The sequence below is a fragment of the Gammaproteobacteria bacterium genome, from assembly GCA_029882975.1.
Classification (GTDB): domain Bacteria; phylum Pseudomonadota; class Gammaproteobacteria; order SZUA-152; family SZUA-152; genus JAJDNG01.
This window is the reverse complement of record JAOUJW010000002.1, coordinates 1-230,686: the sequence shown is the minus strand read 5'-3', so window position 1 is coordinate 230,686 and position 230,686 is coordinate 1. Positions and strand designations below refer to the sequence as shown.

Annotated in this window: 205 protein-coding genes, 4 tRNA genes, 1 other RNA gene and 5 pseudogenes (1 of these 215 cut by a window edge); 136 read left to right on the top strand and 79 right to left on the bottom strand. The window is 48.2% G+C overall.

Translation table 11 applies throughout. The annotated features are described in order from the left end of the window. The 13 genes from OEY58_02780 to OEY58_02720 form a co-directional block, all read left to right on the top strand. Positions 1-799: the 3' portion of a MotA/TolQ/ExbB proton channel family protein gene (locus OEY58_02780; GenBank protein ID MDH5324365.1), read on the top strand. 50 nt of this gene lie to the left of the window's left edge; the window shows 799 of its 849 coding nt (coding positions 51-849); its start codon lies beyond the left edge, outside the window; its stop codon occupies positions 797-799. Continuing rightward, positions 796-1,395: a hypothetical protein gene (locus tag OEY58_02775; protein ID MDH5324364.1), complete on the top strand. Its 600-nt coding sequence runs from the start codon at positions 796-798 to the stop codon at positions 1,393-1,395. The genes OEY58_02780 and OEY58_02775 overlap by 4 nt, the downstream gene beginning before the upstream one ends. Positions 1,396-1,544: 149 nt before the next feature. Then, complete coding sequence (locus OEY58_02770; GenBank protein MDH5324363.1) at positions 1,545-3,185, top strand: hypothetical protein; 1,641 nt, start codon at positions 1,545-1,547, stop codon at positions 3,183-3,185. Between the two features lie 50 nt (positions 3,186-3,235). Further along, positions 3,236-3,820 carry a hypothetical protein gene (locus OEY58_02765; GenBank protein MDH5324362.1) on the top strand — a complete coding sequence of 195 codons (585 nt, stop codon included), beginning with the start codon at positions 3,236-3,238 and terminating at the stop codon, positions 3,818-3,820. Between the two features lies 1 nt (position 3,821). After that, positions 3,822-5,006, top strand: a complete 1,185-nt coding sequence (locus OEY58_02760; protein ID MDH5324361.1) for a pyridoxal phosphate-dependent aminotransferase family protein — start codon at positions 3,822-3,824, stop codon at positions 5,004-5,006. A 315-nt stretch (positions 5,007-5,321) separates the two neighbouring features. Further along, positions 5,322-7,001: a thiamine pyrophosphate-binding protein gene (locus OEY58_02755; GenBank protein MDH5324360.1), complete on the top strand. Its 1,680-nt coding sequence runs from the start codon at positions 5,322-5,324 to the stop codon at positions 6,999-7,001. A gap of 15 nt (positions 7,002-7,016) precedes the next feature. Further along, on the top strand, positions 7,017-8,879 hold the full coding sequence (locus tag OEY58_02750) for a hypothetical protein (protein ID MDH5324359.1): 1,863 nt from the start codon (positions 7,017-7,019) through the stop codon (positions 8,877-8,879). A gap of 56 nt (positions 8,880-8,935) precedes the next feature. Further along, positions 8,936-9,433: a guanine nucleotide-binding protein subunit gamma gene (locus tag OEY58_02745; protein MDH5324358.1), complete on the top strand. Its 498-nt coding sequence runs from the start codon at positions 8,936-8,938 to the stop codon at positions 9,431-9,433. Between the two features lie 31 nt (positions 9,434-9,464). Continuing rightward, positions 9,465-10,355, top strand: coding sequence for an inositol monophosphatase family protein (locus OEY58_02740; protein ID MDH5324357.1), 891 nt, complete (start codon positions 9,465-9,467; stop codon positions 10,353-10,355). Between the two features lie 250 nt (positions 10,356-10,605). Then, positions 10,606-11,469, top strand: a complete 864-nt coding sequence (locus OEY58_02735; protein MDH5324356.1) for a D-alanyl-D-alanine carboxypeptidase family protein — start codon at positions 10,606-10,608, stop codon at positions 11,467-11,469. A 14-nt stretch (positions 11,470-11,483) separates the two neighbouring features. Next, positions 11,484-12,236 carry a hypothetical protein gene (locus OEY58_02730; GenBank protein MDH5324355.1) on the top strand — a complete coding sequence of 251 codons (753 nt, stop codon included), beginning with the start codon at positions 11,484-11,486 and terminating at the stop codon, positions 12,234-12,236. Positions 12,237-12,515: 279 nt separating this feature from the next. Then, a complete protein-coding gene (locus OEY58_02725; GenBank protein ID MDH5324354.1) occupies positions 12,516-13,577 on the top strand; it encodes a class I SAM-dependent methyltransferase in 1,062 nt (353 codons plus the stop codon). 175 nt (positions 13,578-13,752) lie between these two features. Further along, positions 13,753-14,613 (top strand): hypothetical protein, encoded by an 861-nt coding sequence (locus tag OEY58_02720; protein ID MDH5324353.1) that lies wholly within the window; start codon positions 13,753-13,755, stop codon positions 14,611-14,613. On the opposite strand, the gene OEY58_02715 is transcribed toward OEY58_02720, so the two are convergent. Continuing rightward, a complete protein-coding gene (locus OEY58_02715) occupies positions 14,608-15,465 on the bottom strand; it encodes a LysR family transcriptional regulator (GenBank protein MDH5324352.1) in 858 nt (285 codons plus the stop codon). The genes OEY58_02720 and OEY58_02715 overlap by 6 nt on opposite strands. Positions 15,466-15,771: 306 nt before the next feature. Between OEY58_02715 and OEY58_02710 the strand changes: the two genes are divergently transcribed. The 4 genes from OEY58_02710 to OEY58_02695 all read left to right on the top strand — a co-directional run bounded on the left by OEY58_02710 (position 15,772) and on the right by OEY58_02695 (position 18,866). Beyond that, positions 15,772-16,779 carry a multicopper oxidase domain-containing protein gene (locus OEY58_02710; protein ID MDH5324351.1) on the top strand — a complete coding sequence of 336 codons (1,008 nt, stop codon included), beginning with the start codon at positions 15,772-15,774 and terminating at the stop codon, positions 16,777-16,779. Between the two features lie 4 nt (positions 16,780-16,783). Beyond that, the gene (locus OEY58_02705; GenBank protein ID MDH5324350.1) at positions 16,784-17,458 is read left to right on the top strand and encodes a c-type cytochrome; all 675 of its coding nucleotides are present in this window, start codon (positions 16,784-16,786) and stop codon (positions 17,456-17,458) included. Beyond that, positions 17,458-17,814 (top strand): cytochrome c, encoded by a 357-nt coding sequence (locus OEY58_02700; protein ID MDH5324349.1) that lies wholly within the window; start codon positions 17,458-17,460, stop codon positions 17,812-17,814. Before OEY58_02705 ends, OEY58_02700 begins: the two co-directional genes overlap by 1 nt. Before the next feature lie 173 nt (positions 17,815-17,987). Further along, positions 17,988-18,866: a multicopper oxidase domain-containing protein gene (locus OEY58_02695; protein MDH5324348.1), complete on the top strand. Its 879-nt coding sequence runs from the start codon at positions 17,988-17,990 to the stop codon at positions 18,864-18,866. Positions 18,867-18,922: 56 nt separating this feature from the next. On the opposite strand, the gene OEY58_02690 is transcribed toward OEY58_02695, so the two are convergent. Continuing rightward, positions 18,923-19,270 carry a 5-carboxymethyl-2-hydroxymuconate isomerase gene (locus tag OEY58_02690; GenBank protein ID MDH5324347.1) on the bottom strand — a complete coding sequence of 116 codons (348 nt, stop codon included), beginning with the start codon at positions 19,268-19,270 and terminating at the stop codon, positions 18,923-18,925. Positions 19,271-19,355: 85 nt separating this feature from the next. Here OEY58_02690 and OEY58_02685 point away from each other — a divergent pair, with 85 nt between their 5' ends. Beyond that, complete coding sequence (locus tag OEY58_02685; GenBank protein MDH5324346.1) at positions 19,356-20,153, top strand: inositol monophosphatase family protein; 798 nt, start codon at positions 19,356-19,358, stop codon at positions 20,151-20,153. A 57-nt stretch (positions 20,154-20,210) separates the two neighbouring features. On the opposite strand, the gene OEY58_02680 is transcribed toward OEY58_02685, so the two are convergent. The 3 genes from OEY58_02680 to OEY58_02670 are packed head-to-tail and all read right to left on the bottom strand — an operon-like array spanning position 20,211 to position 22,560. Further along, the gene (locus OEY58_02680; GenBank protein MDH5324345.1) at positions 20,211-21,416 is read right to left on the bottom strand and encodes a VWA domain-containing protein; all 1,206 of its coding nucleotides are present in this window, start codon (positions 21,414-21,416) and stop codon (positions 20,211-20,213) included. A gap of 20 nt (positions 21,417-21,436) precedes the next feature. Then, complete coding sequence (locus OEY58_02675; GenBank protein ID MDH5324344.1) at positions 21,437-22,027, bottom strand: hypothetical protein; 591 nt, start codon at positions 22,025-22,027, stop codon at positions 21,437-21,439. After that, positions 22,024-22,560, bottom strand: coding sequence for a PspA/IM30 family protein (locus OEY58_02670; protein MDH5324343.1), 537 nt, complete (start codon positions 22,558-22,560; stop codon positions 22,024-22,026). Before OEY58_02670 ends, OEY58_02675 begins: the two co-directional genes overlap by 4 nt. A gap of 152 nt (positions 22,561-22,712) precedes the next feature. On the opposite strand from OEY58_02670, the gene OEY58_02665 reads away from it, so the two are divergent. From OEY58_02665 to OEY58_02645, 5 genes are all read left to right on the top strand, one after another. Further along, positions 22,713-23,411, top strand: a complete 699-nt coding sequence (locus tag OEY58_02665) for a response regulator transcription factor (protein ID MDH5324342.1) — start codon at positions 22,713-22,715, stop codon at positions 23,409-23,411. 2 nt (positions 23,412-23,413) lie between these two features. Beyond that, a complete protein-coding gene (locus OEY58_02660; protein ID MDH5324341.1) occupies positions 23,414-25,429 on the top strand; it encodes an ATP-binding protein in 2,016 nt (671 codons plus the stop codon). A 250-nt stretch (positions 25,430-25,679) separates the two neighbouring features. Continuing rightward, positions 25,680-26,531: a substrate-binding domain-containing protein gene (locus tag OEY58_02655; GenBank protein ID MDH5324340.1), complete on the top strand. Its 852-nt coding sequence runs from the start codon at positions 25,680-25,682 to the stop codon at positions 26,529-26,531. A gap of 37 nt (positions 26,532-26,568) precedes the next feature. After that, entirely contained in the window at positions 26,569-28,392 is a 1,824-nt protein-coding gene (locus tag OEY58_02650) for an ATP-binding protein (protein ID MDH5324339.1), read from the top strand. A gap of 92 nt (positions 28,393-28,484) precedes the next feature. Next, positions 28,485-28,658, top strand: a complete 174-nt coding sequence (locus OEY58_02645) for a hypothetical protein (GenBank protein MDH5324338.1) — start codon at positions 28,485-28,487, stop codon at positions 28,656-28,658. An 8-nt stretch (positions 28,659-28,666) separates the two neighbouring features. On the opposite strand, the gene OEY58_02640 is transcribed toward OEY58_02645, so the two are convergent. The 4 genes from OEY58_02640 to soxA form a co-directional block, all read right to left on the bottom strand. After that, positions 28,667-29,401 carry a YkgJ family cysteine cluster protein gene (locus tag OEY58_02640; protein ID MDH5324337.1) on the bottom strand — a complete coding sequence of 245 codons (735 nt, stop codon included), beginning with the start codon at positions 29,399-29,401 and terminating at the stop codon, positions 28,667-28,669. Positions 29,402-29,522: 121 nt separating this feature from the next. Continuing rightward, on the bottom strand, positions 29,523-30,392 hold the full coding sequence (locus OEY58_02635) for an arsenite methyltransferase (protein MDH5324336.1): 870 nt from the start codon (positions 30,390-30,392) through the stop codon (positions 29,523-29,525). 22 nt (positions 30,393-30,414) lie between these two features. Then, positions 30,415-30,702 carry a helix-turn-helix domain-containing protein gene (locus OEY58_02630; GenBank protein ID MDH5324335.1) on the bottom strand — a complete coding sequence of 96 codons (288 nt, stop codon included), beginning with the start codon at positions 30,700-30,702 and terminating at the stop codon, positions 30,415-30,417. A gap of 101 nt (positions 30,703-30,803) precedes the next feature. After that, positions 30,804-31,637 (bottom strand): sulfur oxidation c-type cytochrome SoxA, encoded by an 834-nt coding sequence (gene soxA, locus OEY58_02625; protein ID MDH5324334.1) that lies wholly within the window; start codon positions 31,635-31,637, stop codon positions 30,804-30,806. A 286-nt stretch (positions 31,638-31,923) separates the two neighbouring features. Between soxA and OEY58_02620 the strand changes: the two genes are divergently transcribed. The 7 genes from OEY58_02620 to htpG all read left to right on the top strand — a co-directional run bounded on the left by OEY58_02620 (position 31,924) and on the right by htpG (position 42,287). Beyond that, positions 31,924-33,945 (top strand): EAL domain-containing protein, encoded by a 2,022-nt coding sequence (locus OEY58_02620; protein MDH5324333.1) that lies wholly within the window; start codon positions 31,924-31,926, stop codon positions 33,943-33,945. 284 nt (positions 33,946-34,229) lie between these two features. Beyond that, positions 34,230-35,411 (top strand): ankyrin repeat domain-containing protein, encoded by a 1,182-nt coding sequence (locus OEY58_02615; protein MDH5324332.1) that lies wholly within the window; start codon positions 34,230-34,232, stop codon positions 35,409-35,411. Between the two features lie 68 nt (positions 35,412-35,479). Then, on the top strand, positions 35,480-36,688 hold the full coding sequence (locus tag OEY58_02610; protein MDH5324331.1) for an NnrS family protein: 1,209 nt from the start codon (positions 35,480-35,482) through the stop codon (positions 36,686-36,688). A gap of 181 nt (positions 36,689-36,869) precedes the next feature. Beyond that, the gene (locus OEY58_02605) at positions 36,870-37,454 is read left to right on the top strand and encodes a porin family protein (protein ID MDH5324330.1); all 585 of its coding nucleotides are present in this window, start codon (positions 36,870-36,872) and stop codon (positions 37,452-37,454) included. 448 nt (positions 37,455-37,902) lie between these two features. After that, positions 37,903-38,640, top strand: coding sequence for a helix-turn-helix transcriptional regulator (locus OEY58_02600; GenBank protein MDH5324329.1), 738 nt, complete (start codon positions 37,903-37,905; stop codon positions 38,638-38,640). Positions 38,641-38,847: 207 nt separating this feature from the next. Further along, a complete protein-coding gene (locus tag OEY58_02595; protein ID MDH5324328.1) occupies positions 38,848-40,221 on the top strand; it encodes a hypothetical protein in 1,374 nt (457 codons plus the stop codon). 152 nt (positions 40,222-40,373) lie between these two features. Continuing rightward, positions 40,374-42,287: a molecular chaperone HtpG gene (htpG, locus tag OEY58_02590; GenBank protein ID MDH5324327.1), complete on the top strand. Its 1,914-nt coding sequence runs from the start codon at positions 40,374-40,376 to the stop codon at positions 42,285-42,287. A 50-nt stretch (positions 42,288-42,337) separates the two neighbouring features. On the opposite strand, the gene OEY58_02585 is transcribed toward htpG, so the two are convergent. After that, positions 42,338-43,159: a phosphate/phosphite/phosphonate ABC transporter substrate-binding protein gene (locus OEY58_02585; protein MDH5324326.1), complete on the bottom strand. Its 822-nt coding sequence runs from the start codon at positions 43,157-43,159 to the stop codon at positions 42,338-42,340. Between the two features lie 132 nt (positions 43,160-43,291). Between OEY58_02585 and OEY58_02580 the strand changes: the two genes are divergently transcribed. From OEY58_02580 to sfsA, 14 genes are all read left to right on the top strand, one after another. After that, on the top strand, positions 43,292-44,728 hold the full coding sequence (locus tag OEY58_02580; GenBank protein ID MDH5324325.1) for a TldD/PmbA family protein: 1,437 nt from the start codon (positions 43,292-43,294) through the stop codon (positions 44,726-44,728). Between the two features lie 8 nt (positions 44,729-44,736). After that, positions 44,737-46,056, top strand: a complete 1,320-nt coding sequence (locus tag OEY58_02575) for a metallopeptidase TldD-related protein (GenBank protein MDH5324324.1) — start codon at positions 44,737-44,739, stop codon at positions 46,054-46,056. A gap of 703 nt (positions 46,057-46,759) precedes the next feature. Further along, entirely contained in the window at positions 46,760-47,422 is a 663-nt protein-coding gene (locus OEY58_02570) for a cytochrome c3 family protein (GenBank protein ID MDH5324323.1), read from the top strand. An 87-nt stretch (positions 47,423-47,509) separates the two neighbouring features. Continuing rightward, the gene (locus tag OEY58_02565) at positions 47,510-48,598 is read left to right on the top strand and encodes a 6-bladed beta-propeller (GenBank protein MDH5324322.1); all 1,089 of its coding nucleotides are present in this window, start codon (positions 47,510-47,512) and stop codon (positions 48,596-48,598) included. 138 nt (positions 48,599-48,736) lie between these two features. Further along, positions 48,737-50,848 (top strand): hypothetical protein, encoded by a 2,112-nt coding sequence (locus OEY58_02560; GenBank protein MDH5324321.1) that lies wholly within the window; start codon positions 48,737-48,739, stop codon positions 50,846-50,848. A 1-nt stretch (position 50,849) separates the two neighbouring features. Then, positions 50,850-51,878 (top strand): 6-bladed beta-propeller, encoded by a 1,029-nt coding sequence (locus OEY58_02555; protein MDH5324320.1) that lies wholly within the window; start codon positions 50,850-50,852, stop codon positions 51,876-51,878. Next, positions 51,875-53,551 (top strand): hypothetical protein, encoded by a 1,677-nt coding sequence (locus OEY58_02550; protein ID MDH5324319.1) that lies wholly within the window; start codon positions 51,875-51,877, stop codon positions 53,549-53,551. The genes OEY58_02555 and OEY58_02550 overlap by 4 nt, the downstream gene beginning before the upstream one ends. A 6-nt stretch (positions 53,552-53,557) precedes the next feature. Next, entirely contained in the window at positions 53,558-54,541 is a 984-nt protein-coding gene (locus OEY58_02545; GenBank protein ID MDH5324318.1) for a hypothetical protein, read from the top strand. Next, a complete protein-coding gene (locus OEY58_02540; protein ID MDH5324317.1) occupies positions 54,531-55,649 on the top strand; it encodes a hypothetical protein in 1,119 nt (372 codons plus the stop codon). Before OEY58_02545 ends, OEY58_02540 begins: the two co-directional genes overlap by 11 nt. Further along, a complete protein-coding gene (locus tag OEY58_02535) occupies positions 55,636-56,406 on the top strand; it encodes a hypothetical protein (protein MDH5324316.1) in 771 nt (256 codons plus the stop codon). The genes OEY58_02540 and OEY58_02535 overlap by 14 nt, the downstream gene beginning before the upstream one ends. Positions 56,407-56,425: 19 nt before the next feature. After that, entirely contained in the window at positions 56,426-57,313 is an 888-nt protein-coding gene (locus OEY58_02530; GenBank protein MDH5324315.1) for a hypothetical protein, read from the top strand. Further along, positions 57,310-58,203 (top strand): NHL repeat-containing protein, encoded by an 894-nt coding sequence (locus tag OEY58_02525; protein MDH5324314.1) that lies wholly within the window; start codon positions 57,310-57,312, stop codon positions 58,201-58,203. Before OEY58_02530 ends, OEY58_02525 begins: the two co-directional genes overlap by 4 nt. Then, positions 58,203-60,560, top strand: coding sequence for a cytochrome c3 family protein (locus OEY58_02520; protein MDH5324313.1), 2,358 nt, complete (start codon positions 58,203-58,205; stop codon positions 60,558-60,560). Before OEY58_02525 ends, OEY58_02520 begins: the two co-directional genes overlap by 1 nt. Beyond that, complete coding sequence (gene sfsA, locus OEY58_02515; GenBank protein MDH5324312.1) at positions 60,561-61,268, top strand: DNA/RNA nuclease SfsA; 708 nt, start codon at positions 60,561-60,563, stop codon at positions 61,266-61,268. A gap of 34 nt (positions 61,269-61,302) precedes the next feature. On the opposite strand, the gene OEY58_02510 is transcribed toward sfsA, so the two are convergent. Beyond that, entirely contained in the window at positions 61,303-61,674 is a 372-nt protein-coding gene (locus tag OEY58_02510; GenBank protein MDH5324311.1) for a YraN family protein, read from the bottom strand. A gap of 20 nt (positions 61,675-61,694) precedes the next feature. Beyond that, complete coding sequence (locus OEY58_02505) at positions 61,695-63,683, bottom strand: penicillin-binding protein activator (protein MDH5324310.1); 1,989 nt, start codon at positions 63,681-63,683, stop codon at positions 61,695-61,697. Positions 63,684-63,736: 53 nt separating this feature from the next. On the opposite strand from OEY58_02505, the gene rsmI reads away from it, so the two are divergent. The 19 genes from rsmI (at position 63,737) to lpxC (ending at position 84,323) form a co-directional block, all read left to right on the top strand. Beyond that, complete coding sequence (gene rsmI, locus OEY58_02500; GenBank protein MDH5324309.1) at positions 63,737-64,588, top strand: 16S rRNA (cytidine(1402)-2'-O)-methyltransferase; 852 nt, start codon at positions 63,737-63,739, stop codon at positions 64,586-64,588. Between the two features lie 34 nt (positions 64,589-64,622). Next, an RNA gene (gene rnpB / locus OEY58_02495) (RNase P RNA component class A) lies at positions 64,623-65,012 on the top strand. Positions 65,013-65,316: 304 nt separating this feature from the next. Beyond that, a complete protein-coding gene (gene mraZ, locus OEY58_02490; protein ID MDH5324308.1) occupies positions 65,317-65,763 on the top strand; it encodes a division/cell wall cluster transcriptional repressor MraZ in 447 nt (148 codons plus the stop codon). An 8-nt stretch (positions 65,764-65,771) separates the two neighbouring features. Continuing rightward, entirely contained in the window at positions 65,772-66,704 is a 933-nt protein-coding gene (gene rsmH / locus OEY58_02485) for a 16S rRNA (cytosine(1402)-N(4))-methyltransferase RsmH (protein ID MDH5324307.1), read from the top strand. Between the two features lie 35 nt (positions 66,705-66,739). Next, positions 66,740-67,006 carry a cell division protein FtsL gene (gene ftsL / locus OEY58_02480; protein ID MDH5324306.1) on the top strand — a complete coding sequence of 89 codons (267 nt, stop codon included), beginning with the start codon at positions 66,740-66,742 and terminating at the stop codon, positions 67,004-67,006. 44 nt (positions 67,007-67,050) lie between these two features. Beyond that, positions 67,051-68,724, top strand: coding sequence for a penicillin-binding transpeptidase domain-containing protein (locus tag OEY58_02475; GenBank protein MDH5324305.1), 1,674 nt, complete (start codon positions 67,051-67,053; stop codon positions 68,722-68,724). Positions 68,725-68,843: 119 nt separating this feature from the next. Continuing rightward, positions 68,844-70,463 carry a UDP-N-acetylmuramoyl-L-alanyl-D-glutamate--2,6-diaminopimelate ligase gene (locus tag OEY58_02470; protein ID MDH5324304.1) on the top strand — a complete coding sequence of 540 codons (1,620 nt, stop codon included), beginning with the start codon at positions 68,844-68,846 and terminating at the stop codon, positions 70,461-70,463. Next, the gene (locus OEY58_02465) at positions 70,460-71,824 is read left to right on the top strand and encodes a UDP-N-acetylmuramoyl-tripeptide--D-alanyl-D-alanine ligase (GenBank protein MDH5324303.1); all 1,365 of its coding nucleotides are present in this window, start codon (positions 70,460-70,462) and stop codon (positions 71,822-71,824) included. Before OEY58_02470 ends, OEY58_02465 begins: the two co-directional genes overlap by 4 nt. A gap of 2 nt (positions 71,825-71,826) precedes the next feature. Then, entirely contained in the window at positions 71,827-72,909 is a 1,083-nt protein-coding gene (gene mraY, locus OEY58_02460; protein ID MDH5324302.1) for a phospho-N-acetylmuramoyl-pentapeptide-transferase, read from the top strand. A 13-nt stretch (positions 72,910-72,922) separates the two neighbouring features. After that, a complete protein-coding gene (gene murD / locus OEY58_02455) occupies positions 72,923-74,299 on the top strand; it encodes a UDP-N-acetylmuramoyl-L-alanine--D-glutamate ligase (GenBank protein ID MDH5324301.1) in 1,377 nt (458 codons plus the stop codon). An 86-nt stretch (positions 74,300-74,385) separates the two neighbouring features. Further along, on the top strand, positions 74,386-75,585 hold the full coding sequence (ftsW, locus tag OEY58_02450; protein ID MDH5324300.1) for a putative lipid II flippase FtsW: 1,200 nt from the start codon (positions 74,386-74,388) through the stop codon (positions 75,583-75,585). Further along, positions 75,585-76,667 carry an undecaprenyldiphospho-muramoylpentapeptide beta-N-acetylglucosaminyltransferase gene (murG, locus tag OEY58_02445; GenBank protein MDH5324299.1) on the top strand — a complete coding sequence of 361 codons (1,083 nt, stop codon included), beginning with the start codon at positions 75,585-75,587 and terminating at the stop codon, positions 76,665-76,667. The genes ftsW and murG overlap by 1 nt, the downstream gene beginning before the upstream one ends. A 13-nt stretch (positions 76,668-76,680) precedes the next feature. Beyond that, on the top strand, positions 76,681-78,111 hold the full coding sequence (gene murC / locus OEY58_02440; GenBank protein ID MDH5324298.1) for a UDP-N-acetylmuramate--L-alanine ligase: 1,431 nt from the start codon (positions 76,681-76,683) through the stop codon (positions 78,109-78,111). After that, positions 78,111-79,010: a UDP-N-acetylmuramate dehydrogenase gene (gene murB / locus OEY58_02435; GenBank protein MDH5324297.1), complete on the top strand. Its 900-nt coding sequence runs from the start codon at positions 78,111-78,113 to the stop codon at positions 79,008-79,010. Before murC ends, murB begins: the two co-directional genes overlap by 1 nt. Beyond that, on the top strand, positions 79,007-79,930 hold the full coding sequence (locus tag OEY58_02430; protein MDH5324296.1) for a D-alanine--D-alanine ligase: 924 nt from the start codon (positions 79,007-79,009) through the stop codon (positions 79,928-79,930). The genes murB and OEY58_02430 overlap by 4 nt, the downstream gene beginning before the upstream one ends. A gap of 27 nt (positions 79,931-79,957) precedes the next feature. Beyond that, entirely contained in the window at positions 79,958-80,701 is a 744-nt protein-coding gene (locus OEY58_02425; GenBank protein MDH5324295.1) for an FtsQ-type POTRA domain-containing protein, read from the top strand. Between the two features lie 21 nt (positions 80,702-80,722). Then, positions 80,723-81,961 carry a cell division protein FtsA gene (ftsA, locus tag OEY58_02420; protein MDH5324294.1) on the top strand — a complete coding sequence of 413 codons (1,239 nt, stop codon included), beginning with the start codon at positions 80,723-80,725 and terminating at the stop codon, positions 81,959-81,961. Between the two features lie 34 nt (positions 81,962-81,995). After that, positions 81,996-83,138: a cell division protein FtsZ gene (gene ftsZ / locus OEY58_02415; protein ID MDH5324293.1), complete on the top strand. Its 1,143-nt coding sequence runs from the start codon at positions 81,996-81,998 to the stop codon at positions 83,136-83,138. 270 nt (positions 83,139-83,408) lie between these two features. Further along, positions 83,409-84,323: a UDP-3-O-acyl-N-acetylglucosamine deacetylase gene (gene lpxC, locus OEY58_02410; protein MDH5324292.1), complete on the top strand. Its 915-nt coding sequence runs from the start codon at positions 83,409-83,411 to the stop codon at positions 84,321-84,323. Between the two features lie 198 nt (positions 84,324-84,521). Here lpxC and OEY58_02405 read toward each other — a convergent pair whose 3' ends face one another. Beyond that, positions 84,522-84,977 carry a DciA family protein gene (locus tag OEY58_02405; protein ID MDH5324291.1) on the bottom strand — a complete coding sequence of 152 codons (456 nt, stop codon included), beginning with the start codon at positions 84,975-84,977 and terminating at the stop codon, positions 84,522-84,524. 145 nt (positions 84,978-85,122) lie between these two features. On the opposite strand from OEY58_02405, the gene OEY58_02400 reads away from it, so the two are divergent. From OEY58_02400 to OEY58_02385, 4 genes are all read left to right on the top strand, one after another. Then, positions 85,123-86,052, top strand: a complete 930-nt coding sequence (locus OEY58_02400; protein ID MDH5324290.1) for a M23 family metallopeptidase — start codon at positions 85,123-85,125, stop codon at positions 86,050-86,052. 142 nt (positions 86,053-86,194) lie between these two features. Continuing rightward, positions 86,195-88,894 carry a preprotein translocase subunit SecA gene (gene secA, locus OEY58_02395; protein MDH5324289.1) on the top strand — a complete coding sequence of 900 codons (2,700 nt, stop codon included), beginning with the start codon at positions 86,195-86,197 and terminating at the stop codon, positions 88,892-88,894. Beyond that, positions 88,878-90,077, top strand: a complete 1,200-nt coding sequence (argJ, locus tag OEY58_02390) for a bifunctional glutamate N-acetyltransferase/amino-acid acetyltransferase ArgJ (protein MDH5324288.1) — start codon at positions 88,878-88,880, stop codon at positions 90,075-90,077. Before secA ends, argJ begins: the two co-directional genes overlap by 17 nt. Positions 90,078-90,092: 15 nt before the next feature. Beyond that, positions 90,093-91,064 (top strand): Nudix family hydrolase, encoded by a 972-nt coding sequence (locus OEY58_02385; GenBank protein ID MDH5324287.1) that lies wholly within the window; start codon positions 90,093-90,095, stop codon positions 91,062-91,064. On the opposite strand, the gene yacG is transcribed toward OEY58_02385, so the two are convergent. From yacG to OEY58_02300, 17 genes and pseudogenes are all read right to left on the bottom strand, one after another. Further along, positions 91,039-91,227 carry a DNA gyrase inhibitor YacG gene (yacG, locus tag OEY58_02380; protein MDH5324286.1) on the bottom strand — a complete coding sequence of 63 codons (189 nt, stop codon included), beginning with the start codon at positions 91,225-91,227 and terminating at the stop codon, positions 91,039-91,041. The two genes, OEY58_02385 and yacG, sit on opposite strands and share 26 nt — an antisense overlap. 47 nt (positions 91,228-91,274) lie before the next feature. After that, entirely contained in the window at positions 91,275-92,045 is a 771-nt protein-coding gene (zapD, locus tag OEY58_02375; protein MDH5324285.1) for a cell division protein ZapD, read from the bottom strand. A 115-nt stretch (positions 92,046-92,160) separates the two neighbouring features. Then, positions 92,161-92,751: a dephospho-CoA kinase gene (gene coaE / locus OEY58_02370; GenBank protein ID MDH5324284.1), complete on the bottom strand. Its 591-nt coding sequence runs from the start codon at positions 92,749-92,751 to the stop codon at positions 92,161-92,163. A gap of 4 nt (positions 92,752-92,755) precedes the next feature. Beyond that, positions 92,756-93,664 carry an A24 family peptidase gene (locus OEY58_02365; GenBank protein ID MDH5324283.1) on the bottom strand — a complete coding sequence of 303 codons (909 nt, stop codon included), beginning with the start codon at positions 93,662-93,664 and terminating at the stop codon, positions 92,756-92,758. 45 nt (positions 93,665-93,709) lie between these two features. Next, positions 93,710-94,942, bottom strand: a complete 1,233-nt coding sequence (locus OEY58_02360) for a type II secretion system F family protein (protein ID MDH5324282.1) — start codon at positions 94,940-94,942, stop codon at positions 93,710-93,712. 3 nt (positions 94,943-94,945) lie between these two features. Beyond that, the gene (gene pilB / locus OEY58_02355) at positions 94,946-96,655 is read right to left on the bottom strand and encodes a type IV-A pilus assembly ATPase PilB (GenBank protein MDH5324281.1); all 1,710 of its coding nucleotides are present in this window, start codon (positions 96,653-96,655) and stop codon (positions 94,946-94,948) included. 302 nt (positions 96,656-96,957) lie between these two features. Then, positions 96,958-97,308: pseudogene (locus OEY58_02350) on the bottom strand (pilin). Then, positions 97,285-97,425 (bottom strand): annotated as a pseudogene (locus OEY58_02345) (prepilin-type N-terminal cleavage/methylation domain-containing protein). Before OEY58_02345 ends, OEY58_02350 begins: the two co-directional pseudogenes overlap by 24 nt. A 212-nt stretch (positions 97,426-97,637) precedes the next feature. Then, a complete protein-coding gene (locus OEY58_02340; protein MDH5324280.1) occupies positions 97,638-98,633 on the bottom strand; it encodes a flippase-like domain-containing protein in 996 nt (331 codons plus the stop codon). 66 nt (positions 98,634-98,699) lie between these two features. Next, positions 98,700-100,568 (bottom strand): hypothetical protein, encoded by a 1,869-nt coding sequence (locus OEY58_02335; GenBank protein MDH5324279.1) that lies wholly within the window; start codon positions 100,566-100,568, stop codon positions 98,700-98,702. A 4-nt stretch (positions 100,569-100,572) separates the two neighbouring features. Further along, the gene (locus OEY58_02330) at positions 100,573-101,358 is read right to left on the bottom strand and encodes a glycosyltransferase family 2 protein (GenBank protein MDH5324278.1); all 786 of its coding nucleotides are present in this window, start codon (positions 101,356-101,358) and stop codon (positions 100,573-100,575) included. 173 nt (positions 101,359-101,531) lie between these two features. Further along, entirely contained in the window at positions 101,532-102,917 is a 1,386-nt protein-coding gene (locus OEY58_02325) for a sigma-54 dependent transcriptional regulator (GenBank protein ID MDH5324277.1), read from the bottom strand. A gap of 9 nt (positions 102,918-102,926) precedes the next feature. Then, complete coding sequence (locus OEY58_02320; GenBank protein MDH5324276.1) at positions 102,927-104,573, bottom strand: ATP-binding protein; 1,647 nt, start codon at positions 104,571-104,573, stop codon at positions 102,927-102,929. 202 nt (positions 104,574-104,775) lie between these two features. Further along, positions 104,776-105,795, bottom strand: coding sequence for a quinolinate synthase NadA (nadA, locus tag OEY58_02315; protein ID MDH5324275.1), 1,020 nt, complete (start codon positions 105,793-105,795; stop codon positions 104,776-104,778). An 80-nt stretch (positions 105,796-105,875) separates the two neighbouring features. Then, the gene (locus OEY58_02310; GenBank protein ID MDH5324274.1) at positions 105,876-106,544 is read right to left on the bottom strand and encodes an NUDIX hydrolase; all 669 of its coding nucleotides are present in this window, start codon (positions 106,542-106,544) and stop codon (positions 105,876-105,878) included. A 204-nt stretch (positions 106,545-106,748) separates the two neighbouring features. Then, positions 106,749-108,374: an MFS transporter gene (locus OEY58_02305; GenBank protein MDH5324273.1), complete on the bottom strand. Its 1,626-nt coding sequence runs from the start codon at positions 108,372-108,374 to the stop codon at positions 106,749-106,751. Positions 108,375-108,511: 137 nt separating this feature from the next. Next, on the bottom strand, positions 108,512-109,273 hold the full coding sequence (locus OEY58_02300; GenBank protein MDH5324272.1) for an NAD(+)/NADH kinase: 762 nt from the start codon (positions 109,271-109,273) through the stop codon (positions 108,512-108,514). Between the two features lie 1,240 nt (positions 109,274-110,513). On the opposite strand from OEY58_02300, the gene OEY58_02295 reads away from it, so the two are divergent. The 3 genes from OEY58_02295 (at position 110,514) to rhlB (ending at position 114,429) form a co-directional block, all read left to right on the top strand. Continuing rightward, the gene (locus OEY58_02295) at positions 110,514-111,434 is read left to right on the top strand and encodes an EAL domain-containing protein (protein ID MDH5324271.1); all 921 of its coding nucleotides are present in this window, start codon (positions 110,514-110,516) and stop codon (positions 111,432-111,434) included. A 306-nt stretch (positions 111,435-111,740) separates the two neighbouring features. After that, the gene (locus OEY58_02290) at positions 111,741-112,955 is read left to right on the top strand and encodes a hypothetical protein (GenBank protein ID MDH5324270.1); all 1,215 of its coding nucleotides are present in this window, start codon (positions 111,741-111,743) and stop codon (positions 112,953-112,955) included. 172 nt (positions 112,956-113,127) lie between these two features. Next, positions 113,128-114,429: an ATP-dependent RNA helicase RhlB gene (gene rhlB, locus OEY58_02285; GenBank protein ID MDH5324269.1), complete on the top strand. Its 1,302-nt coding sequence runs from the start codon at positions 113,128-113,130 to the stop codon at positions 114,427-114,429. Between the two features lie 62 nt (positions 114,430-114,491). On the opposite strand, the gene OEY58_02280 is transcribed toward rhlB, so the two are convergent. Beyond that, entirely contained in the window at positions 114,492-115,274 is a 783-nt protein-coding gene (locus OEY58_02280) for a hypothetical protein (GenBank protein ID MDH5324268.1), read from the bottom strand. A 447-nt stretch (positions 115,275-115,721) separates the two neighbouring features. On the opposite strand from OEY58_02280, the gene OEY58_02275 reads away from it, so the two are divergent. The 11 genes from OEY58_02275 to OEY58_02225 all read left to right on the top strand — a co-directional run bounded on the left by OEY58_02275 (position 115,722) and on the right by OEY58_02225 (position 127,516). Continuing rightward, positions 115,722-117,143 carry a TolC family protein gene (locus OEY58_02275; protein MDH5324267.1) on the top strand — a complete coding sequence of 474 codons (1,422 nt, stop codon included), beginning with the start codon at positions 115,722-115,724 and terminating at the stop codon, positions 117,141-117,143. A 12-nt stretch (positions 117,144-117,155) separates the two neighbouring features. Next, positions 117,156-120,272 carry an efflux RND transporter permease subunit gene (locus OEY58_02270; protein ID MDH5324266.1) on the top strand — a complete coding sequence of 1,039 codons (3,117 nt, stop codon included), beginning with the start codon at positions 117,156-117,158 and terminating at the stop codon, positions 120,270-120,272. A 133-nt stretch (positions 120,273-120,405) separates the two neighbouring features. Continuing rightward, the gene (locus OEY58_02265) at positions 120,406-120,996 is read left to right on the top strand and encodes an SMI1/KNR4 family protein (GenBank protein MDH5324265.1); all 591 of its coding nucleotides are present in this window, start codon (positions 120,406-120,408) and stop codon (positions 120,994-120,996) included. 69 nt (positions 120,997-121,065) lie between these two features. Beyond that, complete coding sequence (locus tag OEY58_02260) at positions 121,066-121,815, top strand: hypothetical protein (GenBank protein ID MDH5324264.1); 750 nt, start codon at positions 121,066-121,068, stop codon at positions 121,813-121,815. Positions 121,816-121,900: 85 nt separating this feature from the next. Continuing rightward, positions 121,901-122,911 carry an SPFH domain-containing protein gene (locus OEY58_02255; protein MDH5324263.1) on the top strand — a complete coding sequence of 337 codons (1,011 nt, stop codon included), beginning with the start codon at positions 121,901-121,903 and terminating at the stop codon, positions 122,909-122,911. A gap of 86 nt (positions 122,912-122,997) precedes the next feature. Then, the gene (locus OEY58_02250; protein ID MDH5324262.1) at positions 122,998-123,621 is read left to right on the top strand and encodes a DUF4178 domain-containing protein; all 624 of its coding nucleotides are present in this window, start codon (positions 122,998-123,000) and stop codon (positions 123,619-123,621) included. After that, on the top strand, positions 123,618-124,892 hold the full coding sequence (locus OEY58_02245; GenBank protein MDH5324261.1) for a DUF4178 domain-containing protein: 1,275 nt from the start codon (positions 123,618-123,620) through the stop codon (positions 124,890-124,892). Before OEY58_02250 ends, OEY58_02245 begins: the two co-directional genes overlap by 4 nt. Then, entirely contained in the window at positions 124,882-125,046 is a 165-nt protein-coding gene (locus OEY58_02240; GenBank protein MDH5324260.1) for a hypothetical protein, read from the top strand. Before OEY58_02245 ends, OEY58_02240 begins: the two co-directional genes overlap by 11 nt. A 72-nt stretch (positions 125,047-125,118) precedes the next feature. Beyond that, positions 125,119-125,343: a DUF350 domain-containing protein gene (locus OEY58_02235; protein ID MDH5324259.1), complete on the top strand. Its 225-nt coding sequence runs from the start codon at positions 125,119-125,121 to the stop codon at positions 125,341-125,343. Between the two features lie 100 nt (positions 125,344-125,443). Next, entirely contained in the window at positions 125,444-126,997 is a 1,554-nt protein-coding gene (locus tag OEY58_02230) for a polyamine aminopropyltransferase (protein ID MDH5324258.1), read from the top strand. 60 nt (positions 126,998-127,057) lie between these two features. Then, on the top strand, positions 127,058-127,516 hold the full coding sequence (locus OEY58_02225; GenBank protein ID MDH5324257.1) for a hypothetical protein: 459 nt from the start codon (positions 127,058-127,060) through the stop codon (positions 127,514-127,516). Positions 127,517-127,547: 31 nt separating this feature from the next. Here the strand turns inward: OEY58_02225 and OEY58_02220 are convergent, their stop codons facing one another. Beyond that, positions 127,548-128,246: a GMP synthase gene (locus OEY58_02220; protein ID MDH5324256.1), complete on the bottom strand. Its 699-nt coding sequence runs from the start codon at positions 128,244-128,246 to the stop codon at positions 127,548-127,550. Positions 128,247-128,457: 211 nt separating this feature from the next. Between OEY58_02220 and OEY58_02215 the strand changes: the two genes are divergently transcribed. The 9 genes from OEY58_02215 to OEY58_02175 all read left to right on the top strand — a co-directional run bounded on the left by OEY58_02215 (position 128,458) and on the right by OEY58_02175 (position 139,015). Next, positions 128,458-129,825 carry a glutamine synthetase gene (locus tag OEY58_02215; protein ID MDH5324255.1) on the top strand — a complete coding sequence of 456 codons (1,368 nt, stop codon included), beginning with the start codon at positions 128,458-128,460 and terminating at the stop codon, positions 129,823-129,825. A 60-nt stretch (positions 129,826-129,885) separates the two neighbouring features. Then, positions 129,886-131,286, top strand: coding sequence for an aldehyde dehydrogenase family protein (locus OEY58_02210; GenBank protein ID MDH5324254.1), 1,401 nt, complete (start codon positions 129,886-129,888; stop codon positions 131,284-131,286). A 95-nt stretch (positions 131,287-131,381) separates the two neighbouring features. Then, positions 131,382-132,566 carry an iron-containing alcohol dehydrogenase gene (locus OEY58_02205; protein MDH5324253.1) on the top strand — a complete coding sequence of 395 codons (1,185 nt, stop codon included), beginning with the start codon at positions 131,382-131,384 and terminating at the stop codon, positions 132,564-132,566. After that, on the top strand, positions 132,566-133,078 hold the full coding sequence (locus OEY58_02200) for a hypothetical protein (protein ID MDH5324252.1): 513 nt from the start codon (positions 132,566-132,568) through the stop codon (positions 133,076-133,078). Before OEY58_02205 ends, OEY58_02200 begins: the two co-directional genes overlap by 1 nt. Before the next feature lie 241 nt (positions 133,079-133,319). Further along, a complete protein-coding gene (locus OEY58_02195) occupies positions 133,320-133,823 on the top strand; it encodes a tyrosine-protein phosphatase (GenBank protein ID MDH5324251.1) in 504 nt (167 codons plus the stop codon). Positions 133,824-133,998: 175 nt separating this feature from the next. Beyond that, a complete protein-coding gene (locus OEY58_02190) occupies positions 133,999-134,724 on the top strand; it encodes a hypothetical protein (protein MDH5324250.1) in 726 nt (241 codons plus the stop codon). Between the two features lie 244 nt (positions 134,725-134,968). Beyond that, a complete protein-coding gene (locus OEY58_02185; GenBank protein ID MDH5324249.1) occupies positions 134,969-136,603 on the top strand; it encodes a hypothetical protein in 1,635 nt (544 codons plus the stop codon). A gap of 342 nt (positions 136,604-136,945) precedes the next feature. After that, on the top strand, positions 136,946-137,308 hold the full coding sequence (locus OEY58_02180) for a hypothetical protein (GenBank protein MDH5324248.1): 363 nt from the start codon (positions 136,946-136,948) through the stop codon (positions 137,306-137,308). A gap of 180 nt (positions 137,309-137,488) precedes the next feature. Further along, positions 137,489-139,015, top strand: a complete 1,527-nt coding sequence (locus OEY58_02175; GenBank protein MDH5324247.1) for a DUF1566 domain-containing protein — start codon at positions 137,489-137,491, stop codon at positions 139,013-139,015. Positions 139,016-139,049: 34 nt separating this feature from the next. Here OEY58_02175 and OEY58_02170 read toward each other — a convergent pair whose 3' ends face one another. Beyond that, positions 139,050-140,018, bottom strand: a complete 969-nt coding sequence (locus OEY58_02170) for a phospholipase A (protein ID MDH5324246.1) — start codon at positions 140,016-140,018, stop codon at positions 139,050-139,052. Positions 140,019-140,330: 312 nt separating this feature from the next. On the opposite strand from OEY58_02170, the gene OEY58_02165 reads away from it, so the two are divergent. The 3 genes from OEY58_02165 (at position 140,331) to OEY58_02155 (ending at position 142,576) form a co-directional block, all read left to right on the top strand. Then, entirely contained in the window at positions 140,331-141,374 is a 1,044-nt protein-coding gene (locus OEY58_02165) for a DUF2183 domain-containing protein (GenBank protein ID MDH5324245.1), read from the top strand. A 118-nt stretch (positions 141,375-141,492) separates the two neighbouring features. Then, positions 141,493-142,218: a class I SAM-dependent methyltransferase gene (locus tag OEY58_02160; protein MDH5324244.1), complete on the top strand. Its 726-nt coding sequence runs from the start codon at positions 141,493-141,495 to the stop codon at positions 142,216-142,218. 52 nt (positions 142,219-142,270) lie between these two features. Then, positions 142,271-142,576 carry a GIY-YIG nuclease family protein gene (locus OEY58_02155; protein MDH5324243.1) on the top strand — a complete coding sequence of 102 codons (306 nt, stop codon included), beginning with the start codon at positions 142,271-142,273 and terminating at the stop codon, positions 142,574-142,576. Here OEY58_02155 and OEY58_02150 read toward each other — a convergent pair whose 3' ends face one another. Further along, positions 142,577-142,894: a DUF2288 domain-containing protein gene (locus OEY58_02150; GenBank protein MDH5324242.1), complete on the bottom strand. Its 318-nt coding sequence runs from the start codon at positions 142,892-142,894 to the stop codon at positions 142,577-142,579. Positions 142,895-143,018: 124 nt separating this feature from the next. Beyond that, the gene (locus OEY58_02145) at positions 143,019-143,333 is read right to left on the bottom strand and encodes a rhodanese-like domain-containing protein (GenBank protein MDH5324241.1); all 315 of its coding nucleotides are present in this window, start codon (positions 143,331-143,333) and stop codon (positions 143,019-143,021) included. A gap of 368 nt (positions 143,334-143,701) precedes the next feature. Between OEY58_02145 and OEY58_02140 the strand changes: the two genes are divergently transcribed. Continuing rightward, on the top strand, positions 143,702-144,256 hold the full coding sequence (locus OEY58_02140; protein ID MDH5324240.1) for a hypothetical protein: 555 nt from the start codon (positions 143,702-143,704) through the stop codon (positions 144,254-144,256). 91 nt (positions 144,257-144,347) lie between these two features. Here OEY58_02140 and OEY58_02135 read toward each other — a convergent pair whose 3' ends face one another. Beyond that, positions 144,348-144,710, bottom strand: coding sequence for a hypothetical protein (locus tag OEY58_02135; protein MDH5324239.1), 363 nt, complete (start codon positions 144,708-144,710; stop codon positions 144,348-144,350). 240 nt (positions 144,711-144,950) lie between these two features. Between OEY58_02135 and OEY58_02130 the strand changes: the two genes are divergently transcribed. Then, entirely contained in the window at positions 144,951-145,283 is a 333-nt protein-coding gene (locus OEY58_02130) for a rhodanese-like domain-containing protein (GenBank protein MDH5324238.1), read from the top strand. Positions 145,284-145,312: 29 nt separating this feature from the next. On the opposite strand, the gene recQ is transcribed toward OEY58_02130, so the two are convergent. Further along, a complete protein-coding gene (gene recQ, locus OEY58_02125) occupies positions 145,313-147,514 on the bottom strand; it encodes a DNA helicase RecQ (GenBank protein MDH5324237.1) in 2,202 nt (733 codons plus the stop codon). A 208-nt stretch (positions 147,515-147,722) separates the two neighbouring features. On the opposite strand from recQ, the gene OEY58_02120 reads away from it, so the two are divergent. Next, positions 147,723-149,411: a glutamine--tRNA ligase/YqeY domain fusion protein gene (locus OEY58_02120; GenBank protein MDH5324236.1), complete on the top strand. Its 1,689-nt coding sequence runs from the start codon at positions 147,723-147,725 to the stop codon at positions 149,409-149,411. Positions 149,412-149,429: 18 nt separating this feature from the next. On the opposite strand, the gene OEY58_02115 is transcribed toward OEY58_02120, so the two are convergent. Together OEY58_02115 and OEY58_02110 are read right to left on the bottom strand one after the other, a co-directional pair. Beyond that, positions 149,430-152,534: an efflux RND transporter permease subunit gene (locus OEY58_02115; GenBank protein ID MDH5324235.1), complete on the bottom strand. Its 3,105-nt coding sequence runs from the start codon at positions 152,532-152,534 to the stop codon at positions 149,430-149,432. Positions 152,535-152,560: 26 nt separating this feature from the next. Next, the gene (locus OEY58_02110; protein ID MDH5324234.1) at positions 152,561-153,634 is read right to left on the bottom strand and encodes an efflux RND transporter periplasmic adaptor subunit; all 1,074 of its coding nucleotides are present in this window, start codon (positions 153,632-153,634) and stop codon (positions 152,561-152,563) included. A 442-nt stretch (positions 153,635-154,076) separates the two neighbouring features. Here OEY58_02110 and OEY58_02105 point away from each other — a divergent pair, with 442 nt between their 5' ends. The 10 genes from OEY58_02105 to OEY58_02060 all read left to right on the top strand — a co-directional run bounded on the left by OEY58_02105 (position 154,077) and on the right by OEY58_02060 (position 161,691). Next, positions 154,077-154,712 (top strand): LuxR C-terminal-related transcriptional regulator, encoded by a 636-nt coding sequence (locus tag OEY58_02105; protein MDH5324233.1) that lies wholly within the window; start codon positions 154,077-154,079, stop codon positions 154,710-154,712. 10 nt (positions 154,713-154,722) lie between these two features. Next, the gene (locus OEY58_02100) at positions 154,723-154,995 is read left to right on the top strand and encodes a DsrE family protein (GenBank protein MDH5324232.1); all 273 of its coding nucleotides are present in this window, start codon (positions 154,723-154,725) and stop codon (positions 154,993-154,995) included. 230 nt (positions 154,996-155,225) lie between these two features. Continuing rightward, positions 155,226-155,528: a DsrE family protein gene (locus tag OEY58_02095; GenBank protein ID MDH5324231.1), complete on the top strand. Its 303-nt coding sequence runs from the start codon at positions 155,226-155,228 to the stop codon at positions 155,526-155,528. Between the two features lie 22 nt (positions 155,529-155,550). Beyond that, positions 155,551-155,739, top strand: a complete 189-nt coding sequence (locus OEY58_02090; protein MDH5324230.1) for a hypothetical protein — start codon at positions 155,551-155,553, stop codon at positions 155,737-155,739. 109 nt (positions 155,740-155,848) lie between these two features. After that, entirely contained in the window at positions 155,849-157,660 is a 1,812-nt protein-coding gene (locus OEY58_02085) for a glycosyltransferase family 39 protein (protein ID MDH5324229.1), read from the top strand. Positions 157,661-157,709: 49 nt separating this feature from the next. Beyond that, positions 157,710-159,140 (top strand): YeeE/YedE family protein, encoded by a 1,431-nt coding sequence (locus OEY58_02080; GenBank protein MDH5324228.1) that lies wholly within the window; start codon positions 157,710-157,712, stop codon positions 159,138-159,140. 21 nt (positions 159,141-159,161) lie between these two features. Beyond that, positions 159,162-159,407 (top strand): sulfurtransferase TusA family protein, encoded by a 246-nt coding sequence (locus OEY58_02075; GenBank protein MDH5324227.1) that lies wholly within the window; start codon positions 159,162-159,164, stop codon positions 159,405-159,407. A 37-nt stretch (positions 159,408-159,444) separates the two neighbouring features. Continuing rightward, positions 159,445-159,627 (top strand): hypothetical protein, encoded by a 183-nt coding sequence (locus tag OEY58_02070; GenBank protein MDH5324226.1) that lies wholly within the window; start codon positions 159,445-159,447, stop codon positions 159,625-159,627. Between the two features lie 30 nt (positions 159,628-159,657). Beyond that, positions 159,658-159,873, top strand: a complete 216-nt coding sequence (locus OEY58_02065; GenBank protein MDH5324225.1) for a hypothetical protein — start codon at positions 159,658-159,660, stop codon at positions 159,871-159,873. A 300-nt stretch (positions 159,874-160,173) separates the two neighbouring features. Further along, positions 160,174-161,691 carry a B12-binding domain-containing radical SAM protein gene (locus OEY58_02060; GenBank protein MDH5324224.1) on the top strand — a complete coding sequence of 506 codons (1,518 nt, stop codon included), beginning with the start codon at positions 160,174-160,176 and terminating at the stop codon, positions 161,689-161,691. Here the strand turns inward: OEY58_02060 and OEY58_02055 are convergent. Further along, positions 161,597-162,748, bottom strand: coding sequence for a radical SAM protein (locus OEY58_02055; protein MDH5324223.1), 1,152 nt, complete (start codon positions 162,746-162,748; stop codon positions 161,597-161,599). The genes OEY58_02060 and OEY58_02055 overlap by 95 nt on opposite strands. Then, positions 162,741-163,889, bottom strand: coding sequence for a glycosyltransferase (locus OEY58_02050; protein ID MDH5324222.1), 1,149 nt, complete (start codon positions 163,887-163,889; stop codon positions 162,741-162,743). The genes OEY58_02055 and OEY58_02050 overlap by 8 nt, the downstream gene beginning before the upstream one ends. A 171-nt stretch (positions 163,890-164,060) precedes the next feature. On the opposite strand from OEY58_02050, the gene OEY58_02045 reads away from it, so the two are divergent. The 7 genes from OEY58_02045 (at position 164,061) to OEY58_02015 (ending at position 176,202) form a co-directional block, all read left to right on the top strand. Then, positions 164,061-165,077 carry a rhodanese-like domain-containing protein gene (locus OEY58_02045; protein MDH5324221.1) on the top strand — a complete coding sequence of 339 codons (1,017 nt, stop codon included), beginning with the start codon at positions 164,061-164,063 and terminating at the stop codon, positions 165,075-165,077. A 219-nt stretch (positions 165,078-165,296) separates the two neighbouring features. Next, positions 165,297-166,106, top strand: a complete 810-nt coding sequence (locus OEY58_02040) for an RnfABCDGE type electron transport complex subunit D (GenBank protein MDH5324220.1) — start codon at positions 165,297-165,299, stop codon at positions 166,104-166,106. Continuing rightward, the gene (locus OEY58_02035) at positions 166,103-167,452 is read left to right on the top strand and encodes a DUF2330 domain-containing protein (protein ID MDH5324219.1); all 1,350 of its coding nucleotides are present in this window, start codon (positions 166,103-166,105) and stop codon (positions 167,450-167,452) included. The genes OEY58_02040 and OEY58_02035 overlap by 4 nt, the downstream gene beginning before the upstream one ends. Positions 167,453-168,023: 571 nt before the next feature. Beyond that, on the top strand, positions 168,024-169,376 hold the full coding sequence (locus OEY58_02030; protein ID MDH5324218.1) for an autotransporter domain-containing protein: 1,353 nt from the start codon (positions 168,024-168,026) through the stop codon (positions 169,374-169,376). 10 nt (positions 169,377-169,386) lie between these two features. Continuing rightward, the gene (locus OEY58_02025) at positions 169,387-171,900 is read left to right on the top strand and encodes a leucine-rich repeat domain-containing protein (GenBank protein ID MDH5324217.1); all 2,514 of its coding nucleotides are present in this window, start codon (positions 169,387-169,389) and stop codon (positions 171,898-171,900) included. Between the two features lie 335 nt (positions 171,901-172,235). Continuing rightward, positions 172,236-173,561, top strand: a complete 1,326-nt coding sequence (locus OEY58_02020) for an autotransporter outer membrane beta-barrel domain-containing protein (protein MDH5324216.1) — start codon at positions 172,236-172,238, stop codon at positions 173,559-173,561. 10 nt (positions 173,562-173,571) lie between these two features. Beyond that, positions 173,572-176,202, top strand: a complete 2,631-nt coding sequence (locus tag OEY58_02015) for a leucine-rich repeat domain-containing protein (protein MDH5324215.1) — start codon at positions 173,572-173,574, stop codon at positions 176,200-176,202. 54 nt (positions 176,203-176,256) lie between these two features. On the opposite strand, the gene OEY58_02010 is transcribed toward OEY58_02015, so the two are convergent. The 4 genes from OEY58_02010 to ispB form a co-directional block, all read right to left on the bottom strand. Beyond that, complete coding sequence (locus tag OEY58_02010; GenBank protein ID MDH5324214.1) at positions 176,257-176,946, bottom strand: VOC family protein; 690 nt, start codon at positions 176,944-176,946, stop codon at positions 176,257-176,259. A 334-nt stretch (positions 176,947-177,280) separates the two neighbouring features. After that, positions 177,281-177,592, bottom strand: coding sequence for a hypothetical protein (locus OEY58_02005; GenBank protein MDH5324213.1), 312 nt, complete (start codon positions 177,590-177,592; stop codon positions 177,281-177,283). A 266-nt stretch (positions 177,593-177,858) separates the two neighbouring features. After that, positions 177,859-177,935: transfer RNA gene (locus tag OEY58_02000), tRNA-Pro, on the bottom strand. A gap of 20 nt (positions 177,936-177,955) precedes the next feature. Then, the gene (gene ispB / locus OEY58_01995) at positions 177,956-178,963 is read right to left on the bottom strand and encodes an octaprenyl diphosphate synthase (GenBank protein MDH5324212.1); all 1,008 of its coding nucleotides are present in this window, start codon (positions 178,961-178,963) and stop codon (positions 177,956-177,958) included. A 262-nt stretch (positions 178,964-179,225) separates the two neighbouring features. On the opposite strand from ispB, the gene rplU reads away from it, so the two are divergent. From rplU to proB, 4 genes are all read left to right on the top strand, one after another. Next, complete coding sequence (rplU, locus tag OEY58_01990) at positions 179,226-179,537, top strand: 50S ribosomal protein L21 (protein ID MDH5324211.1); 312 nt, start codon at positions 179,226-179,228, stop codon at positions 179,535-179,537. Between the two features lie 61 nt (positions 179,538-179,598). Continuing rightward, positions 179,599-179,856: a 50S ribosomal protein L27 gene (rpmA, locus tag OEY58_01985; protein MDH5324210.1), complete on the top strand. Its 258-nt coding sequence runs from the start codon at positions 179,599-179,601 to the stop codon at positions 179,854-179,856. Positions 179,857-179,968: 112 nt separating this feature from the next. Then, complete coding sequence (gene obgE / locus OEY58_01980) at positions 179,969-181,006, top strand: GTPase ObgE (GenBank protein ID MDH5324209.1); 1,038 nt, start codon at positions 179,969-179,971, stop codon at positions 181,004-181,006. Then, the gene (gene proB, locus OEY58_01975; GenBank protein MDH5324208.1) at positions 181,003-182,127 is read left to right on the top strand and encodes a glutamate 5-kinase; all 1,125 of its coding nucleotides are present in this window, start codon (positions 181,003-181,005) and stop codon (positions 182,125-182,127) included. Before obgE ends, proB begins: the two co-directional genes overlap by 4 nt. 225 nt (positions 182,128-182,352) lie before the next feature. Here the strand turns inward: proB and rpsT are convergent, their stop codons facing one another. Then, complete coding sequence (gene rpsT / locus OEY58_01970) at positions 182,353-182,613, bottom strand: 30S ribosomal protein S20 (GenBank protein MDH5324207.1); 261 nt, start codon at positions 182,611-182,613, stop codon at positions 182,353-182,355. 217 nt (positions 182,614-182,830) lie between these two features. On the opposite strand from rpsT, the gene murJ reads away from it, so the two are divergent. From murJ to ispH, 6 genes are all read left to right on the top strand, one after another. Further along, entirely contained in the window at positions 182,831-184,390 is a 1,560-nt protein-coding gene (murJ, locus tag OEY58_01965; GenBank protein MDH5324206.1) for a murein biosynthesis integral membrane protein MurJ, read from the top strand. Position 184,391: 1 nt separating this feature from the next. Beyond that, entirely contained in the window at positions 184,392-185,327 is a 936-nt protein-coding gene (gene ribF / locus OEY58_01960) for a bifunctional riboflavin kinase/FAD synthetase (GenBank protein ID MDH5324205.1), read from the top strand. An 87-nt stretch (positions 185,328-185,414) separates the two neighbouring features. Beyond that, positions 185,415-188,264, top strand: a complete 2,850-nt coding sequence (gene ileS / locus OEY58_01955; protein MDH5324204.1) for an isoleucine--tRNA ligase — start codon at positions 185,415-185,417, stop codon at positions 188,262-188,264. 40 nt (positions 188,265-188,304) lie between these two features. Then, complete coding sequence (gene lspA / locus OEY58_01950) at positions 188,305-188,844, top strand: signal peptidase II (protein MDH5324203.1); 540 nt, start codon at positions 188,305-188,307, stop codon at positions 188,842-188,844. Between the two features lie 16 nt (positions 188,845-188,860). After that, a complete protein-coding gene (locus tag OEY58_01945; GenBank protein MDH5324202.1) occupies positions 188,861-189,322 on the top strand; it encodes a peptidylprolyl isomerase in 462 nt (153 codons plus the stop codon). A gap of 110 nt (positions 189,323-189,432) precedes the next feature. Further along, positions 189,433-190,362 (top strand): 4-hydroxy-3-methylbut-2-enyl diphosphate reductase, encoded by a 930-nt coding sequence (ispH, locus tag OEY58_01940; GenBank protein MDH5324201.1) that lies wholly within the window; start codon positions 189,433-189,435, stop codon positions 190,360-190,362. A gap of 105 nt (positions 190,363-190,467) precedes the next feature. On the opposite strand, the gene OEY58_01935 is transcribed toward ispH, so the two are convergent. The 26 genes and pseudogenes from OEY58_01935 to metG all read right to left on the bottom strand — a co-directional run bounded on the left by OEY58_01935 (position 190,468) and on the right by metG (position 216,380). Beyond that, positions 190,468-193,542, bottom strand: a complete 3,075-nt coding sequence (locus OEY58_01935; GenBank protein ID MDH5324200.1) for a PilC/PilY family type IV pilus protein — start codon at positions 193,540-193,542, stop codon at positions 190,468-190,470. A gap of 37 nt (positions 193,543-193,579) precedes the next feature. Then, positions 193,580-194,071, bottom strand: a complete 492-nt coding sequence (locus OEY58_01930) for a PilX N-terminal domain-containing pilus assembly protein (GenBank protein ID MDH5324199.1) — start codon at positions 194,069-194,071, stop codon at positions 193,580-193,582. A 27-nt stretch (positions 194,072-194,098) separates the two neighbouring features. Beyond that, positions 194,099-194,842, bottom strand: a complete 744-nt coding sequence (locus tag OEY58_01925; GenBank protein MDH5324198.1) for a PilW family protein — start codon at positions 194,840-194,842, stop codon at positions 194,099-194,101. A gap of 404 nt (positions 194,843-195,246) precedes the next feature. Continuing rightward, positions 195,247-195,453: pseudogene (pilV, locus tag OEY58_01920) on the bottom strand (type IV pilus modification protein PilV). Between the two features lie 65 nt (positions 195,454-195,518). Then, a complete protein-coding gene (locus OEY58_01915; protein ID MDH5324197.1) occupies positions 195,519-196,115 on the bottom strand; it encodes a GspH/FimT family pseudopilin in 597 nt (198 codons plus the stop codon). Between the two features lie 205 nt (positions 196,116-196,320). Continuing rightward, positions 196,321-196,707: a general secretion pathway protein GspH gene (locus OEY58_01910; protein ID MDH5324196.1), complete on the bottom strand. Its 387-nt coding sequence runs from the start codon at positions 196,705-196,707 to the stop codon at positions 196,321-196,323. After that, positions 196,681-196,812 (bottom strand): annotated as a pseudogene (locus OEY58_01905) (prepilin-type N-terminal cleavage/methylation domain-containing protein). Before OEY58_01905 ends, OEY58_01910 begins: the two are co-directional and overlap by 27 nt. Before the next feature lie 46 nt (positions 196,813-196,858). Then, positions 196,859-197,269: a hypothetical protein gene (locus tag OEY58_01900; GenBank protein ID MDH5324195.1), complete on the bottom strand. Its 411-nt coding sequence runs from the start codon at positions 197,267-197,269 to the stop codon at positions 196,859-196,861. A gap of 108 nt (positions 197,270-197,377) precedes the next feature. Next, positions 197,378-201,178 carry a PilC/PilY family type IV pilus protein gene (locus tag OEY58_01895; GenBank protein ID MDH5324194.1) on the bottom strand — a complete coding sequence of 1,267 codons (3,801 nt, stop codon included), beginning with the start codon at positions 201,176-201,178 and terminating at the stop codon, positions 197,378-197,380. A gap of 58 nt (positions 201,179-201,236) precedes the next feature. Next, entirely contained in the window at positions 201,237-201,776 is a 540-nt protein-coding gene (locus OEY58_01890; GenBank protein ID MDH5324193.1) for a PilX N-terminal domain-containing pilus assembly protein, read from the bottom strand. A 20-nt stretch (positions 201,777-201,796) separates the two neighbouring features. After that, the gene (locus OEY58_01885; GenBank protein MDH5324192.1) at positions 201,797-202,813 is read right to left on the bottom strand and encodes a PilW family protein; all 1,017 of its coding nucleotides are present in this window, start codon (positions 202,811-202,813) and stop codon (positions 201,797-201,799) included. Then, on the bottom strand, positions 202,810-203,295 hold the full coding sequence (pilV, locus tag OEY58_01880) for a type IV pilus modification protein PilV (protein MDH5324191.1): 486 nt from the start codon (positions 203,293-203,295) through the stop codon (positions 202,810-202,812). Before pilV (OEY58_01880) ends, OEY58_01885 begins: the two co-directional genes overlap by 4 nt. A gap of 11 nt (positions 203,296-203,306) precedes the next feature. Next, positions 203,307-203,870 carry a GspH/FimT family pseudopilin gene (locus tag OEY58_01875; protein MDH5324190.1) on the bottom strand — a complete coding sequence of 188 codons (564 nt, stop codon included), beginning with the start codon at positions 203,868-203,870 and terminating at the stop codon, positions 203,307-203,309. A 300-nt stretch (positions 203,871-204,170) separates the two neighbouring features. Further along, positions 204,171-205,826: a hypothetical protein gene (locus tag OEY58_01870; protein MDH5324189.1), complete on the bottom strand. Its 1,656-nt coding sequence runs from the start codon at positions 205,824-205,826 to the stop codon at positions 204,171-204,173. A 68-nt stretch (positions 205,827-205,894) separates the two neighbouring features. Then, positions 205,895-206,725 carry a hypothetical protein gene (locus OEY58_01865; GenBank protein ID MDH5324188.1) on the bottom strand — a complete coding sequence of 277 codons (831 nt, stop codon included), beginning with the start codon at positions 206,723-206,725 and terminating at the stop codon, positions 205,895-205,897. A 13-nt stretch (positions 206,726-206,738) separates the two neighbouring features. After that, a complete protein-coding gene (locus OEY58_01860; protein ID MDH5324187.1) occupies positions 206,739-207,341 on the bottom strand; it encodes a prepilin-type N-terminal cleavage/methylation domain-containing protein in 603 nt (200 codons plus the stop codon). A gap of 12 nt (positions 207,342-207,353) precedes the next feature. Beyond that, the gene (locus OEY58_01855) at positions 207,354-207,854 is read right to left on the bottom strand and encodes a prepilin-type N-terminal cleavage/methylation domain-containing protein (GenBank protein ID MDH5324186.1); all 501 of its coding nucleotides are present in this window, start codon (positions 207,852-207,854) and stop codon (positions 207,354-207,356) included. A gap of 24 nt (positions 207,855-207,878) precedes the next feature. Next, positions 207,879-208,268, bottom strand: coding sequence for a hypothetical protein (locus tag OEY58_01850; protein ID MDH5324185.1), 390 nt, complete (start codon positions 208,266-208,268; stop codon positions 207,879-207,881). A 95-nt stretch (positions 208,269-208,363) separates the two neighbouring features. Next, positions 208,364-208,828 carry a prepilin-type N-terminal cleavage/methylation domain-containing protein gene (locus OEY58_01845; protein ID MDH5324184.1) on the bottom strand — a complete coding sequence of 155 codons (465 nt, stop codon included), beginning with the start codon at positions 208,826-208,828 and terminating at the stop codon, positions 208,364-208,366. Between the two features lie 201 nt (positions 208,829-209,029). After that, positions 209,030-209,746, bottom strand: a complete 717-nt coding sequence (locus tag OEY58_01840; protein MDH5324183.1) for an electron transport complex subunit E — start codon at positions 209,744-209,746, stop codon at positions 209,030-209,032. A gap of 2 nt (positions 209,747-209,748) precedes the next feature. Then, positions 209,749-210,450: an electron transport complex subunit RsxG gene (rsxG, locus tag OEY58_01835; protein MDH5324182.1), complete on the bottom strand. Its 702-nt coding sequence runs from the start codon at positions 210,448-210,450 to the stop codon at positions 209,749-209,751. Continuing rightward, entirely contained in the window at positions 210,450-211,490 is a 1,041-nt protein-coding gene (gene rsxD / locus OEY58_01830; protein MDH5324181.1) for an electron transport complex subunit RsxD, read from the bottom strand. The genes rsxG and rsxD overlap by 1 nt, the downstream gene beginning before the upstream one ends. After that, the gene (gene rsxC / locus OEY58_01825) at positions 211,487-213,142 is read right to left on the bottom strand and encodes an electron transport complex subunit RsxC (protein ID MDH5324180.1); all 1,656 of its coding nucleotides are present in this window, start codon (positions 213,140-213,142) and stop codon (positions 211,487-211,489) included. Before rsxC ends, rsxD begins: the two co-directional genes overlap by 4 nt. Continuing rightward, positions 213,139-213,708, bottom strand: a complete 570-nt coding sequence (gene rsxB / locus OEY58_01820; protein MDH5324179.1) for an electron transport complex subunit RsxB — start codon at positions 213,706-213,708, stop codon at positions 213,139-213,141. Before rsxB ends, rsxC begins: the two co-directional genes overlap by 4 nt. Next, positions 213,708-214,283, bottom strand: a complete 576-nt coding sequence (gene rsxA, locus OEY58_01815; protein ID MDH5324178.1) for an electron transport complex subunit RsxA — start codon at positions 214,281-214,283, stop codon at positions 213,708-213,710. The genes rsxB and rsxA overlap by 1 nt, the downstream gene beginning before the upstream one ends. A gap of 63 nt (positions 214,284-214,346) precedes the next feature. Beyond that, positions 214,347-216,380, bottom strand: coding sequence for a methionine--tRNA ligase (metG, locus tag OEY58_01810; GenBank protein MDH5324177.1), 2,034 nt, complete (start codon positions 216,378-216,380; stop codon positions 214,347-214,349). Between the two features lie 200 nt (positions 216,381-216,580). Between metG and apbC the strand changes: the two genes are divergently transcribed. Together apbC and dcd are read left to right on the top strand one after the other, a co-directional pair. Beyond that, positions 216,581-217,672 carry an iron-sulfur cluster carrier protein ApbC gene (apbC, locus tag OEY58_01805; GenBank protein MDH5324176.1) on the top strand — a complete coding sequence of 364 codons (1,092 nt, stop codon included), beginning with the start codon at positions 216,581-216,583 and terminating at the stop codon, positions 217,670-217,672. 33 nt (positions 217,673-217,705) lie between these two features. Beyond that, the gene (gene dcd, locus OEY58_01800; protein MDH5324175.1) at positions 217,706-218,353 is read left to right on the top strand and encodes a dCTP deaminase; all 648 of its coding nucleotides are present in this window, start codon (positions 217,706-217,708) and stop codon (positions 218,351-218,353) included. Between the two features lie 31 nt (positions 218,354-218,384). Here dcd and OEY58_01795 read toward each other — a convergent pair. From OEY58_01795 to purM, 4 genes and pseudogenes are all read right to left on the bottom strand, one after another. Next, positions 218,385-218,570 (bottom strand): annotated as a pseudogene (locus OEY58_01795) (helix-turn-helix transcriptional regulator). Positions 218,571-218,739: 169 nt separating this feature from the next. Next, a complete protein-coding gene (locus tag OEY58_01790; GenBank protein ID MDH5324174.1) occupies positions 218,740-219,690 on the bottom strand; it encodes a DUF3108 domain-containing protein in 951 nt (316 codons plus the stop codon). Positions 219,691-219,773: 83 nt separating this feature from the next. Further along, on the bottom strand, positions 219,774-220,424 hold the full coding sequence (gene purN / locus OEY58_01785; protein ID MDH5324173.1) for a phosphoribosylglycinamide formyltransferase: 651 nt from the start codon (positions 220,422-220,424) through the stop codon (positions 219,774-219,776). Positions 220,425-220,427: 3 nt separating this feature from the next. After that, on the bottom strand, positions 220,428-221,507 hold the full coding sequence (purM, locus tag OEY58_01780; GenBank protein ID MDH5324172.1) for a phosphoribosylformylglycinamidine cyclo-ligase: 1,080 nt from the start codon (positions 221,505-221,507) through the stop codon (positions 220,428-220,430). A 181-nt stretch (positions 221,508-221,688) separates the two neighbouring features. Here purM and OEY58_01775 point away from each other — a divergent pair, with 181 nt between their 5' ends. From OEY58_01775 to hda, 4 genes are read left to right on the top strand one after another with little or no spacing between them, the layout of a single operon-like run. After that, positions 221,689-222,825: a DUF2066 domain-containing protein gene (locus tag OEY58_01775; GenBank protein ID MDH5324171.1), complete on the top strand. Its 1,137-nt coding sequence runs from the start codon at positions 221,689-221,691 to the stop codon at positions 222,823-222,825. Next, positions 222,822-223,376, top strand: coding sequence for a CDP-alcohol phosphatidyltransferase family protein (locus tag OEY58_01770; GenBank protein ID MDH5324170.1), 555 nt, complete (start codon positions 222,822-222,824; stop codon positions 223,374-223,376). Before OEY58_01775 ends, OEY58_01770 begins: the two co-directional genes overlap by 4 nt. Continuing rightward, positions 223,366-224,604, top strand: a complete 1,239-nt coding sequence (locus OEY58_01765; protein ID MDH5324169.1) for an AI-2E family transporter — start codon at positions 223,366-223,368, stop codon at positions 224,602-224,604. Before OEY58_01770 ends, OEY58_01765 begins: the two co-directional genes overlap by 11 nt. 8 nt (positions 224,605-224,612) lie before the next feature. Further along, positions 224,613-225,347: a DnaA regulatory inactivator Hda gene (gene hda / locus OEY58_01760; protein MDH5324168.1), complete on the top strand. Its 735-nt coding sequence runs from the start codon at positions 224,613-224,615 to the stop codon at positions 225,345-225,347. Here the strand turns inward: hda and wrbA are convergent. Both wrbA and arsC read right to left on the bottom strand, forming a co-directional pair. Beyond that, complete coding sequence (gene wrbA, locus OEY58_01755; GenBank protein MDH5324167.1) at positions 225,303-225,896, bottom strand: NAD(P)H:quinone oxidoreductase; 594 nt, start codon at positions 225,894-225,896, stop codon at positions 225,303-225,305. The genes hda and wrbA overlap by 45 nt on opposite strands. Then, a complete protein-coding gene (gene arsC / locus OEY58_01750) occupies positions 225,893-226,240 on the bottom strand; it encodes an arsenate reductase (glutaredoxin) (GenBank protein ID MDH5324166.1) in 348 nt (115 codons plus the stop codon). Before arsC ends, wrbA begins: the two co-directional genes overlap by 4 nt. Before the next feature lie 202 nt (positions 226,241-226,442). Here arsC and OEY58_01745 point away from each other — a divergent pair, with 202 nt between their 5' ends. Genes OEY58_01745 through OEY58_01735 form a run of 3 tightly spaced genes read left to right on the top strand, consistent with a single transcriptional unit; the run spans position 226,443 to position 228,154 of the window. Next, the gene (locus OEY58_01745) at positions 226,443-226,724 is read left to right on the top strand and encodes a DUF4398 domain-containing protein (protein ID MDH5324165.1); all 282 of its coding nucleotides are present in this window, start codon (positions 226,443-226,445) and stop codon (positions 226,722-226,724) included. Continuing rightward, positions 226,699-227,565: a YihY family inner membrane protein gene (locus OEY58_01740; GenBank protein MDH5324164.1), complete on the top strand. Its 867-nt coding sequence runs from the start codon at positions 226,699-226,701 to the stop codon at positions 227,563-227,565. Before OEY58_01745 ends, OEY58_01740 begins: the two co-directional genes overlap by 26 nt. Positions 227,566-227,608: 43 nt before the next feature. Next, positions 227,609-228,154: a YqhA family protein gene (locus OEY58_01735; protein ID MDH5324163.1), complete on the top strand. Its 546-nt coding sequence runs from the start codon at positions 227,609-227,611 to the stop codon at positions 228,152-228,154. Positions 228,155-228,211: 57 nt separating this feature from the next. Here the strand turns inward: OEY58_01735 and OEY58_01730 are convergent, their stop codons facing one another. Continuing rightward, positions 228,212-229,738, bottom strand: coding sequence for a fumarate hydratase (locus OEY58_01730; GenBank protein ID MDH5324162.1), 1,527 nt, complete (start codon positions 229,736-229,738; stop codon positions 228,212-228,214). Between the two features lie 111 nt (positions 229,739-229,849). On the opposite strand from OEY58_01730, the gene OEY58_01725 reads away from it, so the two are divergent. The 4 genes from OEY58_01725 to OEY58_01710 form a co-directional block, all read left to right on the top strand. Next, positions 229,850-229,934: transfer RNA gene (locus OEY58_01725), tRNA-Tyr, on the top strand. A 205-nt stretch (positions 229,935-230,139) separates the two neighbouring features. Beyond that, positions 230,140-230,213 (top strand) — tRNA-Gly (locus OEY58_01720). A 130-nt stretch (positions 230,214-230,343) separates the two neighbouring features. Continuing rightward, positions 230,344-230,419 (top strand) — tRNA-Thr (locus OEY58_01715). Positions 230,420-230,559: 140 nt separating this feature from the next. Then, positions 230,560-230,686 (top strand): GTP-binding protein (locus tag OEY58_01710; GenBank protein ID MDH5324161.1); only part of this gene is annotated, 127 nt, incomplete at its 3' end.

Below are 230,686 nucleotides of genomic sequence, written 5' to 3'. Positions count from 1 at the left end.
AAAGCCGAGTAAAGGGTATTTTCCATTTTTTAATAAAGGTACTCAAGCGGTCAGGCAATCCAGCGCCGGGGCCGGTTTGGTGGGGCTGGTAGGGTTTGCGTTTATGTTGCTCGTGGCTTCGGTGTTTTTTATAACCGAAAACTACTTTATATCCATGTTTACCATATCCGTGGGCCTGTTGATCTATGTGACCGGTTTGGATCTGATCATACTGACATTTTCCACTTTCATTATATTTTTTTCATCCAAGCATCTGAATACGCGTGCCACCTCGATGCAGGAAACGATTGTCGCTTTGAAAAATCTTCTGAACATCAAACGAGGTAGGGATGGCAGTATCGCCGTGGGGCCTATTAACAGCAATGTCCCCATACAGTTACCGGACAACTCGTTAAGCCGGGATATTCAGGAGATCGTCTCCGCCGGAAAAAGTTTTGAATATGCTGAATTTGTGGCTCATTCCTATTATGTGGAATGTCACGAACTGTACGAATCTTCCAGTTCGAATTTCGATTTTGTCTCAGCGACGATGCCCTTGTTCGGTTTGATCGGCACTATTATCGGTCTCATTGCCATGTTCGATAGCCTGGGGTCTGATGTGACGGTGGAATCTCTTTCACCCCAGTTGGCACTGGCTCTGAAAACCACGCTCTACGGTGCCATATTTTCATCCATATACAAAATTATTGGTACTCGCTTTGAGCGCAGAATGGTTGATCTGGATTACGACTACGATTCTTTGTGTCGTGCCTTGCAAGTCATCATAGAGAATAAAAACTCAATAGAGGTAGTGCGATGAGACGTTATGCGGATCCCCCCAAGGGAAGAAGAACGCGGGGAGAGCCCTGGATGATCATCTATACGGACCTCATGACCATTATCATGGTGTTTTTCGTCATACTATGGTCGCTTAATCAGGGTAAGGACATTGGTATCAGTGAAACCGTCGGCGATGTGACAGCCCGAATGCTCAGTCTGCCGGGTGATGTTTTGTTTCCGCCAGGTAAGCATGATCTTTCTGATGAAGGTCGGGAGGTGTTCAAAAACATTTTCTTTGACGAAACCGGTCAAGTGCTCAATTTCCAGACCGGTGGTTTGACCAAGCGTCTACTGGTGATTAACGGTCATACCGACGGAGATGGGGAGAAAGAGAAAAACCTGGAGTTAGGTTTTCAAAGAGCCTATTCCGCTTACCGGGAGGTGAGTAAATACAGCGGGGAGTTGCCGGATCATGTGGTGATTTGTACTCACGCGGATAATTCGCCGCAAGTGGCGGTGCCCAGGTTCGAAGGTGCTATGTCCAAGGCGCAAAGGGATATGTTGAGAGCCTCCAAATCTCAAAACCGTCGCATCACTATCGAAGACAAAATTATCAGCGATTTCGATACACAATGAGAAGTCGCGCCGCTAACCCTGCTCAGTCAGAGCGGAAATCTTTTTGCTTCAAGCTGGGCACCAACAGCTTGGTCCTTACGCTTGCTGTGTTGGTTTGTTCCGCGCTCGCGGTGCAGGCGAACGTGCTAAATTGGAGTTACTTGAGAGGATTGAGTGATAGTTTGTCGTTCTTTCTCGGCTTGTTTTCCATAATCTTCGGAGTTGGTTTTTTTAATTTCTGGCGCTTGGGTGAGAAAAGCGTGTACGTGTTTCATTTAGAGCCAAAAAACCAACTGGCCTTTGGGGTTAACGTGCTCTATGAATACAAGCGCCTGGCTTTTGGTATAAGCCGACGTTTGGAGATCACGGCCACAGAATTGCCGATTGTTTTGCGCCGCTTGTTTTGTGTTCTTGTCGTGTTCAATATTTCTCTATTAACGCTGGATAATGTGGGTTTCGAAAAGCTAAAAAAGCTACCTTCAAAAATAAGTCTGTCGGAGGTTGAGTATTGCTCCAGCACAGTGCAAAAACTGGAAGCTGTTCAGCCAAAGGAAGGTTGTGAGTTAATCCTTAGGGCCTATAAACTGGGTTATGCGAAAAGCCTGGGGCAGTGTGAACCCAAAAAACCGGATCCGGCCAAAATGCGCGCGTGTGAAAAGAGACGTGAAGACGAGCCCTATTTGCACTACATGACACGATTGTTAAGCACTTCGGTGCAGAGCAAAATTGAGAACTTTACTGAGGACAAGGTTCGGGAAGTTGAGACAAAATTCAAATTACAATTGGATAAACTGGAGGAGTTGAAAGACTATCAATCCTACGCCATAAAAGCATCTCCAAGGGCATCACATCATATCTGGACCAATCTGCCCTATCCGGGAAATGCGTTTGTGCAAAAGTTTCGTGAACTTCTCAGGCCCAACTACTGTGTTAAGCGCTTTCAAAATCAAACCAACACCATTGCCCTGGCACCAGACGATGAGAGAAATAGCAGCCGTTTGTTTGAGCATGTGTACGGCCAGTTATTGTTCAATCCCAAAAGCGATATTACCGTGGGTTTTTGCAAAGAATACCAAATCCATTGGAATTCCGCTCCGGACACTTGTCAGAAACTGGTGGCTAATCCCGTGGCAACACTGGAACAGGAAAACGTAATGGAGCAGCTGGGGCTGGTTTTGAAAAGGCATGACGTCACTAACGCTATACTCAACCTGGAGGAGCAACTGCAAAAACTAAGCCGCTCTTCGGAGCAAGAGCAACCGGGTAATGATCGTTCCCAAAATAGTGCTGATGCGCAATCCGGGCAAAGAACCAAGGGTAAAATCATAAAAAATAAAATTGCCAGGGGTAAACAGCAAATTCGTTCCAAAAATGAGATCGTCAGTTTTCAGTGCTTTATGCAGAACAGCGAATTCCCGGCGACTACCGCTACAGAGAGATTTAAAATGCACGGTTCAGAATTTGAGGTGCGTACCCGAAGTTTTTCATTGCCAAAGACAAAAGGCGATTCGCAAATTGCCATGTACAATGAGCTGACAAAAGTTTTGGAAAACCGGTTCCACTATTCTCAACTGATCAGCCGCTCGGATATCGATATTGCGGGGAGCGGTGTGCGCGATGCCGATCAGCTGAACCAACCCTTGTACTTGTTGGCCCGACTGGAAATATTAAAAAATGCCGACATTTTTTTAGGCAACAGTTGGGTTCTTGATCGTGAAGATTTGTTGGATGTCTATCCTTATCATGTTCACTTGCAAAACTATGTAAAGAGTTTTCGTGAACAATACCAACAGGGGCACGGGCGGTTGTGAGAAGAATTGTGAGCAGGATTTTGAACAAGCCGTTAATTCAGTGCTTTACTATGTCGTTGCTACTGTGCTTATGGCACAGCACAGCCTACGCTGATAAACCCTATTTGGAACAAAACCGTCTGGCATACATAGAAAGCGTGCTACGGGCTTTTGATAAGGCCAAATTGCAAAGCCTCAGAAACGCCCAGGCCTATATCCATGCGGTGGAAAGAAATAACTGCCGCTCCGATGTTACCGAGCTGAAAGTTGAGTGTTTGCTGAGGTTTGCCAAAAACAACTGCCGTGAATTGGGGGTTGATGAGTCACGAGTGGATTGTGAGCTGTATTCCGACATTATTATTGTGAATAAACTCAGTGAAAAAACCTTTATCAGTCGTTCAGAGCGGTATCGCTTATTGAAAAACGCCAATGAAGATTACCGCATTGTGATGGACAACCGGCTGCAACAAAAATATGCCGGACTGGTGACTCAATTCTCACTAAGTCCTGCGGCCAAGTGCAAAGTATCGGATTATGCTTGCATGGCCGCAGCGTTGGACCACTTCTGCCTGGACTATACCAATTCACAAAGCTTGTCCTGGCAATACTGTATGAGCGCTACTTTGTGGTTTATTGGTACAAGCAAACTGGAATAATATGTCTACAAAAATAAATAAAGCCTTAATCAAGGAAATGCAAAACCTGGACGCGGCCGGTTTGCTCAGAACCGAAGCCATGGTTACACAAACCGAAAACATGGAAGTGTGTTTGAGCGAGGCGGATTGTTTCCTGGATTTTGTCGGTACTGATTTGCTGGGTTGGAAAGCCAATAAAAAACTTAAAAAGGTCGCGCAGGATGCCTTGAAGCAATATGGTACAGGCAGTACGGCTCTTCGAAGTTCTGTTGGTACAATGGGTATACACCGGCAACTGGAACAGGCTCTGGCTCGGTTTCTGGGTGTTGATGACGCCATGGTGCTGGGCTCCGCCTATTTGGCTAAGCTGGGTTTGTTTGAAACCTTGACCAATGAGCGCGATACTTTGTTTCTCGATGAGATGTGTAACCCGGGTTTGTACGATGGGGCGCGCATGTCCTCTGCCAATGTGGTGCTGTACCGCCACAAAGACTATGAGCATCTGGAGTACCACCTCAAATGTTCTCAAGGTGCCCGCTACCGACTGGTAGTGACTGATGGTGTTTTCGCAAGTAGTGGCGAATGCGCAGATTTAAGTAGTATTTTAAAGCTCACCAAGGACTATGATGCCATTGCTGTTGTGGATGACAGTCTTGGTTTGGGTTTATTGGGCAGCAACGGCAGCGGGTCATTCGGTCATTTGCTATTGGAAGACCGGCCAGGGTTGATGGCCGGTTCCTTTGCGTATGCGCTGGGTAATGTGGCCGGTGGGTTTATTGCCGGCGAACAGGAACTGATCAACTGGCTGAGGCTCACTTCAAGGCCTTATTTAATCTCTGAGCCGCTGTCACCCGTCAATGCTGCCACCGTTTTGTATGCGTTGGAGTCGCTGCAGCAGGATCAATCCATCCTCGAAAAACTCAATGCCATTTGCAAATATGCCAGAAGTCAAATCACCAAAAAACGCTGGAAGCTGCTGCGTACCAAACATCCCATTGTAAAAATCAATGTCGGCAGTACCCTTAATGCACAAAAAATGGTTGAACACATGTATCAGAACAAAATCCTGGTGAGCGGCTTGTGTTATCCCAATACCCCGGAAGGGGCATCCTTGCTGAAGTTTAATATATCCGCGCGCCACAGTGAGGCTCAAATAGACCAACTGGTAGATGCTTTGGAGCAGGCCTTTGCCAGCCTGGAAAAATAGAAAAGCCAGGGTTAATAAAACCAAGGTTAATAAAACCAAGGTTAAAAAAACCAGGGCTAAAAAACCGGGCTAACAGAAGGGTTTAGAACATAGCATTTTCTATTATTAGCATTGATTGCGCTCGGCTCCCTGCTTGCCCGGTTTTCATTTCCAGGGAATTCTTGGGAAAAATAGCGCTAACTTGCTATTTTTATTATATATTATCCAGATTCTCTCGGATTCGGGTTCTCATTTAAACAAAACTCCGTAAATAGGATATACTCACTCGGCAAGCCAAATAAAACGGCTTGTTTTACTAATATAAATTCTGCAGCCATGAACATCAGCGTTAGTAAACTCATTGTCAATTACATGGAGCGTCTAGGCATAGACACCATCTTTGGTATGCCTGGCGCACATATCCTGCCGGTTTATGATGGTCTTTATGACTCGCAAATTAAAAGTGTTCTTGCCAAGCATGAACAGGGCGCGGCCTTTATGGCCAGTGGCTATGCGCGGGATTCCGGAAAAATCGGTGCTTGTATTGCCACCGCAGGGCCCGGTGCAACGAACCTGATAACCGGCATTGCCAATGCCTATGTCGACAAGCAGCCGGTTTTGGCGATTACCGGCGAAACCTCCACCCACATATTCGGCCGCGGTGGTTTGCAGGAAAGCTCCGGAGAGGGCGGAAGCATTGACCAGAATATTCTGTTTAAAGGGATTACCCGCTATAGCCGCATGATAGAGCGTACCGACTATTTGGGTAACGTTTTAAATCGCGCATCCAATATTCTACTGTCTTCCAATCCCGGGCCGGTATTGCTCAGTCTGCCTTTTAACGTGCAAAAAGAGCAAGTGGACGCGAGTATTCTGGATGACATCAAGACTGAGCGTAATCCCCATGCCGGGCAGCCTGAGAGCAGTCAGTTTTCGCAGGCCATCGAATCGTTGACGGATCTCATTGTTAAGGCTGAACATCCCATTATTATCGCCGGCTACGGCTGTGTCAGAGCTGGATGTCAGCAAGAGCTTACCGAACTCAGTGAGTTGATGAGCATCCCCGTGACTACCAGCCTTAAGGGTAAGGGGGCGGTCAATGAAACATCCGCTTATGCCCTGGGCAGTATGGGGGTAACCTCATACGGCAATGCCCGCCAATACATTTGTGACGAAGCGGATTTGTTGCTGGTTCTGGGGGCCGGGTTCAATGAACGTACCAGCTATCTGTGGCAAAAGGAATTATTAAAAGACAAGAAAATCGCCCAGGTCGATATTGATGAATCCCAGCTGGAAAAAGTTTTTAAGGCGGATGTTGCCATTCAGGGTGATATCAAACAGGTGATTTCCGGCGTTCTCAATAACATCAAACGCAACAAGCTTTCTGCAAAGGATAAAGATAATATTTTGCAGGCGGTGGACAATCTGAAGACGGACATTGGCCAGGATGCGGAGACGTTTAATCAGCGTTTTGATTTGGTGAAACGATTCTTTAATGACCTTGAGAGAGCCTTCCCGCGCGGTATTCGTTTGTTTGATGATAATATCATTTTTGCGCAAAATTTTTTTAATGTCTCTACGGAAAATAGCTATTATCCCAATACGGGTATTTCCTCATTGGGTTATTCTATACCGGCCGCCATTGGCGCTCAATTTGCGGAGCAAAAGCCGACTTTTTCCGTTATAGGCGACGGCGGTTTTCAAATGTGCTGCATGGAAATAATGACGGCGGTGAATTATCGTATTCCGCTCAATATCATCATGTTCAACAACTCCACTATGGGTTTGATTCGCAAAAATCAGCACCAACAATACAATGAGCGTTATTTGAATTGTGATTTTGAAAATCCTGATTATGCGTTTCTGGCCCGCTCTTTCGGCATCAAGCACAAGCGTATAGAAAACGCTGATGACCTTGATGGTTTGTTCGACGAGCTGGACTTTAGTAAAGATATTAATCTTGTTGAAATCATGATTGATAAAGATGCTTTTCCAAATTATTTTTCCAAACGTTAAAACCACGTCAACAAAATGAAAAGTGATCCGTTTCAGGCGCTCAATAATTTCCTGCAATCGCGCTTGTATCATATTCATTGCCGCAGCATCGCTGCTGATCTCGATGACCTGGTTCAGGAATCAGAGCCGGACACGGATAAGTCGCTTGCCTTGTACGAGCAAGTAATTCCCATGGTTGAAAAGGAATTGTGGTGTGGCGAATGTGACAAACAGTTACAAGAGCAGTATTCGTCGATCTGTCGGGAAATGGAAAACCATATCGCAGGGCTTGCAAGCGATACTCGTCACAACTTTATTATTGTGATTCCGGTTGCGGATCGTCCCCGGCACCTGGAAATTTGCCTGAATAGCCTCCTGGAATTATGTGGCAGCTTTAACTATGGCGGTAGAAGCCAGCAAGCCTATAACAAAGTATCGGTGGTTATCGCCGATGATAGCCAATCGGGTGAAAATATTCGCGCGCATCATAAGCTGGCTGAGGCGTTTACGAAAAAAGGTTTGACTACAAAATATCTTGGCGCGGATGAGCAATACGATCTGGCTAGTCAGGTACTCAAAAGCGGCGGTCTAGGAGAGGTGCTTGGCAAGTTCCAACAAAACCGTTTTTATCACAAAGGGGCTTCCATCACGCGGAACATTGCTTATCTGTATCTAAGGCGGGTTGTGGGCAGGTCCGATAACACGCTGATATACTTTATTGATAGCGATCAGGAATTCAGGCTCAACTGTACGGTCCAAAAACAGGGTGCTCAAGAGCAAGATGTTATGGGTTTGAATACCTTCTATCATTTGGATAGACTGTTTAGCAAAAATGATATCAAGGTTTTGACCGGTAAAGTGGTGGGCGATCCGCCGGTGTCGCCTTCTGTTATGGCGGGGAAGTTGCTGAATGATATCCTGGATTTTCTTGAACAAATAGCATCGGTTGATCCTGAAACTGCTTGTTTATTTCATCATCGGGACGTAATAGGCAATGACGATGCTGCCTATCACGATATGGCGGCATTGTTTGGTTATGCGTCTGAGCGAACGAGCTATCGTTATGCCTGTACGCAAACGGGGGAGCACAATAATGGTTCCTGCTTTGCCCGTTTCGCAAATCAGTTACAACGGTTTTTTGATGGTGAACATCCTACCCGGCATATGTTTTTCCATTACGAAAATATTGATGCCAGCCTGAAGCCTGCGCGGACGGTTTATACCGGTAATTATGTAATACAACCGGAAATGTTAGATTGGTTCATACCGTTTGCCAATTTGAAGTTACGCATGGCAGGGCCTGTGTTGGGCAGGTTGCTGCGCAGTGACGTGGGGGATCAGTTCGTTACGGCCAATTTGCCCATGCTGCATAAACGCACGGTTGAAGAAAAAGGCCGGTCTGAGTATCGTCCGGGTATTGCTCGGACGGACGAGAACATTGATCTTTCCGGGGAATTTGAACGCCAGTTCTTCGGTGACGTTATGTTGTTTAGCATCGATGACTTAACCCGCAAGGGTTATCCGTCGGTGTTGCCCAAGCAACAGGAAATCGAGACAACGATTTTGAGCGTCGAAGACAGGTTGCTGCAACAGTATGCGGACCAACATGAACATATCACAAAATCGCTGGAGCAATTATTTCTAGAACTTAACAAACCGGAGCATTGGTGGAATGTCCCGGTTTTGCAGGAAACTTTGCCAGAGCTTGACGCGGCAAGAAGGTCGTTCAACAGCTTTGTTGACAATATGCAATTAAATTTTGGTGAAAGTGCCATTACGTATCGACGCATTCAGGACAGCGCTATTAGAGAGGAATATCGAACATTGATACTAGATGCGATTCTGAGCTATCCCAGGGTGAAAACAGTGTGGCGCGAACTGGTTTCGAGTAACGACTAACAACAAACTTTATACATATGAACGTTTTTATTCTCAGTACCGGCCGCTGTGGGTCTATGACATTTAGTAAGGCTTGTGAGCACATTGCTAACTACAGCAGCGGCCATGAAACCCGCTTGCCGCTGATTGGAGAGGATCGGCTGTGCTATCCGCAAAACCACATCGAATCGGATAACCGGCTGTGCTGGATTCTTGGTCGACTGGATGAGGTCTATGGCGACAATGCCGTTTATGTGCATTTGAGCCGTGACAAGCAAAAAGTGGCCGAGAGTTACGCGCGCCGAACGGGTTTCGGTATCATGAAGGCCTATCGAGAAGGTATTTTATTGGGCGGTGTGCCATCGCAATCCACTATGGAAGTCGCACTGGACTATATCGAGACGGTGGAAGCCAATATAAAGCTGTTCTTGTATAACAAAAGCCGCACACTAAAGTTCAGTTTGGAGAGTGCCAAACAGGATTTTAAAACCTTTTGGGATTTTATTGGAGCCGAAGGTGATTATGAGGCTGCGGTAAAGGAATGGGATATACCGCACAATCGCTCAGAATTATAGGAATTGATTCAATCGTTGGTAGATGAAAACTATGCAGCTTACCCCTGATGATCTTGACTATCTTTCTGACAAAGCGATAGCTGCGGCCAAGGAAGCCGGAGCAATCATTGCAAGCTTTGCCGATAAGGCTGTTTCGGTACAGCATAAGGAAAGTGGCGACACCTTGGCCTCGCAGGTGGTGACCGAGGTGGATTTGCGCAGTGAAAAGGCCATTGTTGAAATGCTCCAACCTACGTGTGAGCAATATGACTTAGCCTTATTAACCGAAGAAACTGAGGACGATAAGGCGCGTTTAGAGAAAGAGTATTTCTGGTGTGCAGATCCCTTGGACGGTACGTTGTCTTTTATTGAGTCCATCCCCGGCTATTCCGTGTCTATTGCGTTGGTTTCCAGGTCCGGTGCGCCACTGATTGGTGTGGTTTATGATCCGGTGACGCGTACCTTGTATTCGGCAGTGCAAGGGCAGGGTGTTTTTCGCAATGGTGAGCCTTTCGCCACGCCAGAGCCACAATCGTTGACAGCAAAGCCCTTGGCACTGGTGTGTAATCGTGGCTTTGTTAAACGGCCTGACTATCCGCGCATATACGAGGCCTTGGTGTCTGTTGCGAACCGATACGGCTGTGCTGGAATCCGGGTTATGGAAGAGCATGGTGCCGTGTTGAATGCCTGTCGTGTATTGGAGAATCCCCCGGCTGTTTATTTTATGTTTCCGAAGCCCGGTGTAGAAGCCGGTGGCAGCCTATGGGATTTTGCAGCCGTAGCAGCGTTGTTTTCTGAAGCAGGGCATGTAGCCAGTGATTTTTTTGGGCAGCCGTTGGCGTTGAATCGTGCGGACTCGACTTTTCTGAGCCACCGTGGGGTATTGTTTGCCACGGATGTTTCACTGGCCGCTGAAGTTGGTGAGTTGTATACGCAATCATAGCCAAATTGCACGCTCTAAAAACGTTTAATAATTAATGTGTTATGCGATTTTGCTGGGGCGTGAATATTCACATTTTTGCTCGGTTGGCCTTGTGGTATATTTTTGTGTGGATGCTTTAAGGACTTCGTGAATTGTCTGGGAATTTAAGTGACCTTGCGCCAGTGGTGCGCGGGTCGGGTATTCTTGCAATTGCGGTTTGCTTATTGTTTCAAATTACAGGTTAGATCGCGATCACCAAGAGTGAATAATAATGAGCACAAGTGCAACTAAACTCAATGTCCATAGTAGAGCTGGTTTTGTCAGAAAATCTGTCGAAGAGAATGATATTACAAAGACAGTAATTGATAGCATAATGCCTTACTTTCCAAAAGAAAGTCTGGTTATCGGTGGATGGGTTGACGATAGCAAGCAATACTGGAAAGCTAATTTCCATTGGGAATATCTTTTACGCCATTTGGATAAAGCGAAAGAATTGGATATTGATGCGAAATACAAAAAGAACATTGATTCCATTCGATCCTCGCTTTTAGGTAACAAGCCCAATCCAGCTGAGGGGTATATCAGTAGTCGGGTCATGGGGCAGCCGAAAGATCAATCGGACAAATCCGCTATCATTAAGCGCTGGAAAATTGTAAAACAGGCTAAAAAGGACTTTAAAAAAATAATTGATAAAGCCGGTATTTTGAAGGGCATGGATAAAAAGAAACAAAAAATTTGGTTGCTGGCCGTGGCTCCCGTAGCCAAGCCGGGTACCAGCAAGCACTCTACCGGTTATGCGGTGGATATCGCGGGTGATAACAATAAGATCGTCAGTATCAGTAAAGCACTCGGTGCCACAGTGGTGTTTCCGGAAGGATCCCATGTTCATGTAGAATTTGCCAAAGGCGTCGCAGGTAAAACCTTTACTGCACAGCAGAATATTAAACTACCTTCTGTTTTTGACCTCGATTCGCACTATACTGATGATGCCTGCGTATTGTCACCGGTAGAACTGGCCGAATTGAAGCTTGATATATGCAATGCTTCCACAACAGGTTTGTTTTCCGAAGAAGTACCGCATGCGTGTATTATTCAAGACTTGTTCAACGACAAGTTAGAATCCTGGAATCCCTGAACAAGGAATATACAATGCGCTCATCGCGTCGGTCGGCTCGGTTGACAGACGGTCCCTTTAGTCGGGTAAGTCAACTGATTTTGGGTTTTACTCTGTTGTTATTTGGTTGTGTCGCCCAATCGGGGCCGACTCTTTTAGCCGATGCATCCAAAGCAAGTGACGTAAAAGCAGACGATGCTAAGGCCGCAAATGCGTTGCTGGACAAAGCCATGGCCTTGTATGCGAAGAGCAAGGATGTTGAGGTGGATGATTGCGCGCTGGAAGGGAATTGGAATTTTCGATTGCTGCATTTGATTTCACAGGCGGTTGAGTTGGATCCAAAGGCTACTTTGGCCAGGCTGGATAACTCCAAAGAATTTGGGTTTAAACAAAGTGATTACTACGGTAAATGGAGGCTGGCTGTAACTCAAGCTTGGACCAAAGAAGCGGTAACGGCGGTGATGCGTGATCGCCAATGGTGGCCAACCGTTAATAGTTTCCCCCCTACTAGCGTAGAGTTCCAGGAGAATGGTCATATAGTTCTTAATAGTCTGGACGGCGACAACAAAGTGGGCGAATGGCAGGCCGAAGAGGGGGCCATCCAGGTCAAATATGAAGGCAAAAATGCGACCTTGAAGATCCAAGCCAATAAATATTATTTTCAAATGGGCCAGGCCTGGTTTTATTTTCTTGATCTCAAGGCTAAATCCATAACCATGACTTTTCCTTGGGAAATGCCGGTTGTAGCGGGTCCGCGCGTGGGCGATTGCGGCGATTATAACTTTTGATAGTGTTTTTTAACGCTATTCCCGGTTGCATCCCTTACAAGCCTGGGCCTGGCGCCGGTTGCTGATGTTTGCAGTCCCCACCATCCGCCGTAGTTATATTGTTACGATGTGCTACTATTTTTAGACTTCCTCCGCACTATTGGTTTCTATATCTGCTTGATAGTTATACGAATATTCCGGCTGTTTCCTAAGATCGCCAGTGTTTTTGGGGTATGGTAATTGCAAGAGTGCAAGATTGGGAAAACACTGAAAATCTATCCACTGTGGAGACTGAAAACATTGCAACCAGACCGTGCCGCAACACATTCCAATTCTGATAATGTTTCCGTTGTTAAATCTTCGCCGGCAAGTACGGATAATGGCCAATGGTGTTGTGACAGCTGTCAGGGTAAACAATTTACCAAGCTGTTTGACGCTCCGGGATTTGACGATATCAAGGAAAAGTTCACACTGGTGCGCTGTGATCAATGTGCTTTGGTTTCCGTTCATCCCTTGCTGAGTGAGCAAGAGCTGGGTCCTTATTACAGTGTTCAATACTACGGTAGCGCGGATCAAAAATTTACCGGCCCGGTGGAGCGGTGGACTCGGTTTACCCATGAACGTTTGGCCAAACGAATCCTGAGTTTTTTAAGGCGAAATCCTCGGGGTGGTGACGCAAGCAGACCGCCGAAAGTGTTGGATATCGGTTGTGGTCGGGCCAGTTTACTTAGCGCCTTGGCTCAATTGGGTTGTGACTGCACTGGATTGGAGCGTGAGGACTTTCCCGAACATAAAGACAAAGACAACGTTAAAATTCTTTATGGAGATATAAGTCATAAGGAGCTGGTTGCAGATTCTTTTGATGCCATTGTGATTTGGCATGTGTTGGAGCACCTAGGTTCGCCTCATGAAACGGTGCGAATGGCTCGAAGACTACTCAAACCTAATGGTTTGTTATTGATCGGGGTGCCCAATTTTGGAGGATTTCAGGCCCGCCTGTTTAAACAGCATTGGTGGCATTTGGATTTGCCACGCCATCTTTACCATTTTACTGCCCAGTCATTGGGAACGTTGTTGTCTAAAGAAGGTTTTCAAATAAGAAAGAAGGATACCTTCACCATTGATCAGAGTTTTTTTGGTTTCCTGCAAAGTGCTTTGAACCGGATGTTTCCTGCACAAGCTAATTCTTTGTATGGCAATCTTAAACCGGACGGTAGTGGTGGCGGCCTTTTGTTACCGCAGTTGTTGTTGGCAGGTGGTTTGTTACCTGTCGCGGCAGTGGAATACGTATTGTCCGGGGTTGTAGGTCAGGGGAGCTGTCTTATCTATTATGCCACCGCTGTGGAGAGGGATAACAAATAGTCCTCGAGTTATAGTCTGTTCAAAGAGATTCTGAGTTTTGTGAGAAGCCGCGACAGTAAAGTGCACGCGGCTTTTTTGTGGTATAAATCCAATATGGGTTTTACAATAATGACGCCGATAAACTTGATGCACAGTGTCTATAATATGGTTGACAATACCGGGAAGAAGTTAGGCTATGTTTAGAAAAAATCGAATTCTAATGTATTTTGCGGTTCTATTTTTTTCCGCTTGTTTTGGTCCCAAAACTCCCCAAGAGGTTACCCGGGCGTTTTGGGAGTCCGTGCTACAGAATGACGCTGAGGATGTTGTCGAGTATTCAACGCTGATAGAAACCAAGCAGTACGACCGCTTTTCTAAAGATTGGGTCGGGTTCGAGCCCAGCTGGGGGCGGGTAGTTATGGAAGGTGATAATGCCAGCGTAGAAACCACATTGCGTAAACCGGGCGCACAATCCGAGGAACGGCACTTTACTACGCATTTGGTGCGACGCAACAAGCAATGGATCGTCGATTACAGTCGCACTGCCGACGAAGTGCAGGGCGGTGCGATTGCCGGGTTGTTCGGTAAACTGGGTGAAGTAGGTAAGGAGTTATCCAAGCAACTGGAATCAGCGGCAAAAGAATTCGGTGCAGAGATCGAACGAATGGCAGAGGAGTTGGAGCAACGTGCTGAGCAGTGGGATCCGCAGGCTGATAATGATTTAGAAAGATTCGCTGAAGAGTTGCGCAATAATCTACAGGAATTACTCAGGTCCATTCAGAAAGCATTGGAACAAGATGGGATGTCGGAGCAAGATCGCCGGGTTCTGCAACAAGTGGTCAGTCAGTTGAAACAGGATCTTGAGAATATTCAGCCCAATATAAGATCCATATCCCAAGTTAATCGTAATGTTGCTACTGCTATGCAGCGATTGTTGGATTTGGAAACTCGGGTATCCGATAGGGTACGCGAGCAATGGCAGGATATGGCGCAAAGTCTGGAAGCGGATATGAAAAGTTTGCTGGGGCAGTTGTCTTCCGGTGCTCAGGAACTATGACGTTTTGCCGGTATAGTGTTGTAATTGATGTCTCAAGCCAGTAAGGCATTGCTCCAAAACAGGGGACTCGCTTTCACGGGAATAGACCAAATAGGCGGGTTGTAAATATTCCGGCGTACTGGGGGGCGCGTACAGTTTTCCAGATTGGATATAAGGTTCGGCCAAACGGGAAGGCAGGTAACAGCTGCCTCCGTTGTTCAGTACTAACTGAATGGCAAGCCAGCCAATATTTACAATTTGCCCCGGTTGTTCCAGGTCCGGGAAGGTTTGTGCATGTTGGGTATGAAATTCATGTCCCCATTGGACGTATACATAGTCATCTCCCGGTTTTTCTTCACCTTCATGTGTGGTGACAAACACAAGCTTTTCATCAAATACGTGTTCAACGATAACTCCGGGGCTGTGTCGCGGTGTGTACATAAGACCGATATCCAATGTGCCTTCGATCAAGTGTTGCATGAGGTCTTCTTCAAATCCGATTACGCTGTGTATGACGATTTTATCGGTTTTTTGCCGTAACCAACCCACCCACATAGGAAGAATGCCTTCCCAGAGGGCGATACGAGCACCAATGCGAACTATTGCATGGTAGCGGTCGTGCAGTCCTATCATGTCTCGAGCCTGATCTGCGGTCAATGCCAGGCGTTTCGCGTAAGGCACGAACTGATTCCCGGCAGGAGTAAGAATGGCGCCACTTCGGTTACGAAAAAACAAATACACTCCCAATTCCTCTTCCAGGCGTTTGATACGTGCACTGATGGTGGATTGAGTTAAGCACAGTTGTTTGGCTGCCTCGGCGAAGCTACCGGTGGCTGTGATAGCCAGAAAGGTCTTTGCTTGATTTATATCCATGTTCTGTTTATCGGTTTTCGGTCAATTGTAAAAGTTTTGTAGCTTTTTACGGCAAGTCCCTATTTATCAAGAATTTGATCTAGGCTTCTTTTACTTATGTTTTCTGAATGCTTTCAATTTCAATAGCCATCGAAATTATCGATAGGTAACTGCACAAAATATTGTTTGAACAAATTTGTAGGAGATACTAGCATTTATAACATGTAAATAAAATACACCTTATGGAATTTTCAGGAGAATGGCATGACCGCTAATGTTGGTTTGCAAATCACTACAGGGAAAATGATCGGCTGGATAATTTTGGTGATGGTGTTATGGGCGGCGAATGGGGTCTATGCCGCGAGTCATGTGTTTGACATGACTATTGATGAGGTCACCATTAAAGTGGCCCCCAATTTGGACTACAAGGTATTTGGATTCAATGGTCAAGTTCCGGGACCGCTGATCCATGTGCGTCAAGGCGATCAAGTCACCGTAAATGTGACCAATAATTCATCACTACCCCATACGATTCATTGGCACGGAATTCATCAGAAAAACAGTTGGCGCAGCGATGGTGTGCCGGATGTTACCCAGAAACAAATAGAAGCTGGAGAAAGTTATACCTACAAGTTTAAGGCGGATCGTGTGGGTAGCCTGTGGTATCACTGTCATGTAAATGTTAATGAGCATGTGGGGATACGCGGTATGTGGGGGCCACTCATTGTTGACCCGAAGAAACCCGGTAGTCTGGAAAAGAAAGTAACTGTTGATGCCATCATGATGTTGAGTACCTGGGAATCTGCATCGGCGGATAAGTACGGAATTGGTGGAACCCCCAAAGACTTAGCGGATTTTTTCTCCGTCAACGGTAAATCTTTTCCGTTGAGCCAGCCATTACGGGTAAAAAAAGGAGATGTGGTCAGAGTCCGCTTTTATGGTGCCGGTGGAGCGATACATGCCATGCATAGTCATGGTCACGATATGCTGGTCACTCACAAGGATGGCTTGCCGTTGGACAATCCCTATTATGCCGACACAATTTTGGTGGGGCCGGGAGAACGCTATGACGTGATTATAAAAGCGAACAACCCCGGTCGTTTTATATTTCACGATCACGTGGACACCCACGTCACCGCAGGTGGGAAGTTCCCCGGAGGACCCATTACCGTTATGGAGTATGAAGGCATAGAAATGGAAGATTGGTATGTCTGGAAGGACAAAGTCTATGATCCCAACTTTTTCTACAGCCAGTCCCTAAAAAAGGGTTATGGGATGTTTGATCATGATGAGTTTAAAGGTAAAACCGAAAGTCTGCGACGTAGGAGGAATTAGGTATATGAATAAACTGCTATTTGTATGTGGTTTGATCCTTTCACTTCCGGTTGTCGCCGATGGGGACGCGATTCTTAAAGAAAAATGTATTGAGTGTCATGCAACGCATAGTGACGGGCCGAGAAGCTTGCAGGAACTCTGGAAGTTAAAAGGGCCCAACTTATCCTCGGCAGGACTTAAATACAAGAGTGCCTGGATGAGGCAGTGGTTGACAAATCCTACGCGTATTCGTCCATCTGGAATGTTCTATGGCAACAACATTGCCCCTGGTGCTGAGAAAGACGAAGTCGATGCGAGTAGATTACTAAAGCATATGGCACTATCCGCTGGGGAGGCCAAAGCGGTTACGGAGTCATTGATGAAATACAAAAGGCAACAAAAACTGTTCAAATCCGGCGCCTACAAACAGGGTTCGATCTCTGCGAGTATGGGTGATTTGCTGTTTGTGAAAATCAGAGGTTGTTCCGCTTGTCACCAGATAGAACCTGGTTACGGTGGGGTCAGTGGGCCGGAAATGTATACCGCAGCACAGCGTTTGCAGGAAGATTACATAGTGAGTTTCTTGCTAAATCCACAAGCATGGTCACCGTTGAATTTTATGCCGGCTCTTAAATTAAAAGACCGGGATATCCAAAAGTTTGTGCACTACTTTAGCGCCTTGTCAAAGGAGCAAAAATAATGAAAAGGATAATGTGTATTGTTTTCTGGATGCTGATTTTGTTTTTGGGGCCATTGCATGCGAGGGAAAATACCGAGTCGCCACAAGCGCTTTACAAAACCTACTGCTGGCAATGTCACGGTATGCAGGGTAACGGGATGGGGGTCAATATAGCGGATATGTCCGTACAACCCAGGGACCACACAGACGCCAAGCAAATGTCAGCCAGGTCAGATGAAGAATTGTTTAAGGTTATAAAGGAAGGTGGTCAATCTGTTGGGAAATCCGTTTTGATGCCTCCATGGGAAGGTGTTTTGACTGACGAGGAGATACAGGAGTTGGTGGTGTATCTAAGAATGCTTTGCAAGTGCAAGTAGCGCCTGTGGTGCAGGTTTTTTTGAATAAAAGTGGGTAGGTCTTTGGGTCCCTGGAAAAGGGAATGGTATGGTAATTAACTGGAGTGATAGCTATGAATATCCTATTGAGGAAAATAAAATCGGGAGGAATAATTTTTACCCTGTTGGTATGTATTTTAGGGGCTCCTGCTTTAATGGCAAAAACTGTAAAAGTGAAAATGATCGCAAAAGAGACCACTGTGGAGATCGACAACAAGGGAACCAAGTATCCGGCGTGGACTTTTGATGGCGCAATTCCTGGAAAGCTCGTTCGTGTGCGCCAGGGTGATATCGTGGAATTTGAATTGGTCAATCCCAAGACCAATAAGGAGTCCCATTCCATGGATTTTCACGCGGCAGAAGTGGATGTGCTGGATGAGTTTGCGCCGGTAAAGCCCGGTGAGACTAAAGTGTTCAAATTCAAGGCTAATCGTGCCGGGGTCTGGATGTACCATTGCGGAGCAAGTGTAATGGCACAACATATTGCGCGCGGTATGTACGGTTTGATTATTGTCGACCCTAAAAAAGGCTACACAAAGAAATTCCCTAAGCCGGATAGAGAGTATGTGTTGGTTCAAGGGCAATATTTTCCGGATGCCGAAAATTATAAAGCAATGATAAATAATGAAGGTTCGGCGGGATCATTGATAAATGGAAAGATGTTTCACTACGATCCCGTACATGACCCGGATGCCTCCAAAGTACTGCAGGCTAAGCCCGGTGAGCGCGTACGAATATATTTCGTAAATGCCAACATCAATGAACCAGTTGCCTTGCACCCTATCGCCGGAATATGGGATCGTGTGTATATTAACGGGAATCCCGATAACGTGTTAAAAGATATGGCGACTTATAATGTTGCAGTGTCCGAAGCCGGTATCTTTGATATTGTATCCCCTAAAGATAAAGCCACGAATAACGCCATCGTAGATCACGCCATGAAAGCCGCATTGCGCGGAGCCATAACGGTGTTGATGAATAAGCCTGATGCTGACCCTAAAGCAGGGAAAGGCGACAATCTAATTATTCGGTAGTGAGAACCGCCGGTGGGGTTCACGCTCCACCGGTACAATTTTCTTTGCCAGCTGCGTTATGCTGGATTGAGGAATTTGCCGTAGGATTCCCGGTCCATGTCGACGATTTCAACCGTGATGACTGCTACGGGCAAGCCCATGGGTTGTAGGGCGGCTATAATAGCATTGCTAAGGCGCTTTTTGTTTTCCGAATTACGTCCCGATTTTATCCGTGCCTGAACGTGAATATAGGGTTTTGTGCCTCCGGCGTGGGTGAATGCTCTGAAACAATAAGCTCGTGTTTTTATGTGGCTGGTTTCGAACAAACCGCTTTGGGCCACGCAGGTATGGATAGTTTTCAAGACGGATTTTTCTTGTGATGGATCTAGCGCATTTTCCGCATATTCCACAATGATGTGTGGCATATTCATTTTTCCTTTTCAGTGATGACTAAATCCTGTAATTTAAGCTGATTTATGCCAGCAAGCAATTATTGTGGGGAAATTTACCATGACAAATTTACCGGATATTCTCGAACTCATTGCACTGGTTCGTACTGTTGCACAACGGGAATTAGTGCCACGGTTCGAACGAATGACGCAGCACACGAAGGCGGATGGCAGTATTGTCACCGAAGCGGATTTGGCTATGCAGTCTGCTTTGCAACAGCACTTGCAACAACGCTGGCCGGGATTTTCTTTTCTGGGTGAAGAGATGGAGCCAAAGCAACAGCAGGCTTTACTCAATGAAGCCGCTTCCGGATTATGGGTGGTGGATCCATTGGATGGAACCAGTAATTTTAGTCTGGGAATTCCGTTTTATAGTGTCTCAGTCGCGTTAATACAGGAGCGGACTATTCGTTTAGGCTTGGTTTATGATCCTGCTCGCGATGAATGTTTTTCTGCCGTTTCGGGACAAGGCGCCTGGCTCAATCAGCAAAGACTGGATCTCAATGATGCCCAACAAGTGCAGAAACTCACGGTAGCACTTGTGGATTTCAAACGATTACCGGAAGCCTTAGCAATGAAACTCGTGGCGAATCCTCCTTATAAGTCTCAACGCAGTTTTGGGTCTGTTGCCTTGGATTGGTGCTGGCTGGCTGCAGGCAGAGGCGATGTATATTTGCATGGGAAACAAAAACTTTGGGATTATGCCGCAGGCCATTTGATCCTCGAAGAAGCAGGAGGGGTAAGTTCCACTCTCGGCGGTGAGCCGGTGTTTGATGCGACTTTGCAGCCGCGATCTGCTGTGATAGGGATCAATCCCTTCATTTACAACCAGTGGTTTTCTTTTTTGTCTGACATATAGTGCAGAACTGAAAATCAAAGGGGCCGACGGCCCCTTTGATGGGGTTTATACCTTTTGCTAGTTGGATTCAAAAACGTAACCTTTGGCTTTTCCTTGTTTTAATACGGCAGAGGTCAAGGCCTGATCCATGGTTTTAGTATCTTTTTTCTCGGCTTTGCGTTGTTGCTCTTTTACGTAGACTTCCCGTTGTAAACTTAATCGACCAATTTCCTCTTGGATTTGTTTGCGTTCCTTGGATTTTTTGGCAATATAGGCTTTTTGCTCTGCCTTGCTCATTTTTTCCATTGTTTTGGGCAGCTGTTTGTTACTCAGTTTGTCCAAGTCAACAGCGCCCTGTTCTGCGGCATCGACTAAATCCCAAGATTCGTTTCGGTACAGTTTCGAAGCCTTGGATATCACTCGTTTTGACATCAAGCCTTGAGATACCTTCCGATTTTTTTCGTCCATGAGAGTTTGGCGTTTTGCTTTTTCCGCACCGACAGTGCCGTAGGGTATATAGGTTTGATTCAGCTTTTGGTTGAGCGTGAGCAATTGTTGATCTTGCGGTGCGTCGATGTGAGCAACGACGTGGTTGTGGTTTATGTTCATAAACTCGCCGCCGGCCAACAGCGCGCCGTTACGCCAACCGCTATTATTGCCTACGCTGAGTTCACCCGCGTGAATTGTGTTTACGGTTATACCCTTTTGTTTTGCCTCTTGTATGGCTGCTTCAAAGGCGACCGGACCCTGATTAAAGGGTTCGTTTCCGGCAATGAATATAAGTTTTATCGCGTCTTCGGAGGTGCTCCATTCCAAATCACGACCTGCTTCACGGATGACATAGCCGCAGTATTCTTCGCCGCCGTTGGTGGTGAGCGAAAATAGGGCCGCGGAAACTGCATCCAGTTCGGTGGTCAAGCCGGTAACCTGACGAATGTAACCGGTTTTTGGATCCAAGGCATTATTACCGTACTCATAGACGGCGACTTGCAGTACGGGGGTTATCCCATCTTTTTTGGATTTGGCGAACTGGTTGACTACTTGCCAGATTTGCTCGCGCGTCTGATTAATCAGCCCATCCATGCTGCTGCTGGTATCCAAAAGAATCGCCAATTGGATCAGAGATTGTTTGTCGGTTTTCGGTTTGGCAGTCAGAACGGGTTGTGGTGCAGCAACGTTTGTCACCGATTTCGCTTGAGCAGGCTTGTGTAACATTGGGTAGGCGATTATCACCCCGACCGTGGCCGCAAATAGCCCGATTCCAATAAAAAGTTTTTTCATCATAGTGTCCTCGTTTCAAGTTGTTAGTGATTTGCCAATTTGCGCAGAGCGGTCTCCGCACAGCGATAGGCGTGTTCAAAAGGATCAGGCACTGTTGTGTGCTCTGAGCTTGGTGAGGCTGCATGTGCCCGGTTCTTGTAAGCTCTGTTGGGGATTCTGCTGGGTATGAATACGAACAAGGCCTGGGTTAATAGAAAGCTCCAGCTGGCTAAAAATACACTTTCAGTGTTGAACCAGGCCCATAAGCCGACCACCAGACTCATGCCGGTGAGCCCCATGTCTGCTAACGCGGCCAGCACACTACTGTAGTAATACAGCGAGCGAATTAGCCAGATAAGGGTTAACACGATCATGGCGTACACAGGCACTGAGGGCGTCCATAGCCAGCTGAGGCAACAAAGACCGATAAAGATGGCGGCAACGGTGACACGCCCGGTTTTTTCCCCGCTGCGTACTAGTAGATAGGCTATGTAAGCGAAGGCTGCAGTGCTGAGCAGTAGTATAAACAGGGTTGGGCTTGTCCCTAATTGTACGAAAACCAACATTGCCGCACTGCTCCCTATGGCGCCCAGAAAGGCTACGGTCACACCTTCAAAAAAACTCGGTTTATTCATGAGTGAGACCTCTTTTGCTTTTCCTGCAGTAAGGCGATTTCCACTTCGTCCTCACTTATGCTTGCACTGTTGAAGTGTTTGGGTTGATCTTGATAGGGGTGAATTTCTTGATCGGAAAAGACTTCCAGTTTTTGCCGCATCGATTCCAAACGTGCCTGATTTTCGCGGGTTCGATGTGACAAGTGATCGATCTCTTCTTGCAAGGATTGTTGTTGACGCTTCAGAGATTGCTCCAGGCGTTGCGTGGCGAGTTTTCGCTTAACGGTACTGCGGGCCAGTGCTTCATTGCCGGACTCAAAACAGGTGTTAAGGTCGGTTTCAATGCCTTGTAAAATGGTTTTGGTGTCTTCTTGCCTGGAGTGATTATGCTGTAGCGCTTGCTGCTGTTGTTTTAAGCTAAACTGATTACGGTGCAGGTCATCTTCCATTTCTCGTATGGATTGTTTGAGCAAGGAGAGGGGTTCCTCAACGTTGTCCAGGACCGCATGAAAGTCCGCTTTAAACAGACGCGTGAGACGTTGTATAAGAGCCATGATAGTTTCCTGTGTGATTAGCGAAAGTCATGTTTTGAGTGTAGAGTCCGAAGGTGGGGCGGGGTAGGCGCTGTTTTGTAAAAAGATACCTCTGAGGTTTACATAAACTTTACATGGCGCTGTGAGTAAAAACTGCTAGGATTCCAAATATTATGAGTAGAAAACCTTCTATTTTAGTTGTGGAGGATGAGGCCGCCATACGCACGGGTTTGGTGGACTTGCTGGTTTATCACGGCTTTGATGTGGATACCGCGGAGGATGGCAATACGGGCTTATCCAAATCCATTTCAGGTCTATATGACCTCATATTGTTGGATATTATGTTGCCGGGCATGGACGGTTATGAAATTTGTAACCGGGTACGGGAGCGCGATCGGGAGCAGCCTATCATTATGCTGACAGCGAAAGCGGATGATGAGGATATCATTCGGGGTTTGCAACTGGGTGCAGATGACTATGTTGCCAAGCCGTTTAGTGTTTCGCAACTGGTGCTAAGAATCCAAGCCGTACTGCGCAGGGCTCGTGTTGGTTTGGAGTCGGAGACTGGCTTTACATTAGGGGATCTTAAAATTGATACGCGAAACCTGAGTGGCCACAGAGGGCGGGACACGATTGCATTCACTCGTAGAGAAATGGATATTCTGGAATACTTGTCCCGCCACGATGAGCGGCCCGTTCCCAGAGAAGAGTTATTGGCTAAGGTATGGGGGTATGCGAAAGATTTGAACCTGGAGACTCGTACTGTTGATATCCACATTGCTAAGTTGCGTCGAAAAATAGAGTCTGTACCAGCTGAACCGCGTTATCTGGTCACCGTGCGTATGGCCGGATATCGTTTATTAAAGGATTGAAAGTGAAGCGACACCCACTTACCGGCTGGAACCGTAAGCGGTTACGCATGGCGCTGGCATTTTTTTTCCTTACTTTGGCGGTACCGACAGCGGTGCTTATTGCTTATGCTTACAGCCAGTTAAAATGGGAAGCGGTACATCGTGAACGGGGTCTGGCTGAAGGCTTAGTCAAACGAATTGATGCACGTTTTAAAGAAATCATTGCTGCGGAAAATGCGAGACCATTTACGGACTATAGTTTTTTGAATGTTACCGGAACCGCCGAATCCAATGTGTTACGGCGTTCGCCATTGTCGGTTTATCCGCTCGACGGTTCAGTTGCCTTAGGTTATTTTCAGATAGATCAGAACGGTAGTTTCAGCACGCCGTTGCTGCCTCCGGACAGGAGGGCGTTGGGGCAAGTGTCGGAGATTAGCGCTCGCAACGACTTGCGCGACAAATTGCTCCAAGTTTTAACTCAGAATCAGCTGATTGCAACACGGCAAGTGGTGTCGACCAGGAAGAATACAATAAGCATGGATGAGGTCACGCTTAACACTACATCAGACACAGAGCAAACCTCATCCGTGGATCAGAAGGTGGTGATGTTGCAGGAAAAATCACAGCAGGCTTTTGAGCAACTCAACGAAGCCAGTTCCAGTACCGGACAACAGCGCTTAACAAAAAGTCTGGGGCGTCTGGAAGAACTAAAACTCAGTAAAGAGTATGAGCCAAAAGATAAGGCAAAAAAGGCGCACAGGAAAAACACCAAGCTGGAAACGGTGTCGAAACGTCTTCGCAAGGAAAAAAACATTTTACCGCAAACTCAACAGGGATTGTTGGACAATGGCTCAGGTTCAGGATCGGTGGCGATCAATATGTTTGAAAGCGAAATAGACGCAATGGACTTTAGCGTATTAAGCAGTGGTCACTTTGTACTGTTTAGAAAGGTCTGGAAGAACGGTCAGAGATTGATCCAGGGAGTGTTGTTTGAGCCGGATGCCTTGATTGATGCGGTGATAAAACCGGCTTTTTATGAAGCCGGCGTAAGTCGAGGTAATGATCTCACAGTGGCATTTGCAGGAAATATCTTGTCGGTCTTGGGTGCTCAAGTCGCGGACGATTCCTGGAACGCTCCTGCGGAACTTGAGGGTTTTTTATTATTGGAAGGAAGGCTGTCAGAGCCATTTTCCGGTATCCATCTGGTATTCAGCGCTAAACATATTCCGGCAGGGGCCGGTGCGACTGTTGTGAATTGGCTGGCTTTGATTTTATTTTTAGTATTGAGTGTTGGGTTTACCGCTATGTATCGTTTGGGTTTGCGCCAGATTAACCTGGCCCGGCAGCAGCAGGATTTCATTTCTGCGGTCAGTCACGAGTTAAAAACCCCGCTTACCTCCATACGCATGTACGGAGAGATGTTGATTAACGGTTGGGCGGATGCAGAGAAAAGCAAGCAGTATTACGCGTATATCTTTGATGAAAGCGAGCGCTTAACCCGGTTGATTAACAATGTGTTGCAGATGGCTCGACTGACTCGAAATGAATTTCACCTGGACATGCAACGCTATACGGTGGAGCAGTTAATGGACACGGTTCGTTCTAAAGTTACCAGTCAGGTGGAACGAGCCGGGTTTGAACTCATAACAGAGCTTCCATCCAAAGACAAGATTGAGACAGGGCCGCCAGTAGCGTTGGAGGTGGATGCGGATTATTTTATTCAGATAATTATCAATCTGGTGGATAACGCTTTGAAGTTTTCTCGTAAATCGACAACCAAGAAAATCCATATCTCCTGTCGCGTATCGAATCAACGTTTGCTTTGGTGTGTACGGGATTACGGCCCCGGTATTGCGAAAAATCATCTGCGGAAAATATTTCAACTATTCTACCGATCGGAAAACGAGTTAACACGTGAAACCCTTGGAACCGGCATTGGCTTGGCTTTGGTAGCCGAATTGGCCCAGGCAATTGGGGCAAGAATAGATGCTGTTAATCAGACTCCCGGTGTGGAGTTTCAATTGAATTTTCCTTTGTAGGCGCGGCCGGCGAAGTTGTGACGGTGTAGTGGTAGTATTTATGCGAGAGACGGCGGGATAGCAACTGTCAAAATTCAGTGACGCGCGCTTTTCAAAGCGAAATGTTAAATAGCTGAAGATCGTCTAAAGCTCTTATTGGATTGTGTCGATTATGTAACATGCTCTGGGTGGCGAGCAAAGATGGCTTGTAACTTGTTGAAATAATGAAAATAAGTTGGCCTTATGGGCGACGATAGAATCGGAGACGGTCATGAAGCTATTCGGTAAAAAAACCCTCTTAGTTATTGTGTTTATCTTGATTTGTTTTCCCGCACAAGGATCGTCAGCAAAGAACGCTATCACAGGTGCCGGAGCACACTTTTCTTGGATTGTGTTTGATGAATTAGAAAGTGAGTTGGAGCAACTGACCGGGAGGAAACTCAATCTATACGGTCAAGGTTCGATGATGGGGGTAGGCTGTAATGCGGGAATTAAAACGGCTCTAAAAAGTACTCCTGAGCAAGAAGCGTTCGGTTTTACCTGTTGTCCTCTTAGCGATGTAGAAATGAAAAAGAAAAGTATACAGGTGTACCCCATCGCGCTTGAGCCTATTCTTGCCATCGTAAACAAAGATAACCCGGTTCAAAATCTGTCTGAAGAACAGTTGCGGAATATATTCAACGGAAAAATATCCAATTGGAAGCAGGTGGGTGGGGAAGACAAGCCTATCATTGTGGTTACTCGCTTGCATTGTAAAAACCGCCCGGGGCACTGGCGGCTCATCCTTCCAGGCGAAGACGATTTTGTTCAAAAACGCCTGAACGTTAAAAGTGCAGCAGCCATGGTGGAAAAAGTGGATCGATTCTCCGGTGCCATAGGCCATATTGGTTCGGCGTGGCGTTTTAAACCTTCGGATAGCGTTAAACCTTTGAGCATTAACGGTTACGAGCCCAGCGCGGCCAATGTGAAGAGTCGTCAATACCCGTTTTTCCGACAACTGTCGGCGGTAACCAATTCGGCTCCATCAGACGATGTGCTGCGGATGATTAGATATACGCAGACCAGCCCCACCTTACAGGACATCGCTAAGCGTTACAGTCTGGTACCCTTGGCTGAACAATAGCGGAACCAGGAACTATTTAGGCATTTAGTGGGATTGTATGTTTAGAACCTACCGTTCACGTCTGTTAATCTTGCTTAGTGCGCTGCCTGTGCTACTTGCGGCCACATTGTTTTATTCTTATAAAAGTGCTGAGCAGGTAATTTTAGCGGAATCGTCAAAGCACCTGGAGCGCAGTCTGCAGCTATTCAATCAAGTGTTGGTTTCTGAGTGGAACGAACTACAGCGCTCTTCTACCATTGTTAGCGAAGAACAACGTATCCAGGAATATATTTTTGTCATCATGAATTTTGACTCCGGTCGAGAGCATATTGGTGATTTGTACGATAGCCTGTTTGGTTGGCTGCCTGTGGATCGGGCAATGATTGTGGGCAGAGATGGTCAGATTATTTTAGGAGAGCAGCATAGAGACTTGGTTAAGGCTGTGCACTCGGGGCGGAAAGGGCCCTATTTTACGGCTTTTGAAGGAAGTGCAGGACTAGAATTGGCGGCAGTAAGTCCTATCCTTTACCAAGATGAAGTGCAGGGCGCTATTGTATTGACTCGCATATTTAAAAAACAATGGCAGTTACGGAAAAAGTTTGGTGTGTCGGGCGAGGTGATTGTTGAAAGCAACGGAGAAATAGTTTTCAGCTCTCTGAATGGCCTGGAAGATAAACGGTTTCAAAAAGAAACAGGAGAGGTGGAAATCGGAGGGCATTCCTATAAGTTTTTTAAAATAGATCTGCCTCAGGAGAGCCTGTCCAGTGCCGGAATTTGGTATGGAATGGATGTTTCGGAGGTAATGAATAAATTTAAAACTCATGTTGATAATTTGTGGTTAATCATCTGTGTAGGCGCTCTCCTGATATTGGTGATTGGATGGTTTATTTCCCACAACTTCGACAGGCCCTTGGCCGAGCTGACCAGTCTGACCAAAGAAATTGCCCAAGGTATGCGTCCGGAAATACGCAAAAAGGCGGCACGCACCGAAGTGGAAATATTGAAAAACCAGTTTTCCGACATGATCGCGGCGTTAAGAGACAAAGAGCATATGTTGCAAATGCACAGCAATCATTTGGAGGACCTGGTGCAGGAGCGGACGATGGCCTTGGAATTAGCCAGAGATAACGCATTGGAAGCTAATCAGGCTAAAAGTCGGTTTATTGCCAACATGAGTCATGAGTTGCGTACACCGTTGAATATTATCATCGGGTATAGCGAGATACTCAAAGAAGATATGAGTGCTGACGGGGTGACGAATTATGTCAATGACGTCGAGAAAATATATAAAGCCGGAAAGCATTTATTGGAAATCATCAGCGACATATTGGATTTGTCCGTGATTGAGGCGGGTAGGTTGCAGCTGAGTTTGGAATCTTTTTCTTTGAGCGAGTTGATAGGGGATGTAGTCGCGTCCGTAGAAATACTGGCCAGAGAAAATGGAAATACCATTGTTAAATCCATTGATAACAATCTGGGGTATTTATATTCAGACAAACGCAAGGTTAGGCAGGCTTTATTCAATTTACTCAGTAACGCCAACAAATTTACAAAAAAAGGCGAGATTATGATTACGGCGTCACGATTTAACGCGAACGATAAAGAGTGGGTCCAAATCGATGTGACAGACACCGGTATTGGTATTCCGGAAAAGTATATTCATGCGCTATTTGAACCGTTTATGCAGGTAGATATGACCCGTACCAAAGAGTACGAAGGGACCGGCTTGGGGTTAACCATAACTCAGCGTTTTTGCAAGGCCTTGGGTGGAGAGATGCAGGTGCAAAGCAAGGTGGATGAAGGGTCTTGTTTTGGCTTACGGTTGCCGGTTAACTTCGAACCGATAGGCTATGTGGAGTCAGGGAAAACAGCAAATGGGTAATTCCTCATTAATTGTCTGTGAATGAAGACTTGATTACTGCGGTTTGTAGCCTAAAATTTAAACAAGTTTAGTATGGTCAGTCAGGTATTGTCGTGAAAAATATATTATTTCTATCTTTAATCGTTCTTGCGCTGGTCGCTTGTTCCGAAAACGATGCGGTAGCTTTAGGACAGCAAATGTTGAGCGAACAGGAAGCTAAAGAGGGTAAAAACTCCGAGCACTTTCAGGTGCAGGAAGAGGCCGCCCGAGTACACAAAGATAAATAGAGAACAACTCAGTCTTTGTTTGATAGTGCATGAAGTACGTCTCCAAACCAGTCCTTGCTGTGTTTGATGGCTGGTTTAACCGGATGACATTCCAGCCAATATAGTAGCAGTGACAATGGCACGGCATTGTGTTTATTGTCTTGGTACCATAAGCGGTCCAATTCGGTGAGCAGTCGTGATGTTTTTACTGGAAACGACAGCATGTCGATAGTTTCCCGGGTAGGATTGGCACACCTCTCAGGTGGGTTAACCACCAAATATTCCCGGCACGCAAGAGGACGCTCTGCATATATACTGCAACACTCTTGTTCCAGAAAGGGGCACGGAATCTGTAATCGAAAATAGTCTAATGCCACGGTGACCAAATCGGTGTCGCCGCTCAATTGCATTACGTGTTCCAATAAACCACTGCTGTGAATTTTCTCTTTGGTGTCTTTAAAGCGTTGTCTGATGATTTTTTGCCGGGGTTTACTTAAACGGCCAATCAGTTTTTGAATGTACATAGCTTCGGTAGGTGGGATGGCAATAAGTTGCCGACAACAGGCGGCGCACCCTTTGCTACAGGTAATTTCTTTACCGTCACGGCTGGCAGATTCGATTGCAGTGATTTCCGCCTTTTGAACAATATGGCGGAGCAGGGGCAGCGTGACCGTGGATTTGCTGGGTTTATTGGGTACGTCCAGTGAAATGTCTTCTTGCTTCCCCCCCAGTCGTATTTGCATGCGGGTACGGATGGTTTTCATACTTCGCGAACTGTCAATAATTAAGTCGGTAACATAATACCATCCCGCTTATTGGGAGACTAGCTGCTGATCTCCTCCCAGATCGCATGGGAGGAGATCACCGGTTTGCACGAGGCTGCCTCTAAGAGCAACAACCCGGGGCGCAGCAAGATGTGGGGTCGGACTTTACGGCTTCAATGGTTGCAGAAACAACATAATCGGTAATATTGTGTTCAGGAGCCCAGTCTTGAATAAATGCCTTGGATTCATCTTTGGGTTGGATTTGAATGGCGTCAAAACCGGCACTCTTGATCATTTGGTGTAAGTCGTCAATTAAACAGGCATTCCCCATACAGCCGGCGATCAAGGCGGGGTCGTTGCGCATTTTTTCAGGCAGTTCTACCGTAGCTACCACATCCGATATGGCAAGACGGCCTCCAGGTTTTAATATGCGAAAGGCCTCGCTGAATACACGTTTCTTGTCAGGGGACAAATTAATTACGCAGTTAGAAATAATAACATCCACGCTATCGTTGGCGACCGGTAAGTTTTCGATTTCTCCAAGACGAAATTCCACATTGGAGAATTTGCCTTTTGCTGCATTGCTGCGGGCTTTGCTGATCATATCCGGGGTCATATCCACGCCAATAACGCGGCCGGATTGGCCAACCTCGTGTGCCGCTAAAAAACAGTCAAAGCCACCTCCCGAGCCAAGGTCTACCACCACTTCGCCGGGTTTGAGCGAGGCGATGGCGCGTGGATTCCCGCAGCCCAGGCCCATGTCAGCGCCGCTGGGAACATTTTCCAGATCTTGTTCGCTATAACCCAGGCGGGTGGAAATGATGGTGTTAATGGCAGAGTCGTCGGACACGCCACAGCAACTGGATTCTATCCCGCAGCTTTGCCCTGCATCACTGGCTTTCGCTACTTGTGCATAAGCATCTCGTACGGTTTGTCGGTGTGAATCAGCACTCTCGGCTGGGCTTTCTTGAGAGCAACAAGGTTCGCTCATTTGCTTTTCTCCTGAGGTATAGTCAATTTTCCAAATCCGGTTCCGGAACGAAAAATGCGGATAGTTGCTGCAATCGATCCGGGTCTATCCAGCAGTCTATATGCTTCCCACGTCGTTCCATATTGATCAAGCCGGCCTGATGTAGTTCCTTAACGTGGTGTGACAGGGTGGACGCCGCAATGTCCAAGCCGGAGCCTAGATCACTGACACAAAAGCGTTCCTGGGGACTGCATTTGGTGCCGGGTGTGCAGCAGTTCATCAAGCGGTTGAATAAGGTTAGCCTATTCGGGTTACTTAAAGCTTTGAACATACAGGCCAGCTGTTTTTGGGTTATATTTCGATAATTCGACATATATCGAAATATAGTGACTGTTGAGGGCAGTGTCAAGTTTTAAGGGTTCGGTGATTTTCTTAGAATCGAGAGCCGGGGCCGTTCCAGGTCAAGCCGTTACTCATGTAAGTCATAAAATACTCAAGATTGCGGTATTCCTCACTTTGCGCGGCAAAGGGCTCAGCGCGCATCTGAAGCATGCAACCGATGATGCGTCGATGCAAGGTGCCCACATTGCCCCATTTGGAACGATATACGGGGAAGTGGGTTATTTGGCCTAATCCTGGACCTAACAGATTTGCCCGCAATTTTTTACCGGCTTGGTCAATGTGGCAATGGGCACAGGACATATTAAACTGCCCGCGGCGGGCATAATAGAACTGTTTGCCTTTCTTGTACGCTTGCAACGCGCCGGGGTTCTTGGCGGGGTTTTCCAATTCAATTGGCAGGCCTCGGCTCACCGAGGCGAAGTAGGCCAAGATGGAAGCCATACGGCCCTGTTTGTATTCCAGTTCGGGCTCGTCATTTCGGGTCAGGCAGTCGTTAATATCCAGTGCAAGAGTGACAACCTGGTTGCGACTGACATCAAAATAGGGGTAATTGGCGGCTACACCCACCCCGCTGTTTTTAAAGCAGGAGGCTATGTTTTTACCGTTTTTGAAGGGCTGGGTCACCAGGGCTTCGCCTTCATCCACTGCAATTTCATAGGGGGGTAATTCTTCAATGGATTCCCATTGCTCTCTAAGTTCTTGATTTATTGCGTATATTCCATTAATGAATTCATCCATGCTCACACTGGGGAAGGTGTCAATGAAGTATTGTTGGAATGCCTTGCGGTCCTCTTCTGGTCCAGCCAATAAGGAAGTTGAAAAGAAAAGCCCCACAGCAATTGTGAACTTACCCCAATAATTCATTGTTGTTCTCCAAAACCAGATGATTTAGGCCCGTAGCAATCGTCCTTAGAATTCTAGAGCCGTGGTTCCTTCGGCTCGACAATTTGAGCAAACAAGTATATAAGAAATATTAATAGTTGTCATAGACTCGCTATTAAATGATTGAATTTTATTTGATAACTGGACTTTTTGAATGAGCCCATTGAGTGTTGCGCGATTACGAGGCTGGTTTCCGAGCAGTGGCTTAACTTATTGATTGTTAGAGAATTCGCTAAAGCCTCTGGAGTTTGAGTCCGATATATCCTCAATGGTGGTTAACATATTAAAAAATAACAAATTCAAACTTCAACGCTACTACGCTATTGCCAGTTTACTGGGTATTTGCGTCATGGTGGTTGGGTTGTCGATATTTTTTCGGCAACTTGCTTTGGATACGTTGGTGTCTCACCAAAGCAACGCCAATGTGGATTTGACTCGCAGCTTTGCCAATTCCGCTTGGTATCGTTTTTCCGGTTTTATTGAAACGCCCAGCAGTTCCGATTCCTTAACTCAGTTGCATCAGATGTTGGTAAAGCTCATGAAAGGAACTCGGGTTGTAAAAATAAAGATCTACAATTTAGACGGGATGACGGTCTACTCCACCGATCCGGCGCAAATTGGCTCGGATGATTCCAGAAGCGCCGGATTCCGGCAGGCGCGAGTGGGGGAAGTCGCCAGTGAAATCACTTTCCGAAACGAATTTTCCGACTTTGAGCAAGTGGTCGAAGACCGTAACTTGATCACCAGTTATATTCCCTTGAAACAGGGTGACAAGATCAAAGCTGTCTTTGAGGTTTATTCTGATGTAACCAATTTAGTTGAGGAGCTGGAGCTGACACAGCGGAAAATAATCGCCGGGCTTTTTATCGCCTTTGCCGGATTGTACTTGTTTTTGAACATGATTATAAAAAGGGCGGATGTTTTGTTGCAGCGTCAGGAAGATGAGCGCTTGCAACAGGAACACACCATCTGGTACCAGACTTACCACGACGCTCTGACCGGCTTACCGAATCGAGAAAGTTTTATGCAGCGAGTTTCAGAAACCATGCTCCGAACTCAGCGCAATGGGGGTATGAGTGCGTTGTTGCTGGTTGATCTGAATCGTTTTAAGCTCATTAATGACAGTCTGGGACATAGTGCCGGCGATAAGCTGCTACAAATCACCGCCAGTCGGATACAAGGTAAATTGCGTGAAACGGATATTGCCTTTAGGATGGCGGGTGATGAGTTTTTGGTGATGTTAGAAAATCTGGACAGGCCGGAGGAGGCTGCTTCTGCGGCTCAACGTATTATAGATAGTATTACTTTGCCCATTCTATTGAGTAACTATGAAATCGTGGTAAAGGCCAGCATTGGTATCAGCGTGTTCCATGATGCGTCTACTGATGTGGAAACACTTGTCAAAGAAGCGGATGTGGCAATGCACAATGCCAAGGAAATGGGTAACAACCACTACATGTACTATTCCAATGAAATGAACACCAAGGCCTTTGAGCGTCTGTCGTTGGAGACAGATTTGCATTTGGCAGTTCAAAATCAGGACTTTTTGTTGTATTACCAGCCTAAGGTGGATGCGGTCAGCAATGAGTTAATTGGAGTGGAAGCCCTATTACGCTGGATGCACCCGGTGCGCGGTGTGGTGCTACCCAGCTTATTTGTACCCTATCTGGAAGACATGGGCTTGATCAATGAAGTTGGTCGCTGGGTGTTACAAACTGCTTGTCGCCAGGCTAAGGTTTGGCGTGATAATGGTGCTGAGAATGTTAGAATGTCTGTCAACATATCGGCAAAGCAATTTCGCAGCGGCAATCTCGTGTCTACGGTACAACAAGTCTTGAATGATGCCGGGTTGGATGGGAAATACCTCGAGCTTGAGTTGACCGAAAGTATGTTGGTCGATAACACCGAGCAAGCGATTCGAATTATGCACGAGCTAAAAGGCCTCGGCGTAGCCTTATCTATCGATGATTTTGGTTCCGGGTATTCCTCATTAAGTTATCTAAAACAATTCCCTGTAGATTACCTGAAGATCGATAGGTCTTTCATTAAAGACGTGGTCATGGATGTCAAGGACGGTGCCATCATAAAAGCCATTTTTGCGTTGGCTCACAGTCTAAATCTGGGCATTATCGCCGAGGGTGTGGAAGATCAATCCCAATTGGATTTCATACGGTCCATCGGATGTCATGAGGTCCAAGGTTTCTTCTTTAGTAAGCCCATTAGCGCCCCGGAATTTGAGTCCTTATTTTTGAATAAAAATGTGAGAGCCTTCCCAGGCGTGGTGAGTTGATCAGATTCGCACCATTTTTATCATTATCTCTAACTTTCAATCACTTAACACGGACTCACTGTTTTTCTAAGCTGTGTCTATTCTTTGTTTTTCAAATTTCCAATTTCAATTGTTGATTTTAGCGGGTAAATTGTAGAAGAATGAAAAAGGATGTCTAAAAGGATGAAGCGGGATCTGGACTGCCCCGGTTTAAATATGTAATTGTGATATTAAGGGGACCGTCCATCGGTTTCGGTTATAAAAGGCCCTAAGGCTTCCCGTGGGCAGATGAGCTTGGGAGCAGTATGAAAGCGTACTATTTTGGCAGTGTTGCCATGTCTTTGTTGGGCATTGCATTGTTCGTAATTATGTTTCTACCGACACTAGGTAGTTCCAGCGGTGCCAATGTGTATTCTCTGGCGGGCTATTTTTCAGTTGCCCTGATTCTCTTGGTGTTATTGTTGCTGAATAGTGCCGTGGCCTCAGTCACTTTCTGGCGCTACGGATTTCGGCGTTATGGCATTGAGGCCTTTGCCGGCACGGCTACCTTGGCTCACTTAATATTGGTGGTTGGGTCGGTGTTCCTGGTTGCTGACGCTATCATGAGTCGACCATCTCCAGCCGCGTATGAGCAACTGAGCAAAGCGGCATCAGAACAAAACAAGAAATCCGTCGCCATGTTGCTGGACCAGGGGCATGTTTCGAAGGAATTACGTAAAAAAATCGTGGTGTCCGATGTTAAGGATCTGTCAATGCTGGATTTATTTCTGGAAGATGATAAGAGCCTGTTACACCCGTTATTTTGCTACTCCGTATATTCAGGAGAGTCCAGCTTTGTCGAGCATTACGTAAAACGAGGTGCAGATATTGAGCAAGTTTGTGACGAATTTGGAGTGAAGCCCATTTTCTTAGTGCAAAACGGTCGTGTTTTACAGATTCTGCTTAAAGCAGGTGTGGATTTAATGGCGCGTAATGCCGGTGGGGATACTGCCTTTGCTCAACTGATCTATGTCGCGAATTTGGAAGAGGAGCTTTCAGAGAGTGATTTGGTAGCGGCGGCCAATTCCAATCCTAAGTTAGCTTTAGTTGTGGAGGCGGGGACTCATCCTTTGATGTTATCTGTACGAAACGAGTTTTTGGAATTGGCACAAACGCTGATTAAGCTGGGCGCCGATGTAAACTATATTTCCAGCTCTGGCGAGACTGCGTTATTTCTTGCTCGTAGTGCCCAATCTGTACGGTTTTTAAAGAAACATGGGGCCAACTTGGACCACCGGAACGCAGGGGGCAAAACGCCTTTGCTGTATTTTGTGTCAAAAGGCGAGGTGGAGCCCGCTTTAGAAATTGTTAATGTAGGGGCAAATCCAAACATTCGCGATAACGACGGATTTACTGTGGTGGACTATATTAAAAAGATGGGTGACACCAATTCTGAGGCCGCATTAAGGCTTCGTGGTTTGTTGGGTAAAAACAGCACTGATTCTTAAGGATATATAGCTTTGAGTTAATCTCCTGCGCAGTTGTCAGCCCTGCAATTCCCTAAAAAGGGCATTACATGTTGCGTATCACTGATCCAAATCATTTAACGCCAGGCGCCCCCTTTTTGTCGGTTGGATTTCGTCCATTTTTTTTAGGTGCCGGTTTATTTTCCATCGTCTCCGTTTTTTCGTGGACATTAGCCTACGGTTTTAATGTGACCATGCCCTATCAGGCTTTGCCTTTAGCCGGCTGGCATGGGCATGAAATGATTTTCGGGTATGCGTTAGCAGTCATTGCCGGGTTTTTGCTCACATCTGTGAGAAATTGGACCGGCAAGCCCACCCTGTCCAATATTCCTCTGCTTGGGGTGTTCAGTTGTTGGCTCGCGGCCAGAGTTTTGTTTTCCATAAACGCAGTGGTGTCCCTGCTTCCCAGTATATGCGCAGATACGGTTTTTGTTTTTGCGGTATTTATCAGTTTGGCGGCTCCGCTCGTAAGGGCCAGGCAATGGCACAATTTTGGGCTTGTGTTGCTATTACCGGTGGCAGGGCTGGGAAATATTCTTTTCGGGTTTGCGTGGTGGACCGGTCAAGAATATCTATTGTACCAGGGTATGAAGCTCGGCTTGTTTGCCGTGGTGTTGCTTATACTGATCATGGGGCGGCGAGTGATCCCTTTCTTTATCGAAAAAAGTGTTTTTGAAAAAAGTCCGGCGAAAACGCAAGGTCGGATACAGAGGTTTCAACCGGTCTGGTTCGACCTGGCGTGTTTGTGGGGGTTTGTCCTGTTCGGTGCGTTGGAAATTTTTGCTGTAAACGATATCGCTATTATCATATGTTGCATCGGTTTGCTGTTGTTACATGGGTGGCGTTTGTTGCTTTGGTATCATCGTGGGATTTGGAAGCATTCCTTGTTGTGGGTCCTATACGTAGGTTACGCCTGGATTGTTGTGGCATTGCTATTGAGAGTGATATTGCCTAACCTAAATCTTGGTTTTTTGTGGCTACATGCGTTGACCTATGGTGGTATTGGAATGGTGACAATAGGGATGATGGCTAGAGTTGTTTTAGGGCATACGGGAAGAAACGTATTGCAACCACCGAAGGAAATGCACTTTCTGTTTGCTTTGTTGTGCATCGGTGCCATCGTCAGAGTTTTTATTCCTGTCCTGCATTTTTCCGCATATAGTGTTTGGGTTGGTGTGTCTCAGTGGTTCTGGTTGTGTGCTTTTATTGGTTTTGTTTGGGTCTATTTACCCTTTCTAGTAAAGGCTGATGTTACATAGCGTTTTCGTTACCCCGTTAGGAAATAGTTCTAACAGGCTAGTGCATATGTCTGATGTCATTGTTTCTATGGATTGGCTATTCTTAGTATAGGCAGTTTACAAAGGAGCCATTTGGAAGCAGTTTGTTAAACGCTGTAGATGGTGTTGATAGATGCGAGCTTTATGGATAGGGGATAAGACGATGAGTAATTGCTGGCTACGATATGGGATGGTTGTACTTTTGCTTGGGATTCCTGTGGCGGCGCACAGCCAAAATGTTGTTGCTCCACTCATGGGAGTATCAAGCTGGAACGAGGATACGTTTGATATTAATGGCGTAACCATTGTTTTGGATACGGATAACGCAGTTGCGCGCGGCGTCGAGTTTGCTCACATTTTCGCCACGGGGTTGAGGTTGGGCGGACAAGCTCAATATCAGCAAGTGGATGTGCTCTCCAGTACGGCTACCAGTAGGCCTGGATATGCCGATATTTTTCATGTCAATTTGTTGGTTAGTTACTATATTCCAGTGCATGAGGTAGTTAAACCCTATTTTGGAGTTGGGATGGGCTCAACGCAGATTTCCTTTCATGGTGGTCCCATGGATACTTTAGACGGGGATTCCTATTTCGGAAAAGCCGGGTTGGAATTAAAGATTGCTGACCGGGTGGCATGGACATTGGGTGCGAAAGCAAGATATTTTAAAGTCAGGGACGATAATGCGACCATGAAAACCAATACGGTGGATTACTTCATGGGATTGAATTTTTACACCCGAGGTATCTAGAGCGCCGCTGTTGGGCGGCACCGCAGATTAACATTACCACTGAGTGACAATGCCGCTTAGAAACGAATCTGTATATATGCAGTGTGGAACCTTAAAAAATATCTAAATTCCTGATGCTGCTCGCAATCCAGGGTGGTGGAAACCGCAGGGGTTGCGGTCTCAATTTGTTTTTCCAAACAATTATTAATGAAAATCAAAAAAAATGCCTGCGTTACGCAGGCATTCAACGTGGAGAGTTCAAGTAGGAGAGGTTTCTCTGTATATTATTATAGATGTACCCTTCAAACTGTACAGTGACTTATTCACGCTTTTTCTGTGTTTTGTTCACATAACCATCGCGTACTCATGTCTGCTCATTCAAGGATTATTCACCGGTTTCTGGATTCCGCGCCGGATTCAATGTTGATGTTCGTTAGTACATTATAAGTGTACTAAAAAGGGAAAATTAATGACGGACTCTGATTTCAAACAAACTCCCGGATTTGACTATTTCGAATTGGTGAAGTTAGCGGACTGTACTGAGCAACTGCGACACACAAGGTCTGAACAACAACTGGTAGCATGTCTACAAGAAAATCTGCTGAGTGTAATACCTGTTGAATGTGGTTCGGTGTTCGTGGTCGACGAAACAACCGGTGATATAAGTTACACGGTAAAAATAGCACCAAAAGCTATTTTTGGTGAAAACAACAGCGATCTTCCCCGGTATGAATTGCAACGGTGTTTGTATGGAAGTTGGTATTCAAAACGAGCATTTTATTGCGAACGAATCGATGTGTTCCATGCGCGGCTCAACCTCAGTAGTGTGAAATATACCAATGGATTGTATGTAGTGGATGCCGTATCCGGTAAAGATGGCAAAATTTGTTTATATGCCCTGGTATGTGCAGATAAGATTGTTGCAGATTTGTGTCGGGAACTGATGCGGATTATCTTACCTGCCGTGTGTGAGAGTATACGCCGAGTAGTGCGTGTGGAATCCAGTGGGGTGGAGAGTCTTACGGATCGAGAGCTGGATATTCTCACACGTATATGTCAGGGCTATGACAACAAAAGCATTGCCTTGCAGCTGAGTGTGAGCATTAATACCGTAAAAAGTCATATTTACAACGCTTATCGGAAGTTGCAGGTCAATAACCGTGTTGAGGCACTGATTGCGCTGGAAAAATCAGGTGTATTGCTATAGGCATTCTGCAGTTCCTGTCTTATTAATCAATAAGTTGGGATGAACTACTTGAAGTGCTTGCTACCTTGTTGAATGATAAGATAATATTATAAAGTTGGTTTTGGCTTTGTCATCACTACTTAATAGCTCCCTGCATCACCTATTATTGCAGGTTTAACAGCAAATAAGGCCAAGCCAATACAACACGTTAGCAATTTCTGGTGGGCCATGGTTATACAATCTATTGAAAAAACATCTGTTTTGTTATTATTCGCCGTTGGTGCTATTGCGACTGCAGTAGTAGCGGAGGAGCTGGATGTGGATTCATCTGTTTCCCAGCGATTGATGCAAAAAGCCGCAGCTATGGAAAAACAAAGAAATTCTTCCGATAGTACCTCGGTGGATTACCAAACCGGTTTTGACGATGGCTACAATCAAGCCATTATGGACTTAGTGAAATCCAAGTTGCTCAATGACCCGACAGTAAAGCCAACTATGCGTCGTTCCTTATCCGGTACGACCCAGAAACCTCAATACATAATGCCTTTACGGAAGGACAATCGCCAGGTACAGACCTTGGTTCCAGACCCTCGAGCTATTCGATCCACACCCTCCATGTCCCGGGTAAAGCCCTTGCCGCCGGAAAACATGGGAGCTACAGTGTCTAAATCGGAGGAGTCCAGGCCGGTTATGGCACCCCAAAGCCAAGCCGTTGTTGGCGGGGCAGGCACACAGGCTGCCTCCGCTGCGAAATCGGTTATTTCCAAACCACAAGCACAAGCCCAACAAATTACTCAGCCTCTAGAGAGGTCGCCTTTACAACCTGTGTTGCAACCAATACAGCAGCTCAGTGCACAGAAGCCGATGGAAACTCCACAGGCAACCAGTGCGGATCCTGCCTTACCTTGGTTAGAGAAAAGCCGGGGATTTTTGCATAAACAGCAATGGCCCAATGCTATCGATGCGGCCAGCCGTGCTATCGTGGCTAATGCAAAGAATCCGGATGGGTTTATTTATCGTTCTTGGGCTCGGGCTGAAAACGGTGATTATCATGAGGCAATAGAAGACGCCAGTAAAGCTATCCAGCTCGAGGATAAAAATCCTCTTGCGTACAATAACCGCGCTTATGCGTATGAGCTGGCCAAATCACCGGAATTGGCTGTTATGGATTACGAATTTTCCTGCAAACTGGGATATGAAGCAGCTTGCACTACCGCCAGGAAACTCAAGCGTGTTAGTGAAGAAAACAAGCGAAAGATTCAGGATTTTGCCGCTAAAGCTCTTGCTGCATTTCAAAAGGGTGATTGGTCTGATGTCGAGCAGTTTGCCAGTCGAGTATTAACCATAGATAGTAACAATACGGACGCTTATATAAACCGGGCGGTAGCACGTACTGAATTGGGTAAATACGGTAAAGCTTTGAAAGACTGTAACACGGCCTTGATTATCAATCCCAAGCTGGGGGTGGCTTATAATAATAAAGGTTACATTTTCGAGCTTTTGGGCGAGTCCGGCAAAGCCGTGCATGAATACGAAACCGCTTGTCAATTGGGGATCAAACAGAGCTGTGGGGATTTGCAACGCCTCAGAAAAAATCTGTAACTTTTTGTTATTTAAATAAAATAACGTATCTCCCCGATTCTCGGCGGGCGATCCTGATTGCGCTTGAATTTCCGCCAGGCGTACCCATATCTAAGCCACTTATCATAAAAATATATTCTGAATAAAACCAGGGCGATTTCGAGGAGTTGAGCATGGCCGAAACTGAGCAAGAATCTCAAAAAGAAACCTTAGGATTTCAAACAGAAGTTAAGCATTTGCTTAAACTGATGATCCACTCCCTATACAGTAACAAAGAGATTTTTCTTCGTGAATTGATTTCCAACGCATCCGATGCGGCGGATAAACTACGATTTGAAGCTTTAACCGACAGCGCGATGTATGAGGATGATCCAGAGCTGAAAATTCATGTCAGCTATGACAAAGATGCCCACACAGTAACCGTCAGTGACAATGGAGTCGGTATGACGCGTCAGGAAGTGATGGATCATATCGGAACCATCGCTAAATCCGGAACCAAGCAGTTTTTTGAGTCCTTGACAGGTGATCAGGCGAAGGATGCACACTTGATCGGGCAATTTGGTGTGGGTTTTTATTCGGCATTTATTGTGGCTGAAAAAGTGACTTTGAGCACCCGCAAGGCGGGTATGGAAGCTGCGCATGGTGTACGCTGGGAGTCGGCAGGAGAAGGCGATTACACTATTGAGACGGTTGAGCGCGCGCAACGCGGTACGGAAGTGGTGTTACATTTGCGTAAAGACGAAGAAGAGTTTTTGAGCGGTTTTCGCTTGCGTAATATTATTAATAAGTATTCAGATCATATTACTCTTCCCATCAGAATGCTAAAAGAGTCTTATGGAGAAGAAGAAGGCAAGGAACAGACGCAGGAGTATGAAACGGTTAATCAGGCCTCTGCGTTGTGGACCCGTTCTAAGAGTGACATTACAGACGAGGAGTATGACGAATTTTACAAACATGTGGCTCATGATTTTGAAGCGCCACTGGCTCACAGCCACAATCGAGTTGAAGGAACCAATGAGTACATTTCCTTGTTGTACATCCCGTCAAGAGCGCCTTTTGATTTGTGGGATCGTCAAAGTCGACACGGCGTGAAACTTTATGTGAAACGTGTTTTTATTATGGATGATGCCGAGCAGTTGATGCCCACTTATCTGCGTTTTGTTAGAGGAATTATTGATTCCAGCGATTTGCCGCTGAATGTTTCCCGGGAAATTCTGCAGCAAAACAAAACCATCGATACCATTCGAGCCGGATCCATAAAGAAAATTCTGGGCACCTTGGAAGAGATGGCCAAGAAAGACGCGGAGAAGTACAGCAAGTTTTGGCAGGAGTTTGGCAAGGTGCTTAAGGAAGGACCCGGCGAAGATTTTGCCAATAAAGAAAGAATTGCCGGATTATTTCGGTTTAGCACAACCCATACAGACAGTGAAGATCAGACTGTATCGTTGGATGATTATATCGGCCGGATGCAAGAAGGCCAGGATTCTATCTATTACATTACAGCTGATGCCTTCGCTGCGGCGAAAAATAGTCCGCACTTAGAGATTTTTCGCAAAAAAGGCATCGAGGTCATACTGTTTTACGAGCGCGTGGACGAATGGCTGGTCAGCTCACTGATGGAGTATAAAGGTAAGAAGCTATTGAGTGTTACCAAGGGCGAGCTGGATTTGGGTGAGTTGGACGATGAGGCGGAGAAGGAAGAACAGAAAAAAGCCGGAGAGGAGCTCAAAGGTGTCCTTGAACAAATTAAGACTACATTGGGTGATAAAGTGAAGGACGTGCGGCTGACACACCGACTAACCAGTTCACCGGCTTGTTTGGTTAACGACGAGCATGACATGAACGCTAATTTGGAGCGGATTTTGAAACAAGCGGGGCAAAACGTTCCAAGTTCCAGGCCCATATTTGAGCTCAATCCAGATCATCCCTTGGTGGCGAAACTGAAGGCGGAAACCGATGATGAACGCTTTAACGATTTGACTCTGGTGTTATTTGATCAGGCTTTGTTAAGTGAAGGCGGCCAGTTGGATGATCCCGCCAGTTTTGTGAAGCGGTTTAACGAATTATTGTTAGCGATGAGTAAATAAAAAAAAGGGGTCGTAACTGACCCCTTTTTTATTGTTGGACTTGGAGCAACTTACCAGCCGAAAACAACGCCCTCCAGCAATTTTTCCAGGTCGTTATATTCACTGGTACTTGGGCGTATGAAATATTTGGCTTTCTTACTAAACCGTTCCAGCAGGGGGTCGGTACTCTTATTGTTTTTAGCCTGCAACAAAGATGTTAGTTTTCCACGTTTTGTTACATCAACTCGAGGGCTTACTGTAACGGTTTGATTGGGAAGAGATTCGGTGGCATGGATAATTCTGGAATCTTGTCGGGCCGCTTGGGGCAGATTTTTCCAGAAGGATGTGCGCAACAGCGCCGCATCACACTGTCCGTTTTTGTAAGCCTCAAAAACTTTCTTAAACCCACCCTTGATTTCGACTATCTTTGGAACAGTAATAGCGTCTTGATATTTTGCCAAAATGCTGACGGTAGCCAGATTGGGTGAAGCCAAACCACATATACTGCCTTTAAGGATTCCGTTTTTTCCGGTCATGGCCTTGTTGTTGGATTTTGCAACAACGACAAAATCCAGACCACCGGGTAAGCGAGCCACCGGTGTGTGTTTTAGATGTTTTATACGCCAGGCTGCAAAATGGGGGCCGTCGAAAACGATATCGTATTTTCCTGAACGCATGTGTGATGAGTATTCAAGCCAGCCATCGGGATGGCGGTATACCACTTCCTCGCCCAAAGCTTCCGACATCATTTTGGCAATAGGCTCGTAAACTTGTTTGCCTTTTTCTGCGGTTTCGCGTGGTGGGGCGGTGAGTACCAGTGTCGAAAAGGCGTTGGTGGAAAAAACACTGATTAGGAATATAAAAATGAATTGGTATTGAGCGTTGGCTTTCATGATCTTAGATCCTGTTGGCTAATAGTAAATAACCCAAATTTTGAATACACAACTATATCGGTTTGTCTACAATATTCTTAAGGGAATGCAACATAAAACCCACTAAAAAAGTCAGAAAATATGGAGTGGCAGATGAATCACGATCAAGTGATTTCAGCATTTAGGAATGAAGTTCCCGTCGTGGACCATTGGAGCTTGCGCTTAGTCTCTGAGCGACATGAGGTATTGACGGTAAGGCAAGGCGTTTTACTACCTCCGCGCCATAGTGTCAGCCAGGGGGCTCACATCACCCTAATAAAAGGCCAGGGGTTTGCCTATGCGGCAACCAGCCGATTGACGCGAGAGGGCTTCCGAGAATGCTTGGTACAGGCAAACAAATGCTTGCAAAGCAGTGCCCGTTGGGGTTTGGTGCCTGTGCAGCAACTGTTTCGACCCAAGAAATCGGGAGCATACAAAACAGATGTAGTAGAGCCTTGGGAAAGTGTACCGTTAGCGGAAAAAATTGCCTGGTTGCAGCGCATAAATGAAAGCTTAAACCTGGGAAATTCAATAGTCGACTATACAGCTAAACTCTGTCGCTCGGAAGTAAACAGCCTGATACTCAGTAGTGAAAATGTGCAAATCGAACAGAGTTTCCAGTATTTGTATCCAGGCTATCAGGCGGTGGCAAACGAAGGTGCCGTGACCCAGATTCGCAGTGGTGGGGGTTGGGGCACGGCGCGCCAAGGCGGTTTAGAGTTGCTGCAACAATTTGATTTCCCGGCTTCTGCTCAACACGTGGCTGAAGAGGCGCAGGCATTATTGCGAGCGCCGGAGTGTCCCAGTGGGGTTATGTCTGCTTTACTCATGCCCAGTCAAATGATGCTACAGATCCATGAAAGCATCGGCCATCCCTTGGAACTGGATCGAATTTTAGGCGATGAACGCAATTATGCGGGTACCAGTTTCGTAACACCGGATATGTTTGGTAGTTACCAATATGGATCGGAACTGTTGCATGTAACTTTTGATCCCACCGTGGAATCTGAATTGGCCACTTACGCTTATGACGATGATGGTGATTTGGCGACACGTCAATACCTCATTAAAGCCGGTGTGTTACAAAGACCGTTAGGAAGTGCCGTATCACAAATGCGAGCGGGTATGCAGGGTGTGGCCAATGCGCGGGCCGGCGGTTGGAATCGACCGGCGATTGATCGTATGGCCAACTTGAACCTGGAGCCTGGTTTAAATAGTTTTGAACAACTGTGCGCCCATGTGGAGCATGGGGTTTTAATGGACAGCAACTGCTCTTGGTCTATAGATGACAGCCGCAACAAATTTCAATTTGGTTGTGAGTTAGGACGCGTAATACAAGATGGCGAATTGAAAGGGATGGTTCGTAATCCAAATTATCGGGGCGTTTCCGCCAAGTTCTGGCGCAATCTGGCGGCAGTTGGTAGCCAGGATTTGATGGAAATATGGGGGACTCCCAACTGTGGTAAGGGTGAGCCCAATCAACTTATTCAAGTAGGGCATGCTTCTCCACCTTGTGTGTTTCATAATGTCGACGTTTTTGGCGGGGGATAAAGGCTTAAATGGGACAACAATATTTTCAAAACCTTTGGCAAAGCCTTTGTTCTCAGCTGAGTAGCACGGAAATTTTGCTGCTCAATTACCAAGGAGAAAACACTCACTTTGCTCGGTTCAATAACAATCGCATTCGTCAATCCGGTTATGTGCAACAGCAGGAGTTGGCGCTCAATCTCATTCGTGATCAAAGGCAATGTACAGTCGATATTCAATTAACAGGCGATATGGATGCAGATATGGAGTTGCTGACTACAGAGCTCAACGGGTTAAGGCAGCAGCTACAATACCTACCGGAGGACCCCTACCTGTACTTCAATACCGAGGTGCAGAATTCCGAGTGGAAAGGGGACACATCTGTGGTTGATGCCATAGACGCGGTAGATCAAATTATTCAAATATGTAATGGCCTGGATCTGGTGGGAATATGGGCCAGTGGTGGAATGCAGCGCGGATTCGCGAATTCCTTGGGGCAGTTTAATTGGCATAGTCAGGCGAACTTCAATTTTGATTGGAGTGTATATTTGAAAACCGATAAGGCAGTTAAACAAAGTTATGCCGGAACCCACTGGCAGGTGAATAGTTTTGAAGAAAAGATAACGCAGGCGCGGAACACTCTGGAGGTTTTGCGTGTGCCACCCAAAACCATTAAGCCGGGAAAATACCGGGTTTTCTTGACTCCTGATGCGATAAACGAAATATTGTGCCTTTTGAGTTGGGGTGGGTTTGGGTTGAAAAGTCATCGTACCGCACAAACTCCGTTACTAAAAATGATTGAAGATCGTGTCTGCCTGAATAAAAAATTTACCTTGGTCGAGCAGCACGCGAAGGGGCTAACGCCTAGGTTTACCGATACCGGTTTTTTGAAACCCGATAACGTTGTACTTATTGAAAATGGTGCGTATAAGGATTGTTTGAGTGGGACAAGAAGCGCGAAGGAGTATGGCGCTACGGTAAACTGTTCTCAGGAAGTGCCTCAGTCCTTAGGTGTTACTCCCGGTAATTTAGCCATGGCAGATGTTCTAAAGGCGCTGGATACGGGGATATGGATTAGTAATCTTTGGTATTGCAATTATTCGGACCGTAATAATGGAAGAATGACCGGGATGACACGGTTCGCTTGTCTCTGGGTGGAGCGGGGTAAGGTGGTGGCTCCCTTGAGTGTTATGCGTTTTGACGAAAGCATTTTTAATCTGTTGGGGGAAAATCTTCTGGATCTGACCAAGGAACAAGAGTGGATATTGGACAACAGCACGTATGAGCGAAGATCCACAGTGAATGCTTGTTTACCGGGTGTCTTGGTGGATGATTTTAATTTGACTTTATAGTTTATTGCTGTTTTCTTTCTGGTCTCTTAATAGCTATATTAGCAGTTTGCTGAGTTGTGCAGACTATTTCCTTTTTTATTTGATGTCGACTCACCTATGCTACTTAGAGTTGTCTCTACATAGAACTGTAGGATTAATCTGAATGTTATGTAAGTGCGTTAGGTAAAGTTCCTTAAGCGATCGTTAATCGCCTTGTTTTTACATGCATTTTTTCCTACTGAAGCAAATCGATCTACGTATGTCGTTGTATGTATTCCAAATCAGTTTCGATTATACTCAAGCCAGCCTCGGAATAAGAATAAAAAAATTAATCCTAACAAGGTTGATCCATAAGTAGGGACTGCGCAGGGGTTTGCTGGTTGCGAAACACTCCTGGAGTTTCTGACAAAATAATTTCTAAGCGCGGTAACGGTTTTGCATTTGGTACCGTGCAAACACTAGGGGGCTAGTATGGCTGTAGATGTGGGTGTAGCAAAAATTCTGACGTATTCCTGTCGGTCTGTTCTGACTCGATTCCTTACCGCTTACAACCAGAGCCTTCAGCGGGCAAAGAGCCTTCAGCGGGCAAAGAGCCTTCAGCGGGCAAAGAGCCTGCAGCGGCTAATTGGCCTCAATGTATATACCTATCTTCTGAGTACATGCCGGAACTCGTGTGTTTGAAGTGTGTCGCGGTTGTAGCTGTGGTCCGGGTTTGGAGGTTTAAATGAAAAGAAACAGATCAGATATCAGTGCCGGCCTTATTGTGCTGATAAGTATACTCAACTATGCAACGCCAGTGCATGCAGGCCGCGTCGCTGGGTCTGCCCACGACTTCACCACTTCCGGATGGAGTGGGGGAGAAATATGCGTCGCTTGCCACACCCCACATAGTGGTGATTCTACTCAAGTGGCGCAGTTGTGGAACCACTCTGTGACAAGCACCAGTTTTACTATGTATAGCAGTCCGGCGCTTGATGCTATCAGCACTGGGCAACCCGGTGGAATATCCCGGCTGTGTTTGTCTTGCCATGACGGAACTGTCGGTGTGGACAGTTTTGGCGGTGCTTCTGGAGCCACCTTCATGAGTGGAACAAAAGTGGTTGGAGTTGGCGGAAATCTCTCAGACGATCATCCTATTTCCATTCGCTTTGACTCGGCGTTAGCCTTGGCTGATGGTTCCTTGCATGATCCGACGACCACAACCGTTACGGTAGGTGTTGCCGGTTCTAAAACAAAAACCGGTACCATTGAACAATTGATGTTGGTGGACGGTACAGTACAGTGCACCAGCTGTCACGACGTCCACAACAATTTCACTGCGGGAGACCCTTTGCTGAGAATTTCTACAAAGGGCAGCCAGCTGTGTCTGAGTTGTCATGATAAATAAAATGAAACCGAGAATAGGAAAATAACTGTTGTTTATAAGGTGTCAAAAACAATAGCGGTAAAGCTGTATTAGTTGGGGGTGTGGTCAATGTTTGGGATTAAAAAAAGTGCACTGACGGTTTACGTCTTTGCTTGTTTTTTAGTGTTGTCTGGCTGTAGCGTAATCTCGGAAACGGGGCAGCGCGGCGTCAAAACTGTTTTCTATCCGCCTTTGCCTAACGAGCCTCGCATACAGTTACTCACAACTATTAATGCCGCCCTGGTTCAAGGGAAAACCAAGAATGCTTTTAGCGACTTTGTCCTAGGTAAAGAGGACGGTGTCGAAAGCCGCCTCACTAAGCCTTATGGCGTTGCATACTTTTCCAATCAAGTTATTGTCGTGGATACCCGGGGGCCGGGGTATATGATTTTGGATGCCAATGATAAGGTTTTGAAAACCGTAAGGGGTATGGGACCGGGACGGATGCAAAAGCCTATTAACGTAACCGTGGATCGTGAGGGTAGGCGCTATATATCCGATACGGGACGCGGTCAAGTGATGGTTTTCGATCAACAAGACGAGTTTTTGCAAGCCTATGGAAAATTGGAGCAGTTTAAACCCAGTGATGCCCTGGTGGTCGATGGAGAAATATACATCTCTGATTTGGAGCACCACATCGTCCATGTATTGGATCTTAACAGCGGGGTAACGCGCAGAACCATTGGTGCGCGGGGCTCCGGTGCCGGTGAATTGTTTTTTCCGACCAATATGGCATTGATGCCCAACAATAACATTTTGGTTAGCGATACAGGGAACTATCGTTTACAGGAGTTTACCCTGGATGGACGCTTTGTTCGTTCCTATGGTCAGGCCGGTAACGGTTTAGGTCAATTCGCCAGGCCAAAAGGAATTGCGGTGGACCACGAAGGCCTGATATACGCCATAGATTCTGCTTTTGAAAATATACAATTGTTCGATCGTCACGGTCAATTGCTCATGTTCTTCGGAAAGCCTGGAAATGAACTCGACAATATAAATTTACCGGCGGATATTAGTATTTCCTATGATGGTGTCCAGTCCTTTGAACAATATGCAGATCCAAACTTTCGGTTACAGTATTTGGTTTTTGTAACGAGCCAATATGGTCCGAATAAAATCACAGTATATGGTTTTGGAGAATACCGTCGTAATTTGTGAGGATGGCGGGAATCTTACCGCTAGGGGTCGTGTTAAAAGATGATGGAGGTATCGGTTAAAGGAATGATTTAGGGCGTAGGCAAAGGGGGTTTATCCACCTTTCCAAAAGTTGTATCGATTATAAATAAAGAGAAAAAAATGCAGTATTTACGCGCAAGCGTTAAGTGGTTGAGGTATGTGATGGTGGGGGTAAGTACAATTCCGACAGTCACCTCGGCGGAGGATATTAGGCAATTCCAGCTTACCGACCTGGCTGGAGTTGTGGCTGTGCGCGATTTTAGCGACGAACAGCATTACTCCGACGCCAATTCCAAACGAAATTTGAGTAGTGATATTCGAGAAATCGAAATAGAAGTGGATGCGAAGGCTTACGTCTATCATCCAAACTTTCTCAAATTGGATGTTAGTGGTGGGCCGGTATTCATTACCAATAAACAAGGCTCATCGTATGTTAGTAGTTTGGATTCGCAGTCTTCCGGTCAAGATGTTGATGAGTTAACGTACAATCTAACAACCCGATTTCATTTTCTTGAGAAAAAACCCTACCCCTTTTCTGTTTTCTTCGAGCGCCGCAATCCTCTGATTGTATCTGGCGTGGACGAACACTTTTTGCAAAGAAATACCAAATTTGGTGTTAATGCGGTTGTGAAAGAATGGAAGTATCCGTTATTCGTTAACTTTGAAGCCTACAATTTAACTTCAAAAGCTTCAGGACAACGATTGTTGGTGGATGATGATATCAGCAATATGAACTTACGTGTATATCAAACCAACAAGCGTAATGGAAGCAGGCAGGTGTTTGTACAATTGAGTCAGCAAAATTCTCATAGCGGCAGCGTGGCCCCCGGTGCCAACACCATTGTTGGAACCGCTATTGACGCACAAACAATCAGCTATGATGAGTACTCTACGTATGGGGCGAAAGGGGAGTATTCTCTGAAAAACATGTTTAACTATATGGGACGTCGGTATAAACGTGGAATATCTGATGTAACGCTAAAGCAGTTTCATTTTTCACCGGTGTTACATTGGGCGAAATCCGACGTGGCACGAATGTTCTATCAATTGGATTTGTTCAAAAGCAGCCAAGGATCTACGGATACGGATAATAAGAATTTCCGTGTCGGATATAAACAAGTTGATGAGAACGACGGCGGAAAGTCAGCAGAATTTCAAATCTATGACAACTTTACCAGCGGCCACACCATGGATTCTTACGGAATTACCGCTTCTTCTCATACTAGTAGAAAATTAGGCCTTTCCAATACTGTTCCCGGCATAAACGAAAAGCAAAATAATCGTAAGAAAAAATCCAAACACGACGGAGTGGCTATATTCAAAGCTTCCTGGGGCTATCAGGTAGAGGAGCGGGCTGCGCAAGGATCCAGTCAATTGATTCCCGTACAAAATGAACAGCACACTTTGGTGGGCGCAAATGAGTCCCGACTGTCCCGCATCAACGTGGATGCGAATACCGTACATGTGTGGAACATCACTCGTACGGCAGAATATATCCTGGGTAGTGACTTTTCCACTATACGGCGAGGCAACGAAACCTACCTGGTTCGCATTGTGGGTGGGAATATTGCTGATGGGGAAAACGTGCTTGTAGACTACGCCTACAAAACCGGTGGGACTTTTTCCCATAGCAGTATGGATCAACAAATCCAGGCCAGTATGGACTGGCAAAACTGGTTAAGTGTGTATGCCGGTTTGTCGGCGACCCGAGTGGATGTCACCGAGGGAACGCCAGGTATCGATATTCGATCTTCCGATCTCAGGAACCTGGGGTTTAATATCAATTATCCCGTATCCAATGAATTTGGGGTTGGTGGTGACTTCCGGTTTGATTTGCAAAGAAAAGGTATAGCACCCCATGAGCGTGTCGCTTGGGGAGGGTTCGCGCAGTATAAGCTTTATGACACAACTTTTTTCCGCTATTCCCATAACTTTGTCAAAGTAGACTACGACACCGCCGGAGCGGATGTCAATTTGGTTCGTCAAAACTTTGCCGTAAACACCCGAGCTTTCCTACAGTCGAGTATTTACTTGTCCTACGTGCGCGAAACGGACAACGGAGGTGAGTTTCCCAGAGATTTGTCAGATTTTGTTGTGAAATGGCAGTGGCGTTTCCGCAGTCTTTATTTCTCCTTAAACGGCCGTCGCAGTAGCGAGGCCCAGGTTAACGCTCTCGGTGATGTGCAAAAGGATAGAAATTTGTTGCGGGCTACACTGGAAAGAAGGTTTTAACATGGCGATCATAGCACTTCGAGTAACTGGCGTAGTTAGTTTAGTATCCATTCTGGTGTCCTGTGCCAGTGCCGGTGGTGCTACCAACTTTGGAACCGTGAACCTGGTATGGCCTGAATCGCCTTCCCCGGCGCGTATCGTTTATCGCGGGTACATACACCGCAAAGAGGACTTGGGTATTACACGTTCCCTGTTGGAACGCGTAAAAGGTTTGTTGTTTGGTGAGTCTACCTTAACTGTAGTGAAGCCCATGGATGTGCTGGTGACAGGGCAGTCGGTGTATGTGGCGGATCCGGGCGTGGGTGGGGTTCATCATTTTGATGAAGCGGGTGCCGGTCATGAGGTGGTTCGCATGGAAAATGATCAAGCACTCCCCAGTCCGGTGGCTTTAGCGTTGGGAGATGATCGTATCTATGTGTCAGACCCTACATTAGGCGTACTCCACTTTTCCGAAAAGTCGCAGGTTGCACGTCTGTACCCATTGAGTGAGAAACCCAAACAAGCCACCGGTTTGGCGTACAACCGGAGGACTAAAGTTTTGTTTGTGTCTGATACCGCTGAGCATCACATAAAAGTTTATGATGAATCAGGCAAACTGATGCGCGTCTTGGGGCGGCGAGGAGACGCCGATGGCCAATTTAATTTTCCTACTTATTTATGGTTGGATCAGCAGGAAAATCTTTATGTCAGCGATTCCCTTAATTTTAGAGTGCAAGTATTTTCCAGTAACGGGGAGTTTAAGTACAAATTCGGTCAAGCAGGCAATGCCACTGGTTATCAGGCACGTCCAAAGGGCATAGCGGTGGATCGCCTGGGGCATATTTATGTCGTTGACTCGTTGTTCCATGTGGTTCAGGTGTTTGATGCGGGGGGGCGGTTTTTACTCAATTTTGGCACTCAAGGTTCGGATTTTGGTGAGTTTTGGTTGCCGACGGGGATCTTCATAGACACCATAAGTAATGCAATTTACATAGCAGACTCCTATAACAAGCGTGTGCAGGTTTTTCGTTATGTTGGTGGTGAGTCATGATGTCAGTCCAGAGTAAGCGGAGTGGAGGTTTGGGGCAATACTCAAAGGTAATTGTATTCGTCTTACTGATTTGTAGTGGGATTGAGGTTCAAGCGGGTGTTGCCAATACCAAGCACAACTTGTCTATTTCCGGGCCTGGAACTCTGAAAGCGGCCAGCGAAGACAGAATATGCGTGTTTTGCCACACGGCACACCATGCTTCACCTATTGCCCCCTTGTGGAATAGAGCCAGTTCCGGTGCGATTTATACTCCTTACAGCAGCAGCACCATTGTCAGTAACCCCGGACAGCCCACCGGGGCCAGTCTTTTGTGTCTGAGTTGTCACGATGGAACGGTTGCGTTAGGCAGTACCACGTCCGGTAATATCCAAATGGCAGGGGGTACGACTGTGATGCCGGTAACCGGAGGCTTGTTAGGAACCGATTTGTCTGACGATCATCCGGTCTCGTTTTTGTACAGTTCTTCTGTGTCATCTTTACGCAATGAGTTGGTGGATCCGGCGACGTTGACCGGTCCTGTGAAGCTGGATGCGGCGGGCATGTTGCAATGTACTTCCTGCCATAATCCTCATGACAATACGTTTGGGAAATTTCTGGTAATGGATGATCGAGGTTCCATGCTGTGTGAAACCTGCCATAAAAAGCCGGATTGGAATTTGTCGCCCCATCGCAATTCAACGGCGGGATGGAATGGCGTAGGGGTGAATCCGTGGCCAAACAGTACGTTTACGACTGTGGCGGATAACGGCTGTAGAAATTGCCATGACACTCACTCTGCCCTGCACTCGCAAAGATTGCTGACCTATAGCAATGAAGAAGACGCTTGTACTATTTGTCATAACGGTTCCGTGTCCCCGGATGTTCTGACAGACTTCTCCAAACTCTCAGTCCATCCGGTGATGTCCAGCAACGGCGTGCATGATCCCAATGAGCCGGTGGTGATTACGGGGGGTAGGCATGTGGAGTGTGTGGATTGCCACAATCCTCATGCTTCCGGAGTCACAGTAGGCGTGGCAGGTTTGAGTGGAGTCACGTTTCAAAACACAGTGGTCAGTCCCATCACTAATGTTTATCAATTGTGTTTTCGTTGCCATGGCGACAGTCCCAACCTCCCGGCACCGCGTACCGTACGACAATTCCCGCAAAACAACATTAAAAGTCTGTTTGACACCACTAACAGTACCTATCATCCCGTCGCCGGAACCGGGAAAAATCTTAATGTTCCCAGTTTAATTCCGCCGCTCACAGTAAACAGCACCATCACTTGTATAGACTGTCATGGTAGTGATTCCGGTTTAACAAACGCGCCCCACGGCTCGGTGTATTCCCCCATCCTGAAACTACAGTATACCGCGACTGGTAATGCTGCCGAAAGCGCTGCTGCCTATGCCTTGTGTTACAAGTGTCACGACCGGACTGCCATTTTGGGTAATACCAGTTTTCCGGAGCATCAAATGCACATTGTGGGTGAAAATGCACCGTGCAGCGTGTGCCATGATGCTCACGGCGTCAGCGCGGCGGCGGGCGGGGTGGGAAGTATAGCTTTGATTAACTTTGACACTAATGTAGTGTCGCCCAGCGGTGGTGTGATTAACTTTACCTCCACCGGGGTTTTTAGTGGTAGCTGTCAGCTGGTTTGTCATGGAACGGATCACCCGCCGGAGATCTATTGAATCACTATGACAGTCAATAGCAAATATTGGATTTTGATTTCTGTGATGTCGATTTTGGTGTCGGCGGTGAATGCGGCAGACTTACGCAATGAAATTGTAACTAATCCAGCGTTAATAAGGCCTCTGTTAAAACAAGGCAAACTGTATGCGGTGGATGTGCCCAATCCCCATTGGAAGCAAGATATGTGTTTGTCGTGCCATGAGGCAGGAGGGCAGATGGGGCGAACCAACCTGCGAACCACGAACATCGAAATCATGTGTGGCTATTGCCACAATGAATTTTCTAAAGAAATATTTATGCACCCCACGGGCGTAAGCCTGAATGACAATATGTGGAACAATATACCATCGGGGTTTCGTCAGTCACTGGCTTCCTTAGGCGGGAGGGCCAGTCGATTGATGAACTGCCTTTCTTGTCATGATTTGAAGCTTCAATGTCTGAACAGAGGTTCTACGGTACGAATGTCCAATCCTCTGTTTCTCCGGGGTGGTCCTTACAATAGCCGTGTCGAACAATGCTTTTTTTGTCACGAAAGCAGTATGTTTCAACGTTTTAACCCGCACAAACAAATCAGCAACGGAAAAATCATTAAAGCCAGTTGTAAGTCTTGCCACCTCGATGTAGAAAACTTAACGCCGGAGACTAAGTTTGCTGATGTGAAATTGGCGGCCAAAAGAGATTTGTCCCAATTGTGTGTGAATTGCCATCCCTACAAACCTCATCCGGGAGGTGAAACGGGTATAACCAAAAAGAAGGAGGCGGACCATCTGGTAGTGCCCAAGGCGGAGACCCGCAGGTTTATGGACCAAATGCGCACAACAATCGATGTGGAGTTTCCGGTAACGCCGGGAACCGGCAAAATGCATTGCGCTACTTGTCACAATCCTCACGAAAAAGGCGTTGTTGCCTACAAGGCAGCCGATACGGGTGCAGATATAAAACATCGGTTACGGATGAAGAAAACCTGTAATTTTTGTCATGAATATTAAAGACACTATAACGAGGCTCTGCTGCATTCCGCTTGGCGGTTTGGTCTTGATCTGTGCTTTTTTTGCCGATGTCGTGGTGGCCGAAGATCTTAATTGTATGCTGTGTCACAAATACTTTGGTCTAAGCGCAGTAGAAAAAAATGGCAGTATTCATGTTTATTACATTAATGAAGACTTAATTAGTCGCAGTCCCCACGCAAGCGTGGAGTGTACTGATTGTCATGAAGGCATAGATGAAGTTCCACATAAGGATGTAAAACAAGTGGATTGCACTGTGGAGTGCCATATTGAAGAACCGGCGGCAAAGCGGCGGTTTTCTCACAAGGGAGTACAAAAACTCTTGCGCGCCAGTGCGCATTCCAGTGTGGATGAAACCGGTAAAGAAAAAAAGTATAAAGAGGATTATCCCGGATGTCGCCAGTGTCATGAGCAGCCACTGTATCGCTCATTGCTGGGTGTGACTAAGGATCCCGAAGCCTTTGCAGAAAAAAGTTTATCACGGTGCAAAAATTGTCATGAGAAAATAGAGTTTGTAGAAAAATATTTTCGCCATGTTGCATCAAGAATGCAGCGCCAAACCGGGCCGATGGGTAGGATTGACATGTGTTCCCAGTGTCATTCCGACGTAGGGATAATGGAACGCCATAAGTTGGATAATGTGGTTGCTTCGTTTAAGGAAACATTTCATTACAAAATGCTGCGATTGGGGTCGGAGAAAACTCCCGATTGCATTGGTTGCCATGTGGTCAGCGGTGCTAATGGTCACTTGGTTAAGTCGCAAAAAGACCAGGAATCTTCAACTCATCCCGCACGAGTTGGTGACACCTGTAAGCAGGCAGGTTGCCACGAGAAAGCGTCGGTACGTTTGGCGGGATTTAAAACCCACGTGACGTATGAGGCGGACAAATATCCATTGCAGTTTATATTGTTGATATTTTTCAGAATAGTCATGACAGTGGTGCTGTACGGATTTCTCATTGTTGTGGCGTTAGAGCTTTTCAGGCGGCTGTTTCCCCTGTACCAATTGCCTGATTCGGTTATCGAGATGGTAAATGACGCAATAAGGAGGGTGTATGTATCGGCGACCAAGCGTAATGCGAATAAATAGGGTGTTGTATTTTCAAAAATATACTACGACACAAAGAGTCCAATCCATCATTCAATTGAGTTCGGTTGTGGTTTTGGCTATGACCGGCCTGCCCCTTCGCTATGCTGATCAGGCCTGGGCCAAGCCCTTATACATTCTTTTTGGAGGGCCGGATATTGCTCCCAACATTCATCGAGCTGCGGGTGTGGTATTGTTGTCTGTTTTTATATATCACACGTTGTACTGGCTAAACTTGTTTTACCGCCATCACTTGTGTCGATTGGCAATGTACAACAGCATCAGCGGAAAAAATGTGTTATCGGCATTTCTGTCTCAAGCAATGATTATGAACAAGAAAGATTTTAAGGATATTTTGGATCACTTTAAATATATAACTTATTTGTCCAGAAAGCCGGCAAAGTATGATCGCATAATGTGGAAAGAAAAATTTGAATACTACGCACAGTACTGGGGAATAACGGTCATTGGTTTGGCAGGGTTGGCTTTATGGTGGCGGGACGAAGTGAGTTTGTTGCTGCCGGGGATAGTGTTGAATGTGGCTTACATATTTCACTCTTACGAGGCACTAATGGCGGTTTTGTTTTTGTTGTTTATTCACTGGTATCACGAATACTATTGTCCGGAGAAGCTGCCTTACCCCACCGGTTTTTTTTCCGGGTACCTGTCCGAGAAACAAATGATACATGAGCACTATGATCGCTACGTACAGCTCATGAAGTCTGTGGGGTTGGAAAATGAGATTAAGCCTCATCATTAAGTAGTGTAAGGATCCTGGTGTGAAAAAGCTGGCTTATAAGTTTTACGTGCTGTTGTTGCTGTGCCTTGTGTTCTGGGCCGGCCAATTGTTCTATTCTTTGATTTATTGGGACTTTGAAGTAAAGCAAACAAATACTGCCGAAGTGCTCAAAGGGGTGCCGTCGGAAATGGCGTTGTTGAAAAAGCTCCGAGGTAGATTGAGCACAGAGCCGACGAAGGAATATCATTTGGGGGATATTTCGATTAAGGAGCACTATGAAACGGGGCATTTTCATCATGTAGGCGGTATGTTGAAGGGGGCTGCATTGAATGGATGCGATTATTGCCACACAAATATGGCGCACAAAAAAGGGGAGGAAGTCAGGGCTTTTAGAAATATGCACAGCTACTTTGTGGCCTGTGAAACTTGTCATTTTATAAACCAGTTTAAACCGGAGGATGTGGAACACGGTTGGATGGACGTGTACTCCCGGGAGGCGACTATTAGACCGGTGAAACTGGATTTGTCAAAACCCAAGATAGAGTTCGACAATGGAATGGGGCGCTTGCAAAGTGTAAAAATTATACCGTGGTTAAAGCGCAAGCAAGATCGGGGGTCTATTATCGATGACTCTAAAATCGAAGAAGCGAAAAAGCTTTTGAACAGTTACCAGGAAATGGGAGATGTTGAACTCAGGGCGCAACTATCTCACATGCACAGAGGGCTGACCAGGAAGCCGTTTAAGTGCGATGATTGTCATTCAAAGAAGAAGTCCGCTATTTCCTACGCTCGATTGGGTTATTCCGCGCAAGACTCCAAGAGGTTGATGGATATTGCCATTGCTGCCCTGGTTAGTGAATATAATAAATTTCATTTTCCGGATTTGTTTATCAGAAAAGATGAGCGTAAGCGGAGTAAAAATCCGTGAGGGTGTTCATTGTAGTGGTTTTGTGGGCAGTGTTACCGCTGGTTTATGCTGCGGACGACTATGCGCTAGCCGATGCAAAACATCTATTTGATATCGTGGGAAAGCCTGGCGATTCCATGAGTCTTCCTACCGATGTGGCGGTCAATGATAACTATATCGCGGTAGCCGATGGTAACAAGCATCGCATATTAATGTTTGATAAGCGCGGTACCTACTTGTACGCAATTGGCAAGAAGGATCTGTTTAACTATCCGGTAGGTGTGGCCTTGAGCAAAGGTGATCTTATTGTGGCGGACACGGGCAATCATGCCGTAAAAATTATGGGAATACACGGAGATTTTAAGAAAAACATTCCCATCATGGTTGATGGTAAACCAGACAGGCCCATTGATGTGGCATTGGTGGATAGTGGTAAGGGCATCCTGGTGAGTTGCAATAACAGTCAAAAAATTCAAGTTTATTCTTTTCAAGGAAAGTTGCTGCGATCTTGGGGTGGAAAGGGAGAAGGGGAGGGAAAGTTTCGCTACCCGGCAACTGTCAGTAGCATGGAAGCGGGTAAAAACATTATTGTGGATGTGTTGAATGCAAGAGCGCAGATTTTCACTAATGGAGGGAAGTTCCTGAAAAGTGTGGGTAGCTTGGGAGTAGTGCAAGGAAAATTATTTCGTCCCAAAGGCGTGGCCGTGGACGCCAGGGGCCGTATCTATATCTCGGACAGCTATATGGATGTGGTTCAAGTGTTTGATAGCCAAGGATCGTTTAATCATGTGTTGGGTAATAGTGGTGCAATATTGCGTTTTTCAGCTCCTGCCGGGCTTGCAGTGCACAATCAGAATTTGTATGTGGTAGAGGTGCTGGCAAACAAAGTATCGGTATATGGTTTACCTTGATGAAAACTGTGGTCAGTACAGAATGCTTAATAGACCTTATAAAGGTGGTATTGCTAATTGTGGTTAGTATACCGTCGTTGGCGGTTGCAATGGATTTACCGGGAATTAAAAAGTCAGGGGCGTGTGCAGTTTGTCACATTGATTGGATGGTTGGGGCTGATCAAGGTGCTCCCTTGATGCCGGTATATGAGTATGTGATGGCGGATTCCGGCAAGCAAAAAGTGGTGAGCACGAAAAGGATGTGTTTTTCTTGCCATGATGGTTTTGTTAATGATTCACGGTTTCAATTTGGAGATGATACCCACAATCACCCGGTAGGGGTGAAACCGTCGGATAAAGTCAAAGGGAGTCTCTCTGGTGCAGGGTATACTTACCCACTGAATGAAGAAGGAAAACTCTATTGCGGTACCTGTCATACCGCGCATGGAGATGCTTGGGATAGCCAAGGGGCTATTTTTATGCGAAATAAGAATATTAACTCCAGCATGTGTATGGATTGTCACCGGGAAAAAAAATCAGCAAAAATTAATCATCCCCTGAAGCGTATCAATAAAACTCTATCTGAGAAGCTGATAGGTGTGGATATGGAATTGGGAACCGGTGGGCAGATGGTTTGTCAGTCATGTCACGGGGCGCACAACGCCAAGGGCAAGAAGCTTTTGGTGGAAGACAGTCAGAGGTCCGAGTTATGTACAGTGTGCCATGACGACAAAAAGGCTCTGCTCAAGGGTGAGCACAATCTGGTAAAGAATGAAGCATTTTTGAAAACCGCTAAGGGTAAGGAAATGGCGGCAAGAGGGCCTTGCGCAAGTTGTCACGTCAGTCACGGGGCAGTTGATACCCCACTGCTGGCGAATATAGGAGCCGGCTTCGGAGTGGCTGCAGTTGAATCCAGTTCGCGCTGTGTTGTGTGTCATAACAAAGATGGCTTGGCTTCAAAAACCGATTTAGGGCATTTTTCTCATCCCGTGGATGTGCCGGTAGAAAGCTTGGGTATTGACGTTACAGCGGGTCAGTGGGTAAAAAAAGGCGGAGGCGATGCAAACCTGGTTTCATTACCCCTATTCGATTCCACAGGAAAAGCGGTTCGTAATGGTGGCAATGTACAGTGTTCAACTTGTCATGATCCCCATGCTACATCATCCGTTGGTAAATCGAATTTCCTAAGGATGGAATTGGGGAAGAACAGTACGCTATGCGTAAATTGTCATACACGTAACGCGGCCGTTATAAACAGTAAACACAATGTGAATTTGTATGACGCAGGTAGGAAAGGAAAATTACCCAAACATACTGTAACAGGTCAAGGGGTTTGTTCCGCCTGCCATCGAGCGCACAAAGGCGATGCGCCACAGATGTTGCAGTTGGGGGCAGTGGGAGAATCCGTGTCCTTGATACAGGCTCAATGTGAAGCCTGTCATATAGAAAAGGGTGCGGCTAAACATTTTGCTCCTGACTCCTTCAACCATCCAAATTTGATTGAGGTAAAAAAGCAGCGGGGGAAATTGCCGTTATTTAGCTTGACCGGGAAGCGAGTTGATGAGCCTGGACGAGGGAAAATTGATTGTACAACCTGCCACAACGTTCATGTGTGGGATGCGGCCAATCCAGCCTTGAAAATAAAAGATGCGATGACTATTAAGGCGCATACGGGTAACAGTTTTTTGCGAGTAACCGCCGCCGGGGATTCACCCTTGTGTACCGGGTGCCATGAACACGAAGCCGGAGTGATAAATACCGAACACGATTATCGCGTGGTAGATAGCTGGCTCGATTACAATAGCAAACAAAAAAGTCTCAAGGCAGGTGTCTGCAATCAATGCCATGCCAGTCACAATGCCGTGTCCAAGACTGCAATTTGGGGTAGGTCACCGGGTAAGGCGAAAAATATTCAAGCTTCTTTTTGCCGAAGTTGTCATTCGAGCATGAACCGCATCAGCAATAAGGTCGTGAACTACGGTAAACATCCGGATCACGTCTTATCCTGGAATCAACCCAAGCGAAACTTACCTCTGTCTGCCGATGTGGATCTAATGCCGGTTACACCGGTGTTCTCAGAGGCAGGAAAAGAAGTCAGCGTAGGTATTATTAGTTGTCCCAGTTGTCATGACCCACACCAATGGAGTGGGGCAAAGTTAAATGCAGCTCCCGGAATAGAGAGGGAAGGGGGTAGCTCTGATAGTTTTCTAAGAAACCATTCAGTAGAAGAAATGGTTTGCGCGGATTGCCATGGGCTGGATGCCATATTCCGGTATCAGTATTTTCATTCCCATACCAATACCAAAAAACATCCGTTGTATCTGGATGCCCCCGGGAAGGACGCAAGGAATATGGTCGAGTCAATACGGTCACGGTAAATGAAGTTTGAGTCCAGACTAATAGAGGGGATCTTGCTGCGTCGTTATAAACGATTTTTGGCGGATGTAGAGTTAACTGACGGGCAGGTAATAACGGCGCATACAGCCAACACCGGAGCCATGTCCGGTTGTGCTGAACCGGGGAGCCGGGTTTGGTTGAGTTGTTCCTCTAATCCCAATAGAAAGTATGCCCATACCTGGGAACTGGTGGAAGTCAGTGGTGCCAACGCAAAAGTGTTGGTGGGTATTAATACAATGAAAAGCAATGTGTTGGTGAAGGAAGCCATCGCGTCCGGTCGAGTCAACAGTTTACAAGGTTATAAATCCATTCAAACGGAAGTCCCCTACGGAAGCAACAGTCGCATTGACTTGTTGTTACACGGTCCGGTTGATTCCTGTTATGTCGAAGTGAAGAACGTAACATTAGTGCAAGGGCGAACCGCCTATTTTCCCGATGCGGTGAGTAAGCGTGCCGTGAAGCATCTGGACGAACTTTCAAATCTGGTACGGCAGGGGGGTAGGGGGGTATTGTTCTTTTGCGTGCAAAGAGATGATGTGGATACAGTACGGCCTGCGGATTTTGTGGATCCGGATTATGCGAGGAAGTTACGAACAGCGGTACAATGCGGCGTGGAAGCTTTGGCCTACTCAGCGCAAGTGAGTGTGTCCCAAGTGGTTTTGTGTCAGGAATTGCCGGTGGAGGTTTGATCCTGCTAGTCGTCGGCTGACTCGTGTTTCTCCCCTAGTATCGCTTTTCGATTGCGTTTTGAATCCATTGAGTGTCATGGTTGTTGGTGCCCAGCGACAATACATCGATACGACAGGGTAGGTCTACGGAATTGTAGCGCTCCAATAAATATTGGGTGGCGCTACTCAAAAGTTTTTTTTGCTTGGAGAAAGTAACGGTTTCGGCGCCACTGCCGTGAAGGGCATTTTTTCGATAACGCACCTCCACAAAGACAATCGTATGGTTCTGACGCATCACGAGGTCGATTTCCCCTTGCTTGCAGCGATAGTTTTGCTCTATTAGCTGCAGTCCCTGCCGTTTCAGATAGTCGCAAGCTCTTTTTTCGGCGTTCTGGCCAATGGTGACGCTGGTCTGCTTTGTACGCACGGACTATTCTTGCTGTGCTCTTAGTATTCCGCCAGTACTTTGGGTTCACCTTTCCGGAATTGGGCCCACAGTAAGCGTCTTTGAATTCGGTTACTCACATCCAGGTAGAGGATGCCGGTTGTTCCTTGAATAGAGGTGAATCGATTACGGCGCAGTCGGTTTAATTCAGGAATGATTCGATAGGCATCGATACCCAGGGCAAATAGACGCATATAGCGATTGCTGGTGTTGGGCCATACGGTCTTGATTTGTTCTTTCAAAAGCTCATTGTTCTTATCATGGGTTAATGTCCACGGCATATCACTAAAACGCACCCCATTCATGTCTCTGTCCATATTAGCTTTCAAGCTGCCGCTATACACATGTGAAGTGGAGTACACAGGGATGTTGGCGGCGCGGTGGAATTTTAATTGCGGTCGCAACAATCTGCCTTGTCGAGAGTAGGCTGCCATGAAAATGAAATCCACATCATCCCGGCGTCGAGGCTCATAAAAGAATTTTTCACCAATAAACCGTCTTATGTTTTGATGCCGGTTTTCACTTTCATCAATGTTAAGCAGTTGTTTGATGGGGGCTGCATAGTCACTTTTTTTCATGTCATAAGTTTGGTGTTCCACAATCACACCACCGAGTTCTTCCCAACGCGATTTGAAAGCGTTGAATATTCGTGTGCCCCAGTCCGAGTCGGGATAAATGGCAGCGGCTTGCATATGGCCATCCAACCAAGCGTGTTCGGCTACGTGAATAGCTTCTTGCTCCGGAGACAGGCTCATTTGGAAAAAGTTGAACGGTGGATTACCTATTTCTTCTATATCACCGTAATTCAGACTGAGAACGCCCCCTTGTAGGTGGTTATATCGAGTGAGATTGGTAACGGCCTGTTTATTCAGTGGGCCAACTACAAAATCGGCACCCTCATCAACGGCCTTTTGGTAAATATCGGTAATGTTGTCGGGGTCGTCACCTTCATCATAAAAGCGTATTTCCGGCCGAGGTTGCCCTTTTTGTTCGGCAAAGTATGCGGTAAGGAATCCGTTGCGAATGGCTGTAGCGGCTTTTTCGTAGCGGCCGCTCATGGGAAGCATGACAGCAATGCGGGTGGGGCGTCCCAGAGCTTCGGGTTGTTTCGCCATGATGGCATTGATAATGGAGTTTTGCACCGGGTGTTGCGGGTAACGACTTTGCCAGTCAGTAATTCCTTGTTCTGCCTGTTGCAGGTCAGCCGCGGTTTTAGCGACTTTGGCCAATTCCAGCCAGCCGGTAAATATTGGATCTTTGGTTTGTGCAGCTAAGGCGGACAGTTCCCGGGCTGTTAGCTTTTGTAAATCCCGGAGAAGAATTTCCTGGTTTTCCAGGGCTTCCATTGGGTCGTCCAGCAATACTTCCACTATGGAGCGGGCGTGGGCGGCATTGGCGAAATCGCCAATAGCAGAATATATATCAATTTGAATCTGATAAAATTCTTTTTGTTGTGGTGGCGCTGCGGTCCGGATTTCGTCAGTGAGTTGGCGTAATTTTTTCAAAGCGACATTAGGTTGTTGTTTGGCTAAAGCCAGTTGAGCATCCAGCAGGTCTTTGCGCAATCGCATTTCCAGACCCAACGGCCTTACGTCAGTTTCCTTCAGTACCTGTTCAGCTTGCAGGATATAGTTGCCCAGCAACAGTAAGGAACTGACTCGAAGCTGATAATCCTGTTTTTGTGGTGTGGGCAAGGAGGCTGCTAACTCTGTTAACAATAAAGCAGCATCCAGGTATCGACCGCTGTTAATAAGCCCTTGTGCCGGTTGTTCGCGGCGTTGCAGTTCTTCCGGTTGCATTTCCACGACCACTTCTGCTTCTTCTTCAGTGGGGGTGGTAAGCACGCGGGCGTCCGGAATGGTTGGTGGGGCTGGGATGGATTGCGGTGGTGCCACGGTTCCGCAGGCAGCAAGCTGCAAAATCATCAATATGGTTAATAAATGCCCAAGTGGACGCTGGAAAAAATAATAGGAGCGTTTTGTCTGGTTCATGATTTACCTAGTTTGCTTTATGTCCTGATTTTCCGGATTATACGTGATTGTTTATGAAAAATTTAATCGAAAAAAACACTTTATACGTTGTGGCTACACCTATCGGTAATCTCAAGGATATAACCTTTCGGGCTCTTGAGGTATTGCAAACGGTGGATTGTATTGCTGTAGAAGACACTCGCCAAAGTGGAAAGTTGCTGAAACATTTTGCGATCAACACTCCTACACATGCATTGCATGAACACAACGAACGCCTTGTGGCCCAACATATTATAGATAAAATTAGCGCGGGTGAGGTTTGGGCGCTAATTTCCGATGCGGGCACGCCATTGGTGAGTGATCCTGGTTATCATTTGATCAAATTGGCTCGAGAGCAGGGGGTACGTGTTGTACCTGTACCCGGTCCCAGTGCGGTGATTGCCGCCTTAAGCGTATCGGGGTTGCCTACAGATCGATTTGCCTTTGAAGGATTCCTGCCGGCTAAGCAACAGGCGCGGCGCAAGTTGTTGGAAACATTAGCGCGGGACAGCCGGACTTTGATTTTTTTTGAATCCCCGCATCGGATTTTGGCGTGTCTTGAGGACATGGAGCGAGTCCTGGGTGAAGACAGGCCACTGGTATTTGCGCGAGAATTAACCAAAACTTTCGAAACTCTGCGTCAGGATTCTATTGCCAACCTGCGTCAATGGGTACAGCAGGATCCGAATCAGCAAAAAGGTGAAATGGTGTTGTTGTTACCGGCGTACACAGACCCTGAGCAGCAGGTGCGGGAATCTGAGCAGGCCGAGCGGATCTTAAGAATACTGTTGAGTGAACTTCCGCATAAGCAGGCCGTGTCTCTGGCGGTGAAGTTGACTGGCCTCAAGAAAAATACTTTGTATGACATGGCGCTGAAATTTAAGTAGTCCGGCTGATTCCGGCTGGTGTAAACTAGTGGCGGGAGTTGGCTGAACAGTCGCGCCATTGGGCACCTCGGTTCTCTTTGAGCGAACCGTTGAGTGCTGATGGGGAGGAAAGTCCGGGCTCCATAGGGCAGGGTGCCAGGTAACACCTGGGGGGCGTGAGCCTACGGAAAGTGCCACAGAAAATACACCGCCTAAGTGTTTGGGTTCGCCTGAATGCCGGTAAGGGTGAAAAGGTGCGGTAAGAGCGCACCGCGCCGGTGGCAACATCGGTGGCAGGGTAAACCCCACTCGGAGCAAGACCAAATAGGGGAACAATAGGCGTGGTCCGCGCCGTTCCCGGGTAGGTCGCTTGAGATATACGGTGACGTGTATCCAGATGAATGGCTGTTCTTGACAGAACCCGGCTTACAGGCCGACTCCCTCTTTACATGTTGGTGGTTAATATTCCCCTTTTCGCCATTTCGAAGCCGGTTTTGGCTTATGGCGTGTCCCAGCGCATCGGCTTATTTCCTAAGCTGTTCAATTGCAAAGAAATCATTTCATTGGAGCTGATCCTCCTTCATTTTGTTTGTTTCGTTTCCCATTGATGGTCGTTGTGAAATAAGCATTTACAGTGGGGATTTCCCTTGACACTACCTCTATTTCATTCCTATAGTGTACTAATGTGGGGCAAAGTGGGAAAAAATGGGACAATTGCCCCTCTTTTTTGATGCATCGGAGAACCGTAGTTGTTACGTGGGTTAAACGAACTGAACCTGGATGCCAAGGGCCGCATGGCGGTGCCTACCCGGTATCGTCAGGAATTAATAGACAGTTGCAACGGTCAATTGGTGGTTACAGTTGATCGCGATTTTTGTTTATTAATTTATCCTCTGCCGGAATGGGAAGAAGTTGAGCAAAAATTGGTCAAATTACCTACCTTCGATGCCCGTACACGAAATTTACAGCGGTTGCTGATAGGGCATGCCACTGAGGTGGAGATGGATGGCAGTGGTCGAGTGCTGGTGCCTCCACCCTTAAGGGATTATGCCAAATTGGACAAGAAAGTGGTGCTGTTAGGGCAAGGTAATAAGTTCGAACTTTGGGACGGGCAGCACTGGAACGAAAGTCGCCAGAAATGGCTGGAAACTGAAGACGGCAGTTTATCGCAGGACCTGGAATCCTTGTCCATATAAAGTGCCGCATGAAACTTGAATATACGCACCAACCTGTTTTGCTGAGGCAGGTAATTGAAGCGATGCCGTTTCGTGAAGGCGGCATTTATATTGACGGTACCTTTGGTCGCGGAGGGCATTCCCTGGCAATTTTGCAAGAGCTTGGCGCCAAGGGGCAGTTGCTGGCCATCGATAAAGACCCCCAAGCCGTTGCGGTAGCGCAACAGGAGTTGGCGCAGGATAGCCGGTTTACCGTGGTGCGTGCGTCGTTCACCCGTATTTTCGAGTTGGCACAGGAGCGCGGCTGGCTGGGGAAAGTGAATGGAATTTTATTGGATTTGGGGGTGTCTTCACCGCAATTGGATGACCCGGACCGGGGTTTCAGTTTTAAGCGGGATGGTGCTCTGGATATGCGCATGGACCCGGATGTGGGACAAAGCGCTGCGCATTGGATAAAGGAAGCAAGTGAACATGAGCTGAGTCGTGTGTTTCGGGAGTATGGAGAAGAGCGTTATGCCAAGCGTATAGCGCGAGCAATCGTCAAAGAACGCCAGGTGTCCCCCATCACCACTACGGGACATCTGGCTGCTGTTATTGCAGATGCGCATCCAGCCTGGCAAGCCGGCAAAGATCCAGCAACCCGGTGTTTTCAGGCTATTCGCATCTTTATTAACAAGGAACTGGAAGATTTGCAAACGTGTTTGTCTCAGGTAGTGGATGTGCTGGCGCCCGGTGGTCGTGTCTTGGTGATCAGTTTCCACTCTCTGGAAGACCGGATTGTGAAGCGGTTTATGCGGGAACAATCACGAGGAGATCGGTTTCCCGCGGATCTTCCTGTGACCGCCGACCAATTGCAACCGGTATTGAAAGTGGTGGGCAAAGCCATCGTCCCCGATGCGCAGGAAATTGATGAAAACCCCAGGGCTCGCAGTTCCGTATTACGTGTTGCGGAAAAGCTGTGAATCGCCACGGGACTGGCAATATGCAGGAGGCAGGCATGAATTTTAAATGGTTAAGTATGGCTGTTTTGGTTTTTGCCGTTACCAGCAGTGCAATGAGTGTGGTGAACTCCAAACACCAAAGTCGCAAAGCGTTTGTTGAGTTGCGAGCCTTGCAGGCGGTTCGTGACGAAATGCAGGTGAATTGGGGGCGATTGCAGTTGGAGCAGGCGGCTTGGTCTACCCATGGGAGAGTGGAACATATCGCTACGTCCAAATTGGAAATGCAGATGCCTGGCAGCCGTGTGGAAATTGTGCAACCGTGATAGCAAATGAACCTTATGTCGTAAAAAAAGGGCGGCTGGCTCTTATGAGTCTGCTACTGGGGTTTTTTACAGTGGCACTGATGTGGCGCGCTGTGGATCTGCATGTGTTTAATAAAGACTTTCTCCAGGAACAGGGCGATGCCCGCTATTTACGTGATGTACCGGTGCCGGCGCACCGCGGCATGATTACCGACCGCCATGGTGAGCCGTTGGCAATCAGTACGCCGGTGGAGTCGGTATGGGTGAATCCGCGCGCCTTATTGCAACAACAGGGACATTGGGCCGCGTTGGCCGCTGAGCTGGAGCTGGATGTTGCCGAACTTCGGGCTCAGCTATTGGCGCGACAAGACAAGGAATTTATGTATTTGAGGCGCCACCTGAATCCGGAAACCGTTAAACGGATTGCGGCTCTGGAAGTCCCCGGTGTTGCCTTTAAAAAAGAATACAAACGTTTTTATCCTGCCGGCGAGGTAGTCGCGCATTTGGTGGGTTTTACCGATGTGGATGATTCCGGCCAGGAGGGCGTGGAACTGGCGTTCAATCACGAACTTTCAGGTACTCCCGGGAGTCATAGAGTTATAAAAGACCGGTTGGGCCGGGTGGTGGAGACTGTGGAACGAATTCGCGAACCGCGTCCCGGTAAGGATGTTATTCTCAGTATAGATCGTCGTGTGCAGTATTTGGCCTACCGGGAATTAAAAGCGGCAGTCAAACAACATAATGCTGACGCCGGTTCGGCTGTTATTCTGGACGCAAAAACCGGTGAAGTGCTGGCGATGGTGAACCAGCCTGCATTTAATCCCAATAACCGGGATGAGTTGCGCAGTGCCAGTATTCGTAATCGCGCCATGACCGATGTATTCGAGCCCGGATCCACCATTAAACCGTTTACTGTTGCCGCCGGATTGCAAACCGGTATGTTTGAACCGCAAACCGTCATTGATACTGCGCCGGGTTTACTTAAGGTGGGGCGTAAACTGATTCGCGATTCCCATAATTACGGTCGTATTGATGTTTCCACGGTGTTGAAAAAGTCCAGTAATGTAGGGGCCAGTAAAATGGCTTTGGCCATTGAGCCGCGTCAGCTCTGGGAAGCACTGGCCGGCTCTGGTTTTGGCGTAACCACCGGTAGCGGTTTTCCCGGTGAGTCATCCGGGTCATTGCCGGACTATAGTGGTTGGCACGATCTGGAACGGGCTACCATGTCATACGGTTATGGTTTATCGGTGACACCGTTACAATTGGCTCGTGCCTATACCGTGTTTGCTAATAACGGCTATTTGCCCAGGGTCTCCCTGTTGCGAACCGTATACGGAACCATGGAGGCAAGCTACGACGAACCGGTACTGAATCCTGTCGTGTTGACTCAGGTGCGTGGAATGTTGGAATCCGTAACCCATCGAGGAGGCACAGGAACCAAGGCCCGCGTGACCGGATATCGCGTGGCAGGAAAAACCGGTACCGTGAAGAAAATCGGCGAGCATGGCTATGAAGACGGCAGTTATATGTCGATCTTTGCCGGAATGGCTCCGGCCAGTGATCCGCGTCTGATTATGGTGGTTATGATCAACGAGCCGCGCGGTAAACAGTACTATGGTGGGGCGGTGGCTGCACCTATTTTTTCAAAAGTAATGTCCGGAGCCCTGCGAATGCTGGATATTCCCCCGGACGATGTTCCCGCACTATCCGGCGCGCACTATGCCTGGGCCGGGCAGTGATGGTTACCGTAGAGGGTTTGTCAGTGCCTCCCACAGCGAATTGCACTAGGCAGGTATCGGGTACTGGATTGCAGATTTCTATGTCATATGAAGTTTTTTGTATCGGGCAGTTAAGGTAAATGGTGACAATGCAAAACAAGCGCAGTAATGAACTTATGCTGTCACAGCTGCTCCGCGATTATGTTGACATAAGCGCGGCGCAAGATCGAGCTGTTAGTGGTATTCGCTTGAACAGCTCGCAGTGCGGAGCTGGGGACGTGTTTATTGCCTTGCGCGGTCACCAAACTCACGGCATACACTATGCGGACCAAGCTCTGAGGGCCGGAGCTACTGCCGTGTTGTATGAAACTGCTCAGGATCTGGAACAAGAGACACTGATATTCCGTCGTTTGGAAAAGTCGGGTGTTCCTATTATTGCCGTGGACAATTTGAAACACTGTGTGGGAGCCATTGCAGAGCGGTTTTTTGGACAGCCTTCTGCTGCTATGAGTATGGTCGGGATTACCGGTACCAATGGCAAAACGTCCTGCGCTCAATTTTTGGCGCAGATGCTCAGTGAAGACCGGCTTTGTGCTGTGTTGGGTACCATAGGTAATGGGATTTACGGTCAATTGCAACAGAGTACCCATACCACACCTGATGCGATTAGTCTGCACGCATTATTGGCGGGTTTCCATGAGCGGGGCGCTACGGCAACCGTGATGGAAGTCTCCTCGCACGGGCTGCACCAAGGGCGCGTGGCCGGAGTGGCTTTTGATGTTGGTGTGTTTACTAATATCAGCAGGGATCATTTGGACTATCACGGTGACATGGATCAATATGCCGAGGCCAAGCGACTTTTATTTCTTTTGCCCTCATTAAAACATGCGGTAATAAACGCAGACGATGCTGTGGGAATGCGGTTTTTAACAGAGTTGCCTGCCGGCTTGAACAAAATCGCGTACACATTGGCTGATGAAAACCAATTGCAAAATACACTACCGGATTCGGTGGCTTTGATACGGGCTTCCCAAATTCGGCAATCGCCGCAGGGTTTGCAATTTCAACTTTCTACGCCTTGGGGTAGTTCGGTAGTGCATTCTTCCCTATTGGGGCGATTTAATGTTGGCAATATGCTGGCTGTGTTTGGTGTATTAATGGTTATGGGCGTGGCGTTTGATGTGGCGGTTAAGCGTCTGCATACCCTGCGAACTATAAGCGGTCGGATGCAGCGTTTGGGTGGTGTGGACGGTGCTCCATTAGTGGTGGTTGATTATGCCCATACCCCCGATGCTTTGGAAAATGTACTCAAATCACTGCGTGATCATCTTGGTGTTATAGATGGCGTTGAGGCTCGTAAAGAAACAGTCAAGGACTGCGCCCGGGGAAAACTGGTGTGTGTGTTTGGGTGCGGTGGTGATCGGGATAAGGGTAAACGCCCGCAGATGGGGGCGGTGGCACAACGTTATGCCGATCGCGTAGTGATTACCGATGACAATCCGCGCTCAGAGGCGTCAATAGACATTATTGCAGATATTCAAAAAGGACTGGATGGAGATCCCACAGTTCAGGTGATTGCAGACCGAGTTACTGCTATTGCCGGCGCCATCATTGAGGCGGGAGCAGATGACGTCGTCCTTATCGCCGGTAAGGGGCATGAGGACTACCAAATTGTAGGCGATACAAAAATCCCGTATATCGGTGATGTGGCACAGGCGCAAAGTGCTTTAAAGCAAAGACGCGGCGGTGAAGTTTTATGAGCGGCTGTCATATGACTTTGCAACAGCTCAGTACAGCGGTCAATGGGAACCGACTGGGTGGTGACGGATCCTTTGTGGGCGTCAGTACCGATACCCGAAAGGTGCAGGCCGGACAGTTGTTTGTGGCCTTGAAAGGTCCAAATTTTGATGCGCACGACTTTGCTGAGCAAGCACAGGCGGCCGCAGCAGCCGCTATGTTGGTGGAGCGACAACTGCCCTTGTCTTTACCGCAGGTTGTAGTAAAGGATTGCCTTGCTGCTTTAGGGCAATTAGGCAGCTATTGGCACAAACAACTGCAAATACCCACTCTGGCTATTACCGGCAGCAATGGTAAAACCACGGTGAAAGAAATGTCTGCGTCTATCATGGCGCAATCCCATACGGTCTTTGCCACTCGGGGAAATTTAAACAACGACATTGGCGTACCATTGACGCTACTCAGTATGGATGAGTCGCATCAGCGCGCCGTTGTGGAAATGGGGGCGAACCATCACCAGGAGATCGCCTATTTAACGCATTTGGTTAAACCGGATGTGGCGTTGGTTAATAACGCGGGACCGGCACATCTGGAAGGTTTTGGCTCTGTGGAGGGTGTGGCCCACGCTAAGGGAGAGATCTTTCAGGGCTTAACTACCGGCGGAGTGGCCGTATTTAATGCCGATGATGTTTATGTTGACGTTTGGCGGTCTTTAACCGGCCAGGTGCAACAAATGACTTTTGGTTTGAAACAGCCCGCTGATGTGTCCTGCACATGGTCTGGTGATCTGCGGGGAAGTGATTTGAGCATTCAGACTCCCGTTGGAGCAGTGCAGTGTCGGTTGCTCCTGGCCGGCGAACACAATGTGATGAATGCGCTGGCAGCTACGGCAGCAGCGGTTGCTTCGGGTATTTCTCTGGAGGATGTAAAGAAAGGTTTGGAGGCACTAAAACCGGTATCCGGACGCTTACAAGTGCTCAAAGGTGTGAGAAATGCCACCGTCATCAACGATACTTATAACGCCAACCCCAATTCACTGCATGCAGGTTTGGAGGTGCTGGGGAAAAGTGAAGGGGACCGCTTCCTGGTGTTAGGTGATATGGGAGAGTTGGGGCCGGATTCGGCACAACTGCATTTTGCGGCCGGTGAAGATGCCAAGCGCAGCGGAGTCACGCGTTTGTTCGCTATCGGTGAGTTAAGCGGCAAAGCGGTGGAGGCCTTTGGAGTGGGAGGGCAACATTTTTCCAGCTTGGATGCGTTGCTGGAGGCGATGCAAACCGTATTGTCAGCAAAAGCGACCGTACTGGTGAAGGGGTCTCGCTCCATGCGTATGGAGAGGGTGGTTGAGGCGCTCGTAGACAAGAAAAATAGTGTAGGTGCATAACAATGTTACTTTATTTAGCAGATTATCTAAGTCAATATCACAGTGGGTTTAATGTTTTCCAGTACATTACCTTGAGAACCATACTGGGTGTGTTAACGGCTTTGGTGATCTCCTTTGTGGTTGGACCGGTAATGATTCGAAAGTTAAGTCAATATCAAATAGGTCAACCGGTACGGGATGATGGACCGCAGAGCCATTTTAGTAAAGCAGGTACGCCAACTATGGGGGGTGCGCTTATTATTGTGGCCGTGGCTATTAGTACCCTGCTGTGGAGCGATTTATCCAATCGTTACGTCTGGATCATTCTAGGTGTGACGCTGATGTTCGGTGTGGTGGGTTGGGTGGATGACTACAAAAAATTAGTTAAAAACGATCCGGAAGGATTGCGGGGGAAATATAAATATTTCTGGCAATCGGTGTTCGGTTTGGCGGCGGCTATTGTTTTATACAAAACTGCAACCACTCCGGCGGAAACGACGTTGATTGTGCCTTTCGTTAAGGATGTGGCGATTCCTATGGGATGGTTCTATGTGGTGTTTACATATTTTGTGATTGTGGGAACCAGTAATGCCGTGAATATGACCGATGGCTTGGACGGTTTGGCCATTATGCCTACTGTGATGGTGTGCGGTGCATTGGGCTTGTTTGCCTACCTTACCGGTCATATTAAATTTGCCGAATATTTGGGTATTCCCTACGTCATTGGTGCCGGTGAGGCAGCGGTTTTTTGTGGTGCTATTGTCGGCGCCGGTTTGGGGTTTCTTTGGTTTAACACTTTTCCCGCCCAGGTTTTTATGGGGGATGTGGGCGCGCTGGCGCTGGGTGCGGCTATTGGTGTTGTTGCGGTAGTTGTACGCCAAGAACTGGTGCTGGTCATCATGGGAGGGGTGTTTGTGGTGGAAACCGTGTCGGTCATTATGCAGGTGGCGTCTTTCAAGCTAACCGGTAAGCGAATTTTTAGAATGGCACCTTTACATCACCATTTTGAATTACAAGGTTGGCCGGAACCGCGGGTTATTGTGAGATTTTGGATTATTACCGTCATTCTGGTTTTGATCGGATTGGCAAGTTTGAAAATACGTTAATAGACACAAACGAATGCAGGCAGCGGAACAAAAAACAGTTATCGTCGGTTTGGGTAAAACCGGATTGTCCTGTGCCCGTTATTTACATAGAAACGGACAGCCATTTTCTGTGGTGGACAGTCGCAGCTCGCCGCCGGGTGTGGCGCAGCTGACAGAAGAGCAACCCGGAGTTCAAATGCACTTGGGTGCATTCGATGAGCTTTGCTTTGAACACGCCTCACAGCTCATTGTGAGTCCGGGCGTGTCGATTAAGACTCCAGCCATAGTTGCAGCACAGGCGGACGGCGCCGAAATCATTGGCGACATTGAATTGTTTGCTCGTCATGTGAATTGCCCGGTGGTGGCCGTTACCGGTTCTAACGGTAAGAGTACGGTCACGGCATTGCTGGGAGAAATGGCGATAGCCGCGGGTTTGAATGCCAAGGTGGGCGGTAATATTGGTGTGCCGGCGTTGGATCTTTTGGAGAGCCCGGATACTGGCAAGGTGGTTGATGTTTATGTGTTAGAACTGTCCAGTTTTCAACTGGAAACCACGCAGAGCCTCAACGCGGTAGCAGCGGTGGTGCTGAACCTTAGTGCTGACCATATGGATCGCTATGTGGATCTGTCGGATTACGCTGCTGCGAAGCAACGTATATACCGGGGTGATGGTGTTATGGTGGTAAATGCCGATGATGCGGCGGTCATGGCTATGATGCAGAGTATTAGAGAAAAACAACCGCAGCGGCAGTTTCGGTGCTTTTCATTAAATACACCTTCGCAGTCACCACAGCAGCACCACTATGGGATTTTGGAGCAGGACGGTGAGTTCTATTTAGCCCGGGGTAAAGAACGGCTGTTGCCGGTAAGTCGTATGCGTATGCAAGGCAAACATAATTGGGCCAATGCTCTTGCTGCATTGGCGTTAGGTGAAGTCATGGGTTTGTCCATGGCCGTCATGCTGGAACAACTGACACAGTTTGCCGGCTTGCCTCACCGGACCCAATGGGTACGGGAAATCAATGGGGTGAACTTTTATAACGATTCCAAGGGTACAAATGTGGGCGCCACGATCTCTGCGATTATGGGTATGAGTGGTGGAAAAGTGTTGATCGCCGGGGGGCAGGGAAAAGGTGCCGATTTCTCCTCGCTAAAGGATGTCGTTCGCCAAAATGAAGTTAATGCGGTGGTGTTGTTAGGCTGTGATGCTCCATTGATAGAGGCAGCGTTGAGCGGCGTGGTTCCAGTGCGTCATGCCGGCAGTATGGAACAGGCTGTGGCGTTGGCATATGCCGAAGCACGCCCCGGAGATACGGTGCTGTTGTCACCGGCTTGTGCCAGCTTCGATATGTTTAACGGATTTGAGGACCGGGGTAACGCGTTTGTAACGGCAGTGGAGACGTTGTCGTGAGTGTGGCAGAACTCAAAGAACCAAGGTTGAGAGAGCCCAGGTTACTGGAGCCGAAGTTAAGCGGAGAGTGGCCGCGAAAGCGTCGCTTGTCTGTGGATCATTGGTTGGCAGGCGCGACCTTGGTGTTGTTGATTTTGGGTTTGGTTATGGTGGGTTCTGCCTCTGTATCATTGTCGGAAAAGCAAATGGGTGAACCGTTCTATTTTTTTTGGCGGCAAAGCGCCTATGTGTGTGCAGGTTTGATTTTGGCCTGGTTGGTGTTTCATGTGCCTATTGCTGTATGGGAAAAAATCAACCCGGCCTTGCTGATGTTGGGTTCTGTTTTATTAATACTGGTGCTGGTCTTGGGTCGAGAAATCAATGGTAGTACACGTTGGATTTCCCTGGGGCCGGTGAATCTACAGCCGTCGGAATTAATGAAATTGTTTGTGGTGATGTTTTTGGCGGGATATCTGGAGCGTCGTGGTGAAGAGGTGCGTACATCCGTGAAGGGGTTTTTGAAGCCCATGATGTTATTGTCTCTTATTGCGATCCTGTTGTTATTGGAACCGGATTTTGGGGCGGCATTTGTTATTGCCATAACCGCATTGGGGATGATGTTTATTGGTGGTGTACGTCTGCGCCAATTCGCTGCTTTGTTACTCATGTTAGGAGCCGCTTTTTCCGTTGTGGCCTATTCGGCGCCTTATCGGGTGGAACGGTTGACTTGTTTTCTTAATCCATGGGCTGATCCGTTTAACTGCGGGTTTCAGTTGACCCAATCGCTAATAGCTTTTGGCAGAGGTGAATGGTTAGGAGTGGGTTTGGGCGGTAGCATTCAAAAGCTATTCTATTTGCCCGAAGCGCATACGGACTTTTTATTTGCTGTATTGGCCGAAGAGTTGGGTTTGGTGGGTGGTTTGGTCGTCATCGTATTATTTGGCGTGATCAGTTTTCGTGCATTATACATAGGGCGTGTGGCTTTTGCTGCGGGTAATATCTATGCCGGATTTTTGGCTTTCGGTTTGGGATTGCTGATTGGATTTCAGGCCTTGATTAATATTGGTGTGAACATGGGGCTCTTGCCGACCAAAGGTCTTACCTTACCGCTGATGAGTTACGGCGGCAGTAGTATTGTGGTGACCTGTATGTCCTGCGCCATTTTGTTAAGAATACTGGCAGAAAACAACCAATATGCGGGCAGCAGCAATGGTGGAGGTGCCCACAGCGGACGAAGAAGTGCCCACAGCGGGCGGGGAAGTGCCCACAGCGGGCGCGGAAGTGCCCACAATGGAGGGAGGCGGTAGTGTCAGAGGCGAATCACAAGCAAACCATTCTGCTTATGGCTGGCGGTACCGGCGGGCATGTGTTTCCTGCCCTGGCTGTTGCTGATGAGTTGCGCTCCCGTGGAATTGCTGTGGCTTGGCTGGGTACGCGCAGAGGTTTGGAGGCGGAGGTGGTGCCTAAAGCAGGTATTGAGATTTCTTTCCTTAACGTTTCCGGTCTGCGGGGCAATGGCTTGTTAGGGTGGCTACAGGCACCGGTGAAGCTACTGTTGGCTTTGATTCAGGGTATCAGTGTTATGCGCCGGGTAAAGCCCGTTGCTGTATTGGGGATGGGAGGATTCGTTACCGGTCCAGGCGGTGTGGCAGCTTGGTGTACCCGTACGCCTTTAGTGATTCATGAGCAAAATGCAGTGGCAGGTTTGACCAACAAATTGCTGGTACCGTTTGCGCGACGGGTTTTAGAAGCGTTTCCCGGAACTTTTGCAAGCGGAAAAGCGATACACACCGGCAATCCGGTGCGCGCCGATATTGGAAAAACTCAGGGTAAGGAGGCCGACGGGCAGCACGGTAATTATCATCTGCTGGTTGTCGGCGGTAGCCTGGGGGCCAAAGCCTTGAACGACGTGGTTCCTGCAACCTTGGCCCAATTTAAACCGGATCAGCGTCCTCAAGTTTGGCATCAGACCGGAAAAAAATTGATAGAGGATGCCAGGCAGGCATACGCCCAACACAATGTTACTGCTCGAGTTGAACCTTTTATTGATGACATGGCGCAAGCTTACGCGTGGGCAGATGCGGTGTTATGCAGGGCCGGAGCCCTGACGGTGGCGGAATTGGCTTTGGCGGGGTTGCCGTCGGTTTTGGTACCGTATCCATTTGCCGTGGATGACCATCAAACCAGTAATGCCCATTATCTGGTGGATCGAGGAGCGGCGCTCATGGTGCAACAAAAGGATCTGACGCAAACAAAGTTACACGAGTTGTTAATGCAATTTGCCGATAAGCAAAAATTGGCATCCATGGCTAAAGCCGCCAGGGCTTGTGCCTTACCACAGGCTACTGTCAAAGTTGCAGATCTTTGTTTGGAGGTAGCCCGTGGTTAAAACCGGTCAACGCATGAGTGGTGGCTTTGCCGAAGCTAATGTGGCCAAGATGGGAACGGTGCAGCGAATACACTTTGTGGGTATCGGCGGCGTGGGTATGAGTGGAATCGCTGAGGTGTTGTTGAATTTGGGTTATGAAGTCAGTGGTTCGGATATGAAACAGAGCGCCGCAGTGAAACGATTGACTGACTTGGGAGCCCGAGTAGCGGTGGGACATACCGCAGAAAATATTGACGGGAGTGATGTGGTAGTTGTGTCTACAGCCATTGATACAGAAAACCCGGAAGTACAGGCGGCTCGCGACCAGCGTGTGCCCATAATTCGCCGAGCGGAAATGCTGGCGGAGTTGATGCGGTTTCGGTTTGGAATTGCCATTGCCGGCACCCATGGCAAGACAACGACTACCAGTTTGGTATCCAGTGTGTTGGCCGGAGCTGGCTTGGACCCGACATTCGTTATCGGGGGTAAGCTCAACAGTGCGGGTTCTCATGCGAAACTGGGCGCAGGAAAGTATATTGTGGCTGAGGCAGATGAAAGTGATGCCTCGTTTTTGTATTTGCAGCCTATGATTGCGGTTGTTACCAATGTTGACGCGGATCATATGCAAACCTACGGCGGTGATTTCGCTCGGTTGAAACAGGCGTTTTTAGAATTCTTACATCATGTTCCTTTTTACGGTTTAGTGGTGGCCTGCGTGGACGATCCGGTGGTTCGGGAGCTTTTGCCGGAGATTAGCAAACCGGTGGTGACCTACGGATTTTCTGAAGACGCAGATATACGGGCGCAACAATGGCAATGCCGGGATGTGCAATGTGAATTTAAGGCATGTATGCCGGATGGTGAGGCTATCGATGTGAAATTGAATATGCCGGGTCAACACAATGTATTGAATGCCTTAGCTGCCATCGCTGTGGCTAAGGAACTGGGGGTTAGCTCCCAGGATATTGCCAAGGTGATGGCGGAGTTTCAAGGCATAGGACGTCGATTCCAAGTGTATGGGGATGTTGCGACTAAAGCCGGCTCCATTGTGTTGGTGGATGATTATGGCCATCACCCGCGAGAAGTGGCGGCAACGATTCAAGCGGCCAGGGATTCCTGGCCGCAACGCCGCTTGGTGCTGGTGTTTCAACCGCATCGATTCAGTCGTACTCGGGACTTGTTTGAAGACTTTACTGAAGCATTGTCCAAAGTTGATGTGTTGTTGGTTACTGAAGTTTTTGCCGCCGGTGAGGATGTGATCAGCGGCGCGGATGGCCGGACCTTATGTCGTTCAATTCGTTCCAGGGGTCAGGTGGAACCCATTTTTGTGGAAGATGTGGAAAATGTGCCTGACGCATTAAACGATGTGCTAAACGAAGGGGATGTATTGCTGACTTGCGGTGCCGGTAGTATTGGTGCTCTGGCGGCAAAGCTTCCAGAAAAATTGAGGAAAAGTGATACATGATGGTGGCAAAACGAGAACAACCATTGCGCGGCGTTTTAAGTTTCAATGAGCCCATGTCCAAGCATACATCCTGGCGTGTCGGCGGAGAGGCGGATCAGTATTTCCAGCCTGCGGATATTGATGACCTGGCTTTGTTCTTGTCCCAGCTTGGCCCCGACGAGTCTCTGACTTGGGTTGGCTTGGGAAGTAATCTCTTGGTTCGGGACGGAGGGATTCGAGGTGCAGTGATTGCCACCAGCGGAGTGCTTAATGGTCTGCAACGTTTGGAAGGATTAAGGGTTAGAGCAGAGGCGGGTGTGTCATGCGCCAAGGTGGCGCGTTTTTGTGCCCGTCAAGGACTCACCGGTGCGGAGTTTTTGGCGGGCATACCCGGAACCATGGGAGGGGCTCTTGCCATGAATGCGGGGGCTTTTGGCGGCGAAACATGGGAAGTGGTTTCTGCTGTGGAAACGCTGCATCGCGGCGGACAACGATTTGTACGGTTGCCCGATGAATATGTGGTGGGTTATCGAACTTTAAAAGGGCCGGACAACGAATGGTTTGTTGCTGCTGAACTGGAATTGAAACCGGGAAATGTAGAGGCAGGGCAAGCTCGGATAAAAGAGTTGTTGGCACGGCGCAGCGAATCGCAGCCGACACAAATGCCAAATGCCGGCTCAGTATTTAAGAACCCGGTTGGTGATCATGCTGCGCGCTTGATTGAGGCGAGCGGCCTAAAAGGGGCTCGGATTGGGGATGCTTGTGTTTCCGAGAAACACTCGAACTTTATTGTAAACCTGGGTAACGCCACGGCCGCCGACATTGAGGCATTGATCAATAAGGTGCGACAAACAGTGGAATCCAAACAAGGTGTAAGCCTGGAACGGGAAGTGCGAATTATTGGAGAGGAATTGAAGTGAATGCTCAAACCGATATTGCTCGCTTAGGTAAAGTCGCCGTATTAATGGGTGGCACTTCTGCCGAGCGGGAAGTGTCACTCAAAAGCGGAGCGGCCGTCTTGTCTGCTTTGCAGTCCCGAGGAGTGGATGCTCACGGGATGGACGTAGGGGCGGATGTTTTGTCGCAACTGCAGCAGGGTCGATATGACCGGGTATTTATTGCATTACATGGACGTGGTGGCGAGGACGGGACCTTACAGGGAGCTTTAGAAATAATGGACTTGCCCTATACCGGTAGTGGTGTAATGGCATCCGCGCTGGCTATGGACAAACTGCGCACCAAGCAAATTTGGCAGGCGCGAGGGTTGCCTACACCGGAATATCGCATTTTGGAACAAAAACCAGATGCGGCACATCTGGTTCAGGAACTGGGTTTGCCCATGATGATTAAGCCGTCGCACGAAGGTTCCAGTATCGGTATTGCCAAGGTCAGCACGCAAGATCAGTTGCTGCCTGCCTGGGAAGAAGCCGCCAAGTATGACAATGAGGTGATTGCCGAGGCTTGGGTAACCGGTAAAGAGTACACCGCGGCAATCTTAGGTGAGCAGACATTGCCTATGATACGGCTGGAGACGCCCAAGGAGATTTATGACTACGAAGCCAAGTATTTGTTGGATACCACGCAATACCACTGTCCCTGCGGTTTGGCGCCTGAGATTGAAGCGAAAATGCAACAATTAGCTTTGCAGGCATTTCGTGCCGTCGGCGCACGCGGATGGGGACGGATTGATTTGTTTGTTGACGAGGCAGGAAATCCGTGGTTGATCGAAGCCAATACGGTGCCTGGCCTAACCGACCACAGTCTGGTGCCCATGGCAGCCAGAGCTGCGGGCATAGAGTTTGACGAATTAATGTTAAGAATACTGCAAGATACTTTATAGCAGCGTGATGTATATAGAGAACAGATTATGGTTTTGCGTTACACGTGGTATCTGGGAATTGGAATTGTCGTTACGGCTGTGATTTTGAATTGGACAGCGGCAACGAAAGACTGGGTTCCCGTTTTTTGGCCGGTTACCAAGATTAAGATCGTCGGTGATGTCAGTCATGTGGGTGAGAAAACCCTGGAGCAAACGGTGGGCGAATATTTGAATAATGGTTTTTTTACCACTGATGTTGAATCTCTGCAGGAATCCGTTCAGGGGCTTGCATGGGTGGAATCTGCATCGGTGCGCCGTTTGTGGCCGGATACGATTCAGATAAATGTAGAGGAACGGCAAGCAGTGGCCAGTTGGAATGGTCAATATTTGATTAGTAATCATGGAGAGTTGTTCGAGTCAGAAGATATGTTGGAGGGAGCGGTGGTCCAAATCCGAGGCCCGGAAGGTATGCACCGTTATATGTTGGATCAATGTCAGGATTTACAAGTGCAATTTGGAAAACACGGTTTGGAACTGACCCATCTAACATTGAACGAGCGTAGAGCGTTGGAAATGCGTCTGGCCAATGGTGTGAAGTTTGTGTTTGGTCGGGTCCATGGCATTAATGAAAGCGGATCGGTTATATCCAAGTTTTTATTGGCCTATCAACATGGTTTGAAAGCGAAAATGGATCGGATCCGTACGGTTGATATGCGTTATACCAATGGGTTTTCTGTTCGGTGGCGAAAAGAGCAGAGAAATAATAATCAGAATCACTCTATATCGGGTTAAGTCGGGGCCTGGGAACAGAAAATGGCGAAGCGGTCAGATCAGAATTTACTAGTAGGTTTAGATATCGGTACATCGAAAGTCGCAGCGATTGTGGCAACGGTGAGCGAAGAAGGGACAGTGGAGATTATCGGTATTGGTTCTCACTCGTCGCGGGGTTTAAAAAAAGGAGTAGTGGTCAATATAGAATCTACGGTGCAATCCATACAACGGGCGATCGAAGAAGCGGAGTTAATGGCCGGTTGTCAAATTGAATCAGTCTATGCGGGAATTGCCGGTAGTCACATTAAAAGCCTGAACTCACACGGTATTGTTGCCATCCGCGACAAGGAAGTGGGACAGGCGGATTTGGATCGGGTGATCGATGCTGCCAAGGCAGTGGCGATACCGGCAGATCAGAAAATGTTGCATGTGCTGCCGCAAGAGTTTCTCATCGACGATCAGGATGGAATACGCGAACCGGTAGGAATGTCGGGGGTGCGTTTGGAAGCCAAAGTACACATTGTGACCGGGGCCGTAAGTGCTGCGCAAAACATAATTAAATGCGTGCGTCGGTGTGGTTTGGAAGTTGCGGATGTGATTTTGGAACAACTGGCCTCCAGTCAGGCGGTTTTGACGGATGATGAAAAGGAATTGGGAGTATGTTTGGTGGATATTGGTGGAGGCACTACTGACATTGCCGTATTTGCCGAGGGTGCTATACGGCACACCGCAGTGATCCCCATTGCCGGCGACCAGATTACCAATGACATCGCCGTAGCCTTACGTACACCAACACAATATGCGGAAGAGTTAAAGAAAAAGTATGCTTGCGCCTTAACGCAGCTGGCCAGTCCTGACGAAAGCATTGAGGTGCCTAGTGTGGGTGATCGTGCCCCCCGGCGTTTGGCGCGACAAACGCTGGCGGAGGTGGTTGAGCCCCGCTTTGAAGAGTTGTTGACCTTGGTGCAAAACGAGTTGCGCCGTAGTGGCTTTGAAGATATTTGCGCTGCCGGAGTTGTGCTGACCGGTGGTTGCTCAAAAATGGAAGGTGTTATTGAGTTAGCGGAGGAGGTGTTTCATGTGCCCGTACGTATAGGTTTGCCGACACAGGTGAGCGGGCTAGTGGATGTGGTAAGAAACCCGATTTATTCAACCGGTGTTGGGTTGTTGTTATACGGGTACCGGCATCAACAGGACAGCGGTCGATGGGACCGGCAGTCCGAATGGGGGATGAAAACTCTTTGGCAGCGAATGAGAAGCTGGTTTCAAGGTAATTTTTAAAATACAGATTGGTTAAGCACAGAGGAGCTTAGACATGTTTGAACTAATGGATGTATATACTCAGGGTGCCGTGATTAAGGTCATCGGTGTGGGTGGTGGCGGCGGTAATGCCGTGGAGCATATGGTGACACAAAAAATTGAAGGCGTGGATTTCATTTGTGCCAACACGGATGCCCAGGCTTTAAAAATTTCTTCGGCCCAAACTTCAATTCAATTGGGTTCCTCCATTACCAAAGGTTTGGGTGCCGGCGCCAATCCGGATCTTGGGCGCCAAGCCGCCTTGGAGGATCGCGAGCGTATTGTTGAAGTGATTCAGGGCGCGGACATGGTGTTCATCACTGCCGGTATGGGGGGGGGGACTGGCACGGGAGCTGCACCGGTAGTTGCACAAATTGCCAAGGAAATGGGAATTTTAACGGTTGCTGTTATTACCAAACCCTTTCCTTTCGAAGGACGCAAACGTCTGCAAGTGGCTGAAGAAGGGATTCGTGGTCTAAGTGAATACGTCGATTCCTTGATTACCATTCCGAACGAGCGTTTGTTGACGGTGCTGGGCAAGAACATTAGTTTGCTGGATGCTTTTAAAGCGGCGAATGACGTGTTGTTGGGGGCTGTCCAAGGAATTGCCGAACTGATTACCCGCCCTGGTTTGATTAACGTGGATTTCGCTGATGTTCGTACCGTGATGTCAGAAATGGGTATGGCCATGATGGGTTCGGGTACTGCGGTGGGTGAAGGTCGGGCGCATCAAGCGGCTGAAGCTGCCATTGCCAGTCCCTTGCTGGAAAATGTGGATCTGGCCGGTGCTCGAGGTATATTGGTTAATATCACAGCAGGTATGGATATGGCCATTGGTGAGTTTGAAGAGGTAGGTAATACCATTAAGGGTTTTGCTTCAGAAAATGCCACTGTGGTGGTAGGAACAGTAATTGATCCGGAAATGAGCGAAGAACTGCGTGTTACTGTAGTGGCTACCGGATTGGGTAACCACGTTAAACAAGCAGACAAACCGGTGAAACTGGTCGATAAGACACCGTTGGGTGGTGTAGATTACGGTAAATTGGATCGTCCTACTGTAATACGTAAGCAAGTAGCCAACGAAGGTTTCGCATCCGCTTCGAGTGCCGATATGGATTATCTGGACATTCCTGCATTTTTGAGACGCCAGGCAGATTGAGGTCTGTTTGGCGTCGCTATAAATGCGGCGTGATGTGTAGGATAAAAGGGTTATTTCGCGGAGGTGTAGCGTAGGCTAATATTTGAACCGTATCACACAATAATGTAGGCATCTGCTGGGTTGCTGTGATATGATCGCCCGGCCATTCTATGGCAGGGTTGGTCTTGGTTGTTATTTGAGCTGATCTTTTGGTTATTATCCTGGTATATGTAGGTTCTGGTTTATAAAAGCTCCGGTTTTTTAGCCTGTTGTTAAACAAAGAAATGTGAAATGATTCGACAAAGAACGCTTAAAAATATTATTCGTGCCACAGGTATTGGTCTGCACACAGGACAGAAAATCTATTTAACCTTGCGTCCTGCCGCGATCGATTCGGGGATTGTTTTCCGGCGGGTGGATTTGAGTACGCCTGTGGATATTGAAGCCAAACCGGAGAACGTTGGTGATACACGCCTGTCCACCACCTTAATGAATGGTGATGTTCGCGTTTCAACGGTAGAACATTTGTTATCAGCTTTTGCGGGCCTGGGTATCGATAATGCCGTTATTGAATTGAGCGCGGCTGAAGTTCCCATTATGGATGGCAGTGCCGGGCCTTTCGTGTTTCTGGTGCAATCCGCTGGGATTGAAGAACAGAATGCACCCAAGCGTTTCATCCGCATCAAAAAACCTGTGGTAGTTGAAGATGGTGACAAATGGGCTCGTTTTGATCCATTTGAAGGTTTTAAAGTTTCCTTTAATATTGATTTTGAGCACCCTGTTTTTCGTAATCGCTCTCAGACCACCACCGTGGATTTCTCCAGTACTTCCTTCGTGAAAGAAGTGAGTCGAGCGCGGACTTTTGGATTTATGCGGGACATTGAACATTTGCGCCAAAATGACTTGGCTCTGGGCGGTAGCCTGGATAATGCCATTGTTTTGGATGACTATCGCATTCTCAACGAAGACGGTTTGCGTTATGAGGACGAGTTCGTACGGCACAAAGTTTTGGACGCCATTGGTGATCTGTATTTATTGGGTTGCAGCTTGATTGGTGAGTTCAGCGGCTATAAATCCGGTCACGAACTTAATAATCGTCTATTGCGAGCTCTGATGGCGCAAGAGTCGGCTTGGGAGTCGGTTACCTTCGAAGATGTAAATCAAGCCCCCATTTCTTTTACTCAGCCTCTGGTTACCACCAGCTAATTCAGGTTTACCGCAATCCCGGTTTCTTCTACTAACCCAATAACCATACGTAACGTAATGGTTGTTGGGCTATTCTGCGTTCTAAGAAAAACCTAAAGTTTTCGTGGGTTTGGGCGATAAATTCAGTAATGCTACGCAGCTCTTATATAATTGTGAACGATATCTCAAAGAATCGTTATCAATTATGTCGATAATCGATTACACTTTTGGTTGAAAGTTGTTCGAAAGCTGCTTAATAGCCGCTTTTAGACCAGGATCTTGGATGTCATCGGCAGCTTGATTAAGCCACTGTGCGGCTTTTACCGATACATCCGGGTTTGGTGCTTGAAGAGCAGTGTTTCCAGTGTGTGGCTGGACTTTAAACTGAACTTTTTTAAGTTTGGTCAGGCCAACATCATGAGTCAGGAAGCGTAAGATACTCGCCCCCTGATATCGCGCCTTAGTTAGCCACACTGAGGAATCAGCCATAATCACCGCTGTGTCATCCCGCACATTGGCAAGCACAATGTGCTGATTTAGGGGTTCCGACAGGAATAGGCAAAGATTTTGGTTGATTTGTTGTAGCACGGAAGCTTTTTCCAATATGGCCTGAAGGCCGGTGGACGGCGAGTGGAGAATGTTGCTGACGGATTTTAGATAAGTTGGCATATTCATTGGATGTTAAATAATCGAGATACTTAAATCAAGAAATTGGGAATTTGCGAAAGTCTGTCAAAACAATCGATTGTACAAAGATTTAGCAGAGGACCGGTTTTAAAGCAATCTCAGGATTAAACGCATTAAAAGGAAACTACTTGGCATGAATATCATATTTGTTCCCAAGAAAGGCAGTTGTTCAAATACCTTCCGGCTGAATTCATGGTCGATTTTCTTCTCGCTGACATTTTTAAGTTTATTGGTGGGCTCCATCGCTTGGGGCGGTTTCTATCTGGGCAAACTCACGGGTGAAGCCAATGTGGGTACGGATGCCATGCTGGCCAACTGGAAAAACGAGATAACCAAACAGCGTACTGTGGTAAACGAGACCCGTCGCAGTTCAAAGGAAAATATTGATGCCCTGGCAGTACGTTTGGGACGGTTGCAGTCACATGTGATTCGCCTGGATGCGCTGGGTGAGCGCCTGACCAAGATGGCAGAACTGGATAAAGGGGAGTTTGATTTTAGCACTCAACCCGCCCAGGGTGGGCCTGAGAGTACGGAAAGTTCGAATTCTATCAAAGTCGCGGATTTTGCTGCGGCCCTGGAATCACTGTCGCACCAGATTGATAATCGCGGTCAACAACTGGCTCTGCTTGAGGCAATGTTGATGAATCAAAGTTTACAGGAGCAAGTGTCACCCGCCGGTCGTCCCATACGTTCCGGATGGTTGTCTTCCTACTTCGGTATGCGAACCGATCCCTTCACGGGGCGCCAGGAGCGGCATAAGGGTGTGGATTTTGCTGGAAAAGCGGGTAGTGATGTTATTTCCGTAGCCTCCGGTGTGGTGACTTGGGCCGGCAAACGGTATGGGTACGGAAATTTGGTGGAAGTGAACCACGGTAACGGTTATGCCACTCGCTACGGGCACAACTCAGACGTATTAGTGAAAGTGGGTGATGCTGTGAAGAAAGGCCATAAACTGGCTCTTATGGGCTCCACCGGCCGTTCCACCGGGCCTCATGTGCATTTTGAAGTGTTACACAACGGCAAGGCCGTGGATCCGATGAAATACATTAAATCGGTCCAATAAGCTAAATTATTCGTAATAATAATTCTCTAATCTACTGATCCTCGCTATAATCCTCAACTTTCCTTGAAAGTTGAGGATTTTGCCATATATCGCCTTTATAAAAGGCAGTCCTAAAATCCACACACAAATATAAAGAATCAAAATGGTAAGCAAGGTACTGAATAAAATCTTTGGTAGTCGGAATGACCGGGTAGTTAAACGATTAAACAAAGTCGTGACGCAAATTTCCGCTCTTGAACCCCAGATTGAAGCCCTGACGGACGAGCAACTCAAAGCCAAAACTCAGGAATTCAAAGATCGCGTGGCGGCGGGGGAAAAAATAGACGGCTTGTTACCGGAAGCCTTCGCCACCGTTCGGGAGGCAGGACGTCGCAGTATGAATATGCGTCATTTTGATGTGCAGCTCATTGGCGCTATGGTGCTCAATGACGGCAAAATTGCGGAAATGCGTACCGGGGAGGGTAAAACCCTGGTGGCTACCCTGGCGGTATATTTGAATGCCCTCAGTGGTAAAGGGGTGCATGTGGTGACCGTAAACGACTACCTGGCCAAGCGCGATGCCCAATGGATGGGAACCTTGTATAACTTCCTCGGACTGAGCGTGGGCGTCATTTTATCCGGCCAAAACCACGAAGAAAAACGGGCGGCGTACCAAGCGGATATCACCTACGGAACCAATAATGAATACGGCTTTGATTATCTGCGTGACAACATGGCATTTAGCGTGGATGAGAAAGTTCAACGTGAACTGAACTTTGCCATCGTGGACGAGGTGGATTCCATCTTGATTGACGAAGCCAGGACGCCTTTGATTATTTCCGGGCCGGCAGAAGATAGTTCTGATCTCTATTTAAAAATCAATAAGTTAATACCAAAATTGGAGCGTCAGGAAGGTGAGGAGGTGGAGGAAGGTCAAGGTGGTGATTTCTACATTGACGAGAAATCCAAGCAGGCCTACTTTACCGAGCGCGGTCATCAAAACGTGGAGGACTTGCTGGCCCGGGCAGGTTTGATTGCAGAAGGTGAAAGCCTCTACGATGCGGCCAATATTCGATTAATGCACCATTTAAATGCCGCTCTCAGGGCCCATTCCCTGTTTCATAAGGATGTGGATTATATCGTTTCGGCAAATAACGAAATCGTGATTGTGGATGAGTTCACAGGACGTACCATGGAAGGGCGCCGCTGGTCTGATGGATTACACCAGGCGGTGGAAGCCAAAGAAGGGGTGCCGGTGCAACAGGAAAACCAGACTCTGGCTTCAATTACTTTTCAGAATTATTTTCGTCTATACAATAAGTTAGCAGGTATGACCGGTACTGCGGATACGGAAGCTTTCGAATTTCAACAGATATATGGCTTGGAAGTGGTGGTGATTCCCACGAATGAGCAGGTACGTCGCAAGGATCATGCAGATTTGGTGTATTTGAGCTTCGAAGAAAAGTTTGAAGCGATTAAGGAAGATATCAAAGACTGCCGTAAACGCCAACAGCCTGTATTGGTTGGTACCGCTTCCATTGAAACCTCCGAGTATTTATCCAACTTACTGAAAAAAGAAAATATTCCCCACGAAGTGCTTAACGCCAAACAGCATCAGCGCGAGGCACAAATCGTGGCTCAGGCGGGCAGCCCGGGTGCTGTGACCATTGCTACCAACATGGCGGGTCGAGGTACGGATATTGTGTTGGGTGGCAATCCTCAAGCCGGGGATACGCCGATGGATTCGGAGCAATGGCAAAAATTGCATCAGCAAGTTCTGGATGCAGGCGGTTTGCATGTCATAGGTACGGAACGGCACGAGTCGCGGCGTATTGATAATCAGCTGCGAGGACGTTCCGGTCGTCAGGGAGATCCCGGTTCCAGTCGTTTCTATTTGTCGCTGCAGGACAATTTAATGCGTATTTTCGCCTCCGACCGTATCGGTAATATGATGCGTAAGCTGGGTATGGAAAAAGGCGAGGCCATAGAACATACCTTGGTGAGCCGGGCAATCGAAAATGCTCAACGCAAAGTGGAAGGACACAACTTCGATATACGCAAACAGTTATTGGAATATGACGATGTGGCCAATGATCAGCGTAAAGTTGTGTATGAACAGCGCAATGAGTTGATGTCAACAGACGATGTTTCTGAAACCGTTCGGGCCATTCGTCATGATGTCATCAATGATGTGATTAGTACTTATATCCCTCCCGGCAGCATGGACGAGATGTGGGATGTGCCAGGATTGGAAAAAGCATTGGAAGCCGAATTTGGCATGCGCATGCCGCTGCGCCAGTGGCTGGACAAAGATCACAACTTACACGAAGAGACTTTGCGTGACAAAATTGAGCAGGAAATGGTGGATGCCTACAAAGACAAGGAAGCCATGGCCGGTAGTGAAGTTTTACGCCATTTCGAAAAAGCTGTGACGTTAAAAGTGGTGGATGATCAATGGAAAGATCACCTGAGCACCATGGATCATTTACGTCAAGGGATCCATTTGCGGGGATATGCGCAGAAAAATCCCAAGCAGGAATACAAACGAGAGGCTTTTGAACTGTTCAGTGCCATGTTGGAACGTATCAAGACTGAGGTCATCACCATAGTTTCCCGGGTTCAGGTCCGCGCCGAATCGGATGTGGAAGCGGTTGAAGAGCAACGTCGCTCCAGTGCACCCATGTCCTTTCAGCACGAACAAATGCAGTCCATGACCGCTGGAGGAGGGGGTGGTGGGGAAGAGGAAGAGGAGGCAGGGCAACACCAGCCTTTTGTGCGGCAGGAGCGAAAAGTCGGGCGCAATGAGCCCTGTCCCTGTGGTTCGGGTAAAAAGTTTAAGCAGTGCCATGGCAAACTCAGCTAAGTTACATCCTGTTGCCGGTATCGAGCTGGCTACGGTTTGTGCCGGGATCAAAAAAGCCGATCGTCGTGATTTGGTGGCCATTAAGATGGTACCGCAGACGGCTGTGGCGGCGGTCTTTACCCGCAATGAATTTCGCGCCGCACCGGTATTGCTGGCCCAAAACCACCTGCAAACTCATAAACCCGTTTGTTTATTGATAAATACGGGAAATGCCAATGCCGGTACGGGGCAGCAGGGCATGGCAGATGCCCAAGAGAGTTGTCGCCAACTGGCTCAATTGCTTCAATGTGATGAACAGCAGGTGTTGCCTTTCTCCACCGGTGTCATTGGTGAGAATCTTCCAGTACAAAAAATTGTCGCTGCTTTACCGGCGTTAGTCGAGAACTTGACGGTTGATGGTTGGGAACAGGCATCCCATGGCATATTGACCACGGATACGGTGACCAAGGCCCATTCCTACCAAATTCCGGTGGCAGATCAAAGCATCACCTTAACCGGCATTGCCAAAGGGTCAGGCATGATACGGCCGAACATGGCGACCATGTTGGCTTTTATCGGAACCGACGCTCAAATAGAGCCGACCTTGCTGCAACAATGTTTGAACGAGGCCGTGACGCAGTCCTTTAATCGCATTACGGTAGACGGTGACACTTCCACCAACGATGCCTGCGTACTCATGGCCACCGGTCGTTCAGGAGTGGAAATTACCGCTGATTCTGCAGCTTATCGATTATTCTGCGATGCTTTGTGCCGGTTGGCTCAGGAGTTGGCTAAGGATATAGTGCGTGACGGTGAAGGTGCGACCAAGCTGATCACGGTCGAGGTGAATGGTGGCGCATCAATGCAGGAGTGCCACGATGTGGCTTACACCATCGCCCATTCCCCCTTAGTGAAAACGGCCATGTTTGCTTCTGATCCCAATTGGGGCCGTATCCTGGCCGCAGTGGGCCGTTCCGGTGTGACCTTGGATATTAATGCGGTGGAAATCTATCTGGACCAAGTTTGTATTGTTCGCGACGGTGGCCGGTCACCGGATTACACCGAAGCGGCAGGGCAGGCCGTGATGGAGCAAAACGAAATCACCGTGCGTGTGGCGCTGAATCGCGGCGAACACAGCACTCAGGTGTGGACCTGCGATTTCTCCTATGACTATGTCCGAATTAATGCCGAATATCGCACTTAGTCGTTCCAGCTTTTGGTGACAACATTCGTTGACAACAGCGCAGTCCATGTGGCGGTAGCTGTGGTTTTCAATCCGCAGGGGGACGTGCTGATCTCCCGCCGCGCAGAGTATTTGCACCAAGGTGGTAAATGGGAGTTTCCCGGCGGCAAAGTGGAACCCGGTGAAACCGCGTTTCAAGCTTTGCAGCGGGAGTTGTTGGAAGAGCTGGGTGTGGGGCTGCAGCGTGCCGATCCTTTGGTTCAAATTCCCTATGCCTATGACGACAAGAAGGTTTTTCTGGATGTGTGGGTATCAAAAGGCTACAGCGGAGCGGTGGAGTCTCGCGAGGGACAACCCTGGCGTTGGTTGCCTCTGTCCCAATTGGAAGATTATGAATTTCCGGCGGCCAATCAAGGCATCATAGACAGTCTTTTATTACCGCGGGAGTACGTCATCACTCCCGAACCGGAGGATCAGCAGTCCTTTTTGGAGCAGCTGTCTCAGGTGTTGCGCAGTGGCATCAAGATGCTGCAACTACGCTGTAAAACTTTGTCCCGAAAACAGTATCTTGATCTGGCAGTTCAAGTTGCCGAGCAATGCCGCGACCAGGGGGTTTTGTTGTTTCTCAACGGCGATCCGGACTTGCTGTCGCAAGTATCCGCCGATGGTCTGCATCTGTCCTCTTTTTGGTTACAACAATTGCGCAGCAGACCGGATGTGCGCTGGGTAAGCGCCGCTTGCCACAATGCGGAAGAGTTGAACAAAGCTCAAACGCTGGGCGTTAACTGTGTTTTAGCCTCACCGGTGCAAGCCACACAAAGCCACCCTTGGGCGCATCCTTTGGGATGGGATGGATTCGAAAACCTGGTAAATCAAGCCAGGGTGCCTGTGTATGCCTTGGGCGGAATAAAACCTTCAGATCTGCAGCAAATCAGGCAACGAGGCGGACAGGGTGTGGCGGGAATTCGAGGTTTTTGGGGGCCTACCAATCCGAATCCGAATCCGTGATTTCAGTGAAATCATCTGGTTCAGTGACAATTCGATGGGATTCAGAAGCCCATTCTCCTAGGTCTATTAAGCGGCAGCGACTGCTGCAAAAGGGCCGTTCAGGAAAGTTTTTGTCCCAGATCACGGGTTTGTTGCAAGTGGGGCATTTAACGGTTTTTTGCATAAGCTATTCCGAAAATCTAATTTAGCCGCTACGTCATCCATGGCAGCTTATAGGGCGCAACAATAAAGGTCAAATACCACCGTATTGTTGGTTTGGGCTGGGCGAGGTTTACTGGTGCTGTCCATAAAGCGAACCGTAAAGCGATGCTTTCCACCGCTGATTTCCGCAAAATAAGGCATGTCCGGGGGTACGGCTACCATCACCATTTTATAAGGAGTATTGCTGTCCAGGTTTTGTTGATAGACACCATTTTCTGCAGTTTTTTGAATGCCATTCGTGCTTTGTTTGATCAAATCAATGATAAGCTCAATGGATTTGTGTAACGGTTCATAGCACTTTAGCCACTGTTGTAGATCGGCTTTTCTCTTTTCCGGAGCTTGGTGTAACCAGTGGTTATAAATCGGCGGATCACACTCGGTAAGACCGCCGGGGATGTTTTTGCGTTGTTGCAGATGCTTCAAAAACTCGTTATCGCGCAGTTCCTGAGCGATGGGGCCGGATATGCTGTGCAATTCGCCACGATACTGATGCAGCGAATGGAGAATATCGTTAAGTCGACCATGCTGGATATCAGGGGTATTTTGTAGCGGGGTCAGGGTTTGGTTGATTCGCTCCAATTCCTTGATGACTTCTTTTTTCAGGTCCTGCTGATTGATAATTCCCATAATGTCGAGCAATGTGTTAACGGCCACATGGGAGTCGTGGAGGCAATCACTGGCTGCGGCATGGTTGGCTTGAGTAAATAAATATTCCAGGCGCATAAAGAAACGCAAGCGTTCATTAAGCGGTTGTACATAGGTAATTAAGTTTTCCATCATTCTCGGCTGCTGCTGAATATAAAATCTTTGAGTAAATAAAAGTGAAATAAAAATAACGAAATTGCTTGTAAAATAGTAACGCAATAATTATGCCTGAGTGAAAAACAATCAGCTGTTACGACAGCGATAGGTAAAATTTGTGCAATTGTTCCACTTTGGCTTTGAGTTCGCTAATATCCCCCCGGTTCTCCATAACATCATCCGCACCCGCCAAACGGTGCCGGCGGTCTATCTGATTGTGCATTATGCGACTGGCCTGCTCTTGTGACAACTGATCCCGCTGTTGTATCCGTTGCATTTGTTGTTCCTGTGAACTGTCTATCACTAATATGCGGTCAAATAAGTCTTGCCAGCCGCTTTCAAACAACAGGGGAACCACCACCAGGCAGTAAGGGGCTTGTAATTGACAGATTTTATCCAGGGTTTGCTGTTTAATGCGTGGGTGCAATATGGCTTCGAGTTGTTCCCTGGCTAGTTTGTCACTGTGAACCAATTCGCGCAATTTCTCTCGCTGTAACCGGCCCTTGTGATCCAGCATACCAACTCCGAAATGGGCAACAATCTGCTGCAGTGCTTCCTGTCCGGGCTGAACCAATTGGCGCGCTATTACGTCAGTGTCGATGATATCAACGCCCAATTGATGGAATAGATCTGAAACTGTGGTTTTGCCGCTGCCAATTCCACCAGTGAGACCGATTATCAGCATTGATTTAGCTTATACCGGAGATTTTCAAATACGCATTACTGATTTCTTGACCCCAAAGCAAAGCGATCCAACCTGCAGCGGCGAGATAAGGGCCGAAGGGTATAGGGATGTTTTTGTCACGTCCCCGCAATGCCACCAGGCTGATGCCTACCAGAGCGCCTACCAGAGAGGATAAGAGAATGATCAGGGGCAACATTTGCCAACCCAACCAAGCTCCGAATAGGGCGAATAATTTAAAATCACCAAAGCCCATACCCTCCTTGCCGGTTAATAGCTTAAAAGCCCAATAAAAGAGCCACAGGCTAAGGTAGCCGGCAATGGCACCAATAACACTGGAATGAATATCAGTGAATACCCCGGATAAGGCCAGAAGTAATCCCAGCCATAAATAGGGCAAAGTAATATCATCCGGTAACAGTTGGTGATCAAAGTCTATCATGGTCAAACTGATTAAAGCCCAAGTTAGGAACAAAGCAGCCAACAAGGGTAGTCCGTAGCCAAAATGCCAGGCTACCGTGGCTGACAACAGCGCTGTAACCGTCTCGATGATTGGGTAACGTAAGGAAATCGCTGTTTTACAATGGGCGCATTTGCCTTTGAGTATGAGGTAGCTGATCACCGGGATATTTTCCACGGCTTTAATCTTGTGACCGCATTGGGGGCAGGTGGAAGCGGGCGTGATCAAATTGTACCTGGGACTGGCTTCGTGTGAGGCGCTGGTGTTGGACTTTAGCGTTACCGTTTCATCTTCTTGCAGAAATTCCTCGCACTGTTGTTTCCAGTCCCGTTTCAGCATAATGGGTAGTCGATGGATGACGACGTTGAGAAAACTTCCCACAATCAAGCCGGCGACCGTCGTGACACCGATCAAAAAAGCGCTGCTGGATTGTAGCAGGGTTAGCAGGTCGTCCATGGGGTCCTTTGAGTTAAACCAGTGCTAGGTTTTGACCGGTAGGGTTTAAACCACTTCACCCATTTTGAAGATGGGTAGGTACATGGCGATAACCAGGCCACCAATTAAAACCCCAAGGATTGCCATAATAAATGGCTCCAACAGGGAGCTGAGACCATCTACCAGGTCGTCCACTTCCTCTTCATAGAAGTCCGCCACTTTTGCCAACATACTGTCAATAGAGCCGGTTTCTTCACCGATGGCAACCATTTGTACCACCATATTGGGGAACAGGCCGCTGGCTTTCATACATACGTTGATCTGGGTGCCGGTGGACACCTCATCTTTCATGATGCGAATGGCATTAGTGTATACAATATTTCCTGCCGCATCCGCCACCGTATCCATGGCTTCCACCAGGGGCATACCGGCGGCAAACATGGTGGATAGGGTTCGGGCAAAGCGGGCGATGGTGGCTTTGGTAATGATTTCGCCTACGACCGGCAGTTTTAATATCAGTTTGTCCATGGCAACATTAAATGCTGTAGAACGTTGTTTCATTTGTATCATCGCATAGACGCCGGCTCCCAGGCCGCCGAAGATCGCCCACCACCAATCTTGAAATATCTTGGACGCGACAATAACCATTTGGGTTAGCGCCGGCAAATCCGCCCCGAAGTTGGCGAACATGCTCTCAAACTGGGGGATTACAAAAATCAACAGAATTGCGGTAATGACAAAGGCCACCACCACAATAGCCACCGGGTAAAACAAGGCTTTTTTGATTTTGCTCTTGATGGCCTCCACTTTTTCTTTGTAAGTGGCGATCTTGTCCAACAAGGTTTCCAGGATACCGGCTTGTTCACCTGCATGGACCAGGTTGCAAAACAAATCATCAAATTGCAGTGGGTGTTTGGCCATGGCTTCCGCCAGGGAGTTACCGGCTTCTACGTCTGCTTTGACGGCCATAATCAGGTTCTGCATACTGGGGTTTTCATGGCCCCGGCCAACGATTTCAAATGCCTGTACCAGCGGTACCCCTGCCGCCATCATGGTGGCCAATTGGCGCGCAAAAACAGCAATGTCTTTGGATGTGATTTTTTTACTCTTTTGTCCACCGCCGAACAATGCTTTAGGTTTTTTCTTTACTTTCAGCGGCGTTAAGCCCTGACGTCGTAAATCCGCTTTAACCAGAGCGATACTGGCGCCGGTCGTTTCACCTTTGACGCGCTTGCCTTGTTTATTGGTTCCCTCCCAGACAAATGTATCCGCAGTTTTCGCTTGAGCTGCTTTGGCCATAAATTATTCCTTAGTGACTCGGTTAACTTCTTCCAGCGAGGTCACGCCCTGCTTCACTTTGAGCAATCCGGACTGACGTAAATCATTAATACCTTCTTTCTGGGCTTGTTCTGCCAAGTGCATCACATTTCCGCTTTCCATGATAATGCGTGCCATTTCCTCGGATAAAGGCATGACTTGATAAATACCCACTCGACCTTTATAACCGCTGTTGCATTGATCGCAGCCGTTGGGTGCAAAGATTTTCAAGGAGCCCACTTCCTCCGGTTTAAAGCCTTCTTCAATCAGGGCTTCTTTGGGGATGTTCAGCGGCTTTTTACAAGAGCACAGGCGTCTGGCCAAGCGCTGCGCAATAATAAGTGATACGGACGAGGCGATATTGTAGGCTGCTACGCCCATATTCATCATACGGGACAGGGTTTGTGGCGCGTCATTGGTATGCAGGGTCGATAACACCAAGTGACCGGTTTGTGCCGCTTTGATCGCTATCTCTGCTGTATCCAGGTCTCGAATCTCACCCACCATGATCACATCCGGGTCCTGACGTAAGAAGGCTTTCAGAGCCGCGGAGAAGGTGAGCCCCACTTTGGGGTCCACATTGACCTGGTTAATCCCCGGTAAGTTAATTTCCGCCGGGTCTTCCGCAGTGGAAATATTGCGGTCTTCGGTATTGAGTATATTCAGCCCCGTATACAGGGATACGGTTTTACCGCTACCGGTGGGGCCGGTCACCAATATCATGCCTTGTGGCTGGGACAGAGCATCCATATAACGTTGTTTTTGTATAGGTTCGTATCCCAGAGCGTCAATGCCCAGACTGGCACTGCTGGGATCGAGAATACGCATTACGATTTTTTCGCCAAACAAGGTGGGACAGGTGCTCACACGAAAGTCGATGGCGCGATTCTTGGACAATTTCATTTTCATACGACCGTCCTGTGGAATGCGGCGTTCGGAAATGTCCAGTCGTGATAAAACCTTAATACGGGCAGACAGGCGTTTCGCCAAACTTACCGGGGGTGTGGCGATCTCGTTCAGAACGCCGTCACGGCGCAAGCGCACGCGGTAGTATTTTTCATAGGGTTCAAAATGAATATCCGAGGCACCACTGTTAATGGCATCCAACAGTACTTTGTTGACAAAACGTACAACCGGAGCGTCATCCGCATCTCCGCCGCCCGAGTCGTTATCTCTATCCGCGTCATCGTCAACGCCGATATCCAGATCATCCAGATCCCCGTCCAAATCCGCTAGCGAAGTGTCGGCATCAGACATGGCGGATTCAATCACCCGTTTAAGTTTATCTTCTTCAACCAGGACTGCATCGGTGTTACAACCCGCGTGGAACTTGATTTCGTCCAGGGCCATGAGGTTTGTGGGATCGGAAACGGCGATAAACAGGCGATTACCGCGTTTAAACAAAGGTAAGCCATTGTGGCGCCGTACCAACTTTTCATCTACCAGTTTGGTAACTTCCGGGTCCAGCTCAATGGCATCTATGTCCATTAATGGAACCCCGAATTCTTGCGAAGCTACGATGGCCAGCAATTTGCTGTTGACCAGTTTCTGCTCAACCAAGTAGGAGACAATAGGGATCTTTTTCCGATTGGCATCTTCCTGGGCTTTTATGGCCGCGGCTTCGGCAAGGACTCCATCCATGACTAATTTGCGGGCCAGGCCGCTGAGATTCATTTGTGTGCGAGGTGTAGCCATATCTGCCTATCTTGATTTAATCTTAACCAATTGTGTTTTCGTGGCGTGTTAGAGCAAGCTATAGAAAATGGCTCCTTAAATCAATAGGCTTACTCGGATATGATGCCGAAAACCCCTAACTGAAATACTATCGGCAATTCTATAGCAATTTTTAGTTCAAAAATATCACACTAGAACATTAAATCCTGAACGTCCCTGGTTGCAAGGGTGTAGTGTGCGTTGGATCACAAAATAATCAACAGGCATAAAAAAACCGCCTCTCTGTGAAGAGAGACGGTTTGTAGAGAACTACAGCTTCTATTTTAGGTACCAGCAGGAGTAGTAGCTTTACAGGTAGAAGGTCTGAATTTGTCTGGTAAAGTACCGCCGCTGCAAGTCATTTGCATACCGGTAGCTTGAGCTGTGTAGGCGAACTGCATGGTTTTAGAATTTGCATCACCGCTCAAACCTGTCAGTGTCAAAGTGAATGTGGCTGCCGTGCCACTGGTGGCGTCAAGTGCATATGTGCCAGCATTTACAAATTTTGATGCCACAAATACGGCAGTTGAGTCGGTAACCAATTGAGCGTTCGTAGCAGGCATAGTGCCATTTGTAGAGTAGGATTCATACAAGGTCGTTTTAGCAGCAGATGCTAAACCGATTACTTCGGATACTTTGGCGCGTACCGTGTAGTCTTGATACGCCGGAATAGCGATCGCGGCCAAAATACCAATAATGGCTACCACGATCATCAGTTCGATAAGGGTAAAACCCTGTTGTACTCGTTTCATATTGCCTCCAGATTTTCTCTTTAGTCGTGTTCGGTAGCGCGCACTTCAACCGCGGCTTCCGGATTGTTACGGCTGATTTAGCGCGTGATTCACAATATGCAGACTGCGTGCCAGAATGAAAAGCCATTTAACTTGTTGATTATTTAAGTGTTCCAATACGGTCTGTAAAACTGTGGTTAAAAAATGTATCTGTTGAGTTTTCAGAGGGGCGCTTACTGACAAATTTTGTCATAGGGCTGAGAATGGCGTTGGAGGTTGAAAATGAAAACAGCTCCTGGCAGGGTAATAAGAATAAGCATGGAGAAATAAACAATGGATAAAGCCATGGAAGCTTGCGGGTTTACCGCGTATAGGCTTAGCAGGCTGATAAGAACGCTTTCCCTAACTCCCAGTCCGCCGATTGAAATAGGGATGCTGGAAGCCACAAATACCACCGGAATGACGGCAAAAAAAACGCCATATGGGACATTGAGGTTCAGTGCTGCCCCTAATAGCATGTAACTCAGTATAATTAAAAATTGGGCGCTGAATGAATAAAAGAAAACATAAATCAGGATACTCTTGTTTTTTACATATAGCTTAACCGTGTCCAATGCGCTTAGGGCAAATTTTGCCGGTCGAAAGTTCTCAAAGCTGGAAAACAACCGGGAAAAAAAACGTAGGCAGCGGGTTGACAGTAACGCTACGGAGCCGCCAATGATTAAAACAATGGTTAAGAGAGTCCAGGTAAAATTTAATTCCGGTATGTGTAGTTGCGTATTGGCGACAAAAGCAACAGCCCCCAGTACTAAAATACTGTACAAGCCTATAGCCCGATCAGCCATGCTCGATAATATGAGTTCGCCGGTATTGAAGCCGCTATTGCGTAACTTAATGATTCTCACCACATCACCACCCACCGCCGTGGGTAAAAAGTTATTCCAAAACAGTCCCAGGTAGTACGCTGGGACTATTCGGGAAAACGGGCAGTCTTTGGTGATTCGCAATAAGGTCCACCAACGTAAAGCGAAAATCACATAGGCGATAGTGTGTAGTACAAAAGCCAGTAATACATAATTGTGATTTATTGTTTCCAAGGTATGCTGAAAATTTTTCAGGTCAAATTTGTGAAATATCCATATCAACAAGCCGGTTGTAATAAGGAGTTTTAAGACTACCAGCCAGGCTGTGGAGGGTTTTCTTTTTTGTTGAGAGCCAAGCGTGGTCAATGGGTCACCAGAAAAAATATTGAGCCCGTCAAAGAGCGTTTATGTTTCATAATAGAGTTTTTTCGATTACTTGCATTTATCAATATCGCAACTTGCCAACACGTCTTTTGCCAATTGATTTTCCGGTTGCAGAGATAAAAGCGTTTCAGCGGTTTTTCTCGCCACACCGGCATTGTTTTGTAATTTTTGTACCAGTGCGAAGAGTTCCAAGCCGTGGATATGCTTGCTATCGTACACGAATAGTTGTTCGAGTAATTGTATCGCTTGGCGGTATTGGTTGCCGCGGTAGTTCAGATAGGCCATTTTCATGAGCAACTCGGGGTTTACTTCGCCGGTTTTTGCGGCCATGAGGTATTGTTCATAGGCCTCGGTGTGCCGCTTCTGATAAACATAGAAGTCGCCTAGGGTAATGTAGCCTCTCGAACTGTAGGGTTTGGCTACGGCCAATCTCTTGTAATATTCTTCTGCAATTATGGGTTGATTGCGCTCATAAAATATACCGAGATTTTTAAGAGCGTCAGTGTTTTTGGGATTGATTTGCACGGCTTTCAAAAAATTCATTTCGCCGCGTTGCTTATCTCCTCGGTTGCCGTATATTGCGCCAATATTGGAGTATGCCAGATCTGCGCTGTCGGGATACATGGCGATGACACTTTTCCATAAATCTTCTTCGTTGCGCCAATGTAAAGTGTTTTCCGTTGTCAGTTTGCTGAGCGATGCAACGCAAACAAACATCACTGTGAACCATGTTGCTTTCAATGAGATGGTACTGCATTTTTTCCAAAGTAAGACGGCGCTCATGGCCAGTAGAATATAAAATCCACTGGTGGGGATATAACTGTATCGATCCGCCATAGCAGCTTGCCCAATGGGTACGACACCGGATACGGGTAGTACTGTGATAATATAAAACATCCATGTTGCTGCCGGTGCGTAAACCCCTTTCTTGTAGAGCAGGTAAGTGAATAAAAATATAGCGAATAGCGCAAAAATCGGGAGCCATAACTGCCATGATGAGTTCAATACAATGTCTTGATAGGGGTGGAAACCCGCTATATCAATGGGGGACGGCACGTTCCAAGCGTATTTGAGTAAGGCGATCGATGTGTTGCCCGCTCCTTGAAAAAGGCTAAAGGTCTCGAGGTTAATTTCTCGTCTCTGAGTCGTGACGGTAATGATAGCAACAATAGCGGCCGTGGTTATAAAAAACCACTTGTTGCGTAGTATGTTGACTATATTTTGTTTGAGCGGAATATTGCTGTTATAGCGTTTTAAGGGATATAGGTCTAACAGTATGAGCACGGCAGGTAAGGTTAGTGCCATGGACTTGGACATAATCGCCAGTACGAAACATAATACGGTCATGTTGTAGTCGGATTGTTTTCCACCATCACTGTGTCTTAGATAAAATAAAATTGTTAGAAAATAAAACAGGGCACACAGCACATCTTTTCGTTCCGAAATCCAGACGACGGATTCTACATGTTGCGGGTGTAAGGCAAACAGCAGGCAGGCAAGAAGACCAGCGCCGGTGATTTGTGTTTCGTTTAGAAGTGCTGCGGAATTTTGCGTGACAAAATTTTTATTAACCAAACGCAGCACAGTTACGCTTATTAAAAATAGGACAAAAGCCGAGAAAATATGGATTAAGATATTGGTCATCTTAAAAAATAGTGGATTTTCACCAGTGGTAACAAAATTTGCCGTCAGGCTCAACCATGTGAGGGGATGCCAATTCGCAGCATACGCGCTGGTAAACATCCATTGCAGGTTCTCCGGAGTAAATGAGCGTAGATGCTGGTTTCCTACGATCATCATGTTGTCATCCCAATCAATAAACGAGTGATGTATGATGTCGATATAGGATACATAAGTAACGATACCTATAATTAACAAGATGGCGTATATCGGCCATCTTTCTTTATATGCGTTCATGTAGTTACGCTCCGGGATTGGAATGTTGTTGATTCGTCGTGGTTTCAATTCCGTAGAATCTCTTGGATCGATACAGCCGAATTTTGCTCAGACGAAATTCCAGTGAAGTTTTTAATACACCTAAACCGTAAACAATGGATCGTCGCAAACTGATAGAGGAGGCTTCGTCCATGTATTTGGTCGGACACGTGATTTCACCGATGTCGTAATCCTGGAAAATGATTTGTGCCAGCATTTGATTATCAAAAATAAAATCATCATCATTGAGGTGTAGGGGGATGGTTTCCAATAAGCGCTTAGAAAAAGCGCGATATCCGGTGTGGTACTCAGATAATTTATGCGACACCATAACATTTTGAAAAAAAGTGAGAAACCGGTTAGCTATATATTTATAGAGAGGCATGCCTCCTTTGAGGGCTCCAGTACCTAAAATACGCGAACCTAACACGCAATCATAAACACCTTCAGCAATAAGCGATGCCATAGCTGTGCACAGCTTAGGGGTGTATTGGTAGTCGGGGTGTACCATGATTACAATGTCGGCCCCCAAGTCTAAGGCGTATTGATAACAGGTTTTCTGATTACCGCCGTAGCCTTTATTGTTATCGTGTATGATTATGTGGCGGATGCCGATGCGATGAGCGATTTCAGCGGTATTATCCCGGCTGCAATCATCTACCAAAATCACTTCATCCACTACGTCCCGAGGCAGTTCCTTATAAGTTCGTTCCAATGTGAGAGCCGCATTATATGCAGGCATCACGACTACAACTTTTTTATCGTTAATCATAATATCGTATTTCGCAGAAATACAGAAATCTAAGCAAACATTGTGCCACGAGCTTTAGGTGGAAACTACGCGAAACACAGCCTAACTATATGATTTTGCTTGTGTGATTCGCTTGTGGGGGTAACTAAGTAGAGTGTAGATATTTGTTATTCGGATACTGAGATAATGAGAAACTATTCCAATCCCAGTTTTTTCAGGCGATATCGAAATGATCGAAAGCTCATGCCTAGTTGCTTTGCAGCTGCGGTTTTGTTGTATTTGGTTTTCTCCAGCGCGGCTAATATAGACGCTTTTTCAATTTCTTCCAGTTTGTGTTCCAGTGAGTAAGGCTCTAAGCTGTCTGCGCTATCCGATTTGATTGGGGCTTGGGTTTGTATGACGTGGAGATTTTGTTTCACAGAAGTCTCTGTGTTTTCACCAGGTAACCGCAGGTCCTGAGTTTTTATTAGTCCCTGTTCGCAAAGTGTAACAGCCCGCTCCAAAATGTTTTCCAGTTCTCGAACATTGCCGGGGAATGAGTAGTTTTGCAGTGCTTGGAGCGCTGGAGATTCCAACTGCGGAGTTTGTTCCAGTCGCCATTCCTCTTGTAACCTTTCCAGCGTGTAGCGTGTCAGTAGAGCGATATCTTCTTGGCGTCCGCGCAACGGAGGGACTGCTACTTCAATGACGTTGATTCGGTAAAAAAGGTCTTGGCGAAACTGGCCTTTCGCTACCAGTTCGGTCAGCGGTTTGTGTGTGGCGCTGAGCAGGCGCACGTCGATTGCCACTTCCTGGGTGGCGCCGATAGGGCGTATGGATTTTTCTTGTATGGCACGCAAAAGTTTTACTTGCATGGTTATTGGCAGATCGGCGACTTCATCCAGAAACAGGGTTCCTCCGTCAGCAGCTTGGAACAAGCCTTCTTTATCCACGGAGGCGCCGGTAAAACTTCCTTTTTTGTGACCGAAAAACTCGCTTTCCATCAGTTCTGTGGGAATGGCACCACAGTTTACCGGTACAAAAGGGGCATCACGACGCGGTCCCTGTTTGTGTATGAGTCGTGCCACCATTTCTTTTCCGGTTCCCGATTCGCCACTGATATAGATGGGGGCTTGGCTACGTGCCACCTTGGTGATGGTGGCACGGGTCTGGCGCATGGCTTCCGATTCTCCAAGTAGAGTGTCGCGGGAGCGCCGATCCGTAGAGGGGTAATCGTGTGAGACTTTTAATGCGGTATTAACCAGTTTGCGCAGAATCTGCAAATCCACGGGTTTGGAAACAAAATCAAAGGCGCCCGCTTTAAGCGCTTGGATCGCCATTTCCATGTTTCCATGGGCCGTAATTACCGCAACCGGTATGTGAGGGTAGGCTTTTTGAATGTGTTGCACAATTTCCAAACCATTACCGTCTGGAAGTTTCATATCCGTCAAGCACATATCAAAGGGATAGGCTTCGAGCAGACTTTTGGCCTGGGCAACATTGGCCGCGCTGTGACTACCTACATCCATACGGCCCAGCGTCAGTTCCAGTAGTTCCCGAATATCGGGTTCATCATCTATTATCAGTGCCTGATGGTTCATGGTCACGGCTTAGTTGCTGAATTCAATGCGAAAACAACTACCGCCTGTACGCATGGGTAAATAACTTAAGCGGGCTTTGTTGATTTCGCATAGCTCTCTTGCAATATACAGGCCCAGCCCGGAGCCTTTGGCGTCCGTAGTAAAAAAGGGTTCGAAAATGCTTTGCGCGGTTTCGGGGTCAATGCCCGGTCCGTGGTCCACAATGTCCAGGTAAGGATGTCCATCCACGACACCACCAAAGATTTCCAATTTGGGGCTGCCGATGTGTTGGGCGCTGTAGCGCCAGCTGTTTTGCAGGATATTCCACAGCACTTGATGCATTTGTGAAGGGTCAATGTTAACCGTGGGGTTGTGATTAAAGATTACGCCAATTTCGTGTTCCGGAATATTTTCGCTTTGTCGAAATTCCAACAGGAACTTGTCCAGCCAATGTTTCAATACCATATCTTCGGCGACACGGTTACCGCGCCGACTCAGTTGCAAAACATTTTCTATTATGGCATTTACACGACTGGTATGGGTGTGGATGATCTGAGTCAGACGCTTTTCCGCTTGATCCAAATTATTGGATTCGGCCAGTAATTGTTCCGCATGACTGATGGCGCCCAGAGGATTGCGAATTTCATGGGCGATTCCTGCGGTTAAACGTCCCAAAGAAGCCAGTTTCATTTGTTGAGCCTGGTGCGACATCCGCGTGCTGTCTTCCAGGAAAATCAAGGTGCCGGAGTTATTGTCGGTACCCAGGCGGGTAAAATTGGGTAAGATATCCACCTTATGGGATCTGACAATTTTGTCGGTAGGAGTTTTGTTTTTTTTCCACGAATGCAAAAGTTGGGAGATTTCCTTGGACGCGAATTTTAGCTCCCCACTAGCCTGGTGTATTTTCAAGCCCAACATTTGTATCGCAGCATCATTGATGAGACGAATATTTTCCTGAGGGTCTACCACCAGGATTCCCGACTGTAACCGCTTTATGACGAATTCATTGACCTGAGCCATATTGGCCAGATCAATGCCACGTTGTGCCGCAATGGCTTCGGTTTCATGTATTCTTCGGGACAATACATGAGCCAGCGTTGCCATGGCGAACAGGGTGATGCCGAGGGTACCGGCGTGGGTGTAATTGGTGGGCAGAATATCTTCAAACTGAGAATACACCTGTTCGGTGAGAATGGCGATGGCTCCCATGGCAGCGAACAATCGTGCCGTTCGTCCTTCGGTGAGCAAGCTGCCGCCGGCAACGGCTACGACTATTAGTAGCCCCAGTCCCGATTGAATTCCGCCGCTGGCGTGCATGAGCAAGGTTAAAACCGTGATATCCAGAAACGACAGACCGTAGGCCAGGGTTTTATAGTTGGGTTTCTTCCAGTGGATAGCGAAACCGCTGAACATGCTGATAAGAAGGTAACTGTGGCTCACCAACAAAAACAACATAATATTGTGCGAACCCAATATAGGCAGGTCTTTTTCGAAATATATGGGAATGGCAAATAGCGCCGCTAAGAAAATTCGGTAGAAGTTCAGATAGCGCAAAGGTTTCCAAACCGGAGTGGTTAGGATCTGGCTGGTTTGTAAGTGGAAATTGATTAGATTATCGATGCTCACTTCGGTGCTTTGTTGGAAAAGAGTTTTTGCTTCAATCGCTTGGCTATCCATACGGTTGAGCAAAATCCGTACCATCGCTGTGAGTTAGCGCAGATTTATACATAAGTGGGTAAATGCAAAATAAAATGGCGCGCCCGAGAGGGTGAGCCGAGCGTTTTGTGCGAAGCACCGCTTCGCGAGAGGCGAACGGGAGGAAACGATGCCCGAGCGGTGGCCCGCCAGGACGTGGCAGCTGAGCTACGGGCGCTTTGAACTAGTTGTTAACAGCTTGCGCCAACAAGGTATTTCTAAAGTTCACCATGCGTTCCAGTGATCTTACGGCTTGTACTCGCACGGTTTCAGCCACATGGATTTCGTTTTTACCGGTTTCCAGGACCTGTGCCAGTTTCTCCAGGGAGTTTAAGGCCATCCAGGGGCAGTGGGCGCAACTGATGCAGGTTGCCCCGACTCCGGCGGTGGGCACTTCCAAGAAGGTTTTGTCCGGTGCCGCTTGTTTCATTTTATGAATTAAGGCGCGGTCTGTCGCAACTATAAAGGTTTTGTTGGGCAGGCGCACGGCGGCGTCAATCATACCGGTGGTAGAGCCCACCACATCCGCCAAGGCGGTGACATCTGCCGGTGATTCCGGGTGAACCAGGACCCCGGCGTCTGGGTTGGCTTTAATAAGGTCTTTTATAGCAGTTGATCTAAACGCGTCATGGACTACGCAGGAGCCGTCCCAAATCAACATATCCGCTCCTGTTTGTTGCTGTACATAGGAGCCCAAATGTTTATCCGGTGCCCAAAGAACTTTTTCACCCTGCCGGTGTAAGTGTCTTACCACGTCCACCGCGATACTGGAGGTGACTACCCAGTCAGCGCGAGCTTTGACTTTGGCGCTGGTATTGGCGTACACCACTACCGTACGGCCTGGGTTGGCATCGCAAAATTCGATGAACTCCTTGTCGGGACACCCCAAATCCAGGGAGCATTCAGCATCCAGATCAGGCATCAGTATGCGTTTTTCCGGGTTTAAGATTTTCGCGGTTTCTCCCATGAAACGTACCCCGGCTACCACCAGGGTTTTCGCTGGGTGTTGGGTGCCAAAGCGAGCCATCTCCAGAGAGTCGGAAACAAAACCACCACTGGCGTCCGCCAGGGTTTGCAGCTCCGGCGAGGTGTAATAATGGGCAACCAGAACGGCATCCTTTTCTTTTAATAGCGTGATTATCCGCGTTTGAAGCTCCGCTTTTTTAGCCTCGGCAAGGCTGTCATCACCGGATACGTATTCCATGGCGCTGCGGACCTTTTCCCAAATTTGTGCTTCATTAATTCTGGTGTTCATTGATTAGAGCCTTTTATACAGTAAACTGCCTACTTGATGAATTCTACAATTTCCGGGTTCTTGATGCGATACAATCGTGCCGGTCGATGGGCCCCATCGCGGCGTTCTTCGCCCGTTTCCTCGATATTTTCCATGGCCAAAACCCATTTACGAAAATTTCTTTTATCCAGGTCTTCCTGCAGTATGATTTCATACACTTTTTGCAGTTCACTAAGGGTGAAACTGGGGGGCATGAACTGAAAGGCGATGGTGGAATAGTCCAGCTTGGCTACCAGACGTTTTTTTGCTTTTCGCACAATATCTTTGTGGTCGAAGGCCAAATCCGGGATCTCTTGCAGTGCAAACCACTCGGCCGCTTCTGCGTCCGTGGCCGCCTTGAGCTCAATGCGATCCGATGGTATCAGGGCGAAATAAGCGATGCTGATAACTCGTTCTCGGGGATCGCGTTTGGGTTTACCAAAGGTATACAGTTGCTCCAGATATACGCCGCTGACACCGGTTTCTTCGGCTAACTCCCGCTTTGCGCACTCGGCAATATCCTCGTCGATAGCGACAAAACCGCCGGGTAGTGCCCATTTGCCTTTAAAGGGAGTGGTTTTGCGCTTTATCAACAACAATTTCAGTTGGGATTCACGAATGGTGAATACAACAATGTCCGTTGTTACGGCAGGATGAGGGTACTGATAACTGTATGGCATCGCGTTTAATCGGTAGTGTCACTATTTTAATAATAGTGTAATATATACACTAAGTCAATACGCTTACTCAAACGGGTAAGCCGGTTCAAGTACACTCAAGTCTGGACCAGAGCGGTTTGTAGTAATTGTTATTTTGAAAAAACAGATAGTTACAAATGTTTTGTTTAGTCACTGTACACAAGTTAAACTCCAGGGCCGCCTCTGTCAACTCGACCTTTGCACTTGTTCCGGCACATGTTTTTTCATCATTAAAGCGATGATGAGCAATATGGTGGGGATTCCGATTATAGAGGCATAAATGAAAAAGTAGACATAGCCGTCCGCTTTGACGATCTCGCCGGAAAAGCCACTGAGAAATTTTCCCAGTAAAGTCATGAGGGAGCTGAACAGGGCGTACTGAGTGGCTGTATAGGACTTATTTACCAGTGCCGATAAATACGCAATAAATGCGGATTGGGCCAAGCCCGCGCTGATATTATCTCCCATGATAACAATAGCAAGCCAAACGATGCTTTCGCCCTTAGTGGCCAACAGGGCAAACAACAGGGTTGTGATAGCAACCATAACAGCGCCCACCAATAAGGGTCGCATTACCCCGTAGCGCATTACCAGTATACCTCCCAGCGCTGCGCCTATAATGGTCATGACAAAACCGAAGACTTTAGTAATGCTGGCGATTTCTTTCAGATCGAAACCCAGATCTACATATAGTGCATAGGCCATTGAGGCCATAAAAATATCGCTGATTCGGTAGATAGCAATCAATGCCAATACCATGACGGCGATTATAATGCCGAATCGATAGAAAAAGTCCACAAACGGCCCGATAACCGCGCCCATGGTCCAGTCGCTCAGGGTTTTGAACGGTTCGTGTTTTTGACGGGCTAGGACCACAGCCGTTGACACAATAGCGATGGTGGTTAAAGCGGTTAACAAAGTATTGTAGTGGATGAATAATTGCTCGGTGTCAAACAGTCGTGCATCGAAAACCAGGCCCAGAATGGCGTTACCCACAGCGACCGGAAAAATGATAAAAAACACCAACAAAATAACTTGAAAGAACAATAAAAATATTCCCAAGCCCAATACACTGAAAACTTTAAATCCCTGTTGCAGCAAGGGAGACTTGAGTGACCGGGTAATGGTTTGAAAATGACCCACGACCAGCTGTCGAGGCATAATTTGTCTTTCCTGATCGCGCGCTTCCGGCTCGCGCAGGAGGAATACCGTAATCATCCCAACGCTGACACAGGCTGCCATAATCATATAAGAAGCAGACCAGGAGAGATCTTCCGCCAAAAACAGAGCCCCTGCACCGGAAGTTAAGACTGCCAAACGATAACCCAATATGTACATGGACGCCATGGCAGCTTGATATTCCGGTGCGGCCGCTTCGATTCGGTAGGCGTCGATACTGATATCCTGGGTGGCGGATGAAAAGGCTACCAATAAGGCAAAACAGGCCATTTCATAGGGGTGGTCCAAGGGATTGGTAAGGCTCATGAGTATGAGCCCGGTGGCAATGCCCACTTGAGCCAAAAGCATCCAGCCGCGTCTGTGCCCCAATTTGTGAAACGGGGTATGCCATTTGTCGACAAAGGGAGCCCAGAATATCTTGATGGAATAAGTGATTCCAATCCAGCTGAAATAGCCAATAATGGCGATATCCAGCTTGGCGGTTTTCAGCCAGGTAATCAGCGTGGCGAAAACCAAAAGGAACGGGAGTCCCGCGGAAAAGCCCAGAAACAATAGAGCTAAAACTTTAGGTTTGCGATATACACTTAAAGATTCTGCCCACGAATGGGGGGTGTTGGCTACCGGATCAGGCAAGAGACTTCCTTTTTGTTTAGGTTGGATCTACGTACGTGTATTGACCCCCATCGAATCGGCTCAGATTCGGTGATCTGCGTCATTGTAAATGCATACCGTTGACTTGGCAAAGTGCCGGCCACGGTTTCCATTGCCTTTTAGGTTAGAAATTGCCAGGAAGGTACTTTGTTCTTAAATGAATAACGTTCAATGAAGCCCAGTTTAACTGTACGGTCGCTTTTTTTGACGGTGATTTTTTCCACGGGTCCCATTTCCACCAATCTACCGTCGTGGTAAACCGCAGCCGGTCGTTTTTCCAGTTGACCCAAGGAGACACTGACTATCGACGTTTCAGACAGAATCACCGAACCCAGCGGGGCTTTGTTGACCATGCAGGAAATAGGTGTCACCTGCAGCACAGGAACTCCCGGTGAGATAGCTTTGCCGCGCAGAGCCAGATTGTAGCCGGTGGACCCTTGCGGGGTGCAAAACAGTATACCGTCACCAATAATCATACTGGGTTGTAGTACATCGTCTATAGTCACTTGCAGACGCAGGGTTTGACCGCTGCTGCGTGATATCCAGATATCATTAAAGCCGTAGATAGTGGTTTGTCGGTTTGCAGATTCTGCGATGGCTTCCAAAATCCACAGCTCTTCATAGGTGACCTTGTCCAGGCTCTGTTTAAACTGTTCTGCGTTTTCAAAATTGTTCATCAGGTAACCGCGAGTGCCCGCGTGGATACCCATAAAGGGAATATTTAAATGCTGGTACAAACTAATGGCTTGTAACATGGAGCCATCACCCCCAACCACCATGATGACTTCCGCGTTTTGAACATCTTCTACCAAGTTTAAATGGTCGGTGTATTTTCGTGTGTTGGTGGGGTTGCTGCTGTTGTCGTGCAAAAAACAAAGCATGACTTTTCCTTAGTAAATGCAAAAAGGAATGATTAAAGCCTACAACTCCGTTGTGTGCAAGTGTTTATGTCCACAGATTCAACGCTTGGGGATCATTTGATGGTCGTTGCGGAAACCCCATCCACTGTCGATTCTTGGCTGGAATCATTTTCTAACATTGATGCTTGCGGCGAGATGGGGATGTCGGATTACGTTGCCCCAATCCAACCAGCGATCGTGCCAATAGCGGAATATGTAGATACCATCTTGCTTCTGCCATCGCAACTCCAAAAATACAACGGCGCTTCGTTGTATTTTTGGGTGAGACGAATAGAACCGGGAATATGAGACACACCCATACCCCACTGTCGAGTCATCATTGTTGAGCGCGTGCAAGGGTGGGCACGGATTTCAAGGTGAGAGTTGTGCCCGTAGCCCGCCGTGCGAAAGGTGAGGTTTTACCTCTACATGTTCGGTTGCTTAATAGGGAAGTCAATGTTCAAAACTACCGCCGTATTACGCTATGCTAATCCAGTCTACGCTTTCGAGATTGGTTTTGTATTAGACTGTTCTTGATGTAAGAAAGGTTCGTTAGATTAAAGATAGCTAATGATATAAGTCGCTATAAGCGCTTGCACCGCCCCGGTTTGTGTCATAAAAGCTTACATTTTGTCAACGTGGTTTGGCCTGTGACATGCATTTTATAGGCATGATCGGCAGTAAAATGTTAACAGGAGTTGACAAATACTTTCCATCATGAGGGATGCAGTATGCAAGGATCGCAAGGATAAGCTGATTTTTTAAGGACTAAGCCGCCAATGGATTGGCGATTCAAGGGATTGGTCTGAAGGGATGCGAAGCTTGCCAGCGTTAATGCAGGGATGGATGTCTGCAAAGGGACTTGCCGGTTGGTTGTATGCATGGATGGTGTCTTGCAAAGGGATTTGCAGTGGTATGCAGGGATGAATGTGGCAAAGGGACTTGCCGGTTTTAAAATTCCTATTTGTGTTGTTTAACAAATATGCAAGATTGTTGTTGCTAAATATGCGAATGATTAACTCATTGTTGAAGGGTTTAACATAATAGCCACAAAAAAGTGTGATGGATTTCAAGTTTAAACCGATAACTTGGTACAAGATGACGGGATGATTGTCTTTATCAAGGAAAAGCTTGCCAAGGAGGCTGCAAGGAGCCGAAGGAGCGAAGAGGGACAAGGGAGTGACGCATTAACAATCGAAGCTGTATGTTGTAGGAGTTGTTTATGGTTGCCAGCCGGACCTTAGCTTCCCCCCAGGTGGATATCCTTACGTGGTGTTCCATGTATGTTCGGGAGATTGTGAAGCGTTGCTCCCTGCCAGGATTGGTGCGGGACAGTATAGAGCATGGAAAACTCTATTTGATTTACCAACCGCAGTTTAATGTAAAAGAGGGAAAGGTTGACGCAGTTGAAGCGTTGTTGCGGTGGGAGGAGCCTAGTTTTGGTGATATTCCTCCGGAAGAGTTTATCCCCTTATTTGAAGAGACAGGGTTGTTGAACGAAGTCAGTGGTTGGGTTTTCAGTGAAGTTTGTAAGCAACTGGTGGTTTGGAAAATGAGAGATGTTGTTTTTCCAAAGGTCAGTATCAATGTTTCCCAGTCTCAATTACGACAACCGGAGTTTTTGGAAACGGTTAAAACGATATTTCAAAGATACATCAGTGATCGCGAATTTAAAGAGCTGATGAACTCCACAAGAATAGAATTTGAAGTCCACGGTAGTGACTTTTTCAGCGATGTTACTGCTATGGCCGCATTGCAAGAGTTGAAGCAAATGGGATTCGGTATTGCGCTGGATGACTGCAGTATGGAATTGAAGTTTTTAGCAGATTGTCCGGAAGGCCTGATTGACACGGTCAAGCTGGAAATGTCCTGCACTCGCAATGCGCAAGCCAGTAAAGTAGGTGCCGCGGTATTTGAGTCCTTTTTATTCTTGGCGAATAAATTAGGTGTTGAAGTGGTAGCCAAGGGAGTGGAGCACATGAATCAGCTGTATTACTTGCGCGAACTGGGTTGCACCGGCGCGCAGGGAAACTTTGTTAGCCGGCCCTTACCGGAACATGCATTTCTATCCTGGTTGCTGCAAATGCCGGCGTGCAATGCCGTGCAAAAGGAAATGCCAAGAATGGTGCTGGTGAACGGTTAACAATTTTATTGAAATATTCAGTTTCTACCCGGGCGACAAAACCACCCCCCCTTCTAGCCCGGCGCACTCACACGCCCCACACTGTGCGGGGCGTGTTTTTTTAATATTTAATCCATATATAAAAAATTACAGATATAGTTAAATCAAATAACAGTCGTCGCTTTGCATGGGCCGACTGTCGGATGGGATCTAACCGTTTGATAATAAAATAAAATAAATCAGTGATTTTAAGAGCAGAAATTGCTGTTAGATAAGTCGAATTGTAGAATGGCTGTTCTTTGATCAATTTTATCAATGGATGTCGATATGCCTAAGCAGTCTCCACACAAAGACTATGCTCCACAAATCATGGGAAAAGTGATTCCCATGCCCGGTGCTAAAGCGCCGGTTGTTACTGCACCACTAGAGCAAGCCGTTCCAGAAAAACCCTTGGGTGTCATGGTCTTTATGCCCTGGTTGGCCTTGTTATGCAGTGTGGTTACGGCGATTTATGTCGTTTCTACCGGGGCTCCTTTAGAAACCGATTCGGTATCGGTTTCCAAACAAGATGCACTGCAATCCGTCAAGGTCATGGAGCGTAAGTTGATTGAGTCCAGAGAAGTGAATAGTAAGCAGTTTAAGTTAGAAGATGAGGCTTTGCGGATAGTACAAACGGACGATTGGACCGAAGCGGACATTCTATCCGTGGCGCTTGCGTGGCAACGTCATTCCTATATCCAACAGAAGCAGATGCGGGAAACGCTTTGGTTCCAGTTAATGGAAAACGGCATTGTTCAGCGTTTGCAGCGTTATGCAACTGAAAATAAAATGAGTCAGGATAAGCTGGAGCGGCAACGTCTACTGATTGGTTTGGCGGCAAATTTAAGTATCGAGCTGGGGTCGCCCAAAGCTGGGAAAGTAAAAAACCAACAAAGGTTGGGAGAAGGTCAAAAAACCGATATTGTTCAAAAAATTGACACGGGTACCGTGATTATCGGAAACATTGGGCCTCAAGCTCCGGTGGACACAGCTGCAGAGTCCGAGTTTGATACAGTGCTGGAGGTGCCAAATGTATTGATGCCTCAACACGAAATTTCCCATGCAGCACCGGAATTATCGCGCCGCACCAGTGATACGGCGCAGCAGGCACAAGTTCTGTTGCAGCGGCGCCCAACAGCCGAGCAGCTGCAACACATTGCCGGGCAGTTTGTGCAAGCGTACGAGAGCGGCGACATATCTAAGTTTACCGCCTTGTTTACCTTGGATGCCACTAACAATAACGAGTCCAGTTTAAATGCCATCAAAGCTGAATATGAGCAGTTGTTTCTTACCACTTCGGGACGGCAAATGGCGTTACAGGGGCTAAAATGGTCGTACAGTGGCGACAAAGCTGTCGGTAAGGCCCGCTTGGTCGTTTCCGTGACCAACTCAGGGGACCGTTCTGTACACTATGCCGGAAGGATTCAATTCGTGGTGGTGAAACAGGATAACGAAGTATTGATTTCTCGGTTGTTCCATCTAATACAGGCTAATCAGGGCTGATTTCCTTTTCAGGTCCTCGAGTCATTGGCTCACACGGCGCATATGGGTTATGCTTGCAGCCCATTCCGGTTTGGTGACAGCAGCGGCCATTCGGATTGGTCAAAATGACAGCTGCGCGGTACGGGATTTGAATAGTAACGATTTGAATAACAAAGAGAATCAACCCATAACCATGGCGGCTATGGATATTCCCAAGGCTTTGTTGCAGAGCACAGCAGACTTGGGATTCACCCAATGTACGCCGATTCAAGGCGAAACTCTGCCCATCGCACTGGCAGGACAGGATGTGGCCGGGCAGGCGCAAACCGGCACAGGGAAAACGGCAGCATTTCTGATAGCACTATATGCTTATCTTTTGAACCATCCCCTCGAGAAAAAAATCACAAATCAACCAAGGGCGATTGTGTTGGCTCCCACGCGAGAGTTGGCCATACAAATTCATAATGACGCTGTTCAATTAGGTAAATACACCGACTTTAAGTTAGGTTTGGTGTATGGAGGCACCGGTTACGGTTCGCAGAAACAAGTGCTGGAAAGCGGTGTCGACATTCTCATTGGGACGCCGGGACGGATTATTGATTATTTTAAGCAAAAGTTGATCAACCTTAAATCGATTCAGGTGATGGTGCTGGACGAAGCGGATCGCATGTTTGATCTGGGGTTTATAAAGGATGTGCGTTATTTGTTGCGGCGCATGCCTAAACCCGACCTGCGCCTGAATCTTTTATTTTCCGCCACTCTGTCCACACGCGTTTCGGAATTGGCCTATGAGCACATGAATAATCCGCAACATGTGGTGATTGAATCGGAGCAAGTGACAGCCAAGAATATCTCCGAGTCAGTGTTTTTTCCGGCTATGGAAGAGAAAATCAGCTTGTTACTGGGGTTGTTGTCCACACAGGATTTTACCCGGACCATGATTTTCACCAACACCAAACGGGCCGCCGAAAGGGTGTACGCTTATTTGCAGGGCAACGGGTGTAAATCGGCTGTTTTATCCGGCGATGTACCTCAGAAAAAACGGCAGCGTTTTTTACAGGAATTCTCTAACGGTGAAATCCCAATTCTGATTGCGACTGATGTCGCGGCGCGTGGGTTGCATATTCCCGAGATCAGTCACGTGATCAACTATGATTTGCCCCAGGACAGTGAAGATTATGTGCACCGAATTGGGCGCACAGCCAGGGCGGGTGCTACGGGGCATGCCATAAGCTTTGCTTGCGAGGAGTACTCCTTTTCTCTCGCGGATATTGAAGAATACATTGGTCATAAAATCCCGGTACAGGCCTTGGACCAGGCGTTGTTGGTCCAGCCCAGTGCTCCGGTATTTCCCCCTCGTAAACCGCGTCAGGATAAAAGAGGAAGAGCGCCTGGGAACAACCAACGCCGAGGAAATCGCTCGGACTCTAAGCCAAAATCCAAGCCCAGGCCTAAGTCCGGCAAGCCGGACAGTAGTAAACCCAAGCCTCAATAACCGTTTCAACGGCACAAAAAACCCCGCCATGAGCGGGGTTTGCGCTTAATTATCCACTGTGGTTAACGAGATTTTTTCTTTTTGGCAGAGGCTTTTTTCTTGGAGGCTTTCTTTTTGGGAGCCGCCTTTTTCTTCACGACGGGTTTTTTAGCTGTTTTCTTTTTGGGAGCTGCTTTTTTCTTGGCCACGGGTTTTTTAGCTGCTTTCTTTTTGGGAACCGCCTTTTTCTTGGCTACGGGTTTTTTAGCCGCTTTCTTTTTGGGGGCCGCCTTTTTCTTGGCCGCGGATTTTTTAGCTGCTTTCTTTTTGGGAGCCGCCTTTTTCTTCGCTGCCGGTTTCTTTACGGCTTTCTTTTTCGGGGTTGTTTTTTTTGCACTTGCGGGTTTTGAGGTTGCGACCGGTTTTGCCTTTGATGCATTGGATTTGCTGGGAACCGTATTTTTGATGGTGTTAATTAATTGCTTTATGGCGTCAATGCGGTTTTTCATGGTGTCTACGGCAGCGTTAACCGCATCGCTGGCAGTCTGGTCATCATGGAGCTTTGTGTAGGCTTGTTCAATCAAGGGGGCGTCCAGGCTGGACCAGCCACCGGATGCTGTGTTGGCTTTGTCTCTGGCTTGTAGCTGTAACTCGAACAACTTAGTTTCTATTTTGAAGTTAGCCCAGCCGCCGAACAAACCTGCTTGTTTGGATTTGGCGGCGTCACTCGAGAATTGTTGCCATATTTTTATCCCTGAATTGATGTCGGAAATAATACCGTTGAGTGCTTCAATGGATTTTTCGCGGGCTGATTTATTCGTTTCAAATTTTGCGAGTTTATGGATACTGTTGGTTAGGCCTTGCATTAACTGATTCCTCCGGAAAATATTCGCAGCAGGAGAGGTCAGATCGAAAACCGCCTCTCGGGTGTCTATCTAACTATAGACCTGGAATTTATAAGTGCCAGTTGAAATAAAAGTCATGTAGACTTTGTATGTAGTTTGATCAGGATGTCCCGATGCAAGTTGTTTCAAAGCAAGTTGCGCTCCAAATTTGTTGAGGACGGTGCAGTCTTGGGGATATTGAATCGGCACTTACTATAACGGGTGTCTCGGGGGGGGGGGCAGGGCGAAGCTTTACAATGTTTCACAAATACAGCTGCCTATCTCATTGTGGATAGTCCAATTGTAAATCCATAGTTTCATTGTTATATTTTCCGTTTGAAATAGTGTTCGGTTTTGCGCTTTGTGCCTTAGTATGCTAGTTAGTATGGGTTGATATTGGCCGGTTGTACAAGGCAAAGGGGATAGAATTTGAGTTTACGCACAATTGTATTGGCTGGAGTATTTGCTGCTTCCGGGACAGCTCAGGCCGCTGACATGACTTTGGAGCAGGTGCTGCAGGCTGTAGTGCATCATTATCCGGCATTGAAAACGGCTTCCTATCAGGTGGAAAAAGCCTATCAAAATGCTATTAAAGTGAAGAGCCGCCTGGGTTGGCAATTGCAAGCCCAAGCAGGATTAGCCAAAGATTTGTCATTTTTTGGTGACAGTGTACAGCGTTTGGAACTTGGAGGTGGGGTGCAGCGGCAGCTGCAATCCGGTGGAGAGCTTTCCGTGTCCGGTGGCTATCAACGGGAAGATTCCGATTCCCCGTTACAACCCAATCCCCTAAACAGCAACCGGGTGGACCTGAACTATCGTCGTCCCCTGCAGCAAGGTGCCGGTGCTCCGGACTACGCTTTGGATCTTAAAGATGCGGATTTAAGTGTAGATCTGGCTAAGGCGGATCGGCAAGTGAAGTACGATACGATTGCTGAACGTGTCATTGCGGTATTTTTTGATGCCGTGGCTACCAAAAGCCGTATGGATAATATGAATCTGGCCTTGCAGCGAACCCAGCGGCTGGAACAGTTTACCCGCAGTCGTCTGAATCTGGGAATTGCGGAAAACAAAGACCGCTTACAGGTGGTGGCGCAACTGGACAGTCAGCAGGCACAAATGAAAATACTGGAATTGGCCTGGGTGCAGCAACTCATTACACTGAACCGTTTAATGGGGCGCGGTTGGGATGATGTGTTGAACTTGGCGTACACGGATAAAGTGTCACTGTCCGAATTGGATTTTTCAGCAATCACGGATCAGGTAAAACAGTATTCACCCACATTACACTTAGTGGATACACGTTTGGAATCCGTGGAAAATATAATTACCCGGCAACAGGAAGTTCGAAAGGATCGGATGGACTTGGTGCTGCATTTGGGAAACCAAATGAGTAAAGGCAGTACCCCATTAGGGGAGCGGGACAGTTCTGAATTGCTTGGCGGCGTTAGCGTGGAATACCGTAGCGGATTGGATAAATCCGGCCTTGATGCTGCTATCCGCCAATCGCAATATGAGCATGGCGCGATAAAGGAACAACGTAAGCAGGTGCTGGAAGACTTGCATTATGGGACGGCAGCTTTACTGGCACAAATAAAAGCCATACGGGAATCTCTACAGGCTTTTGAAAACAGCGCTGCGAGTGAACGCAAAAAACTGGATGATGCCGACCGACGATACCGAAAGGGCCGCATAGATATCGACCGAGTTATTCAGTTTGAAAACCAACTGGCTACTGCTGAACTTAATGTGGTGTTACAGCGCCTGGAGTTTATCCGCGGGATGTACCAACTATATTTATTGCGTGGTTCTATTTGGAAAAATATAGAATTACCCAAACTTGATTTATCTTAGAGTCTATTTTTAATGAAAATAATACAATTTCTGGTGCGTCGTGCGCTGGTGGTTAACCTGGTGTCCATTTTCCTATTGGGTTTGGGATTGTATGCCATGTTCGCTATTAATCGTGAAGCTTTTCCCAATGTTAGTCTGGATCGTATCCAGGTAGAAGCTATATACCCCGGTGCTTCTCCCAAAGAAGTGGAGCAACTGGTAGTCACGCCTATTGAGCAACAGCTGCGCCTCCTGGGTGGAATCGATAAAATGATTTCCATGTCGTTTCCCGGCTCCGGCCGCATAACCCTGGAGTTAGACCCTGATGCCGGCAATCGGGACCGTATTGCTAACGAAGTGACCTTGGCCGTAAACAAGGCTCGGTTGCCCGCCGATCTTCCCAATGATCCGGTGGTCACAGAGGTCGACGGTTCGGTGTTTCCTATTATGCGTCTGGCTATATCTGCCCCCTTGGGGGACCTGGAGCTCAAACGCCTGGGGGATAAGATCAAAGATGATCTGCTGACCGTGCCGGGGGTGGCGCAGGTTATGGTGTTGGGAGACCGTAAAGCGGAAATTCGTGTTGTGGTTAAGCCCGAGCGGATGGCCCAGGAGCGTATTTCCACCGGTGAGATTGAACGGGCACTACGGGGTTGGAATTTAAACGTACCGGGTGGTGATATCGATACCAAAGAAGGGCAGGCAGTGGTGCGTGTAGTGGGAGAGTTCCGTAGTGCCAAAGATGCGGAAAAACTGGTGTTACGTGCTAATGAACGTGGTGATCTGCTGCGTTTAGGAGATGTGGCCGACGTTCAGGAAACCTTAGTGGAGCCGCAAACCTTACACGGTGTGGGAGGAAAACCGGGTTTCTCCCTGATGGTGTTAAAAAAATCCGATGCGGACATCATCAATACTGTAAATTCCGTGCGAGACTATATTTTAACTGTGCCAGATCGATACGGCGATGTGAGTGTCACCCCGTTTCAGGATTTTTCCCGCTTTGCCCGTATGCGTCTTGGAGTGTTGACTAACAACGGTATTGTGGGATTGGTGTTGGTATTTGTGTCCTTGTTGTTGTTTTTGCGCATATCCGTTGCTTTGACCACCACCTTGGGTTTGCCCATTATTTTCCTTAGCGGTTTGTTTATCTTGTACGCCTCCGGTGTTACGTTGAACATGATTTCCATGATGGGGTTTATCATGGTACTGGGTATGCTCGTGGACGATGCCATTATTGTGGGTGAAAACATTACCTACCATATGGAGCAAGGCATGCATCCCGAGGATGCCGCCGTGCGGGGAGCCGTGGATTTGCTGGGGCCGGTGACTACTACCATCCTGACCACCGTGGCGGCCTTTATCCCCATGATGTTTATGTCAGGATTAATCGGCAAATTCATCATTGCCATTCCCATTGTTGTGATTACCTTGCTGTTGTTGTCCTGGCTGCAATCGTTTTTGATTTTGCCCAGCCATGTCGCTTTTGTGACGAATCCAGACAAACATCCGCCGGAACGTGCTTGGTTGCTGGCGTTGGATAGAATGTATACCTGGGTGTTGACCAAGGCGGTGGCGCACCGCTGGATTACGGTGTTCCTGTCTTTTGCCTGCTTGGTGGCAGCGCTAATGCTGGCGAAGACCTTACCGTTTCAACTTTTTCCACCGGCAGGGGTGGAGGAATACGTGGTGCGGGTGACCGCACCGCCGGGTACCAGCTTACAAAAAATGCACAGTTATTTGCGTCAAATCGATGCCGATATCAAAGCCAATATTGATCATACCTTTCTTGAAGCCACTGTCATAAAAAGTGGAGATGTATCCATTGATCAAGGCGACCCTCTGACCATGCGTGGAAGCCGCTATGGCCAACTGCGGGCAATTTACACGCCGGCCATTGGACGGCCTGACCATGACGCTTTGTTGGAAATGCATCGTCTCGCCAAAGTTATTATTGCTAAATATCCGAAATTGGAAATTAACTTTACCGAAATCCGTCCCGGTCCACCATTGGGGCGTGCATTGGAAGCGGAAATTTCCAGTTACGACAATAAGGCCAGTGAAGCGGCTGCTCAACGCCTCATGGATTTTCTCCAGACCATACCTGGAGTGGCCGGTATTGACAGCGGTTTAAAGCGGGGTGATAACGAGTTACACGTTTCTCTGAATCGTAAGCTGGCTACCTATGCGGGTATTGATTTGGCGACAGCGTCCCGTCACATTCGCGCGGCTTCCGGCGGACTGGTGGTGTCAACAGTGCGTCACGGTACGGAGGAGCTGGACGTCACCATTCGATATCCCGATGGTAAGGTAGATCAATTGGGCCAATTGAAACGTATATTGATTCCCAACAATCGCGACGGTTTGGTGCCTCTCTACAAAATTGCCCGTTTTGAACAAAAACCGGGTTTTACTACCATCCGGCACAAAGAAGGGATACGCATAGTCAATGTGGTGGCGGACATTGATTCGGACAAAATTACCAGCATTGAACTCAACAAAAAAGTGCGAACTGAGCAGGCGCAATGGTTGGGAGATCTGACAGATAAGGTGTCAGTAAATTATGGTGGCGAGGAAGAACAAAACAAGGAATCGCTGATTAGTCTGGTAGTTGCTTTTAGTTTTGCTTTGATCGGTATTTTCTTTATCCTCGCCATACAGTTTAACAATATGACGTATCCCGTTATTGTGATGCTGGCCATCCCATTTGGCGCCATTGGTATAGTAATTAGCTTTTATATGCACGATATGTTTTGGAAGCCCATGCCTTTATCTTTTATGTCCATGTTGGGTATGGTGGCGCTTACAGGGGTGGTGGTGAATAGTGCTCTGATATTGTTGGTATTTATCCAACGGTCAGTGCAAAGTGGCATAGAGCCTCATGAGGCCATCGTGCTGGCAGGCCGGCGGCGCTTGCGGGCTGTATTGTTAACGGCAACCACTACAGTGGTGGGTTTATTGCCTACGGCGTATGGATGGGGCGGCATGGATCCCTTTGTTTCGCCCATGGCATTGGCTTTGTCCTGGGGTTTGGTCTTTGCCACAGCGGTCACGCTGGTTTCCATACCGGCGGTGTTGGCAGCGGGCTATGACATTAAACATATGTTTACTGGAAGGAAGACCAGGTCTGCCACAGCAACCACCCCAGGCTAGCCGTTGCTGTTTTGAAATATCGCGTTTGATTTCTGTGACTTAGTTCACATTACGACTATAGGCCCTAGGCCTGAATTTTGCAATTGGCTCTCGTGAGACGGGTAACTACACGAGCAACTACACGAGAGCCGCTATGAATAACAATCAGCTCCCTGATACTGAAAGTATTAAACAATATTTTGACTCCATCATTGGGTTTTGCAAAATCCATTACCCCAAAATTGCCTACAGTTTGCGAGCACCAGCTACCAGTTCCATGTTGGATGACCTGGAACGCTTGATTGGTGTGCGGCTGCCGATGCAATTTCGACAGTTATATCAATTGGCCAACGGACAGGCGGAAGATTGCGCCCTTTTCCCCGACGGATTTGAGTTGATGCCACTGGAGAATATACGCAAAACCTGGCTTATGCTGAAAAACATGTACGACAGTCACTACGAAATGCGGGTCGAAGGTGAGGACGATGGGCCAGTGCGTAGCATTTGGTGGCATCCGCGTTGGATTCCCTTTGCGTTTCAGGTGTCTGGTGATCATTACTGCTTGGATATGCATCCCGGCTATGAAGGTCAGGAAGGTCAGATCATCGAGTTTATCCATAATGACGAGCCTCGTCCTCTGCTGGGTGACAACCTGGCGGATTTTTTACGGCGCTATGACGAGGGTATACAATCCGGCAAGTTTCTGATGCATCCTGAGTGGGGGACCTTTGTGGCTAATATGTAGGCGGGCTCTGGTGTATTTCCTTTAAGACAATGTTATAGTGACTGCCGATTTTGAATCAGGAGGTTGCTTATGTTTTGGAGCTCCCGCCCCATATTAGATGAAGAAACGGTGTCGTGGCTGTTTGATATATACGCCTGGGCGCAGCACAACCTCAACGATTTGTTAAATCCTCGTCTTATCTTTCCGTCTAACGATTATTTTCCTGGGCAAGAAAATTCCCCCGATGCTATGGCGGCATTGATATTCTCCAAAGTGTCAGAGTACGCTGGGATGAACCATTGGCCGTTACAGCTTGTTCCCTTGCAGCAAATGGAAAATGCCCCGCCTCTGCAATGGGATGGGAACCTGAATAATCCCGATCTTGTCTTACCTGTGCCCTACAATCCCATACAGCTAACCAATCCACAAGCCTTGATCGCCTCACTTGCTCACGCCTTGGCAATGTATCAGGGCAGTCAGGCGAAGGAATTACCCCCCGGAGGTGAAGAAAATTGGCCTCACACGACAGAAGTGTTGGCAGTCTATATGGGTTTCGGCATTATGTTTGCTAATAGTGCTTTTAATGTCCGCGTGACATCTTGTGGCTCTTGCCAAGGTCCGTCCAATGACAGGGCGGCTTATTTGTCCCAATATGACATTACCTACGCCTTGGCCGTGTACAGTGTGTTGAACCAAATACACAGTAAGCAAGTGTTACATCATTTAAAAAGTGCTTTGCACAGTTTTTTTAAAAAAGCGGTAAAAGATGTGCTCCAGCGGCAGGAGCTGCAACAGCTGCAAAGGGACGCTACGGCACAAGAGTTGTTGCAGCGAACGTGAAACGGGAACTTAAACCGAAAATTTTTATCAAATCTTCGAAGTTCATTTGAATATCATGTAAATAGAAAAACCGGAGGGCCGGAAAATGGGTTTATTTGACAAAATAATGGGTGAATTTATTGACGTCATCGAGTGGACCGATGACGACTCGGACGAAACCCTGGTTTACCGATTTCCTACATACAACAAAGAAATTCAAATGGGCTCCTCTCTCATTGTGCGAGAGTCACAGGCTGCAGTGTTTGTTTATAAGGGCAAGATAGCGGATGTTTATGCTCCGGGTCACTATAAATTAACCACTGAAAGCATGCCGGTCATGTCTACGCTGCAACACTGGACTCACGGATTTAATACGCCTTTTAAATCCGAGGTCTATTTTTTCAATATGCGCCAGTTTACCGATGTGAAATGGGGCACTCCAAATCCCATTACCTTGCGTGATCCCGAATTCGGGATGTTACGCATTCGCGCTTTTGGAAATTACTCCATGCGCGTAGATGACCCGGTGAAGCTGATGAAAGATGTCAGTGGTACGGACCAAGAATTCAAGGTCTCGGAAATTGAGGATCAACTAAGAGCCGCGATTATTAGCGGTTTTACCGACTTTATTGCGGAATCCAAAATTCCTTTTTTGGATTACGCCGCTAATCTTAACGAGTTTTCTACAGCACTAAAGCCGGCTGTACAACCGGTTTTCAAAGATTTCGGGCTGAGCTTGGAGAAATTTTTTGTTATCAACGTGTCTGTGCCGCCGGAGGTGGAAAAAGTACTGGATCAACGCGCGGGTATGGTTGCCGTAGGTAATTTGGATGACTACACTAAATTTCAGGCGGCCAATTCCATTTCCGATTTCGCCAAATCCGGTGGTGACGGGGGCAGTTTGGCCGGGGCTGGTGTGGGTGCCGGTGTGGGTATGGCAGTGGGAACGGCGATGGCCGGAGCTCTCACCGGGCAACAGCCGCAAGGCGGAGCGCAAGGAACGGCACAAGGAGCACCGCAAGCACCGAAGATTATGATCCGTTGTATGGAATGCAACCACATTAATGAAGAAACTTCCAAATTTTGTTCCGAGTGTGGTAATAAGCTGGCAAAATAAGCTGTGCGTAGAAGCAAGGGTGATCATTGTGGTGGACTAAGCCACTAAGCCTCTAAGCCGCCCAACCCATTAAGGATAAAAACATAATGGCATTGAACTGCCCGGTTTGCGGAGCACCGGCACCCGAACAAATGCAATTTGCCAAACTGCTGGTGTGTTCCAGTTGTAAAACTTCGTTGTTTCTGGAAGACAATGCCGTGAAACACGCCGGCGTGAAGTCTGTCGTCATTGAGCAACCCAGTCTGTTCAGCGTGGGCCAAACCTATCGTTACCGTTCCATGACTTTTGAAACCTATGGACGGGTTCAGTTCGACTATGGCGGTGGTTATTGGGACGAATGGTGGGTGGTCAATTCCCGCGGTGTAGGTATGTGGGTGAGTGTGGACGAAGGCGACATCGCCATTGAATCCCCCATGACACTCAAATCACCGGTTCCATCCTGTGATAGTTTGGAAGTGGGTGCAAGCATCAATCTGGATGCGCAGAATTTGCTGGTGACGGAAAAGAACAGTTGTAAATGCGTCGCTTTGGAAGGGCAGTTACCTGAGGTGATTTTTCCGGGAGACGAACACGACTATGCCCATTTGTCCGGACATAATGGCGTGCTATTCACGCTGGAATGTTTTGGTGATGACTCTTTGTTGTTTAAAGGTAGTTGGATTGACCCCTTTGATATTAAACCGCTCGGATATGATGGGGTTAACCGGTGAGCTTATCCACTCGAGCGTCGAAAAACCTCAAATCCATCAACTGCACGCAATGCGGTGCCCCTCTGGAATTGCACGGTGGCCACCGGGTTGAGTCCATTTCCTGCGGTTACTGCGGTAGTGTATTGGATGCTAAAGACGAATATAAAGTTCTGAAACAATACACCGCGCAAAAAGCGCCTTTGTTGATTCCTTTGGGGTCCACTGGAAAAATCAAAGGGGTGAAGTTTACGGTTATTGGGGTGATTAAGTACAGCTCACACGATTCCATCTGGTATGAGTATTCTATTTTTTCCCCTACTCACGGTTACGCCTGGATTGAGGTGGATGGTGGGCATTTTATCTTCTCTCGTCGTGTCCGCGATTTACCCAACAAAAGAATCTCATCGGCCGAAAAATCTACCTTTAGTGCAAAACATATGACTTTTAAGGTGTTTGAAAGCTATACGGCAAAAATCGACTATGTGGAAGGCGAGCTCACTTGGGTGGCAAATAGAGGGGATAAAGTTCAACTCATAGACGCCATTTGTCCGCCGTATATATATACACAGGAGAAAAAGGATAAAGAGCTGGAATACTCCCTGGGGGAATACATGCCCGCCGAGGAGATTTATACCGCTTTTAAACTCAAAGGGAAACCGGAAAAACCCTCTGAAATCCACGGTGCCCAACCCCATATCGCCGGTTCTCTCAGCACGGGTTTATCTGCGGCAGCCAAGATTTTTTTACCCGTAAATATTGTCTTCTTGTTACTGGTTTTGATGCTTGGAAGTGGCAATGTATTGGTAAATTCAGTCTTGACCAGTGAGGACTATCTGGCAGGTGAAAAAACCATTCCTTTCAATGTGAATGATTCAGGTAAACTGCTGTCAGTGGAATTGAATATTCCGCTGGACAATGCCTGGGCCTGGTTTGATATCCAGGTACTCAACCAGGGTGTGCCGTTGTTTTCTATGAACAAACAGGTGTCTTATTATTCCGGGTATGAAGGCGGGGAGCACTGGAGTGAAGGGTCTCGCAGTGCCAGTGCTTATTTCAAAGTCCCACAGGCCGGTCAGTATGAGTTGAATGTTTTTGGGGAAGGGGGGACAGGCGAGACCGGTGCCGTCGCGCAACCCCGAAACCTGGCAGTGACGGTGCGTGAGGGTATTATTGTGTCCCGTTATTTTATCATTACCTCCGTTTTGCTGTTGTTGTCTTTAGTTGCATTACCCCTCAGTCGCGGGCATTTTGAGGCTAAGCGGTGGGGGGATTACGAGGACGATGATGACTAAATTCCTCATGGCTATGTTTTTTAGTTTGACCGCCGGGGCTGCCTATATGACTCTGTATGATGTCAATGTGATGGAGCCCTCCATCGAAAAGCACAGCGTACGACAGGGTAGTACTCATCGCGGTGTACGTGGCGGCTTTGGTGGTGGTAAATAAAAATTCATTCAAAACATTGGTTTTGATAGATTTGACATAGGTTCTATTATTTATTTTGCGAAGGAGCAAATAATGGACACATTAATCAGCGAGTTGCATTTTGCACCCATTGTGTCGACGGTAGTGTACAGTCTGATCGGCATTTTAATTTTCGGTCTGGCGTTTTTGGTATTTGACAAGCTGACTCCCTATTCCATTCATAAAGAAATTGGTGAGGATCACAATGTGGCCTTGGGCGTGATAATTGGCTCCATGATGATTGCATTGTCTATCATCATTGCCGCAGCGATAAAATAAGCCTGCTGTATACCGGATTTGACGTAATACGACTGCATCAGTTGTTCAAGAGAGCAGTTCAAAATTCGGTGGTAAATAATGCAGGAAATAGGGTGGTGATATGGGTATAACGGCAAAAGTGGATGACAGGGCCAACACGGCTTTATTGTTTGCCACCTTTGTTATTGCTGTGTGCGGATTGATATATGAATTGTTGGCTGGAACCGTGTCCAGCTATTTATTGGGCGACTCAGTTTATCAATTTTCGATTGTTATTGGCTTGTTTATGGCGGCGATGGGGGTGGGGTCTTATTTGTCTCGCTTCGTGACTGCGTCACTGGCCGAAACTTTTATCACTTTGCAAATCGTTATTGGTCTTATTGGTGGATTCAGTGCGTTTGCTCTGTTTTATGCATTTACCTACGTCAACAATTATCAATTGATCTTGTTTTTGATTTCCGTTTCCATCGGTGCTTTGGTGGGATGCGAAATTCCCATCGTGATTCGCCTGCTTAAAGAATATCAGGTGTTGCGGCTTAATGTGTCCAATGTGTTGACTGCAGACTACCTGGGCGCCTTAGCCGCATCGCTGTTATTTCCGATCATACTGGTGCCACAGTTAGGAATCTTTCGCAGTGCTTTGTTGTTCGGTTGTTTAAATGTATTTGTCTCCGGCTTGGGTCTGTATACGTTCAGGGATTCCCTTAAGGGGATGCATAAGTTATCACTCGGTGTAGTGGCTGCCGCCTTGCTACTGGGGGTGGGTTTTTATTTTGTGAAGGACATTACCGGTTTTTTTCAATCACGACTGTATACAGGTGAAATTATATTTTCCAAAACCACATCCTATCAGGATATCGTGGTGACTCGTGATGGAGACGTGTTCAGTCTATTTATTAATGGGAATTTGCAGTTTAACAGTCTGGATGAGTACCGCTATCACGAGTCCTTAGTACACCCGGTGATGTCTCTGGCCCGGCGCCATAACGAGGTGTTGGTGCTGGGAGGGGGAGACGGTTTGGCGGTGCGGGAATTGTTGAAATATTCGGATGTGGATCGTATCACCTTGGTGGATTTGGACCCGGAAATCACTCGCCTGTTTCGGGATAACCCCATGCTGTATCGCCTTAACCAACAAGCCTTGCGTGATCCCAAAGTACATATCGTCAATCAAGATGCCTGGAAATATGTGGAACAAAGCCGCGAGTTTTTTGATGTAGTCATTATCGATCTTCCTGATCCCAGCCAGCTGAGCCTAAGCAAATTGTATTCACGAAGTTTTTACAAACTATTGGCCAATCGTTTAGGGGCTGGTGGTCATATGGTAACCCAAGCCACTTCTCCCATGTACGCCAGGGACGCTTTTTGGTGTATAAACAAAACCTTACAGGAAACTCCCTCATCGGTATCTCTTAATACTCAGCTTAGCACCCTGCCTTATCATGCCTACGTGCCCAGTTTCGGGGAGTGGGGTTTTGTGATTGCCTCTACACTCCCGCCCAGAGCGTCCGATATTAGCATTAATGTAGAAACGAAATTTTTGGATGCGGCTACGTTGACTTCAATGGTGATTTTTCCACCGGACATGACAGAGACTGATGTGCAAATCAATACCATCGATTCGCATAAGCTGGCAGCATACTATGCCGCCGGTTGGAAACGGTGGTTTCATTAGCGGTGGTTTTATAAATCTTTTAATAATCAACGTAATGGAATAGGTTGACGGGGAAGCGGTATGGGTGACATAAAAACCGATGTGAGTGTTTTGGAAAGTCATGTATTTGGCGTAGCATCTCGCGCACTGGAACAATTTCGCGAGTTTTTACCCTTTGCTGCCGGCTTGACCCACGAGCGGCAAATTGTGCTCATTGAGTACCAGGGGGAAGAAGAATTTCCCGATCCCCACGATGTGGTGAATTACTTAACTAAGAAACTGCAATTTGGTGCCGGCTCAGGAAAATACGTTGCGACGGCTATGGTGTTTGATAGTCGCGCGGTACCACCCGGCGGTAATCATAAAATGGAAACCATCGCCATAAATCTGGATCATTGTCAGCGCTATTCTATGGTCAGGTTGACGCCTTATCAACTGCGGTCGGGAAAACTGGGATTTGGGCCTACGTTCAATCAAGAAGGCAGTTACTTGATTTTCCCGTTGCGGGACAAAAAAAGCAAATCGGCCAAATCGGCTTAAGTTCGCCGTAACTTACATATATTCCACAACCTCAGTTTCTCAGAAAGTTGCTGATCCATTGGCTTAACAATTGATCATGGGCCTCCCGGTTCAAAGATTCTATCCCTTGTGCGTAAACCGATGGCCCCAGTTTATCCTGTCGATGTTGCATCATAGTACGTCCGTATTCTTTGCTGAACTCCGGGTGACCTTGCAGACACAGAAAAGTATCCATGAGATACATAAAGTGAGGGCAAAAGTCACTGCGCGCCAACAATTGGGCACCTTTTGGCAATTGCACCACTTGGTCTTTGTGAGACACCACCAGGTTGAAGCTATCTTGTGACGGCTGCATCCAGGTGCAGGTTTGCACCACTCGGTTTTGCGCCACCCCCACGCCCCAGCCCTGGTTAGCCTCCTGGGTTTTACCCCCAAACAATTCCGCGACCAATTGATGACCAAAGCAAATAGCCACCAGTTTCACTTGTTGTTCATGTAGACGGTGGATAAAGCCGCTAAACTTCTCCATCCAGGGTAGGGGATCGTAAACACTGTCTTTACTACCGGTGGTGATATATGCAGAACATTCCTGAGGTTGCGGATACCGGCCTTGTACCACGTCATAGGTGTGAAACTGTAAACTTGGGTCTGATTGTTGCAATAGCCTCACAATCATATCCGGGTAATCGCCGAAACGGTCTTGATATTGAGGCAACACAGAATCAAATTGCAATATGCCGATTTTAGTCATGGACTTTACTCGTGGCTATTTTGGTTTGCGACTATGGTTATTAGCTATGGTTATTAGCTATGGTTATTAAAAGTTGAATAAAAAACGGCCAGTCGACGTGCCGGTAAATCCAATGCGTCATCATAACACTATACGCCGGTCGGGATGGATTCAACTAAACTAACAATAGCAACTGGAAAAATGGCAATAGAAAAATTATAGAGGACTGCCTATGGATGCCAGAGACGTACGCACCGCAGATGACGCACGCCAGATTGTTATGGATCGTAAGTTAACCCATGTCAAAGTTGGTATTTTTGATATGGATGGCATCATGCGGGGCAAATATATGTCGCGTGACAAATTCTTCTCCGCACTGGACCACGGTTTTGGGTTTTGTGATGTGATATTGGGGTGGGACTCCAAAGACCAATTGTACGACAATGTCAGCTATACCGGATGGCACACCGGCTATCCTGATGCGCCCACACGCCTGTTACCCCACACCTGTCGCAATCTGGTATATGAAGACAATCAGCTGTTGTTTATGGCGGAATTTGCTGCAGAAGCGGAACAGATTTGTCCTCGGGCAGTATTGCGCCGTGTGGTACAGCAGTGTGAAGAGATGGGGTTTCACGCTCAAGCGGCGTTTGAGTATGAGTTCTTTGTGTTTAACGAGACACGGCAAAGTATCCGTGAGAAAAACTATCATCAGTTGCAACCCATGGCCCCGGGCTATTTTGGGTATTCCGTGTTACGAAACTCTGTGGATAGTGATGTGTACCAAAGCTTATTAGATATGTGCGAGGGGATGGATTTTCCGCTGGAAGGCTTGCACGAAGAAACCGGCCCGGGAGTGCTGGAGGCAGCCATTGCCGTAGACTCGGCGGTACAGGCGGCGGATAAGGCTGCGTTGTTTAAAACTTTTGCAAAAGTGGCGGCGCAGCGAATGGGTAAAATGATTACCTTCATGGCTAAGTGGTCTGCGGACTGGCCGGGGCAAAGTGGTCATATTCATGTGTCACTCAAAGATTCAAAGGGGCAGTCTGTGTTTTACGACGCATCCCAGAACTATTGCATGAGTGAGACCATGCGCTATTTTCTCGGAGGTCAACAGCAGTTGATGCCGGAGCTGTTAGCCATGATCGCTCCCACGGTGAACTCCTATACTCGTTTGGTTCCCGGTTTCTGGGCACCCACAGCGGCGAGTTGGGGAGTGGAAAACCGTACCTGCGCCCTGCGAGTCATTCCCGGAAATGAGAAATCCCAGCGGGTGGAATATCGAGTGGCTGCTTCTGATGCCAATCCCTACCTGGCTTTAGCTGCCGCTTTAGCTTCAGGTTTGTGGGGCATAAAAAACCGCATCGAACCGCAGGCAGCCGTGGTGGGTAACGCTTACGACGTGTCCTTTCCGGAACAACTGCAGCTTCCCAGTACCCTGTGGGATTCGGCACAACGCTTGCGTGCTTCGGATGCGGCCAACGACATGTTCGGCGCAAACTTTGTGGATCATTTTGCCGCCAGTCGTGATTGGGAGGAGCGAGAGTTCCGCAAGCACATCACAGACTGGGAGTTGGAACGCTATTTTGAAATTATCTAGCCATACACTCTACACGATTCATGTATTAACTCTCATGCATTCTGGATATGAGCTTCCACTATGACCACTAAACAGTCTCTACAAGTGATTTCCCCTGTGGATGGTAGTGTCTATATACATCGGGAATATTTTAATCAACACCAAATTGAACAGGCCTTGAATAACGGCTGCCAAGCGCAGACTCAATGGGCTGCGACCCCGATTGAGCAGCGGGCAACCTTGTGTCTAAAAGCCGTGGATTGGATGTTACAACATGCTCAAGACATTGCTGAAGAAATCACTTGGCAAATGGGGCGACCACTTCAATATACACCGGGTGAGTTAAAGGGATTTGCCGAACGAGCGCGCACCATGGTGGAGATTGCGCCAAACAAGCTGCAAGATATTACTGTTGAACAATCTCCTGATTTCCAACGATTGATTCAGCGTCGGCCTCTGGGGTTGGTATTTGCCGTGGTACCGTGGAACTACCCTTTACTCACAGCTGTGAATGCCCTGATTCCCGCATTGATGGCGGGTAACACCATGATCATGAAAGCTTCATCACAAACACCATTGTGCGGTGAACGGTTGCAAGAGGCGCTGAATCAAGCGGGAGTTCCCGAAGGGGTGTTTCAATCCGTGTTGTTAACTCACGGGGACACAGAAGCTTTGGTTAAGCACCCGAAAGTGGATTTTCTTGTGTTTACCGGCTCGGTGGCGGGAGGTCAAAGTCTGCATCAAGCTTTGGGCGAGCGCTTTATCGGTAGCACCATGGAACTGGGGGGTAAAGACCCGGCCTACGTGCGCGCCGATGCAGATTTGGAATTTACCGTTGCCAATCTGGTGGACGGTGCTTTTTTTAACTCAGGGCAATCCTGTTGTGGCATCGAGCGTATATACGTACACCAAGAACTGTATGAGGAATTTACTCAGCGTTTTGTGGCCTTGGTTAAACAATATCGCCTGGGCAATCCCCTGTTGCCAGAGACCACTTTGGGTCCGGTGGTCAACGCCAGGGCGGTTCAAAGAGTCCAAACGCATATTCAACAAGCCTTACAACAGGGGGCGCAGGCCTGTATTGCGCCGGAAGACTTCCCTACAGATCAACCGTCGGGGCTGTATATGCCACCCCAGGTGTTAGTCAACGTAAATCACGCTATGGACGTGATGCGGGAAGAGACTTTTGGGCCGGTAGTGGGAATTATGCCGGTAAATTCGGACGCACAAGCGGTGGAGTTGATGAATGACTCCCACTATGGGTTGACCGCATCCGTCTGGACCCAAGACGATGCTGCTGCTTTTACATTGGGGCAGCAGGTCCATACCGGCACCTGGTTTATGAACCGTTGTGATTACCTGGATCCGGCATTGAGTTGGACCGGTTGTAAAATGTCAGGGACAGGTTGTTCATTATCAGAAATTGCCTATGAACACCTAAGCCGTCCCAAATCATTTCATTTGCGCAAAAAAATCTCTTAGCTCTTAAATATTATCAATAACGATTGCGTAAGAGTTAATACACAATACTTAATATTTCAATGAGTGGCGGCCACGGTCCCCAAAGGTTAGAGAAAATGAATCTGGAAGAGCTCATAAAATCCGTAACAGGAAATTGGAACTATCCGACCAAAATTTGGTTTGGTCCGGGGCGTATTCAGGATTTACCCCAAGCTTGTCAATTACTGGGCATGAGCGCGCCGCTAATAGTGACCGATAAGGGTTTGGCGGGACTGCCATTTGTGGCTGGGGCCGGTACTGCGCTAAAACAGGCCGGGCTGAGCGTGGCGGTCTTTAGTGAGGTTCGGCCCAATCCTACCGAGGCAAATATATCCGATGGCGTAGTGGCGTATCACCGGGGTAAGCATGATGGCGTCATAGCCCTTGGCGGCGGAAGCAGCTTGGATGCGGGTAAGGCCATTGCTCTTATGGTAGGGCAAACAGACTCCATTTGGGCCTACGAAGACGTGGGTGATAACTGGTCTCGGGTGAATGTTGCTGCCATGGCGCCGGTGGTAGCCATACCCACCACGGCCGGTACCGGATCGGAAGTGGGGCGCGCATCCGTCATCAATGACGTAAACACACAGCTGAAAAAAATAATATTTCACCCCCATATGATGCCGGGAATTGTCATCGCCGATCCTGAATTGACCCTGGGGCTCAGCCCTGAGGTTACTGCCGCCACCGGTATGGATGCGTTATCTCACAATCTAGAAGCGCTGTGCGCTCCCGGCTATCATCCCCTGGCCGATGGCATAGCGTTGGAAGCCATACGACTCATCGACCTGAATCTTGTGCGGGTGGTTTCCCACCCGGATCATTTGCAAGCTCGTAGCCATATGCTGTGTGCTTCCTTGATGGGAGCCACGGCGTTTCAGAAAGGTCTGGGCGGTATGCATGCATTGGCTCATCCCCTAGGGGCGATGTACGACGCTCACCACGGCCTGTTAAACGCCATACTCATGCCCTATGTATTGGCTCATAATAGAGACTATATTAGCGGTGCCATGGTACGCATGGCCCATGTTTTGGGTTTGCAGAATCAATCAGTAGAGGGCGTCATCGATTGGGTTCTGGCCTTACGTCAGGAAATTGGGATTCCCCACACACTAACCGGCATTGGGGTCGAGTCGGGGGAAATAACCAAAATAGCAGCGAAAGCAGTAGCGGATCCTTCATCGGCGGGTAATCCCAAACCAATGGATGCGGAGCAGTACGGCCAAATTTTGGAACATGCATTGGGCGGTTCGCTGTCATAATGCCGTTGAAACTATATCTATTTATTGGTTTGTGCCTGATTCCCGCGTGGCTTGGCGCCGGAGAACCACCGCGGGGTTTGGAGCTGCAGCTCACTTCTTTGGGTAGCTCCAGCGTCCAAGTCCAGGTGCAAAACAATGGTAATGAGTCGCAATATCTGTTGAACCTATTTGATGTGCCGTACCACATGTTGGTATTTAAGATTGAAAATGAAAAAGGTGAAAAAGTAAAGTTTCGCGGTTCTTTGGTCAAAGCAAAATTATTAATAGAAAATGTTATCTATGTCAGTCCCAGAGGATTCTTCGGAAGACGAATGGACTTGCGTGATCTAAAGCCGTCCTTTGTCAAAGAGGGAGAAAAATACAAGGCGTATTATGATTTGGTGCCGGGTAAGTACATGGCAAAGGCGGTATACGACACGCGAGGGATGAAAAACCAATTTGAAGGAATAAAACTTTGGGACGGCCGGTTGGTATCCAATGAGATCCAGTTTACTGTTTCTGCCGGTAACTAAACTAAACCCGTCAGTCGCAATTACGTGGTTACCACTAATGGTTTGGTCGTATCGCAATCAATTTAGAGCTTGTTTTGGCACCTATTAGTAAAAAACTACATGGTCCCCGGTTACGGTTTTTTAGAAAATCACATTAGCTACAGGTGTAAATAGCAAGGGTGGCGTTAAAATTTGTACTGAAATTTAAAACACGAGCGAGTGATAACCCGGAGGGCAGTACTTACAAACTGATGTCCAGTCGATGAAACCAGATATTTATAAAGTAGAATATATCGGCAGTGGCGTTTTGGCTGTAATGGCCAAGCCCGTCTCTGGTGAATGGATAGAACAAGAGTTTGAAGGATTGGCAAGTGAAGGGATCAAAGCAATTGTATCACTTCTCGAGTTACATGAAGCGTATGAGGTGGGATTGCAGCGCGAAAAACAATTAACCGAAAAAAACGGAATGGAATTTTTGTCTTTTCCAATTCGAGATAGAGGCGTTCCGGATTCAGTGGTTGAATTTGGAGATTTTACAAAAATGCTTTATTGGCAAATTGAAGCTGGTAAAACCACTGTTATTCACTGTCGTGCGGGTATAGGTAGAACCGGAGTAGTTGCGGCAGGGGTGTTATTGCATTGCGGATACAAACCAAAAGAGGCTTTAATGCATATATCCAATAAAAGAGGTGTGCAAGTGCCGGATACCGAAGAGCAAGAGGAATGGCTGGCGAGAAATTACAATGCAATTATCAAACGAGTATGATCAACGTTGGTGGCACATACAATGAGGACGACATGGATACAAGTTGCCTTCTTGAAATTTTAGTGTCTGGTGCTCCGGAAGATGCTTGCCAAGCATTGACTACCGGGTTGCGGTTATTGTCTGAGCAGTCAGGCGCTGTTTCATTTGCTCTTTGTTCGCTCATAAGGGGTGTGTAATGTCAGAAAGCTTGTATGAAGTTACATGTGACGCCAGGGACAGATTGTATTCTTCCATCGGGGAAGTAGAACCGGAAGTTATTACGCACATAATTAATCCTGCCTTTTTGGGAGGTCCTGCTTGGCCAGCTATGAGGCAGGCGTTCAGTGTCATACACCGAGGTAGTAACACCATTGTGGTTTCCAATGGGCTGGCCGACCCTTTTGATAATGTGGATGAGGAAAACTCAGGTTTTGGTATCGAAATATACGCAGAAACGAAAGAGCCGATAGAAGTGGATATTTCAAAAAGCGATATTTTCAAGCTCGTTTTCGCAACCGCTCAGCAGGCAGCTCATTCCGGTCAGATGGCAAATTTGTTGAATCAGTACAAAATTATTACCATGGAGCTATATGCGGAGGATTGCGGCCTGTACGAATATCAGACTGAAAACGGAATGGTTGGGATTATGATCGGTATTGAACACCCGGATCTCCCCGGGAAAGTAGACTTCCCAGGTGGAGAGGTTATTCTCGCGACTGTGCAAATTCTGACACCAAGCGAATTGGATTACGTCGCGCAGGCACGGGCTAAAGGTCGAAACCGTCTCCACGCGAGTTTTAAATCATCGGGTATCTATCACTATGTTACACCTGGTCGAGATTCATTGATTGATGGAAATGATTCACAATCGGGTATGGCAAAACAACCGAATCAAAAGAAGCCGTGGTGGAAACTGTGGTAAGATTCGGTAACACATATTTTGTAATGTACAACAGAAAATGCAGAGTGACTGTCGACTAAAAAGTGCTTGCTATTTATACACTTTGAGTCTGGTCTGCTAAACGCAAGTCTAAATTGCAAGTTGAAGCGTCGATTTCCGTTTTGAAGAATAGGCGTTCAATTGAACCCTCCCGGAATAACCAGCTATATTCAATGTATCAAACCAGAAAGATCGATATTTTAAGCCGGTTAGTGCGGGGAACTGGATGCTCAAGAATTGGATCGATGTCAAAGTAGTAGTGTTGGTTTTGATATCAGCATTATTAATTTTTCCCGGTTTGGGTGGTACCAGTCTGTGGACCGATGAGGCCCACACAGCCGTCATTGCACAAAATATCGCGGAAACCGGCTTTCCCTATGCTTCAAATGGGAAGAATTTAGTTTCAATCTTTCCTGATCATCGTGATATTCGCGACGGGATATATATTTGGCAGGCCTGGATTCCGTCTTATCTTGCTGCGGTGTCTGTCTCTGTTCTCGGAAATACGGCATTTGCTGCCAGATTGCCTTTTGCCTTACTGTTTATTCTGCTTATTGTTGCAAGTTACCATATATTCAATTCATGGCAGCCGGATCGCCAACGAAGTTTGTTGGCTATAGCTTTAATGCTTGGATGTGTAGCTCTACTACTTCATGCAAGACAGTGTCGTTACTATATTTTGGTTCCTCTTTTAAATCTGTTAATCGTATATAGCTATTTGAAATTGTTGGAACAGCCCAATCCGTTTAGCGCTACGCAAATAGTTATATGGACCACGTTACTTTTCAATTCCCTGTTTCCGGCTGCTCCTATTTTGGGATTGGCCCTTGGTGTAGATTTAATATTTCGGCGGCCTGATCGACACGTGCTTAAATACATATTGGTAATAGTCGCGATCTTATTATTGATCAATATGCCAATAGCTTGGTATACCCGGGTTTGGGATCGACAGTTTGGGATACAACCGGGCTACAGCAGTATTCCTGTCTTCAGTGCCTACTTGTTCAGGTACGCAATTACAATAAACACCTATATTTTTCCATTGATACTCGTTTTTGTCGCACTGGTTTGGCGATGGCGGGAAGTTTTACGCAAGGTCCGCAATGACCCAATAGTTTTTCTTTTGTTAACAATTTGTGTAACGCAGCTTCTATTTTTCTCCTTGGCGTCAGACTATCCATTTACCCGATATATGCTTGGTATTTTGCCTTTTGTTTTATATTTGGGTGCAGCTTGTATCAGAGGAATGACTGGTAATAGTATGGTTTTATCCTGGAGTCTTGTTGTCGTTATTACAATAAGCAATACATTGCAGGTGCTGCCGTTGTCAATTCTAAAATACACACGATTACAGCAGGCAAATTGGACAACTAACGGCGTCAATGGTAGTTACTTGGATGTTAAGAATGTGGGCCTGAGTTATGCGAAAGGGGAGATTAAAACCATTATCAATACGCCGATGGGAAGTCCGCTGATTCAATATATTCTGAGTGCGCTTAATTCGCCAAAGGGACCAATTGACTGGATTGTTAAATACCTGAATGAAAATGCGTTACCATCAGATCGTGTGAAGATAAGCTATGGTGATTTGCCTCTAATGTTTCACACAAATTTTTCCGTTATAAGTGCTCCTATGGTTGGTCCTTCAGCGCCGGAATGGTTTATTCCACGAACATTTAATCCCCCGGTTATTGATAAAAACTTTGTTGAATCATTAAACAACCACAAGTATGAGCTTGTAGAGTTAAACGCGCCCGATATCCAATGGAATAATCGCCCTGACCCGTTGTATCATTTCTATAACACTCCTGTTGAGAGTCATCTTCCGAAGATTAAGATCTATAGAAAAATAGAAAAATAGAAAAAATGACATTGATCACGAAAGTCATACTTGAGTAACATAAAACGGTGGCTTGTTTGGAGTGTATAAACTAAGTCTAAACCCGAAAGCCGGGCTTAAAATAAAAGAAATGCCTATGTTGTTTCTTAAGTAATGCTTATGATGAGGTACAGTTCAGCAATATGAGAGAAAAGACTGCCTGAAATGTACCACTGTATTTGTCCCGCAACGCAGAGTTCGGTCTAAATTAGTTGAGAAGCTTTCCGGAAAAAATATCCGGTCAGAGTCTTAAATTGATAATTGGTGGGTATGTGAGCGCATAGGATCGTGCTGAGTTTATAATTTGAACACTTGGGAACTAATTTGAAAATTGAATCTTTGAAAGATGAAAGTGTTTTTTTGGTCATGGAGCTTTGGGTCAATCCAGAATTCTTCATTGAGTTAAAATCATTTAAGAAAAAGATGAATGCTATATTGGAGAAGTACGCCCCGAACTATGTGCATCATAGTCATGCCATTGAGTGGATCTCCAAAAATATCGGTGAGGATTTGCCAACCGGTATCGAGATCATTCAATTTGCGTCCAAGGAAACTGCGAAGCAAGTTGTAACTGAATTGAAAGCGGTGGAAATGAAAGCGCTGAGCGACAAAATATTTAAGCGAACTCGCGCGTATCTAAGCCACTATGACTTTCCGGAAAGTTTGCTGGATAGAATGGGTTTATGATGAGTTATGGCGTTGTTTTTGTTAGGGGTTTCCGCAGAATTCCAAATCATTATTCGTAATAAAAAGATTCGTTTATATGCTGTTTTGTGTGTTTGCTTGGGTATAATAAAGACATCACCCCTGAGTTCATTCGTGATATTATTCTCAAACATAATCACAGTCACAGTTCGGGGAATATCAATGATCCGTGTTCGAATTATTTTCTGTAAACTCTTCGCGTTACTTTCTTTAGGAGTGTGTTCGTTTCAACTGATGGCGGTGCAATTGCTCCCCAGCGGCCAAGCGGATTGTTATGACGTCAGCGGTCTGGTGGTGTCGTGTTTTGGAACCGGACAGGACGGTGAAATTCGCGCCGGTTTGCAGTGGTCCGGCTCTCGGTTTTCTTCGCTTGCCAACAAGCGCACTGATGTATTGACCAATTTGGTCTGGGCTCAGGATGCTTCGTCCGGGGACACTCCAGTGGCTTGCGATTCTTATAAAGATGGCGGAGACACGGACCCCGATGCCGTGTCCAGTTGGCAGAATGTACAGCAGTTTGTGCAATGCCTCAACGACAACAACTATCTGGGTGAAAATGATTGGCGTTTACCTAATATAAATGAGTTGATGAGTCTGCTGGATTTCGGTCGGGCCAGTTCCACGAATAGTTTATTGGCAGAGGGTTTCGTGGGCGTGACGGAAGTAGATTATTGGTCCGGTACTACGCATGTTCCTGTTGCTACCGAAGCAAAGGCAGTCAATTTTTTCCTCAATCGTTCTTTGAGTATATCCAAAAATAACGGCATCGCTTATGTGTGGCCGGTACGTGGTGGTTTGGCTCCGGCGATTGAGGCTAATTTATTACAAACGGGTCAGGACAGCTGCTATGACAGTGGGGGTAATACAACACCTTGTACAGGTACGGGGCAGGACGGTGAGATCCGGGCCGGTGAAAGCTGGGATGGTTCACGCTTTAACGATGCGCTTCAATATTTGGTGACGGATCGGGCGACAGGGCTGACCTGGGTCAAAGATTTGGCACATCCGGCGGCAGCTGTGGGTGATTGCAGCGGTAGTATCAGTATGTCCTGGCAGGCAGCGCTAAATTTCGTGAGATGTCTCAACGACAATAACTATCAAGGATACTCCGATTGGCGCTTGCCAAATATTGTAGAGTTGAACAGCTTGATTGACGCTTCCAGCAGTGGTGCGGGTACAGTGCTTCCCGTTGGGCATCCCTTTTTAAATGTTAATGCTTCACAACAACCCTGGTCTTCTACCTCCGATGCCGATATTCCCGTTTATGCCCTGTTCTTAGACCTGGGCGACGGTTTAATTGGGGGAGCCCTAAAAGCCAGCGCTCGAAATGTGTGGTTGGTAAGAGGTGAATTTTCAGATCCACTGAGTGAGATTGAAGGCTGTTTCATTGCTACTGCCGCATACGGTTCTTATATGCACACTGATGTTCAGGTATTACGCGATTTCCGCGATGATTACCTGCTTACCAATGCAGCCGGGCGTGTCTTGGTGTCTTGGTACTATCAGTATTCACCGCCCGCGGCTGACTATATCGCCGAACATGAAGGTTTGCGGACCACAACGCGCTGGTTATTGACACCGGTGGTTTACGCAGTGAAATATCCGCTTGTCTCACTGGCTGTGGCACTATGGATGTTGGCTTTGGTTGTGCGGCGTCGACGTAGGCGGATAGGAGAAGTTGCTCCATAAGAAAATTTGGGCCTGCATAGCAGGCCCTTTGTTTTTATAGCCAGTCAATGATCGAAAAGCCCAGACCCAAACGGTTACTGCGGTAATCGTAGTCGATTAAGCTTTCACCATAGCCGTAGAAATACTGTAAATAACCGCGTACGCGTTTTTGAATCGGAAAACTCCAGTCTAATTGCAGCGCACCTCGATTATCCGATTTTAAATTGTTCCGCAGCATGAACCCCATGCGATGTTGTCCCAATACATAGAGCCCGGTTATTTCTCCGTGACCCAGATAGTGTTCAATATCCGGGTTGTCATCACCTACTGCATCGGTGGGGTTCACTTTTTTAGATTCGGGGATTCGCCACCAGGGCATGAAGCTCAGGTAGAACTGATTTTTTTCCAGCACGAATTGTGCAAACACACGATTCCAACTGCGTGATAGCGTACCACTTTGGCCGTTGGATTCGTGATTGACACCAATTGTAATAAGCCGATTGTTTAAGCCTAGGAACGGGGAATTGGTTAGAAAGGTCAGGAATACTTCCGGTTCATGATTGGTTTCCCGAAATGGTGAGGAAATTTTTGGGTTGTAGGCCTGCCAATGCAATTGTTGAGTATATGCAGCGTACAGGTAACCATTGTCACCGAATAATTGCCGTGCCAACTGTACTTTGACGCTGATCTGAGCCTTGACCTCCACATGATTGAGACGCTCACCAAACGTGGCATAGGGTGCCTCATTGGGTGATTTTTCATACGTAATGGGCAAAAAGTAATTAGTCCGGTGTGGGATCAATACAAATGGATTACTTCGTGCCTTGCCTTCAGATTCCACCCGGCGTGTGATTAATGAGTCGGATACCTTGGTGTTTCCGGCATCGGTCGCTGGATGATTTTCGTCGGATTGAGTTAGACCTTCACTTGGAATGAAAAGCGCTATAATTAAGCAGATGATCGCCGCAAGGTTTTGCGTAATGTATTGTTCTAACTTTGATGCAGAATGGGGTAGTTTGTTCATAGGTGTATTCCATGCCGCTTGTATTGAATGATTTGACTTCTGTGCCGCACAGCCGGGCTTGGGTATGTAGGGTAACGGTTTGCCAGGTTGGTGACCAGTCCCTTTGTGTGACCAAAGTGACCAATGTGGCTGAATGACCGGAAGACCAACTAAAGTACGACGGGTTTCAGGGCAAACGACGTTTGAAAGACAAATAGGGCCCGAATCGACGGGTAAGGTAAAGGGGCCGCCAGGTTCCCATAATAATTCAGGGAGTTCCACATGCTGAAGTTATACCGAAGTTCAAAAACAGCGTGCATAAGTGCTGTAGTAATGAGTATTTGCTTTTGGGTTACAGGGCCGGTTAGTGCGTCACCTCTTCAGGCGGATGAAGATTTGATATTTTTCCCCACCAATGCGTATTGGGACGATGGTTGGGTATTGCCGGTACGGGGTTGGGTGTTTGAACCTGAGAAAGGTTCTATGTGGCGCCGCAGTACTATAAGAGTGATTCGCAATACATTGGAAGTGGACCAACCCGACCGTCACAATCGTTATTTCACGGAAAGAGCCAGAATGTTTTTAGTCGATAACGAGCGCAACAAAGACATTAAAGTAAAGTTGGGTAGAAAAGTGGCTTCCATGGACCGTTCCAAGCCCAATGGCCATTTTAAAGGCGAGATCAGGCTGTCAGAGAAGGGCGTGGAACGGTTGGTGGATAAAAACGATTGGATACAGTATGAAGCGGAACTGCCTCGAAGAGACAATCGTCGCTTCGTAGGCGAGGTACAACTGTTGTACCCGGAAGGTGTTTCCATTATTTCCGATATTGATGACACCATCAAAATCAGTCGAGTGGCGCGCAAAAGAAAACTGATAAAAAATACCTTTCTGAAGAAGTATCGACCCGTGGCCGGTATGGCGCGTTTGTATCGCTTGTGGGCAGAGGACGGCGCCAGCTTTCATTATGTCTCCGGCTCGCCGTGGCAGCTATACCCGGCCTTAAGTCAGTTCATCAAGGACGAGGGTTTTCCCAAGGGCAGTTTTAATTTGCGTCGTTTCCGTGTCAAGGATGAATCGTTTACCGAATTTTTTAAACAGCCTCAGAAGCAGAAAACCCGGGTTATAGATAACTTGCTGCGTACTTACCCCGATCGCACATTTGTGCTGGTGGGTGATAGCACGGAGAGTGATCCGGAGATTTATGCGGAATTTGCCAAGTCACATCCGCGGCAAGTTCGGCATATTCTTATTCGTGATGTCAAAGATAACCCCATGGACAGAGACCGAATTCGCCGAGTTTTCTCGGATATTGACTCCATGAAATGGACTATTTTTGTGGACGCAGGTGAGTTGATTCCTCGAGAAGCGATGTAATTGGGCAGGAAGTCCATTCAAGGCAGCGGTGCGTATGAGAAACAAAAGCAAGCAAGAGCACCGCTGCTATAATTTATAAGGAGCAAAAAAACAAACACGCGAAGGTTTTCGGAGTGGTATGGCGCTGTGGCAGCGGTTTTTTAATAACGGAATTCCATTATACCTGGCTCGCCACTATTGGTGGGCGTATTTGTGGCGGCCCGGATTGTGGTTATTTGATCATCATTTTCTTATCAATGCGATTCTATTCGGCCAGTATAAAGTACTGAAACAGCACTTTCTTGCAGATATATTTTCCCATGTGCACAACTCTCAAAATGAGGCGCACTTGTTGTTAGCCAACGTCTATGGCAGTTTGGTGCCGGATTTGGCGGCTAAGTTGGCGCCGGTACCCTTGACCCTGGTGGATGTGGCTTGGCAGCAATTGCGCATGGCGCGGCAGAAAACACCACCGGGCTCGATTCAGTTGGTGCAAATGAACGGGGAACAACTGGGTTTTGACGTTTCGGCCTTTAAGACGGTGATGTTGTTTTTTCTGTTACATGAGTTGCCGTTACCGGCAAGGCAGCGGGTGTTGAGTGAAGTCATGCGTGTGACGGTTAAAGGGGGGCATATTCATATAGCCGAATACTCGGCCTTGGCGCGCTCCCACTGGTTCCATTCGATTTGGCCCATGCGCTGGCTGTTACAAACACTGGAACCGTTTTTGGAGTCTTTTTGGACAGAGAGCCTCTCAGACTTGCTGCAACAATGTGCGCAAGCCCATGGGAAGCAGTTGACGTTAATAAATAGTCATCGTTCCTTTTTCGGTTTTTATCGTGTCCTTGCTTATGAAGTTCGCTAGACGTTATGCTCAAATTGTGTAAAAACCTTTGGCTTGAGATATGATGCAGGGCATGAGTTTAGCAAAGAATCCAATAGGCCAGGACATTTGGTATGTATATATGGTTCGTTGTGCAGATGGTAGCTTGTATACCGGAATTGCCAAGGACACCCAGCGACGAATCCAGGAACACAACCAGGACGCCCAATTGGGCGCACGTTATACCCGAGCGAGACGCCCGGTGAAATTAGTATATGAAGAACGATATGAAAATCGCTCGCAAGCGACCAAACGTGAAGCTCAGATTAAGCGACTGAAAAAGCATGAAAAGGAAAATCTGCTCAGAGCCGATGGTTCGAGCCCAAGTTCCTCCAGCTAATTATTGTATGGTGACTTCCTGTACCAGTACCCATGGCGCCGTCACGACAGCCCAAAACCATGGCCGAGTCTGTTCCCAGTGCAGTGCATCGGCATCAGTAGTGTGTGCGACCACACCACATTGTAACCATGAATTAATCGTTTCCTTGTCGTCACTGACCATTTTGGCGGCGACTTCCACTAAATCCATTTCGGAAGCTACCTTGATTACCACGCCCCGGGCATAGTGTCGCTGCAATTCCTGCCAGGAAATTTTGCCTGTTTCCTGATTCAGTTGTTGCACGAGTTCCGGTTGTGTCAATGGGTCTTCATCTGCCATTGCCTGTTCCTGTGTCTTACAAATACCATCTTACAAAAATTATAGTATACGTGCTGTAGGGGCGGTCTCAAAGGGGCTATATGGGATCAAAAAACCTCAAGAGATTAGGGTTTTTACACTTGGATCAAGGTGTTGCTTCAGCTTGTAGGGCAAAGCCTGCCTTTTCCCAGGCGTGTGTGCCGCCGTCCAGACTGATCAGATTGCGGTATCCCAGGTTGTGAAGGCTGCGAGCAGCCCAATTAGCCATGGGCCCGGATTCGCAATACAAATAAATGGGCGTCGTTTTGTCGGCAGGATATAGATGGGCATTTTCATCGATTCGGTAAAAGGCTATATGGTGGTCGGTGCCCGGAATATGCTTTTGTTTTGGGACGTGTACATCCAGCAGGAGGACATTATCCTGAATCAGTATTTGTTGCAATTCCCCGGGTGAGACCATTTTTAAGTAATCCGGCCGAACAAACCCGCAGCCACTCGACAGCAATAGTTGCAAAAGTAGCAGCAGGAGAATGGAGAGCTTGATGCACGGTAGACGGCTCAAGTGTTTATGCACGGTATCAATCTCGCAAAATAATAGCGATACTAAATCATAGCTGCGATCCCGTACAGGTTTAGCGGCGACGGAGTGCTTGGGCTCAGACGGTTTTTCATCGTCGTGTCGTTTTTGGATGATGAACTTTGGCGATAACGGCTGTCTATTTTGTAAGCTATTTCAGTGTGGGCGGTTGAATTTGTGTCAGACGCTTCTGACCATACATTGAGGGAGCAATAACTGATCGAAACAGGAGGGGTGAAGAGAAAGTGCGTATGAAAACTTTGTTTAACACACTAGTAAGTACACAAGTAAAAACGTTGGGGGTATTATTGCTGGCGAGCAGCATTGCCCACGCGGATGGTTTAAGTAAAAAAGAATATGCAGAGAAATATTCTTTATACGGGATGAAATCTTCTTACGGCCCGGCTGTAGAGGCTTGTCTGCGAAGCTGGGGAAAGTCGCACCCTTTTAAGGATCAACAAAAAATCAAATTCCGCCTGATGCAAGGTCAGGTCAAGGTGTTTGGTGTGGGCAACAATATTGTGGACGACACGCCCACACAATATCCGCAACTTATTGTGGTACGTCCTGGGGTAAATGTCATGGGCAATATGAACTATGAGTTGTTAAATCCCAATGGATGGTACTGTCTCAAAGCCAAAGTGAATGTTATGGGTAAGTCGGTGATCAATCTTGCCTGTAACGCCCAGATCGCCAGCACCAGTGGGACCACCATAGTGATGGGCGCAGGGGAAGGGCAAAGCGGCACCACGGTAATGGGAAAAACGGTGGTGAATCGAATTTGTGATGAAGGGGAAGAATTATAAGGGTAAGGCACCGCCTGATGTTTCAAGACAAACCCGGTAAAAGCGAATCCAACACGCTTTTACCGGGTTTGTTTGTTGGGAACGCAGCTTCTTACTTAATGTTGACCTTGGTCCATTTACCCTTTATTTTTTCTACGGTAAGGGAGGCGTGGCCAACCATGTGAACGTTTACAACGATCTCCCGGTAGGTTACGCCCTGGTATTTCCATTCCCGAGCCGCTCTAACCACGCAATCCAAACGTACTTCACCACATTGGTGTTCTGCGTCAATGGCACTTTTTTGCGCTTTTAACACCGCTTTTTGAATCGCTTTGAGCTGGTTCGAACTGAGTTTTAAGTCTCCCAATACAGCGGGATCGCTTAAGTTGATGGAGTTTGCTTGAGCCTGTGATACCAGCAAACTAAATAGAACAATTGAATAACCACCTAATTTTATTATGGATTTTAACATCATTCACCTCTTTGAACTTTCTATTCCTTGAGTTACTGTTTATTTTTCTAAGTGTGGGAAGGCACATGTTTAACATGCCATCTTAAGCGAGTCAAATGGCGGGGTGTTTTCCCGGGAAATTTGATTGGTTTGGGATTGGTGAATTAATTTTGGGTGTGTTTACAAATATTTTTCAATGCGATCCTGGACAATATTAGAAGAAGCTTATATACTAATTTGATTTGTCGCTTATAGAGAAAATGTATGTTTTTTAGTGTTAAAGAAATTGATGCCCCCCAGTTGGTCCAATGGCTGGAACAAGAAGATGTACAAGTGTTGGACGTGCGTGAAATGAGAGAGATTTCTCAGGGCACCATAGAGAATGCCCTGTTCATGCCTCTCGCCACCGTCCCAATGCGTTTGCAGGAGATCAATAAGGAAGGCACGGTCGTTGTCATTTGTCGCAGCGGTGCTCGTTCGGCACAGGCCTGTATGTTTCTCCAGCAAAACGGTTTTGACAATGTGCATAATCTGCGTGGCGGTGTCATCTCCTGGTCTCAGTATTCCTATCCCATGGTGCGACCGGCAGTTGCCTAATGGCGTTGCCTGATTTAGTGCGGCAGTCGCTATCGTGATCGTAGTTGTCCCGCTACCACGCATTTGAGTACGCCGTAATCGTGTTCGCCATTAAAGGCGTGGAACAGGGATTTAAGACTGTCGTCGGCTGCCAGTTGGAGTGATTCTGCCGTAAGCAGGATTTCGGTGACCGTATCTTCATCCAGTTGCAATACGTCATCTAATTGCAGCATACCCGCTTCTATGGCTTCAGCAAAGTGTCCCAGTATCGTCGCCGGTTTTAGATCCCGGTGCTGGGCTATGGCGTCCACATCCATATCGCGACTGTACAAATACAGGGTTTCATTAATGGTATTGCTGAAATTGTTTTTTAGTACATTCGGCAGGGGGTGAGTGGCCACCTGTTGCAATACTGCCTCACCGTAACGATCCAGTTTTTGTTGGCCAATGCCGTTGATGCGGCTCAGTTCCGTAAGATTGGCCGGTCGCAGGGCCGCCACGTCTATCAAGGTTTGGTCGTGAAAAATAATGTACGCGGGTACGTTTTGTTCTGCGGCCAGTTGTTGGCGCAGGGTTTTTAGTGCGGCCAGCAATTCTTCATCCCAAGTGTTGATATTTTGTTGTTTGGGTTTCTCCGGTGCATGGATTTTTTCACTGGTTTTTCGGAACTGAATCCGGGTTTCGCCGCGGAGCAAGGGTCTGCATTTTTCATTGAGTAGGAGCGAGCCGTGGCCTTCCAAGTCGGTGCTGATATAGGATTGTGCTGCCAATTGGCGTAGCACAGAACGCCATTCTGCTCCGCTCAACTCGGTACCGATTCCAAAGGTGCTGATGCGGTCATGGCCATTGCGTTGAATGCGCTCGTTGTTGTTTCCTAAAAGTACATCAATGATATAGCCAACACCGAAGCGTTGCCCTGTTCTGACAATACAAGAAAGAATTTTTTGTGCCACCACGGTTCCGTCCCATTGTTCCGGCGGAGACACGCAATTGTCACAGTTGCCGCAGCGCTGTTCCAGGGATTCACCGAAATATTTGAGTAAGGCTTGACGGCGGCACGAGCTCATTTCGCACAGTCCGAGCATGGCTTCCAATTTTTGCAGGCTCACGCGTTTGTAGCGTTCATCTGCATCGGCCTGTTCTACCCAGTGACGTAGGGTCATGACATCCTGCAAACCAAAACTCATCCAGGCATTTGCCGGTTTTTGGTCTCGGCCCGCACGGCCGGTTTCCTGGTAGTAGGCCTCAATACTTTTGGGAAGATTCAGGTGTGCTACAAAGCGGACATCAGGTTTATCAATCCCCATACCAAAGGCGATGGTGGCGACAATGATGAGGCCGTTCTCTCGCAGGAAACGCTCTTGGTTTTGTTGACGCACAGCGTCCGGCAGTCCGGCGTGATAGGCAAGCGCGGTTCGTCCTTTTTTATTGAACCACTCGGCCACGCTTTCCACCTTTCTCCGTGACAGACAATAGACAATACCTGCATCGTTTGGGTGTTCCCGGTTAATAAAGCGCCACAGCTGCTCTCGGGCGTTGTTACCATCGTTGATGCGGTAGTGAATATTGGGTCTATCGAAACTGTTTATAAAAATGCGGGCATTGCTTAAATTCAATTGCGCGACAATTTCCCGGCGAGTGCGCTCATCAGCCGTTGCCGTCAAGGCAATGCGCGGTGTATGGGGGAAGCGTTGATGTAATACGGATAGTTGCTGGTATTCCTTGCGAAAGTCATGTCCCCATTGCGATACGCAGTGGGCTTCATCGATGGCGAACAAGGCAATGTGGGTTTGCTCCAATTGCTGTAATAGGCGTTCGGTCAATAAGCGTTCCGGTGCAATATACAGTAAATCCAATTCCTGGCGTAGCAGTTGGGTTTCAATTTGTCTTTGCGTCGCACCATCCTGGCTGGAATTGAGATAAGCGGCACGGATTCCCAATTGACGTAGCGCATCCACTTGGTCTTGCATTAAGGCAATGAGGGGGGAAATTACCACTCCGGTGCCTTGCCGCACCAGGGAAGGGATTTGGTAGCACAGGGATTTACCGCCGCCTGTGGGCAGCAGGGCCAATGCATCCTCTCCCTTTAGGAGGGTGCTGATAATGTCTTCCTGTTTTAAGCGAAATTCCGAGTAACCGTATTTGAGCCGCAAAATTTCTCGGGCCTGGTTTATTTTTTCAGAAACATCTATATTATCAGTAGGTTGCGCAGTGGTTTCACACGGTGGTTTGGTGGGGCCGGTCGTTTGCATGTGTATCAAATCGTGGTGTGGTGTGCGGTTATAATTTGGCAGCTACAGTGATTCAAAACCCAACGGCTGTCAAGCGCACCGGGGCGGTCAAGTACGTCCAATGGGAAGCAGCATGTGCAGGCGCATGGGGAGCGTCTATACTGCTTTGCGGGTAGAAATGATAAACTTCGCCCTCATTAAACAATGCATGGATAAGGAAACAGAAAACATGAGCGATTCCGAGAAGTCTGCGCCCAGTAATTTTGTACGTCAAATCATAGATAAGGATTTGGCAGTGGGCAAAAACGAAGGCCGGGTGGCCACCCGTTTCCCGCCGGAGCCCAATGGCTATTTGCATATCGGACACGCTAAATCCATCGTTTTGAACTTCGGTATTGCCCAGGATTATAAAGGTAGCTGCAACCTGCGTTTTGATGATACCAATCCCCACAAGGAGAATGCTGAATTCGTTGAAGCCATTCAGAACGATGTACGCTGGTTGGGATATGATTGGGGCGATCGCATGTATTTTGCCTCGAATTATTTCGAGCAATTATACGATTATGCTGTGCAGCTGATTCAGAAGGGTAAGGCTTATGTAGATGACCTTAGTGCCGAGGAAATTCGTGATTTTCGCGGTACCTTGACCGAGGCGGGTAAAAACAGCCCCCATCGTAATCGTTCGGTGGATGAGAACCTGGATTTATTTGCGCGTATGCGCGCCGGTGAGTTTGGTGACGGTGAAAAAGTGCTTCGGGCAAAAATTGACATGGCGTCACCCAATATCAATCTGCGTGATCCCACGTTATACCGGATTCGACATGGCGTAGTCCACCATCAAACCGGCGCCAATTGGTGTATCTATCCCATGTATGATTTTACTCATTGTGTATCCGATGCGCTCGAATCCATTACGCATTCTATTTGTACCTTGGAGTTTGAAGACCACCGGCCTTTGTACGACTGGTTTTTGGATGAGTTGCAAACCCCGTGTCACCCGCAGCAAATCGAGTTTTCCCGTTTGAATTTGGAATACACGGTAGTGAGCAAACGCAAGCTTACCGAATTGGTTGAGGGCGGTTATGTGGAAGGCTGGGATGATCCGCGTATGCCTACATTGGCCGGTATTCGTCGTCGCGGCTATACCGCTGCGTCGATTCGTGAGTTTTGCCACCGTATTGGCGTGACCAAAGCGGATAATCTGGTGGAAATGAGTGTGCTGGAAGACTGCATTCGTAACGATTTAAATATTAGTGCACCCCGGCGCATGGCTGTGTTGCGACCTTTGAAAGTCATTCTCACGAATTATCCGGACGAAAAACAGGAGCAGCTCAGTTCACATAATCATCCCCAGGACGAAACTATGGGTACACGCATGTTGAGTTTTTCCCGGGAACTGTATATAGATCGAGACGATTTTAGTGAAAATCCACCGAAAAAATACAAGCGTCTCATTCCCGGTGGGGAAGTGCGATTGCGTAATGCCTACGTTATACGTTGTGATGAAGTCATTAAAGATGCCCACGGGAACATTATCGAATTGCATTGCAGTCACGATGAAAATACCTTGGGGAAAAATCCTGAGGGGCGCAAAGTCAAAGGTGTGATTCATTGGGTGGACGCACGCACTGCGGTACAGGCCGAGGTGCGTTTATACGATCGTTTGTTTGACCACCCTACGCCCGATGCCACTAAGGATGGTAAAGATTTTAAAGAACATCTCAACGTTAACTCATTGCTGACTTTGACAGAGTGTTATCTGGAAGCGACATTGGCAAACAGTGAACCCGGTCAGCAGGTGCAATTTGAGCGAGAAGGTTATTTTTGTCTCGATCCTATGCAATTGCCCGGTAACAAGCCTATTTTCAATCGTGTGGTTACCCTGCGGGATACCTGGGCGAAGCTGGAAAAGTCATAAGTAGGGTAGATGAGGGTTTTAGGCGTGTTTTACTGCAAGTTGATCCTCTGGGTGGAATAAAGCATACAACGTGGGTACCAGCAACAGGCTTACCAACATGGAAAAACTTAAGCCAAACACTATACAAACCGCCAAAGGTTGAAGCATTTCTGCACCTTCCCCTAAGCCTAAGGCCAGGGGAAGCATGCCTACCACCGTGGTTAGTGTCGTCATCAGAATGGGGCGTAAACGCAGGGCGGCGGCTTCTATAATGGCTTCGTGTTTATTGCTGCTGTTTTGGCGCACGATTTCTATGTATTCCACTAAGACAATGGCGTTGTTCACCACAATACCGGCCAACATTATCATGCCCAGCCAGACGGGCATGGATAAGGACGCTCCGGTTAGCATCAATCCCACCGCCACACCAATGTAAGCAAAGGGTACGCTGATAATGATGACGATGGGGTTGCGCAGAGATTCGTATTGCACTGCCATTACCACAAAAACCAAAAAGAGAGCCAGACTCAATAAAATATACGTGAGTTGTTTGCCTTCTTGCAGTGCCTGTTTGGCACCGCCTTCATAGAGGGTATATCCCTGAGGTAGCTCGAAGCTGTTTAGGATGGCCTCGATTTTTTCCAGGACACCGCCCAGTGTGGCGTCATCGGCGATGGAGCCACTGATTTCTACAATTCTAAGCTGGTTGTCTCGCTTTATACTGGCCGGCGACTTTACCAGTTTTACCTCAGCGACATTGCCCAGGTAAATTGCCGGTTGACCTGCAACTGCAGGGCTTAGCATGATGGACTCCAGATCCTGTGGGTTTGCCATATCCCGCCGAGGTAGACGCAAAATCACATTGTAAGAACGATCACCCTCTACATATTCCGTGACCTTGATGCCTTCCAGGGCAATTTGCAGGGCCTGGCTGATGTCTTGTACATTCAATCCCAAAATATTGGCTCGTTCACGGTCCGGTTCTATGGATATTTCCAGTTGTTCCTCTTCGGAGCTGTATGACAAATTTTGCATACCCGCTATTGGCTTTAATTGTCCAACCAAATTTGCAGCGATTTCCTCCAGTACCTCCAGTTCCGGTCCTTGAATTCTGAGGCTGATGTCATCGTCACCTCGGCCGGTGCGAATACCGCGGACTCCACGTTGGGTCATACGTACCTTAATTCCAGCAAGTTGTAAGGCAGAGATTTGCTTTTGCATATGTTTAATCCACTCGCCACTGCTTTTGTCCCGTTCTGCTAAAGGTACCAACTGGGCAATGATAGTGGTTTGGCTGGGGGTTTCGCGTTGTGTGCGCCCAAAAATGGCACCCCCGGCCAGTGTGAAAACAGTCTGAGTTTCTTTTTGCTCTAGTAGCAGTTTTTCAATTTTCGAAGCACTATTGTCCATTTCATCCAGGGAAATACCTGGATCGGCCTGGATACGTAAGGTAATGCGGCCGTCATCCATTTTAGGGAGAAACACCTGTTTATTACTAAAAAATACCGGGGCTGCGAAAATGATGGCGCTTGTAAATATCACCGGGGCGAGCCAGGGCAGTTCTAAGGATCGTCGCACCAGTTTTGTATAATGCGATTGCATCCACATTACTGCGGTGTCCACTTGCGTGCGAAACCGGCTCTTTGCGTCCACGGGAACCCTTGCCGCCAGTGTTGGTACGAGCGTCAGTGCAATGACCATGGAAGCTGCAATAGCAGCAGAAATGGTGAAAATCAGTTCTCGGAACAACAAACCGGTAAGCCCGCCTATGAAAAGAAATGGTAATACGGCGGCCAAGTTAGTGCTGGTAGAAGCTACAATGGCGCTGTTCACTTCCGCTGCGGCTCGGGTTCCCGCAACGGTGGCGGTTTCACCTTGGCATTGATGCCGATATATGTTTTCCAGCATTACGATAGTGTTGTCCACCAACATGCCAACGCCCAAGGCCAGACCACCTAAAGTCATAATATTCAAGGTCAGTCCGCCCGCACCCATAATGATAAAGGTTACCATGATGGCGATAGGGATGGCGCTGCCAATAATCAGCGTACGGCGCAGGTTACCCAAGAAAAAATAGACCACCGTCATGGCTAACAAAGCACCGCTCACGGCCGCGAGACTGGAATTACTGAGAGCTTGACGCACATAAATCGATTGATCCGCCACAGAGGTGATGGTGATATCCTCAGGAAATAATTGTTGCTGTTGTAGCCAAGCCAATCGCCGGCTCACTACATCAACCACCGCTATGGTATTGGCGTTGGGTTGTTTTTGTATAGACAGTTTTACACCGGGAATGGTGTTGGAGCGCACGCGTAGGCGTTCATCTCCGTGCGTGTCTTTTACTTGCGCCACTTCTCCCAGGTAAATGGTTTTACCGCCGGCCGTTCTCAAGGGTAATTTCTGAATGTGCTCTACCTTGTTAAACCGACCGCTGATTCGGCCGCTGAGCTCCTGATGTTGCATTAACAAACGGCCAGTGGGGTCCTCACGGTTTCCCCGCTCTAAGGCATCGATCAGTTCCTTCATGCTCAGGCCAACTCCGGCCAATCGTTGTTGATCCGGCAATATATGAATTTCCCGAATCAAGCCGCCACCCACTTCGGCAGCGGCCACCCCTGGTAAGTTGAGGAACCATTTTCGCAAAACATCATCCACCCAGCTGCGCAATTCCACCGGGTTGCGTAGATTGGAACTGATCACAAATTCTTGCACCGGAATTTGTGACGGATCCAGCTTATAAATCATGGGGGGATTGATGGTGTCGGGGAGAAATCGTTTGGCACGATCCAGTCGCGTACTGGCATCGCGCAAGGCAATGTCGATATCTTTACCGTAAGAGAAGGATAGGTCAACGGTGGTGAGACCAAGGGTCGTGTTGGACTGTACCGAGATAGCATCTTCGGTAATGGCCAGCTGTTCCTCCAGTTGGCGCGTGACTCTGTCTTCCATGACAGTGGCTGATACCCCCGGATCCAGGATCCTAACCCGAATTTCCGGATAGATCAGATGAGGTAATAAATCAATGGCCAGTTTACCCAAGGAAAACAAACCCAGAACAATGATCGCAAGTGCTATCATAGTGACCCCAACGGGATGGGCAACCGACCATTGCGCTAAGCCCCCGCCATGCTTGGGGTTCATGTTTTTTGGATTCGATGTAGGCTGGGTCATGGTTGAGTTGACGAAGTTTGGCTTGTCTTGGAAGGACTTTCCCGGTTGACCGGTTTCACGCTTTTATTGGGTGTTAAGCCTAGAAAACCTTTGGTAACCACGGTTTCTCCGGGGCGTAGACCGCGTACGATTTCTATATGCTCATCCAGGCGCTGTCCACTGATTACGGAGGTGCGAATGGCATGGTTTTCTTCGTTCAATTTAAACACATACTCACCTTCCGCATCACTGCGCAAGGCTTGAAACGGAATCAGAATACGGGGACTGATTTGGGTATGTAGCATGACCCGGCACAATTGTCCGGGGCGAGCTTGTTCAGGTACGGATTTTAACTGTACTTCTATCGTGCCTTGATGTGTTACTGGATCCAGTTTGGGGTGAATTCGCGTGATCTCTCCCGGGAAGATTTCCGTCCCCAGAGCGTCTATGGAAACGCCGGTTTGGTCTTGAAGTTTTAAATGTACCAGCACCAGTTCAGAAACATTGACCGTGGTAATTAAAGAAGCCGGATCTGCAATAGTTAGCAAGTGACTGTATTTGGTGGCTACATTCCCAGCTTCATTGTTCCGTTCGGTGATCACGCCGGAGATGGGGGCTTGAATGGTGGCGTACTTTTTCCGGGTTAGCAGTACGAGTTCGTCAGCCAAAGCGACTTGGTGTTCGGTTTCAGCACGCGCCAGTTCTTCATCGGAAACCAATTTACGCTTATATAAACCTTGAACTCTTTGCAGGTCTTTTTCCGCTTTTATGCGAGTGGCCTTGGTCCGGTTAAGTTGGGCGCTCAGCAATTTGTCATCCAGGCGTGCCACCAACTCACCCTTTTTAACCGTATCGCCTTCATAAAATGGCAAGTGGGTGATTTGTCCTTCTTCCTGAGTAAATACCTTAACCTCTTTGAGGGATCGCAAGGTGCCGGTACGCACGCGGGTGATGCCCAGGCTTTTTTCCTCCACCTTGACGGTTTCCACCAGGTGAGGTTTGTCTTTCTTTGTCTTATTGTCGTCATCGCTGTTGGAACAGGCGGTGAGTATGAAAAAGCACAAGATGAAATATGTCGGCACGCGGGACATATGGGTAAAGGAGCCTTTTGTTGTTTAGGAATAGGATGATCTTAACCCTTTTCAAATACGCTAGGTAGAAAATATTTTGTTACCGAATATGGATTCTTAACAGTATCTTAAGGCTCCGGTTTGGGTCTGCCGCTCAACCCGGAGCGGCCGATATAAAGGGTAACAGGTACCGACAATCGTGCCCCCCTTACAGTCGTACCTGTTATGTCGCACACCGTTCTCTTGCTGCCCGCAAGAGAACGGTTATTTCTTTTCTCACAAACGACCTCGAAACCCGCCCTAACATATTGATAATGTGGATTATTGTAAAATTGCCATATGATTCATACGGACTAACGATAACATCGACAAATTGATTTGTGTCAATGTGGCCAGTGACCGTCTCTACTTAACTTAAAGTGTGATTAGGTTTCCGTAATAGGCAATCCGGGGGGAATGTACTATGGGTACCCTAGCCGACATTTTGTACACAACGGTGGATGGCAGTTTTGCCATTGATAGTCGCCAGAGAATTATTTATTGGGACCAGGGCTGTGAGGAACTATTGGGTTACTCCGAGCACTGGGCGCTGGGGCGTCCCTGTTGTAGCGTCTTACAGGGGTGTCATCCGGTTTCCGGCCGCCGCTGGTGCCGGCAACAATGCGATGTATCCAAACTTCCGGTTTCCGAAGCGCCAAAATCCTTTCTGGTTAGAGTTAAGGACAGTACCGGGCAAGGCGTTAATCTGTCGGTGGACATAATTCTGCTACCTTCCAGTTGCAAGAAAAACTGGCACATCATGCATTTGCTGCATCGCAGCAGTCATACCGATGTGTTAGGTCTTATGGATCACAGTCAGCGTAAGCCTAAGGAAAGCAAACAAGTGATTCCCGATAGAGTAAATCAAACGCGCTTGACCCCCAGAGAAACACAAGTACTGTCATTGATGGCGGAAGGTGTGGCCAGCCGGACCATTTCCGACAGACTACACATCAGTCAAACTACAGTCAGAAATCACATTCAACATATCCAGAAAAAACTGGCTGTCCATAGTAAAACCGAGGCGGTGGCCTATGCATACCGCCACAAATTCTTATAAGGATCCAGACATGAAAAAGAAAATCGCAGTCGTAGTATCCGGTCGTCAGGACGAAGCTTTGCGCATGTCCATAGGATTGACTCTGGCAGACGATACAGTGGATGTGTTTTTCGTGGACAGAAAACTACAAAAAACCAAAGACAACCAGCTTAATATAGAAACCGGGAAGGAATTGGGGATACATATGTACTCCAATTGCGAGAGCAACGACGATGTTGAGTTGTTATCTTTAGGGGAGCTGGCCGATAAACTGACGACTTACGATCACGTATTGCCTTACTAATACTCCAGTTATTAAAGGTCGAGATGGAAAACAGTGGTGGCGGCGCTGCAAAAGAGGCTTGTGTGTGGGGTTTGTCGGGTGTTTGTCAGAGTGTTTGTTGCGGTGTTAAATGGATCTACAGGTGAGTTTGGGAAAATGATGCAAATACATCATACCCAAAAACCGGAGTAAAGTTTATTTATAAATGGAAGGGTGAGAAGTTAAACGCTGACGAAACAGGGTGGATAAACATGAAACTAGGAATATTGGTTACCAGCGACAAATATTTTCGCCATGTTGCCGAGTTGGTTCAGTCAGCATCGCGGCAGGGGCATGAAGTGACCGTATTTTGTATGGATGTGGGGACGCGGTTTCTGGAGCAAGTGGCCTTTAGGGATTTGTGCAAATTAGCCGGTGTAAGTTTAAGTCTTTGCAGGCATAGCGCGGAAGAACAAGGCGTTGATGTGAGTGAATTGTCCAAGGATATCGTGTGTGGTAGCCAGTTCAACAATGCCATGATGAACCACGAATCGGATCATGTACTGGTGTTTTGACAATGTTTATCGGACGGTGAATATGAAAATACTACACATATTTAACAGTGAGCCTGGTGCAGATGTTCTCGATTTGGTGGATATGCAGGCCAAAAATGATCAGGTGAATGTAATTAAACTGTATAACGGCGATGATGTGGATTATGACGGAATTATTGCACAAATAGCGGTGACGGATAAAGTCGTTTCCTGGAATAACATTAGTGATTGATTTGGTGGTATTGGTTCAGGTTGAACAGTAGGGGTAAAAGGGATAGACGAACAAAGGATCAGGGTCGCAGGTCGTGGATGATGAATAGGCTGATGGCATTGGAGGATGCATGGCCGGTAAAACCGACAAGGTTGTGTGCAGTCCGCAGCGGTTTGAGTATGGCCTGCGCGATTGCATTGTCGGTGCCGAATCCATTCTGAATCTTGATACCCGTCGCTTACAAATATTGTTGTTGTATTTAATTACAGCGCTGGTATTTCTGCTGCAGTACGTATTTAGGATATGGGACGATAATCGTTTATTAAGCTGGCGCTGGACCATTAGTGCGGACTTGTTATTACCCATTCTTGGTTTTTCATCGGTATTGGTGCTGCTGGGAAACCGTCTGATTCAATATGTTGGAACTGTTTCAGCAAAACTGGGCCTCATCCTGGGTTCGGGTTTCGGTTTGACCGTTGTATTGTGGTCTTCCCCGCAAGTCATCATAGACAGTGCCCGCTACCTCACTTATGCCAACGCCGTGGCTACGCACGGCGTGTTCCATTTTTTGCAACAATGGGGTTCGGATATTGCGGTTTGGACAGACCTGCCGATGGTGCCGTTGCTCTATGGTGTATTGTTTACTCTGTTTGGTGAAAGTGTTTTAGTTGTTCAGGTTTTTTGCAGTGTGTTGTTTTCGACAACCCTGTATTTAACGTATTCGATCGGGAAATCTCTTTGGGATGAACGAACCGGTTTGGTAGCAGCCGGTCTATTGTTGGCATTTCCGTTTTTACTGGTGCAGGTTTCGCAAGTATTAGTGGATGTGGTTGCCATGTTCTTCTTTGTGTTGGCTATACGCGCTGTGATTGCGGCGGTGCAGCGCCAAAGCTGGGTTGCAATCAGTACAGCCGTGGCTTTGTGCTTGCCGGCTCTTTTGAGTAAATACAATACCTGGGTACTGGTGGGTTGGATTTGCATTGCTCCTTTTCTCTACAATCGGTCCGGGCATATCCGTTTGAGAGCCGGAATAAAAACCGGTTTTTTATTGTTGAGCGGAGTGTTGACACTGTTGGGATCGGTGATGGCCTGGAAATTTACGGTGTTTCAACAACAGTGGCAGTTGCTGCAAGGGTTTCAATTGCCCGGTCTAAGCTGGTGGGGTGAAAGTCACGTTTCCACTTTTTTTTATCAAATCCATCCTTATGTGAGTCTGGCCGCATTGGGTGCAGTAGTGGTGGCGATCCGTCGAATGGATTGGCACGTCATGTTGGCGGTAGTGTTGTTTGCCGGCTTGATTATTCTGGGGGTCGCCAGAGCGCGTTATTTTTTGGTGTTTTATCCGATACTGGCGCTCCTGGCTTCCAGGGGTTTGCTGCAATTGTTTAGTTCGTTCATGGTTCGTCAAATCAGTTTGAACGCAATCGCCATGTCCGTTGTGTTGCTGGTAGTGGCATACAGTGGTTCTTTGCAAAGTATGAGCATGGTTAATCTCAAAAACGCGGGGGCGTACCTAAATAAATTACCGGAAAGTAATGTGGTTGTGGTCGTTACACCTGTGCGGCGAACGGCCATAAATCCAAATATTGCCCTTCCGTTTTTAGATGCGTATACCCAAAAAACGATTTATCTAGACCCCGAATATACTCCAGGCCCAGTGCTCGCAACAATTCCTATCAATTCCCCGGTGCGATTCACGTGGGAGTTTCATAACGGTTGGCGCTATAAAGTATGGGACGATGCGTCTGGGGTAGGTGGACAATGTGCCGACCTGGCAGCATTGGTGATTATTTCGGATGGTAGGAGCAGGCTTGATAAGCCTGCATGGGCGGCGTCTTATCGATTAAGTAAAGCGTTTGTTGTGACGGACAGGGTATTCCGATATCAGGTTCTGACACATGTTTATCGAAGTGAAGATTGTGCGGAAACAGTAAAGTTATAAACCAAAACTAAACCGAAACCAAAACAGTGACGCGAGAAAGGTGAATCTTATGGTTACGCAGAAGCTGGAAAAAAATGTGATGTGGGCGTACATCATTGTGGGAGTGCTGGCATTGGTGAGTATTGGGACCTATGCCTACAATGAATACTACATATATCTGTCCGTTTACCTGTGGTTCGGATTCGTTTACGGCATGTGTTTGCAATACGGTCGCTTTTGTTTTTCATCGGCATTTCGAGACTTGTTTGCGGTTGGGGTGCCGCGAATGGCCGTTGGTATCATGATCGCAACCGTCCTGTTTGCTCTGGTCAGCGCTTTTGTGAGCGCTACCGGATTAAGTACTTTTCACGCGGCTCCCACCAGTGTGCACGCCACCATTGCCGGATTTATTTTTGGTATCGGCATGGTGTTTGCCGGCGGCTGTGCCTCGGGTTCGCTGTATAAAACCGGAGAAGGAAACGGCGTGGCACTCATAGTGATTCTTTCTATTAGCGTCACCCAGGCCATATTTGCCGATGTGGGCGGTTGGTTTAATAAACTGGTACCGGACTCCTGGCATCAGTCCGCCATGTCGAAAGGGCTACCGGCATCCATTAACGCCGGAGACGGTTGGGTGGATCAATACCTCGCAGGCTATGTTTGGGACCAGCCGGTGCTGACATATGCCACAATGATGGGACAAAGCAACGATTCCGTAACCGGTGCCTTCGTGGGTAATGTGCTAATTGGAGTGATCATTCCCGCCACTATTTTGCTGATGTTCGTATACGCCGGTTGGTCCCGTCGGGGCTATATGAAAAAGCAACTAAAAATTAAATCCAAGACGACGTTCAAAGATGAAATCGCCGGCTATTGGACCATGATAATGGCGTCGAAAAGAACGGCTATTGCCGGGCTGATTTTGGGTATCTTCTGCGGCTTGCAAATGTTGGTGACACAGGGGTTGCGGGTAAAGTTCGGCGTACAAAATGCCGGGACGCTGTTGGATCGTATGGGCTTTGATTTTGGTTTGTCAGTCAATGGGACTGTATTTGATCCCGGTTATTGGTATGTCACCACTCAGGAAGCCCAATGGGTGGGGTGGGTGTTTAACAAAATGGGCGCAGAGAACATGGATAACATTTATTTTGGTTTCGTCAACGGTATACCCAACCCGGCCATCAATCCGGCGGACTGGATGTCCTTGGCGCTGATTGGAGGCGCTGCGGTGATGGCTTTGTTACACAATGAGTTCAAGTTCAAAAAACCCACCTGGGAGTTGGCTATCTGGGCCATGATTGGTGGCGCCCTAATGGGTATCGGTTCACGTCTGGGGCTGGGTTGCAATGTAGGCGCCTTTTTCGTCCGGGTTTCACAGGGTGATGTGTCCGGTTGGCTCTTTGGTGTTGGGATGATCGGTGGTGCCTATATTGGTGTGAAGTTCTTTAACTGGTGGACACAGCGCAAACTGGATAAGGAATTTGCAGCTTGTGGTGTGTAAACCCCTGGCAGGAGGTGAAACATGAAATTTGAAAAACAGACAGAAGGTGGATATGTGTTGGATGTGAAAGGTTATGTTTGCCCACATCCGCAGATTTACACAAAAAAAGCGCTTTCCAAGATCGCCTCAGGTGAATTCATCGATGTGATTTTTGATAACCCATCGTCCGGAGAGTCCATCGCATCCATGTGTGAGGTGGAGGGTGATGAGATTGTGGATAAAAAGAAAGACGACGGTAACTTCGTCTGGCGCATAGAGAAAGCGTGAAGCCATTGTCTTTGAGGAAACGACTGGGGAATATCACATGAAAAAAGAACTGTGGGTGGTGATTACTGTGGTAGGTGTATTTATGGGACTGATGATCGGTTACAGCGTCCCGCCGATGTTAGAGGTAGGCTTGATTGGCGAAAAGAAAACTGTAGGTATCAGTACGGAAATAAATGACGATTTGGAAGATCATTATAAAAATCTTCAAATCGATAACTAAACTGAAGCTGCTTTGTCGGAGAAAACAGCGATGGTGAATACAAAACTTTGGTTGGCTATTGTGGTAGTGTCCGGCTTGATTGCCTATACACTCGGGTTCATGATGTCGAAACACACAGGCGTGGAGCCGGGTTTTTTTGAAATTGCTGAAAGCGGTGGTTATGGTGTCAGTGCCGATAGCAATGCTGCAGCGGGTGCGGGTGTGTCCGAAGACATGCAGCAGTACTACCAGCAATTACAAGAATAAGACCAGGGTAAGAATGATGTCGGTAAATGTGAAGCCAGTGTAGATCCAACTACCGTATTACAACAGGAGGCCAAAATTGTACCTGCACAATGAATGTTGGGGCCAATACTCTAGGTTATCCAAACGGCGTTCCACAACGGTAACGGTTCTTGGTGCTGGTTTGATGAATTGGATTCATGGTTCCTACGCTTAACGTTGTTATAATGACTGAGCGCTTTTGTTTACTCTATGATGCTGTAAACTTCGAGGCTCCGAACTTGTTGTTAGATTATAAATCTGTACCCAATAGTGAGGGTCAAAATGAAATGTGCACTGATCATTCCGGCATGGCAGCCTGAGGATTTGTTCCCTAAGAAAACCGCCAATGCTCAACTTAATTATTGGCAACCTCTGGGTACTTTGTACGTGGCAGCCGCGCTATTGCAGCAAGGACATGAGGTGGAGTTTTATAATGGGGCTTTTCTGTCTCATCCTCAGATTCTGGATAAGGTGCGCCGATTTCAACCTCAATGGGTGGGTGTGTACGCTACTTGTTTTTCATGGGAGGGAGCGGTAGAAACGGCGCGGGATGTGAAAGGGGTCATCCCGCGCTGTTTTACTTGTGCCGGTGGGCCTTATCCCACCAGTATGCCGGAGCTGTGTCTACAGGAGCTGAGCGTGGACGCGGTGATTCGCGGTGAAGCCGAAAAAGCGGTAGTAGAGCTTGCGGATGCCGTTTTGGGTAGACGCCGCATGGACTCGGTGCTGGGTTTGAGTTTTCGCTGCGACGATGACGTGATTCATAACCCGGACCGACTGCCGCAAGAGGACTTGGATCAATTGGCCATGCCGGCGCGGCAATTACTGCAAGATGAGATGCGCTACTTACCGCCCCCGGCCGGTTATCAACGGGCTCCGGTGGCGGTGGTGATGACATCGCGCGGATGCAATCGGCGCTGCATTTTTTGTTATCAAATGGACAAGAATCGCCGCAGCGGCGTCCGTGGGGTGCGTTATCGCAGCCTGGACAACGTCATGGCAGAAATTCAATGGTGTCTGGATAGCGGTTACCGTGAAATCAAATTTATCGATGATTCCTTGGCATCCGACTATGATCGGTTACTGGAATTGACCCGGCGTATTCGTCAGGCTGGGTTGGACTTTACCTGGTTTGCTTCCGTTTGTGCCAATCAGGTGGATCGTAAGCTGCTACAGGCGATGAAGGACAGCGGCTGCTGGGCTGTTCTGATAGGGGCGGAGAGCGGTGTACAGAAAGATCTGAATACCCTGCGCAAGGGAATTAAGGTCGAACATATCGAAACAGCAGTGCGTGACGCAAAAGCGGTAGGGTTGCGCGTCACTACGCCGTTTTTGTTTGGTATCCCCGGCCAAACCTACCAAGATGCGTTGCAGTCCATCGATTTTGCGGTGCGTTTGGATCCGGATTACGCTAACTTTCATGCACTCACCGCGTTTCCCGGAACTTATCTCTATGAGCACTTGCCCAAATACGGTCGGGTGGCTGATCGCTTACGGCAATATACCTATCAAGGCGCTGCGTTTATACCCTACACACTGACCCAGCAACAAATTCAAGGTTTGCGGCAACGGGCCTTGCGACGCTTCTACAGTCGACCCGGATTTTTGTTAAGAAAATTAATGGCACTGCGTAGCTTGCAGGATATCGTTGTGGGGATTCGTGGGCTGGTCAGTTTGTTCTGGTTGTATTTGGAGAAGGATTTGTTTACCCGTCACCAAACCCATGTTGCGGCCGGGGAACGTCTTCCCGCCCGGGAAACAAAGGGTTCTGCGCGTGAAATAAGCGGACATATTCTTTAAACCAAGCCGGGTAGCGAGCGGGGTTGGCCAGAATATTGGTCATCATGTGGCATTCATGACTACAGAAACAGTGGTTCTGTTTTACCCAGGCTTGGGCAGCTTTAGCTGCGTGGTCGCGTAAAAGTTGATCCATGCGGTAGTGGTAAGTTTTGATGTTGCCCATGCTGCGGCTCTGGAGTTCGCACGGATAGACTTCTCCGGATTCACTTAGCACTAGATTAACCGAGCCGGCATAGCAGGGTGTTACCCGGTCTTGTTTGCGCATGGTGCGGTCGATGAGTCGTCGTTGGAGTACGTCTTGAGCGATCTTGAGTTTTCCGGCTGTGAAGGAATAGTGCGGTGATTGCTGTCTTTGGATAAACTGAGCCAGTCGCTGGGTGGCCCGACGGTATTTTTCCATGTCAACATGTTTATAGTTTTTCTGCCGTAAATCGCCGCGGACCAGAGACAGAGTATGGGTCTTTACAGCGGATAACTTGCTGACAAAGTCGATAATGGCATCTATCCGGTCCTGGTTTTGCGCACAAAACACCGTATTGACACCAATTTGCAGATTGGAATGTTTATGGCAAAGGGTGCTGAGTTTTGCATAGGTTTCCAGGGTTTTCTCAAAACTGCGCGGTGTTGCTCTTAAGCGGTCGTGTTCCTCATAGAGGTCGTCTATAGACAGTTTGACTATAATATTGCTATTCACGCAAGAGCCGGCGATGTCACGCACCATTCGAAAAACCCGATCCGGGTTTTGTCCGTTAGTGGGAAACAACATATAGACCGGGTGGTTGTGGCGGTAAAATGTTTTGCTGATTTCCACCAGATCTCGGCGTAAGAAGATTTCGCCGCCTGAAAAAGCCAGCCATAGAAGATTTTTCATCGATGCCGAAATTTGTTCAATCTCCGGGAGCTGTAATTCGTCTTTGGTTTCTCCGGTAGGAGCATCGTTACTTTGTAAATAAAAGCAATATGGACAATGGGCATTGCAACGTCGCGTGAGGAAGAAGGTCAGCTGCACCGGGCGTTTTAGCCATAAGGCCGGTAAATGGGTAATGGGGCTATACATTGGGCAGCCTTGAACCGGGAGACAGCCCTGAGCGAGAGGACAGCCCTGAGCGAGAGGACAGCCTTGAACCGGGAGACAGCCCTGAGCGAGAAGACAGCCCTGAGCGAGAAGCCATCTCTGAACGGGGCATTGTTTGGTACTGGAAATATTGTAATAGAAAAGCAGCAATACCCGCGCAGGCTCCGGTCGCCACCGCCAGTGGATACACAAAAAAGTAATACAGGCATGAAAAAAACGTAAAGTTCAGGCCGTGTACCCGGTTTATGGTGCCTATAAACTTCCAATTAACTTGCATATTGACAGTCAGCAGGCCGAGCAATGCCATCACTGCCGCGACCCTACCGGGTACCAGGAGGCTCATGGCGACAATGATAGGTAATACGGTTGTTGTGATTTTAAGTTCCAGGGAAGCAGTTCCAGAGCTTTCAAATACGTCATTTCGATTCAGACTGTATTGTGTCCACACCATGGACTTACGTATTGCGTTGCGTAAAGACCTTACCAGGTTAAAACCAAAATAATGCTGTACCCGAATATGTGGCGACATCCTCAGTTGAATGCCGTGTTGGCGCATGCGATGGCTGTATTCCACGTCTTCCAGAATCGGAAGTTTGTCATTATTGAATCCTGGATGTTGCACAAACAATTCGCGTTGCATTGCCATTGCGTGGGTGGCAATGTAGTCGGGAGCATGGTCGGGTAAATGATTTCTGGTTTCAAAGAAATTTACAAAAATCGCCTGAAAATCGCTGAAAAAACCACCGTCCAGTGCTTTTGGCAGGTATGTGCCGCCGACAATGGTATTTATCGGTTCCTGTTGCAAACTGCTGCGTACATGATGCAGCGTTTCCGGTAATACCATGCAGTCGGCGTCTATAAAAAACAACAGTTGACCACGGGCGTGTTGTACGCCCAGATTTCTGGCGGCCGCAGCCCCTTGGCGACGTCTGTGGCGTAAATAGCGACAGGGGAACCGGTTTGCCACTTCCCCGGTGGCATCGGTGGAACCGTCATCAATGACAATGACTTCACAGTTTGGATCATAGGATGTTCGCAGAGATTGAAGGCAAAGTCCGATTGTTTTTTCACCGTTAAACACGGGGATAATAATGGACAGCAATGCTTCGGATTCAATATTCATATAAGTGTCTGTTTTAGTGTAGGTGTGCCGTTTATCTGCTCTATTTGTTCACTATAGCCGTTGTGGCTTTCTCACCAAATGATGCATTTGAATCATTTCATATCCGGGGGTATTGGCAATACTTAGGCGTAAGGGGAGAAATTCCATACATAATCAGGTGGAGGTGTAACTATGAACGCTGCAAAACGTTGGGCTGCATGCCTAGTCGGTGTGTGGGGTGTCTTGTTTCTGGGTGTGGTGAACGCAGCGCAATGGGCAAATCCCACTTTGTTAGTCACGGCAGACGAACTGAAGAAGCACAGCAATGACCGAAATTGGGTGATTGTGGATTGCAGGGACTTAAAGGATTATATCAAAGGGCATATACCCGGAGCGATTAGTTTAGGCAACCGTTGCAAGAATGCATTACGGGATACTACGGCCAGAGTTTTTCGGGATTCAAGCAAATACGAACGCCTGTTCAGTAAAGTCGGCATTAACAATGACGACCACATTGTCTTTTACTATGACGGTATGGGAACCTTGACCGATGCTTCGGTGGGGTTTTGGGTTGCCGAATATGTAGGCCATAAGAATGTGCATGTTTTGAATGGTGGTTTGGCTGCTTGGCGTGATGCCGGACAGCGGTTGGACAGCAAGCCGGTTATTCGCAAGCCCAGTAATTACAAGGTCAACGTAGTAGCCGGGCGTTACGGTTCAACGGATGAGGTGTTGGGAATCGCTAAGGGTGCTGCCAAAAATTCCCAATTGATAGATTCACGTACTAAAAAGGAATTTCAAGGGTCAGATATTCGCGCCATACGAGGTGGGCATGTTCCGAATGTGACGGCCAATATTTCTCATGTCGACACATTGGCTCAGAAAAAGAATCCAAAAACCGGCAAACTGGAACCTGTTGCCTATCTTGATCCGGACGCTGCGACAAAGGCATTTGGTTCTTTGGATCGAAACAAACGAACTCTGGCGTATTGTCAAACAGGTACACGTTCAACCTTAACTTATTTACAATTGCGTCTACTGGGCTTTAAAGATCCGGCTAATTGGGATGAGTCCTGGAGAGTCTATGGTTCCCAATTGGAGTTCCCTGTGGCTGGGGAGCAGTGGTTCAATTTTGCCGGCTTGAACAAAAAACTGAAAAATCTTGAGAAGAAAATAGCAGCACTGGAAAAAGAAAAAGCAAATAAGTAAATAATACGGTCTCCAAAAATGACTTTTGCGCAGGCTTGGTAAACCAAGCCTGCGTTTTTTTTCTAAATCTTTTTTATAAAATATCAATAAGTTATTACATTCTTTGTGATTTTCCTATCAAAAATAATTTAACGCTTTAACCCCTTTTCCGCAGCCTTGCGTTTATAAAGCCTAAGTCTCCACTCACAGAACGAATATGAGCCCGCAGGAGGATGTGTGATGACATGGCTTAGCTTACCGCGAGATCCACGCTGGTACCAGATTTCGGTGTTAGCCGCACTCATTGGCTACGGATTGATTTATTTACAGTTTGAAATTTACTGGATTACGGCTGTACTAATTCTTCTGGCTGCGCAAATCAGTCAATACGCTTGTACCAGGATATGGAATTTGCCGATCTTTGATCCCCGCAGTGCCCTTATATCCAGTCTTTCCTTATGTTTGCTGCTACGTACTGAAGATTGGAGGTTGGCAATATTAGCCGCCATGTTGGCGGTCGTCAGCAAATTTGTGATTCACCTGGATCGTAAGCACGTATTCAACCCGACCAATTTTGCATTGGCAGCTTGTTTGTTGCTCAGTGATTCTGTCTGGGTGTCATCGGGTCAGTGGGGTTCGACACCCTTGCTGGCCTTTTTAATGGCCTGTTTAGGTGGCGTGGTGCTTTATCGTACCGAGCGCAGTGATATCACATTCGCATTTCTAGCTGCTTATTCCTTGCTTTTGCTGCTGCGAGCCTGGTGGTTGGGAGATCCCTGGTCCATTCCTTTACACTATTTGCAAAACGGTGCGTTACTTATTTTTGCGTTTTTTATGATATCTGACCCCAGAACCATCCCCGATTCGCGTCTAGGTCGTATCGGGTTTGCCATCTGGGTGGCGATTCTGGCGGTCTATCTACAATTTCAGTTGCATCAACCCAATGCCTTGATTTGGGCTTTGGTGTGCAGTTCTCCGTTGGTTCCATTAATTGACAAAATCTCCAGTGCTCATCGGTATCACTGGCCTATAGAGAGGAATGTGTTATGAAAAAAACCTTAACAGTGATTTGCGGCAGTATCTTGCTGTGTTCAGCCGCCAACGTCAGGGCTTTTTGCGGATTCTACGTGGCTAAAGCCGATACCCAATTGTTTAATCAGGCGTCAAAGGTGGTTTTGGTACGCGACGAGAATCGTACCGTGATTACCATGTCCAACGATTTTAAGGGGGACGTCAAGGAGTTTGCAATTGTGGTCCCGGTACCCACTGTATTACAGGAAAAGCAGATCAACGTGGGGGAACAAGCCAATATTGATCATCTGGATGCCTATACCGCCCCCCGTCTGGTGGAGTATTTTGATGCAGACCCCTGTGCCCCGCGCTTGCGTGAGGATATGCCCATGGCGGCAATGTCTATGGATCGGTCGGTCGTGGCGGAACAAGAGTTCAAGGCGAAAAAATTAGGTGTCAAAATTGAAGCCAGCTATACCATTGGTGAATACGATATTCTGATTTTGTCTGCCAAAGAAAGTCACGGTTTGGCCACGTGGCTTAAAGAAAATCAGTACCAAATCCCCGCCGGTGCGGAAAAAGTGCTGGACAGCTATTTAAAACAGGATATGAAGTTCTTTGTGGCCAAAGTCAATCTGGAAAAGCATTCCAAATTGGGTTTTAATTATTTACGCCCTTTGCAGATGGCCTTTAATTCAGAAAAATTCATGTTACCCATTCGTCTCGGAACTTTAAATGCCAATGGGGCTCAGGATTTGTTCGTGTTTGCTTTGACTCGCAAGGGCAGGGTGGAAACCACTAACTATCGCACCGTCGGTTTGCCTACCGATACGGAAGTCCCGGTATTCGTGAAAGCCGGGTTTGCTGATTTTTATAAGGATATGTTCAGTCACCAAGTGGAAAAGGAAAAACAACGCGTCGTTTTTTTGGAATATGCCTGGGATATGAACTGGTGCGATCCCTGTGCCGCCGACCCTCTGAGCCAAAAACAACTGCGCCAACTCGGCGCGTTTTGGATTGATGCCGAGGATGAGGGGCGTCGTCGCTACAAACCTATGGCCAGAAACGTCTATGTTACCCGATTGCATTTGCGTTATACCGCAGATACCTTTCCCGATGATTTGAAGTTTCAAGTGACCAACAATCGAAAAAACTATCAGGGTCGCTACATCATCCGTCACCCCTGGAAAGGAGACGCGCAACGCTGTGAAGCCGCTAAAGGTTATTTGGAGCGTTTACGAACCCAGCAGGAACAACGTTCCCAAAATCTGGCAATGTTGACCGGATGGTCTGTGGAGGATATTCGCAGCAAAATTCTATGGCCCGTATTGCCGAGCTCGACACCGCCAAGTGAGGGTAGTTGGTGGGAGCGATTGTGGAAGTGAGATGGTGTAATTGACTTTTTGTAGTTGTGAGCGTGGCATTGCGGCCACGCTCCAGCCACAAGAACATTTGCTTGCAGACTCCCCAGACAACGACGCCCCATACTTGGACTCGAGGAATCGTTGAAACAGGTTCTCATTTACTGTACCGGTGTCCGGGTCCAATAGAGCGGGCGGTTGTGGAGAGGAAGCCTGAAAAACATATTTATATATTGTGAAATAGATCCGCTGCTATATATTCAAGAAGTATAACTATTCGTTGCCGTTTCAAACATTCGTCTCGAATAAGATCTCAATTTCTAATTCGGTCTGCGGTACAGCGGTAGTTCTTGACCGTGCGGTGTTTATCTTTAGAATGAACGGCTGGCCATTAGTGCCCTTGAGAATATTTGATAGCAGGATCACGATACCTAGGGTTAACCCCGGCTTTACTGAATTGGACTATCTATTGGGTGTTATCGGAATCAGAAGAACCACCGAAGCACACCGCCATTCGGGTTGTCGCCTTGTACTTTATTCAAGGCATATCTGTCGTCAAATACACATGTAATCACACGCGTACAAAGAGTCAGGCATGATGAACAAAAAGAAGCAGAGCTTTATCGTATTATCAGTTATGGGATTGCTACTAAGCGGACACGCGCATTCAGATGTTGTTGATGGGCCGGGCGGGACTATAGACATTACCATGGGTATTGCTACCAGTAGCACATCACCGGAGGCGGCTTTACATACAGCTCTAGTGCAAATGTGCAACCCGCTGGACGGAACCTTGCCTCCGGGAAGTTTGCGGAATATCTGTGAAGCAATTTTAGCAAATACCAACCAAGCCGGGGATGCTTATCGTCAGATATCTGCTCGCTCCATATCCGCAATATCATCATTATTGTCACAGGGCACACTGCTAATGTCTATGGAAGACATTAGCTCCCGCTTGGCGGCATTGCGACGGGCGGCGCGCAACCAACAAAGCATGTCGGCATTGGATCCATGGAGAGGCAGGCAGGTTCCTGAATTGGCGAGTTTGTTGAATGCCTATGGTGGGGGAGCCGGAGATAACAACAGTATTAATCAGAGTTATTTTGTTAGTGTATCCCATATTAATTCAGAGCAGGATGAAACCAACGCAGTGGCTGGATTTGAAAGTAATATTTACGCCGCCACGATAGGAATGGATTACCGCCTCAGCCGGCAGTTGTTTGCCGGTTTCGCATCGAGGTTGCTAAGTGGTGATACTGAACTTAGTTACAACGGCGGTAGCCTCTCCAGTCGCGATACTAATTTGACTTATTATGCCAGTTACTTTCCTACCCAGAATCTCTATTTCGACGGCACATTGCAGGTCAGTCGTGGTTTTTATGACTTAAGCCGAAAAATTGACTTTACGGTAGGTGCTGTGACGGTGAGAGAAACCACCGAAGGACGTACCCGAGGGAGTCAGCTTGGATTGACTTTGGGTGCCGGATACGAATATTACATCCGTCCTATGGAATTGACCGCACAGGTGAGCGCCAAATATCGTTATAACAGGGCTGCCTTGGAGGCGTATCGTGAAAGTGGCGGTGGTGCAGTGAACCTGGATGTGGATGGACAGACGATCAATACGCAAGTGGCCTCACTGGGTGTGACACTGAACAAAGCATTTTCTTATTCCGGCGGTGTTATCTTGCCGCAGTTGGATTTAGTGTGGAAACATGACTTTGCAACATCAGGGCAGGATGTTAGTGCCAGCTTTGTTTCTGATCCTAATGGTACCAAGTTTATTTACCGTACCGATGAAAAGGATTCCGATTTTTTTGAATTGTCTCTGGGGTTATCCAGTATCCGGGTGGGGGGCATGACCACCTTTTTTCAATATACCTCTTTGCTTGGTTATGACAATTACGAACAAAGCCTGTTTTCATTAGGCGTTAGAGCGGAATTCTAAGGAGCGGGCGATGAGACTCAAAAGAACATTTGTTTACAAAAACGAAGTACAGGAAAAAGTTATGAAAGGCGTTACACAAAATCAAACGATAGCCTATGCCCGGAAATTCGCGGGCAAGCTCCTATATAGGAATGTCTTATTGCTCATGGTTCTAATACTCAGTGCGTGCGGTGGTGAGTCTAAGCAGGATTATCGGCAAGCTACTGTATCTTTCTCCTTAGGCTACGGAGCATTGGCTCACGATACGCTGAACAGCATCATTGTGACAGTGCGGGATACGGATGGAACTTACCTCACCAGTGGCGATATTCTACCGTCGCGGAGTCTGACTCTCAGTGTGCCTGCGAATGTGGCAATGAATGTGGAGGCGGTAGGCTACCAGGGAAGTCTGGCGCTATACAGCGGAAGCACCGGCGTTCCTGCCTTGTGGCCGGGTCAAAACTACCCCGCGGCATTGAGCATGAGTTTAATCCCGGGCGGCGCTAAACCGGATCCGGTGGTTACACCCGGTAACGGCGCGACCGGTATACCTGTGATATCCGACTTTATGGTGGATGCCACTGCGCTTGGTACTGAAATACAACAAATAGACAGTGCATCCTTGACGTTGACCCCGAATTCGGAAGCGCCCGTAATTAGCACTGTGTTCAATCAACCGGAAGCGGGTTTTTCCCTGTTGTTCACGCTTCCCAGTGGAACCAGTTTGCAGGCGAATACTCGTTATTTTGCCCAATACCAACTCACTTATACTCATACCGACGGGAGCAGTCAGAGTCAGCAGTTTAGCTGGGCGTTTGTGACGGGAGACTCGGTGAACTTGGATGCAATTACGGATACTACTTTACGTAGCTGTGTTGAGGCCAATTTGGCAGCAGGAGCCACGGTTTTCGATTTGTTAAATCTGAACTGTCGCAATCGGTACATATCAAGTATGGATGGCTTGGAACAGTTTACCAATCTTCAGCGCTTGGATATGTCAAATGCAAACCTGAATGATCTGACGCCTATTCGAAATCTTACCAACTTAACTGCTTTGTATTTGTCAGAATGCGGTGAATGCGGAAACAATAGGTTTTCGGATTTGACGCCACTTTCTGAATTGGTAAATTTAACAGAGTTGGATCTTAGTATGACGAGAGTACAGGATTTGACAGGGTTGGAAAATCTAGCCAGCTTAGACAGACTGTGGTTGTCCGGGAACAGTGTGAGTGACATCTCACCGCTCAGAAATCTTACCTCCTTAACTGAGTTGTATTTGGAAAGTAACCAAATTGTGGATATAAGCTGGCTTCAGGATTTGACCAATCTCCAAATATTGGAATTGCAGTTCAATCAAGTCGTGAATATCGCCTCGTTACAGGGAATGTCCAGTCTTCAAACACTGGGATTGAGGGCCAATCAAGTTGTGGATATTTCAGCGATATCTTCGCTGCCAAATCTGGTTTTCTTGGATTTGTACTCAAATAGAATCAGGCAAGTGTCTCTCTCCGGGATGGCTGGTCTTGAGATTCTGGACTTGGGTTTTAATCGAATACAAACATTGTCGCTCACGGGTGATATGCCGGCATTGACACATTTATGGGCTCAAAATAACTATATAACTTCGATCTCCTTTACCGGCAGCTTTCCGTTATTGGGTATAATCGACTTGTATGCGAACAACATCAAGGATGTGTCTGCGTTTTCCAGTCTTGCTGCGCTATCGACCTTGGGTTTGTCCAATAATATTGTGGAAAATGTTGCTTCGTTGGCGGGACTTTCGTCTTTGCGTTATCTTGATCTTTCAAACAATAATGTAATGTCGGGCGTTGACCAATTTAACAGCGAGACTACGCCAAATATTTTGAGTATATCATTGAATGGCAATTCCGCTTTGTCTTGTGCCACATTAGCCGGTCTGGATTCAAGCCTGGATCAGGGTAACGGTTCTGTTAACGGTGTTGTGAGATGGAATTATTGTTTTGGAGAACCTTTGGTTGCTAATCTGGTATTTCCTAACACCGCGAGCGGTACGGCTTTAAGAACTTGCGTCAACAACCTGGATGTTCTCAACGTTACCGACGTGACCCAGTTAGCGTGTAGCGGGGTGACTGATTTGACCGGGATTGAACAGCTACCGTTTTTAACCAATTTGAGTCTTTCCAATAACGCCATTGTTGACTTTGCCCCACTATCCCGGTTAACCAATCTGCAACAACTTAATTTGGATTCTACGGGGCTTACTAGAACGAGCTATTTGGGAACTTTAAAAAATCTGAACCGGTTAAGTATTGGGGATAATCCTTTTGGTGTTTTGGCGAGTACTTCCATAGATATTGAGAATCTGGTGTCCCTGACGCATCTTAGCGTTTGGGGTAATCAACTGACCGCGACCAGCGGAATTGGTCTTCTGGATACCTTGGTGAATGCTCAGGTTATCGACTTGGCATGCATGGGTACGAGTGATGAATTGACAGCGCTGGATAATGCCTTGGATGCGGGTAATGGCGCTTATTCTGGAATTGTTCTTTGGGGTTGTACCTGATTTTAGTCCATAGATCTCCCGGCAGTAGTGGCTGCCGGGGGATATCCCTATCGCGCTGTCATGCGGTTCTTGAGGAATGAGGTTTTAGAGATAACAAAAGCCTTATATATTATGCAATGTTATAACAAGCGTGGTGGGAAGATTTTACGAACTTAAATGTAAAGTCACGCAATGTGAATTTACACCCTCCACTGCAGCCATGATTCCCTTGACCGGTCTCGGTTTATCTTTAGAATACTTAGGTGCCCATGAGAAAAGTAGGTAGTGCTGCGACTGCTTCCCTAACACGGCGCCTTTCGGCGACAAAACGATAAAACACTCAAGAGTTTTTCATAATGAACCAAAAGAATCTGTTTCTTACCTACGTGTCCATTGTAAGCTTTTTCCTATGGGGGCCCGTCCATTCTGCCGTCAGCGATGGGCCGGGTGGGAGCATTGATGTTGTGGTTGACGTTGGTGCCAACAGCAATACACCGGAAGCGGCATTCGGTGCCGCGTTCCAATATATCTTGTGTCCCGGAGGGCAGTTTGCCCAATTATGCGGTGATATATTCAGCGTCGATCCTACACAAACGGCGGATGTTTACCGCCAGTTATCGGCACGATCGGTAACCGCAATGACCAGTTTGCTTTCACAAGGCTCCCTGGTTATGGCCATGGAAGACTTCAGCGCTCGCTTGGCGGCACTGCGACGTGCAGCGCGCAAACACAGCACAGCTTCATTGGATCAACGGGGGCCACAGAGACGAGCCTTGTTTGCTTTGCTGGACAAAGGGAGGGGTGGTGCAGCCGGGGATGATGCTCCAAGGCCCAGTGTATTTGTCAGCGACGCGCTGATACGTTCCAATCAGGATGAGACCGCCACCCTGGCCGGATTTGATAGTGATCTTTATGGTGTCACCATTGGTATGGACTATCGGCTGGATGCGCAAACGATTGCCGGGTTTGCCACTCGCCTGTTGGGAGGAGAAACTCAGCTTGACTACAATGACGGTGGTTTGGTCAGCCGAGATGTCAATCTAACCTATTACGGCAGCTATTTCCCCGGTCAGGATTTTTACCTGGAAGGCAGCATCCAAGCCGGACGCGGTATGTATGAACTGGTCCGGAGAATCAATTTCAATCTTCCCAATGTCAGTGCTCATGAATCGGCCAGGGGTAATACCCGAGGTAGTCAAATAGGGTTTGCTTTAGGCGCGGGTTACGAGCATTACCTGAGTGCCATTGAAACGACTGCGCTGGTGACGGCTAAATACCGTTACAACAACGCGTCCTTAGATTCCTATACCGAAACGGGAAGCAGCTACAGTCTCAATGTGAGCAGCCAGGATATTCGCAGTCAAACCTTATCGCTGGGCGGGCAACTGAGCAGCGCATTTTCCTACGCCGGAGGTGTGATCCTGCCGCAGTTGAATCTGGTCTGGAAACACGAATTCGACACAACAGGGCAGGACATCGGCGCCGGTTTTGTGGCTGATCCAAATGGCACCACGTTTGTGTTTCGCAGCGACGAGCGTGACTCGGATTACTTGGAGCTTTCTTTGGGCGTCTCCCACTTGCAGGTGAGTGGTATGACCGCCTTCCTGCAATACACTCGCTTGCAAGGCTATAGTAACTACACTCAAAGCATGTGGTCTTTGGGCCTGCGCGCGGAATTCTGAGGAGCAGGCCATGAAAACAACGGTAAAACGCACCGGTCAGGAACACAGAATGAACAGCAAAGAACCCGGAACTTTACTACAGCGTAGTATTGTCGCATTTGTCATATTGTTGCTGAGCGCCTGTGGCAATGAATCTCAGCAAGCCGAAGATAAAAATGCCTATCTGTCTTTTTCCATCGGGGTGCGGGCTCAGGCGCTCGACACACTGAGCAGTTTGATTATTAGTGTGATAAACAGGGATACCGGAGCCACTATTGCCAGTGGCAATATTCTGCCCAGCGGTAATTTGACATTAACAGTTCCGCCTCGAGTGGATATGGTGATGGATGCTCGGGGGTTTGAGGGGGGTGTCATGACGTACCGAATTCAGAACCCAGCTCCGGAAATAACGGCATTACTGCCGGGCGAGGTGCGCACAGGCATCAGCTTCAGGCTGGACCCGTATACCCCGCCGGGTACTCCAGGTACACCGGTGGTAACGCCCCCAGACCAGGCAACGGACGTTTCCGTTTTGGCGGATATTACCGTCGATGCCTCGGTATTGGCCCTAATCAACACCCTTGATAGCGTTTCCTTAGTTTTAACACCTGACGGCGCGTCTCCCATATCGATGGTCTATGTCCCGCCGGAATCCGGATTCTTGTTGTCGTTCGCTTTGCCTAATGACGCTATATTGCAGACCAATACGCAGTACTCCGCTCGATTAGCATTAAGTTATACCAACAACTACGGAGAAACTGCTGATATAAACCTCGTGTGGTCTTTTGCCACCGGTCAGTTGGTGGATTATAACGGCATTAGCGATGCGCAATTGCGAGCTTGTGTAGAAGCCAACTTATCAACAGAGTCAACGGTTTTTGATCTGGTGAATTTGGATTGCAGCGGTCAAACAATCTCCAGCCTGACTGGCTTGGAGCAGTTTAGCAATCTTCAGTTTTTGAATATGGCGGATGCAAATCTCACCGATTTGAGCCCGATTCGGAATCTAACCGGGCTGACAACTCTAGAGTTATACAATTGTGGGGAGTGTAATGGCGGCAATCAATTCTCCGATTTGACACCCTTGGCTCAATTAACCAACTTAACCTACTTAGATCTTACGCAAGTCGGGGCTCAGGATTTATCCGGCTTAGAGAATTTAGTCGGTCTAAACGCATTAGGCTTGTCTGGAAACAATATTATGGATCTCACTCCGCTCGCCAATCTTATGGCGCTGGAGTATTTGTATTTGAATTCCAATCAAATCAGCGATATTTCCCCGCTCAGCAATCTTGTTTCTTTATTGGAATTGTATGTGTCAGGGAACCAAGTTATTGATGTGACTACTCTGGGCTCTCTGCTTGCATTGACGAGCTTGTCTTTGGCTTCGAACCAAATTAGCGATATTTCTGCTCTCGGTAATCTTACTTCGTTGACATGGCTGTCTATGGGGTCAAACCGAATTGTGGATATTAGTTCTTTGGCCGGCTTAACAAACTTGCAGTTGTTAGGGTTAACATCGAATCGTGTGGTAGACATTTCAGCTATCAATAGTATGCCGGCCTTGCTTACCTTAAACGCGTCATATAACTCCGTTGAGTCGGTGGCATTAAGCGGACATGCCAATTTGCAGAACCTGTATTTGGACAGGAACCGCATTAAAACCATCAATATATCCGGTGACATGCCTGCGTTACAGAGTTTTTATGCCTATTACAACTATATAACGGACGTTGTCATTACCGGTGCTCTTCCCTCATTGACAAACGCAAGCTTTGGTGGGAATAACATCAGTGATGTAGCGGCCTTTGGCGGATTGACCGGGCTGACGACGCTTGGGTTGGCCAACAATATAATAGAGGATGTGACGCCGCTGGCAAATCTGACCTCCCTTAACAGCTTGATATTGAGTAACAATAATATTCATACCGGTGTTTCGAATTTAGCCGGTTTACCGGCGGCAGCCTTTATCTATTTGGAGGGGAATTCCCCCTTAGCATGCGACACATTAACAGCGATGGACGCTGCGCGAGATTCAGGGGATGGTCCTGCTTTGGGTCGGGTTCGGTGGAATCGCTGTTTTGGTGAAGCACTGGTGGCTAATCTGGTGTTCCCCGACACGGTCAGCGGTGCTGCGTTGAGTACGTGTGTCACTAACCTCAGTGTGGCCAATGTTGCTGATGTGACCTCGCTGACCTGCGCAGGAGTCACCAACTTGTCGGGTATTGAACAGTTGCCATTTTTGACGGTCCTGGACTTATCCGGTAATGCGATAGAAAATTTTTCGCCATTGTCCAGCTTAACGAACTTGGAGGAGCTTAACTTGAACTCCACCGGTTTTAATCATATTGGTGCTATAGGAAATTTGAAAAAAGTTCGAGTGTTGGATCTTGGTTCCAATCCCATATCGTTTGTTGCCAGGACAGCCGGGATTTTTCCGGAAGCGGATTTGGAGAACTTACTGGCTCTTACTAACGTCTATTTGACCGGCAGCCAATTGTTCAATGGCAGTGGAATCCGTCATTTGAATACTTTGGTTAATGCGCAGATAGATTTTTCTTGTATGGATGCCGGTACGGTCACTGATTTAACTCTTTTGGATAATGCTTTGGATGGTGGCGATGGTGGTAGTTCCGGTAACATTGTTTGGGAATGCATGTGATTTTTCTGTAGTGACGTTCCCGGGGTGCCGGGAACCGTCACTGCCTGCATATCGCTACCAGCACAGCGTCAGCGGTAACTCGGGGCGCAAGTCACGAGTGATTTTCTGAGCAAAATCATCAAACCTGATTTCCATGTGATGGGTCTTTCCGCACTCTAAGCTTATACCTTTAGCAGTTTGTAGCTGCTGTAATACAGGTGAAAAAGTCACGGCAGTGCAAGTTGTTGTGATGTGCGAAATAGTGTTGAATTCGTCTCTGGTTTCAAGGTCCTCCCTGGAAAACATTTTTTCCTCCAGGGCGTGGGTTTTATCCGGATCCTTAAACGGCAGGTAGATGCACAAAGGTTCCTGCAAAAGCGGCGAATTCTCACCCACATGAAATGCCATGGGCGGCTTGAAGTAATCCGGCTGATAACTCCACCCTGCAAAGGGTAAGGCTTGGCTATGATTATCGTATTGATTGTCGCAACGCCGTACAACAATACCAAAAGGCGAGGCGAGCGGGTCGCGGCTGCGCTGTACCAGATTTAAGTCGCGACCGGGGCCATTGAGAGCCTCTTGTTCATCGCAGATGTATAGTAATTCCAGTGCGCCCCCGCCGGGAAAAAAGAAACGCCGATTAGCGGTACCCTGGCCAGGGTGTCGGTTTGGACTGCCTTCATGCATTCCAAGATTAATGAGGCGATCAGCAACCTGGGCGCCAGGTTTTACCAGGATGAAAAAATGATCCAGTTCCAGTTTCATCGTTTGTTCCTTGTATCATACAGAGTAAGGCAATATCACTGCACTGGCAATTGCGTAGGGTGAAGCGGGTTTACGCCCACGAGGATGCGAGATGAGTGCGTCTCGAAGTTTAGCGGTTTTTTGAGAATGATCAATATCGTCTCGTCAAGACTTGATTTTGTTCGCGCTCCAAACCGGTGGTTAAAAACCAGCGGGTACCGACGACGTCCCTCGGGTCTTTGTTTGCTGCGCCGAAAAGCGGTCAGACGCCTTGTGAGGCGTCTCCGGTGTCCACTCTGGGGAAAAATCAAGAGAAGTTCCCTGGCGGGAACGGTGCTGCCGGCGGGAGGTTGGCTCAAGACATTTTGTAGGGCCCGTGATGCCGGGAAATAATGTCAAACATATTGATGATGGTGTCCGCGCTATGGATCATACCGTCTTCATCCAGAGCACTCACATTGGTGTTTTGCATTTGTTGGATAAACTTGGTGAATTCACCTTTGACATCGGCCGGTACATAGTTGACATCATCTTCGATATCGAAAGAGCCTGCATGTTCCACGGCAGAGCTAAGTCGTTGCGGTAATTCACCCGGTGCGGCCAGGGCACGCACGGCGTGGTAAAGTTTTTCCCAAATGAAAATTAATGAAAAATCGTCTATGGCCATAGTGGCATCCCTTTGGTTTGTTGGCTCCGGAAATTTTATTGCTTCTACGAATAGAGTGTAAGCGTACAAATTTCGTACCAGATTAGACGCTCTAACTGTTTGATTGCAAAGAGACTGCGGTCGAAATGTGCCCACTCGACTACTTATTCCTATGCGTATTATGCGTGCGTGGTGACAGAAACTGAAAAAGAGCGGGCCTGGAAAGAGGCCTGAAAGAGCCGTAGTTTTGTGCTGACGATCAGCCGAAATCGATGAAAAACAAAAATTGGTCGGAGTGAGAGGATTCGAACCTCCGACCCCCGCCTCCCGAAGACGGTGCTCTACCAGGCTGAGCTACACTCCGATACTGGTGCCGGCAGTCTGTTAATAACTGCGATTCACGGAAAATTCGGCCAAGCTGATCAAGGCCTCTTTATAGGGTGAGGATGGTACACAACTTAGTTGCTCTATGGCAAGGTCCGCTTCTTCTCTGGCTTTCCGAGCCGTGTAACTAATGGCGTCGGTTGCTTGGATGGCTTGCATAACGGCACCAATCTGCTCGCGACCACCTTGTTCTATGGCATTGCGAATGACGGCTTTTTGTTGTTCATTACCCACTTGCATGACTCGGATCAGGGGTAGAGTGGGTTTGCCTTCGGCTAAGTCGTCGCCGATGTTTTTGCCGATTTCCTCAGACGATGCGCTGTAATCCAGCACGTCATCCACCAACTGAAACGCTGTGCCCAGATGCATGCCGTAACGGGCCATGGCAAATTCCTGTTCCGGCGGCGCGTCATTGATGATGGCGCCTAACTGCGCTGCGGCTTCAAACAATTTGGCCGTTTTAAAGTGGATAACATCCATATAACGCTTTTGGGTGGTATCCGGGTCGTTACAATTAAGCAATTGCAGCACTTCACCTTCGGCAATGGTGTTGGTGGCATCCGCCAGTATCTCCATGATGCGCATGCGATTGACTTCCACCATCATCTGAAAGGCACGGGAGTAGAGAAAATCTCCCACCAGTACAGCGGCTTCATTGCCCCAGATTGCGTTTGCCGTGTCTTTGCCGCGACGTTTGTCAGAGGCATCCACTACATCGTCATGCAGCAGGGTGGCTGTGTGGATAAATTCCACAATGGCTGCCAAGGCAAATTGCTGTGTGCCCTTGTAACCGAACGCACGGGTGCTAAGTAGCACCAGGGCCGGGCGTAGACGCTTGCCGCCGCTGTTAATAATATAGTGGCTCAGTTGGTTAATCAGGACGACTTCGGAACGTAAGCGGTTTCGAATGAGTTGATCTACCTGCTGCATGTCTGCTTCGATGAGTGCAAAAATGTCATTAGCACTGACCAAACTTGCATTAGAGCTTTGTGTTGCCGTTTCTACCATAGCGCCATGCTAGAGTTTGCTCCCCCGGACTGTCAAGCATTCTCTAACGCTAAGTGTTTGAATTGTCCGTCACTGCAAGATTTGAGTAAAAAAGAGCAAAATATGGTTTGATCTATTTGACCTTACACACATCTAGGGTTAGAATTCCCGGTCTTTCGCTTTCGGCGGGTCTTTTGCGTGTTCGTCATCTCATGGGTGCGAGATATCAGCGGGATCGGCCTTTACCATAATTTAAATATGGTTTTTATGGAGAACTGGAACAATGTATGCGGTAATTAAAACAGGCGGCAAACAATATAAGGTAGAGCAAGGTCAGACCTTAAAAGTGGAAAAGCTGCCGGTTGAAGCAGGCGCTTCGGTGGATATTGAGCAAGTGCTCATGGTGGCCGACGGCGACAACATTACAGTAGGCGCACCGTATGTAGAAGGCGGTAAAGTAACCGCTACTGTAAAGTCTCATGGCCGGGGTAAAAAAGTTGAAATCGTTAAGTTTCGACGCCGCAAGCACCATCGCAAGCAAATGGGGCATCGTCAGTCCTATACTGAGATCGAAATTAACAGCATTAAGGCTTAAGCGCAGACTCTACAGTTCGCAGCTCACTCAGCTTAAGTTAATAGAAAGAGGATAAGCAGTCATGGCACATAAGAAAGCAGCCGGTAGTACGCGAAACGGTCGCGATTCACAATCCAAGCGCCTGGGCGTCAAGCGTTTCGGTGGTGAACAAGTACTGGCCGGTAATATTATTGTTCGTCAACGCGGTACTAAATTTCACGCCGGTATTAACGTCGGTCGCGGTCGGGACGATACCTTGTTTGCCAAGGTGAGCGGCGCGGTGAAGTTTGAGATTAAAGGCCCCAAAAATCGCCAGTTTGTCAGCATCGATCCGGCTTAAAGGCGGAATCTGACTTATACCCGGTTACGGTCTAAACGCTATATATAAAAGCCCCGTTCTCGGGGCTTTTTAGTATGTGACTGGAAAATGTCTGGAAAATTAGAGCAAAGCCATGAAGTTCGTTGATGAAGCCATCATAAAAGTCGCTGCCGGAGACGGTGGTAGCGGCTGCGTGAGCTTTCGCCGTGAAAAATATATTCCTAAAGGCGGCCCCGATGGCGGTGACGGTGGCGATGGAGGCAGTGTGTATTTGGAGGCCGATACCGGCTTGAATACACTGGCGGATTTTCGCTACCAGCGCAAATTTCGGGCGGAGAGGGGTCAGAACGGAATGGGTAAGAACTGCACCGGAAAAAAGGGTGAAGATCTGGTGGTTCGTGTCCCTGTAGGTACAGTAGTGAAAAACGCCGATACTGATGAGGTGATCGGTGATTTGGTAGCGCCGGGACAGTTGCTTTTGGTGGCTCAGGGCGGTTTTCATGGGTTGGGTAATACTCGTTTTAAGAGCAGTGTTAATCGCGCTCCTCGCCAGAGCACACCGGGTACGCCAGGCGAGGTTTTGCACCTATTGTTGGAGCTAAAAGTTCTCGCTGATGTGGGGTTGTTGGGCTTGCCCAATGCAGGTAAATCAACGCTCATCAGCGCCGTCTCTGCGGCCCGTCCTAAGGTGGCCAACTATCCTTTTACCACCCTGTATCCCAATTTGGGCGTTGTACGTATCGAGGCGGATCGCAGTTTTGTGATCGCTGATATTCCCGGTTTGATTGAAGGCGCCGCGGAAGGTGCCGGGCTGGGAATACAGTTTTTGAAACATTTATCCCGTACTCGTTTGATTCTGCATCTGGTGGATGTATTGCCTTACGAAGGGGCTGCCGATCCGGTGCAGGATGCCAAGGCTATAGTGAAGGAATTGCAACAGTTCAGTGAAGAGCTGGTGCAAAAGCCGCGCTGGCTGGTATTGAATAAAGTGGATTTATTACCGGAAGAGGAACGGGAAAGCCACTGCCAACAGATTGTAGCAAAGTTGGGCTGGCAGGGGCCGGTTTATTCAATCTCGGCCCTGGCAAAACAAGGTACACAGGAATTGATGTTCGATATAATGCAACACATTGAACAACACGCGTCAACGGCGGATACGGAAGAAGAATGAGCTCGCGTCTGGAGTTTAAAAATAAAAAACGCTGGGTAGTCAAAATCGGCAGTTCCTTATTGACGGCCCAGGGCCGCGGCTTGGATCAGCAAGCCATCACCCAATGGGTGGAGCAGGTGGCTCACTTGCACCGGCAGGGTATGGAGGTGATTTTGGTCTCCAGTGGTGCCGTGGCCGAGGGGATGATGCGGCTGGGCTGGAGTGAGCGGCCGCGAGCATTGTTTGAGTTGCAGGCGGCGGCGGCTGTGGGTCAGATGGGGTTGGTGCAGGCGTACGAATCCCGGTTTCAGAAGCACGGTATCCACACGGCTCAGATTCTGCTGACCCATGAAGATCTGTCCGATCGTCAACGTTATCTCAATGCTCGCAGCACTCTGCTGAGTTTGTTGCGCCTAAAAGTGGTTCCGGTGATTAATGAAAACGACACGGTAACCACCGAAGAAATTCAATTTGGTGATAATGACAGCCTGGCGGCCTTGGTCGCTAATCTGGTGGAAGCGGAAGCTCTATTGTTACTGACGGATCAGGACGGATTGTACCGGCAAGACCCCAGAGTCCATCCGGATGCTGAATTGATTGAGCAAGAGCATGCCAGTGAGCCGGCCTTAGATCAAATGGTTTGCGGAGATCCGGGTAAGTTAGGGCGCGGTGGTATGTTTACCAAAGTGCGGGCGGCCCGCCTGGCGGCTCGCTCCGGAGCGACCACGGTTATCGCCAACGGTTCTACAGAGGCCGTGATTCGTAAGGTGCTGGATGGAGAGGCGTTGGGTACGGTGTTGTTGCCGGATAAGGAGCCGCTGGCAGCGCGTAAACAGTGGTTGGCGGGGCATTTGCAATGTCGCGGCCGCTTGGTGCTGGATGCAGGTGCCGTAAAGGTTTTACGCGAATCGGGGCGCAGTCTATTACCGGTGGGTGTGAAAAAGGTTGAAGGGCAGTTCCGGCGCGGTGAGCTGGTGCAATGTCTGGATCAGCAGGGTCGGGAAGTGGCTCGCGGTTTGGTTAATTACGCGGCTGTGGAGGCTGGAAAAATTGTGGGGCAGCCCAGTTCCGCTATTGAATCTATCCTGGGTTATGTGGATGAGCCGGAGTTGATTCATCGGGACAATTTGGTATTGGTTTAAAGGCTGGAGATATTTTTATCCAAAGCTGGCGCGGCTATTGCTAATAGGTTGATTGAGACGAGACGGGACCGGCAGTAAGTAATTGCCAATAAATAAATAGACAACAGTAAAGGCCGGATTGAATCCAATCCGGCCTTTACTGTCTAAGCTTGTGCCGCTAACTCTTATCGATCAGCCTTGTCGGCCCAAAAATAAGAAGTTGTCTTTCCTGGCGGAAGAGAAAACCTACAGCGCTTTGATGCGAGCGTTCAGGCGGCTTTTATGCCGTGCAGCTTTGTTGGCAGCGATCACGCCCTTGCCTGCCATGCTGTCTATGACCGGCACAGCTTGTTTGTACAGCTCGGAAGCTTTGTCTTTTTCACCGGCTTCGATGGCATAGACCACTTTCTTAATGTTGGTGCGCAGCTTGGAACGCAGGCTGGCATTATGCTCGCGATGTTTTTCCGCCTGGCGGGCACGCTTTCTGGCTTGTGCTGAATTTGCCAATGGTTTACTCCAAATTCTTTGGTTGTGTTTTACGGACCGCGTAATATGCTTGTTTTCGCTGCGTTTGTCAATGCTTTTAGGGTCTGGAGCGGTTTCGGAATGTGTCGGGTAACTGGTTGTTTCGCTTTAGGAGGGGTAAACTGCACTGCTCGTGGCTTACTGTCCCCCGCATACGGATGCGGGTAAAATTAACTAATATTATCAATAAGATATAACAATGAGCCGAAAACTGTTTAAATCCACCGCGATCGTCAGTGGGAATACCTTCTTGTCCCGTATCTCCGGCTTGGTACGTGATGTGGTATTTGCCCGTTATTTCGGCGCTGATGGCCTGACCGACGCTTTTTTTATTGCCTTTAAGATTCCGAATTTTTTGCGGCGTTTGTTTGCGGAAGGTGCCTTTTCCCAAGCCTTTGTACCTGTACTGAGCGAGTATAAAACCACAAAGGAGCATGAGGAGGTGCGGGAACTGGCGCGTAATGTCACCGGCACCCTGGGTTTAATCTTATTTGTTATTACCCTTATCGGGGTTATTGCCGCGCCTATACTGGTGATGGTGTTTGCTACCGGCTATATGGACGATGCGCCGCGTCAGGAAATTACCGCTACCATGCTGCGTATCACTTTTCCCTATATTCTGTTTATTTCCCTCACGGCGCTGGCCGGGGGTGTGCTGAACAGTTACGGTAAGTTCGGTATTCCGGCATTTACCCCGGTGTTGCTGAATTTGTGCATGATAGCCGCAGCCATTTGGCTTTCGCCTCATATGGAACAACCCATCGTGGCCCTGGCTTGGGGGGTGTTTGCCGCCGGGGCGTTGCAGTTGGCATTTCAAATCCCATTTATTTGGCAGTTGAAATTACTGGCCTGGCCCAAGTGGGGGTGGCGTGATTCAGGGGTTAAAAAAATCATAGACTTGATGATTCCCGCTTTGTTCGGCTCCTCGGTACAGCAACTTAACTTACTGTTCGATGTGTGGATTGCCACTTTTTTAGCCGCGGGGAGCATTTCCTGGTTGTACTATGCGGATCGTTTGGTGGAGTTTCCCTTTGGCGTTTTTGGTGTGGCTGTGGCCACAGTCATCTTGCCGAGCTTGTCGGCCAAACATGCCGGCGCAGATGCTGATAAGTTTAACCGAACTCTGGATTGGGCCATGCGCTGGGTTATGGTCATCGGCACTCCGGCGGCCGTAGGTTTGATAGCCCTGTCCGGTCCCATGATTATTACCATTTTTCACTATGGTGAATTCAAGGGACATGATATGCACATGACTCAGTTGGCCTTAATGGCTTACTCCGTGGGCTTGTTGGGATTCATCTATGTTAAAGTGTTGTCGCCGGGGTATTTTGCCCGACAGGATACCAAAACTCCGGTAAAAATCGCTATTAAATCCGTGGGTGTTAAAATGCTGTTTACCGTTTTATTGGTCGGCGGTATGTTGGTTTGGGCCTATGAGGCGCCCCATGTGGGCCTGGCGGCAGCGACAGCAATTTCCGCCATTTTCAATTCCCTGATGTTATTACGGGGTTTGCGTCGGGACGGGGTTTATAAAGCCCAAAGTGGCTGGGGTTTATTGATTCTACGGGTTTTGGTGGCATGTGTGTTGATGACGGCTTCCATGTACCTGGCTTTTGCCGACATGTCGCCCTGGCTGGAGGCTTCCGTGTATGAGCGGGTTTTGCGGCTGGGTATGTGGGTGGGTATCGGCGGCGCGGTTTATTTTTCTACCTTGTATATCCTGGGTATGAATTTTAAGGCTCTACTAAAACACGGTTGATATGGAATTAATTCGGGGTTTACACAATCTACGCGAGCAGCATCGCCATTGCGTTGCCACCATTGGCAACTTTGACGGCGTGCATTTGGGACATCAGGCAGTGATTGATCAGTGTCTGGAAAAAGCTGTCCAACTGGGTTTGCCCTGTGTGGTGATCAGCTTCGAGCCACAACCACAGGAGTTTTTTCGAAAAGATCAGGCGCCGCCGCGGTTGACCCGGTTGAGGGAAAAGCTGCAAGCCTTGAAACCGCACCATTTGGATCGGGTGTTGTGTCTGCGATTTGACGACCATTTGGCCGGTTTGTCCGCGGCGGAGTTTGTGGATACCGTACTGGTACAAGGGTTGGATGTAAAATATCTGGTGGTTGGGGATGACTTTCGCTTCGGTAAAGACCGCAGCGGCGATTTTGCGTTTTTGCAAAGCAGTGGCGCGGCAGCGGGATTTGAGGTTTGCAATACTCGTTCTTTTCTTCGCGACGGCGAACGTGTGAGTAGTACGCGCATACGCCAGGCATTGGAACAGGGAGATTTCATGCTGGCCCAGCAGTTATTGGGGCGGCCTTATGGCATGTGCGGGCGGGTGGCTCACGGGGATAAACGCGGTCGCACCATTGGTTTTCCTACAGCCAATATCTATTTACACCGGTGCAATACTCCTGTGTTGGGGGTATACGCGGTACTCATGACCGGTTTGGGTGGCGAGGCCCGTCAAGGTGTGGCCAATATTGGTAACCGGCCCACGGTGGATGGGCAGCGAACCTTGCTGGAAGTACATTTGTTCGATTTTGATGCAGAGATTTATGGGGTTTATGTGGAAGTGTTGTTTATACAAAAAATTCGTAGTGAGCAGCGGTTCGAATCCTTCGAGGCTTTGAAACAGCAAATTCACAAAGATGCTGTCGCTGCCAGAGCGATTTTTGCTGGTAGCGAAGCCTGACAAACGGTTAAAATATTCCGATTTGGTCTAAGTTTATTAATTAATCACTTTATTATTTTATTCACCTCAACTGGAAACTGACGAGCAGTGGCTGACTATAAAGATACCCTCAATCTGCCCCAAACCGCTTTCCCTATGAAAGCCAACTTGGCTAACCGGGAACCGGAAACGCTTAAATTCTGGCAGGAATCGGAACTGTATAAAAAAATGCGTCAATTGGGTGAAGGGCGTCAGCGTTTCATTCTGCATGACGGTCCTCCCTATGCCAATGGAGACATTCATATTGGCCATGCGGTGAATAAAATATTAAAAGACATTATCGTTAAGTCCAAAACACTCAGTGGATTTGATGCGCCCTATGTGCCCGGTTGGGATTGCCATGGTCTGCCGATTGAACTTAATGTGGAGAAAAAGTTAGGTAAACCCGGTCGCAAAGTCAGCGTGGAAAAGTTTCGCCAGGGGTGCCGCGACTACGCCCAAAAACAGGTGGATGGACAACGCAAGGATTTTGTACGCTTGGGGGTTCTGGGCGATTGGGATAATCCTTATTTGACTATGGCGTACCAGAACGAGGCCGACATAGTTCGTGCTCTGGGTTCCATTATTAAGGCTGGACATGTCACTCAGGGATTTAAACCGGTGCATTGGTGTACCGATTGCGGTTCCGCCTTGGCCGAGGCAGAAGTGGAATATGAAGATAAAACTTCCATGGCCATCGATGTACGTTTCAGTGTACTCAACGAAGCGGCGCTGTTGGAACGCATGCAACATCCCGACGGGCGCTGTGGCGAAGGCCCCTTGTCTGTGGTGATCTGGACCACTACTCCCTGGACATTGCCTGCTAACCAAGCCGTGGCACTGAATCCTGAACTGGAATATGCCCTGGTGCAGTCCGAGGGCGAGCACGGCGTAGAGCGCTTGCTGATTGCCGAAGCGCTATTAAAAGATACCATGGGGCGCTATAACCGGGATAAATACCGGGTGGTAGCCTATTGCCAAGGTGCAGAGTTGGAGGGCATCAAGCTGCAACATCCGTTTTATCAGCGTGAAGTGCCCATCATCCTGGGGCATCACGTTACCACCGATGCGGGTACCGGCGCAGTACACACCGCTCCCGGGCATGGTCAGGACGACTATGTGGTGGGTACCAAGTATCATTTGCCGGTGGATAACCCGGTGGGTAATGACGGCTGTTTTTTACCGGATACGGAGTTATTTGCCGGTGAACATGTGTTCAAAGCCAATAACCATGTCATTGAAGTATTGAAAACCAAGGGTAAGCTGGTGCATGAGGCATCCTTGCGACACAGCTATCCTCATTGCTGGCGTCACAAAACCCCGATTATCTTTCGGGCCACACCCCAGTGGTTTATCAGTATGCAACAAAATGGTCTGCGCGATTCCGCTATGCAAGCCATTCAGGATACACAGTGGATTCCCGGTTGGGGACAGGAGCGTATCGAAGGCATGGTACAAAACCGCCCTGATTGGTGTATTTCACGTCAGCGTACCTGGGGTGTGCCTCTGGCTGTATTTGTTCATGTCAAAACCGGCGAGTTGCATCCGGAGACGGATCGACTGATTGAGGAAGTCGCCCAGCGAGTGGAGCAGCAAGGCATCGATGCCTGGTTTTCCTTGGACAAGCAAACCCTATTAGGCGAACAGGCAGCGAGCTATGAAAAAGTCGCGGATACTCTGGACGTGTGGTTCGATTCCGGTGTGACCCACGCCGCCGTATTGCAACGCCGCGATGGCCTGGAGGTACCTGCGGACCTATACCTGGAGGGTTCCGATCAGCATCGCGGTTGGTTTCAGTCCTCTTTACTGACTTCAGTGGCTATGCGCGGTACCGCACCGTACAAACAAGTGTTGACCCACGGATTTACTGTGGATGCGGATGGTAAGAAAATGTCCAAGTCTCAGAGAAATACTTTGGCACCGCAAAAAGTCATGAACCAGTTGGGTGCCGATATTTTACGTTTATGGGTATCCGCCACGGATTATCGCGGCGAGATTACAGTATCTGATGAAATCTTCAAACGTACTGCCGATGCTTATCGACGTATGCGTAATACGGCACGGTTCTTACTGGGTAATTTGCATGGGTTTGATCCGCAGAAAAATACCGTTGCTGTAAATGATCTGCTGTCCTTGGATCGCTGGGCCATGGCTCGTGCGGCTCAAGTACAGGAACAGATCCTGGCCTCTTATGAGAGCTATGAGTTTCACAAGATTTATCAAAGCATTCATAATTTCTGCAATGTCGACATGGGCAGTTTTTATCTGGATGTGATCAAGGACCGCTTATACACGACGCGGGCAGGCAGTGTGGCTCGATGTTCAGCACAGACAGCCATGTATGCCATTGTCCAGTCGCTGGTACGTTGGGTTGCGCCCATTTTGAGTTTTACGGCTGAAGAAATCTGGAAAAACATTCCCGGTCAGGAAGCGGGGCAGGGAGGAGGGGAATCGGTATTTTTGACTACTTGGTGGGATTTTCCCCATGATCTAAAACCGGTGTCCATGGGTTTGGATTATTGGCGTCAGGTGATCCAGGTGCGTGAGTTTGTTTCCAAAGAATTGGAAAAACTGCGTGTGGCCGGTGGGGTGGGTTCTTCCCTGGAAGCGGAAGTGGATTTGTATTGCGGTGCTCAGTTGTACGAACAACTGGCTATGTTGCAGGATGAGCTGCGGTTTGTCTTGATTACCTCTTATGCCCGCTTGCACCGCGAAACGGATAAGCCGGACCATGCTGAGCATTACACCCTGACGGAGGGTGATGAGCTCTGGATTGCAGTGGCACCTTCGGAGCATAGTAAGTGTGTGCGTTGTTGGCATTTGCGCGAAGACGTGGGCCAATCCGAGCAGCATCCCGAGTTGTGCGGTCGCTGCATTGACAATGTGGACGGGGCGGGTGAAGACCGTTCATTTACGTGATGAGAATATCGGCGCCGTTGTATGGTAGAAAGAGTGCTATATGAGTAGTGGCAATAGCATGCCCATGTTGAAATGGTTATGGTTGTCCGCAGTGGTGATTTTGCTGGACATGGTGACCAAGGCAATGGCCAGTGAAATGTTGGAGCTGCGCCATCCGGTGAAAATCTTGCCGGGATTTTATTTTACCTTAATGCATAATCCCGGTGCAGCCTTTAGCTTTCTAAGCGATGAGTCCGGTTGGCAGCGCTGGTTTTTAAGCGTAGTGGCCATCGGTGTGAGTGCCATGATCATGGTTTGGTTAATGCGCTTGGATAAAACCCAATCCCGTTTAGCATTGGCATTGTCATTGATTTTGGGCGGGGCGCTGGGTAACGTGTGGGACCGCTTGAGTCTGGGTTATGTGGTCGACTTTATCGATGTGTATCTTGTCGTGTTCCGTTGGCCGGCGTTTAATATAGCCGATTCGGCCATTACCATTGGTGTGATTATTTTTGCTTACGATACCTTTAAGGTATCCAAGGCCGAAGCGGCAGCGAAAGCGGCAGAGCAAAACCACTCCGATTCCGAGAAAGCGGAATAGTGTACAAGTTATAAGCATGACGGATGCACCGGACAGCTCGCACCTAATTCAACATGGATCAAAAGTGTGCTTGCACTTTAGCCTGGCGTTGGAAAACGGGTTGGTGGCGGAAACCACCCAGGAAGATGGCGAGCCTCTGGAGTTTGTAATGGGTGACGGTACTTTTATTCAAGGGCTGGAAATCGCCTTATTGGGGCTGAAACCGGGTGACAAACAAAGTTTGAAAATCGAACCGGAAGTGGCTTTCGGCTTACGCGACGAGGCCAATATTCACGCTATGGCTCGCAGCGTTTTCCCGCCGGACATGGCTTTGGCGCCGGATCAAGTGGTGGGTTTTAGTACGCCGAGGGGAGATGAAATCCCCGGTACAGTGGTAGAGTTGAATGAGGAACAGGTGATGGTGGATTTTAACCATCCGTTGGCCGGTCATGAGTTAACTTTTGATGTCGAAATTCTGTCAGTGGAAAACGCTTCATGATCGATAACATAGCCATAAAACATAGCCATAAAACATAACCAAAACAGCAGCAGAGTGCGACCACAACAGAACCATTAATTTATTCCATTTAGGCAAAACTGGATCTTACTATGCAAATTCTACTAGCCAATCCCCGGGGTTTTTGCGCCGGCGTAAACCGTGCCATTGATATAGTTGAGCGGGCTTTGGAATTATTTGGGGCGCCGATCTACGTGCGTCACGAAGTCGTCCATAACCAATACGTGGTGAGCTGCTTGCGGGAGAAGGGAGCCGTTTTTGTAGAAGAGCTGCACGAGGTGCCGGATCAAGGTACGGTTATTTTCAGTGCTCACGGTGTGTCAAAAGCCGTACAAAAGGAAGCGGAACAACGTCGGCTAAAAGTGTTTGACGCCACTTGCCCATTGGTGACTAAGGTGCATCTGGAAGTGGCACGGCACCAGCGCGGTGAACGTGAATGTATCCTCATTGGTCATGCCGGACACCCGGAAGTGGAAGGGACCATGGGGCAGTACGAAAACAGCAATGGGCGTATGATCCTAGTGGAAACGTTGGAAGATGTGGCCCAATTGCGATTGCAAGACCCGGACAATGTCACCTATGTTACCCAGACCACGCTGTCCATGGACGACACGGCCGAGATCATTGATGCCTTAAAAGCGCGATTTCCCAAGATTGAAGGGCCCAAGAAAGACGACATTTGTTATGCCACCCAAAACCGCCAGGATGCGGTGAAAAACTTTGCCTCGCAGTGTGATTTGGTGTTGGTCGTGGGATCTCAAAACAGCTCCAACTCCAACCGTTTATGTGAATTGGCCAGACGCATGGGTACAGAAGCGTATTTAATCGACAATGCTGCTCAAATTGATGCTGCCTGGTTGCAGGACAAACAGGCTGTGGGCGTCACCGCCGGGGCGTCCGCTCCCGAAGTGTTGGTGAAAGAAGTGGTAGAGCGCTTGAAACAGCTTGGAGGTGAAGAGGCGCGGGAGGCGAACGGAGTGCGGGAGAATGTGTCGTTTTCTTTGCCGCGGTCATTAGCCTAAGGAGCTGTTTGATCGGGAAACTAAATATTTCAATAAAATATATGTTTCCATAAAAAAGGCGGGCCAATTTGGCCCGCCTTTTTTGATTGTTGAACAGCGTTGGGGTTAGGGAGCAGTTGTTCCCGTGTCCACCATCGCCCCGGTCCCTGTACCCGTTCCGGTGTCAGCGCCTGTTCCGCTGCCGGTACCTGTTCCTGCGTCAGCCGGCGGATTCACCTCCCAGTTTGGTGCTTTCTGCAGTACCGCTTGCAATTGCAAGTTGGACACATTCTCCATACCTACCAATACATTGATGCCGGGGTTGGCGTTGGTGCCCTCATTGCTGAATACCACTGCAGGGCTGGCTGGAATACCGGGGTTTTTCAATTCCACGGCACGGTCGGTCAGCACCGCCGAACCGTCAAACAGACTGATGACATACATTTTTGCCGTACCCAAGGTGGGTTGGCAGCTATTAGTGTTGGTGTTTGCTGCCGGTGTATACGTGGTGAACATGAGTTTGTTGTTCAAGGTGTAGGAGTCGGACAATACCTTCTCGCCACTTCCGCTCATGGGCAATTTCCAACCCTGGATTGTGCCTCCCAGCAGTGAGTTCATGTCTACAGGACCGCTGGTAATATCCATCAAATCGGTTACGGTTATGGTGCTGTAGCTATGCGGTGCCGCATAGGGGGAATCATCCCGTACCGAGTAAAAGGCGTCGTTGATACTCGTTCCCAGAGGGTTGTCACGGTTACCGGAACCCACGTTAAGAGAGATATAGTGTTTGGCGCCGAACTTGGTGAAGACGATTTCCACTTCATTAAAAAATTTACGTTGATCCGCCGGGTCGCTGCCACGCAGATTGGCAATAACTCCGCCGTTAGGAATATTGGTACCGGTGATTGCGCCGGCAGTGTCTGTTGTTACTGCATCTAAATCAACACGGAATAACTGGCCGGCCACATCCGCAAAATAGAGGCGGTCAGTGAATCCATCCAGGTCTTTGTCCAGCGTAGCAATGGTGGCCGGGATGCTATTGGTTAACTCCGGAAGTACCAGTTCGGTGCCGCTGCGGGCGGCTGTACCGCCGGTGGCGGACCAGATTTTAGCGCCGGTTTCCGCATCAACAATATATACAGCCCGTCCCATGGTTTTGGTTCCGGTGCCATCCGTATCCTCGGCACCTTCATCGTAACCGCCGCTGACAATGATGGCGGCCTTGTCCACGTTATTGATACGTACTTTGCTGACGACGGGGGCGGCCCAGCTTTGGCCCATTTCCGGGAAGTCGTTATTACCGCCCTCGAGTGTCCAAGCCAGGACGGGGTTCGCCATGTCGGAAACATCCAGGGCGTAGTAGTTGCGATCACCGCGACGGCTGCCAAAATAAATGTAGGTTTTGCCGTTGATTCGGGCGGCGCCGGCATTGCCATCAATTCCGTAAGTTCGGGTGGAAGTGGCCAGATTATCGGACAGGGTTTTCAATTTACCCAGCATGCCCTGGGGAATGAATGCAAATTTCTCGGTGCCGGTCGTCACGTCAACAGCGTGCAAAAAGCCCTGGTTGGTACCAAAAAACAAATAGCTATTCCCATCACTGTGTTCTAACAGAATAGGTTGAAAATGTAAGGGATCGCCGATGAAGTGCCGCATTTCGGTAGTGTTTGTGTCACCGTCTTCATCGTATGCGTCCACGCCGCGGGCCCATTGTAGCAATGCGACTCTGGTTGCGTCAGTGACGTTAAGCATGGTACTGGTTATATTGGCATTGGTTTCTGTTACTTCGTTGAGGATTCTGTCAGTTCCCAGGAATGTGATAACTTTGCGCACGCCTTGCGACAGCATGGATGTGGCCAGACCGCCTGCGGTCACATCATTCCCATCAGCAGCGCTGCTCCATTTACTTTTGCTATCCGAGTTCAGTGTGCCGTCATTGTTTAATACATCCAGAGGATTGGGGCTGGTAAAGTCCACCAGTTTGTCGTCTTGCAGGCGATAGGCTTTAATATTGCCGTTCCACAGCTCGGTTTGCTCCGGCTTGAACATGCCGAAATACATGGTGTTGTTGTGCACCAATCGGTTGTTGCTGTCTACGGATACTGAAGGAGCCACAAAGGATCCGGATTTTATCTGTATTTCCGATAGTATGGATCTAATCGCAGCGGAAAGGCCGGCAATACTGTCGGCTTCGAAGCTTTTTCCACCGCCGGCAGCTGCGGTATCCGCTAAAAACTGAGTGCTATTGGAATCTTGGGATAAGTCGAAAGCGATGGTGTTGGTCATAACATTCTGTATTCCATCGCGATTGCTGTCAAAGTCAGTTTTATACAAATACTCCGCAATGTTGGGTAAACAGTTGCGTTTAGTTCCCGTAACTTTATCGCCTGCACACTCAGCGGGAACTGGGTAGTCGGGTGAGGCGGTATCAGGATTGGTAGGATAGCCGGTTAAATAAGTTGTAAGATCTGAGGTGTTTGTAGAGTCTTTATTGGGTGCACCGTCGGTCAGTATGATAACGTGATTGTTAGTGGCGCATTCCATACTGCCGGCGACGGACTCTGTAATCGTCGTCGTAGCGGCAGTGCTGCAACTGTTGGTGATGTCTGCAGTGTTGAATGGTGATATATACAGTCCATCAACATTATCCTTCACTTCGCACACGTTTGGTGGGTTGGCTGTGTTTCCGTATTTGGGAGCTTTGCCCTGATAAAACAAGGCCGCTTCCAAAAAGGTTTCCGCCAGCGGTGTGCTACCGCTTGGGGAAAGGGATTGCACTTGGCTTGATAAGGTTGTCGCGTTTGTGTCACTCAGTCTGAGGAAACCCGTTAGAAAACTGCCGCCTTCGGCATTACCGCTGGTGTTGTCAAATCGCATGAGCGCAAGATTTTTGCCCGAAAATTCCGGGTTTACTCCTCCACCCGGAGCATACAAGATCTCATTAATGACTTGTTTTACAGCGTCCATTCTATTCGGACCGCCGGTGGTTTTGTTGTTGTCTTTATCGCTTTCACCTGTCAGAGGCTCATCCATACTTCCGGACGTATCAATGATAAACAGTACATTGACAGGGTCACCACCTGCGGCGTTGCGGTTGCTGCTATAAATCTCTGTATCATCCGCCCACACCGGCACAGCGCATAGGCTGGTGTACAAAAATGCAACTGTCAGGGGTTTCCAGTGATTATTTAATTTATTCATAATGGATTCCTTGATTTACCATTAACTAATGAATGAGTTAGTTTGCCGCATTAATAGTGAGTTCTTTCACCTGGTCGCGCAAATATGGCCCTTTGCCAACAGACTGGCGTACTGTGGTGGAGGTGGGCGTATTGGTAATCGTCGCCGTGGAGGTGATGCGAAAGGAATGGGCTATCACACCGTTACGGTCATTGGCTTTGCTGCCGTTGATATGACGCGCGCCGGTAAATTCCAGATTCGTCGTATTGGTGCTGGGGCGGGTTCCTATCAGTTCGGGAAAGCTTAGGGTATCGACATTGGTGCGGGCATCGTTTGCTTCCGCTTCACTTTGGCGCAGCAGAGCGACAGTTCTTTGCACGGCGGAGTCGGCCGTATGAAAGGACAGCGTATTGTTTTGGGTGTTGGCGGCCATGCGTTCGCCCAGCAGGCTGTTGCTGAGACTGGAAGTGCCTAATACCGTGAGTATGGCCAGTATGACCAGGCCTACCACCAGGGCGGTTCCTTGCTGCTGTGGCTGTAAACTCATCATACGCTCCTTGGGTTCCTTTTATACCGGTTACAAATTGTTGCGAAATGAAATCGTTGAGGTAATCACTTGGCGGCGGAATCGGTCCAGGTCTGCCACGGCAATGGCCGCAATATTGTTATTTACCGTAATTGGGGTTGCATCCAAGAGGTTGTAGGTCTCTTCCTGCGCAGTAGCAACAATAGGTCTGCTGCTTCGAAATAATATGGATATGCGCACACTCACTACGTTTCCGAAATTGATGACATCGTCTTTGCCCACGTAGCGATTTGCGGTACGAATACCCCCCGGTGTAATGGCATCGGTATCTTCGCCATAGAGAATCTGCATACTTTCCACGCCATCGGCGATGGGTTGTACGGTTTTTACGCCACGACACATGAGTCTGCCATTGTTGACAAAGTACGTATTGGTAGCAATGCCGCTATCATCCTCAGTACCGACTCCCAGACAATCGGTGGCTGATTGTTTGTTAATGGCGATAGTATCGCTGCTGTCATTGGCGCCTTCAGCGGACAAGGTGCTGTCAATGATCGCCAAGCCGGGAACATTGGTAAAACCGGCATCGCGCAAGTCACGGCTGATGAACTCCAGGGCGCTGCGTTGATTGTCCACCATTTCTCCGGCGACCTGCTGCACTTCCTGGGAGACTTTGTTATTGACATAGATTTTCATAACACCGGCGGCCAGAAACAACGACAGGGCCAGGGCTACCATCAGTTCCACCAAAGAAAAACCGTATGTCGTGCTTGTGTGTATTCTGTCTGTGTTCATTTGGCTGGCCCGCGTTACGGTACAATCAACAGTTGAACGGTTCGATTGACATTGTTGCCGACGGCTGCGTCGTTTTCGTTCCAGCCTACATTGACCGAAAGCGTTGAACCTGGAGAGCAGTTATCCGTGTCGCCGGCTACCAGATCGGTACAACTTATTGTTGCCACAGGAGTCGGCAACAAATTTTGTACCCCATCATTATTGCCAATACCGCAGAGCCACACGGAAATATCGTGTATGGCCATTTGCCGGGTGGAACAGTTGATGGGGGCACTTGCCGGGGTTTTACTGCAGCGGGGCGGAGCAACAAAACCGGGCTCATTGGGGTCGCACACAATGTTTGCCAGCGATACGTCAGCGTAAGTGGTGTTTCTGGCCAGCGCAATACCCCCGCCGTCTACGGGATTCAGCGCGCCCGTCGGGTTGGCTCGAATGCGTTCAGCTATATCGTTGGCCAATACGGTCGCTTGTGTGCGTAGATTGGCACTTTGTGCGCCACGTAAACCGGTTAATTGCAGTCCGGCTATGCCCAACAGGCCAATGGATAGGATGACCACGGCAATCAACACTTCTGCTAAGGTCAAGCCGCGTTGGTTTGCCAAGTTTCCGATCGCTAACTGCGTAAGTCCTAAAGTGCTGCGTTTTGTCTGTTTCACGTTTTTCACTTGTAAATATGTTAAGCCGGAGCCGGACATTCGAGGGGAGTACCATCAGACTCACGAATCCGATCATTGTCGGAATCTACCGCCAAGTGTGTTCGTCCGGTGATGGGGATAATGGCGCCGCGTGCGATTTGAAGGCTGCGGCTGGGGTCGCATAAGGTCCAAGTGCCGTTGAATCCAATTGCCATGCCGGTGCTTTGGAACGTAATTCGGGTTCGTGTAGTACGCAAAGTGAAATTATTGGGCAGGGCGGTATAGAAGCGTAATATGGTATCGTCATCGCTGGTGTCACCGGCGGTGCCGTTGGTGATGCTGCCGTCACCGTTGCTGTCGGCAAAAATCACCCAGCCTGCTTCCCAATTCGTGGCGCCGCTGCACTCGGGTTCCGCGATTTGCTGAGTGGCGGCGGCCATTGGGCACACGGTCACCGGAGCATTGCTGGTGATGGCGTGACTGCGGGCCAGACGGGTACTGGCGACAAAATCGTTCATATAAGAGGCGGCACTGTCGTTTTGGAACAAAGTACCCATGGGGGAGGCAAGCGCATAAATGATGCCGATGAGTGCCAGCACCACCATTAACTCGACCAGTGTAAACCCCTTACTATCCATGAAGTAGAGTATACAAGGGGAAATGGGGAAAAAGGATGGTTTAAACCAATGATCTCGATGAGTGGTCAATCAGGCTGGATAAACGGTATAAAGAAAATTCCGTTGGTGACTCAAAAATCAATTATTTGAATATATGTTTATATAAATAAATGATATTTGCAGCCGCAATATTATTTGTTCTTAGTACTATTTTGCAGTTAGGGATTTACTGGTCCCAGTTGTTTTCCCCGACATCCGCAAAATCACCATCATTGTTTTTGTCCCAGCGCCGGGCGCCGGTGGCATCCAATTCCATCATGCCCACGGTGGCCAGTGGTGTGCCGGCGATGGGGGTGGCGCGTATGGTATAGCTGCTGCCGGCCGCTGCCTGTACTGTCAAATTAAAGTAGGCGGTGCCTTGCTGTGGCCATTGGCTGGGGTATATTCCCGGTAGAGGGGCGCCGGGTACGGCGGCTGATGTGCCCACAAAGGTGAGATTTTCATTATGGAACCGTTCCATACCATGAGCGAAAGCTTGCATGGCAGGTTGTAACGTTCTGATATTGCTTTGGCGTATGCTGGCCGTATATTGAGGAATCGCAATCCCAGCCAAAATACCCATAATCAACAGGACGATCATGAGTTCCACCAGAGTAAAGCCGTCTTGGCGTGACGGAACAAGTGACGGAAAAGCATTGGATTTGAATTTAGTATTCATAGACTGACTCTCTTGCGGTACTCTTGGTTACATTTGCAGCTTTGGTTCAATGCAGTTTCACTGAACCGGTAGGTAATACCCACATCTCGGTGATTTCACCTCTATCTCTTGTGCTATTGGCTTGGCTCCTGGTATTTGTTTTGAATCCCAGTTCCTGCCCTGCCTGCAATGCCCCTAGTGTAGCGTATTTGGATTCTTTTGTGTGCACTTTTACGTAAGCAGAGAGTTTGTAGCGTAATCCATTAATTATTATTGAATTTTGTGATTCGATCTCAGTAATTTTGCCGCTGTGTGGAAATTGGGCCGGGTAGTAAGCGGGCAGCGGGGCATTGAGTCTGAGACTGCCGCGCCGGGGCTCTGTGGCGTTGGCGCCGGCACACAATAGGGCGATCAGAACCAGCGTTGTTACTATGAACCCAGACCGCAGACAGTCATGTGTCAAACTATGGTTTCGCATATAAGTCCCCTTATAAATAATTACGACTGTGGTTGCCGGTTTCCCGTTCAATGGTTTCAAATTCAATGGTTTCAAATTCAATGGTTTCAAATTCTATGGTTTCAAATTCTATGGTTCTAATTCCCGCCACGATGTTCGGCCGGTGTGTGGGTCACCACTGTTATTTACCCGGAGTGCAACAATGTCTTGCCCTGCTTGGGTAAAGCGAATATTGCCCACAAATGCGGCGTCCGTGGGTGTGCCGGAGTCAAAGCGTATGCCCGTGACAATATTCCAGTAACCCGCTGTGTCGGCGACATTGTCGGTAAGGTTAAACGCGCCATCACCGTCCAGGTCAAAGACTTGGTTAACACCGGAACCGCCGTTAAAGGGGTTAAAACCCAACTGGTAGCCTCCCGTGCCCACACTACAAGCGGCGGTGTTTTTGGGGATGACAGTGTTGACAAACATCAGTCGGCCACGGATTTGGATATTACGAACAGCGCGTTCGCCGGGATACTCAACGCCGGAATACGTCCCTGCAGTGGGCATGTCCAGATCGATGTACCAGCCTTTGACTTTTCCGGCAGCACTTCCCGTATTGTTCCAGGCCACCGCATTGTTACTGAGCGTGCGCACCGTAAATCCGTGTTCCGCTGACGCGTGATTGGTAAAGTATTGTTGTACTAATTGGTTGCTGACGGCTGTTTGGGTAATGGTGGGATTGACAGACATGTCGTCCCACAAGCCGTAGATGGATTGAATGTCCGTGCTGGTGGCATCTTCATCGGTCATCCAACTGCCGGTGCCCACAATGACCAAATATCCACCCAGATAGTGTTTCATCACCGCCGGTGCGTTGGTTATGGGTTGGACGATATCTCGGGGAAAACTGTAGTTGCTTTTGTATTTTGCGGTGAACAGTATTTCCGTACCACTGTTCCAGTTGCCGGCATTGGTGCTGGCAAGATCAAAGCGGTACACATTACCTTGCAGATCTCCGGCATAAACGTAATCCACCGTACCGTTATTGTCATCGTCTACTGCGCTGAGACCGCCGATGCCGTTGGGTGTGGCAGTGGCACTTTGGGCAATACCTTTGCCAGTGGCCAGCTTGTAATAATCTGTGTTTAAAGTCCAGGTGCCGTCCAGTCCGCCATCGACAAATAAGACGTATACATAAGCTTCTCCGGCAGTGGTGCTGCTATTGTAACCGTTGCCGAAAATGACCACCCAGCGTTTATTGCCGGAACCGTCTTCAGCATTACTCATAGCGATCATGGGTTGGCTGAAACTGAAACCTAAATCGCTGTTACCAATACCGCCATCGTCGGCTTCAGTAAACTCCCATAGAACATTATTGGCCGCTGAAGTTTCGTTACTGAAATCGTCCGGCTGGGTAATGTTCAAAGCGTAGTAACCTTTGCCGCCTGCACCCAAGCCACCCACAAGTACCGTATTCCAACTGAGATCCGTGGCATTGGTTCCGGTTGACGGCATAAAATACACATCGTTAATGCTGGGGGTAAGGTCCACATAGAAACGGTGGGCGTAACCCGGATTACTCAGCTGGGACAGGTTTTTTACTACCATGTTGGGAATATAGGCAAACGCCTCGGAACCATCACTTACATCGATAGCATGCAACATGCCGTCATTGGCGCCGGTGTAGGTAAGTTCACGGCGCCGATTGGTTCTATAATAGGTGACGAATTCGGCATAGGTTTCGCCGCTGGTGGTGGGGTAAACCCCGCCATTGCGGCCTATAAAGTGGGGCGTACCGACAAATACGGGAGTGGAGTGCACAATATCGCCGAGTTTTCCGGCATACAAGGCACGTTCGCGGAATTGCCCGTCAGCGCCGGAGGGTCCCTCGTCGCTATTGCTTCCGCGCAAATAGTTCAAACGCTCATCACCAAAGGTGTTGGTTGCTGCGCTGATGTTGGTTGGTTGTGGGCTGTTGAGGTAGGTTTGTTGGCCACTATCCAAGTCGCTCCAGCGGAACGGCATGCCGCGACTGGTGCTGCTGCCGGTGTCTCTATAGGTGATAATAACACGTTGGTCCGGGTTGATTTTGTTGTCCAGTTGTTCCGCGGCACTCCATTGAATGTTGCTGTCTATAGTGCCATTGGGAAAAATACGCTGGGCTACCAGATCACCGCGGTGGGTTTTGGTGTTAAAGGAAGCACGGAATACCAGGGTACCGGCCTCCACTTCCTGAGTGTTAAAGGCAACAGCCGTGGCCGTACCTGTGCCCGCCTGAATTTCACTAAAAACCCGGTTAAAGGCATTTTGTAAGGTTTGACTGTTATTGGCACTGAGGTATTCACCCCGGCCATTGTAAGCGGCATGAGCGACGTCATCGATTTTTTCCTGGTCACCGCTAACGGGGTCGGGCCAACTGAAGGCTGTAGCGGGATCGGTGGGCATGGCACTGAGACTGCCTTGTACCCCGAAGCCGATGGCGTAGGTACTCATATGTTGATGCATGGTTTCAAATGGAGCCGGGCCAAGATAACGGTCAATATCCAAAGTGGTGGTGGAAACATTGTCTGCCAGAGCGGTGTGCAAATCGGTCTTGTAGTACCGCATTGCCACGTCGGCCAGCGTATTACTGTGGCTGTCGGCAAAAGCTCCGCTACTGAAGTTGCTCACATCATTGTCAATATTGCCAATGCCGGGATTGGTGCCATTCCAGTGGCCATCCGTCATTAGCACAGTGAAGTTTTGTTGGCAGCTGCCCGCGGGTGCCGCTTGGATAGGGCAGGTGCTGCTCCCCGGAGAGCTGTCAGCGGTGGATCCAAACAAGTCATTATTTCGGCACTCAAAATAACGCCCGGCCTGTTCCAGCTTGGTACGTAAGGGAGTGGAACCGGACGGGCGGGTATCAAACAGTTTGTCCATCAGACTGCGTTTGTTTCCGCTGGCAGTGGCGGTGTTCATGCTGGCAACCCGTAAATTGTCCGTGTTGGCTCTGTTGATAGTGGCAAAACCAATGCGGGCAGATTCAATAGGGTCGATCACCAGGCTGAGAGCCGCTTTTGCACTTAAGTCGCGTTTGCGGTAATAGCTAAACCAGTTGGCGAAGTTTTGAATTTCCTGGGTGTATGTGCATGTAGCGGTGCCGTCCCCATTGTCGGTGCAATCACTGCGTCCTTTTCCGGTAGCGTCACTGAAGGCCACGCGGGTATAGGTGAAACTCGGACGAATTTCCACCAGGGTGTGGCTGTCATCGGCATCGACAATATCATCACTGTCGCTGTCGCCCCAGGTGTAGAAACGTGCGGGGTAAAAATTGGTCACGGTGAAGGGGGTGGATAAGGCAACGATGGCGCTACAGGCCGTCAAACCGCAATCGGTGTTGTAACTTAGAGTGGCGGTTAGATCCAATATACCTTGCGTCGGTTGATAAGGGTTATAGGGGGCAGCTGTGGCGCTCACATTACCGTAAGGTGTTCCGGCACTGTTCACTCCGGACCATGGGCGGTAAGTGACATCCGGATTGTAGTAAATAGGGTTATAGTTGTGGTTCCAGGCGCGCCAGACACCGCCTTGGGGAGAGGCGAGGCCTTGGGCTGCCAGATATTCCTGACTGGGAACTACCCATTGATCGTAATTGGCCGCAGGTGCATCGGTGGTTGTAACGCCGGGGTCCGGGTGGGTGTAATAGTAAGGTGCTACACCCAGGTGAAACATGCCCTCGAACTCCGGGGTCATAACCGCCCAGTCCATACTGCCGCTGTCGTCACTCAAAATAACCACATTGGGTTCTACATTGCTGACCACTTCCAGGGCGTCATTAGATAGGTTGAGGTTGGCTGCAGATAATACGGGCATGTAGAATGCGCAACACAGTGCCCATACGCACGGGATAAAACCGCGTGGGGCCACAATGATTGAATCATGACAGGAATTTGAATTGCGTTTCATTATGGCGTCTCCGTTTTTCTCGGTGTTTCCATTGTTCGCGTATTTGCCTGGCATTTTCCTACAACCGTTTACCATAGGTGGATTGCAGCATGACAACGCTATGGCTGCTACCGCCGGTCGCTCGTGCGGTAATCAGGAAAGTTTCTATTTGTCCGGCGCCGATACCTTGGCCATAGTTTTTTAACGTAACTTTACCGACACCGGAATTACTGCTGGCTAAGTGTTGAATTACATAGCGGGGAGCACTGCTGACTTTGTATTGACTGTCAAAGTCGCTGTATTCCAAGCTGTCTGTATTGGTCCAGGTAATATTTTTCCAGATGCGGTCATCGCTGTTATCGTAGAGGCCGTCACTGCCGTTGGTGTCAAAGGCATTGACAGAGATCACATTGTCATCAATGTATTTCTCCGCCGCGCGCAATGCGGCTTCTGCAGCCTGGAAGGCCAGGTCTTTGTCGCGCATATTGCCGGCCATTTTTTCCTCGGTTGAAGCGTTGCGCAGGCTGCTCATGCCTAATAGAGTTAAGATGGTTAAGACTACGATGCTCACCAGTAAGGCGGTTCCATTTTGTTTCGGCAGGGATGCGAGTGATTTCATAATCAGTTCCTTTGCTTGGCTCAAGAGGTTCGGTTTCTGATGGTTACCAGCGTGGTAAAACTGCGGCGCACCCGGTGATCGCCAAAAGCGGTCACATTGGTGGTGATGTTATCTTCAATGGTGCGTGCGCGTAGAGTCACTCGGGCACTGATCACCTGGCTGAAATTACTGACACCGGAAGCGTCGACAAAACGATTGACGACTCGGTCGCCGTCCGAATCCACGCCATAGAGAACTTGCAGATCTTCTATTCCTTCCACCAGTTCCTGACTGTTGAGCGTGTCCGCGTTGCCCAGGCTGTATTTGAATAAGGAAGGAACACCGGCGCTGTTATTAGCAATGTAGTAAGCCGAGGCCTGCATTTTCATCACTTCCGCTTCTGTAGTGTAGGCTTTGGAAAGATGAGGCGGTGATAGGTTTAATGTGGAGGCGTGTGCAATCTCTACATAGGCTGCGCCGACGGCGTTAGTACTTGTGGCGGCGAACACGTCCGCTTGTTCACAGTCGGTGACAAACAAAATGTCACCGGGCTGAAACATGCCGGATGCGGTGGTGGCATCCAATTTTAATTGACCGCTGATGGTGGGGACGGGATCATCCAAACGTACACCGGTGCGTGAGGCGTGTTTGATGAGAACAATATCCGTACCCGCAACGACATTGGTTGTCGTGAGGCTCACGGTATCGGACAGTGCCAGAGGAAGGTCAGCGTATTCCTTGCCCTGTAAACCATTTCCCGAAAACGAGGCGATTAAATCCGCAGCGCCATCCTGATTCAAGTCGACAATGTTGCCGGGTTCCGTATCCAAACTGGCGCAGCCCATATAACCGGCCATGCGTAAATCGCGGGTGATAAACTGCATGGCAAAGCGACCATTCTCCTGTAAGCGGGCAAAGGCTTCCTGTACACGGTGGCTTTGTTTGTTGCTCATGAGAATTTGCATCACACCGGCCAATAAAATCAGGCTAATGGCCAGGGCAACCATGGTTTCCGTTAAGGATAATCCGGATTGAGTTTTGAAAGACAACGGTTTCATAGGCGGCTGCTCACACTAAAACAGCTTAGGTCCACCGCGGGGTCGCCACTACAGGCGGTACCGGACGCGCCTGTTCTGTAGTCATCCCACATAACGGTGATGGTAAAGGTGTCATCGGCATTGTGTACAACCTTACCTTGGCCTCGGGCCAGGGTTTGGTCCAGCAGGTTGGACCATTGAAAGGCGTCGTATTGGGCCAATTCAACCAGGGTGCAACCGCTGCTGATGCAGCCAGGGTCTGTAGGTGCAGAGGCAAACAAATTATTATAGTGGCCCAGTTTGACACCGGCCCGATTGGAGCGTAAGCGGTCCAGCATGTCGTTGGCCAGTAGTTGCGCCTGGGATCGGGCATACGCACTGGTGTTGTATTTCATGCTTTTGACCTGCATGCCGGCGATACCTAACAAGCCTACGGCCATGATGAACACTGCCACCAGTACTTCTATCATGGTCATGCCCCGTTGTCTGTTTGCGTGATGCATAGCGTCCTACCTTATACAGAGGGGCTGGTGCAGCTTACAGGTACCGGTGACACCAATCGCGGTCGACCTGTGGGACTGATTTGGATTTGCTTGCCAAAGTCTTTACCGCGGGGATCGCAAATGGCAAACAAAGAGGTGTTGCCGCCTTGGTTAACGCTGCCATCGGCTCTGTATTCCAGATTCGTATTAGCGGTGGCATTACTGATTACAGTAACGCCTTTCTCCGGATTTAAATCCGTAACGCGCAGCAGGGTGTCGGTGGCGGTATCGTATTGGGTGTTGCTATCGCCGCTGGCGAAGATGAGCCAGCCGCCAGACCAGTCGTTAACACTGCCACCGCATACCGGTGGGTTGGCCCCCGGGTCGGCGCTGCGACAGATCATCACGGAACGACCGCGGTTAATGGCTTCACTGCGAGCCAGGTTTATATCAGCGATGAGGTTGTTGGTTTGAATGGCGATGGAGTTGTTTTTCATGGCCACGCTGAAACTGGGAACGGCCATGGTCAGAACTATTCCTGCAATGGCCAATACGGCAATGAGTTCCAATAAAGTAAAACCACGCTGATTGCTCATGCGTATGCTCCCGTTTGTGAGTGTGCTCAAAGTGTATGAGCTAACGGCAGACTTGTGCGAGCAGTGGCGACCGTTGGTCGCTTAATTAACTCCGCTGATCTTTATATACTTAAAAAAACGCAAATAAACTATAACTCATTGTTATTGTTATTATAAATAGTGTGAGCTTGGTCTCGCGGAAGTCTCGAACCGAGTCACAGTCACTGGGTTTGATACAGCTGGGAAAACATTTTTTTCTCCGTTAGAAAACAAAAGCCGACAGAAGTCGGCTTTTGTGTGTGATGTAGTAGACCTTATTTCCTAAGGCAGTGGTTTGATTTCCACCCAGCGCGTGGCTCCTGCGGTTCCGGTGCTGCCGCTGCCATTGGTGCCCGGGTTGCCGGCAATGACACCCGCCGCACCGTTGGCGGGAGGCGTTGAGGGTCCTGTGCCTTGTGTTGTACCGTTGCCCGGTAGGACACCTGCAGGACCGGTAGTTACCGCGGTAAGCGAGGTGGTACCGCTGGATTTAACCATAGCCGTGGAATAGGTGGTGGGTTCAGAACTGATGATGGTTCTACTGTTGCCGGAATGCTCTTCAATATAAAAACCGTCCCTGACCACCACGCCGCCAATAATATATTGCACGACATTGGCTTGTTTAGCTTCCAGCTCGATGGCTTGGGGTACATAGAGTAAACCGGAAATAAAGACATTATCATGCATATCAATAAGTCCGCCGGTGTACAGGTACGTTGGGATATCCTCAAAGCCATCGTCGCGAAAATGATTGGCTTCCCACGGTCCAGCCGCCGGGCTTGTGGTTTCTGGTGTGCCTGCGGGCAATTTAAACTTGGCACAACCGCCGCAGGTAGCGCTAGGCGGCAAGTTGGTCCAATCGTTGCGCGTGAGATTCAGCGCATTAAAAGCCTCGGCCCAACCGGCTTCATAGCCATTGGGCATCAGCAAGTGTAACTTGCTGGGCTGGTTTAGTTCGTTCCATACGGTACTGTCAAGCGTAAGCTGGTGATACTTTTCGAATGCGTGCTTAGCGGACAGGGGTACTTTGTTGAGCGGAATATTGTGACTTGAATTTTTCACGACTTTATCGATTTCGCCCACCACTTTGCGGTCCAACCCAAATTTGTTGTCAAGCTCAGCTGTATCCGCGTTGACCAATATCGGTACAATCACCTTGAAATACAGATTTCGTGGAATGGTAGGCAGTTCGCTTAAACTAATGGGGTTTCTGGTCTGGTGGTCGACGAAGTCCCACAATAGCGAACCTTTGACATCAATGCGAGAATCTTTATTAAACGTTATTCCGCAACTGGTGGCATTGGCTTCGATGTCACTCCAGACGCTTGTGCCGGGAGCGCATTCACACAGACTGGGGGCAGGTAAGGCGCCGTTACAAAATCCGTATTTTGCCGCTCCGGGCGGTTTTTCCAGCCCAATCAATACCCGGACGATTCCATACATGGGAGTGCCGTTTTGCACATTGGCTAAAAATTCTTTCAGGGTGATTGTGCCGTATTGAGTGATGCCTATCCCTAAGTCCGGCGAAACATTTGCCGAAAGCCAATCTGCCGTTGTACGTAAACGCTGCAAATCAAATAAGTGTTGGCCCGCTGTGAAAAAATTGTATTTCTCCGGTGTTTGGGCTTGATTTTCCGCCACGGTACTGGGGCTAACGCCGACATCGATGGACAGTGAGTGGGTGCCGTCTGTACCAATAACGCGGTTGGCCACTTTAAATTGATCGGTGTTAATGGCATTGCCACTAGGACCTTCAACACCGGTCTGGCTTTTGCCTCCTGGGGCTATAAATGCCATATTGGTCTGGATGGCCTTCGCATGCGGGGTGGCGGTGTTGTCAAATATGACCTCACTTGCCGCTGTCGCTGTGCCAGTGCTTATCATCGCTGATGCGCAGATTGCCCCCATGAGTGTTCGCTTGTGGTTACTCTTAAACATGCGTCGTCCCCTATTGTTGAACTGCCTTGTTGTACTACCTTGTATGCGCTTTGTACAAGACATAGTGTCTATGGTTTAGATTCGGCCAGCACCGGTAAGGTGCCAAGAACCGTACTGTTGTAATAACTGCCTACATATTTTTGGGTATAACTTTTTCTGTCACCCACTTGAGCCACGGACTGCGCGTAAATATCCACGGCATTGGAATCTGATGCGTTTTGAGTGAATTCAAGCCATGCGGCCGCTTTTATAGTTCTGTCTAGAGCATTCCAGTCAGCGGAATTTTGAACCGTCCATTCGTTGTTCCAGGCATTTGAATTTTGAATTCGAGTTAAAATACCGGTCTGTTGGTTAGTGCTAAAAAGCAGGGGGTGTTGGTTCGCATTTACAAATAGCGAGCTTACCCGTAGGAGAGACCCCACAGGTACTTGGCCATTGATAAGCGTGGATCCGGTTTCCTTTTTAGCCTCACTGCTGGCAATGTTTTGCAGGATCGACGCTTGGTTTTCCGATATACGGTTGGGTGTTGCAGAGGCTGTATCAGCAACATAATAGCTATAAGGTAAAAGCTGCGTTGTGGGATTATTCATGTTTTGTTGTATGGCAGCTGCCCTGCAACGATCCGTCGCATTTGTGCCTGTACAGCTACCAGAACCACCTGCAGGTCCGGTGTGTAAGCCGTTGTGAAAACTGTTGGTCAGGAAATCCAGAGCACTTTCCGCAATTAAAAGTGATGCGGTGTTGTCGCGATACATACCTGCGATTTGGGTGTTTTCCGCAGTGCGGTTGAAAAACTGGATGGTGGAACCGGCCAGAATGATTAGGAATACGGTTACCAGTACCAATACATATCCCGATTGACGATGAATGGGTGGCATGGATTTGATTTTAGGATTCATGTGCTGGTTCCTGCTAATTTCTCGGTAGAATATCGTGGCCAAACAATGAGGCAGTGGATGCTATTGTTCCTGCCCGTACTGTCATCCGTAAGCGAAAACTACCATTGTTGTTATCGCTAAGATCAAATTGCGTAATTTGAGTATTGGCTTTTGTGGTGGCTCCCATGAGAGGCGTCATATTGTTCAGAGGGTTGGGGTCATCACACTGTGCTGGTAACAGGAGGTTAGGTGTGGCATTGGCGTAGCTCAGTTGTTTGGTGTTGTTGTTCCATTCCAATCGGACCCGGTTATCGCTAAAGCTCCCCACATTGTTTGGCCAAATGCGCATGCCCGGTGGTAAGGTGAAATCAATTCGAGTAAAAACCGCGCTGTTCAAACTGGAAATGCAAATACTGTTTTTGATCGCATGGCGCAACATTCGGCTAACTGCGTCGTAGGTTTCTTGGCCGTCTGCTGCGGCTTGCATGCGTAAGGTTTGTTGTGAAATTAAGCCACTTTGAGTGCTAAAAGCGGTTACTGTGGCCAGTGAAACAAGGCTGCCCACGACCAAAGCGACCATGAGTTCAGTCAGGGTAAATCCCTTGTTGTGTCTTAAGTGCTGTGAGTGATCTAACACGTTTGGGTCACTTTATTTAAACGGTATGGTAACAGGAACATAATTGGCAACCGTGTTCCCTTGAGAATCTGTAAATACCACTTTTATGCCCGCTGTTAAGGGCGATTCCCAGTTGGTGGTATCGGTGTCAAAATTGTAAGTAGGCGGGTGTGCCAATAAATTAGTGGTGAGTATGGCATTGGCGCTGTAGCCGCCGCGAATTTCCAATATGCTCAGATGATAGCGTTGATTGTCTGCGGTGGTGATGGGGGTGCCGTTCCCTCCATTATGCATGGCCACCAGTGCATCTTTTAAATTGGTAAGATTGTTGGCCGCCTGCAGTTGCATTAAAACAAACTGCTCTGCTGCCGATTTTAATGCCATGGCGCGAACGCCATTGTTGGTAATAGTGAGCATGGTGTTGCTGGAATATTGCAGCATGCTTAACATGCCGACGGCAAGCACCGCAATGGCAATCAGGGATTCCAACATGGTGATGCCTTTTTGATATGCCCTATTTTGAGTTTTTTTCATTCTAGTAACTCTGATGTCGTAATGCTAATTTACTGGAGCCGGAGGAGCCGGATCGGTTTCATTCAGTTGTCCGAAGGCAGTGGCGACAGTTAGAATTTTCGTTCTTGTGTTGTCTTGGCTTGACGTTAAAATCAGTGTGGTATTGAGTTTGCTGTCCTCCAGAACCCCGTCCGTATCAAACGTGAAATCCGTATTGACAGGATTTGTGCTGACCGTTACTTCTGGTAGTGGGATTGACTGGATCAGGTTGGCGTTTGCGGTAGTATCCCGAATTTCCAATGCGCCACCGCCGACGGCAATTTTTACCCGAATGGGAATTCCCTCAAATTGAGCCAGCTTCTTGGCTTTGGTAAAAACCAGTGTCGTATCACGCAGTGCATCATCCAGGCGTGAGCCAGTTAGTAGTTGCTGCATGCTCGGAACGACGATTCCTAACAGTATGCCCAATATCGCAAGTGTCACCATCAATTCGATTATTGTGAAGGCACGCTGGTTTTTCTGGCGGGAGGTTAACAATGTGGCTTTCTCCACGCAAGACAGGGTAATGTCCCTGTGGTAAATCCGGGGTAAGCCGTCGTGTTGGTATTACCCAACTGGTCTATGGTGTATACGTAGGAACCGGCTGCCCCTAAGCCTGCTCCAGCCTTGCTGGTGGCCGTCACGGTAAAAGAATTGCCATCATTGGGCGTAGTGCAAGTAAAGGCGAACGCGTCCGTGTCAAAATCAGCAACGTTGACCCCGCAAGTGACGGAGTTTGGGTTGTCGTTGTAGCGTCTTTGCGCCTGTTTGAATTGTTCCATGGCAATTCGCGTGGCGCTTAGCTTCGTGATTTCATTTGAAAGGGTGGATTGGGCGATATATTGGTTATATTGCGGGACGGCTATCGCCGCAAGCATGCCTATAATGACGAGGGTAACCATAAGTTCCAGCAGACTGAAGCCTTGTAGGTTTTTACGCAGATCACAACGATACATCCTGCTTCCTTTGGTAACGTATTCGTTAGGGAGATTGCCTCCCAAATTGTTAATATTGTTATTTGACGGCTGTCGTTCTATTTAGGGCTATTATAATCAAATTCGGTTGTGGATTTCATCGAGAAACTACCGTTAATCACCCCAGTAGCACCGTTGATCGTTCTATTTACGCAATTGATTTTTCTATATACTCAAATGAGATTAGTGGGCTTGGGGTAAATCTGAGTTTTCTACTAAAGATTCGACTGATTGTTGGGACTTCTGGTTGGCGCTTATGCGTTTGTCGATGACATTTTTGATGGCTATAAGCGCACCCAATCCCAAGAACGCGCCAGGTGGTAATATGGCCAGCAAAAAACCGCGATAATCCTCCACCAAGGTAATGGTCATCCATTTGGCGCCTTCGCCCAGCATTAAATCCATATTGGCGAATAAGGTGCCTTGTCCCAGGGCTTCGCGTATGGCGCCCAGGCATAACAGTACCAAAGTGAATCCCAAGCCCATGGTCAAGCCGTCCAGAAAGGATTTGGCTGCATTATTTTTGGAGGCAAAGGCTTCGGCGCGAGCAATAATGGCGCAATTGGTAACGATCAGGGGAATGAATATGCCCAGGATTAAAAACAAATCGTGCAAATAAGCTTTCATGCTTAATTCCACAGCGGTTACAAAGGAGGCTATGACCAGGACAAACACGGGGATGCGCAGCTCCGGTCGGACCCAGTGACGGATCAGGGACACCGTGACGTTGGAGCCTATGAGTACCAGGGTGGTGGCCAGCCCCAGCCCCAAGGCGTTGACGACGGTGCCGGAGACGGCCAGTAAAGGACACAGACCCAGTAATTGCACTAACCCGGGATTGTTATACCAGAAACCGTCTGCAGCGATTTTTTTGTAAGTGCTCATGTCGGTTGTGCTCATGTTTATGGTCCTGAACTTGAAGGGCTGGATTGGGGTGGGTTGGATGAGGGATCGGATTGAATGGGGCCTGGTGTTAACACATGCCCCATATCTTTTTCAAACAACCAGTCCCGATTTTGCCGATAGTATTGCAAGGCCTTATGGATCGCTTTCACAATGGCTCTGGGGGAGATGGTGGCACCAGTGAACTGATCGAATTCACCACCGTCCCGTTGCACTTTCCATTTAGGCGTCGTAGGGTTTTCCAGGCTTTTGCCGTTAAACGCAAATATCCATGGGGAGCGGCGTTCTTCAATGCCGTCTCCCAAACCAGGGGTTTCTCGATGGTCCAGCACACGTACGCCGGTAATTTGACCGTCAAAATCCACGCCCAACAGCAGTTTGATGTCACCGCCATAACCGTCCGGGGCAACGGGTGTCAGGATCAGGCCGGTGGGTTGTCCTTTGAGCCTGGCGCGGTATATGGCTCGTGGTTTTTCAGTGCCTAAAAACTTTGGCGCACTCACGGTAATCAGGTCTGAAAATAGATCATTATCATGCTTGTGTTCGGGCATGACTGCATGAAGTTTGCGCAATAAAGTTTCCCGCTCCACAGCGGCGATTTTTTCTTTGGTGTTCTGGTGGGTTACTGCCACCAGTGTTGTACCCATCACTGCAAAGAAACTCAGAAGCACAGCAGTGCGAAGCATATGTTGCGTCAGCATCACTCACTCCTGCTGTGGCCGTACACTCGGGGTTGAGTGTAGTAATCAATGGTGGGTGCGGCGATATTCATGATTAATATTGCAAAGCCCACCCCGTCAGGATAACCGCCCCAGACTCGAATTATATAAGTCAGCATCCCAACACCGGCACCGTAGATCAATTGTCCGGTTTTGGTGGTGCAGCCGCTTACCGGGTCGGTAGCAATAAAAAAAGCACCCAATAGAGTGGCACCGCTAAACAGATGGAACATGGGTGAGGTGTAGTGATCACTGTCCATCAGGAAAAAAATGCTGGCAATGGCAAATATGCTGCCCAACATGGCAACGGGTACGTGCCAGGTGATGACTCTGCGGTAAATTAGCCACACGCCACCTAAAAATATCCAGTTACCAATCCATTCCCAACCGACCCCGCCAAAGTCGCCAAACAAGGCACTGTGGTTAACGGTTTCCTCTACGGTTTCTCCCAGGCCGATTTGGGTTTTGATTTCATCCAGGGGTGTGGCCATGGACACTGTGTCGATGGTTAGGAAATAAGGTAATTTTCCGGTGAAAATGGCGCTTAGGGTATCACTGAATCCGACCTGTAGATCGTTAAGAATGTTAGGCGGTAGCCAGGTGCTCATTTCCTTGGGGAAGGAAATGAGCAATACTACATATCCCACCATAGCCGGGTTAAAAGGATTGTATCCCAGGCCGCCGTATAAATGTTTGGCGACGACGATAGCAAACGACATACCGGTTACTGTAATCCACCAAGGGGTTAGGGGAGGCAAGCAAAAAGCCAGCAACAGGGCAGTAACCACCACGCTGCCGTCACTGAGAAATGGCAATAAGGGGCGTTGCCTTGCTTTGAGCATCAGTCCTTCGGTTACCAGTCCTGTGGTTACCGCAATAAGGAAATTAATGATAATACCCCAGCCGAAAAACCACACATAAGCTATCACAGCCGGGAGCAGGGCGGTGAGCACCCGCAGCATAACCGTGGTGACGAAAACATTGGCGTGAATATGCGGTGATGTGGGCGTTTTTAGTCTCATGTATCCTGTTCCGGTGGCTTTGGTTTGCCCGATGCGGGATTGGAACGACGCTTGTCCACTTCGGCAATGAGTCGTTGTTGTTCTTCGGATAAATTTTCGGTGTTTTTTGCGTGGACTAAACTTTGTTCCCGTTTGGCTTTAACCCGTTCCATGGCGGCTTGGATAGCAGCTTTTTTCTTGTCCTCGGTCGTGTTGCCGCTGATGGCTTGCTGTTTGCGTTTGTGTCGAGCGGCCTTTTCCTGCTTTTCCAGTTCCAGGCGCAGATTGCGAAATTCATGGCGCTGCCGCGAAATGTCTGATTTTTGTTGTTCGCGCTCTTGTTTCCAAATTTCTGTCTTGGCATAACGGTAGTAGTGCACCAAAGGGATATGGCTGGGGCAAGCGTAGTCACAGCAGCCGCATTCAATGCAATCAAACAAGTTGTAATCCTGAACTTTGTCAAAATCTTTGGATTTGGCATACCAATACAATTGTTGCGGTAGCAGGTTCATGGGACAGGCTTCGGCGCAGAAACCGCAACGAATGCAAGGTAAGGATTGATCCAGGCGTGATGGTAACGGTACATCGTTAATTAGAGAGATGGCCAGGATACAATTGCTGGTTTTGATCACAGGTGCATTAATGTCGTGTACCGCCATGCCCATCATAGGGCCGCCAATGATGACTTTGGATAAGGTTTTGCAGTTACCGCCGCACTGTTGGATCAGCTCGGCAATGGGCGTACCGAAGCGAACCCGGAGATTGCGCGATTTGGCAACACTCCCGGTAACGGTGATGATGCGCGAGGTCAATGGTTCGTTGTGGTGGATGGCTCGGGCTACCGCATAGGCGGTTCCCACATTGTGACAGACAATATTGATGTCCAAGGGCAATCCCTGGCTGGGGACTTCCTTGCCGGTGATGACCTGTACCAGCTGCTTTTCACCACCTGCCGGATATACTGTGGGTACGGATACCAGCTCTACGAAATCCAGACTCATTTCTTCGAGCACGGCTTCCAGGTACAGCAGTGCTTTGGCCTTTTTATTTTCCACTGCAATGATGCAATGCTGTGCCTGCAGCGCTTTGCGCATAATCATCAGTCCTTGGACGATTTCCTCTGTGTGTTCGCGGATGAGCATTTCATCACAGGTGATATAGGGTTCGCATTCCGCTCCGTTAATGATCAGCAAATCCACGACTTTTTCATCGGGATCCAGTTTGATGGAGCTGGGAAAACCGGCGCCACCCAGGCCGACGATGCCCGCCGCATGGATTTGATCGCGCAATTGTTGTGGTGACAAATCCTCCACCTTAAGCGGCTCTATGGATTGTGGTTGATCCTGGTCTTTGCCATCTGTTTCTATAACGATGCAGGGTGCTTGCAAGCCGGACGGGTGTGGAACCGGGCGAGGTTCCAGCGCAATGACCTTACCGGAACTGGGAGCGTGCACCGGTGCGCTGATGCCGCTTACCGCTCGCGCAATGAGTTGGTTGCGGTATACATAATCGCCTACCTTGACCACGGGTTCCGCTGCGTGGCCAATGTGTTGTTGTAAGGGTAACACCAGTTGTTGCGGCAGTTCCGCATCTTTGATGGGTTTGGCCAGGGTGGCGGTTTTATGTTGACGTAAATGCACGCCGCCGTGGAAATTAAACAGACGCCGGATCATAGTTTGCCTCCGGAGGACTGAAGCTTGGTTTTGCTGGTGGCCGGATAGTTCCAGGTCCAGGTTTCCAGATTGGGGTTAATTTCCACCATGTCGATGCAGTCGACCGGGCACGGAGGCACGCACAAATCACAGCCGGTGCACTCTTCTTCTATCACAGTGTGCATTTGCTTGGCAGCGCCTAAAATAGCATCCACCGGGCAGGCTTGTATGCACAGGGTGCAGCCAATACACACTTGTTCGTCAATGATGGCAACCCGTGGCGGTTTTTCTGCACCATTTTCCGGGTTCAGGGGTTTAGGGTCTTTGCCTAAGAGGTCCGCTAACGCAATAATAGTGGTCTCGCCGCCCGGTGGGCATTGGTTAATGTCTGCCTCACCTTTGGCAATGGCATTGGCATAGGGGCGGCAGCCGGGGTAGGTGCATTGGCCGCATTGGGTTTGGGGTAGCAAGGCGTCTATTTTTTCTACCAGTGGATCGCCTTCCACCTTATAACGAATGGCGGCATATCCCAGTATCAGTCCGAAAACCACCGCCAGCGCACCCAATGCCAGTATCGCTGCCAACATCAATCCAGCCCTGAAAAACCCATGAATGCTAAGGACATGAGTCCCGCCGTGATCAGTGCAATGGCCGGCCCCCTAAATGCTTCGGGGACATCCGATACCGTGATGCGTTCGCGCATAGACGCAAACAAAATCAACACCAGAGAAAAGCCCACCGCAGCACCAAAACCATAAACAATGGATTGCATAAAACTGTGTTGTTGCTGAATGTTTAATAAAGCCACACCCAACACTGCGCAGTTGGTGGTAATCAAGGGTAGGAATATGCCTAAGACCTGATACAGCAAGGGGCTGGTTTTGTGTACAAACATTTCCGTAAATTGCACCACCACCGCGATGACTAATATAAAGGTAATGGTACGCAAATACTCAAGGTCCAGCGGAATGAGTAGAAACTCATTGACCACATAACTGGTTGCCGAAGACAGTGTCAGTACAAAAGTGGTTGCCAGTGCCATGCCGGTGGCGGTTTCCAATTTACGAGAGACGCCCATAAACGGGCATAAGCCCAGGAATTTCACCAGAACAAAATTATTAACCAACACTGTACTGATCAGTATTAATGCATACTCTTTCATGTTTTCGGGTCGTCTGGCCCTGTATCGAAATGTTGTTAAAAGTGTTGTTAAATGGAAGTTAAGCTATTTAACACGCATTCCGGGCTTAGCACCACTATCCGGATGTAATATATACAGGTCTTTTCCGCCGGGACCGGCGGCCAGTACCATGCCTTCGGACAGGCCGAAGCGCATTTTGCGTGGCGCCAAATTGGCTACCATGACGGTATATTGACCAATAAGGTCTTTAGGATCGTAGGCGGATTTAATTCCGGCAAAGACATTACGCGTTTCCACGCCTATATCCAGCGTCAGTTGCAATAGCTTGTCGGCACCTTGCACACTTTGAGCGTCCACAATCTTGGCAATGCGTAAATCCACTTTGGCGAAGTCATCGTATTGGATGGTCTCCGCGATGGCGTCCACGTCCGTCGCGGTTCCCGGGGTTTTTTTCACGGTGCCGGCCTGAGCGTTTTTTTGCGTATCGGCCAGCACTGCGTCGACCTTTGCCGGGTCCACTCGGGTCATGAGCGGTTGGAATTTATTAATTTTGTGATCCAGCAAAGGCACGTGGTAGTTGTGCCAACTCAAAGCTTCACAATTGAGAAACAACTCTGCTTCGTGCGCCATGGCCGGTAGGACCGGTTTTAAGTAGGTCATGAGCACTTTGAACAAATTAATGCCCATGCTGCAAATGTCCTGAACATGTTGTTCCTGGCCTTCCTGTTTTGCCAAAACCCAAGGTTCCATTTTGTCGATGTATTGATTGGCTGCATCCGCCAAGGCCATGATTTCGCGCATGGCGTGGCCGTATTCTCTTTGATCGTAAAAATCAGCGATACGGTCCGCGCTGTCAGTGAACTGTCGCAGTAATGTCGGTTCGCTGCACTGGCTGGAGAGGGTGTTATCGAAACGCTTCATGAGTTTGGCGCAACGGCTGGCGATGTTGACCATTTTTCCCACCAGATCCGAATTGACCCGATTGACAAAATCGTCAAAGTTCAGATCCAGGTCATCAATGCGGCTGTTGAGTTTGGCGGCAAAATAGTAGCGCAAGTACTCAGGATTCAAATGGTTTAAATAATCCCTGGCGTTCACAAAAGTCCCGCGCGATTTGGACATCTTTTGACCATTAATGGTGAGAAAGCCGTGAGCATAAATGGCGTTGGGAGTGCGAAAGCCACTGCCTGCCAATACCGCAGGCCAGAATAAGGCATGAAAGCGGATAATATCTTTGCCAATAAAATGATACAGCTCGGTCATGCTTTCCGGGTCCATGTACTCGTCAAAGTCCAGGTCTTCACGGCGATCGCACAGGTTTTTGAAGCTGGCGAAATACCCCATGGGAGCGTCCAGCCACACATAAAAATACTTGCCGGGGGCGCCGGGTATCTCAAAACCAAAATAGGGGCTATCACGGGAGATATCCCATTCCGCCAGGCCCACATCAAACCATTCGTCCAGTTTATTGGCGACTTCCGGTTGCAGGTGACCCGCATGGGTCCACTTTTTCAACATATGCTCGAAGTCATTGAGCTTGAAGAAAAAGTGTTCTGATTCTTTTTCCACCGGCGTGGCACCGGAAATAGCGGACACCGGGTTGATTAAATCCATTGGAGAGTAAGTTTCGCCACAGGCTTCGCAATTGTCGCCATACTGGTCTTCGGTTTTGCATTTGGGACACGTCCCTTTGACAAAACGATCCGGTAGAAACATTTGTTTTTCCGGGTCATAGGCCTGTTTGATGGTTTTACGGCTAATGTGGCCGCGTTGCTGCAGGCGCTCGTAGATAGTCTCCGCCAGCTGGCGGTTTTCCTCGGAGTGGGTACTGTGAAAATTATCAAAGGCGATATGGAAATCGTTGAAATCGCTGATATGTTCCTTGCCAATGCGTTGTACCAAGGTTTCCGGACTGATGCCTTCAGCCTGAGCTCGCAGCATGACGGGAGTACCGTGAGCGTCATCGGCGCAAACATAAATGCATTCATGGCCGCGCATTTTCTGGAATCGCACCCAGATATCGGTTTGGATGTATTCCACCATATGGCCCAGGTGAATGGAGCCATTGGCGTAGGGTAATGCGCTGGTGACAAGGATTTTACGGCAATTTGGAGTCATGGCTTTGGTCTTTTTTTTCAGAGCGTTAATGTAATAATGGCATACAAATGCTGCGGCTGTTGCCGTGCCAGATATATGATTATACAAGAATATTACGATATTGGGTTTAAATCGTGTAAACTTGCCCTCACGTTGTCATCTTTGGAATGAACACAGAATCCCAAGCCTGTCGGCTTGACCAAACTAGGAGTAAAACTGCCATGGCAAGTGTAACCCGTGATCAGATAAATGCCGCAATTCAGCAATATATTGATCCCTGTTTAGGGCAGGACCTGGTGTCCGCCAAGTGTGTGAAGAACATTGCCATAGATGGCGACAAAGTCAATGTGGAAATTGTGCTGGGTTTTCCGGCAGCAGGTCATGTGGCGCAATTAGAGGCACAGCTCAAAGAAAAAGTGGCTGCGCTGGAAGGTGTGGCTCAAGTGGAAATATCCATATCCAGCAAAGTGGAGGCCCATACCGCACAAAAAGGGGTAAAACCCATAGCGGGCGTAAAAAACATTATCGCGATAGCGTCCGGTAAAGGCGGGGTGGGCAAATCCACTACAGCCGTCAATCTTGCCTGTGCCCTGGCAGCCGAAGGGGCGACCGTGGGTATTTTGGATGCGGATATTTATGGACCCAGTCAGCCTCGCATGCTGGGGGTTAATGCGAAACCGGAATCAAAGGACGGGAAAAGTCTGGAACCTCTGGTGGGACATGGGATTCAATCCATGTCGATCGGTTATCTGGTCGAGGAGGAAACTCCCATGATCTGGCGCGGGCCCATGGTGACCCAGGCACTGGAGCAGTTACTTAACGATACTCAGTGGAAAGATGTTGATTATTTGATCATCGATTTACCTCCGGGCACGGGTGATATTCAATTGACTCTGGCGCAAAAAGTTCCGGTCAGTGGTGCCGTTATTGTCACAACACCGCAGGATATTGCCTTGCTGGATGCGAAAAAGGCGCTGAAAATGTTTGAGAAAGTGGATGTCCATGTGCTGGGCATTGTGGAAAATATGAGTATTCACATTTGCAGTCAATGCGGTCATGAGGAACATATTTTTGGTAAGGGTGGCGGCCAGAGTATGTCGGATCAATACGGGGTGGATTTTATTGGTTCACTGCCTTTGGATATTAAAATTCGAGAAGAAGTGGACAGTGGCCGCCCCACCGTGGCCGTTGACCCTGACGGGGCGATTGCCAGGAGCTATCGAGAAATCGCCCGGCGTATGGCGGCCAAATTGTCCTTGAGGGCTAAGGAATTCAGCGCAAAATTCCCCAATATCGTGATTCAAAATAATTGATCGCTTCCCGCTGCAGCGCGGGCGGAGTAAAAAATGAGACTGTGTGATCGGGATATTCTTGCGGCTTTTGCGCAAGGTCGGATAAAAGTAGACCCCAGGCCGGACGACAATGCCATCAGCGGTGTCAGTGTGGACCTGCGCTTAGGCAGGCGGTTTCGCAATTTCAGTTCCCATGGCATCCCCTTTATCGATTTGAGCGGAAGCCGGGCCGAAGTGGATGCGGCGATAGAGCAGGTGATGAGTGACGAAATCATAATCGATGATGGTCAGGCGTTTTTCCTGCATCCCGGCGAATTGGCGTTGGGGATCACTCTGGAATCCGTTACGCTACCCGATGATATTGTGGGTTGGTTGGACGGTCGTTCCAGTTTGGCCCGCTTGGGGCTGATGGTGCATGTGACCGCTCACCGTATTGATCCGGGTTGGAGTGGTAATATCGTGCTGGAATTTTTCAACTCCGGTAAATTACCCTTAGCATTACGGCCGGGAATGGGTATTGGGGCCATCAGTTTTGAACCCATGTCCGGTGTCGCGGACCGGCCTTATCGTAAGCGTAGCGATGCGAAATATCGTGATCAGAGCGGTCCGATCGCCAGCCGCATCAGTGCCGACAACCACAATCCTCAGACAAATAAAGGTCCGTCAGCAGCTGTGAATAAGAAGCTTCAAAATACCGACTAAAGGTGTTTCCAGAGGCAACTACGACAGATTCTCAAATCAGTTTTTGCCTCAAAGCCTTGGCGACCGCGTGGGTGCGGTTGGATGCCTGTAGTTTTTCCAGGGTGTTGTTTACATGAAATTTTACCGTGCTTTCACAGATGCTGAGGATGATGCTGATTTCCAGTGAGCTTTTTCCTTGACTCAGCCAATGCAGAATTTCTGTTTCGCGCTTGGTGAGATGGGGTGTGGCTTTTGTGTCCCTATTTACTTCCCTGTGGTGTTCGACAATTTTTAATGATGTCATGGTTTAAATGTCCTGTTTTAGCATTCATTGGGGTGAGGCACGACCAAAGCATGCTTAAACAATAACGGCTAAGTGGTGTTGTTTAAAGGGAATTATTCACGTTTTACTGTTGTAGTTTTACCGGTGCGGTAGTTTTATGTGGTAGTAGTTGTACCGGCTTGAACGACAACAGTTCTTCCATGGTTGCGGTGATCACGCTGCCGTCTTTAAGTTGTTGCGTTATTTTTACGGGTAGATGCATGAGTTTGACAGCGCACCAGAATGTGGTGATTCGATCCTTGTTTTTTCTGCTTAGTTTTATTGCATTGTATTGCCGGCCATTGATTTCCAGGACTTCGATGCCGTGCACTTGCAAGCGGTAGGTTTTGATTTTGCCGCCGTCTGCAACCTTATAGCTTAGTTCTTTAGGAATGGATTGGTTGTTCAAATCAAGCGTTATTTGGATTTGATAAGACAGTTTGTCTTTGACATCAGGTGCTATTGCCATTGTCCATGGCGAACCATTGATGATATTGGTGATGATGTTTTTATCCCAGTCAAACACCAATTCGACGAGACGCTTTTTTTGACTGCTTTGATTCTTGTACAGGTATTTTTGCGGTCTAATCCGGCCGTTGTCCATGTTCCAGCGGCTGAGCTCATAAATATGGGCGTCAGAAAAGAACTTGGCAACACCCACGGACTTGGTTTCTGAAGTAAATTCAAATGTGCTTGTGTCGACTCTTGTCAAACTGCGCTTGGAACTGGCGATGGGGAGTCCGTCTTTTGTTACGCTGTAGTTGGCATTGAAAACATACACAGCGGTTTCTTGCGCTTTGGGGCCGGCGGCGATAGTTGCTGATCCAATCGCATACCATAAAATAAGTAAGCAGTAAGCAAGCGTGATGATGCAAAAGGACGGCGGAGGCGTTGTTGTTTTGCCGGCGAACCGATTGTGAACAGGCAGGCACTTTGGTTTCGGTTGATGGGTAACGAATAAAATCATGGGCCAATAAGCCGATTTGTATGTGGGTTGATAGTAAATCGAGGTTTCCTCCATGCTGCGGTTATACATTGTAGTATAGACCGGAAACCGGCCAAGAGGCCGAGGATTACCTTCCCTTGTAGCTGCCGGGTTTATAAGCAGTTTTGCAACGATTATTCCGGTTTGATTCTAATTGGATGGTTCAGTTCCTTATTGTCGAAAAACAATTGTTCGTTATGAATTTTCAAGCGCCCTTCGGCAATCCACAAAACGGCTAAAGGGTAGATGATATGCTCTTGTTGCAACACCCGTTGAGACAAGGATTGCTCTGTATCGCCGTCCAATACCGGCACTGCGGCTTGGACAGCAACGGGTCCGCTGTCCAGATCTTCGGTGACAAAATGGACACTGGCGCCATGTTCGCGCACTGCTGCCTGCAAGGCTCGCGCATGTGTGTTGAGCCCTCGAAATTGGGGTAACAGGGAAGGGTGTATATTGATTAAACGATCCCGGTAGTGTTGTACAAACTCTGCGGTAAGGATGCGCATAAAACCCGCCAGTATCACCAACTGTGGCTGGTAAGCATCAATTGTGCGTATCAGTTCCCGATCAAAATCCCGGCGCTCAGGGAATTGGGCATGGGAAACGGTGTGGGTTGGAATGTTTGCTTTTTCTGCCCGCACCAAGCCGTGAGCTTGTGCTTTATTGCTGATGACAGCTTTGATGGTGACCGGCGCATCGGTGCTGTGTAATTGGTCAATCAATGTCTGTAAATTGCTACCATCGCCGGAGATTAACACCACCGTTGTTAAGGAAGAAAGCATCCGCTAGATAAACTCGACATGGGGTTGCTCACCTTCATCCGTGTCAATGTGTCCTAGTTTGATTGCGGTTTCGCCACTGTTTTCCAAAGATTTGATCGCAGCGTCCATATCCGTTTCGGCAATACACAATACCATGCCAATACCACAATTAAATGTGGTCAACATTTCATCGGTTGCAACATTTCCTTGTTGTTGTAACCAAGCGAATACGGGCGGCCACTGCCAGCTGTCACGACGAATGATCGCTTTGTGATGTGTGGGTAATACCCGAGGTAAATTCTCAGTCAAGCCGCCGCCGGTTATATGGGCCATGGCATGGACATCCACCGCTTGCAGCAGGGACAGGAGGGATTTGACGTAGATTCGGGTAGGTTTTAACAGGGCCTCGGCCAGGGTGGTGTCGTCATCGGTGCCTGCCACTGGGCTTTGGAGTGAGGTGTTTGAATTTTCCAGGATTTTTCGAATCAGAGAATAACCATTGGAATGGGGTCCGGATGAGGTCAGGCCAATGAGCTGATCCCCGGCTTGAACTTTACTGCCGTCGATAATACGGCTTTTTTCAACAATCCCGACACAAAAACCGGCCAGATCATAATCACCGCTTTGGTACATGCCTGGCATTTCGGCCGTTTCTCCACCCACCAGGGCAGCACCGGCTAATTCGCAGCCACGGCCTATGCCCGCGACCACTTGCTCAGCCACATCCACATCCAAGGCACCGGTAGCGTAATAATCCAAGAAAAATAGAGGCTCAGCCCCCTGGACAATGAGGTCATTAACACACATGGCCACCAGATCGATACCAATGCTGTCGTGAATACCTAATTGAGTGGCAAGTTTAAGCTTGGTGCCCACACCGTCGGTTCCGGCCACCAGGACCGGTTCTTTGTATTGGCTGGGCAGGCTGAACAGAGATCCAAAACCGCCCAGTCCGGCCAAAACTTCCGGACGGCGCGTTTTTTGAGCGATGGGTTTAATTCTTTCCACGAGTCGGTTGCCCGCTTCAATATCAACACCGGCACTTTTGTAGCTCAGGGCTCCATCCGGCTTGTCCGGATTGTGGGGTTTCTTGGGATTAGTCACGAAATAACCTTTTACGCTTGTGGCAAGGGCGCTATGTTAAGGAAAATTAACCGGAACACAAGAGCTTTACGGCAACTAATGGGGTGTCTCTGTGGTCATAGCTGCTGTGGCAAGGGGATTGCAGGTAGGATGCTCAGAAAATTCGACCTTGGCACCATTCTCTATTAAACTCTATGAACCAATGACAACAGATAATTCCTTCAATTCCATGAAAAATATCTTCTATTTATTGAGTGTCTGCACACTACTCCTGCCCCATCTCGCCATGAGCGCTATCGTTGACGGCTTGTATGAGGCTGAAATCAGTGTGCCCAATCAGTCCAAGTCTGAGCGCAGCAAAGCCATGAGTGAGGGCTTAGGTGAGGTTTTCATCAAAGTCAGTGGAAATCCACAAGTGATTACTATTGACGCTATTCGGGACGCAATGGGTAAAGCCGGTAGCTACTTACAGCAGTTTTTGTATCGACGCCCGGCGGATGTAAAGAACGCCAACCCCAATCAAAGTCGCAATCAGGTGTTGTGGTTACTTTTTGATGAAAAATCCATCAATAAGATTCTACGCGACAACAGCCAACCGGTGTGGGGAAGAACCCGGCCGTCCACCTTGGTGTGGTTGGCGGTGGAGCAGGACGGGGGCCGTTTTTTACTGGGTTCCGGTGGTCGTGAAGAGTTCGGGGCGCTGCTCAGATATGAAGCCAAACGTCAGGGTTTGGCCTTGGTGCTGCCGCTGATGGATCTTCAGGATCAACGTCAATTGAGTTTTTCGGATGTGTGGGGCGGATTTCAGGATCCTATTGAAGTCGCATCACAACGCTATCCGGCAGAAGCGATTCTGGTGGGGCGGATGAGTTTGTCTCGGAGCGATATTTGGACAGCCCGATGGAGTCTTTATGAAGGTAGCGAGCCAATTACTTGGGAATCGCAAGGTCGTTTTGCAGAAGAAATCATCCGTTTAAGTTTGGCGCAGGTAACGGGAACGCTGGCGTCGCGTTATGCCGTTATATTGGACGATGATAGTGGTGGGGAAATGCGTTTGTCCATACAAGGTGTCAATTCGTTGGAGCAATACGCGCGTATCAATGACTATTTACAGTCTTTGCAACCGGTACAAGCCGTATTACCGCAAACCATCTCCGATGGCGCTGCGCGGTATCGACTCAAAATTCGTGGCAACGCCGACGGTGTCGTGCGCATCATTGCCCTAGGTAATGTACTTAAAGAAGTACCGCTTGCCACGGTCAATCCCAACGATCCTCTTGCCATACAACAACCCATCGAACAGGACGACAGTGACTTTAAGTACCGGTTAATGCAGTGAAAGCCAGTGATATTCCCAATGCCATCACCATAATTCGTGTGGTGTTGGTGGCTCCGGTTGTCTGGTTGCTGCTGGAGCGGCAGTTTCAGTTCGCCTTGTTGTTGTTCACCATTGCCGGTATTTCCGACGGTTTAGACGGCTATCTGGCCAAGCGTAACGCTTGGCAAAGCCGCTTAGGTAGCATTTTGGATCCGTTGGCAGACAAACTGTTATTAGTGGGTTCGTACATTGCGCTGGCTTGGTTGAGTCTCATTCCAATGTGGTTGCTGGCGGCGATAATTGCACGTGATTTGGTCATTGTGGTGGGTGGGGTGGCGTATCATTATTTTATTGGCCGCTTCGAGCTGGAGCCATCCTGGATCAGTAAAACCAATACCTTTTTGCAAATTGTATTGGTGGTTGTGATTGTGGCATCGGAAGGTTTTTTCAAACTGCCGTCCGTGGTGATTGATGGGCTGATATACGCAGTATTGGCGACGGTGCTGATCAGTGGCATTGGCTACGTCATTCACTGGGGTAAACGGAGCATACAGAGCAAACGTGATCACTGAATCGAAAGCCTGGCATTGGATTTTAATATTCTCGGTACTGCTGGCGTTGGTTTACATGCTGGCACCGGTGTTGTCACCTTTCTTAACCGGTGCATTGTTGGCCTATCTGGGGGATCCTCTGGTGGATCGTCTGGAAGCCCGCAAGCTGCCCAGAACCTGGGCGGTGGTGTTGGTGTTTCTGGCCATCTTTGTTGTTTTGATTGCCATCCCCGTCATCATGTTGCCGTTGTTGGAGCAACAATTAAGTGCGTTGATTGCCAGGTTGCCTCAATATATGGATTGGTTGCAGCACAAGTTGGTACCCGTCCTCAGTCAAACCCTCAATTTGGATCCGCAGCAAAAAGACATGAGCGCGATGAAAAGCGCCGTGTTGGAGAACTGGCGTCAAGTGGGTGGCGTGGCAAAACATTTGGTGCAGGCCGTTTCCCACTCGGGTGTGACCATGCTGGCTTGGATTGCCAATGCTATCTTGGTGCCCGTGGTAACCTTTTATTTGCTTAGGGACTGGGACAATTTGGTGGCGCGGGTTCACGCGTTGCTACCGCGGCAATCCGAACCGGTTATTGTCAAGCTGACCCGCCAATCAGATGAAGTGTTGGGTGCTTTTTTGCGTGGTCAGCTGGTGGTGATGTTGGTATTGGGTTTGGTTTATTCCCTGGGTTTGTGGTTAGTGGGTTTGGATTTGGCGTTTCTCATTGGCATGACCGCCGGTTTGGTCAGTTTTGTACCCTATCTTGGGTTTATCGTGGGTATCGTTTTGGCGGGTGTCGCTGCATTCATGCAGTTTCATGATGTATTTTCCTTGCTGCTGGTGGCCGGTGTATTTGCTGTGGGGCAAATGTTGGAAGGGATGGTATTAACCCCCATGTTGGTGGGGGACAAAATCGGCCTACACCCGGTGGCGGTGATATTTGCTGTCATGGCGGGCGGGCAGTTATTTGGGTTCGTGGGGATTTTGCTCGCTCTGCCGGTGGCAGCGGTTATCATGGTGGTATTAAGGCACTTGCTGGAACAATATACCCAGAGCGGTTTGTATGGCGCAGTAGGTGAAGCTACCGGGCCGCCGGGGGCTGCACCGCCACAGCCGGACGTTGCTGTGGATCAGGAAGAATCCGTGGTGTCGCAACCATTACCGCCGTCACCGCAGGTTCTGTCAGCGGAGGAGGTTCCAGTGGATGCAACAGCTGATCCTGTCGATCCGGTAAATAAACCAGATACAGATAAGTAGACATGATAATGAGTAGTCAACTGCCGTTACACATCGGTATTAACGACAATGCAAGCTTTGATAGTTTTTTTGGGGGGCGAAATGCCGAGGTGGTGAGTCATATCCAGAGCTTGGCCCAACACCGCGATGAGCCGTTTGTGTACTTATCCGGTGGGAACGCCTTGGGAAAGTCTCATCTGTTGCAAGCGGCCTCTCGGTTGGCTGCTCGGGGTGGTCGGTCCGTTGCGTACTTGCCTATGAGTCAGGTAGCACAGTTCGACACGGCGATGCTGGAAGGTCTGGATCAGGCTGCCCTGGTGTGTGTGGATGATGTGCACCGAATCGTCGGGCAGCCCCGTTGGGAAGAGGCATTGTTTCATTTATACAATAACTTACGTCAATCGCAAGTGCCCTTGTTGGTGAGTGCCAATGCTAAGCCGGAGGACCTGGGTTTGGGTTTAATGGATTTGCAGTCTCGGCTCAGTTGGGGTTTGATACTGCAAATTAAACCGTTGGATGAAGCGGAAAAAATTCAGGTCTTGCAGTTGCGAGCCAAGTTGCGCGGTTTGTTGTTATCCCCGGATGTGGCCGGTTTTATCCTGCGGCGCTGCCCTCGCGATATGGATTCGCTGATGCGTATTTTAGAGCATATTGATCAAGCCAGTCTCGCAGCCAAGCGTAAGCTGACGGTTCCTTTTGTTAAATCCCTGCTGGATGAATCATTGAGCCAGCTTTTGCGCAGTCATAGCCAGACGCCGGCCTAGGGCTTTGCACAAACGTTCTTCTTCCTCGCTAAAGGGGCGATCGTTGTCAGGGCCGGCAACGTGGCTGGCGCCATAAGGCGTGCCCCCGCTCTGGGTGTGCAGCAAATCCGTCTCGCTGTAAGGTAGGCCGGTAATCAAGGCGCCATGGTGTAACAAGGGAATCATCATAGACAGTAATGTTGCCTCCTGACCGCCATGCATGCCGGCGGTGGAGGTGAACACCGCCGCAGGTTTTCCGTTTAAGGCACCGCCCAGCCAGGGTGCGCTACTGCCGTCCAGAAAATATTTCAGTGCCGCTGCCATATTTCCGAAGCGGGTGGGACTGCCCAGGGCAATAGCACTGCAACGTTGCAGATCTTCCACATCGGCATAAGGAGCTCCGCTGTCGGGGACTTCAGGCTCCACTGCTTCACACACGCTGGATACGGCAGGCACGGTGCGAATGACGGCCTCGGCGCCCGGAATTTCTTCAACGCCCCTGGCGATTAATTGGGCCATGTGTTGTACCGAGCCATGACGGCTGTAATATAAGATCAGAATTTGCACTATAATAGCTCCAACACCTTTTCCGGAGGGCGGCCAATCACGGCGCGTCCGTCCTTGATAACGATGGGGCGTTCAATCAATTTGGGAATGCGGTGCATGGCGTCTATGAGTTGTTCATCGCTCAGGGAAGTGTCATCTAAGTTATTGTCTTTGTATTCTTTTTCATTCTTACGCATTAAGTCTCTGGGAGTCATATTAAGCATGGCCAGCAGTTGTTTCAGCTCTGCTGTGCTGGGTGGGTGGTTGAGATAGTCCACGACGGTGGGTGCTGTGCCATTTTGTTGTAGCAGTTCCAGGGTTTGGCGTGATTTTGAACAGCGAGGGTTGTGATGGATCTTTATGCTCATGGTCTTTGGCTCCAGACAGGTTCCAGTTTTGGCAACGATACATAACGGGTTGAGCAGTGTATAGTTTTTTCAAAGTGAGTGCTATGTCTGTTGGTGTAATTAGATCCCGGTGGGGGTTAATTGCGGGGCTTTCTTGACAGTATTGACAGTACATTCGGGCTCTGTTAGGTTGATTTTTCATCGGGAGGGGTCACGTTATCTTATGGCAAAACGAATTGGTATGGGCGCATTACTGCTGTTGCTCGCTGCCTGCGCCCAGGCGCCGGTACAGGAAATGAGTGATGCACGCCAAGCGATACAGGCGGCGCAAACTGTACTCAATGGCGAGACTCAGGAGAATTTAAGCAAAGCCAAGCAGTTGCTGTTCAAAGCCGAGGAGGCCCTGCAAGAGGGCGAATACAGCGAAGCACGCGATAACGCGGTTGCGGCCAAGGAACAGGCAATGCAAGCGCAACAAAATGCCGCTCAGCAACCCGCAAATTAAACAGGTCATCCACTTTTGTCTCCGTTGGTTCAGGCGCTTTTGGTGTCTGGCCCGTGATGTTTATTATCATTTTCGACGGGTGCATTGTTTTGACCTGGCTGCATCCCTTGCGTATACCACTTTGTTATCATTAGTGCCGCTGTTAGTGGTGATTCTTTCCGTTCTGTCGATTCTGCCATTGTTTGACCAGGTTCCTGCCATTTTGCAGGACTTTGTATTTCGTAACTTTGTGCCCAGTACGGGACAGGTGTTGCAGGATTATCTAACCCAGTTTGCAGCGCAAACGGAAAATCTCACCGGCGTGGGTGGGGCGGTTTTGGTGGTCACGGCATTTTTGTTAATGCACGCGGTGCACGAAACGGTGAATACCATTTGGCAGGTCGGGGAGAGTCGCCCCTTGTATTTTAGTGTCCTGTTGTACGCGGGGGTGTTAACACTGGGACCGGTGCTAATTGTGGTAGGCATAGGTGCCACATCCTACGTGCTAACCCTGCCCTTGATTGATACGGCTGCATCCTTAGGCGCCGGCCTGAAGCATTTTTTGCCTTTTGCTTTTTCGGTTGTGGGAATGACCTTGGTGTATAAGTTTGTGCCCAATGCGCCTGTACTGATGCGCCACGCTTTGATCGGTGGAGCTGTGGCTGCCATGTTGTTTGAATTGGCCAAGCGCGCCTTTGCCTGGTATTTGTTGCAGTTCCCAACCTATGAAATCGTCTACGGAGCCGTGTCGGTGATCCCGATTTTTCTTTTGTGGCTATATATTTCCTGGGTGATTGCACTGGGTGGTGCAGTCTTAGTGTTTTGTTTGGGTAAAGCCGGGGATGTGTCAGCGCCGACATAAGTGATACACTGCGACTTTTTTGTGGGTGTCGAGAGCAAAGCCAATGAGCCAGTTTGCAAGCAAGTGTGAAAGTATTTTTGAGGGGATGTTGTGGCGAAGCCGGTTCATCGTATTGTTCGCCGTAATTGCCAGTTTGTTTTGTTCCTTGACCATGTTTTATATGGCGACAGTGGACGCGTTTTATACAGTGGTGCATTTTGTTCAATACGCGGATCCATCGATACAGGGAAACTCCAGGACTGAATTGCGCAGTCAGACCATTACACACATTGTAGAAATCGTCGACGGTTATTTGTTGGCTACAGTGTTGTTGATTTTTGCCTTGGGTTTGTATGAGCTGTTTATTAGTCGAATTGATGCAGCGGAAAAATCCGAAACTGCGTCCAATGTCTTGATTATTAACAGTCTGGATGACTTGAAAGCACGTTTGGCCAAAGTCATTCTGATGATACTTATTGTACGGTTTTTTGAATTTGCTATACGTATGCAATTCAAGGATAGCTTGGATTTACTTTATTTGGCTGCCGGGATAGCTCTAATAGGCTTGGCGCTTTTTTTAAGTCACGAGAGTGACAAGAGAGCCCATTGAGAAAAGAGATAGCGAAAATTGCGGCCGTTGCTGGGACGTAAATGCTCGATTTAAATTCTAGGGTTTAAATTGAACCCGGATGTTTTGTATTTTTTCGCGCCAGTGTTGCGGACCGGTCTGATGCACTGATTGGCCCATGACATCCACCGCGACGGTAACGGGCATATCCTCAACCACGAACTCGTGTATTGCTTCCATGCCCAAGTCTTCAAAGGCCACCACTTTAGCGCTGCGAATGGCCTTGGAAACCAGGTAAGCCGCTCCGCCGGTGGCGATTAAATAAACCACCCGATGTTTTTTGATCGCCTCGATAGCTTGCGGTCCTCGCTCTGCTTTGCCGATCATCCCCAGTAGAGGGACGTGTTGTAACAGGGTGTCTGTAAATTTATCCATACGTGTGGCCGTTGTGGGGCCGGCGGGGCCTACCACCTCGTTGCCGGTTGGATCCACCGGGCCTACGTAGTAAATAAAGCGGTTCTTGAAATCCACGCCTGAAGGCAATGGTTTGTTTGCCTCAATCAGTGAGACCAGTCGTTTGTGGGCAGCATCCCGTCCTGTGAGGATGGTGCCGCTTATGAGCAGTGTTTCCCCCGGTTGCCATTGAGCAATGGCTTCTTTGTTGAGCGTATCCAAGTTGACCTTGCGGGATGTCTTGCTGCTATCTTCCGTGATGTTGGGCCATTGATCCAGGTTTGGAGGGGGTAAAATCGCGGGGCCGCTACCGTCTAATGTGAAATGGATATGACGGGTGGCGGCGCAATTGGGGATCATGGCCACTGGTTTGGATGCGGCGTGGGTGGGGTATTCCAGTATTTTAACGTCCAATACCGTGCAGAGGCCGCCCAGACCCTGGGCGCCGATGCCCAGTGCATTGACCTGTTGGTAAATATCCAGGCGTAATTCTTCCAGTGCGTTTGTCGGTCCGCGTGCGATCAGTTCCTGAATATCAATAGGGTCCATGAGGGCGCGTTTGGCCAGCAGCATGGCCTTCTCTGCGGTGCCGCCAACCCCAAGGCCCAAGATCCCCGGTGGGCACCAGCCTGCACCCATGCCGGGCAGGGTGTCGACTACCCATTGGGCAATATCGTCGCTGGGGTTGAGATTGACGAAGCGGGCTTTATTTTCCGAGCCACCTCCCTTGGCGGCAATATGTACTTTTACCTCTGTTCCCGGGACCAAGGTAGTGTGTACAACCGCCGGTGTATTGTCTTTGGTGTTGATACGTTTACCAATAGGGTCGCTGAGCACGGAAGCGCGCAAAGGGTTGTTTGGATCGGTGTAGGCTTGACGAACGCCCAGGTTAATCATTTCTTCCACGCTGCGTCCGGCCTGCCAATGTACATCCATGCCGACTTCCAGGAACACCACCACAATCCCGGTGTCTTGACAGATGGGTCGATGTCCCTCTGCGCACATTCGAGAGTTTATAAGTATCTGAGCAAGCGCATTTTTCGCCGCTGCGGACGCTTCGTTTTCATAGGCACGAGTTAAGGCTCGGATGAAATCCGGGGGATGGTAATAAGAAATATATTGCAAGGAATCACAAATACTGGAGATAAAATCTTCTTCTTTAATTGTGGTCATTCTGCCGTAAGTGCCTTTGAAACCAATTTTTTTAAAATAAACGCAATACTAAGGGAGGTAAGCTGTTGACACAAGGTTGGATTTCCATCACACTACGGCGCTTCCTTTTTGGGAGGGGTTCCCGAGTGGCCAAAGGGGGCAGACTGTAAATCTGCTGGCTCCGCCTTCGGAGGTTCGAATCCTCCCCCCTCCACCATCTGGAAAGTATTTTTGGGTGATGTGAATTAAATTTCGTGTCAATGTTCAGCTTAGCACGTCTGGAGGTGCTGTAAATGCTGAACCTCAAGGAAGTAAAGAATTTGGTCTGGTGCGTGGAGCGCATCGGCCTGAGAACAAAAACAACTACGGGTTTCTGCTTCGTAAGCGGGGAAGGTCGTAAAAACATCGGGTGATGTGGTTGTGCGGGTGTAGTTCAATGGTAGAACCTCAGCCTTCCAAGCTGATGATGTGGGTTCGATCCCCATCACCCGCTCCAATTTTTTGGGGAGTTGACGTTTCCCCCGGTACGTGAAAAACGTGCGGCTAAAGAGTTAAAGTTGTTGCGGCAAACGTGTATGTAACTTATTGTGGAATGTTGCGTGGGCTGTTGCGACATATAAGGGTTTGCCCATATAGCTCAGGAGGTAGAGCACTTCCTTGGTAAGGAAGAGGTCACCGGTTCAAATCCGGTTATGGGCTCCAGAATTGAGTTAATTGAAACTGCGTTAATTATAATTTATTCCCGCTCTGGGGTTGCCGGTACCAACGGTACTAGACGGGAAGCGCAATACATTTCGGTGTGTGATTTTTACTGGACATTTATTCTTTAAGAGGGTCAGCTGATGTCAAAGGAAAAATTTGAACGAACGAAACCGCATGTGAATGTAGGAACGATCGGTCACGTCGATCACGGTAAGACGACGTTAACGGCGGCGTTAACCAAGGTGATGGCTGATAAATTCGGCGAGG

What these genes read in the sequence shown, in the direction of transcription:
- OEY58_02775 (MDH5324364.1), top strand. Translation starts at nt 796, where the DNA reads ATGAGACGTTATGCGGATCCCCCCAAGGGAAGAAGAACGCGGGGAGAG.
- OEY58_02765 (MDH5324362.1), top strand. Translation starts at nt 3,236, where the DNA reads ATGTCGTTGCTACTGTGCTTATGGCACAGCACAGCCTACGCTGATAAA.
- OEY58_02760 (MDH5324361.1), top strand. Translation starts at nt 3,822, where the DNA reads ATGTCTACAAAAATAAATAAAGCCTTAATCAAGGAAATGCAAAACCTG.
- OEY58_02755 (MDH5324360.1), top strand. Translation starts at nt 5,322, where the DNA reads ATGAACATCAGCGTTAGTAAACTCATTGTCAATTACATGGAGCGTCTA.
- OEY58_02750 (MDH5324359.1), top strand. Translation starts at nt 7,017, where the DNA reads ATGAAAAGTGATCCGTTTCAGGCGCTCAATAATTTCCTGCAATCGCGC.
- OEY58_02745 (MDH5324358.1), top strand. Translation starts at nt 8,936, where the DNA reads ATGACATTTAGTAAGGCTTGTGAGCACATTGCTAACTACAGCAGCGGC.
- OEY58_02740 (MDH5324357.1), top strand. Translation starts at nt 9,465, where the DNA reads ATGCAGCTTACCCCTGATGATCTTGACTATCTTTCTGACAAAGCGATA.
- OEY58_02735 (MDH5324356.1), top strand. Translation starts at nt 10,606, where the DNA reads ATGAGCACAAGTGCAACTAAACTCAATGTCCATAGTAGAGCTGGTTTT.
- OEY58_02730 (MDH5324355.1), top strand. Translation starts at nt 11,484, where the DNA reads ATGCGCTCATCGCGTCGGTCGGCTCGGTTGACAGACGGTCCCTTTAGT.
- OEY58_02720 (MDH5324353.1), top strand. Translation starts at nt 13,753, where the DNA reads ATGTTTAGAAAAAATCGAATTCTAATGTATTTTGCGGTTCTATTTTTT.
- OEY58_02715 (MDH5324352.1), bottom strand. Translation starts at nt 15,465, where the DNA reads ATGGATATAAATCAAGCAAAGACCTTTCTGGCTATCACAGCCACCGGT.
- OEY58_02710 (MDH5324351.1), top strand. Translation starts at nt 15,772, where the DNA reads ATGGTGTTATGGGCGGCGAATGGGGTCTATGCCGCGAGTCATGTGTTT.
- OEY58_02705 (MDH5324350.1), top strand. Translation starts at nt 16,784, where the DNA reads ATGAATAAACTGCTATTTGTATGTGGTTTGATCCTTTCACTTCCGGTT.
- OEY58_02700 (MDH5324349.1), top strand. Translation starts at nt 17,458, where the DNA reads ATGAAAAGGATAATGTGTATTGTTTTCTGGATGCTGATTTTGTTTTTG.
- OEY58_02695 (MDH5324348.1), top strand. Translation starts at nt 17,988, where the DNA reads ATGGCAAAAACTGTAAAAGTGAAAATGATCGCAAAAGAGACCACTGTG.
- OEY58_02690 (MDH5324347.1), bottom strand. Translation starts at nt 19,270, where the DNA reads ATGCCACACATCATTGTGGAATATGCGGAAAATGCGCTAGATCCATCA.
- OEY58_02685 (MDH5324346.1), top strand. Translation starts at nt 19,356, where the DNA reads ATGACAAATTTACCGGATATTCTCGAACTCATTGCACTGGTTCGTACT.
- OEY58_02680 (MDH5324345.1), bottom strand. Translation starts at nt 21,416, where the DNA reads ATGATGAAAAAACTTTTTATTGGAATCGGGCTATTTGCGGCCACGGTC.
- OEY58_02675 (MDH5324344.1), bottom strand. Translation starts at nt 22,027, where the DNA reads ATGAATAAACCGAGTTTTTTTGAAGGTGTGACCGTAGCCTTTCTGGGC.
- OEY58_02670 (MDH5324343.1), bottom strand. Translation starts at nt 22,560, where the DNA reads ATGGCTCTTATACAACGTCTCACGCGTCTGTTTAAAGCGGACTTTCAT.
- OEY58_02665 (MDH5324342.1), top strand. Translation starts at nt 22,713, where the DNA reads ATGAGTAGAAAACCTTCTATTTTAGTTGTGGAGGATGAGGCCGCCATA.
- OEY58_02655 (MDH5324340.1), top strand. Translation starts at nt 25,680, where the DNA reads ATGAAGCTATTCGGTAAAAAAACCCTCTTAGTTATTGTGTTTATCTTG.
- OEY58_02650 (MDH5324339.1), top strand. Translation starts at nt 26,569, where the DNA reads ATGTTTAGAACCTACCGTTCACGTCTGTTAATCTTGCTTAGTGCGCTG.
- OEY58_02640 (MDH5324337.1), bottom strand. Translation starts at nt 29,401, where the DNA reads ATGAAAACCATCCGTACCCGCATGCAAATACGACTGGGGGGGAAGCAA.
- OEY58_02635 (MDH5324336.1), bottom strand. Translation starts at nt 30,392, where the DNA reads ATGAGCGAACCTTGTTGCTCTCAAGAAAGCCCAGCCGAGAGTGCTGAT.
- OEY58_02630 (MDH5324335.1), bottom strand. Translation starts at nt 30,702, where the DNA reads ATGTTCAAAGCTTTAAGTAACCCGAATAGGCTAACCTTATTCAACCGC.
- soxA (MDH5324334.1), bottom strand. Translation starts at nt 31,637, where the DNA reads ATGAATTATTGGGGTAAGTTCACAATTGCTGTGGGGCTTTTCTTTTCA.
- OEY58_02620 (MDH5324333.1), top strand. Translation starts at nt 31,924, where the DNA reads ATGGTGGTTAACATATTAAAAAATAACAAATTCAAACTTCAACGCTAC.
- OEY58_02615 (MDH5324332.1), top strand. Translation starts at nt 34,230, where the DNA reads ATGAAAGCGTACTATTTTGGCAGTGTTGCCATGTCTTTGTTGGGCATT.
- OEY58_02610 (MDH5324331.1), top strand. Translation starts at nt 35,480, where the DNA reads ATGTTGCGTATCACTGATCCAAATCATTTAACGCCAGGCGCCCCCTTT.
- OEY58_02605 (MDH5324330.1), top strand. Translation starts at nt 36,870, where the DNA reads ATGAGTAATTGCTGGCTACGATATGGGATGGTTGTACTTTTGCTTGGG.
- OEY58_02600 (MDH5324329.1), top strand. Translation starts at nt 37,903, where the DNA reads ATGACGGACTCTGATTTCAAACAAACTCCCGGATTTGACTATTTCGAA.
- OEY58_02595 (MDH5324328.1), top strand. Translation starts at nt 38,848, where the DNA reads ATGGTTATACAATCTATTGAAAAAACATCTGTTTTGTTATTATTCGCC.
- htpG (MDH5324327.1), top strand. Translation starts at nt 40,374, where the DNA reads ATGGCCGAAACTGAGCAAGAATCTCAAAAAGAAACCTTAGGATTTCAA.
- OEY58_02585 (MDH5324326.1), bottom strand. Translation starts at nt 43,159, where the DNA reads ATGAAAGCCAACGCTCAATACCAATTCATTTTTATATTCCTAATCAGT.
- OEY58_02580 (MDH5324325.1), top strand. Translation starts at nt 43,292, where the DNA reads ATGAATCACGATCAAGTGATTTCAGCATTTAGGAATGAAGTTCCCGTC.
- OEY58_02575 (MDH5324324.1), top strand. Translation starts at nt 44,737, where the DNA reads ATGGGACAACAATATTTTCAAAACCTTTGGCAAAGCCTTTGTTCTCAG.
- OEY58_02570 (MDH5324323.1), top strand. Translation starts at nt 46,760, where the DNA reads ATGAAAAGAAACAGATCAGATATCAGTGCCGGCCTTATTGTGCTGATA.
- OEY58_02565 (MDH5324322.1), top strand. Translation starts at nt 47,510, where the DNA reads ATGTTTGGGATTAAAAAAAGTGCACTGACGGTTTACGTCTTTGCTTGT.
- OEY58_02560 (MDH5324321.1), top strand. Translation starts at nt 48,737, where the DNA reads ATGCAGTATTTACGCGCAAGCGTTAAGTGGTTGAGGTATGTGATGGTG.
- OEY58_02555 (MDH5324320.1), top strand. Translation starts at nt 50,850, where the DNA reads ATGGCGATCATAGCACTTCGAGTAACTGGCGTAGTTAGTTTAGTATCC.
- OEY58_02550 (MDH5324319.1), top strand. Translation starts at nt 51,875, where the DNA reads ATGATGTCAGTCCAGAGTAAGCGGAGTGGAGGTTTGGGGCAATACTCA.
- OEY58_02545 (MDH5324318.1), top strand. Translation starts at nt 53,558, where the DNA reads ATGACAGTCAATAGCAAATATTGGATTTTGATTTCTGTGATGTCGATT.
- OEY58_02540 (MDH5324317.1), top strand. Translation starts at nt 54,531, where the DNA reads ATGAATATTAAAGACACTATAACGAGGCTCTGCTGCATTCCGCTTGGC.
- OEY58_02535 (MDH5324316.1), top strand. Translation starts at nt 55,636, where the DNA reads ATGCGAATAAATAGGGTGTTGTATTTTCAAAAATATACTACGACACAA.
- OEY58_02520 (MDH5324313.1), top strand. Translation starts at nt 58,203, where the DNA reads ATGAAAACTGTGGTCAGTACAGAATGCTTAATAGACCTTATAAAGGTG.
- sfsA (MDH5324312.1), top strand. Translation starts at nt 60,561, where the DNA reads ATGAAGTTTGAGTCCAGACTAATAGAGGGGATCTTGCTGCGTCGTTAT.
- OEY58_02505 (MDH5324310.1), bottom strand. Translation starts at nt 63,683, where the DNA reads ATGAACCAGACAAAACGCTCCTATTATTTTTTCCAGCGTCCACTTGGG.
- rsmI (MDH5324309.1), top strand. Translation starts at nt 63,737, where the DNA reads ATGAAAAATTTAATCGAAAAAAACACTTTATACGTTGTGGCTACACCT.
- rsmH (MDH5324307.1), top strand. Translation starts at nt 65,772, where the DNA reads ATGAAACTTGAATATACGCACCAACCTGTTTTGCTGAGGCAGGTAATT.
- ftsL (MDH5324306.1), top strand. Translation starts at nt 66,740, where the DNA reads ATGAATTTTAAATGGTTAAGTATGGCTGTTTTGGTTTTTGCCGTTACC.
- OEY58_02475 (MDH5324305.1), top strand. Translation starts at nt 67,051, where the DNA reads ATGAGTCTGCTACTGGGGTTTTTTACAGTGGCACTGATGTGGCGCGCT.
- OEY58_02470 (MDH5324304.1), top strand. Translation starts at nt 68,844, where the DNA reads ATGGTGACAATGCAAAACAAGCGCAGTAATGAACTTATGCTGTCACAG.
- OEY58_02465 (MDH5324303.1), top strand. Translation starts at nt 70,460, where the DNA reads ATGAGCGGCTGTCATATGACTTTGCAACAGCTCAGTACAGCGGTCAAT.
- mraY (MDH5324302.1), top strand. Translation starts at nt 71,827, where the DNA reads ATGTTACTTTATTTAGCAGATTATCTAAGTCAATATCACAGTGGGTTT.
- murD (MDH5324301.1), top strand. Translation starts at nt 72,923, where the DNA reads ATGCAGGCAGCGGAACAAAAAACAGTTATCGTCGGTTTGGGTAAAACC.
- murC (MDH5324298.1), top strand. Translation starts at nt 76,681, where the DNA reads ATGAGTGGTGGCTTTGCCGAAGCTAATGTGGCCAAGATGGGAACGGTG.
- murB (MDH5324297.1), top strand. Translation starts at nt 78,111, where the DNA reads ATGGTGGCAAAACGAGAACAACCATTGCGCGGCGTTTTAAGTTTCAAT.
- OEY58_02425 (MDH5324295.1), top strand. Translation starts at nt 79,958, where the DNA reads ATGGTTTTGCGTTACACGTGGTATCTGGGAATTGGAATTGTCGTTACG.
- ftsA (MDH5324294.1), top strand. Translation starts at nt 80,723, where the DNA reads ATGGCGAAGCGGTCAGATCAGAATTTACTAGTAGGTTTAGATATCGGT.
- ftsZ (MDH5324293.1), top strand. Translation starts at nt 81,996, where the DNA reads ATGTTTGAACTAATGGATGTATATACTCAGGGTGCCGTGATTAAGGTC.
- lpxC (MDH5324292.1), top strand. Translation starts at nt 83,409, where the DNA reads ATGATTCGACAAAGAACGCTTAAAAATATTATTCGTGCCACAGGTATT.
- OEY58_02405 (MDH5324291.1), bottom strand. Translation starts at nt 84,977, where the DNA reads ATGAATATGCCAACTTATCTAAAATCCGTCAGCAACATTCTCCACTCG.
- OEY58_02400 (MDH5324290.1), top strand. Translation starts at nt 85,123, where the DNA reads ATGAATATCATATTTGTTCCCAAGAAAGGCAGTTGTTCAAATACCTTC.
- secA (MDH5324289.1), top strand. Translation starts at nt 86,195, where the DNA reads ATGGTAAGCAAGGTACTGAATAAAATCTTTGGTAGTCGGAATGACCGG.
- argJ (MDH5324288.1), top strand. Translation starts at nt 88,878, where the DNA reads ATGGCAAACTCAGCTAAGTTACATCCTGTTGCCGGTATCGAGCTGGCT.
- yacG (MDH5324286.1), bottom strand. Translation starts at nt 91,227, where the DNA reads ATGCAAAAAACCGTTAAATGCCCCACTTGCAACAAACCCGTGATCTGG.
- zapD (MDH5324285.1), bottom strand. Translation starts at nt 92,045, where the DNA reads ATGATGGAAAACTTAATTACCTATGTACAACCGCTTAATGAACGCTTG.
- coaE (MDH5324284.1), bottom strand. Translation starts at nt 92,751, where the DNA reads ATGCTGATAATCGGTCTCACTGGTGGAATTGGCAGCGGCAAAACCACA.
- OEY58_02365 (MDH5324283.1), bottom strand. Translation starts at nt 93,664, where the DNA reads ATGGACGACCTGCTAACCCTGCTACAATCCAGCAGCGCTTTTTTGATC.
- OEY58_02360 (MDH5324282.1), bottom strand. Translation starts at nt 94,942, where the DNA reads ATGGCCAAAGCAGCTCAAGCGAAAACTGCGGATACATTTGTCTGGGAG.
- pilB (MDH5324281.1), bottom strand. Translation starts at nt 96,655, where the DNA reads ATGGCTACACCTCGCACACAAATGAATCTCAGCGGCCTGGCCCGCAAA.
- OEY58_02335 (MDH5324279.1), bottom strand. Translation starts at nt 100,568, where the DNA reads ATGAACGCATATAAAGAAAGATGGCCGATATACGCCATCTTGTTAATT.
- OEY58_02330 (MDH5324278.1), bottom strand. Translation starts at nt 101,358, where the DNA reads ATGATTAACGATAAAAAAGTTGTAGTCGTGATGCCTGCATATAATGCG.
- OEY58_02325 (MDH5324277.1), bottom strand. Translation starts at nt 102,917, where the DNA reads ATGAACCATCAGGCACTGATAATAGATGATGAACCCGATATTCGGGAA.
- OEY58_02320 (MDH5324276.1), bottom strand. Translation starts at nt 104,573, where the DNA reads ATGGATAGCCAAGCGATTGAAGCAAAAACTCTTTTCCAACAAAGCACC.
- nadA (MDH5324275.1), bottom strand. Translation starts at nt 105,795, where the DNA reads ATGGAATACGTATCCGGTGATGACAGCCTTGCCGAGGCTAAAAAAGCG.
- OEY58_02310 (MDH5324274.1), bottom strand. Translation starts at nt 106,544, where the DNA reads ATGCCATACAGTTATCAGTACCCTCATCCTGCCGTAACAACGGACATT.
- OEY58_02300 (MDH5324272.1), bottom strand. Translation starts at nt 109,273, where the DNA reads ATGCTTTGTTTTTTGCACGACAACAGCAGCAACCCCACCAACACACGA.
- OEY58_02295 (MDH5324271.1), top strand. Translation starts at nt 110,514, where the DNA reads ATGGTTGCCAGCCGGACCTTAGCTTCCCCCCAGGTGGATATCCTTACG.
- OEY58_02290 (MDH5324270.1), top strand. Translation starts at nt 111,741, where the DNA reads ATGCCTAAGCAGTCTCCACACAAAGACTATGCTCCACAAATCATGGGA.
- rhlB (MDH5324269.1), top strand. Translation starts at nt 113,128, where the DNA reads ATGGCGGCTATGGATATTCCCAAGGCTTTGTTGCAGAGCACAGCAGAC.
- OEY58_02280 (MDH5324268.1), bottom strand. Translation starts at nt 115,274, where the DNA reads ATGCAAGGCCTAACCAACAGTATCCATAAACTCGCAAAATTTGAAACG.
- OEY58_02270 (MDH5324266.1), top strand. Translation starts at nt 117,156, where the DNA reads ATGAAAATAATACAATTTCTGGTGCGTCGTGCGCTGGTGGTTAACCTG.
- OEY58_02265 (MDH5324265.1), top strand. Translation starts at nt 120,406, where the DNA reads ATGAATAACAATCAGCTCCCTGATACTGAAAGTATTAAACAATATTTT.
- OEY58_02260 (MDH5324264.1), top strand. Translation starts at nt 121,066, where the DNA reads ATGTTTTGGAGCTCCCGCCCCATATTAGATGAAGAAACGGTGTCGTGG.
- OEY58_02255 (MDH5324263.1), top strand. Translation starts at nt 121,901, where the DNA reads ATGGGTTTATTTGACAAAATAATGGGTGAATTTATTGACGTCATCGAG.
- OEY58_02250 (MDH5324262.1), top strand. Translation starts at nt 122,998, where the DNA reads ATGGCATTGAACTGCCCGGTTTGCGGAGCACCGGCACCCGAACAAATG.
- OEY58_02240 (MDH5324260.1), top strand. Translation starts at nt 124,882, where the DNA reads ATGATGACTAAATTCCTCATGGCTATGTTTTTTAGTTTGACCGCCGGG.
- OEY58_02235 (MDH5324259.1), top strand. Translation starts at nt 125,119, where the DNA reads ATGGACACATTAATCAGCGAGTTGCATTTTGCACCCATTGTGTCGACG.
- OEY58_02230 (MDH5324258.1), top strand. Translation starts at nt 125,444, where the DNA reads ATGGGTATAACGGCAAAAGTGGATGACAGGGCCAACACGGCTTTATTG.
- OEY58_02225 (MDH5324257.1), top strand. Translation starts at nt 127,058, where the DNA reads ATGGGTGACATAAAAACCGATGTGAGTGTTTTGGAAAGTCATGTATTT.
- OEY58_02220 (MDH5324256.1), bottom strand. Translation starts at nt 128,246, where the DNA reads ATGACTAAAATCGGCATATTGCAATTTGATTCTGTGTTGCCTCAATAT.
- OEY58_02215 (MDH5324255.1), top strand. Translation starts at nt 128,458, where the DNA reads ATGGATGCCAGAGACGTACGCACCGCAGATGACGCACGCCAGATTGTT.
- OEY58_02210 (MDH5324254.1), top strand. Translation starts at nt 129,886, where the DNA reads ATGACCACTAAACAGTCTCTACAAGTGATTTCCCCTGTGGATGGTAGT.
- OEY58_02205 (MDH5324253.1), top strand. Translation starts at nt 131,382, where the DNA reads ATGAATCTGGAAGAGCTCATAAAATCCGTAACAGGAAATTGGAACTAT.
- OEY58_02200 (MDH5324252.1), top strand. Translation starts at nt 132,566, where the DNA reads ATGCCGTTGAAACTATATCTATTTATTGGTTTGTGCCTGATTCCCGCG.
- OEY58_02195 (MDH5324251.1), top strand. Translation starts at nt 133,320, where the DNA reads ATGAAACCAGATATTTATAAAGTAGAATATATCGGCAGTGGCGTTTTG.
- OEY58_02190 (MDH5324250.1), top strand. Translation starts at nt 133,999, where the DNA reads ATGTCAGAAAGCTTGTATGAAGTTACATGTGACGCCAGGGACAGATTG.
- OEY58_02185 (MDH5324249.1), top strand. Translation starts at nt 134,969, where the DNA reads ATGCTCAAGAATTGGATCGATGTCAAAGTAGTAGTGTTGGTTTTGATA.
- OEY58_02175 (MDH5324247.1), top strand. Translation starts at nt 137,489, where the DNA reads ATGATCCGTGTTCGAATTATTTTCTGTAAACTCTTCGCGTTACTTTCT.
- OEY58_02170 (MDH5324246.1), bottom strand. Translation starts at nt 140,018, where the DNA reads ATGAACAAACTACCCCATTCTGCATCAAAGTTAGAACAATACATTACG.
- OEY58_02165 (MDH5324245.1), top strand. Translation starts at nt 140,331, where the DNA reads ATGAGTATTTGCTTTTGGGTTACAGGGCCGGTTAGTGCGTCACCTCTT.
- OEY58_02160 (MDH5324244.1), top strand. Translation starts at nt 141,493, where the DNA reads ATGGCGCTGTGGCAGCGGTTTTTTAATAACGGAATTCCATTATACCTG.
- OEY58_02155 (MDH5324243.1), top strand. Translation starts at nt 142,271, where the DNA reads ATGAGTTTAGCAAAGAATCCAATAGGCCAGGACATTTGGTATGTATAT.
- OEY58_02150 (MDH5324242.1), bottom strand. Translation starts at nt 142,894, where the DNA reads ATGGCAGATGAAGACCCATTGACACAACCGGAACTCGTGCAACAACTG.
- OEY58_02145 (MDH5324241.1), bottom strand. Translation starts at nt 143,333, where the DNA reads ATGGTCTCACCCGGGGAATTGCAACAAATACTGATTCAGGATAATGTC.
- OEY58_02140 (MDH5324240.1), top strand. Translation starts at nt 143,702, where the DNA reads ATGAAAACTTTGTTTAACACACTAGTAAGTACACAAGTAAAAACGTTG.
- OEY58_02135 (MDH5324239.1), bottom strand. Translation starts at nt 144,710, where the DNA reads ATGATGTTAAAATCCATAATAAAATTAGGTGGTTATTCAATTGTTCTA.
- OEY58_02130 (MDH5324238.1), top strand. Translation starts at nt 144,951, where the DNA reads ATGTTTTTTAGTGTTAAAGAAATTGATGCCCCCCAGTTGGTCCAATGG.
- recQ (MDH5324237.1), bottom strand. Translation starts at nt 147,514, where the DNA reads ATGCAAACGACCGGCCCCACCAAACCACCGTGTGAAACCACTGCGCAA.
- OEY58_02120 (MDH5324236.1), top strand. Translation starts at nt 147,723, where the DNA reads ATGAGCGATTCCGAGAAGTCTGCGCCCAGTAATTTTGTACGTCAAATC.
- OEY58_02115 (MDH5324235.1), bottom strand. Translation starts at nt 152,534, where the DNA reads ATGAACCCCAAGCATGGCGGGGGCTTAGCGCAATGGTCGGTTGCCCAT.
- OEY58_02110 (MDH5324234.1), bottom strand. Translation starts at nt 153,634, where the DNA reads ATGTCCCGCGTGCCGACATATTTCATCTTGTGCTTTTTCATACTCACC.
- OEY58_02105 (MDH5324233.1), top strand. Translation starts at nt 154,077, where the DNA reads ATGGGTACCCTAGCCGACATTTTGTACACAACGGTGGATGGCAGTTTT.
- OEY58_02100 (MDH5324232.1), top strand. Translation starts at nt 154,723, where the DNA reads ATGAAAAAGAAAATCGCAGTCGTAGTATCCGGTCGTCAGGACGAAGCT.
- OEY58_02095 (MDH5324231.1), top strand. Translation starts at nt 155,226, where the DNA reads ATGAAACTAGGAATATTGGTTACCAGCGACAAATATTTTCGCCATGTT.
- OEY58_02090 (MDH5324230.1), top strand. Translation starts at nt 155,551, where the DNA reads ATGAAAATACTACACATATTTAACAGTGAGCCTGGTGCAGATGTTCTC.
- OEY58_02085 (MDH5324229.1), top strand. Translation starts at nt 155,849, where the DNA reads ATGGCCGGTAAAACCGACAAGGTTGTGTGCAGTCCGCAGCGGTTTGAG.
- OEY58_02080 (MDH5324228.1), top strand. Translation starts at nt 157,710, where the DNA reads ATGGTTACGCAGAAGCTGGAAAAAAATGTGATGTGGGCGTACATCATT.
- OEY58_02075 (MDH5324227.1), top strand. Translation starts at nt 159,162, where the DNA reads ATGAAATTTGAAAAACAGACAGAAGGTGGATATGTGTTGGATGTGAAA.
- OEY58_02070 (MDH5324226.1), top strand. Translation starts at nt 159,445, where the DNA reads ATGAAAAAAGAACTGTGGGTGGTGATTACTGTGGTAGGTGTATTTATG.
- OEY58_02065 (MDH5324225.1), top strand. Translation starts at nt 159,658, where the DNA reads ATGGTGAATACAAAACTTTGGTTGGCTATTGTGGTAGTGTCCGGCTTG.
- OEY58_02060 (MDH5324224.1), top strand. Translation starts at nt 160,174, where the DNA reads ATGAAATGTGCACTGATCATTCCGGCATGGCAGCCTGAGGATTTGTTC.
- OEY58_02055 (MDH5324223.1), bottom strand. Translation starts at nt 162,748, where the DNA reads ATGTATAGCCCCATTACCCATTTACCGGCCTTATGGCTAAAACGCCCG.
- OEY58_02050 (MDH5324222.1), bottom strand. Translation starts at nt 163,889, where the DNA reads ATGAATATTGAATCCGAAGCATTGCTGTCCATTATTATCCCCGTGTTT.
- OEY58_02045 (MDH5324221.1), top strand. Translation starts at nt 164,061, where the DNA reads ATGAACGCTGCAAAACGTTGGGCTGCATGCCTAGTCGGTGTGTGGGGT.
- OEY58_02040 (MDH5324220.1), top strand. Translation starts at nt 165,297, where the DNA reads ATGACATGGCTTAGCTTACCGCGAGATCCACGCTGGTACCAGATTTCG.
- OEY58_02035 (MDH5324219.1), top strand. Translation starts at nt 166,103, where the DNA reads ATGAAAAAAACCTTAACAGTGATTTGCGGCAGTATCTTGCTGTGTTCA.
- OEY58_02030 (MDH5324218.1), top strand. Translation starts at nt 168,024, where the DNA reads ATGATGAACAAAAAGAAGCAGAGCTTTATCGTATTATCAGTTATGGGA.
- OEY58_02025 (MDH5324217.1), top strand. Translation starts at nt 169,387, where the DNA reads ATGAGACTCAAAAGAACATTTGTTTACAAAAACGAAGTACAGGAAAAA.
- OEY58_02020 (MDH5324216.1), top strand. Translation starts at nt 172,236, where the DNA reads ATGAACCAAAAGAATCTGTTTCTTACCTACGTGTCCATTGTAAGCTTT.
- OEY58_02015 (MDH5324215.1), top strand. Translation starts at nt 173,572, where the DNA reads ATGAAAACAACGGTAAAACGCACCGGTCAGGAACACAGAATGAACAGC.
- OEY58_02010 (MDH5324214.1), bottom strand. Translation starts at nt 176,946, where the DNA reads ATGAAACTGGAACTGGATCATTTTTTCATCCTGGTAAAACCTGGCGCC.
- OEY58_02005 (MDH5324213.1), bottom strand. Translation starts at nt 177,592, where the DNA reads ATGGCCATAGACGATTTTTCATTAATTTTCATTTGGGAAAAACTTTAC.
- ispB (MDH5324212.1), bottom strand. Translation starts at nt 178,963, where the DNA reads ATGGTAGAAACGGCAACACAAAGCTCTAATGCAAGTTTGGTCAGTGCT.
- rplU (MDH5324211.1), top strand. Translation starts at nt 179,226, where the DNA reads ATGTATGCGGTAATTAAAACAGGCGGCAAACAATATAAGGTAGAGCAA.
- rpmA (MDH5324210.1), top strand. Translation starts at nt 179,599, where the DNA reads ATGGCACATAAGAAAGCAGCCGGTAGTACGCGAAACGGTCGCGATTCA.
- obgE (MDH5324209.1), top strand. Translation starts at nt 179,969, where the DNA reads ATGAAGTTCGTTGATGAAGCCATCATAAAAGTCGCTGCCGGAGACGGT.
- proB (MDH5324208.1), top strand. Translation starts at nt 181,003, where the DNA reads ATGAGCTCGCGTCTGGAGTTTAAAAATAAAAAACGCTGGGTAGTCAAA.
- murJ (MDH5324206.1), top strand. Translation starts at nt 182,831, where the DNA reads ATGAGCCGAAAACTGTTTAAATCCACCGCGATCGTCAGTGGGAATACC.
- ribF (MDH5324205.1), top strand. Translation starts at nt 184,392, where the DNA reads ATGGAATTAATTCGGGGTTTACACAATCTACGCGAGCAGCATCGCCAT.
- lspA (MDH5324203.1), top strand. Translation starts at nt 188,305, where the DNA reads ATGAGTAGTGGCAATAGCATGCCCATGTTGAAATGGTTATGGTTGTCC.
- OEY58_01945 (MDH5324202.1), top strand. Translation starts at nt 188,861, where the DNA reads ATGACGGATGCACCGGACAGCTCGCACCTAATTCAACATGGATCAAAA.
- ispH (MDH5324201.1), top strand. Translation starts at nt 189,433, where the DNA reads ATGCAAATTCTACTAGCCAATCCCCGGGGTTTTTGCGCCGGCGTAAAC.
- OEY58_01935 (MDH5324200.1), bottom strand. Translation starts at nt 193,542, where the DNA reads ATGAATAAATTAAATAATCACTGGAAACCCCTGACAGTTGCATTTTTG.
- OEY58_01930 (MDH5324199.1), bottom strand. Translation starts at nt 194,071, where the DNA reads ATGATGAGTTTACAGCCACAGCAGCAAGGAACCGCCCTGGTGGTAGGC.
- OEY58_01925 (MDH5324198.1), bottom strand. Translation starts at nt 194,842, where the DNA reads ATGAACACAGACAGAATACACACAAGCACGACATACGGTTTTTCTTTG.
- OEY58_01915 (MDH5324197.1), bottom strand. Translation starts at nt 196,115, where the DNA reads ATGGATAGTAAGGGGTTTACACTGGTCGAGTTAATGGTGGTGCTGGCA.
- OEY58_01900 (MDH5324195.1), bottom strand. Translation starts at nt 197,269, where the DNA reads ATGCGAAACCATAGTTTGACACATGACTGTCTGCGGTCTGGGTTCATA.
- OEY58_01895 (MDH5324194.1), bottom strand. Translation starts at nt 201,178, where the DNA reads ATGAAACGCAATTCAAATTCCTGTCATGATTCAATCATTGTGGCCCCA.
- OEY58_01890 (MDH5324193.1), bottom strand. Translation starts at nt 201,776, where the DNA reads ATGAAATCACTCGCATCCCTGCCGAAACAAAATGGAACCGCCTTACTG.
- OEY58_01885 (MDH5324192.1), bottom strand. Translation starts at nt 202,813, where the DNA reads ATGAAACCGTTGTCTTTCAAAACTCAATCCGGATTATCCTTAACGGAA.
- pilV (MDH5324191.1), bottom strand. Translation starts at nt 203,295, where the DNA reads ATGCATCACGCAAACAGACAACGGGGCATGACCATGATAGAAGTACTG.
- OEY58_01875 (MDH5324190.1), bottom strand. Translation starts at nt 203,870, where the DNA reads ATGAGCAATCAGCGTGGTTTTACTTTATTGGAACTCATTGCCGTATTG.
- OEY58_01870 (MDH5324189.1), bottom strand. Translation starts at nt 205,826, where the DNA reads ATGTTTAAGAGTAACCACAAGCGAACACTCATGGGGGCAATCTGCGCA.
- OEY58_01865 (MDH5324188.1), bottom strand. Translation starts at nt 206,725, where the DNA reads ATGAATCCTAAAATCAAATCCATGCCACCCATTCATCGTCAATCGGGA.
- OEY58_01855 (MDH5324186.1), bottom strand. Translation starts at nt 207,854, where the DNA reads ATGAAAAAAACTCAAAATAGGGCATATCAAAAAGGCATCACCATGTTG.
- OEY58_01850 (MDH5324185.1), bottom strand. Translation starts at nt 208,268, where the DNA reads ATGCAGCAACTACTAACTGGCTCACGCCTGGATGATGCACTGCGTGAT.
- OEY58_01845 (MDH5324184.1), bottom strand. Translation starts at nt 208,828, where the DNA reads ATGTATCGTTGTGATCTGCGTAAAAACCTACAAGGCTTCAGTCTGCTG.
- OEY58_01840 (MDH5324183.1), bottom strand. Translation starts at nt 209,746, where the DNA reads ATGAGCACAACCGACATGAGCACTTACAAAAAAATCGCTGCAGACGGT.
- rsxG (MDH5324182.1), bottom strand. Translation starts at nt 210,450, where the DNA reads ATGCTGACGCAACATATGCTTCGCACTGCTGTGCTTCTGAGTTTCTTT.
- rsxD (MDH5324181.1), bottom strand. Translation starts at nt 211,490, where the DNA reads ATGAGACTAAAAACGCCCACATCACCGCATATTCACGCCAATGTTTTC.
- rsxC (MDH5324180.1), bottom strand. Translation starts at nt 213,142, where the DNA reads ATGATCCGGCGTCTGTTTAATTTCCACGGCGGCGTGCATTTACGTCAA.
- rsxB (MDH5324179.1), bottom strand. Translation starts at nt 213,708, where the DNA reads ATGTTGGCAGCGATACTGGCATTGGGTGCGCTGGCGGTGGTTTTCGGA.
- rsxA (MDH5324178.1), bottom strand. Translation starts at nt 214,283, where the DNA reads ATGAAAGAGTATGCATTAATACTGATCAGTACAGTGTTGGTTAATAAT.
- metG (MDH5324177.1), bottom strand. Translation starts at nt 216,380, where the DNA reads ATGACTCCAAATTGCCGTAAAATCCTTGTCACCAGCGCATTACCCTAC.
- apbC (MDH5324176.1), top strand. Translation starts at nt 216,581, where the DNA reads ATGGCAAGTGTAACCCGTGATCAGATAAATGCCGCAATTCAGCAATAT.
- dcd (MDH5324175.1), top strand. Translation starts at nt 217,706, where the DNA reads ATGAGACTGTGTGATCGGGATATTCTTGCGGCTTTTGCGCAAGGTCGG.
- OEY58_01790 (MDH5324174.1), bottom strand. Translation starts at nt 219,690, where the DNA reads ATGTATAACCGCAGCATGGAGGAAACCTCGATTTACTATCAACCCACA.
- purN (MDH5324173.1), bottom strand. Translation starts at nt 220,424, where the DNA reads ATGCTTTCTTCCTTAACAACGGTGGTGTTAATCTCCGGCGATGGTAGC.
- OEY58_01775 (MDH5324171.1), top strand. Translation starts at nt 221,689, where the DNA reads ATGACAACAGATAATTCCTTCAATTCCATGAAAAATATCTTCTATTTA.
- hda (MDH5324168.1), top strand. Translation starts at nt 224,613, where the DNA reads ATGAGTAGTCAACTGCCGTTACACATCGGTATTAACGACAATGCAAGC.
- arsC (MDH5324166.1), bottom strand. Translation starts at nt 226,240, where the DNA reads ATGAGCATAAAGATCCATCACAACCCTCGCTGTTCAAAATCACGCCAA.
- OEY58_01745 (MDH5324165.1), top strand. Translation starts at nt 226,443, where the DNA reads ATGGCAAAACGAATTGGTATGGGCGCATTACTGCTGTTGCTCGCTGCC.
- OEY58_01740 (MDH5324164.1), top strand. Translation starts at nt 226,699, where the DNA reads ATGCCGCTCAGCAACCCGCAAATTAAACAGGTCATCCACTTTTGTCTC.
- OEY58_01735 (MDH5324163.1), top strand. Translation starts at nt 227,609, where the DNA reads ATGAGCCAGTTTGCAAGCAAGTGTGAAAGTATTTTTGAGGGGATGTTG.
- OEY58_01730 (MDH5324162.1), bottom strand. Translation starts at nt 229,738, where the DNA reads ATGACCACAATTAAAGAAGAAGATTTTATCTCCAGTATTTGTGATTCC.